This is a genomic window from Arthrobacter sp. B6 (assembly GCF_001663775.1).
Classification (GTDB): Bacteria; Actinomycetota; Actinomycetes; order Actinomycetales; family Micrococcaceae; genus Arthrobacter.
The window spans coordinates 1,640,212-1,868,297 of record NZ_KV467168.1 but is presented as its reverse complement, the minus strand read 5'-3'; the positions used below and the strand labels follow the sequence as shown (position 1 = coordinate 1,868,297).

Below are 228,086 nucleotides of genomic sequence, written 5' to 3'. Positions count from 1 at the left end.
CCGGGCTCAGTCAGGCCCATGGCCTCATACATCAGCAGTTCGGCGATGGTGAAGCAGTCGTGGACCTCGGCGAAGTCAAGCCCTTCAAGCCCGACGCCGGCCATCGCCAGGGCGCGCTGCCAGGACACCCGGGTGGCCTGGAACGCCGTGGGATCCCTGCGTTCGGCCGGGAAGAAGTCGTTGGCCTGGCCGAACCCCGCCAGGCGCACGGGCGCGGTGGCCCCGCCGGTCGGTGACGTTGAGAGCACGACGGCGGCGGCGCCGTCGGACACGGGGGAGCAGTCGGTGCGGCGCAGGGGATCGGCCACCATGGGGTTCTTGTCCGAGATGGTGCGGCAGAACTCCTCGCCGAGGTCCTTGCGGAGCTGGGCGTAGGGGTTGTCAACGCCGTTGCGGTGGTTCTTTGCCGCGATGGTCCCCAGCACGTCGCCCAGCTTTCCGTCGCCGCGCCCGTAGCGCTTGTCGTAATGCTTGGCGACGTCCGCGAACAGGCCGGTGAAGCCGGTGGTGGACGTCTGGCCGGCCATGTCGTAATCAGCACCCAGCAGGGCGGCGCCCACTACGTCCGCGCCGGCTTGGGTCATCTTCTCGGCGCCGATCACCAGCACGGTTTTGGCGGTACCGGCCAACAAGGACTTGGTGCCCTGCTGGAACGCGGCCGAACCGGAGGCGCAGGCGTTCTCCACCCGGGTGGCGGGGACATTGGCCAGGTCCGGTGAGACCTGCAGGGCCAGCGAAGACGGGAAGGCAAGGGGCATCATGCCTGAGTTGAACTGGCCGAGATAGATCTCATCGATCTGGCCGGGTTCGAGTCCGGCGCCGGCGATTGCTTCCGTGGCCACCTGGATGATCAGGGACTCGAGGTTCTCATCCGCCAGTTTGCCGAAGCGGCTGTGGCCCCACCCGGTGAGCAGGACATCCTTGCCAAACTGTTCCTTGAGGCTCATGCTGTGGCTCCTTCCAAGGCGGGGGTCGCGTTTTCGAGCTGGACGTCGAACGCCGCGGCGGTCTTCGCGCGGATTTCGTCCACGGTGACGCCCGGGGCAAGGCGGGTGAGAGTGAGCCGCCGCCCGCCGCCGTCGTCCGTTTTTTGTTCCTGCTTCACTAGGTCAAACACGGCGAGGTCGCTGATGATCCGGTCCACGCAGCTCAACCCCGTGAGCGGCAGGGTGCACTCGGGAACGATTTTGGCCGTGCCGTCCTTGGCGTTGTGTTCGGTGAGGACCACCACGCGGGGCGTGCCTGCCACGAGGTCCATGGCGCCGCCCATGCCCTTGACCATCTTGCCCGGGATGGTCCAGTTGGCGAGGTCGCCGTTGCCTGAGACCTGCATGGCGCCCAGGATGGCGATTTTCACGTGGCCGCCGCGGATCATGCCGAAGGAGGTCGCTGAGTCGAAGATGCTGCCGCCGTCGAGCACGGTGACGGTCTGCTTCCCGGCGTTGATGAGGTCCGCGTCTTCCTCGCCTTCGTAGGGAAACGGGCCCATGCCGAGCAGCCCGTTTTCGCTCTGCAGGACAACGCGGACGCCGTCGGGCAGGTTATTGGCCACCAGCGTGGGGATGCCGATGCCCAGGTTCACGTAGTCGCCGTCGTTCAGTTCCTCGGCCGCGATGGCAGCCATTTCGTCCCTGGTCCAGGCCATGGGATTCTCCTTGGGTTCGAAGTTTGGGGGCTTAAGTGTTCGTTCGCGCCCGATGGGGACAGGGTCGGGCTGCTACGCCGGGACGGGCTCGGCCGCTACGCGGGGACGGGCTCGGAGGCGCGCGGGCGGACCGTGCGCTGTTCGATGTCCTTAACCCGGTCCGATGCCTGGACAAGCCGCTGGACGTAGACACCGGGGGTGACAATGTGGTTCGGATCAAGGGTCCCTGGTTCCACGATGACTTCTGCTTCGGCGATGGTGACCGTGCCCGCCGTAGCCACCACCGGGTTGAAGTTCCGGGCGGTGTAGCGGTAGATCAGGTTCCCGTCCGCGTCAGCGGTGTGCGCATGGACCAATGCGACGTCGGCGCGGATGGCAGGCTCCTGCACGTACGTTTCGCCGTCGAACTCCGCCAGCGGCTTCCCTTCGGCGACCAGCGTGCCTACGCCGGTTTTGGTGTAGAAGGCGGGGATGCCGGCGCCGCCGGCGCGCAGGCGTTCGGCGAGCGTGCCCTGCGGGGTGAACTCGACCTCCAGCAGGCCGGCCAGGTACTGCTCGGCAAACAACTTGTTTTCGCCCACGTAGGAGGCGATGACCTTGCGGACCTGGCCGGCTTCGATCAGCACGCCGAGGCCTTTGCCGTCCACGCCCATGTTGTTGGATACCACGGTCAGGTCCCGTACACCCGAATCCCGGACAGCTTCGATCAGGTCCGCGGGAATGCCGCTCAGGCCGAAGCCGCCCACGGCCAGGGTGATGCCATCCCGGAGGGCATCGTGGAGGGCGTCAGCGGCGCTTGGTTTGAGTTTGGACATGCTTATCTCCTCATCGAGAGTGGGCCGGAGGCGGGAATCCACTTTATGGACTACGGCTCTGGGTTTGAAGCGTACGGACGTACGCCCGCGCCTGTCAAGGCATGATTGTGGCGCAATTTCTGGCTGTTTTACAGTGTGGACGGTACGCTTGAACGAGTCCACAATATGGATACTAAAGGAGCCGGAAGGGCCTATATGAACCAGAATCCTGTGCAGGGCGCCCAGGTTGTCAGCCGCATCGCCGGGCTGCTGCGCATCGCCGCCCGCAAGCCTGAAGGCAGCCCACTGGTGGACCTGGTGAAAGAGTCAGGCCTGACCCGGCCCACGGTCCACCGGCTACTGACTTCACTGGCGGCAGAAGGGCTGCTGGACCACGACGCCCGCAACGGCAACTGGGTCCTGGGGCCGGAAATCCTGCTGATGGGGTCCGTGGCTTCAGCGCGGTTCCCGCTCGAGGAGATCGCCCGGCCCAGCCTGCGCCGATTGGCTGAGGAGACGGGAGAAAGTGCCTTCTTTTCCATCCGCCGGGGGGCAGAGACGGTGTGCCTGCTCCGGGAAGAGGGCAGTTTCCCGGTCCGGTCCTTCGTGCTGCACGAAGGCGTCCGGTTTCCGCTGGGCGTCGCCTCGGCCGGGACGGCGATCATGGCATTCCTGCCGGAGAACGAGCAGGAACAGTTGCTGGCACACTGGGCCAGCCATGCGGGCACCTTCGCAGAAGCGCATACAGCAGAGGTTGTCAGGGCCAGCCTGGCCAGAACCCGGGAAGCAGGCTACTCGGTGAATCCCGGCCTGGTGCTTGAAGGCAGTTGGGGGATGGGGTCCGCCGTCTTTGACCAGGCCGGACGGCCCGCGTGGGCGCTTTCCCTGACCGGTATCGAACCGCGCTTCCGCAAAGACCGGCAGGACTTCCTGGGCCGGCTCCTGATGGAGGAGGCCCACCGGATCAGCAGCAAGCTGGGGGCGCCGGGCAGGGAACTGTTGTGACGGCCGACAGGCGTGCCTACGCTAGCTATGGAGGCCGGACACCCCAGAGGAGCCAGGGATATGAGCACTAATGTCTACTTCGAACAGTACGGCGACCCGCAGGTCCTGAAGGTCGGGCCGGAGGACCTGCCGGAACCCGCCGAGGGGGAAGTGCGCGTCGAATTCCGCGCCGTTGGCGTCAACCCGATGGACTGGCAGCTGGTGGCAGGACAGCTCAGCAACGTAGCCCCGCTGGAGCTCCCCGAAGTGCCCGGCAGCGAGGCCGCCGGAATTGTCACGGCGGTGGGGCCAGCTGTGGGACCGGCATCCGAAGGCTTTACCGTGGGCGACGAGGTCATCTGGAACGGCTTCACTGGCGGTTACCGGTTGGAGGCCGTCGTGCCCGCCGAACAGCTCACGCCCCTGCCCGCCGGCGTCGATTTTGAACAGGCTGCCTGCATTCCGGTGGCCGGCGGCACAGCCTATTCAGCTTTGAAGCAGCTGGGCGTCGACGAAGGCGACACGGTGCTGATCCACGCGGCCGCCGGGGGCGTGGGCTCCGCGGCCGTGCAGATTGCACAGGCCTTTGGCGCCCGGGTCATCGGCACCGCCTCGGAAGCCCACCAGGACTACCTGCGGGAGCTGGGTGCGGAAGCCGTTCCTTACGGGCCCGGCCTGGCGGACCGCGTGAGGGCCGCAGCTGAAGAGGCAGGTGCCGTAACAGCCGTGCTGGATGCTGCGGGGACCGAAGAGTCCGTGGCGGCAACGGTCGAACTGCTGCCGGACCGCAGCCGTGCAGTTGTCACCGCGCCGAGCAAGCATTCACAGGACGCAGGGATCGCGGCGGTTCAGCAAGAGGAGGGCCGAATCATGGAGGTGGCGACGCTCGCCGCGGAAGGCCTGATTACCTTCACCATTGCGCACCGGTTGCCGCTGGTTGAGGCGGCTGATGCGCTGGAGCTGAGCCGCAGCGGACACGGCCACGGCAAGATAGTCCTGCTGCCGTAGGAAGCCCGAACGTCTGGGCGGCGCTCCGGACGCGGCCGTGCTAGCGGGTCCCCGGCCCAACGTCGTCATGCGCTTCAACCAGCCACGCCTTGATGTCGGCGTCCAGCTGGTCAGCGGCCGTGAACGTAAACCGGTGGGTGTAGACCTTCCTGGTGGTGGGAAAGCTCTGCAACAGGGAGGGATGGTCCACCTGGCGCAGCAGGTCAATGGCTACTTCCAGGCGCCCGGAGATGATGAAGGCCTCGGCAAAGACGCGTCGGTCTGCCCACGCAACCTCCGTACGGTGGACCCGCTCCTCGCATTCGCCGGCAGCGTGCACCATGGCGCGGAACCGCTGGAAGAGTTCGACGGCGGCGGGCGGCTTCCCCGCGAGGTAACTGTCGACGTCGTGGGTCATGCCCGCCTAGAGGCCCACCCGGGGCTCCTCGGGACCCTCGTGCTTCCACCAGGTGTCGAAGATCGAGACGGGTACGGTGCGCTTGTGGCGGGTGCGCATGTACTTCTCTTCGATCTTTTCCGCTACCTCGTCCGGCACGTCGCGGCCCTCAAGGTAGTCGTCGATCTGGTCGTAGGTGAGGCCCAGTTCGTCCTCGTCGGTGCGGCCGGGCTTCCCGTCCAGGAGGTCCGCCGTCGGTACCTTCTCCCAGACGCGGGCCGGGGCTCCCAACTCGGCCAGCAGTTCGCGGTTCTGGCGCTTGTTCAGGCCGAAAAGGGGCAGGATGTCCGCGCCGCCGTCGCCGTATTTGGTGAAGAAACCGGTGACTGACTCGGCGCCGTGGTCCGTTCCGATGACCAGGTAATTGTGCTCCCCGGCCAGCGCGTACTGGGCAATCATGCGGGTGCGCGCCTTGGTGTTGCCCTTGTGGAAATCCGAAATCCCGTTCCCGACCGACTTCTCGAACTCGTCCTCGAAGCCGTCCACGGCGGCCGAAATGTTGAAGGTCCACTCGGTCTTGGCCTGGATAAAGTCCAGGGCTGCCTGGGCGTCGTCTTCGTCGTGCTGTACGCCGTAGGGCAGGCGAACGGCCACAAAGTTGGCCTCCACACCCTCGGCCTCCAGCTCCTCAACGGCCAGCTGGGCCAGGCGGCCCGCCAGCGATGAGTCCAGGCCGCCGGAGATACCCAGGACAAAGCCCTTGGTCTGTGTTGCCTTGAGGTAATCCTTAAGGAAAGCCACGCGCTTGCGCACCTCCCCGGCGGGATCGATCCGGGGCTGCACGCCCATTTCTTCAACGATTCTGGCCTGGAGTTCGCGCATGTCTCCCAGCCTAGCCAGCAGTGTCAATATGGCTCAACTGTGTCCATCCGATGCCGGCACGCTTTGGCTGACGCCCATCACCCGCCAGCCGCGGCAACCGCTGGCCAAAAAATTGCCCGGTTGGGCTGATTCCTCGTTAGGATGGGGCGGTGACTGAACCCAAGACGCCGGACGATGCCGCAACACCAGGCCCGGTAAAGAAGCCCGCCCGCAACGGGAAATCCAGTGCCACAATCTATGACATTGCCAAAGTTACCGGCGTGAACCCGTCCACCGTTTCCCGAGCGCTCAGCAAGCCGGGAAGGGTCAGTGCCAAGACGCTGAAACTCATTGAGGATGCGGCCGCCGAGCTGAACTACCAGGTCAACCCGTTCGCACGCGCACTTCCCACGGGCCGGACCAGCACCTTCGGCCTGATCGTCGCCGACATTACGAACCCCACCTTCTTCGACATCATCCGCGGGGCTGAAACGACCGCTGCTGTGCGGGACTACACCCTGGTGCTTGCCGAGTCCGCCGAGTCTGCCGTCACCGAACTGACGGCGGCCCGCCGCATGATGGCCACCGTGGACGGCCTGATCCTGGCCAGCCCGCGCATGGACGATGACGACATCCGCACCCTCGCCCGGGACAAGCCCGTGGTGGTCATCAACCGCGAGGTCGACGGCGTGCCTTGCGTGGTTCCCGAGGTCAACAAAGGCATCGGCGAGGCAGTGCGAAGCCTGGCCGCGAACGGGCACCGGAAAGTTGCCTTTGTTGCCGGGCCGGCACAATCCTGGATGTCGGCCCGCCGCTGGGATGGCGTGCAGGCGGCCTGTGAGTGGTCCAGGCTTGAGGCGGTGCGGCTGGAATCCGCCAAACCCACGGTCGACGGCGGCAGGCAAGTGGCGCGCGACGTCCTGGCCAGCGGTGCCACTGCCGTGTTGACCTACAACGATCTCCTTGCCATCGGGCTGATGCAGGAGCTCCAGGCCGCCGGCGTGGTGGTTCCGGATCAGATCAGCATCGTTGGGTTCGATGACATCTTCGGGGCGGACTTCACCACGCCGCCGCTCACCACCGTGCGCTCACCGCTGGGGGCCTGCGGCTCCAGCGCAGCCAGGCTGCTGCTTGATCTCCTGCAAGGGACGGGAGAGCCCGCCGGAACATTGCGCGTCGAAACGGAGCTGGTGGTGCGGGGCTCAAGCGGGCGGCTGTTGAGTTGAGGTTGCCGCTGCGGCCGGTGAAGTGTGACGCCCTCCCAGGCGGCACACTCCACCACGCTTCCTACTGAAGAACAGGATTCTCCACTGCGGGGGGAACCTCAGCGCCAGCGTCGCTGACCTTCTTGGGCTTCCGGTTGCCGATGGCGCGCCATCGGGTGCGGAGGGCATGTGCTGCTGCCTTCGGCTGACGGGTCCGCGTGAAGACTCCCTTTTTGTTACCGTCCACACGGTGAATACCGTTGCTGGTCTGGAAGTCAGCGAAGTTCCAGATCTGTTCACCGACAAACTGCGGGAATTCGTCAAATACGCGGTGGTGCATCTCCAAAAGGGCCGATTGGTATTCTTCCGTCCATGGCTGATCCCACACCGAATGGACTCCCGGCTGAGTGTCAGCTCCATATTCGGTCATCATGATGGGTTTGTCGACGCGGTCAATCCATCCCTGGATGTCCATCCGCAGATAGTTTTCGGCTGACTCCAGGTCACCGCTCATGACGTACCAGCCGTAGTACCGGTTCAGGCCCACAACGTCGAACAGGTCAACGATCAGATCGTTGCGGAAGGTGGCAAACATAACGACCGCATAGGTCAAGGGACGGGTTGGATCGAGCTCCCTGGCCAACTTCACGAGCGGTTCAAAGTACTCACGGGCGCCATCTTCGTTCGACGCTGGTTCGTTTGCTATGCACCACATCACTACGCTGGGGTGGTTTTTGTCGCGGGCAATCAATTCACGAATGTGCTGGGCGTGTGCTTCCCTTGTCTGATCATTGAAGGTCTCGCTCGAGAACGACGGCGTGGTGGGCTTCCCTGAGAGGCCTGCCTGTACGCCGAGATTCAGGCCCACGGCGGCTGTTTCGTCGATCACGACAATGCCGTGGCGGTCTGCGAACTCCAGCACTTCTTCGGCATATGGGTAATGAGAAGTGCGGAACGAGTTCGCACCAATCCAATCCAGGAGTTGGAAGTCGTGGACGAGATAGGCGTTGTCGTGTCCCTTGCCGCGAATGGCTGTGTCCTCGTGTTTTCCGAAGCCAGTGAAGTAGAAGGGTTCGCCGTTGATGAGGAACTCAGAGCCCCTCACTTCCACGGTCCGGACACCGAAAACCTCAGTATAGGAGTCGACAACTTTCCCGTCGTCAAGGAGTTCAACAAGAAGCTCATAGAGGTATGCGGCCCCAGGCTGCCAGAGCGTGACCGCATCAATTTCCACTGTGCCGCTTTGTCCGGTCGTTGAAGCGACCCTGATCTTCTTTTCGTCCAGGACTGTCACCCGAACGTCAGCGCTGCCGGACTGCCGGACGGTGTACGAGACGACCCCTGATGTTCCGCGGACCTGTGTGGTAACCGTCACGTCCTGGAGATGAAGCCGAGGTGTGCTGTACAGCCACACAGACCGGGCCAGTCCTGCGTAATTGTAGAAGTCGTGAAGATAAGTCTGGGTCCGTCGGCCACTCTGTGACATTGTGATCGTGCCAGGAGGGATTGTCGTGTTGCTTAGCTCGTTGCTCACCGCGACAGTCAGCCGGAATTCCTCGCCTGGTTGTACGAAGTCAGTGATGTCAGCGTCAAAGGGCGTGTAACCGCCGATATGTTGGGCAACCTGGGTGTCGCCTACGTACACACGGCTTGCATGTGTTGCAGCATCGAAACGCAGCACGATGCGTTCTTCGGACCAGCCGCGTGGAACCCGCACTGTTCGCTGATAGTAGACCCAACCCACGTGGTTGCGGATCTCCGGGGAGACGAATTGGTCGTTGTAACTCGCCGGGACCGCAGCTTCCAACGTGGTGTCCAGGACCCTGGTCCAAGGCTTGTCGCCTGCCTCTGTGTCCAGCGCAAACAGCCACAGGCCGTCGAGGTTATGAAGTTCGCGGGTAGGTGTAGAACGTGGCTTAAGCACGCGGTTCTCCTTCAGTATTGGGTGTGACGTGTCGCCGGTGAGTAAGGGCCGCGGAACTACCGTCGGTCTTGGAGTCGGGCCTCATGGTCAGGCCTCTGGGGCTTCCTTGGCCAGGGCATCCAGGACTGCTAGACCGATCTCGGCATCCTGGTCAGGAGTCCCTCCGGCGATACCGAGGCCGCCAAGATGCTTATCCTGATAAGCCAATGGGAACCCGCCACGAATGTTTGTCAGCAGATTGTCTGTGCCCAGCGGCAGAGCGATTGCGAAGTCACCTTGCATCCACCCTGTCGGGCGCCTGGACGATGCGGCCGTGTTGGCCTTTCGACGGCTGGTCTCCACGCTGTGGGGCATGGAACCGTCTGCACGGCCGAAGGCGATGAGCCCCATTCCGGGGTCCACGATACTGACCGAAACCAGGACGCCGCGCTGTGCTCCTTCCTCAATCGCCAGGGAAACAGCCCGGGCTGCAGTGGCATAGGTCACCGACAGTGTTTCAACGAAGTTTTGCATGGTGGCTCCTGGCAAGGTCATGAAGTGGGGCTTTCCGCGTAGATGGAGTTGAGTGTCTTTGATTTCACTTCGCGCCGGCGCTGATGCAGGAGGGGCTCTGTGTAGCCGTTCGGCTGCCTGCTTCCGTCAACCACCAGATCGACGGCGCACTGGAACGCGATGCTCTCGGAGAAGTTGGATGTCATCGGACGGTAGAGGGGATCGGCTGAATTTTGGGCGTCGACGACGGCAGCCATTTTCTGCATGCTCTCGTGTACCTCCTGCTCCGTGATCACGCCATGGCGGAGCCAGTTCGCAATGTGCTGACTCGAGATGCGGAGCGTGGCCCTGTCCTCCATGAGTGCAACATCGTGGATGTCAGGAACCTTGGAGCATCCGATTCCCTGGTCCACCCAGCGGACAACATATCCCAGCAAGGACTGCATATTATTGTCCAGTTCTTCCTGACGCTCTTCCGGTGACCAATTCGGTTGACCTTCCACGGGCAGGGTAAGAATGCCGTCGAGAGTACCCCTCTGGTCCCGGCGAGCAATCTCACGCTGTCTCGCCGCGACGTCGACCCGGTGGTAGTGGATGGCGTGCAGGGTCGCAGCAGTGGGCGACGGTACCCAGGCAGTACTTGCACCTGCCATCGGGTGCCCAACCTTTTGCTCGAGCATTGCCGCCATGAGATCAGGCATTGCCCACATGCCCTTGCCGATCTGGCCCCGGCCCGGCAAACCCACCCCTATGCCTACATTGACATTCTGGTCCTCATACGACGACAGCCACGGACGATCACGCAATTCGGCCTTGCGGGCGAAAGGTCCTGCCTCCATGGACGTGTGGATCTCATCGCCGGAACGGTCAAGGAAGCCTGTATTGATGAAAGCAAGGCGGTCCTCGGCCTCTGCTATGCAGGCCTTCAAGTTGACTGTGGTGCGGCGCTCCTCGTCCATCAGCCCGAGCTTGAGCGTGTTCGCCGGTAAGCCCAGCAACTCTTCCACGCGGCCAAAGAGTTCCACCGTGAAAGCCACCTCGGCCGGGCCGTGCATCTTCGGCTTGACGATATAGATTGAGCCGGTTCGACTATTCCGTCGGGAATTCTGCGGGTCTATCCCGGCCAGAGCCGTCAGTGATGTGAGGACAGCATCCAGGATGCCTTCGCCTATCTCGTTTCCGTCAGAATCAAGCACAGCGTCCGTGGTCATGAGATGGCCAACATTACGGACGAAAAGCACGGCCCGCCCGGCCAGCAGTACCTCGCCTCCATCGGGGGATGTGTAGTGCCGGTCATCCGCCAACCTGCGCACGACCTTGTCGCCGCCCTTTTCAAAAACGTCTTTCAGGTCACCCGTGTTGAGGCCCAGCCAGTTGCGGTAGCCAACGATCTTGTCCTCGGCATCGACGGCGGCAACCGAATCTTCAAAGTCGACAATTGTGGTGATGGCGGCCTCTGCCAACACGTCAGCCACACCAGCGGAATCTGATGCTCCGACAACCGTGCTGCGGTCGAAGACGACCTCGATATGAAGGCCGTGGTGGCGGACCACGATTGTGGACGGCGAATCGGCATTTCCTGTGTAGCCCACGAACTGGTCAGGGCGGAGCAGCCCATTGGTTGAACCGTCGGGAAGGGTAACCGACAACATTCCGTTGTGCACCGCGTAACCGGTCGAACCGGCATGGCTGCCTGCTGCCAGCGGGATGAATTCATCCAGTAGCCCACGCACATACGCGACGACCTTCTGGCCTCGTTGGGCATCATATCCAGGTGCAGCACCAGCCTCGCCCAGTGCATCTGTTCCGTAGAGCGCGTCGTAAAGCGATCCCCACCGGGCATTTGCGGCGTTGAGTGCATAGCGAGCGTTGGTGACCGGCACAACCAGCTGGGGACCGGCGAGTTTGGCGATCTCATCATCCACGTTTGTCGTCCGGACATGGGTGCCTTCCGGGGCCGGCAGAAGGTATCCGATGTCCTCCAGAAATGCCTTGTACTCAGTGGTGTCAAGCGGGAGCGGGTGCAGCCTGTGCCACTCGTCAATACGGTCCTGCAGCTCGTCACGGACAGCGAGCAGTTCCCGGTTTCGCGGTGTCAGATCCTTGACAATTCGACCGAAGCCCATCCAGAACTTCGCAGCGTCGATTCCGGTTCCAGGCAGTGCCTCGGATTCGACGAAGGCATAAAGGGCTGGGTCTACGGCCAGGCCGCCAGCGTCGATGCGGCTTTTGTGATGGCTCATGAGCGTCCCTCTTTGATAATGCCGGGCGATGGTGTGGAGGCAAAAATAGTTCCGGGGTTCAAGATGCCGTCAGGATCCAGAGCCAGTTTCACACTGTGTGACATTTGGAGTAAGTCCTCACCAATCTGATTAACAAGCCACGGCCGCTTAAGCCGCCCCACCCCGTGCTCGCCGGTGATTGTCCCGCCAAGTTCGATGGCAAGGTCCATGATTTCGCCATAGGCAAGGTAGGCGCGGTCCCTCATGTCTGTGTCTTCGGGGTCAAACACGACGAGCGGATGGGTATTGCCGTCGCCGGCATGGGCAATGAAGGCGATGACGACGCCGCGGTTCTTTGCAATTCGCTCGACCCCGAGGACGAGTTCTCCCAGACGGGGGAGGGAAACTCCCACGTCCTCCAACAGCAGGGTGCCCAGTCCTTCCACCGCGGGAATGGCAATGCGCCGTGCGTGCGCGAAACGCTCGCCCTCCTCCTGGTCCGCAACCTCGAACGACTCAAAAGCGCCGTGGTTTTGAAACGCTGCGAGCATCATTGCGGTCTCCGCGCCGCTGGGGCTCTGATCGTCTGAACGTGCAACAACCAGGGCTGCGGCGTGCCGGTGCAGCCCCATTTCGAGCACGTCCTCGACGGCATTGATGGAAGTCCCATCCATGTACTCCAGCATTGAAGGGCGGATGCCCGACGCAATTTCGAGGACCGCATTTGCAGCCTGTTCACTGCTTGAAAACCAACCAACTACGGTACGTGCGGGCGGGGCGGCGGGCAGAAGCCGCAAAGTGAGTTCAGTGATAATCCCAAGCGTGCCTTCACTGCCAACAAAAAGCTTGAGCATGGATAGTCCCGCAACGTCCTTTAGCCGCGGGCCCCCCAGTTTTACGGCTCTGCCGTCGGCAGTGACGATTTCCATTCCGAGGATGTAGTCGGAAGTGACGCCGTACTTTACGCAACAAAGACCCCCTGCATTGGTGGCAGCATTGCCGCCGATCGTGCAGATCTCGTAGGACGCAGGATCAGGCGGATACCACAGGCCCTCTTGTGCGACTGCCGCCTTGACCTCTGCGTTAAAAAGACCCGGTTGAACCACAGCGGTACGGGTAACGGCATCGATATTGATGGAGCGCATCCGTTCGGTGCTGAGCACAATGCCGTTCGCCACTGCGGTCGCTCCTCCGGACAGGCCGGTACCTGCGCCTCGAGGCACAACGGAGATTTTATGCTTGGCCGCCCAGCGCATAACTGACTGAACGTGCCTGGTCGTCAAAGGCAGCACCACAGCCATGGGTATGGCAGCGTCGGGATCGAGTGCCCGGTCACGCCTGTAGGGCTCCATGGCTGCGCGATCAGTGATCAGTGCATCCGCTGGCAGTATCAGCGCCAGTTCGTCAAGGAGTGGACTGGGGGAAATCCGTCCTTTGTCGGCTGCTGTGGATACGTCACCAGCCACGGCCCTTACCGAAATTTTCGCTATGTCTGACATGTGGTGCCACTCCTGTGAGGTCAAAGTTTGGTTGGCGGAGAACATCTCCGCCAGAAAGGCTCGGACTATGGCGTTTCCTGTACCGTCGTAGCTTTCAGTAAAACATGCATTGCTGGCACTGACAACCGGTTGCCGCAAATGACTGCCTCAAACCCTTCTTTCTGGCCAAGCCCCACGCCACCCCTCGTGGAAGCGATACTGACTCTTAGCAACGCTGGCTGTAGGTCCTGGCAACCGGTTGACAGTGCGGGCACTGCGCACCTACGCTAGCCCAAAGAACCTTCCTAGCCAGGGCTCGGATGTCATCAGAGCGGGCACACAGAGTAGACCCCCGAGCATAAGGAGCTCCCATGCCGAAATCTGCATTCCCCACCTCCAGGATTGGCGCCGAAGGCACCGTATCTTCCCTGGCCTTGACTGGGTCAGGTGGCCGGGCATGACCGGAGCTTTCAACGTAGTCGTTGAGCGAAGGACGGAGTCTGAACCATCGTTGGACACCATCGTCTTTGTGAATTCCCTCGCCACCGGAACGCAGATGTGGGATGCAGTGGTTGCCGAGCTACCGCCGTCTTTCGACGTAGTCCGCTTCGATCAAAGGGACCGGGGTGGTCCCCTCGGGCACCGGCCGTTTGATCTTGACGATCTGGTCGAGGATCTGTTTGATGTTTTGGACGGCGCGGGCATCAGCAAGGCTCATGTGGCCGGGGTGTCCCTTGGTGGAATGGTCGCCCTTGGTGCTGCTGCTTATAGGCCGGAGCGGATTCAGTCTGTTACCGCGATGTGCTGTGCAGCGCGCTTTCGACGCGATGTATGGATAGAGCGGGGCCGGTTGGTGCGGGCCCAGGGAGTTGTACCATTGGTGCCCCAAATCATCGACCGATGGTTCACCGCAGATTTCCAGCAAAAAAACCCAGACGTCGTCCGGCAGTACAGGCAGATGCTCGAGTCTACGGATCCTGTCGGGTACGCCAACGCATGCGATCTCCTATCTGAAGCGGACGTGCGTGAGGATTTACCGACAATACAGGCTCCGGTCCTGGTCATAAGCGGGGACAGCGACAGCGCCAATCCCATTGAAGATCAGAAACTGATCGCGCAAAGCGCGCCCAAAGCACGGCACGAAATCCTCAGCAGAACCGCACATCTTGCACCTGTGGCGGAGCCGGCACACGTTGCCCGGCTCGTCGCGGATCACGCCCAATACAGTAGCCAACGACGAAAACGATGACATCAATGCCCGAATCGAGCGAGGGCTCCCCGCCTCAAGGCGGACCATCCCCTCTCGGGGACTGCAGCAAGATCGCCAACGGGGACTACGTAGAAGTCAAAGTGGGCCCTGTTGTCCACCTGACGGGACATGTTGTAGACGTTCAACCGTCGATGGATCTCTTTTGGCTTCTAACGTCCGATGGAACTCGGAAAATAGTGGAGCTCGCGGAGTTTGACGTCTATCTTGCGGCCTAGAGTGACGCTGTGCTCTGCCTTGCGGAAGGAAGACATCGTGGCCTACTTGACAGCCAGCACCTCTATTGGCGAATGGCTTGCTCATCCCCTTGGGGGAGAGGTGGTCAGGAGTTTGCTGGCGCAAACAGGCACTTCAGAGTGTTCCCTGGAGCCACTCCAGGCATTGCCCCTACAGCAGCTGGTTGTTCTCAGCCGGGGCAAGATTCCCCCGTCTGTCATTGAGGACATCGTTGTAAACGTAAATGGCGGGCAGGCACCGGAGCCTGGTCCGCATCCTGGCTGACAGGAACAGGTTGCGCCCCAACGTTTCTTCGGAAATTTCGCAGTCTCACATGGTGGGATCAGGGGGAGCCCGCCGCTGCCGCTAGAGAAGCCGGCCGCTGGACCCACGCACCACCAGCTCAGTATCGATGTAGCGAGTGGAAGGAGTCTCTCCGGGCTCCTTGAGTGTGCGCAGCAACACGGTGGCCGCTTCGATTCCACAGTTTTCCATCGGCGCGCGGACAGTGGTAAGCCCGGGTGTCGTGAAATCCGCTCCGAAGATATCGTCGAATCCTATGATGCTGATTTGATCCGGGACTGCATAGGCCGCGGCCTGCAGTTCTTGCATGAGACCTATTGCCAGAAGGTCGTTATACGCAATCACGGCCGAGGCGCCGCTGCCGACAATGAGGCGGGCCGTGACCCGACCTCCCTTGACAGTCGGACTGTCGGACTCGATTTTTACCGCTTCAATGCGTGACCACTCGCAAGCTTGTTGAATGCCGCTCCAGCGCTGGCTCGACATCCAGGAGGCCGTGGGGCCTGAAATGAAGACTATTTTTTTATGCCCATGGCCGGCGAGGTGACGGATGGCTTCACCAATGCCCTTATTGACATCAGGGACGACGCAGGCGATGCCTTGTACGTCGCGATTTACGACCACAACTGGTTTCTCCTTCGCAAGATCCCGGATGTGGTCATCGTCCATTCGCGGACTGGCCAGGATTAGACCGTCGACGCTGGCAAGCATCCGTTGAGCCGCAGCAAGTTCCTGATCCGGCGATTCGGCTGATTCGGCAAGAATAAGGGAATAGTCACGGAATGCCGCTGTAGATTCTGCACCCCGTATGGTTCCGAAAAATGTTGGATTCGTAATGTCGGCAACAATCAAGCCCAACGTGTTTGTTCGTCCTGTCGGAAGGGCCCTGGCAAACGGGTTAACTTGATAGTTGAGTTCGGCGGCGGCTTCCTCAATGAGCTTCCTCGTCCCCGCACTGACCCGACCGGGCTTGCTGAGCGCCCTGGAAACGGTGGATGGGTTCACTCCTGCCAGCTTCGCAATATCGTAAATTGTGGCGTTGGTCCTGCCGGTCGCCCGGGCCTCAACTTTGTAAGGCGCAGCGCCAGCCACAACATCGGCGTCGGAGGCTGGAAGATTAGTCATAGACCTCATGGTAACTGCCGGGTCGCAAAAAAACATCCATCCGGTTGCCAAAATCACACAAGATCATTCTTCGTTGTCGGTGCAGGTGTTCCAAGGTTCTGCAGACATCCCCGACAATGACATCCCCCAAAAAGGAGGTGTGAATGAATCTAAATTGGCAACCGGTTGACATGAGGTGCAGGACACCGGACTATTGAGCTATGCCACAATCGATTGCCGCCAACCCAGACAGGCTCCTGCCCGCGGATCCAGGAACGCGCAGCATCGCGCGGGACCTCCTCCAGCGCGTCCAGGACCTCCCCATCATTTCCCCGCACGGGCACGTTGATGCCGCGATGATCGAGCAGAATACGCCTTTTCCTGACCCGGCCGCGCTGCTGGTCAGCCCGGACCACTACGTCACCCGGCTGATCCACGCCAGTGGCGTCCCGATGGACCTGCTCATGGAATCCGATTCCTACCAGCCGGAGAGCCTGTCGGTGTGGCGCGAATTTTGCAGGGCGTGGCCCCTGTTCGAAGGCACCGCCTCCGGATATTGGCTCCGCACCCAGTTGCGCAGCGTCTTTGGCCTCGAGGGGGAGCTGAGCGTGGAAACAGCCGATGCCAGCTACGATGCAATCTCCGCAAAGCTCCAGGAGCCCGGCTTCCGGCCTCGGGAGATGTTCAAGGACTTCAACATCGAGGTCCTGGCCACCACGGACGATCCCCTGGACAATCTTGAGAGCCACAAGGCAATTGCCCAGGACCTGTCCTTCCATGGGCGCGTCCTGCCCACCTTCCGCCCGGACGCATATCTCAATATTGCCCACCCCACATGGTCGGAGAACGTGGACCGGCTCATTGCGGCAGCGGGCGACGGCGGCACGGGCTATGATGCCTACCTGGCGGCACTGGAGAATCGGCGTCGTTATTTTGTGGAACATGGCGCAGTCTCCGCCGACCACGGAGTCCTCACCCCGGCCACCCTGAAGCTCGACGCGTCGGACGCCGCGAAGCTGTTTGACCGTGCCCGCTCAGGCACGGCCACTGCGCAGGACCGCAACGATTTCGAAGCGCACATGATGTACCAGATGGCACGGATGTCGGTGGAAGACGGCCTGGTGATGACCATCCACCCTGGTTCCTACCGCAACCACCATGAGCCCACGTTCAACAGCTTCGGGGCGGACACCGGGCACGACATTCCGTTCGCGATCAACTACACAGAGGCCATCCGGCCCGTCCTGCAGGACTTCGGCACCGCCAAGGATTTTCACCTGGTTCTCTTCACGTTGGACGAAACCGTGTTCTCCCGGGAACTCGCCCCGCTGGCAGGGTTCTACCCGTCCGTCTACCTGGGCGCCCCCTGGTGGTTCCTGGACGCACCGGATGCCATGCTGCGGTATCGCTCCGCCGTCACCGAGACTGCCGGCTTCTCCCGATCCTCCGGTTTCATCGACGACACCCGGGCCTTCTGCTCCATCCCTGCCCGGCATGATGCCTCCCGCCGCATCGAAGCCTCGTTCCTTGCCCGGCTGGTGGCCGAACACCGCGTCAGTGAAGACCGCGCGCACGAACTGATCGTGGACATTGTGGATGGCGCACCCCGACGGGTCTTCAAGCTGTGAGCACCGGTTTACAGAAACAAACGGAGACCCCCGTCGAGCCCCCGCGGCTCAATCGGACGTTCTGGTCCGCCCCCAAGGCACCGATCCGGATCGTCCACCTCGGCCTGGGCGCCTTCCACCGCTCCCACCAGGCCTGGTACACCCAGCAGGCCGGCGATGCCGCGGATTGGGGCATCGCCGCCTTCACCGGGCGCAGCCCCGATACAGCACTTGCGCTGGCAGAGCAGGACGGCCTGTTTACCTTGGTGGAACGCACCGATTCCAATGACTCGTTCGCTGTCATCGGCAGCATCGTAGAAGCGGTTGACGGCGCGGACGTGGCCACGCTCGCCGTACTGCTGGCATCGCCTGACACCGCCGTGGTCACCTTGACCATTACCGAAGCGGCGTATCTGGCAGACTCCGACGGCGCCTTCAACAGTAACGCTCCTGATGTGGCCGCGGACCTGGCCACCCTGCGCAGCAACGCTCATCCCACGACTCCGCTGGGCAGGCTGGTACTGGGCCTGGCGGCCCGACGGGCAGCCGGCGGCGGTCCGCTGGCCGTTGTCTGCTGCGACAACCTCTCCAACAACGGTGCCGTGGCCCGCAACGCCGTAGTGGGCATGGCCGAAGCCTGGGAGCCGGGCCTGGCCGAATGGATCAGCACCAACACGAGTTTCGTCAGCACGTCGGTGGACCGCATCACGCCACGGACCACGGCTGCGGACGTCGCCGCGGTGGAAGCCTTCTGCGGCTACCGGGACACGTCGCCGGTGGTAGCCGAACCGTTCGCCAGCTGGGTCCTCAGCGGAGAGTTTCCGGCGGGCCGGCCGCGGTGGGAGGACGCCGGCGCCTTATTCGTGGCGGACATCGAGCCGTACGAAAACCGGAAGCTGTGGCTGCTCAATGGAGCCCATTCGCTCCTGGCTTACGCCGGCCAGCTGCGGGGGCATCGAACCGTGGCGCAGGCCCTGGCGGACCTTGCATGCCGGCACGCCGTTGAGGCCTTCTGGGATGAAGCCGAGGCCAATCTGCCCGCCAGGGACCTCGCGATACCCGCCTACCGGGAGGCGCTGCTCGCCCGGTTCGGCAACGCACGCATTGCCCACAACCTGTCACAGGTAGCCATGGATGGCACCACGAAGCTGCGGATGCGGGCCGTTCCCGTGCTGCGTGCCGAGCGGGCCGCAGGCAGGCCCGGAAGTGGTGCCGCGGTCATGATTGCCGCATGGATGGACTGCACAGCCCGGCTGCCACCAGCCCAAGACCCGCTGGCCGCGGAAGTGGCAGCTGCAAATGCCTTGGCGGGGACTGCGCGGATCCGCGCCCTGCTCGAACTGGTGGATGCGGGGCTGGCCAACGATGCAGGGGCAGTGCAGCTAATAGAAAGCCTCACCGGTACCTTCGCGGAAGCACTTCCGCTTATTGAACCGCGTAACCGACTAACCTCCCCTGAAAGGACCCAGCTGTGAAAATCATTGCCGCGGAAGTGTTCGTGACAAGTCCCTCCCGGAATTTCGTGACGCTCCGTATCACCACCGAGGACGGTGTGACCGGTATCGGCGATGCCACCCTGAACGGGCGTGAGCTCGCCGTGGCCGCCTACTTGAAGGAGCACGTTGCGCAGTTGCTGATCGGCAAGGATCCGCACCGCATCGAGGACACTTGGCAGTTCCTGTACCGCTCCTCGTACTGGCGCCGCGGCCCGGTCACCATGGCCGCGATCGCCGCCGTGGACATGGCGCTGTGGGACATCAAGGGCAAGATGGCGGGCATGCCGGTGTATCAGCTCCTCGGCGGGGCATCCCGGAACGGGCTGCGTGCCTACGGGCATGCCTCGGGCGCGGACCTCCCTTCACTCTTTGATTCGGTCCGTGAGCACCTGGAGCTGGGCTACAAGTCAATCCGGATCCAGACCGCGGTCCCCGGGATCAAGGCCGTCTACGGTGTGGCCGCCCAGGCGCAGGCGTCGGGGGAGCGGTACGACTACGAGCCCGCCGGCCGCGGTGCCTTCCCCTTGGAGGAGGACTGGGACACCCGGGCGTACCTGCGGCACCTGCCTTCCGTGTTTGAGGCGGTCCGGAACGAGTTTGGCCCGGAGATCCCGCTGCTCCATGACGGCCACCACCGGATGACCCCGATCCAGGCGGCCAAGCTGGGCAAGGCGCTGGAACCATATGACCTGTTCTGGCTGGAGGACTGCACCCCGGCTGAGAACCAGGAAGGCCTGCGCCTGGTCCGCCAGCACACCACCACCCCGCTGGCCATCGGTGAAATCTTCAACACTGTGTGGGATTTCCAGACCGTCATCAAGGAACAGCTGATCGACTACGTCCGGGCAGCCTCCACGCACTTCGGCGGGATCTCGCCGCTGAAGAAGGTGATGGATTTCGCCGCGCAGTACCAGATCAAGTCCGGTTTCCATGGCCCTACCGACATTTCCCCGGTGGGCTTTGCCGCGCAGCTGCATGTGGGCCTGGCGATCCACAACTACGGCATCCAGGAATACATGCCGCACTCGGCCAAGACCAACGAGGTCTTCGAACAGTCCATGACCTTCGTGGACGGCTACCTCCACCCCGGGGACAAACCCGGCATCGGCGTCGAATTTAACGAAGAAGCCGCAGCAGCATACCCGTACCAGCAGGCGTACCTGCCCTACAACCGCCTCATCGACGGCACAGTCCATGACTGGTGAACACGAGTCCGCGGCTTCCGCCCACATCGTGGTGATGGGCGTGACCAGCTGCGGCAAAAGCACAGTGGGTGCCGCGATCGCTGCCCGCCTCGGAGCAGAGTTCGTCGACGGAGACGCGCTGCACCCGCAGTCCAACATCGACAAGATGGCCTCCGGTACTCCCTTGGACGACGGCGATCGCGCGCCATGGCTCGCGGAAATCGGCAGGCGCTTCTCGGCAGCGGAGACCGGGCTGGTGATCGCATGCAGCGCACTCAAGCGCAGCTACCGCGACATCATCCGCAACGGCGACCCCACAGTGCGGTTCGTCCACCTGAATGGCGCTCGGGATCTGCTCGCCAGCCGGATGGCTGCGCGGCCGGGCCACTTTATGCCCTTGTCGCTGCTGGACTCGCAGCTGGAGACGCTGGAGGACCTCGAGGCCGATGAGGCGGGAGTGGTGGTGGACATCGACACGCCTGTCGAGCAGATCGTGGAATTCACCTTAGCTTCGCTCGTTCACGCCCGCACATAATCATGGCCGTCGAGTACGCCAGAACCAAAGACTTAGAAGGAAAGAGAATCATCATGAGCAACGTTGCAGTTATCGGACTCGGAATTATGGGCCTGCCCATGGCGATCAACCTGGTCAAGGCCGGCCATACCGTCACCGGCTTCAACCGCAGCCAGGACAGGATCGACAAGCTCGTCTCCGAAGGCGGCAAGGGTGCCTCCAGCATCGCGGACGCCGTGAAGGATGCCGACGTCGTCATCACCATGGTGCCGGACTCCCCCGACGTCGAGGGTGTCGTCAGCGGCACCGACGGTGTCTTCGCGAACGCGAAGCAGGGCACGCTCTGGATTGACGCGTCCAGCATCCGCCCGGATGTCGCCAAGCGCCTCGCCGAGGAAGCCCGCGAAGCCGGCATCCGCCCGCTCGACGCACCGGTAAGCGGCGGTGAACAGGGAGCCATCGACGCCGCCCTGTCCATCATGGTCGGCGGCGACAAGGAAGACTTCGACGCAGCCGCGGACGTCCTGGACGCCGTCGGCAAAACCATCGTCCACGTCGGCCCCTCCGGCTCCGGCCAGACCGTCAAGGCAGCCAACCAGCTCATCGTCGCCGTCAACATCGAGGTCCTGGGCGAGGCCATCGCCTTCCTCGAGGCCTACGGCGTGGACACCGACGCCGCCCTCAAGGTCCTCGGCGGCGGCCTGGCCGGCTCCAAGGTCCTGGACCAGAAGGGCCAGAAGATGCTGGACCGCAACTTCGAACCCGGCTTCCGCCTCGCCCTGCACCACAAGGACCTGGGCATCGTCACCTCCGCCGCCCGCGAAGCCAACGTAACCGTCCCCCTCGGCGCCGTCGCCGCGCAGCTCGTCGCCGCCACCGTCAACCAGGGCGACGGCGCTCTGGACCACTCCGGACTCTTCAAGCAGGTCCTGCAGCTCAGCGGCCGGAAGTAACCAAAGCAATGCTCGCGCCCGATTTGCCAGCGAGTTTCGCGATGCACGTTGCTCGTGAACGCTAGCGTGACAGCAGCCCTGGTGCACGAATTACTAGGCGTCCAACGTGCACTGCGCCGCATTGATACGGCCAGCTTGCGCGGAGAAGGACTTGGCGTCGCCCTGCACTTCTTGCTTCGGTGCATAGGTGAAGGGGAATGCCGGGCCACGCAGCTTGCGGGACGGCTCGGTGTCAGTGCACCAGTCCTCAGCCGGCAGATCGCCGAGTTAGAGGAGCAAGGTTTGCTGGCCCGAAAGAAGGACCCAAGTGACGGCCGTGCTCATCTTCTCGCACTGACGCCGGCGGGCAAGGACAAACTCATGCATGTGCAAACACAGCGATCGGCGCTCTTCCAGGAGTGCCTCGGAGAATGGAGCGAGAGCGATGCCGCCAATGCAGCGAGGGCACTCCGCCAGCTAACAGAATCCCTGATGAAGCCGGCCTGAAGGCCCTGTTTCCCGGCTGGAGCGGACCTACCACGAGCATCGATAACACGTGGCACTAGTGGCGTGTCGAATTTCAGTCTAGGAGTTTAGTGAGTACCAAGAGCGTCGATGTTGAACACGTAGGCGGAAGAGTTCGAAGCCACGGGCTCTTGGTCGCTGTCCTTGCCTTTGCTGGCTTGGGCGGGTCGTTCATGCAGACCATTCTCATTCCGATCCAGTCGAAATTGCCCGAGATGCTGGAGGCAGGCAGGGATGACACCGCTTGGGTCATCACCGCGACGCTCCTGGTGGCGGCCATTTGCACCCCTGTCTCGGGGAAGCTGGGGGATATGTACGGCAAGCGGCGCGTTTCCATTGTTTTGCTCTCGCTCCTGGTGGTGGGGTCAGTAGTCTGTGCGTTCTCGCCGTCGGTTCTGCCCCTCATCGTTGGGCGGGCCCTCCAGGGCATGGGAACGGGTGTCATACCCCTGGGCATTGCCATTTTGAGAGACGAGCTTCCTCCAGAAAAACTTGCGGGAGCAATCGCCCTTGTAAGCGCCACCTTGGGCGTTGGCGGTGCCCTGGGTCTTCCAGTCAGTGCGCTTGTGACGGAGTACTTTGACTGGCATGCGCTCTTCTGGGTCTCTGCTGGAATTGGCGCAGTCGCTGTGGCGCTATATCTCCTCGTTGTTCCAACCGGGGCTTCCCGCAATCAGGGGCGGTTCGATTTTTGGGGTGCCGTCGGACTCGCCATCGGGTTGGTGGGTTTGCTGCTTGCCCTTTCCCGGGGGAACACCTGGGGCTGGCTGAGCGCCCCAACTCTGGTGTCATTGTTGATTGGAATTCTCTCGCTGCTGGCTTGGGGATGGTATGAACTCCGGAGGCAGAACCCACTAGTTAACCTGCGTGTGAGCTCGAAAGGGCCTGTCCTGATGACAAATTTGGCGTCGGTCGCGATGGGATTTGCTCTCTTTTCTTCCAGTATCGTGTTTCCCCAATTGCTCCAGTTGCCGGAATCTTCCGGCGGGCTCGGATTGACCCTTGTGGATGCCAGCCTGATCCTCGTCCCGGCAGGCTTGGCGATGCTCGCCGTGGCCCCTATTGCGGGGCGCATAGTTCGGCGGGTTGGCCCGAAGCCGCTCCTTGTCGCCGGGGCAATCATCATTGCACTCGCGTATCTCTCCGCTGTGCTCGTGCAGCCAAACGTTTGGCTTGTGCTGGTCGTCAACATGATGATCGGAATTGGTATCGGTCTCGGCTATGCGGCAATGCCAACCCTGATTATGCTCGCTGTTCCTGTGAGCGAGACCGGGGCAGCGAACGGCTTGAATACCTTGATGCGTGCATTGGGAACAAGCATTGCCGCAGCTGTGGTGGCAGCCGTTCTCGCTGGCTCCGCTGGGGCTGCAGGGGGCACCGGCGAACCGAGTCAACAGGGATTTTTTCTGGCACTTGTCCTCGGGCTGGCAGCAGCTGTGGTTTGCGGAGTCCTGGCCTCGCTCATCCCGAAACCTCGGGTTGTGTGACAGAAGAGGAAACTACACGGTGTGACTGGTGGTTTGGGCGACGTCAGGAGCCAGTTCGCCTCCCACGGCCCTGGTGTCCGGGGATGACCACTCAACCCATAATTCCCGGCTTCCACCCCGATCCCTCCATTTGCAGAGTCGGGGACGACTACTACTTAGCGAATTCCAGCTTTGAGTACTTCCCCGGCGTCCCATCTTTCACAGCACCAACCTGCTGGAATGGACTTTGATCGGCAACATTCTCGACCGTGCAAGCCAGCTCACTGTTCGGCCAGGCATCACAGGTGCCGGCGGTGGGATCTACGCACCGACCTTGCGCTTCCCTAAGGGTGAATTCTGGCTGGCCACGACGAACATCACCGACATCCGCCGCGGGCATCTCATTGTTCACGCCACGGACCCTTCAGGTCCTTGGAGTGAACCGGTCTACACAACAGGTGCAGTCGGGATTGACCCTGACTTGTCGTGGGACAGTGAAGGAACCTGCCATATCACATGGTCACATCCCATGGGAGGTATCTACAACGCGACCGTGGACCCCGCCACCGGTCAACTCCAGTCGGACCCGCACGAATTATGGAAAGGGACCGGACTCGCCCACCCTGAGGGCCCACACCTATTTCAGCGCAACGGCTGGTGGTACCTCGTCATCGCTGAGGGCGGTACTCACCACGGACATTCTGTCTCGATTGCCCGCTCCCGAAACATCGCCGGGCCCTATGCTGGCCACCCGCAAAACCCGATATTCTCCCATCGGAGTACCCCACATGCTGTTCAAAACCCTGGGCACGCCGACTTGGTCGAGTGCGCCGACGGCACATGGGCGATGGTCTACTTGGGAGTACGTCCGAGAGGCTCATTCCCCAAATATCATGTCAACGGACGGGAAACGTTCCTCGCAGGAGTGGACTGGGTGGAGGATTGGCCAGTCGTCATGCCTGACGCATTCGATCCGCCGAGAGCAGAAACCTCATTCGAGGACAATTTCTCAGCTGACGGCCTGCACCCCCGATGGATTTCTCCAGGCGTCAACCCGCGCTCCTTCACTACCCGCGATGGCGAAGCCGGGCTCATTCTCTCCGGGGGCCGAGGGCTTGATCGATCGCAGTGGCCCCGACACGATTGAGCTTGGCTATCTGGAAGGTTTTGAATTCCGTCAGCTGGCAAGCGTCTAGCTGGATGTGCAGCGGCGGATCGCGGCACCTTCAAACCTGGCCTCTGACTGGTGTAGGTAGTCAATTCATCTAGCTGCAAACGATCTAGCCCACGCCGGGAATTAGCCAACGAAGGAACTGACGTCCGTGCTGTAGATAATGGTCCATGTCCCGGTCGTACAACCATTGGATCTGCAGTCCGTCAGTAAATGCTACGAATGCCACCGCCAAGTCCTCCGGTGGCATGTCGCCATTCACTTCCCCATGGGCCGCCAAGGTCACGAATGCTTGGTTGTAGAGGTCAACAACAGATTTGTAGCGCTCTTGATAATACTCATGGGCCGGGTGATCAGGGGAAGTGGCCTCGACAGACAGCTTTACGTGCAGCTCGACCAGGCCGGCTGCAGATCGTTTAGACCAACCGCCTTTAGCAGCGCCTTGATCCTATCGACGTCCTCCGGCATCTTTACCCCGCCTACCCCATGGGTTCTGAAGAACTCTTTCCTTTCTTTGGTCCCTGAGTTTCAGCACTCCCCAAAGCAACTCATCCTTATTGGCAACATGATGGAGAAGCCCCGTGTGACTAATGCCGACCCTGGCGGCTACCTCTTTCATCGTCAGGTTGTTGAAGCCCGTATGTCCGAAGAGCTCAATGCACATTTCAAGGATTCTCAACTGCAGAGCCGCAGTTTTCGCATACGGTCCCCGTTGTTTGGCCGTGGCCGTGGGCATTGTGCACCTATTGTTCTGAAGAGTCATACTGAGGTCCTGTTTCCCTGCCGCCAGGCTGGTCCTTCGAGGAAACGGACCCGTTCTTGGCTACGTTCCCAAGCCATGCCAGGCTGCTTTTCGGGTGCCGCTCGAACGTTGTCCGGTCAACGGCAATCAGCCCGAATGTTGGTTCCCAGTGACCCCATTCATAATTGTCGAGCGCGCTCCAGTGCAGGTACCCCCGGACGTCGACCCCGTCATCCATCGCCGCGGACAGGTGCTGCAGCGCGGTTTCCATGTACGCGATGCGCCGTTCGTCGTCCGCTGTCGCGATGCCGTTTTCGGTGACAAGGATCGGCACGCCTCCGGTAACTTCCCAGGTATGGCGAACGGCAATGCCAAGCGCGTCGGGCCGATAAGCATTTCCAACCAACGTGTTGTCAGGATGAGGCGGGTGGGGCACGATGCCTTCGGCGGTGACGTTCTGTCCGCTGTAGGACTGGACGCCGATGAAATCGTCACCACGGGCGGCTTCGAGGTACAGGTCTTCCCGGACAAACTGCTTCGTGCGCAACATGTCCTCCCCGCCCGGCAAAGCTACCAGTGCCTGGTTCGCCACAGTCCATCCCACTGCAGCGCCGGTCCGCTCCCGTAACAGATCACGGACGGCGTGATGGGCCTCGACAAGCCGGTAACCGACCTCCGGATCAGGGTCAGGCAGGACCGGGCGGGTATCATCGTCAACGGTGGGGCTGAGCCACTTTTTGTCCGTCTGCTGTTCTGCTGCCCGGCTCATCGTCGTCATCAACGCGAGCATATTGGGTTCGTTCATGGTGCAGATCCATTCCACGCCGTCCAGAATGCCTGCAACGGCTTCGGTATATGTCGCGAACCGCTCGATCGCCCGCGGCCCCATCCACCCGCCCTCCTCGGCGAACCACCGGGGGTTGGTGAAGTGGTGCAGCGTGATGACAGGCTTCAGTCCTAGCCGGAGTGCGGTGTCGATCATGCGGCGATAGTGGGCGAGTTCCGCGTTGGAAAAGTGGCCGGGAGAAGGCTCGACGCGCGCCCACTCAACCCCGAACCGGTAGGCGTTGAGGCCGGCGCCAGACAGCAGTTGCATATCCTCTGCGTAGCGGTGATAGCTGTCAACAGCGTCACCGCTGCGCTCCATGCCCGCCCTGAGCTGCTCTCGTGCCCAGAAGTCACTGTTGACGTTGTTGCCTTCGACCTGATGGGGCGCGGTGGAGGCGCCCCACAGGAAGTCGTTCGGAAAGTTCATCTTTGTACGTGCCGATCTGCCAGCTAGCTATGTCGTCAACTGACCACTTCCGAATCATTCGGGATGATGACAGTTGATGGGAGAGAATTCAGGAGACTCTAAAGACAGCGTGACCCTGCCTCTGCTCGGTCACTGGATCTATGCGCTGTGCCCACCAGGCGTGAAGATCAACGCCGGGTGGGCACGGCTCGTGAGCGGGCCGCGAAGGGGCGCCCCCTTCAGTTTGCGGTCCATCAGCTGCCTCGGCGCGCCATATGGCGCGCGCCGCGGAGGCCGAACACGACGGCGGGTCCGATGGTTGAGCCGGGGCCAGGGTACGTCCGGCCCATGACGGAGGCCGAGTTGTTGCCCGCCGAGTAGAGACCCGGGATGACCGTGCCGTCCTCCCGCAACGCCCTGGCCTCTGTGTCGGTGACGACGCCGCCTTTCGTCCCAAGGTCTCCGATCACCACTTTGAATGCGGTGAACGGGCCCTTTTCGAGCGGACCGAGGCAGGCGTTGGGGTGGACCGTCGGGTCGCCGTAATAGCGATCGTAGGCTGAGTTGCCGCGGCCGAAGTCGCCGTCGACCCCTGCCCTGGCGAAGCCGTTGAACCGGTGGATGGTCGCCTCCAGGCGGGCGGGATCCATGTCGAGCTTCGCAGCGAGCCCGGTGATGGTGTCCGCCTTGACCATGATCCCCGCCTCCTTCATCGCCTTGTTGTTCTTCGGGTCGATCGCGAAGGTGCGCAGGTAGCGGCGGGCGTGCCGGGCGTCGCCGACCAGCCAGTAGGGGCCGTCCTTGGCGTGCTCGAGCATATGGTGGCCGAGGTCGACGTAGGACTCGGACTCGTTGGCGAACCGGTGGCCCTTGGCGTCGAGGATGACGGAGTAGGGCAGGGAACGCTCACCCACGATGAACGCAGGGCCATGGCCGGGCGCTGCGGCGACAGATCCGCCCCACCAGGCGTCGTCCATGAGCTCAAGCGCAGCGCCATTGTCTTGCGCGATCTCGATCGGGCGCCCAAGGTTGCCCGCAGCGCCAGACGGGGCCCCATCAATTCCGTGGTGCTTTTGGCGGAGGTCCTTGTTGTGGTCAAAGCCGCCGCCGGCCAGCATCACGCCACGCGTGGCGCCGATGGTCAGGGGCTTGCCGTCCCTGGTGATCCGCACCCCTGCGACACGGCCGTCCTCGACGATGAGTTCCTGCAGCGGGGCGTTCAGCCACAGGTCAGCACCTTGCTTCTGGACGACGACGTCGAGGAACGCAGCGGCGAATCCGGACCCGATGCCGGCGAGCTTCTTGCCGGTGACCACCCCGCCGAGGGTGCGGAATACGAGCTGCGCCCCGCGGATGAAGCCGGAGGGTGTTGACCAGGCCCGACCCAGAAGCCATATGTCGTCCGTCTTTATCGGCAGAGCAACGGGCGCCTGGCACGTCTTCCACCAATCGCCGATCTTCTTGATATCGAACGGCTTCACCTCCAAGCCGCGGCCGATCTTGCCGCCCGGGAGCTCGGGGTAGTAGTCCGGGTAGTCCGCCGCACGCACGAATGTCACGCCGTACTTCTCTGCGGTGTTGACGAAGTCGGCGACGCCGTCGACGAACGCCTCTTTCCGGGCCCGCGTTGTGGCCAGGCCCTCCTCGCCCACCGTCGCCTCGAGGTAGGTCAGCGCCTCACCGCGGGAGTCCCCGGCGCGGTCACGCTGCATAAGCGGATTATTGGGCATCCACATGCCACCCCCGGACATGGCCGTGTTGCCGCCCCACTTTGCGGTGCTTTCCAGCAGGAGGACCCGCAGGCCCTCGTCGGCGGCACCCATGGCTGTCGCCAGTCCAGCGGCACCTGTGCCTACGACGACGACATCATAGCTGTGGTCAAAAGGCTTTGACTCTGACATGTTCTTGCTCCTTCAGTTCAAGGACGCCGGTTCCGCTTGTGGCCCGGGACAAGCTCTGGACACGGACGACGACGGAACCTCCCGCCGTCGTCCCCTTCGGTTCATTACAGGGCTGACCAGCCGCCGTCGGAGGCGAGGATGGCCCCGTTGATGTTGGTGCCGTCGTCGCTGAGCAGGAAGGTGATGGAGGCGGCGAGCTGCGCGGCTGTTGCCGGGGTGGGGATGTTGGCCTGCATCAGCGGGCCAAGGCGTTCTGCGGCCATCCGGGATCCGAAGTTCGCCACGATGCCGGTGATGGTGGGGCCCGGAGCCACCGCGTTGAAGCGAAGTCCCTTGGGCCCGTAGATCACGGCGGAGTTCTTCGTGAGGCCGACAACGGCGTGCTTGGAGGCGGTGTAGGCGGCGCCGGCGGCTGAGCCGCGGATGCCGGCCTCGGAGGACACGTTGACCACCGAGCCTGTACCGGCGTCGAGCATTACGGGGACAACGGCGCGGGTGAGACGCATGAGTGCGGTGACGTTGATTCGGAAGACGCGGTCCCAGAGTTCGTCGTCCACCTCGTGGATGGGGGTGAAGTTGTCCATGATCCCGGCGACGTTGGCCAGGGCGTCGACGCGCCCTCCGGCAGCCGCGACGATTGCGGCCACGGTTTCTTCGGTGGAGATGTCGCCGGGCACAGGCACCAGGTCCAGGCCGGTGTTCTCTTCCACCAGGGCGTCGAGGCGTTCCTTGCTGATGTCAGCGGCGATGACCTTGCCGCCCTCCTTCGCGATGCGCAGGGCAGTCGCCTGCCCGATCCCGGAAGCTGCACCGGTGACGATGACGGTTTTCCCTGCAAAGCGGTTGTTGGTGATGGCTTCTTGCCATGTGACTTCGTTGCCCATGATGTCCTTCCAGACGGTGATATGGATTCGGCGGTGGCCGGGGCCCCACTTTACGACACTCTGTGTCGTAAAGGAAGGGTGAATACTGGTGGGATGTCCTCGGATAACCTGACAACTTCCACCCGCGCCCTGGGGCGGCCGGTGAGCATCGACCCTGACGCGGTGGCAGCGCTCGCGTTGCGCATGTTTGCCGAACGCGGATATGAGCAAACCTCCATGGAGGACATCGCCCGTGATGCCGGCGTCGGACGCAAGACCCTGTACCGCCATTTCGCAACCAAGGCGGAGCTGGTGTGGGGCGGCATGGGACCCGCGATCGCCGCCTCCGCGCCTCTGTTGGATTCGCCTCCGGCCGCAAACTTGACGGCCGAAGAGGTCCTGGATGGCCTTCGTGATGCGCTCGTTGCCGGAGTTGACGCCCTTCCGGACCTGGCAGTTACCCGCGGACGCCTGCGACTGATCGCGGAACATCCGGAGCTCATGAGCCGCAGCTACGAGTTTCTGGGGGCGCAACGTGATCGGACGCGTTCCTATCTGACGGCCCGCGGTGTTCCTGAGGCAACTGCACGATATTTCTGCGCTGCCCTTATTGGCGCCTCATTTGAAGCCTGGCTGCAGTGGGCAGCCGGCCAGGAACCGACACCCACCGCCCATCTCCAGGCAGCACTAGCGGTCCTGCATCTGGATCAGGCCTGACCCACGACTTAAGTGATTCGCCCGCCGGAGCACCGCGGTGGGTGCCCGACGGGCGAATCGTCGCGAAGCTGACTTACTTGTTGCTGGTTCCGAAAGCGCGGAGGTCGAACAGCGATACACCCGAGCCGACGTATTCGAAGCCCGGCTGAGTGGCCCAGAGCGTCGTCTGCGAGAACACTGGAGCGAACCAGGCCTCCTGCACTCCGAATTCGTTGATGTCCCTCAGGATTTCTCCCTGACGCTTCGTATCTGTCTCGGCATCCAATTGCTGGAACAGTTTGTCGAGTTTAGGATCCGTGGACTTGAAGGGATTCTGCGAACCGCCTGACCGGTAATACACGGCGGCAGTCCTGGTCGCCGCCGCAGTGCCACCGATGTTCCAGTAGGCGCCCCACTTGGTGTTCTGTCCGGCACTCGTTGCGGGAACTGGCTCCCATTCCACCTTTATTCCGATATCCCCAAGTAGCTGGCTGATGGTGGGCTGATATTGCAGGGACGGCAGGTTCGCGGGCATCACCAGTTTGAAGCCATCCGGGTAGCCAGCTTCAGCTAGAAGCTTGCGCGCCGCTTCGCGGTCGTAGGAATAGACGTCGTCAAGTTTCGGATCGTACGCCGGCGAAAATTCGTTGAAGACCTGATTGGTCGTCTTGCCGTTGCCACGAAGTATGGCTTTCACGACGCCCTCTTTGTCCAGGGCCATGTTGATGGCCTTTCGAACACGGACATCGGCCAGTTCCGGAGTAACGGTGCCCGCGCGGTCTGCGAGCACCAGCTCGGCGATCGCTGTGGAATCGACGGGCTTCACGTTCAACCCCCCGCCCTTCGCCTGCTCCGCCTGCGTCCCGTCGACGGTGCCCGCGTCGAGTTCTCCGGTGAGCAATGCATTGAAGAGCGCTGTCCGGTCCGCGATCGCCCTGATGGTGACCGTCTTGAACGGGTAGGCATCCGCATTCCAGTGGTCATCGCGCCGTTCCAGGACGTAGGTCGTCCCAGCGATCGTTTTGTCCGTATTGAGGACGTAGGGACCGGAAGCTACGGGGTTGAGGGCTCGACTCGGGTCAGCGAGCGTGTCGGGGTCACCGATGACACCGGACCCATAGGAGAGAGCGACAAGGAGGTTGGGATCCGGACGCTTGAGACGGAGGACAGCGGTTCGCTCATCGGGAGCCTCGACGGAGTCAACAGCAGCCAAGTTGCTCTGCTGGGGTCCCGGGGTATTTTTCGTGCGTTCGAGTGTGGCCTTCACCGCCGCCGACGTGACAGGATCACCATCGCTGAATTTGAGGTCGTCCCGGAGTTTCATGGTCAGCGTCAGCGCGTCCTCGGAGTACTGCCAGCTCTCCGCTGCAGCTGGTTCCAGCTTGCCCTCGTTGTTGCTGTAGATAAGCGTGTCGTAGAGGGTCGACCAGACGTACCGCTGGGTACCGTCATGCAGCTGTGCCGGGTCCAAGGAATTGGGCGGGGCTTGCACGCCCAGCGCTATCGTGGCGTTGCGGTCGCTGTCACCGCCTTCAGTGGCGGAAGGCGAGGGCTCGCTCGTGCCGCATGCCGATAGGGCGAGCATCGCCGCTGCGGCGATGGCCCCGATAACGAGGCGGGGTGGTTGTACTTGGGGCATGAGAGCTCCTTTGCTCGTTGCGGTTGTTGTGTATCTCATGAACGGGTCGGTTGAGCTGGACGGGGACCTTTGGTGAATACATCCCGCGGCGTAATGGCGTTAAGCAGCGGCTCGGCGCGCTGGTATCGGTGAAGGTTCTCGAGGATGAGATCGATCGAGCGCTGGGTGCGTGACGGAAGTTTCGGGGTCATATGGGGAGTTATCATGACGTTCGGCATGTCCCATAGCGGAGAGTCGGCCGGCAGCGGCTCAGGATCAGTCACGTCGAGACCTGCTCCGGCGATTTCCCCTGCTACCAAAGCGCTGATCAGCGCGTCCTGGTCAACGAGCTGACCCCGCCCGATGTTGATAAGGTAGGCGTCGCTCTTCATCCGCTCGAACTGGTCGCCGGAGAACAAATGATAGCTGTCATCGTTCAGCGGGGCCGCCAGCATGATGACGTCTGATTCTTCTAGAAGTGGATTCAGGGAGTCGCCAGCGTCAACTGAAAGCATCCTGTCCACGCTGCTGGGCACGTCACCGGCGCTCCGCCGGTAGCCGATGACATTCATGCCGAACGCCTTGCCCAGATCAGCCATCGCCCGGCCGGTGTTACCCAAGCCGACGATCCCCAACGTTTTCCCCCATAATGCGAAGCGGTTGTGGTAGGCCGGAATGCCGCCCCATACGTGGGCGGCCTGCATCGCGAAAAGCTGCTTTGCGTCAAAGGTCAAGGACAGGGCGAAGTAGAACCCGTGCTGCGCAAGGGCTTCGGCGGACCTGCCAGCCGACCCCGTAACAATAAGTCCCTTTTCGAACACCTCGGGACGTGCAGAGCGTGTCAAACCGGAATGATCACAGTGCACCCAGCGCAGATTGGGGGCTGCAAGGAACCGATCGTCGATATCCATCAAATGGATTGCAACATCCACCCGCTCAAGGGCATCAGCGATGCCGCTGGCGTCCCCGGGATGAAGATGCAAGAACTCGGCTGGAGCGAACGCCTGCCGAAGCTGCTCAAGTTCCTCAGGCTCCCACATGACGGTGGCGAGCACGCTGTGTACCTCATGGACTGGCGAATTTGTAGCCATCGCTGCACTTCCTTGTAGCAGTTGAGACGAGTTGTTTTTCAAAACTCACTTGCTATGAGCGTATTCGGATTTGCATTTTTGTCAACCGGTTGCCATCACTGAAATGACCGCAAATCAGTAATACTTCGCGAAGTGCCGCGCTGTAGGCGCTCTTCCGCCCCACGCCTAACATCGCATCCCGCGCAAAGTGCCAACCGATTGCGTGGCGCAACACTGTGACGGTGCTGCCAGGCAGATCGACCCTCCTCGCGCGGCGACGGCGCGCTTGAATGTTGAGCGCATTGTGGCGGCTGCAAAAAGCGCAGGAACAGAGCCGGGATGAGTCCAACGACCCACCACGGGTAGCCGGGCCTCTGCAGGAAGGCAATGCTTAAGGAGTGGTGCAACCCGAAGAGGTCGGTTGCCAAAAATGAACAGCATGTCTCCGTCCGAGTCCGCGTACCCGGCATGGCGGATTCCCCCATGATGCGTCGTTAACCAGCGCTGAAGTCTACGCCGGACCGGCGCAAGCGGTTCAGCTCTCGGCGCCCAAGGCGGCGCGCAGGCCACGTGCAGGTAGCTGGGAGCTGAGAGGGCAGGGAGCAAACCCTCCGGCAAATTTGTTCGGCAACCGGTTGTCAAATTGGCCCGATGCACATAGAGTTGGCATGCGCGGTACCTACGCCGGCCGATCGGGCCGGCACTCAACCGAACGATCCGACAAAGGAGTCATCGCGATGTGCATACGCTCATTGTCCCGGCGCAGAGCTCCGCGACCAGGATGGTCGCCAGCAACCCAGTTGCCAATTCCCAACTCGTCTATTTTCCGGCGAGAGCTTAGGTAGGGCCAGGAATGGTTCAGTACATTCTTCGCCGTCTCGCTATTGGAGTGATTCTCGCCGCTCTGGTGACCTTCCTTACGTATTGGCTGCTCAGCTTTTCATCTGATGGGGTCGCCGCCAATATCCTCGGCCCTGCAGCGACTGCGGACTCGATCCAGGCCCTTAAGAAAGATATGGGACTCGATCGCCCATTCATCATCCAGTATTTTGACTGGCTCGGAGGCGTGGTCCGCGGTGACTTCGGGGTCTCCTTCTTTACAAGCGAGGCCGTGGTCGGCGCCGTCGTAGCACGTCTCGGCGTGACGCTGTCCATCGTTCTCACCGCACTTGTCATCAGCGTCGTGGTGGCCGTCGCCCTTGGCGTGCTCGCGGCTTCACGGGCCGGAGCGATTGACCGTGTTACCCAGAGTGCCTCCCTGCTTGGACACCTGCTGCCGAACCTGCTTATCGCGATTGTCCTCGTCGTTGTCCTCTCCATCAATCTGCGCCTCCTGCCTGCTACTGGATTCACCCCGTTCAGCGAAAGTCCGAGCAAATGGGCCGCGTCGATCACCATCCCGGTGATCGTGCTGGTTATCAACGGAATCGCGAACATCGCGGCCCAGGTGCGAGGAACGATGATCGGCGAGCTCCAGAAGGATTACGTGCGGACGCTCCGTACCCGAGGCGTTCCGACGTGGTCCATCGTGTATCGCCATGCACTGCGCAATGCCGCTGCTCCGGCGCTCGTTGTCCTGTCGCTCGAGTTCATCTCGATGTTCGGCGGTGCACTCATCATCGAGCAGGTGTTTGCCCTTCCCGGGTTCGGCTCGTTTGCGTTCAACTCCTCCCTGCAAGGGGACATCCCAGTCATCATGGGCATCACAGTATTCAGTGTGATGCTCGTCGTCAGTGTCAATCTGGTGACAGACCTCATCAATGGTTGGCTAAATCCGAAGGCGAGAATCTATTGAGCACCGAAGCAGCTATCATCGCGACGGAGGCCCCGGCAACTCCCGTCCGCCGGTCGGCATACCGCAGACTGATCCGAGACCCTCAAGCCATCATCACGGCCAGCTTCCTGCTGTTGGTCATAGCCCTCGGCATATTGGCGCCGCTGATCACACAACATGGGCCAAACGAGTCGTCGCTCGATGCCGTTAATGCCAAAATCGGGACCCCCGGCTACCTCCTGGGCGGAGATCAAAGCGGGCAGGACATCTTTGCGCGGCTGCTCTACGCGATCAATACGAGTGTCATCTCGGGTCTGATAGGTACCAGTGTGGCAATCGTCATCGGGCTCTTTTTCGGACTGGTGGGCGGGTACTTCGGGAGCCGCGTACGGACCTCCGTCGAGTGGATTTTCAACCTGATCATGACGTTCCCGGGCATCCTCTTACTTATCGTCCTTATGCCGGTGACGAAGGGCGATTACCGGGCCACGATGCTCATCTTCGGAGTCCTTCTCGCCCCGGGTGTCTACCGCATCGTACGCAACCTCACGATTGGTGTGAAGAACGAGCTCTACGTCGACGCGGCCCGCGTCTCGGGCCTGTCAACACTACGGGTCCTGGGCCGGCACGTAATGCCGGTGGTACGCGGGCCAGTCATCATCTCGGCGGCATTCCTCACGGGCTCGGCCATCAACGTCCAGGCCGGCCTGGCATTTCTCGGCCTCGGATCCGCTGAGGTTCCCAGCTTCGGCGCCATGATTTCATCGGGCTTTCTGAACCTCTACGTCGACCCGCTCCAGTTCGTCTGGCCGGCGCTGCTGCTAGGGCTGATGTCTGCTTGTCTGGTCCTACTGGGCAACTCCCTGCGGGACTCACTCGAGGGTGTCCGTCCTAAGGCCTCGAAGATAGGAGCACCAGCCCAAGCCGCAGTGACCACGACGGACCAGACCGGCGGCCAGGCCGCGGACCTGCTTCAGGTGCAGAACCTGGAAATTTCCTACCCGACGCCGTCGGGCGAAAAGAAGCCCGTGCTCAAAGGTGTCTCACTCGACCTGCGGGCGGGAGAAACGCTCGGACTTGTCGGCGAGTCGGGGTCTGGTAAGACCCAGACCGCCTTCGCGATCCTAGGTGTACTTCCTCCGGAATCGATCATTACAAATGGCTCGATCAAGTTGGACGGTCGTGAGCTCATTGGGCTGCGTGAGGGGGAGCTTCGCAAGCTGCGTGGACGTTCCATCGCTTATGTCCCGCAGGAACCGATGTCGAACCTCGACGCCTCATTCACGGTGGGCGCCCAGCTCGTCGAAGGCATCCGGAGCGCGACGTCACTTTCGCGGCACGACGCTCGGGAACGAGCGCTTGAGCTGATGGAGCATGTGGGTATCACCGACCCGCAAAGAACTTTCAACCTGTATCCACATCAGATCTCCGGCGGCATGGCGCAGCGCATTTTGATTGCTGGCGCAGTGGCGAGCGGACCCAAGCTCCTGATCGCTGACGAGCCCACCACTGCCCTTGATGTCACGATTCAGGCTGAGATCCTCGACCTGCTTCGCGATCTTCAGAAGGAAATGGGGATGGCGATTCTGTTGGTCACCCATAACTTCGGCGTAGTAGCGGATATCTGCGACCGAATGGCCGTGATGCAGCAGGGCCGGATCGTCGAGTCAGGAGACGTCGTCGAGGTTTTCAGCAACCCGCAGCACCCCTACACACGCGAGCTTCTTGAAGCAATCCTCGATGAGGATAGTGTCCGCGAGGACGCTCCCGTTGTCAGAGTGTCGGCCGCCAAGGAACTCGCCTGATATTCGGCCCGCTGCTCAGTGCAGAGGACTCCCGGGTGGCGTTCCCTTGGCGGGCCTTCCAGTCGAGGTCCCGCGCGCGGAGGCGTGTTTCCCAAAGCCTTCACGTCGCTCTACCAGCCCCTCTCTTTACCTAACATCAGTCGGCACACAGCCGGAACTCATCAGATAGGCTTTTCATGCTTCACGGTTCTTCCGCTGAATACGATCGCAACCTCCCGCAGGACAGCCGCTGGCTCGATCCGTACAACGTGCTGCAAACGAATCTGCAGGAAATCGACGTTCATATGGACGTAGATAAGGCTGCTGATGCCGCCGTGGATTACGGCGCAGACACGTGGTTGCTCAATGCGGGTGGGATTGAGTCTTTCTATCCCACGGATTTGCCCTTCCAAACGCGCAATCCGCTCCTCAGTGTGCGTCCTTCCGGTGACCTGTTCGGTGACGCAGTGGCGGCCGCAAAGCGACGCGAACTCAAGATCATCGCCAGGCTGGACATGTCGAAGGTATCGACGCGTATCGCGAAAGAACATCCTGAGTGGCTCTTCCGATCAGTGGGGGGAAAACCGCAGGTCTACCACACGCTCTTCAGCGTCTGCCCTTCATCTGAGTACTACCAGTCTCGGACGTTCGACGTGCTGGACGAGCTTATAGATCGCTACGACATCGACGCAGTGTTCTTTAATTGGTTCAACTTCAACGAGCGCGATTACGACGAGGTGATGCACGGGCCTTGTCACTGTGACTCATGCAAGGTTGGATTCGAGCGATTCAGCGGGGGAAAAGAGCTTCCTGCTGACATGAAGGCGGAGACTTTCGGTCTCTGGCGTCAGTACGTGAGTGCGACACTCGGCGATCTGACCGCACGAATCGCGGATCATGTGAACTCGAAGTCTCGGGATATCGGCGTTATCCTTCGTGCCGGCGCCCCCATCGTCTACTTGGAAGCGAACAATGCGTTCCGGTCCATGCCCGGGACGGAACTCTGGCCACACGCCACGGCGGAGGCCGTCAGTGCGCACGTCTCGTCACGGCCGGAATCCTCCGTCATGGTCAACTGCGTCGCCTTCATTGACAGCACGTATCGAATGGGGTCCGAGCAACCCGAGCACTTCGCGCAGTATGTGCTTCAAACAATGGCCCGTGGCGGGAATCCCTCGGCGTACTACATGGGTGCGCCGGGCCGCTTGCCGATGGCATTGAGCATCTCCACTGGCCGGGAGGTGATGCGATTCCGGAGTCAGCACAGCGACCTGTACCGGAAACTGCGCCCTACCGCAAACATCGGTCTGGTCCGACCGGACATCGCCTCGTCGGCACCGAACCACTGGGACGCCCTTGAGGAATTCCGCGGGGTGTACCTGTCATTGCTTGAGGCGCACCTGCCATTTGACGTGATTCCGGTCGACCAGCTCGGAAAGCTCGCCAGGAACGGAGCGTTGGACCGGTACTCCCTTCTGATCCTGCCCGATGTGGGCACGTTGGGTGAAACGGCCGCAGGGGTCGATGGATTCGTCCATCGAGGCGGGAATGTGATGGCCACCGGCTCCGCCGGTTTGAGCCGCGACGGCGTCGTCGAACTGAAGTGCAATCCGGCAGTTCGCACCCTGGACGCCGTACTGTCCGGGACCGATCTCCGCTCCACTTTCGTGACGGATGCGGCCCAGCCGCGAATGGACGAGTTCTACTATGAGGCACCGATTGTCCCGGTCTACGGGCGGTATCATCCTTTCGTCTGGAAGCCCGATGCGGCAAAAGTGGGCTTCATGCTTCCCCGCGCACCATTCGCTCCGCCCGAGCTCGCCTATGGCCACACGGGAAGTGCGCATCCCGACTATGTGCGCGGTCACTATGGCGGCGGCGAAGTCGCGTATGTCCCGTGGACTATTGGGCGAACGTACCGGGAGTTTGGAAAAACGGATGTGCGGGACCACCTTCTCGGGCTCGTTCGGTCCCTCGTTACCCCGGACATCGCAGGCGACATTCATGAAGGTGTTGAGCTCATCGCAGGACGAAGCGGGAACAGCACAGTCATCCATATCCTCAACCACACGGGTGTACGCCGCCGATCGTATGGACCACACGTTCCCGTCAACGGAGGTCGGCTGCATTTGGCTGGACGCGGCCGGGAGAAGGTCCTGGTGGAGGCTCTGGTCGCCGGCCTGGAATTGGATTCAGCCGCCGTAAACGACGACCTGGTGATCGATCTGCCCCCACTGGAGCTATTCGAGGTCATCACGATCACGACCCAGTAATAACTCCCAGCCACGGACACAACGCCCCCGCGCCAAGAACATCGGAAGGAATCTCCATGCTGAGGTCCCACATCACCATCACTTCAGATCCAGCCACAGTCCACCTGAAGCCGGTCGCCTGGGCAATCGAAAAGCTGCGGGAGATTGATCGGCCAGGCCTTAAGGCTGAAGGGCCGGGGAACCGTCCCGCCTTGGAGATCGTGCTCCTGGACCTCGCTGACACTGATGCACTCGCGAAGGAAGGGCTCGCAGACACTTCGGGCGAATCCGAGTCGTACTCGCTCGTCGTTACAGAGCCGTACATCGGTGGCCGCCGCGTCGCCATCGTGGCCGGGGACGAGCGCGGGTATGCATATGCCCTCTCGGAAGTAACGGAGCGCGTCCGCGTTGATGGCCTGGACGGACTGCCGGCCGGCTGGAGCGAGTCCCAGTGCCCTGCCGTCCCTGTACGGGGCATTCAGCGGAACTTTTCAAGCGTCCACGAGGACAGCCCGTGGTTCCATGACCGCTCCTTCTGGACTGAGTACCTCGACCACCTCGCCGCCCAGCGCTTCAACCGGTTCCACCTGGCGTTTGGGATGCAATATAACTACGGAACAGGGTGGGAGAGCCGCACCGCTACGGACAACTACCTCGTTTTCGCCTACCCCTTCCTGCTGGAAGTGCCGGGATATCAAGTGCGGGCTGAGGGCATCTCAAACGCCGAACGTGACCGTAACTTCGAGGCGCTGGCCTACATTGCCCGGGAGACGCGTCGCCGCGGCATGAGCTTTCAACTGGGTTTGTGGAACCACGCATACGACTTCGGGTACGACTCCCGCCACTGGTACCCCATACTCGGTATTGGTCCGGAGTCGCACTCGGATTACTCAGCCGATGCCCTCGGCCTGCTCCTGGAACGGATCCCCGAAATCGACGGGGTTACTTTCCGGGTCCATCACGAGGGCGGAATCCATGAGGAGGGGCATGAGGTCTTCTGGGAGAAGATCTTCGACCGCATCTCCAGGGTCGGGCGCACGATCGAGGTTGATATGCACGCGAAGGGGGTGGACCAGGCCCTGATCGATGCGGCCAGGAAGCCAAATCTGCGGCCAGTGATCTCGGCAAAGTACTTGGCCGAGCACATGGGCCTGCCATACCACCAGGCCTCGATTCGAGAGCATGAGCGGCACCCCCTCCACTTCCCCGGAATGGAGAAAGCGATGACCGGGGTCACGGACGGCGACCGGCGGTTCACGCGCTACGGTTACGCCGACTACCTCAATGAGGACCGGCCGACCGACGTCATGTTTCGGATGTGGCCGGGAACTCAGAAATTGCTCTTGTGGGGCGACCCGGCCATCGCCAGTGGTTTCGGCCGGTATTCGACCATTGGCGGGTCCAGGGGTGTCGAATTCTGCGAGCCGTTGACCTTCAAGGGACGAAGAGGCACCGGGGAACCGGTGCGCCGCGATCCATACGTACGTGATGATCTCCGCCTCGGTGTGTCGGACTGGCGCAAATACCGTTACACCTACGTGCTTTGGGGTCGCCTCCTCTACGATCCAGACGCCTGTCCGGAGACATGGCAGCGAACGCTCCGCTCAGACTATGGCGCAGCTGCAGGTGACTTTGAGACGGCGCTTTCTAGTCTCAGCCGCATCCTGCCCTTGGTAACCGTTGTCCACGGCGTCAGCGGCGCCAACAACTTCTACTCTCCCGAAATGTACGTCGACTTGCCCATCTCTGAGTGGAAGCTTTCGATGCATTACGCCTGGGATACACCTGATCCCAAGACATGGGAAGGGGTCAGCCCGTTTGATCCGACCTTGTTCTACAGCATAGGAGAGTACGCCGATGATGCGACGGCAGGTCAACTGCAGCCGAAGTACACCCCGCTCGAGGTAGCATCGTGGATCGAGGCGATGGTTGCAGAGGGTGAGCAGGCCTTGTCACGAGCCACCGCCTCTGCCTCCTCTGATAACCCCCAGACGCTGCGCACCATCATTGATCTCCGGGTGCTCATCCAGCTCGGGCAGTTTTTTGCCGGCAAGTTCCAGGCTGCAGTGCAGTACGCCCTGTTCCGGCGGATGGGGGATACAAAGCTCCTTGAGGAGGCGATCCGGATCCTGGAGGCCGCGCACGCCGCGTATGCAGGCATCGGGAGGATCGTACCGGGTGTGTACCAGAACGACCTCGCGTTCGGCGTCGGAATATCCGACCGTGGCACTTGGTCCGACAGGATCATGGGGATGCGGGAGGACCTCCACCTCCTTAAGCGGGAACTTGAGCGCGCGCCGAAAAAGCCGGAGGGCGGAGGCGTTTCACAACCTGAGCGGCGGAAGGACCGATGGATCGCCGACGCCCGTTTTGAAAACGTACCGTCCTTCGATCGCGGGGCGTCGCTCGAAGTCCGGCTCGTGACCGCAGATCCCGCCATAGCCCGTGCTGTACTCCACTACCGACACCTGAACCAGGCCGAGGACTACAAGACGGCGGAAATGGAGCGCGTTACCGATGGTTTTGTCGCTGTTCTCCCTTCCGGTTACACGACGGCGGCGTTCCCTTTGGTCTACTTCGCTGAAGTGCATACTGACGGGGACCACCCCGTGTTCGTTCCCGCCTTCAACGAAACCCTGTCCAACCAGCCCTATGAGCTAGTGCACAGCACGACCTGGATAACGAGGACAAAGCCCAATTCGGTCGTTCGCTACGAGGCGTCCCACTGAATGCTCCCCCCACACGGCGGGGAGTTGGAGTTCCCCCTTCACTTGTGGTCCGGCCTTGATTGCCTGGGCTTGGGGTACTCGGCTGGGGATCCGTTCCTCCGCGGACTCCACCGGTTTGGCATCACCCTTCAGGGGCTAAATGATCTGGCTGTCGGCTGAAATCCTTGACAGGTGGCGCGAACAGCTCCCTTAAGTGTCGATCAGTGGTCCCGGATCGACACTATGCTACCGAGTCCGGAGGCTGGCGGGGCGACCGTTTCGGGGCCACCGCCGGGTCGCTTCATTGAAGGGATCATCTACCGGTACGTTGTGGGATCGCTTGGCGCGACCTGCCTGCGGAGTCCCTCCGTGCGGACGGCGTGGAGGTGGCATCGCCGTTCCGGCGCCGACGGCAACTGGGACCGGATCTTTCGCCAGGTCCTTGGCGGAGGCAGGCACAGCCGGAAAGATGGATGGGACCGCGGATCATCAGCGAGTCCCCGCCCTGACCGGGACCTAAACAGGGTCCGATGGAATTGAATGCGTCTTCTTAGGGCCCAACATTACGGTGTCGTACGCGGCCATCGCCGCGTACGACACACACTTTGACCGCTGGATAGCCCGGCCATACCACGAATGCTGTGTGAGCTCACTCTGACCGGCTTTTGGCCGAAGTGCTGACCTGTCACAAGGGTGGCCAGCCGGGCTAAACGGGTGCGGCCAAGGCTTCAGCCAACCAGCTAGGCCGCTCCGGCGTGCTCGTCCTGCTGCCGCTGCTGCTCGATGAGCCTACGCCGCTCCGCTCTACGCTTCTCCTGGTTAGCGGGGTCGGCAACCGGTGCTGCGAGGAGCAGCCGCTGGGTGTATGGATGCTCCGGAGTGAGTGTCACGGTCCGCGCCGGACCTGTCTCCACGATGTCGCCCTTGTAGATAACCGCGACCCGATGGCTCACGTGCCGAACCACGGAGAGGTCATGCGAAATGAACAGGTATGAGACGCCCGTCTCTCGCTGGATATCAAGGAGCAAATCGAGCACGAGCGCCTGAGTGGACAGGTCCAGGGCGGACACAGGCTCATCACAAACGATCAGTCGTGGCTCGGGGGCGAGTGCCCGTGCGATGGCCACACGCTGTCGCTGACCGCCGCTGAACTCCTTCGGCAGCCGCTCGGCCGCATCGCCCGGCAGCCCGACCTGATCCAGCAGCGTGCGGACCTTTGCGCGCGCGTCGCGCGGTGTGGCCCCCTGCACGATAAGCGGCTCACTCAGGATGTCCCCAACTGTCAGTGCTGGGTTAAGCGAAGAATAGGGATCTTGAAAGACTACTTGGATCTCGCGGGCCAAGGCCCTGCGCGTCTTGGCGTCAGCGTGAGTAATGTCTTGTCCGTTCAGCAAAATGTTACCGCCACTCGCCTTGACGAGGCCGAGAACCGCCCTGCCAATCGTCGTTTTGCCGGACCCCGACTCGCCGACGAGTCCCAGCACCTCTCCAGGTGCGATAGACAGCGAGACGCCATGTAGTACTTCTAGCGACCGGGCGCGGACACCTCGTCCAGGAAAGGAGACCCGAAGATCTTGGACGTCCAGAAGTTGATTCATCGATTCCCTCTCAAAGCTGGCTCAGATTTTCCGGCATCACCCGTAAGCGGGCTGCGTTGAGGCGTTACGTTTCTCAACGTTTTGACCGACTGGACATCGTGCGCACGGGTTCGCCCTCGTGACAACTCCATCGTCCTGCTGGACTTTCGTGTTCGAATGCACATGCGGTGGCTCCTTCGTCATCCGTGCAAGGCCTGGCTTGGGTGGCCGCTCAACGTGGTGTTGGGCCGATCACACCTTTTGCTGCCCGCATCCAGTAGACCACCTCGCGCCAGGTTTGACAAGCGATTGCCGCCGAGGGTTGGGTCATTATTCATTGCAAAGAAGACCATGGTTCCTACGAAGGTACATTCCGTTGAAAATTTATTCGGCAACCGGTTGTCAGAACGGTTGTGAGGTGGTTCACTTATAAAAGCCCGAGACTTTCGGGGACGTCCGCATTGCTTGCAGCATGGGACGTTTGCAAGACAAAGGAGTCCTCATGAACATGCGCAACATAGCGTTTCTCGGGAACAGGTCCCGGGGAGTGCGCGCTTCTGGCGTAGCGATGCTGATCACCGGCGTCCTCGCAATATCGGCCTGTGCCCCTTCGACCAGCGATTCAGGCAATTCCTCCACGTCGGGGGCGGCCAGCGATGCCAAAATCACCCTCGGGGTTACGGCTGCACCGCGGTCCCTAGACCCGGCACAGCTTGATGGCGGCACGCAGGCCTATGTTTGGGGGTCGATTTACGACACCCTGCTTTATCTGGACAACGACGGTAAATTACAGCCGAACGCTGCCAAGGAATGGAAATACAGCGATGACGCGCTCACCTTGACCCTGACGCTGCGTGACGACCTGAAGTTCAGCAACGGCGAGCCCGCAACGTCCGCAGATGTCAAAGCAACGTTCGAGCGTAACAAGACGACCCCCGGCCAGCAGACGGACAAGTTCACCTCAGTAGAGTCCGTCGAGGCACCAGACGAACAGACGGTTATAGTCAAGTTCGCTACCCCTGACCCGGCGTTCCTCAACAACATTGCCACTGACGCGGGCGTAATCGCCGACGATAAGAACCTCAGTGATCCCAACATCGCCACAAATCCAATGGGATCTGGCCCATACACCCTCAACACTGAGAAGAGCGTGACCGGCAGTTCCTTCGTGCTGGATCGACGCGAAGACTACTGGAACCTTGATGCCTACCCGTTCAAGACAATCACGGTTCGAGTTATTACCGACTCAACGGCTATCGTCAACGCCCTAAAGGCAGGTGAGATTGATACCGGCCAGGTGCAGGCGAGCGCGATGCCTCAGTTCGCGGGTAGGCCCGAGTTTAATCACGTTCAGGTTAAGGGCGCGTCGGTCTCCTACCTCAATCTGGCTGACCGGGCCGGTACCAAGCTCAAGCCGCTGGCGGATGTGCGAGTCCGCCAGGCCATTAACTACGCGTTCGACCGCAAGGCAATGGTTGAAAAAATCCTGTTAGGACAGGGTGTGCCAACTGCGCAGCAGTTCAACTTGAACGGTGACGTTTACGACGAGAGCCTGGACAGCACTTACAGTTACGATCCGGACAAGGCCCGCAAGCTCCTCGCCGAGGCAGGATTCCCCAACGGCTTCGAGATATCAATGCCCAGCACCGTAATGTCGACGACCTTCGAGCCCACCCTCTCGCAGGCACTCGGAGACATCGGAATTAAGGTGACTTGGGAACCTGTCCCCATCCAGAATGCGACGGCGGCAGTGGCCGGCGCCAACTACCCGATGTACTTCTTTACGGTGGGAAGTGATGTGGCGCCACGCGAGGTGATCCGCCAGCTCAAGGGAAAGACCCAGAACCCCTTCCAATGGACCTCCTCAGAAGTCGACACGCTTCTGAAGGAGGCGAACTCGGAGGTCGACCCCGAGGCGCGTAACGAGAAGTACAAGAAGCTGAACGAGTATGTCGTCAAGGAGGCTCTGTTCGCTCCATTGTTCTTCAACTCTCAGAATTATGTGACATCGAAGGATATTGCTTTCCTCGGAAACGGTAAGAAGAACTTCCCATCCATCCGCACCTTTGATGTAAAAACCGACTGACAGGGAGTCTAGAGACAGACCTGCACTACTGCAGACTGCGGGTGGCCGAAGGATCTTCCTTCGGCCACCCGCGTTGGATAAAAGGGCAATCCAAAGGCAGCTGCACCAGTCAGCCTCCTGCGAGGATTCTCACAGCCAGCAATCGCGACTCCGAGGTTTGACTTCGACCCCGGACCTCCGGCGAATCTCAGGGGGCCCTCGCCCCGAAGCTAACCCCTCACCTTTTGTCAGGAAACAAGAATATGCTGGGCCCCCAAGACACCACGACCCGATAACGCAAGAACCTCGACGGAGTGTGGGACTTCAAAATCGATCACGACGGAGCAGGCTACGCCGAGCGCTGGTTCACGGATGCGCTGCCAGGCGCCCGCGCCATGGCTGTTCCAGCTTCCTACAATGAACTCGTTACCACCTCGAAGGATCGAGAATTCTTCGCGACCTCTGGTACTCGAGCAGCGTGCGTTTACCCGGGGTTGGAACGGTCCAAACTGCTCCCTAGTCGTCAGGACTGAGAACTCAGTTCTGACGACTGGGGAGCAGCCCCGTTTAACGGAGCAGTTCGCGTCCCACCTTGTACCTCGGAAGCCGGCGCCGAAGACAACATGAGAATGCTCTGGGAATGCGAGCAATCACCCGCGTTACTTGCGACGCTGGCGCGATGCCGCTTCACTGGGCCCGATTCAGTAGCGGTCGTATCCAGCGTGAAGTCCCCGGCGTAGCGTTGGTGCATGGAGCGAACGGGGTGCGCTGTTGTAGGGGGAGGGCCGGCAGGCATGATGCTGGGGCTGATGCTGGCCCGGGCGGGGGTTGAGGTCACGGTCCTCGAAAAACACGGCGACTTCCTGCGCGACTTCCGCGGCGACACCGTGCACGCATCCACCATCAGGCTGATTGACGAACTCGGGCTGGGAGACGCGTTCCGGAACCTTCCGCAGAGCAGGCTGAACAACGTAGCCTTCCCCATCCCGGGCATCGGTATGGTCACTGTCGGCGACTTCGCTTCCCTGAAGCCGCCGTACAACTACATCGCCATGATGCCGCAGTGGGATTTCCTGAACTTCCTGGCCACCGAGGCGGCGCGCGAACCCTCCTTCACCCTTCTCATGGAGCATGAAGCAACGTCGCTAATGTTCGACGGCGGGCGCGTCACCGGGGTGCGGTATCGGACCCGTGGCGGTGCCGACGGCAGCAGCAGGGAAGGGGAGTTGCACGCGGACCTCGTGGTCGCCACGGACGGCCGCCATTCCGTCCTTCGTCGGGCCGCGGGCCTGCGGCCGAAGGAGTATCCGGTGCCATTCGACACCTGGTGGTTCAAACTGCCCCGGCACGCTTCGGAGAAGGGTGCGGTGGCGGGCATCGTTCCGGCATTTCGGGACCGCCAGGCCATGATCGCGCTGTTCCGGGACGATTACTACCAAATGGGCTACATCGCTCCAAAGGGAATGGGTGTCCGGATCCGCACGGAAGGCGTGGAACGGTTCAGGGAGCGCGTCGCGGCGCTTCGGCCGGACCTGGCGGACCGCCTGGACTCCATCCGTTCGCTCGATGACCTTCACTGGCTCGATGTGCGCCTGGACCGGCTGCGACGCTGGTATGTGGACGGGCTTTTGTGCATTGGCGACGCCGCTCATGCCATGTCCCCGGCGGGCGGCGTGGGCATCAACCTCGCCATCCAGGATGCCGTGGTGGCAGCGGCGCGGCTGGTGCCGGCACTTCTCCGGGGCCAGGTGACGGTGGCGGATCTCGCTGCCGTTGAACGCAGGCGCCGGATGCCCACCGTTGTTGTCCAGACGGTCCAGCGCATCATGCACCGGGCGGTTTTCGTTCCGTTATTCGCCGGAAGAACACCCGGGCCTCCGCCGGCCCTGCTGTTCCTTCTCCGGCACGCTCCCATGGCGCGGCGGCTCCTGCCGCGGCTCATCGCGTTCGGACCCCGCCCGGAACACGCGCCCGGCTTCGCCCGCCGTGTTCAGCGGCGTAACCCGGCCGGTTCGCCAACCCTGCCGCGCAGCGATTCAGGGCGCACCGTCACAAATCCGGAAACCACTAAACTGGAGACCATGACTCCCCCTCTTGACGCTACTGCCGCACGCGCCCGCCTCCTTGAACTGATCAAGGAGCTCGCCGTCGTCCGCGGCAAGGTAATCCTTTCCAGCGGAGCGGAGGCCGACTACTACATCGACCTGCGCCGGATCACCCTGCACCACGAGGCTTCCAAGCTGGTGGGCCAGGTCATGCTGGCACTGGCGGACGACGCCGGCATCGACTTTGAGTGCGCCGGCGGGCTCACCATGGGTGCCGATCCCGTGGGTACCGCCGTGATGCACGCCGCGGCGGACGCCGGCCGGACAGTCGACGCCTTTGTGGTCCGCAAGGCGCAGAAGTCCTACGGCATGGGCCGCCAGGTCGAGGGCCCGTCCGTCGAAGGACGGAAGGTGCTGGTACTGGAGGACACGTCCACCACCGGTGGCTCGGCGCTCACCGCGGTTGAGGGCGTCCGCAAGGCCGGCGGCAATGTGGTTGCCGTTGCTGTCATCGTGGACCGTGACACCGGCGCCAAGGAAAAAATCGAAGCTGAGACTGGCGTGCCCTACCTCTTCGCTTTTGGCAAGGACGAGCTGGGACTCTCCTAATCGTGCGCGGCCGGCACCCGCGTAAGCTCGTGCCGGTTGGACTGGCGCAGGGGGGCGCCTTATCATTTGCTCAACCCTCTTTTGCAGCCATTGGAGAACACCCCATGCTCCCACCGGAACTTCCGTTGAACACCACCGAGCAGGTCCAGAACCTTATCCTGGACAGCGCGGATTTTGAGCAGTTCCTCAACGAGCTGGCCAGGTTCTCAGCCCACCAGATGGCAGGCGACGGCGACGACGCTTTGTGCGGCATCACCCTCCTTCGTGACCGGAAGGCAGCAACCATCGGCTGGAGCAGCGATTCCGCCCGTGAAGTGGATGAGATCCAGTACTCGCTGTCACAGGGCCCGTGCCTGACCGCCGCCGAGGAGGAACGCGAAGTCCACGTCCCGGACCTTTTCGAGGAGGACCGCTGGGGCCCGGACTACGCCAACGCGGTGGCTTCCCATGGGTTGCGTTCAGTACTGTCCCTGCCTTTCAACCTTCAGGGTGAAGCGAAGGCTGCCCTGAACCTCTACTCGGACGCGCCGCACAAGTTCGACGAGCGTGCAGCGGCCAGGGCCCGGGGCTACACGAGGGAAATCTCGCAGGCATTGCGCCTGGCCGTCAGGTTTTCCCTCCACACCGACAGCGCTGCCAACCTGCGTGCCACGCTGGAGTCCCGCACCATCATCGACATCGCCGTAGGCATCGTGATGGCGCAAAACCGCTGCAGCCAGGACGCGGCTGTCCGCATCCTCACCGAAGCGTCCAGCAACAGCAACACGAAACTGCGCGATATTGCAAAGTCCCTGGTGGATTCCGTTGGCGGAGCCGGCACCCGCACGCATTACCAGGAGCCGGGCAAAGCCCAGGCAGGCTAGGGCTGCCGCGCAGCTTGTGCCGGGCTGGCCGGGAGGATACGCTTGCCGAGGTTGAGCCGTCGGCCATAGACACCCTTATTTGGAGTACCTATGGACCGCAAATTGCACGCCCTCGCTACGCGTGACGTTCTCACAGACACCGTACGGATTGATGTCCGGGGCAGCCTCAATGAAGAATCCCGCCCGGCCCTTGTCCAGATGATCCGACGCGTTCGGGATATGGGCATCCCTTCGCATGTCCATGTAGACCTCTCCCGGGCCTGCTTCGTGGAATCATCGGCCTTGGCTGGCCTCCGCAACGATCTCAACGCCATCGACGGGGCCACGCTTCCCGGCGCAGCCGGAGGCGGCGTCTCGCTCATTCTCACTCCGCCCGCCGATGCGGCCCCCCAGGAACTCACCGCCAACGAGCTGTCCCTGGCCATCACCGATGAGCTTACGGAGGGTTTCGCGGACAGCGTCGGAGGGGAAGGCCAGGCTCCCGTTGACACGACGTTCGGCCGCCCTTTGGCCGACTACTCCGACGACGAACTTCTCGCCGCGAGTGATTCGATCTTCGCACTGCTCGATGAGCCGGAAGCATTCGCCGGTTCGGATCTGCTTGCCCGTTACAACGAGATCGCACAGGAGCTGTCGCGGCGGAACCCGTTGGAAGGCCTGTACGACCCCGCCCGGGAAGGCCAGGCCGCCTGCTGACGCAGTACGGTCCGTCCTCAGGGGTTGCGGCAGTGGCTTCCGCTATGCGTACGGTAGACGTGTGCCGTACAGGGGGGAAGCAGATCCGCAGGATCAGTTTGAACAGCCGGGAGCTGACCATGCCCGGCTGTTGGCCGACGCCGCTGCGCTCAGGCAGTTCTCGCGCCGAAGCTTCTTTATAGGAGCTGGCGCCTCGTCCCTGCTCGCCGCGGACATGCTGCTGACCCAGCGGGTCCAGGCGGAGCGCCGGGTGAACAGGATCCTTGATGTTCCGGATGATTTCGCCGATGCCTTCTACCCTGACGCCAGCTGGTTCCTGTTCCCGGGCTACAAAACCAGCTGGGAAGAGGCACAGTGGATCCTGAACGCCCTGCGCGGTGCGCTGAACAAGCGCGCCCGGCTTGCCGCCGTCGGCTATTCCAACCAGGGGCTGGACATCGACGCACTGGTGATCGCGGTAATTGAGCACGTGCGTGCGCAAAAGCTCACCAAACTGTTCTTTTACGGCCACAGCTTCGGCGGCATGGTGGCTACCCAGGTGGCCGCCCGGCTCCGCGAACTCCACGGCGTGGAGGTGGCGTTTATCCTGCTCGATTCGAGCCCGTACAGCAAGCACGACGTGCTGGACCAGAGCTGGTTCGACGGCGTTGTGTTCCTCTACGAGCGGGGTTTCCGGGTTCCTTCCGTGCTGCGTGGCGGTTACGAGCTGGGGGAGCGGGTGATCCACAAGGATGAACGGAGTTGGCGCCAGATCCTGGACCAGACCTGGGAGCAGCTGTCCCCGATCGCCCCGTCCAGTGTCCTTGTCCAGTCGGAGTCCGCCTACATCTACCACTTCGACGGGCTCCGGTTCGTGGAGAAACTCGGCGGAACAAAGATGGCCTATATCGGTAACCCGCGGGACCAGACGGTGCGGTACCAGACCGCCGTGGAAGCATGGGAGGTGGCCTTCCGTTCCAACATGGTCTCAACTGACCTGCAAACGGAGGGGGCCCGGCCGGCGCACGCCAGTCCGGGCTGGAACCCCACCATTTACCGGCCCATAGTGGAACAACTTCTGAACGAGTTCTTCCCGCTCCCCGGCGGAGGATCCCGCGTGTCGGTCTTCTAGATCTGGGTTTTCAGCTCCGCCACGGAGGTCAGGACCTGGTTCGGCCGGAAAGGGTACGCGGCGATGTCTTCACGCTGGGTGATGCCGGTCAGCACCAGGACTGTGTGCAGGCCCGCCTCCATGCCCGCGATGATGTCCGTGTCCATCCGGTCGCCGATCATGGCTGTGGTCTCTGAATGTGCGTCGATCTGGTTCATCGCCGACCGGAACATCATGGGGTTCGGCTTGCCCACGACATAGGGTTCCCGGCCGGTGGCCTTGGTTATCAGGGCAGCGATGGCTCCGGTCGCGGGCATGGGTCCGTCCTTGGACGGGCCGGTGGCGTCGGGGTTGGTGGCGATGAAGCGCGCCCCGGCCAGGATGAGGCGGATGGCCATGGTGATGGCTTCGAACGAATACGTCCGGGTTTCGCCGAGCACCACAAAGTCCGGGTCCTGGTCGGTGAGGATGAAGCCTGCCTCGTGCAGCGCCGTCGTCAATCCGGCCTCGCCGATGGTGTACGCGCGGTTTCCGGAACCGGAGCCGCGCACCTGGTCCTTGAGGAACTGCGCGGTGGCCAGCGCGGAGGTCCAGATGTTCTCCTCCGGAACCTCCAGCCCCGACGCACGGAGCCGCGCGGCAAGGTCGCGGGGAGTGAAGATGGAGTTGTTGGTCAGCACCAGGAACCGCTTGGAGGTGTCTACCCAGCGCTGGATCAGCTCGGCAGCGCCGGGGACAGCCTGGTTTTCGTGGACCAGGACGCCGTCCATGTCGGTGAGCCAGCACTCAATCTCCTGCCCGCTTCGGTAAACCGCCGGTGATCCTTTGACCTCGTCCGTTTTTGCCACGTTTTTCCTCCAACGCCGATGTGCCTTTTCCGGGCTACAGTCTGTCATCTTTAGGCCCCCCGACACGTGATGCCGGAGAAATGACGCCAGCGCCCCCGTGCGGTGGCGGTCCCTTGCCAGTACCTGAAAGGGACCGCCATGAGCAACAACTACAGTGCGCCGCCGCCACCGCCCAGGGACGCCGAGGGTGCGCCCATGCAGCAAAAGCCCAGGGCACCGAGGTGCGGGACGGGGACGGAATAGCCCTGGCCTACGCCTTCTTCGCCGAAGCTGACGAGGGCAAATACGGCAAGGAGCCCGCGAAGGTCCAGGCCGCCATCAAGGACATCGAGGCGAAGTTCAAGGCCATGCCCGCGGCCGACCTGCCCCAGCACCTGGTGGGCCACAACTGCAGCAGCAGTTTTGAGACGACCCCGCCGGAGATCCGGGAGTTCCGCCGGACCGCCGCCGTGGTGATCGGTTTCACCTGCCTCAACGCCCGCGGCGAAGCCATCGAAGCCGTCAACCTGTTCAGCGTCACTCCGTGGGGCACACCGCAGATGGTGGGCGTCAGCGGCCACGCGACGTACTGGGATGAGAACCCGGAACTGCTGGAGGAGCTGTCCAACCCGTACCGCGCCAACCGCTGGAAGCTCCAGGGCTGACCCCCGCTAGAGTTGAAGCGTGACTGACCATCCCCAGACCCCGCCGCTGCCCGTTCCACCGCCCGAGGAGGAATCCGGACCAAAGGCGGAGGTCGGCGTCGGGCCCTGGGAAGGTGAGCTGCCCGCCGGCGACCATTGGGATCCCGAACTGCTGGCTGACGGGGACCGGCGGAACGTCGTGGACGAGTACCGCTACTGGAAGCATGACGCTATCGTGGCGGACCTCGATTCCAAACGGCACAACTTCCATATCGCGATCGAGAACTGGCAGCACGACCTCAACATCGGCACCGTAGTGCGTACGGCCAACGCGTTCCTTGCCAAGGAAGTCCACATCATCGGACGACGGCGGTGGAACAGGCGCGGGGCCATGGTCACCGACCGTTACCAGCACGTCCGCCACCACCCCACGGTGGAGGACTTCGTGACCTGGGCGCAGGGGGAGGGGCTGGCGATCATCGGCATCGACATCTTCCCGGATTCCGTGCCGCTGGAGACCTACGAACTTCCCAAGGACTGCGTGCTGGTGTTTGGCCAGGAAGGCCCCGGCCTCACGCCCGAAGTGCACGAGGCCGCCCTCGCCACCCTTTCGATCGAGCAGTTCGGCTCCACCCGCTCCATCAACGCGGCGTCCGCCGCGGCCATCGCGATGCACGCCTGGGTGCGCCGGCACGTGTTCAACCAGCACGTTTGAGCCACCCCGGCGGTGCGGTGAGGCAAGTGTTACCGGTCTCCGTGACCCGAAACACGGCGCCGCGGCAGAAATGGCTAGGATGGTTCCTAGCCGACGAGGTTCACTCCAGGGCCAACCCAGCCCGCAGACGAAATTCACTTTAGGAGTCAGCATGCCCATTGCAACCCCAGAGATCTACTCCGAGATGATCGACCGCGCAAAGACGGGCGGCTTCGCATTCCCCGCCGTCAACGTCACGTCCTCGCAGACGCTGAACGCGGCACTGCGTGGCTTCGCCGAGGCCGAGTCCGACGGCATCGTGCAGGTTTCCACCGGTGGCGCCGCCTACTGGTCCGGTGCCTCCACCAAGGACATGGTGGCCGGTTCGCTCGGCTTCGCCGCTTTCGCCCGTGAAGTGGCCAAGAACTACGGCGTGAACATCGCCCTTCACACGGACCACTGCCCCAAGGACAAGCTGGACGGCTTCGTCCTGCCGCTGCTGGAAGCTTCCGAGGCCGAGGTCAAGGCCGGCCGGAACCCGATCTTCAACTCGCACATGTGGGACGGTTCCCACGAGCCGCTGAACGAGAACCTGAGCACGGCACGCGAACTGCTGGAGCGCACCGCCGCCGCGAAGATGATCCTGGAAGTTGAAATCGGCATCGTCGGCGGCGAAGAAGACGGCGTCGAAAACGCCATCAACGACAAGCTGTACACCACCGTCGAGGACGCCCTGGCCACCATTGAAGCCCTCGGCGCCGGCGAGAATGGCCGCTACATCACGGCCCTGACCTTCGGCAACGTCCACGGCGTGTACAAGCCGGGTGGCGTGAAGCTGCGCCCGGAGATCCTCAAGGACATCCAGGCCCAGGTAGGCGCCAAGATCGGCAAGGACAGCCCGTTCGACCTCGTGTTCCACGGCGGCTCCGGCTCCTCCGACCAGGAGATCGCCGACGCCGTTTCCTACGGCGTGATCAAGATGAACATCGACACCGACACCCAGTACGCCTACACGCGTCCGGTGGTGGACCACATGTTCAAGAACTACGACGGCGTGCTGAAGGTCGACGGCGAAGTAGGCAACAAGAAGCTCTACGACCCGCGCGTCTGGGGTGCCTCCGCCGAAGCCGGCCTGGCTGCCCGCGTGGTCGAGGCCACCAAGCAGCTCGGCTCCGCCGGTAAGACGTTCTAGTATGTCCGACGAGTTCCGCAAGAACCTGATGGGCCCCGAGCCCACGCTCCTGCCTGCCGAGACCGAGGTCTACCAGCAGCTGGAGGACGGCCAGGAAGCCCTGGACCTCGTGGCCAAGCACCCCACCTCGTCGCTGTTGTGGGCCGTCCTGGCGGAAGAGGCATGGGCCGAAGGGCGCACCATCGATTCGTACGCCTACTCACGCGTGGGCTACCACCGCGGCCTGGACTCGCTGCGCCGCAACGGCTGGCGCGGCGTGGGTCCCATTCCGTGGGAGCACGAACCCAACCGTGGTTTCCTGCGGGCGCTCTACTCGCTGGGCCGGGCCTCCTCGGCCATCGGTGAGGCAGACGAGCCGGCACGGATCGAGAAGTTCCTGAACGACTCGGACCCGGCGGCGAAGGCTGCCATCGAAGGCAGAGACTAACTGCAAAAAGTACGACGGCGGGCGGTCACCTTTCAGAGGAAGGTGACCGCCCGCCGTCGTACGTCCCAAGGAGTTTTTGTCCAGATAACGCGACCAAAAGCGCCTTTTGGTCGCGTTATCTGGACAAAAACTCCATACGGAGGGACTAGCTGGGAACCGTGAGACCGGTGCGGGCCATGGCGTCGGCATAGGCCACGCGCATTTCCTCAAGGTATTGTTCCTGCCGCGCGGGCGTGCCGGCGAAGGCGCGGCCGCTCAGGGAACGTACCTTGTACGTCTTGAGTCCGCGGCGCCAGATCATGGGCACCTCTGTCTTGAGCAGCAGGTTGGCCAGGCGGTTGGCTTCGGTGCCATGTGCCACGATGACCGAGGCGCGGGGGACCAGGGCCAGGAACTTCAGGAGCGGCTTGAGTCCGGCGGAGATCTGGTCCGGCGTGAACTTCCCGTTCACCTCACCCGGTGTGTGCCACGGGTGGACGTTCCAGGGCATCACAAATTCCGGACGCAGGCCCAGCTTCCACTGGATGCCCAGCATGCGGGTGGCGGCGTCGTCGTCGCCGGCCGTGATGAAACCGGACTTGTCCGATTCGCCGATGTTTGAGTAGAGGCTGATGATGCGGCACTCGTCCACATCGTGCATCGGATCGACGTAGGGGACTTCGGTGTGGGGCTTGACGCTCTGCAGGGAATCGCACAGCTCGTTGACGGCGGCAACGTTGGGTTCGTAACGGCGGCTCAGAAGCTGCTCACGGAAAGATTCGGGTGCCAGGGCTGTCATGTAGTGCTATGTCTCCTGCGGGGCTAGGTGCTGCTGCCAATCCGGAAAATGGGCGCAGTGGGCCGCGCCGCAGATCCGGGATGGTTTGAAATGTGGTGTGGACCGATTCCTGGTCGGTCCCTATCAGTCTAGCAAGCCCCGCGAAACGAAACGCCGGTGCGTCCTTCGGCAATATTGCTGGAGGACGGCTGGCAAGGTACTGGCCGGCCAGGCAGCTACCAAAGATGGCTGGTGGCGCGGCGGGCGCCCTCACCCAAGGCCTCCAGTTTCGCCAGGGCGATCTGCGGGTGGACACGGCCGCCGAGCCCGCAGTCGGTGGAGGCGATGACGTTTTCTCGGCCCACCAGGCCGGCGAAACGCACAATCCTGTCGGCGACGAGGTCCGGGTGTTCCACGACGTTGGTCGCGTGTGACACGACGCCGGGGATGATGACCTTGCCTTCGGGGAGTTTGGTATCTTCCCAGACCCGCCATTCGTGCTCGTGGCGGACGTTGGCGGCTTCGAAGGAGTAACCTCCTGCGTTGACCTGCAACACTGAACCGACAATGTCCGCGAACGGAATGTCTGTGGTGTGCGGGCCATGCCAGGAACCCCAGCAGACGTGGAGCCTTATCTGTTCCTGTGGCAGGTCGCGCAGGGCCCAGTTGGTGGCCTCGACGCGCAGCTGGATGAATTTGAGGTAGTCAGCCAACGACGGCTCGGGGTTGATCTGGTCCCAGCTTTCGGCAAGCGACGGGTCGTCCAGCTGGACTGTCAGGCCGGCGTCAATGATCGCTTTGTACTCCTCCCGCATGGCGTCCGCGCAGGCGTACAGCAGTTCCTCGTCCGACTTGTAGTACTCGTTGGCGACGCGGGCGCAGGAACCGGGCGACAGTGAAGCCACAAATCCGTCTGAGAGGCCTGCGGCCGCAAGCGCCGTCTTCAGGTTGGCGACGTCCGATGCCACCAGGTCCTGGCCTGTGTAGGTCAGCGGGCCTGCGATCTTGGGCTGGGTAACGCTTTTGCGGTGAGCCAGGATGCCGGAGGTGGGGTCGGTGTAGGCATCGTTGAACTTCAGCCGGTCGCGACGGTCGGGGAAGGACGTGAGCACAATGTTGCCTGGCGAGGAACGGTGAACTCCGGCGTCAGTCCAGCGGTCCACGTTGGTCGGCTCGAGGCCGCCAAGCCGTGAGAAGGAGTAGTTCCACCACGCGCCGTAGTCCACGGAATGCGCCATGGCGTGGCCGTATTCGCCGTCATTGGGAATGTCGATGCCCAGGTCCTTCTGCCGCTGGACAACGTCCACCACAGAGGATTCCAGGAGCTTCAGGAAGTCGGGCGTGACCCCTTTGGACTCCTTCGCTTGGTTGGCCGCGATCAGCTCCGGCGTGCGGGGCAAGGAACCGGCATGGGTCACGCGGATGTGGTCGGTGTTCAGGGGCATGGCTGGAACTTCCTTACTTCCGTCCGGGGACCGCGGGCAATCCGCCAACGCTTGTGTCAATTGTGTCGCCCATCTTCACCCCGCGAAACCCAGCGAGTGGACGAACTCCGCCATCGGCTAAACTTGGGTGGTAAGAGCCCCGGAACTCTTGCGTTGCAGGCCGCAGTGCGGACCTGGCAAAGCTGGTCCATTCGGGGCATTCTCATGAACGGCGCTGCACCAGGCCTGCCATTTCGGTGGACGGTCCGGCCGGCCCGAACGAATGGGGGAGGATCCCATGCCAGCAATCGTGATCGTAGGAGCCCAATGGGGCGACGAAGGAAAAGGCAAGGCCACTGACCTTCTGGGCGGCCGGGTGGACTATGTCGTCAAGCCGAACGGCGGCAACAACGCCGGGCACACCGTCGTCGTAGGCGGTGAGAAGTATGAGCTCAAGCTCCTTCCTGCCGGCATCCTCAGCCCCAATGCCGTCCCGATCATCGGCAACGGCTGCGTGGTGAACCTTGAGGCCCTGTTCCAGGAGATCGACGGGCTGCAGGCGCGCGGCGCCGACACGTCGAAACTCCGCGTTTCGGCCAACGCCCACCTCGTGGCCCCCTACCACCAAGTCCTGGACAAGGTCACCGAGCGTTTCCTCGGCAGCCGCGCCATTGGCACCACCGGCCGCGGCATCGGCCCGGCATACATGGACAAGGTGGCCCGCCTGGGCATCCGCGTCCAGGACGTGTTTGACGAATCCATCCTCCGCCAGAAGGTGGAAGGCTCCCTGCGCCAGAAGAACGACCTCCTGGTGAAGATCTACAACCGCCGCAACGTTGAGGTGGAGGAGATCGTAGAGTACTTCCTGTCCTTCGCCGAGCGGCTCCGTCCGCTGGTCATCGACAGCACCTTGGTCCTGAATAATGCCCTGGACGAGGGCAAGGTGGTCCTGATGGAAGGCGGCCAGGCAACGTTCCTGGACGTGGACCACGGCACCTACCCGTTCGTTACGTCATCCAACCCCACGGCTGGCGGTGCCTCCGTGGGCTCCGGCATCGGGCCCACCCGCATCACCCGCTCCATCGGCATCATCAAGGCGTACACAACGCGTGTCGGCGCCGGCCCGTTCCCCACGGAGCTCTTCGACGAGATGGGCATGTACCTGCAGAAGACCGGCGGTGAGTTCGGCGTCAACACCGGCCGTCCCCGCCGCTGTGGCTGGTACGACGCCGTCCTGGCCCGCCACGCCTCCCGCGTCAACGGCTTCACTGACTACTTCGTCACCAAACTGGACGTCCTCACCGGCATCGAGCAGATCCCGGTCTGCGTGGCTTATGACGTGGACGGCGTCCGCCACGACGAGATGCCCATGACGCAGACGGAATTCCACCACGCCGTACCCATCTTTGAGTACTTCGAAGGCTGGACCGAAGACATCACCGGGGCACGCACGCTGGCGGACCTGCCGGAGAACGCCCGCAACTACGTGCTGGCACTGGAAAAGCTCTCCGGCACGCGGTTCTCGGCCATTGGCGTGGGCCCGGACCGGGACCAGACCATCGTGGTCAACGACCTCATCAACGACTGACGTCCTGGAACGTACGACGGCGGCGGGGCACCTTTTGCGGGTGGCCCGCCGTTTCGTTTGTCTGCGCAATGGTCAGCCGCCTGCTGGACTGTAGACCTTCGCGCCCTTGGGGGAACCCACGGAACCGCGTCGGATCAGGCTCGCCGTCAGGGCCGGGCCCCCAGCGGCCGGTTTCCTGCCCTCAATTTGCCGGATCAACGCGTTTGCCGCCGCTTTCCCCATGTCGTAAACAGGCTGGGCAATGACGGTGAGCGGGGGAGTGGTGAGGCGGGTCCACGGGAAATCGTCATACATCAGGAGCGAAACATCCCCCGGGATGGAGAGGCCTGATTCCTGGATGGCCTCCACAACGCTCAGGGCGATAAGGCCGTCCGAGGCGATGATGGCTGTGGCCGCGTCGGGCCCTTGGAGCAGGTCCCGGGTGACCCTCCTGATGGATTCCTCATCGCCTGCGTTGAGCCGGACCAGGTCCACAGGCTGGGTAAGGCCCTTTTCTTCGAAGGCACGGCGGATGCCGTCCAGGCGGTCCGAGATTTGCGAGGAATCCAACAGCATTCCGGGCACGTAGGGCCCATCGGTCCTGACGGTCGAGACGAAGGCGATGCGGCGGTGCCCTGCCTCAATGAGGTACTTCGTGGACTCGAAGGATATTGCGGCCATGTCCACGGCGAAGGTTTCGGCGTCCAGGCCGTGGGCAGCGCGGTCCAGCAGAACCAGCGGCCGCCCGGAGTGCTGTACATGCTGCAAATGCTGGCTTTCCACCGACGATGCCGGCGCCACGATCAGGCCGTCCACGCGCTTGTCCAACAGCACCCGGACGGCCTCGACCTCCGCAGCCCTCTCCTCGTCGGTGTTGATCAGGATGACGTTGTAGCCACTCCTTTTGGCGGCGTCGGTGATGCCCCTCATAGCCAGGCCGAAGTGGGGGTTTTCGATATCACCCACCACCACCCCTATGGTGTTCGATTTGCCCGTGTTCATGCTCCGGGCGAGCTCGTTGGGGCGATAGGACAGCTCCTCCGCGGCGGCCAGGACCCGTTCGCGGACGTCATCACTGACAGCCCCGTAGTTGCCGAGCGCGCGGGCGGCCTGGGCCTTGGAGACGTTGGCGGCTTTGGCGACGTCCGCGACGGTGATGTCCCGGCGCCTGGAACCAGTGGTGCTCATGGAGGCCTTTCGGTAGGGGCTTGACGGCCCGTGTGGCTTGGGTTACATTTTTTACAACCCACTGTGAGTCCGGTCTCAATCGTAGCCGGTGAGACCGGACTCAGCAAGGGATTCACCCAAGGCCCCAGGCCCTATTTCTGATTGGACAAATGCTGTGACTAAAGGACTGAACTTCCGCCGCGGAGGGATCGTTGCCGCCGCCGTTGCGGCCCTCCTCGCACTCTCGGGCTGCGCCGGATCAACCCCGGCCGCCAGCTCAACCGCAGACAACCCCTACGGCCTCATTGAGCCCGGCACCATCCGGGTTGCCAGCCTGGGCGATTCAAAGCCGTACACCTTCGCCGATGCAAGCGGCAACTTCACCGGCTTCGACGTTGAGCTCTTCAAGGACGTGGCCCACCGCGCCGGGGTAGACAATGTGGTCTTCACCGGACAGGACTTCTCCGGCCTGCTCGCCGCAGTTGCCAACGGCCAGTTCGACGTCGGTGTGGCCGCTATTGGCATCACTGACAAGCGCAAGGAAACCGTTGATTTCTCCGACGGCTACCTCGCCGGCTACCTGACCGTCATCACCACCAAGGACTCCGGCATCACGGATGCCAATGGCCTGGCCGGCAAGCGGCTTGGCGTGGTGCAGGGCACCCTGCAGGAAGCCTACGCGGTGAAGAACTTCACCTCGGCCAGCCTGGTGCGTTTCCCGGACAACAACACCGCCATCGCCGCCGTGAACAGCGGGACCGTGGACGCCCACTTCCTGGACTACGAGGCCGCCAAGGCCTACCAGGAGCAGCACGGCCTGGTCAGCGCCGCTGACATTCCTTCATTCGATGCCCCTGCCGGGTTCGCCATCGCCAAGGACAAGCCAGCCTTCAAGGAGGCGCTGAACAAGGGACTCGCAGAAGCCATGGAGGACGGCACCTGGAAGAACCTTTACCAGAAGTGGTTCCCGGGATCCCCGATGCCCGAGCAGTACCTGCCCAAGGCAGAACAGACCGCTACTCCCGCCCCGGGCAAGTAGCCCAAACACGCTGGCCGGACTGGCCGGACTTCCGGTCCGGCCGAAACCCACCGGGCGGACCGTAGTTCACGGTCCGCCCGGGACTCACAAGCTAACTACGTCTGAGAGCAACCATGGACTGGCTTAACACCATCATCCGCACGTTTTTCGACTTCGGCGCAATGGCCGAAGTCCTGCCCCAACTCCTCGCAGTGGGACTACTCAACACGCTGATCATCTCCATCGCCGCCACCATCATCGGTTTGGTCCTCGGAATGATCGTCGCAGTCATGGGCATCTCGCCGTCCAGGTGGCTGCGGATTCCAGCCCGGATCTACACGGATCTCTTCCGCGGCCTGCCGGCCATCCTGACCATCCTGCTGATTGGCCAGGGCTTCGCACGCTTCAGCCAGTCAATCTTTGGCCCGTCGCCCTACCCCTTGGGAATCATTGCGCTGAGCCTGATCGCCAGCGCGTACATCGGCGAAATCTTCCGCGCCGGGATCCAGAGCGTGGACAAGGGACAGGGCGAGGCCTGCCGCGCACTGGGCATGAGCTACGCCAAGTCCATGGCCCTGGTGGTAGTTCCGCAGGGCATCCGGCGCGTCCTTCCCGCCCTGGTAAACCAGTTCATCGCGATCGTGAAGGATTCGTCCCTCGTCTACTTCCTGGGGCTGCTTGTCAGCGAACGTGAGCTCTTCCGCGTGGGCCAGGACGCCGCCGTTCTGTCCGGAAACCTCTCTCCGCTGGTCCTGGCCGGCATCTTCTACCTCGTGATTACGGTCCCGCTGACCCACCTGGTCAACTACTTCGACAACAGGTTCAGGACCGGCCGCCGCCGCCCTGCTGCCCCCAGCAGCGGCCTGAAGGAAGTCAAAGAACTCGACGCGGCTTCGCCGCTCATCACCGGGAGCAACACATGAGCCTCGCAAGCAACACCGCAAACCCCGCCGCATCCCAGAGCCACACCTTCCAGGGCTCCAGCCTGGAATTGAAGAACCTGACAATGGCCTACGGGGACATCGAAGTGCTCCGCAACGTCAGCCTCACCGTAGCCCCGGGCACCACAACGTGCATCATTGGGCCTTCGGGCTCCGGGAAGTCGACCCTGCTTCGTGGAGTCAACCGGCTGCATGAGCCAAAAAGCGGGGACGTGCTCCTGGCCGGGAAAAGCGCCCTCAAGGTAAAGCCGGACCTCCTGCGCGCCCGCATTGGCATGGTGTTCCAGCACTTCAACCTCTTCCCGGACCACACTGCCCTCGAAAATGTGGCCTTGGCCCTGTGGAGCGTCAAGGGAATGTCCAAGGCCGAGGCGAGGGAGCGCGCCCGGCGCAGCCTTGCCGAAGTTGGCCTGGCCGAGCGGGCCGACCACCGCCCCCGGGACCTCTCCGGAGGCCAGCAGCAGCGCGTCGCCATCGCACGGGCCCTGGCCATGGAACCTGAGGTGATGCTCTTCGACGAAGCAACCAGCGCACTGGACCCTGAGCTGGTCAAGGGCGTGCTGAATCTGATGGCCGGGCTCGGCAAGCGGGGGATGACCATGCTTGTAGTCACCCACGAGATGGGCTTCGCCCGCAAAGTGGCAGACCAGGTGGTCTTCATGGATGAAGGCGAAGTGGTGGAGTCCGGAACGCCTGGCGAGCTCTTCGACAACCCGCGCAGCGAACGGCTGCAGCGCTTCCTTTCGGAAGTGCTGTAGTGGGCGGGGTAACAGCGGCACCCATCCGGACCGCCGTCGTCGGCTTCGGGGTTTCGGGGAGGGTGTTCCACGCGCCACTCATTGCGGCCGATCCCGGCTACTCGCTCGACGCCATCGTGACTTCGGACCCGGAGCGTGCGGCTGAGGCGGCCCGGCTCTACCCCGGCACGCGGATCGTCCCCACCCCCGAGGCCCTGTTTGCGCTCGCTGCTGATCTGGACCTGGTCATCCTCGGCACTCCGCCACTCACCCACTTCGACCTCGCTGCAAGGGCAATTGCCCACGGACTGCACGTTGTGGTGGACAAGCCGTTCGTCACGACGTCCGGCCACGGTGAGGAGCTTCTGGCCAGGGCGTCCGACGCCCGTGTGCAGCTGACGGTCTTCCAGAACCGCCGGTGGGACGCCGATTTCCTGACCCTCCAGAAGCTTGTCAGGGAGGGTGCGCTCGGCGAAGTCCGTACCTTTGAATCACGCTTTGAATGGTGGAGGCCGGAAGGATTCGGAAACTGGCGCGACATCGCAGACCTGACCGAAGGCGGCGGCATCCTCCATGACCTCGGCGCGCACCTGATCGACCAGGCCATCCAGCTTTTTGGCCCCGTTGTGCAGAGCTATGGGGAGACAGCCAACCACGGACAGCCCGAGGGAGCCGACACAGAGGCCTTCGCCTCGCTGCTTCATGAGTCCGGGGTCCGTTCCCGGCTCTGGATGAACGGCATGGCAGCCCAGGTGGGTCCGCGTTTCCACGTCCTCGGATCGGAAGCCGGTTACACCAAGTGGGGACTGGACAGCCAGGAGCCCGCGCTTGCGGCCGGGCTCACGCCGTCGGATCCTGCGTACGGGCTTGACGCCCAGGATTCTTGGGGGGTCCTGGGAGTGGAAGAATCCACGGTGCCCGTCCCGGCGGAGAAGGGTGACTACCCGCGGTTCTACTCAGAACTCGCGGCCTCCCTCCGGGGCGACGGGCCGCTGCCCGTGCACCCGTCCGAGTCCCTCGAAACGCTCAAGATCATCGAAAGCATCCACGCCTTCGCGTAAGCCACGCGCTTTTCAAGACATCCAAGAACACGAAGAAAGGGAGAACCATGTCCTCCACCGCTACCAAGCACGTCGCCGTCATCGGAGGCGGCATCCTGGGCGTATCCACCGCTGTCCACCTGCTCCGCGAAGGCGCCTCCGTCACGCTGTTGACCGAGCAGGGCCTGGCCAGCGAGGCTACAGGCCGCTCACTGTCATGGCTCAACTCCGCCGGTGAACGGTCCACGCCGTACCACCAGCTGCGCGTCGCCGGCGTGGACCGGTACCGGACACTTTTCGCCACCGATCCCAGCCGGGAGTGGCTGCAGTTCGGGGGAGGCCTCATGTGGAACGCCGCCGGGCAGCGCGCCGTTACCGAGGCCCGCCACGCTTACGAGCAGTCCATTGGCTATGACTCCAAGTTGCTGGCCCCTGAAGAAATCGCATCGGTGACGCCGGGCGTTGACGCCAGCGCTGTTCCCGAGAACGCCATCTTCAACCCGGGCGAGGGATGGGTCAGCCTGCCGGACCTGGTGAACTTCCTGATGGAGGAATTCCATGCCCTGGGAGGTCAACTGGTCCTCAACGCGGGGAAGGTCTCCGTAACTGTCGACGGCGGCCGTGCCACCGGCGTCGAAACTGTCGCGGGCGACACCTACAAGGCTGACGCAGTGCTCGTGGCCTGCGGTGCCGCCACGCCGGCCGTGGTCAAGCCGCTGGGCGTAGAAATCCCCAACGGTTCACCGGTTTCCATGCTGGTCATCACCAAGCCTGTTGAGCACCAGGTGACTGCGGTGATGAACACGCCGCGTGCCGCCGTTCGTCCCAATCCGGGCAACACCTTGGCCCTGGACCACGACTGGTACGAGGACCGCATCACCGAACACGCGGACGGTTCCTTCAGCATTCCCGATGACGTTGTCCAGGAACTGGCCGACGAATCAGCCAAGCTGATCGCAGGCAACCCCGAACTCAAGCCCGCCTCCTGGAAGATCGGCTACAAGCCCATCCCCGGCGACGGCGAACCGGTCTTCGGCGAACTCGGCCAGGTGCCCGGCTGTTTCGTGGCCTTCACCCACTCCGGCGCTACCCTGGGCCTCATCGCCGGGGAACTGATCTCCGGTGAAATTCTGACCGGAAACAAGCACCCGATGTTGGCAACGTTCCGTCCGGGCCGATTCTCCTAACGTTCCAGTGTCAGGCAGGCGGGGCTATGACCGCGCCCGCCGACCCCTTAGAAGGTCAAAGTCGTCGACGGCGGCGGGTCCCAGGCTGGGTGGCCCGCCGCTTGGTTTTGATCGGTGTTGTCAGCAATTTACACAGGGTTAACCTGGCTTGTCTTGTGAGGTTAAAGCCGGTGCAGACAGAATCTAATGACACGTTGAACTGATCAAGAGATCGTTCGACCAAACCCGTGGGAGCCCGACGCACCGTATGCGTCCGGGCCTGCGGCGGCGAAGACGTTGCCTGGCCAGGACCCCACAGACCGGAAGGATTTGCCATGGCCGGGAAGTTTGAAGTCTATCTGGACTCGGATTCACTGTTCAGGTTCCGCCTCAAGGCGGCGGACGGCACTGTGATGGCTGTATCCGGAGCCTTTGAGGACAAGTCCGCTGTCGCCGCCGCGATTGCCGCCGTGCGTGAGTGCGCCGGGACCGGGCTGGTGACCGATCTTTGCCAGCCTCCCAGCGCCGCGCAACCGGCCGCCGCGGCGGCTCCCGCGAAAGTCCAGCCGAACTGTGATGACCAGCGCGTTCCCGCCTCCAGGGTGCACTCCTTCACCGCCCCACGCCGGCAGGTGGCTTCGGCGCGCCTGACCGGGGCCGCCTGACGGCCCGCGCCGGTCTTCCAAAGTTTTTTGTGCCAGGGCGTAACCCCTGGAGTGCCGCGGGCGATTACCCCTATGAAGCGCCGGGCTGGAACCTGTCCCCCATCATGTTCCAGCCCGGCTCTTTTGCGTCTGGCGGCGTCTGCGGAGGTCCGGCGGGCGGAAGTGCGGTGGCGCACGCGTGTGGCCGTGGCTTGGTTACTGAGGGGTAAAGTTAGTTCGGCAAGGGCTTTCCGCGTAAGCGGCCCTGGCCCTAGACTGAGCAAACAAAGTCCCCTCCACCGAAAGCCCAACGTCCGTGACCGATGCGCTGACTGACGATGTATTGCGGGCTGGAGCCGGCGATCCGGAGCTCTTCAGTCTTGTGTACCGAACTCACGCGCCACAGGTCCTGGGCTATCTCACAGCCCGCGGTGTTGAAGATCCGGAGGCTGTTATGCAGGACGTCTTCCTGGCGGTCCTTCCCAGGCTTGGGTCCGTCGTCGGCGGCATGCAGGGCCTGCGCACCTTTATCTTCTCGGTGGCCCATGCCCGGATGGTGGACGATCACCGCCGGCAAAGCCGCACCCCCGCAAAGCTCCCCTTCCACGCGGAGTTGGACCTGCGGGAGGAATCATCCGCTGAGGCCGAAGCCTTGGAAAGGGTCTCGCCGTCGGAAGTGCTGGGCCTCCTTCAGGGACTGTTGGATGAGCAGAGGGAAGTGCTGACCCTGCGCCTTATTGGTGGCCTGACAGTGGATCAGGTTGCGTCCGTCATGGGGAAGAGTCCCGGGGCCGTCAAGCAGCTCCAGCGGCGGGCATTGACCAGACTCCGCGAGGAAACCTTAGTGAAGGAATATGTGGCGCCATGACTTCCCCACCCAGCCCCCTGTTGGACACCGTGGACGAGATACTGCTCGACGCCGGCCAGGAGCAGGACGCCGAACTGCGTGCTGCACTCTTGTCGCTGGGAAGTCTCGCGTCCCTGCCGGCGCCGGCTCCCAACCCGGAGCTTGCCGCCCTGCTGGGCTTCCCGCCGGACCCGCCGTCGTGGCGTCGCAGGCTGCGCCGGCACCGCCCCGCCATTGTTGGCCTGGCCGTCGTTGCGGGGATGGGGCTTGGGGCGACAGGGGTCGCAGCCAGTGCCTACGGGCCTGCGGGGAAGGCCAGCGTCTTAGTCCAGCACCTGCTTGAAGAGTGGACCCCCTCGTGGAGCATGTCCGGGCTGCCCCCGGCCACCGGCCTCTTCTCGCAGCCGGAACCGCAATCCCGGCCGGAAACGGAGCCGGCAGGGGCGCCGGCGGGGCAGGAAGCCGCCGCGGATCCCGCTAGGCAGAACGTACGGCAAGGCGGCCCGCAACAGGAGCCTCCGGGTCAGGAAGTGCCGGCCCAGCCGTCGGTGCCGGAGAAAGACCGCGCGGGGACGGCAAAGGCAGGACCGGACGACGGCGGGGCTGACGCCCGGGATGCGTCCGGAGCCGCTGGGGCAGCCACAGAGTCAGCCGCTACGGCGTCCAAGGTCCCCTCCGGCCCGGGGACGCACCCGGACATCGCCCAGGAAGCTGCCCGGCAGGCGGTGGAGAAATCAGAGAAGCTGCTGTCCGCCGTCGTGCCAGAAAGCGCGGTGCCAAAAAGCGCGGTACCCGAAAGTGATATGTCCGAAGGCGCCGTGCCCGAAGGCGCCGTGCCCGGAGACGGCACCAAGTGGCTGAAGAAGTTGAGCCGCTAAGCCGTTCCCGCGAGAAAACTTGGCGCGAACGTACACTTGTGGCCCTCAAAACGACCATGGCCTATGCATTCCACGCAGGCACGCATGTCATTCATTTCTTCGGCACGAAGCTGTTGTGCCTGCGGCGTAGGCTTGGCTCATGGTCCACACCAACGATCCTGCAGTCATAGAGCGCCTTATGCGAAACAAAGGGCGGTGGGCCATTGTGGGCCTGACCGCCAACGAGTGGCGCGCGGCCTACGATACGTCGCTGTTTATCCGCGACGGGCTCGGCATGGAGATCATCCCCGTGAACCTGCCCGGCGATTCCGTGCATGGCGAGCCCGGCTACCGCAGCCTGCGTGACATTCCGCCGGAGAAGCAGCCCATCGACGTCGTTGACTGCTTTGTGAATTCGCAGAAAGTCGGCGCGGTGGTGGACCAGGCTATTGCCGTGGGCGCCAAGGCGGTATGGCTGCAGTTGGGGGTCATTGACGAAGCGGCGGCCGAACGCGCCAAGGCCGCCGGCCTGGATGTCGTGATGAACGTCTGCCCCGCCCAGCAGGCGTGGAAGTACAACCTCTGACCCCTGGTCCCTGGCGGGTCAGCCTTTCACCAGGTCCGGGTAGTGCCGCTCGGTCACGTCCGGGTGGGCGCGCATCCTGCCCTTGAGCATGTTCATACCGAACGACGCCAGCATCGGGTTGGACGGATCATCCGAGATTCCGCGCGCCTGTGCCCTCAGCTCCGGCGGGAGCGGAACGGGGTCAATCACCGCGTCCAGCCGCGGCGACCAGAAGAACGGCACAGAGTAGCGGTCGACGCCGGGTGGCGGCGCCTGCACGCGGTGGATCGTCGCAGCGAGGTATCCTTCCGTGGCGACTTCCAGCATTTCGCCAAGGTTCACCACCAGCGCGCCCGGGATGGGGTGCACCGGTGCCCATTCGGCGGCTCCGGGCGGCAAAACTTCCAGGCCGCCCACGCCGTCCTGCAGGAGGAGGGTGACAAACCCGTAGTCAGCGTGGGAGCCCACGCCCTGGTCCCCGGCTGCCTCCACGACGCCGCCCACATAATGCACCAGCTTGCCCATCCAGGCCGGGCTGCCAGCGAACGGATCGTCGAAATGGTCCTCCGGCAACTTGAGGGAAACGGCAATGGCGCGCAGCAGCTCCATGCCAACCTCGGACATCAGCCCGGCCCAGGCCATCGCGGCCGGTTCCAGCTCGGGCAAGGCCTCCGTGGGCCACATATTGTGGCCCTGAAGCAGCCAATAGGGCTGGTCCGCCGGGTAATCCGGGATGGGCTCGCGGTCCGGCGAATAGTCGATCTGCTCCCGGGCGTCCGCCCGTCCCTGGGTGATCTCTGTGCCCATCCGGGTATAGCCGCGAAAATGCGGTGAAAGCCGGTTGTCCAGCTTCATGCGTTCCTCAAGGGGGAGATCGAAGAAGCGTTGGATGAGCTGCAGCAGCTCCTCCGCCTGGCCTGGCGAGGCGCCATAGCCGGTGAGCTGGAAGAAGCCAACGTTGTGTGTGGCGTTCCGCAGCTCTTCAATGAATTCCGGACTAAAGGGACCGTAGGGCTGGCGTGCGGTACTCAGGTCCAGAACAGGTATGGTCGCCTGATCATGTGACATGCTCGCAGACTAGCACCGGCGGCAGCCGCTTTGTAGGCTCACTGGATGGACCCAGCTGAACTTCGTGAAATCTGCCTGTCGTTTCCCGGTGCCTACGAGGACTTTCCGTTCGGACCCGAAACCTCTGTGTTCAAAGTCCGGGCGCACGTAGCCGGCGGCGCCCGGCACGAGGCCAAGATGTTTGCGGCGTCCACGATGGACCCGCACGACTGGTCCGTGAGCCTGAAATGCGAGCCCGCCTTGGCCGAGCAACTGCGCGCCGCCCATCCGGAGATCACGGGCGCGTGGCATATGAACAAGACCCACTGGAACGGCGTGCGCCTGGACGGCGCCCTCCCGGACGCCATGGTCCGGGACATGGTGGAGGATTCGTACGATCTGGTGGTGGCGTCCCTGAACCGCAAGCAACAGGAGCAGCTGGGCTGGGCACGGCTCTCCGGGTCCCAGGGTGCGCCCGTTGACTGAAAAACGGCTGGCCGGCGGGGAACTCAACTACCCTGGCATTGGTTCCACGGAGTCTGGCCAGCCACCCGCGGGGTTCCCCTGCCTGGTGTCAAAGACGTACCTCGGTGAAGGCCATGCCGTCTACCGCAGGGTGGCGCAGGGAATCCTCAGCTGGGAGCTGCAGCGCCGGTCCGGCCTGCGCGTCCGGACCGAGTCCGGCGTCGTTATCCCCGGGGCACGTGTGGTGAGCGGGTTCGGCGTCGGGCCCTTCCGCATCAATGCCCCCTGCGAGGTGGTCTGGGTCCGGCAGCCGGAGGCGAAAGAGGGCCCGCAGTCGGCGGGGTTTGGCTACGGCACGTTGCCCGGGCACCCGGCGCGCGGTGAGGAGGCGTTCGAGGCGGAGATTGACGCCCAAGGACGGGTCTTTTTGAAGATCACGGCGTTCAGCAGGCACGCCAATTGGTTCTACAAGGCCGGCGGCCCGGTGGCCAGGGCGGCGCAGAGGCATGTCACTTCCCGATACATTGAAGGGGCACGCCAACTCGCCGCAGGTGAAAGCTGATCAGGAGAAGGTACATGCTGGACCAAGAGACCCTTGACCGACTATGGAAATTTGAGGATCCCGAACTGTCCGAGCAGCGCTTCAGGGACGCCCTTGCCGATCCGGGCTACGACGCCGACGAAAAGGCAGAACTAGCCACGCAGCTGGGGCGGGCTATCGGACTGCAGGGGCGCTATGAGGAAGCAGGTGCGCTACTGGACTCACTGGACGGGGAAGAGCCAACCGTCGGAGTACGCATCCTGTTGGAGCGCGGACGCGTCCTGAACTCCAGTGGCCATGCCGCCATGGCCGTGCCGCTGTTTGAGCAGGCCGCGGAGCTGGGCGACCATTTGGGTGAGGAGTACCTCGCCGTGGATGCGCTGCACATGCTCGCGATCGCCGACTCAGCGCATGCCGAGCTTTGGACCAGGAGCGCCCTCGAATATGCCTCCACGGCGCACGATCCGCACACCCGGCGCTGGATGGTGGCACTGCACAACAACCTGGGCTGGACCCTGCACGCCGCCGGCCGGTTCACCGAGGCGCTGGTGGAGTTCCAGTTGGCCGAACAGTGGGCGGAGCGGACCGGAACTGCGGCGGAGGAGCAGGACGCACGCGAAGCAATTCTTGCCTGTGAGCTTGCACTGGCAGAGGGCTGAAAACCGCCGCCACTTCGCCGCCGCCGGCTGGAACGGGATGGGAGAACCCAGTGGATACGATTACTGCATGTGGATCGGCTGGATTGAATTCGATATCCTCCTCGGCGACGTCCAGAGCCTGAAGGAGAAACGCTCCGTCATCAGGCCGCTGTTGGCCGAGCTCAAGCGTCGGTTCGACGTGTCCGTCGCGGAGGTTGGGGACCACGACCAGTACAGGCGCTCGCAGGTGGGCGCAGGCCTGGTGGCTGCGGACCGTGCGCATCTCGTGGAGGTGCTTGCCGCCGTCGAACGCTTTGTGGCCGCCCGGCCCGAGTTTGAGCTGCTCAGCGCACGGCAGAGGGAGCTCCACAGCGAAGACTGATTTCCCATCGGTTGCTCCGTAGGGGCCCTTTTGCGTGTCCAAAAGGGCCCCCACGGAGCAATCGATGGGGATTGTGGATAACTTCTGCCGCCGCGGCGGCGTTCTGGTCTGATGAATCCATGAAGACCCCGCGCCCGCTGCCCGAGGAACTGCAGGACCGTCCGTTCACCGTTGCCGACGCCGCGCATGCAGGAGTGTCGCGCAAGCGGCTCAGGCACCGCGCGCTGCATCGCCTTGGCAAGGGGATCCGGTCGGAAAGCCCGACGGCGGAGCTCCCCTTGGGCATCAGGGTGCGGCCTTTCATCGAGGTCAACGAGCGATGCGCCGCGTCGCACCTCACCGCGGCGGAACTCCTTGTGCTGCCGCGACGTCAGCAGAAGGGGACTCCGGATATGTACCATGTCATCAGGCCTGAGGGCTCGGCACACCTGAACCGGGCGCATGTCATTGTGCATCGGATGAAGCTTTATAGCGACGAGGTCACCACAGTTGACGGAATTCCCGTCACCACTCCTGAGCGGACTTGGCTGGACATGGCGGAAACGCTCACGGTGGATGAGCTTGTGGCTATGGGGGACAGCTGTGTGCGCGTGCCCAGGGCGGGCATTGAGGGCAGGGACATGCCGCTCTGCAGTTTGGCCGATCTTCAGCGAATGATCGACAGGCATAAGGGAAAGCGCGGGCTGCGCAGGGCCAAGGAAGCCATCAAACTCATCCGGGTGGGATCCGACTCGCCGCAGGAGACACTGTTGAGGCTGGCCATAGTGAGGGCGGGTCTGCCGGAACCGGAATTGAACGTGCCTATCATCGGCGACGACGGCTTGCGCCATCACGAGCCGGACCTGTCCTACCGGAAGTACCGGATCGGGATCGAGTATGAAGGCGAGCTGCATGGCGAAGAAGGGCAGATCGTCCGGGACATCACGCGTTCCGAGAACTATGAGGCGGTCGGTTGGGTCGAAGTCAGGATTTCCAAGCGGCACATGCTCAATGAAACCAAGCCTGCGGTCGCCAAGGTTCGCGCGGCTCTGGTCCAGGCAGGCTGGCGCCCGGGCCGTTAACCGTCGATTGCTCCGTAACCGCCGTTCTGAGGGTTCAAAAGGGCGGTTACGGAGCAATTGATCCACCGAGGGACCCGGTGGGTGGGGATTAGCCGAAGTACTTCGGCAGGGTTGCCTCGTGGGCTTCGCGGAGGGCGTCGAGTGACAGGGTGTCCACGCCGTTGATCTCCAGCTGGCCGCTGGCCGCGTCCACCACGCCGATCCGGACGTGGGCGAAGCCGCGGGCCGTGCACATGTCCTTGAACCGGACTTCCTCGGAGCGGGGCACGCCCACAATTGCGCGTCCCTGGGTCTCGGAGAACAGCGCCGTGAAGAGGTCCACGCCGTCCCGGTCCAGGACGTCCTGCAGGGCGATCCGGGCACCGACGCCGTAGCGCAGCGAGGACTCCACGAGGGCTGCCGCGAGGCCGCCTTCGGAGAGGTCGTGCGCGGAGTCCACCATGCCGTCGCGGGACGCATTGATCAGGATTTCACCCAGCGCGCGCTCCGCGGCAAGGTCAACCTTGGGCGGCTGTCCACCGAGGTGGCCCCGCAGGTTGGCCCACTCGGAACCGTCCAGCTCGGCCGCCGTCGTCCCCAGCAGGTAGATGGCCTGGCCATCCTCGCGCCAGCCCGACGGCGTGCGGCGGGCGACGTCGTCGAGCTTGCCCAGCACTGCCACCACGGGGGAGGGGTGGATGGGTGTGGTGCCCGTCTGGTTGTACAGCGACACGTTGCCGCCGGTGACCGGGATCCCCAGCACCATGCAGGCGTCGGAGAGGCCGCGGATGGCTTCGGCGAGCTGCCACATGACGTCCGGGTCCTCGGGGGAGCCGAAGTTCAGGCAGTCGCTGACGGCCATGGGCACGGCGCCGGAGGTGGCGACGTTGCGGTACGCCTCGGCCAGGGCGAGCTGAGCGCCGTGGTACGGATCGAGGTAGGTGTAGCGGCCGTTGGCGTCGGTGGCCAGGGCGACGCCCAGGCCGGTTTCCTCGTCAACGCGGACCACTCCGGCATCGTCCGGGAAAGCCAAGGCGGTGTTGCCGCCGACGTAGCGGTCGTACTGGTTGGTGATCCAGTCCTTGCTGCACATGTTGGGCGAGGAAATGAGCTCGGTGACGGCGGCTGCCAGTTCCGCGGGGGCGGAGGGGCGGCCGGCGTCCTGGACGGATCCGGTGAAGGAGTCGGCCTGGACGGCGTCCTGCCACTCGGGGCGGGCGTACGGGCGGTCGTAGACCGGCCCGTCGTGGGCCACCGTGCGCGGGTCCACGTCCACAATGACCTCGCCATCCCAGGTGATGATCAGGCGGCCGGTGTCAGTCACTTCGCCGAGCCAGGAGTACTCCACGGCCCACTTGTCCATGACAGCCTCGAAGGCGGCGATGTTCTCCGGAGTGACCACGGCCATCATGCGTTCCTGCGACTCCGACATCAGGATTTCGCCCGGGGTCAGGGTGGGGTCGCGCAGCAGGACGGAGGTCAGTTCAACTTCCATGCCGCCGTCGCCGTTGGATGCGAGCTCGGACGTGGCGCAGGAGATGCCTGCGGCGCCCAGGTCCTGGATTCCTTCAACGAGTGAACCCTTGAACAGCTCCAGGCAGCACTCGATGAGGACCTTCTCGGCGAAGGGGTCGCCCACCTGTACGGCGGGGCGCTTGGAGGGCTTCGTGTCGTCGAAGGACTCGGAGGCCAGTACTGAGGCGCCGCCGATGCCGTCGCCGCCGGTGCGGGCACCGAACAGCACCACCTTGTTGCCCTTGCCGGAGGCGTTGGCCAGGCGGATGTCCTCGTGGCGCATGACGCCCACGGCCAGTGCGTTGACCAGCGGGTTGCCCTGGTACACGGAGTCGAACACCATTTCGCCACCGATGTTGGGCAGGCCCAGGGAGTTTCCGTAGCCGCCGATGCCGGCAACGGCTCCGTGCATCACACGGGCGGTGTCCGGGTGGTCGATGGCGCCGAAGCGCAGAGGGTCCATCACGGCTACCGGGCGGGCGCCCATGGAGATGATGTCGCGGACAATGCCGCCGATGCCGGTGGCGGCACCCTGGTAGGGCTCCACGAAGGACGGTGAGTTGTGGGATTCGATCTTGAACGTTACGGCCCAGCCGTCGCCAAGGTTGGTGACACCGGCGTTTTCGCCGATGCCCACCAGCATGTCCTTCTTCATCTCCTCGGTCACCTTGTCGCCGAACTGGCGCAGGTGGTTCTTCGAGGATTTGTAGGAGCAGTGCTCACTCCACATGACCGAGTACATGGCCAGTTCGGCGCCGGTAGGGCGGCGGCCCAGGACCTTGACTACCTCGTCGAACTCGTTCTGCTTCAGGCCCAGCTCGGCCCAGGGGAGTTCGGTGTCCGGAGTCTTGGCCGCGTTTTCGACGGTGTCGATGTTGAACTTCTTGGTGGTTTCCGTGGTCACTTGCTGCCTCCCACAATCTTGTTCAATACCGAGGTGAAGAAGCCCAGGCCGTCGGTATCGGACCCGCCGATGCCGTCCAGGGACTCGGGGCCGAAGCCAACTTCCACTGCGTGCTCCGGGTGCGGCATGAGTCCCACCACGTTGCCGGCGGCGTTGGAGATGCCGGCGATGTCGCGGCGCGAGCCGTTCGGGTTGAAGCCCACGTAGCGGAACACCACGCGGCCCTCGGCTTCGAGCGCGTCCAGGACCTTCTCGTCAGCAATGTACTGACCGTCCTGGTTCTTCAGCGGCACAGTGATTTCCTGGCCGGCCTCGTAGTCCAGGGTCCAGGCGGTGTTGCTGTTCTCGACCCGCAGGACCTGGTCGCGGCACATGAACTTCAGGTGGTCGTTCTTGATCATTGACCCGGGCAGCAGGTGCGACTCGGTCAGGATCTGGAAGCCGTTGCAGATGCCCAGAACGGGAAGTCTGGCATCCGAGTTCGCGGCGTCGATGATCCTGGACATCAGCGGTGCGAAGCGGGCAATGGCGCCGGCACGGAGGTAGTCGCCGTAGGAGAATCCGCCGGGAATTACGACGGCGTCCACGTCGCCCAGGGCGGTGTCGGCGTGCCACAGGGGCACTGCGGTGCCGCCGGCAAGCCGGACGGCGCGGGCGGCGTCGCGGTCATCGAGGGTGCCGGGGAAAGTGACGACGCCGATCTTGGCACCCGCGAGGCTGCGGGCACCAGGAGCGTCGGCGGCGGCTGCCTCGCCGATCAGGGGAAGTTCAGTCATCTCAGGCCTCGACGACCTCGACGTTGACGACGTCTTCGATCACAGGGTTGGACAGCAGGGTCTCGGCTGCTTCGCGTGCCTGGGCGAGGATCGCGTCCGTCACCTCGCCGTCGACGGTCAGTTCAAATCGCTTGCCCTGCCGGACAGAGCTAAAGCCGGTGAAGCCCAAACGGGGGAGTGCACCCACGATGGCCTTCCCCTGCGGGTCCAGAATCTCGGGCTTGGGCATGACGTCAACAACGATCCGGGGCATCCGGCAACTCCTGTGCGTGAGCATTGGGTAAGGGCGCAGCGGAGTGGTGCCGTCTCACGCCGTTCCGCTGTGTTGAGTGGACATGTTTTTTGAACAGTGTCTTTGAACGGTGTGGACGGGCGCTCCGCGAGCTTGCTAGCCCATTCTACCGGGCGTAGGGCCGCACTCTGTATTCGGCTGAACGACGGCGGCTCTGGTCCTGCGCGCACACCGTCACTAGGATTGCTAAATGGCTGAGAAATCGAAATCCGTGCTGTTGCCCGTGGTTGCCGTTGCCGTTTTTGCGGGGCTGGGCCGCATGGTCCTGCAGAAGATCAAGGCCGACAGGGCAGCCAGGGAATCCCGCGTGGCGGGTCCAGTCGATGAAAAGACCCGGCAGTGGATCAGTGAAGTAGTCCGCACGCCACGGCAGTAGGCGGTACACGATCTGGCATCGCCCGCGGGCGGCTCCTCTTGGGGCCGCCTTTTCTGTGCCCCGGAACTTCTCCTGCACAAGACCCTTCCCTTAGCACCTTCCACACCCTACGGTGGTAGGACGTCGTATGTGGCAGGTGGAACCTATTGGAGGTTGCTTCCTGCCGCAGCCGACCATTCCCGCATCGCCGTTTACGCGGCGCAGTGAAAAGGACAGTCAATTTGCGACTCATGAACAAACGCACCAGGCATCGATCCATAAGACGGACAGCAGGCGCGGGCATCGTTGCCCTCACCTTGCTGTCAAGCCCCGGGATGGCCGCCCAGGCGGCCCCCATCCCTTCGAACAGCCCGACGGCGGCTCCCGGCTCCTTCGCGGAGGTAAACCTCGCCGCCGACCGAACGGCCAGCAACTTCTTCTACCGGATCCCGGCCCTGACCTACCTCGGGAACGGGGTTGTGCTGGCGGCGTGGGACGGCCGCCCGGGCAGTGCGGCCGACGCGCCGAACCCCAACTCGATCGTGCAGCGGCGCAGCACCGATGGTGGACAGACCTGGGGACCTGTGCAGGTCATCGCTGCCGGCCACCCGGGCGACGCGGCGGGCCCGAAGTACGGTTACAGCGACCCGTCCTACATCCACGACGCCGAAGCCGGCAAGGTCTTCGCGTTCTTTGTGTACTCCAAGGACCAAGGCTTTGGCGGCAGCCAGTTCGGCAACGACGACGCTGACCGCACCGTGATCTCCTCGGCTGTCATCGAGTCCACGGACGGCGGCCTCACCTGGAGCCAGCCACGGCTCATCACGAACGTCACCAAGCCCGGCACGAGCAAGACCAACCCGGCTGCCGGTGACGTACGCTCCAACTTCGCGTCCTCCGGCGAAGGTATCCAGCTCCGGTACGGTCCCCACGCAGGACGCCTGATCCAGCAATATGCGGGTGACGTGCGCCAGGCCGATGGCAGCAACAAGCTCCAGGCCTACAGCGTCTACTCCGATGACCACGGCGCCACCTGGCAAAAGGGTGCCAATGTCGGTGACCGGATGGACGAGAACAAAACCGTTGAGCTCTCCGACGGCCGTGTCCTCCTGAACTCCCGCGACAACGCCAACCAGGGCTACCGCAAGGTGGCGATCTCCTCGGACGGCGGGGCTACCTATGGCCCGGTCACGCAGGACACCGAACTGCCCGACCCTGCCAACAACGGCGCCATTGCCAGGATGTTCCCCAATGCGGCGCAGGGTTCAGCCGAAGCCAGGAAGCTCATCTTCACCAACGCAAACTCCAAGACCGGCCGCGAAAACGTCTCCGCCCGGGTCTCCTGCGACGACGGCGCCACGTGGCCGGGCGTACGCACCATCCGCTCCGGCTTCTCCGCCTACTCCACCGTGACCCGCCTGGAAGACGGCAAATTCGGGGTGCTCTACGAGGGCAACTACGCGGACAACATGCCCTTCGCGACGTTCGACGACGCCTGGCTGAACTACGTCTGCGCCCCGCTGTCCGTCCCCGCCGTCACCACGGCACCCGGCGCCACGAAGCAAGTCGCGGTGACTGTCACCAACCAGGAAGCGACCACGCTTTCAGGCTCAAACGCCACTGTCTATGCCCCGGGCGGCTGGTCCGCCGCCACGGTGCCTGTTCCCGACCTTGACCCCGGTGCCTCGGCGACGGTCAACGTAGCGTTGACCGCGCCCGCGAATGCCAGCGGCCCGCAAAGCCTCAATGCCGCGTTCACGACGGCGGATGGCCGGGTTTCGCAGTTTACCTTCACCGCTACTGTGCCGGTGGCCCCGCAGGTCGGGCTGGCGATCACGGGGAGTGCGCCCGTACGGGATGTAATCACCAACCCGTACCGCGTCGGTGAAGTCCTGGGCTACTCATTCAATGTGAAGAGCACGGCGAACGTCACGGCCAACGCAGTGCCGGTTTCCGGGACCTTCGATTCCGGCTTCCTCCCGCCGTCGGCGCCGAACTGCCGGTTCAACAACCTGGCCGCCGGTGCCGGCTACAACTGCACTACCGCCAAGCACGTCATGACGGCGGGGGACGTCGAGCGCGGCTATTTTGTGCCCGAGGCAAGCTTCAGCATCACGTCCAGCGCGACGCCGTCGCTCACCAAAACGGTTGCTTTCACCGGCGCTGCGGTGGCCTTGCGCGATGGGCTCGTTGGCGCCGACATCAGCGGAAGGCGTGCCGACGTGGGGCGTAACCTGGCCACGCAGCCGTACGCGGCAGGTGAGCTCGTCCCGTACACCTTCAGCGTCAGCAACACGAGCCCGCTCGTGGAAAAGGTAGTTCCGACCGCCGGTAACTTCAGCCCGTTCGTCCCGGAAGGCCCCGGCAACTGCCGCTACCTCACACTCCCAGCTGGCCAGGGCTATCAGTGCACTACGCCGCGCCACACGGTGACCGCCGAAGAAGCTGAGCAGGGCTTTTTTGTCCCGACCACCACTTGGGAAGTCAGCGCGGCAGGCCAGAGCACCAAGGGCTACCAGGTGGACGGAGGCGAAGTGGATCTCGCAGTCCGCGAACCGAAGCTGGAGGCCACGGTTGCTGCGGAATGGGAAGACGCCGACGGCGACCGGTTCGCCAGCGTGGGTGATCCCGTGACGTACACCTACACCGTGGGCAACGCAGGCAACGTGGCGCTGACCGGGCTGGACGCATCGGACGGCGGAATCACGGAATCAGCGCTGGCCGTTGGCGGCACCGCGATGGCCGCCCGCGTTCATTTACTGACAGCGGCTGACGTCGCTGCGGGGAGCCTGGGAGCGGTCTCGTTCGAGGCAACGGCAGCCAACGGATCCAAGGTAGTCAGCACTTCAGTGATTGGCGGTCAGCTGGAGCTGACAGTCCAGCCGGCCCAGCCGGAGAGCGAGCCCGCTCTGGCAGTCCAGGACTTTGAAGGCCAAACGGCTCCCTTTGACCTGGGCACTGCGGACAAATACCGAAATGGCCAGAAGGTAACCCTGAACGGGCTGGAGTACGGCCGGTGGTACTACGTGTATCTCAACAAGCTGGGCTATCGGGTGGGATGGGTCTTCCCCACCACAGCAAACACGGTGGAGTTCATCCTCCCGTCCGATGTGCAGAACGGCCGCGACGACGTAGTGGTCATGGACAAAGACGGCCGGCAAGTCTCCTTCGACCGGCTTCAGGTCACCCCCAAGGGTGGGAGAGGCTGACAGTCACTAAATGACACTGATGCAGCGGCCCGGCGGTCTCCGTCGGGCCGCTGGCATGACAAGCGAATTGACAGTTTTAGAAAAATGATTGGCGTCTTATGTCATATTCATCTATCAGTCTGTACTGTTTGAATCGGCTGGACTCCCCGGGTTACAAGATCTGTAATAACGGTTGTCGTCTTCCAGCTGCCTCGGGCCGGATACGTGCTGGCCCGTGCCTCGTGAAAGGTGTAGTCGCTCGTGAAATCAACTGGAAAGCGCCCCACCCGGGGCGGGGGGTTCCGGAAAGCGACGGCGTTAGCCGTGGGTTTGCCGCTTCTCCTCTCTTCGATGGCGTTGAGCCCCGCTACCGCGGCGCCCGCCGAACCAAACACCGTAGTAACTCCACAGACCTTCAACCCCAGCGATTACCCCGCGGGCCGCTACATTGTGGTCCTTGCAGGGAAACCGGCTGCCACATACGACGGCGGGACCCCCGGCCTCGCGGCCACGAAACCGCAAGGCGGACGCAAGCTTGACGCTGAGCGTCCGGAAGTCCAGCGTTACCAGGCCCATCTTGAGGCCAAGCAGGACTCGCTGGCCGCCTCGGAAAGCATCCGGATCAAGCGAAAGTACACGGCAGCCATCAACGGATTCTCGGCGGATCTCACCACCGGGCAGGCCGTGAAGCTCGCCAAGGACCCTGGCGTCCTGATGGTTTCTCCGGACACCGAGAACGCTCCGGACTACTCCACCACTGACTTCCTCAAACTCAGCGGCGCCAACGGCCTTTGGAATACGACCTTCGGCGGCCAAGAGAATGCCGGCAGGGGTGTTGTGGTGGGCGTCATCGACTCCGGCTACACGCCGTCCAACCCGTTCCTGGCAGGCGATGACGTCCAGCCGCTCACCGGCGAGCCGGAGGTGGGCGTTCCCTACCGCACCGCTGACGGCCAGATCGCCATGCTTAAGTCCGACGGCGACACATTCATCGGCGAGTGCCAGAAGGGCCAGGGCTCCGGGGCGGCTTTTGACGGCACGGGCTGCAACTCCAAGGTCCTGAGCGCACGGTACTTTGCCGATGACTTCCTGCACTACGTCGCGCCCGGAAACCGCGCACCTGAAGAGCTGATTTCGCCTGTCGATGTCGGCAGCCACGGAACACACACGGCCAGTACGGCGGCAGGCAACGCCAACGTCCACGCCAACCTGGGTGCCACCGACATGGGCATCACCAGTGGAGTGGCGCCGGCAGCAAAGATCTCCGTCTATAAGGTCTGCTGGGAGGATGACAACCCGAACACCGGCGGCTGCTACAGCTCGGCCTCCGTGGCCGCAATCAACCAGGCCATCCTCGATGGCGTGGACGTCCTGAACTACTCCATCTCCGGCAGCACTTCCACCACTACGGACCCCGTTTCACTGGCGTTCCTGTCTGCGGCCTCAGCCGGGGTCTTCGTTGCGGCATCCGCCGGAAACTCCGGGCCCGCCGCCAGCACCGTCAACCACAGCGCACCCTGGCTGACCACCGTGGCCGCGAGCTCCTTCTCCACGGAGCTGCAGGGTACGGTCGAATTCGAGGACGGCAGCAAGTTCCGCGGTGCCAGCATCATGGCCGCTCCTGTTCCCGCAACTAACGTGGTGCTCGCGGCGGGTGCCGCCGCCGTCGGCGCGTCCAGCCCTGAGCTCTGTGCCCCAAACGCGCTTGACCCTGCCAAGGTGGCAGGCAAGATCGTGGTCTGCGACCGCGGAGTTGTTGACCGCGTGGCCAAGAGCGCGGAGGTGAAGCGGGCCGGTGGCGTCGGCATGATCCTGGTCAACCTCGCCACGTCCTCGGAGGACTTGGACCGCCACTCCGTGCCGACGGTGCATGTGAACCCGCCGGCGACCCAGCAGATCAAGGACAAGATCACCGCCAACCCCGCCGTCAGGGTGGCCTTGGTGAACAAGGACACCACCGGCCTGCCGGGCCCGCCGCAGCCACAGATCGCAGGGTTCTCCTCCCGCGGCCCGCTGATTGCCACCGCCTCGGACCTGCTCAAGCCCGACGTCGCTGCCCCCGGTGTTGCGGTGCTGGCAGGTGTCTCACCGATCGGCTCAGGCGGCGACCAGTTCGGCATGATGTCCGGAACGTCCATGGCAGCGCCCCATGTCGCGGGATTTGGCGCGCTGGTACTTGCCAAGAACCCCGCATGGTCCCCGGCGACGGTCAAATCGGCCATGATGACCACCGCCGGTGAGGTCAGGAAGGCCGACGGCACCCGCAACGGGGACGTGTTTGCAACGGGCGCCGGCCAGGTGGATGTGGCCAGGATCCTGGATCCCGGCCTGGTCTACGACAACACCGAGGATGACTACTTGAAGTTTATCCAGGGCACGGGACTGGACCTGGGCATCCCCGACCTCGGCAGCACCGCGCCCCGCGACATGAACCTCGCCTCGTTCGCCCTGGGTGCCCTGACCGGCAAAACGGAAGTCACCCGCACGGTCACTGCCCTGACGCCGGGTGTCTACCGGGCCAAGGCCGACGTTCCGGGCATTAAGGTAACCGTGACGCCGTCGATCCTTAGCTTCAGCGCTGCCGGTGAGAAGCGCACCTTTAAGGTGAAGTTCGAAAACACCGGTGCAGCCCTGGGGCAGTTCGCCATGGGCAGCCTGGCCTGGCAGGGTGCCGGCAAGAACGTCGCGTCACCCGTTGCCGTACGCCCGCAGTCGGTGGTGGCCCCTGCGAACCTGGCCTTCACCTCAGCAGGCGGAACGGGGCAGGGCGCCATACCGGTGGTTTCCGGCACCAACTCACCCGTGAAGATGACGCTGGATGGTCTCTCCAAGGCTGACTCCTCGGCCATCGAGCTGCTTCCGGGACCGCTGGCTCTGGAAACGGACGCGTCCAACTTCGCCAAGGAAGTCACCGTTCCGGCAGGATCGCCGCTGGCAAAGTTCTCCGTCTACTCCTCGGATGAATCGGCCGACTTCGACATGGTGGTCTTCAACCCGGCGGGACAGGTACTGCTGGCCCAGACGGCCTCGGCCAGCGAATCCATCTCAGTGCCCAATCCGGCCGCCGGGGTGTACACGATCTTCGTGAACCTCTATGCCAGTCCGGACGGACAGCCCACCAAGGCCTCGGTGGATGCCGCCGTGCTGGGAGCCAACGTCAGGAACGCAACAGTGACTCCCAACCCGCTGCGGCTCGGGAACGGCCAGTCCGGGACCGTGACGCTCCAGTGGAAAGACCTGGCTGAGGGCTCCTACATTGGCCGGGTGACGTTCGCCGGCTCGAGCGTGCCCACCTTCGTCTCGGTAGCGGTCACACCTGGTGGCACCGTGGTGGTCCCGGATGACGAATCATCCGATGATCCCGCCGCCGCGGATAAAAAGGACAAGAAGGACAAGGTCAAGAAGGAAAAGAAGAAGCAGGAGGTCCCGGCGTTCTCGGGCAACCGCAACATGGATCTCTAGTCCACCAAAAATAGGCCACGACGCCGCCGGTTCCCGCTGGAGCCGGCGGCATCGTGCTGTGCCGGGCACTGAACGGGCAGGGCTCCTGGCGCAGGACTAGGCCTCGCCGCGGGAACCGGGCGTTCCCCCGAGCAACGGCGCCATGGCACGCCAGCGGGCAATTTCGCAGCCGTCGGTCCGCGTGAAGGTCGAGTTGACGGGCCGGCCGTCGATGGATCCGGTCACCACGGCCACCTGAGGCCCGCCGTACTGCTGCGTGCACAACTTTGGGGGACCCGGCTTGGGAAAGAAGATGTCCTCCCCGAAGCGTTTAATGGCTGCCAGGGCGCCCCCAGGATCAGGCAGGGTGCAGCCGGCCGCTACCTGCCCGTCCCTGGCAATCAGCTGGAACTTGTGCTCGGGGGCATCTGCGTCCTCCCGGAGCGTGACAGCCAGGTCGATCCGGTTCATGGCCGTTCCGGGCTGGTGAGCGGTGCCAGTTCCAGTGCAAGGCGCTTCCGGAGCGCCGCAGCCTCTGCCGCGAAGGCCCGCTGGTGCTCAACGTACGCGGCCTTGCCGTCCGGGGTTTCGATCCGGATGGCGGGATAGCCCCAGTCCGCAAGGTCGTAGGGGGAGGCCTGCATGTCCATGGCCCTGATCCGCCAGGACAGCTCAAAGCAGTCCATCACCAGTTCGCTGGGCAGCGCGGGCAGCAGCTTGTAGGCCCATTTGTAGAGGTCCATGTTGGCGTGGAGGCAGCCAGGCTGTTCCATGTCCCGCTGGTTCTCCCGGCTGGGGACAAGCTCGTTGCGCGGGATGGCGTCAGGCGTGTAAAAGCGGAACGCGTCAAAGTGGGAACAGCGGATCCGGTTCTCCTCCACCACTTTGTCCGTGCCGTCCGGTCCTAGCCGCAGTTGAAGATACTCGTGGCGCAGGTCGAACTTGTCCTGGCGGTAGACCATGGCCCACTCGTGCAGCCCGAAGCAGCCGAACTGGGCTGGACGGGCGGCCGTTCCGCGGAGAATGATCTCGGCGAAAGCCACGGCTTCATGACGGTCGGCCAGGAAGCTGCCGCGGTCAAAGGTGACCGCGGCAGTTCCCGCCGGCAGTCCGACGGCGGCGAGCTCGCCGCCGTCGAGCGATCTGTAGTGTTTCCAGCCGATGCGGGCGGCAGCAGGTTGGCCAGTAAGCGCGACGCCGGCGCCAGGGTGCCAGCGCAGAAGCTGGCCCGGTTTCTGGGTGTAGTAGGTGAAGAGGAAGTCCTCAACCGGGTGTTTCCGGCCGGCGGAGCGGCGGGCCAGGTACGGGTCGGCATAGCGGCGGACACGCTGGACGTGTGCGGCTTCACGTGCCCGCCAGTCCCCGGCCGCCAGGAGGCTAAGCTGCTCCACCGCTGGAACCCAGGATGGCCTGGGCCGCGTTCCACGCACTGATTTCGCAGCCGTTGGTCCGTGCGAAGGTGACATCCACGGGTGTCTCGTCAACAATCCCGGTGACTGTTGCCTGCTGCGGTCCGCCGTATTGTTCGGTGCAGGCCTGGTCTGTGTTTTTGGTTGACGGGCTCAGGATCGCAGGGTTCTCCTTGACCGCAGTGCAGGCAGTCTCCGCCGAGGGGTGCTTGCTTTCTGCGGACGGAACGCCGCCCTGGCAAACCAGGGTGTAGTTGACGGCCGCTTCATTCTCGGACGGCTTGACCGTGATGGCCAGTTCGGCGTTTCCTGCCCCGGGGCCGGACGGTAAGCCTGACGGGGCCGACGGCGGTGGTGCGGGAACGGAGGTTTCCGCATCCGGCGCGAGCGTGGCTGATGGCGTGCTTGTACCGGTGGGGACGCTGGAAGGTGCGGAAGAAGTGGGCTCACTTCCGCCTGTTCCGGCAGAACATGCCGACATTAAACCTACTGACAGTGCAACGGCCAACCCCTGGAACAGCAATTTACGCACGCGCCCAGCCTCCTCGAATTGCTCCTATTCTACTGCCGGGTCTTCTGCTGCCGGGCTCCGGTCGGCCCCGCCGGTGGTTCCGCTGGTGGTTCCGCTGGTGGTTCCCCCGGTGGCGGCGGCGATCAGTCCCATCATTGCCGCATGCAGCTGGGCCACCTGGTCCCGGGTCAGTCCCAGGCGTTCCATCATGGTGCCGGGGACCGACAGCGCCTGCTGCCGGAGTTCTGCTCCCGCCGGTGTAAGTTCCACCGCGAGGGCGCGTTCATTTCCATCCACGCGTCGCCGCGTCAGCAGTCCGGCGGCCTCGAGGCGCCGGAGCAGCGGAGAAATCGTGGCGGGTTCCTGGGCCAGGGCGTCGCTGATGTTGCGCACGGTCCGGGGACTTTCTTCCCACAGGCACAGCATGACCAGGTACTGCGGGTGGGTCAGGCCCAGCTTCTCCAGCACCGGTTTGTAGGCACCCACCACACTCCTGGACGCCACTGTGAGGGCGAAGCAGAGCTGGTGTTCCAGGAGCAGGTCGTCCTGCTCGGGCGAAGCCGGGGCCGCCATGGCGGTGGTCATCACTACCTCCAATAGTTAGTGCACTAATTGTTAGCGTACACTGAAATGACGAACAGTGTTCTTTGAAGGAGTCATCTCAGTGGTCAAGGACAACGCATCACAACGGTTCATGCGGGCAACCGGCAAGCTCCGGGCTATCTTCGGCCCGGCCAACCGGAGTTCCCTGGTGCATGACATGACGGACGAGAACCGGAAACTCCTGGCCCAGCGTGAAGCGGAAAGCCAGCAGTGGGAGACGTTGCACCGTCCTGACGGGAGCACCTACGTTGTTCCCAGGAATCCGGACGACAAGTCCCTGCGCTGAGCGTTCGCTCCTCCCTGTTCCGGGGCCTTTTTGTCCCTCCGGGCGTAAAATAAGGGCACTGGCTCCCGGTAGGGGACAGTGCACTTTCGCCAGGAACGTGGAAGGGGGTGGAGAATATGGCACATGCCCTCAGCCGCTTCATGAACGTGACTGACCGGCTCCGCTTTGTCTTTGGGCCGGCGACCAGCCTGGACACGGACGCGCCGGTAGTTCACAAGCATGATGCGTTCGAGCAGGCCTCCGATGAGGAGCTTTCCCACTTCGAAGTGGAAACCGATTCGGAAGGCCACCACTACGCCGTCCGGCGTGAAGACATGAATAAGTGAGATGCGATCTTAACAACAGGGGCCGCCCCGCACGTAGTGTGCGGGGCGGCCCCTGTGGTTTTCGCGCTTGGCGCCTTTAGCGCCCCGTGCCGCCGTAAACCGTCGCTTCGTCCTCGCTGTCGAGGTCGAATGCCTTGTGGATGGCACGAACGGCATCGTCCAGCAGGTCCGCGTGGGTAACCACGGAGATGCGGATCTCGGACGTGGAGATCATGTTGATGTTGATGCCGGCCGCGGACAGCGCCTTGAAGAACGTCGCGGAAACGCCCGGGTGTGAGCGCATGCCGGCGCCGATCAGGGACAGCTTGCCGATCTGCTCGTTGTATTCGATGTTTTCGAAGCCGATTTCCGGCTGCGCAGCTTTGAGTGCGGCAAGGGCGTCGGCGCCTTCGACGATGGGCAGCGTGAAGGAGATATCGGTCCGGCCGGTGCCGTGCGTTGAGACGTTCTGGACGATCATGTCGATGTTGGAGTGGGCATCGGCAATGACCTGGAAGATCGCGGCGGCTTTGCCGGGGATGTCCGGAACGCCCACCACGGTGACCTTGGCTTCGGAACGGTCGTGTGCAACGCCGGAGATGATTGGCTGCTCCAAGGCAACTCCCTCTTGAGTGGTGATCTTGTCTTCGGCGCTGGGGATGACCCAGGTGCCTTCGTGCTGGCTGAATGAGGACCTGACGTGCAGGGGCACACCGAACCTCCGGGCGTACTCGACGCAGCGCAGGTGCAGGATCTTGGCGCCGGAGGCGGCCAGTTCGAGCATTTCCTCGCTGGAGATGGTGTCGATCTTCCGGGCGGCAGGCACCACGCGGGGGTCCGCGGTGTAGATGCCGTCCACGTCGGTGTAGATCTCGCAGACGTCGGCTTCGAGCGCCGCGGCCAGGGCTACGGCGGTGGTGTCCGAGCCGCCGCGGCCCAGGGTGGTGATCTCGTTGGTGGTCCGGCTCATGCCCTGGAAGCCGGCCACGATGGCGATGTGTCCCTTGTCCAGCGACGTACGGATGCGGTGGGGGTCGACGTCGATGATCCGGGCCTTGCCGTGGATGCCGTCGGTGATCATGCCGGCCTGCGACCCGGTGAAGGACTGGGCGGACGCGCCAAACTTGTTGATGGCCATCGCCAGCAGCGCCATGGAGATACGCTCGCCGGCGGACAGGAGCATGTCCATTTCGCGGGCGGGGGCGGAATCCGTGACCTGGCCGGCGAGGTCCAGCAGTTCGTCCGTGGTGTCGCCCATGGCGGACACCACCACAACCACCTCATTTCCGGCCAGCTGTGCATCCACCACGCGCCGGGCCACGCGCTTGATGCCCTCGGCATCCGCAACGGAGGAGCCGCCGAACTTTTGGACGATCAGCTGCTTGGTGACGGCACCGCCGTCGGGCCCCTCCTGCTGCTGGGCTGCGGTGTGCACTTCGGTAGTGGGCGTACTCATGCGCGTACCTTCACTGAATCAATCGGAGTTCTGGCGGCCAGGCGGCCTTACGGCGCGACGGCGTGACTTGTTGAGCCCAGTTTATCTCCGCTGCCGCCCGGCGTTGAATTGTGACCGAATCTCCGCCTTGGGGTGGACACTGGACGCAACACAGCGGGCGTACGCTCAGATAGTCAGTATGCATGCAGAGACTTGGGGGACAGGTGCGCAGGACATGGCAATAAAAGAGGATCCGACCGGAGGCCAGCTGCCGGAAGAAGCGCCCGCGGGTGGCATCACGGCTACTGCTGTCAGCCGGAAATTCGGACAGGTGCGCGCCGTCGAACATATGGACTTCCATGCCCCGGCGGGCAAAGTGACCGCACTCATCGGGCCCAATGGGGCCGGCAAAACAACACTGTTGCTGATGTTGGCATCCCTGCTGGCGCCGGACTCCGGCACCGTCAGTGTAGGCGGCCTCGATCCGCAGCATGATCGCGCCGCGGTGCGCAGCAGGATCGGCTGGATGCCTGACACGCTGGGCGTGTGGGAATCCCTGACGGCGCGCGAGATCCTGGCCCAGATGGCCCGCTTCTACCGCCTCCCCGCCGCCGGGATTGGCCAGCGGGTTGCGGAGATGCTGGACCGTGTCCGGTTGGCTGAGCTCGCCGACCAGCCTGCCCGCGTGCTCTCACGCGGGCAGCAGCAGCGGCTCAGCCTGGCGCGCGCCCTGATCCACGATCCGTCGGTACTCCTCCTCGATGAGCCGGCGTCCGGCCTCGATCCGGGGTCCCGCGTTGAACTGCGGACCATGCTGCGGCAGCTGGCGCGGGAGGGAAAGGCCGTGGTGGTCTCCTCGCATGTGCTGAGCGAGCTGGATGAAATTGCCGACGGCGCCGTCTTCGTTAATAAGGGCCGCACGGTCAGGCAGCAGACCACCGAAGAGGCCGTCGCCGCCGGGCGGCGGTACGCCATCTCAGCCACTGATGGCGGGGCCCTGGCCGCGAAACTCACGGAGTTGGGACTGGCCTTCCGGCAGGAGGACGGCCGCCGGCCGGCGGTGAGCCTGATGCTGTCCGACGACGACGACGCCGCGCGGCTCCTGCGGGACCTCGTGCTCGCCGGCGTCCCGGTCAGCTCCTTCGCGCCCGCCTCGGGTGCCTTGGAGGAGACCTACATGAACCTTGAGGGGGAGCGGCGATGAGCCAGGTGACTGAGACACAACAGCCCGGCGCCGGGTCCGGCCGCGCGGCCGGCTACGCCGCCGGGATCAAGGACGTGGTGGTCCTGGAACTGAAGCAGCGCCTCCGGTCCCGCGGCTGGTACATCATGTTGGCCATTTGGTTCGTCCTGACCGGCCTGGTGACCTGGCTGACCTGGGCCAGCTGGAACGCCACCCAGGCTGCGCAGCGTGCCTACTCGGATTTCACGCCGGCGCAGACCGGCCCGGGGTCCATGATCTTTGAAGTGGTGCTGGCGTTCGTGCTGCTGTTCGCGCTGCTGGTCGCACCGGCGCTGTCCGCGAACGCCGTTAATGGCGACCGCGCGGGAGGTACGCTGGCCATCCTGCAGGTCACCCTGCTGCGGCCCGGCCAGATACTTTGGGGCAAGTTCTTCGCCGCGTGGTTCGCGGCGCTGGCCTTCCTCGTAGCCAGCACACCGTTCCTGGTGATCGGTGTGGCGCTTGGCGGCATGACGCCCGGGCACGTCATCGTGGCATTGCTGATGCTGGCTGTTGAAGTCGGCGTAGTGTGCGCGGTGGGCGTGGGGATTTCGGCGCTGGCAGGACGGCCCTTGTTCTCCATCGTGGTGACATACCTGGCGGTGGCGGGACTGGTGATCGGCACGCTTATCGCGTTCGGCCTGGGCACCGGCCTCACCCAGGGAACCATCATGGCCAACCAGCCGCAATACCGCCAATACCAGCCGCTCAGCAACGGGCCAGTGGAACCGGAATACACCTGCTCCGGGCCGCTTCGGGAGCAGCCGGTCGCGCGTACCGAGCGGGTGGCCTGGTTCCTGGCCATGAACCCGTACGTCGTGGTGGCCGACGCCATTCCTTATCCGGAGCGGACGGGCCAGCAGGGCTTTAGCTCGGTCGGGGCGATTGAGAACGTCAGCCAGGGTGCGCGGTACGCCATGGCCGGCCCGGAGGGCACCTACCCGTGCGCCAACGGCGAGGCGAAGCCGCGCTATCTGGCCCAGACAACGCCGCTGTGGCCGCTGGGACTGGGCCTGCAGTTGGTGCTGGCCGGCCTGCTCATGTGGCTGGGCTGGCGTTCGCTTCGTACACCGGCCCACAGGCTGGCGCGCGGAACCCGCATCGCCTGATTACTCCTCTGGACAGGCCCTTCCCGGTGGATCAGGATGGGATGAGCCGGCGGATCCGCCGGTGACCGCCGGGGCTGGGCCTGTCCAGGATGCGGGGCTTCGAACTGTGGCTAAAGACGACCGGCAGGACACGGACCGGCCTGGAGAAGAACCTGTTTACGAGCCCATCGGTCCCGGCTGGAACGCCGGAACGCGGGAGGCGGCGGACGACGCCGGCTGGGAGCCTCAGCCGGCCGGCCCCGCGCGGGTGGCGCTCAGCCTGGCATTTTCAGATTGGCTAAGGTCCGTGCGGACGGTCCGGTTCTGGCTGGTTTCGGCAGCAGTGCCCCTGGTCACGTCACTCGCGGCCTGGATTCTGGTTGTAGCCGTGGCGCCCCAGGCACAACAGGCAGATCAACTGTTCGGGGCTTATCTGCTGGCCGCGGCGTTGATCCCGGCAACCTCGTCGTTTCTGGCATTGCATTGGGCCGTTGCCCGCGTCCGCCATTTTCCCGGGCACCGGGGCGGGGGCCCAATTTCCCCGGTTCCTGGCCCGTTGGCTGCCTTCTTTGCCGTCGCCGCCCGCGGGCCCCTCGTCGCGGCACTCGCGCTGCTCCTGCTGTCTGTGCTGGCGGGGATCGCTGGTGTATCCGCGGACATGGCCGGTACGGCCGCCGGGGTCGTCGTCTTGGAGTTTGCTGTATTCGGGGCCATTGGTGCCGGCCTGTCCGAGATGTTCCGCCGCCGGTGGTTGGCGGTGACATTCGGCTGGACCGTGGCCGGTGCCCTCGTGGTGGGGAATGCCGTGGCCGTGTGGGCCCTGTTGCCGGCTGTCCGGGCTGATGAACCGGTAGCAGTCACGATGAACGTTGTCCGGGGGTCCGGCGGTATACCGGAGGCTTACGAGTGTGCGCCGGAACTGGCGGGCATGGCAGAGGTGTTCCACACGGAACGGATCGTGTGGATGTTGGCCTCAAACCCTGTGGTGCTGCTGATCATGCTCGCAGACGAGGGCGAAGGCAACCGGGAGGTGATGGGATGGATGCACGGTGTCCTCCAGGAAGCTGCGGACGGCACACAGGTGCCCTGCGTCAATGGTGAGCCCCGGACGAAGGACGATCCCCGTATGCCGCTGGAAGTAGTCGGGCTCGTTACACAGGGTGTCCTGGCCGGCGGCATCCTCGCCGGCGGGCAGTTGGCTGCCGTGCGCAGGTCCGGCTCAGTCGGATGACTGCTGCGGACCGTCCAGCCTGAACATCAGCAACGGGAAGCCTTTTCCGGCTGTGTCCCGGTCCGTCGGGATGGCTGGGTCTGGGCTGAACCCCAAGCTCCGGAGGAGCCTGATGGACGGGGTGTTTGGTTCGTAGGCGGCCGCGACGACCGTGCTGGTCCTGCGCTCCGCGAAGAGCCAGCTGACCAGTGCTCCGGCAGCCTCGCGGCCGTAGCCCTGGCGGTGGTAATCGGTGTGCAGGACGTAGGCCAATGCGGCGTGCTGGACAGGATGTTTTCCCGGAGCGAGAACGCCGGCAGCAGTCCGGGCGGTGCTGTTCCAGGTCCTCGCATCGCCGATCACTTCTCCTGAGGCCCGCAACGTTATGGCCCAGCCGTAGTTGAACCATTCGCCGGTGGACGCGTCGCACAGAGCCAGCAGTTCCGCCAGCCTTTCGCCGTTTTCCCCCACGTAAGGGGATCGTGGGACAGGTACCGGGTGACTGCCGGGTCGCCACGGAAGCGGTGGATGGCGGCCGCGTCTGCCTCTTCAACCAGGCGCAGCACGAGCCGCTCGGTAACCAGGGGCACGATATCTTCACGGATCATGGCATGCCCACACCTCAGCTGAGCGCGTTGCGGCGGCCCTCGAAGGCGCGCCCCAGCGTGACCTCGTCCGCATATTCCAAATCGCCGCCCACAGGCAGTCCGGACGCCAGGCGGGTGACCACAATGCCGATGGACTTCAGCATCCGTGCCAGATAGGTGGCCGTAGCCTCACCTTCCAGGTTGGGATCGGTGGCGATGATGACCTCCTGGATGGCGCCGTCGTTCAACCGGGTCAGCAGTTCCCGGATCCGGAGCTGCTCCGGCCCGACACCCCCAATCGGATTGATGGCGCCGCCCAGCACGTGGTAGCGGCCGCGGAAGGACCGCGTCCGCTCCACAGCGAGGACATCCTTGGACTCTTCCACCACGCAGATCACGGAAGGATCGCGGCGGGTGTCCCGGCAGATATTGCAGAGCTCCTGCTCGGTCACGTTGCCGCAGACGGTGCAGAATTTCACGCGTTCCTTCACCGTGGTGATGGCGTCCACGAGGCGTTTCATGTCCTGCGGGTCGGCTTCAAGGATGTGGAATGCCAGCCGCTGCGCGGACTTGGGACCCACACCGGGAAGGCGTCCGAGCTCGTCAATCAGCTCCTGGACCGCACCTTCGTACACGTTTCCCTCTTTAGCTTGGCTTGGATGATGGGTGAATCAGTGGTGCCTTTTGCATGGCGGCCGGCGGTGTGGCAATCAGAAGCGGGGAGGCAGCGGGCTGCCATCCAGGGAGCGCTCCTCGATGAGCTTCCCGCCCAGAATACGCTCAATGGCGGCGCGCCCGAACACTCCCGATTCCTCGATCGTTTCGTCATCCGCGCTGGGGATGTCGTGGACATCCGGCACAGCTGCGGCTACGGCCCGTGACGGCGCCTTGGCCCGTCCGGCTTCCGCCTCGGGGCTGTTGGACAGCCGCTGGTAGAGGCTCTGCCGCGCGGCGGCGGCTGCCGGAGTGGTTGCGGGAGACGGCTGCGGAGGCGCCGCGTGCGGGGCCGACGCGGCCATCGCATATTCCCTCACCGGTTCCGGCGCAGGTTCGGGGGCGGGGACTCCCGGGCCGGAGGAACCAAAATCAGAGGAACCAGTGGAGGAAGGGGCAGCCGCTGGAAGTCCCCAGTCGTCTTCTGGCGCCGGCTGCTGCGGGGCTGCGGAAGGCTGTGTTGCGGCGACCTGGGGATCCTGCGCCCCCTGGGGAACCTGGGCCGCCTGGGGAACCTGGGCCGCGGCGGGTTCGTAGTGCGGAGCAGGGGTTCCAGTGGCAGGCGTGCTCTCCGGCTCGGACGGAGCCTGGCTCCTGCCCAGGTTGGTCTCAGTACCAACAACCCAGACCCCCGGTGCCTGTTCCACGGCGCGTGCCCACGGATCATGCGGGGCACCTGCCGCGGATGCAGTGACGCCGGCGGCCGCCGCACCAGGCGACTTGGCGGCTTTCGTGGCGCGCTTCGCTGAGGGCGTTCGCGCGCTGTCAGAACCGGAAGAAGGGACTGTGGCCGCTGGTGTGTGGCGGGGTTCAGCCGCCGCGGACGGGTCCCAGTCCATGGGAGGTTCCTCATCCAGGGGCGGGGCGTCCTCGTCGCGGGGCGGGCCCCAGTCGTCGTCGGAGTAGGCGTAGGTGCCGGCAGTATCGGATTCCTGCAGTGGTGTGGCGGGAGCCCCCGGGGCGGTTGTCGGGAACGGTGCCGTCGCGGGGGCCGTGGCCCCGGCAGGCGTCCCGGGAGCTTCCGCTGGAGCAGCAAATTGTGCCGTGGACGAAGGGATGGCTTCAGAGGCCGCGGCCGCAGTGACTGTGGAAGGAGGCAGCGCGGTTGCAGGGACTGTCGGCGCCGTCACAGGCTGGGCCCGAGGCCCCGCGGCGGGATCCGTGGGTGCCTGTACGGCGGGGACAACGGGGCCATTCGGGGCGCCGGTGTCCTGCGGGGAGGTGTCCCCTGGGTAGCTGTCCTGCGCGGTGGGGGCGTCCGCGGGGGCCAGACCCCATGCAACGTCCGCGGACGTTGCCGGGGCTACCCGGCTAGCGGGTGCTTTTGGGTTTGGCTCAGAGCTCGCTGGACTGTTGCTGCCGCCGGCGACGGCCGTGATCTGGCAGTCAATGCCGACGGTTTTGTGGATCGCCTGACGCAGGTTTTCCGAATGGTCGGCACGGCCGAACGCGCCCGCCAGTCCGGACGTCGTGAACGCGAGCGTGAGTCCTTGGCCGTCGAATGCTGCCACCTGGGCATTGGGCTCTACGAGCGCCCAGGTGCTGCGCTTGATCTTGGACAGCGTCTGGAGGATCTCCGGCCACGCACGGCGGAGAACTTCGACGTCGCCGCCGGGTCCTGCAGCCGCAGAAGGCATCGGGCGGGCTTCGGCCGCAGGGGCTACACCGGGCGATCGCTGCGCGGGGGCCTGTTGTGCACGTGATTCCTGTACACGCGATTCTTGTGCGGGTGGGCGGTGCATCTCAGCCGCTTGTCCGGGCACCGGCCGGGCACCGGAAGGCTCCTCTACCGGCCAGTCGCTGGTGCTGACCCGGGGTGCCGTCAGGGACTGGCGGGTTTCGTCCGCCTGCGCCTGCGGAGGCATTTCCTGCGAAGCAACGGCGGCCGGCGCGGCCCCCGCTGCGGACACGGATGCCGCCGGTGCAGGCGTCTGAGGTTCAGCGCCGGACTGAGCCTGCGCTGGCCGTCCAGGCACTGCTTGTTGTGGGGCCGTTCGTTCAGGGGCCACCGGAGTAGCCGGTGAAGCGGCTGGCTGCGGTGCGGCCGGCATTGGCGCAGGAGCTGCCGGAGTTGTGCTGGCCGGGGCAGCGGATCCCGGAGTTCCGGCGGCAACGCCCGCCTGGGCAGTTCCGGCAGCCGGAACGCTGGATCCTTCCGGGGCGGGAGCGCCGACGTCGTTCCCGGCGTAGCTGAGGCGGCGCTCTAGACGGTCGATCCGGGCGGCGATGCCGCGTTCGGTTTGTTCTGAGCTGGGGAGGAGGATGCGCGCGCAAAGCAGTTCGAGGTGGAGCCGCGGGGACGTGGCACCAGTCATTTCGGTCAGGGCGGTGTTGGTGACGTCCGCGGCGCGTGACAGTTCAGCCGCACCCAGGTTGTGCGCCTGGTTCTGCAGGCGCGCGATTTGATCGGCGGGCATGCCACGCAGGATCGTTTGGGCGCTTTCGGGCATGGCCTGCACAATGATGAGGTCCCGGAAGCGTTCCAGCAGGTCCTCGACGAAGCGGCGGGGGTCGTGGCCCGTCTGGATCACCCGGTCCACGGCGCGGAAGACGGTGGCCGCATCGGAGGCAGCAACTGCCTCGACGACGTCGTCCAGCAGGGAGGCATGGGTGTAACCCAGCAGGGCGACGGCGAGTTCGTAGTCCAGGCCGTTCTGACCGGCCCCCGCCATCAGCTGGTCCAGCACGGACAGGGAGTCCCGGACCGAGCCGGCGCCGGCCCGGATCACCAGGGACAGGACGCCCGGCGCCACCGGCACGTTCTCCTGCCGGCACAGCAGTTCCAGATAGGCCATGAGCGGTTCCGGGGGGACCAGCCGGAACGGATAGTGGTGGGTGCGTGAACGGATGGTGCCGATGACTTTATCCGGCTCCGTGGTCGCGAAGATGAACTTGATGTGCTCCGGCGGCTCTTCCACGATCTTGAGCAGGGCGTTGAAACCCGCCGAGGTGACCATGTGGGCCTCGTCGATGATGAAGATCTTGTAGCGGTCGCGGACCGGGGCGTATGTTGCCCGCTCGCGGAGGTCACGGGCGTCATCCACGCCGCCGTGGCTGGCGGCGTCGATCTCGATGACGTCCAGGGATCCGGAGCCGCCGCGGGCCAGTTCGACGCAGCTGGGGCAGGCGCCGCAGGGGGTGTCGGTGGGGCCCTGTGCACAGTTGAGGCAGCGGGCAAGGATGCGTGCGGAGGTGGTTTTGCCGCAGCCGCGCGGACCGGAGAAAAGGTAGGCGTGGTTGACGCGGTTTTTCCGGAGGGCCGTCATCAGCGGCTCCGTGACATGTTCCTGCCCGATAACGTCTGCGAAGGAATCCGGACGGTATCTGCGGTAAAGGGCGGTTGTAACAGTCACAGAGAAAACCCTACCAATCCGGGCTGACAGTCTGCCGCCCTGTGGGGGAATAGTAAAGACCCCCCATGCACCCGCCAGAGCCCGTCTACCCTTGCTACCTTCCGGTCCTGGGGGAGTTCAACAGGATGACGCCACATGAGGGGCCGCAGATCAGTTTACCCGAACTTTTGGCGTGCCTCGAACCGGCCTCAAACCCCACGCCAGCCGTCCACCGGCCAGCTCATGAACGCGGGCTCTTCATAGGGGTGGGCGGTGCGCAGGGCCAGCACTACGGCGTCGAGGAGCGCACCCTCGACCGCACATTCGATCCTGTCCTCGGCCACCTCGGTGGGCTTGTTCACGTCCCCGACAAACGGCGCCGCTCCATCCCGTGCCGTGAAACGCCCTGTTCCCGCGGTGACGAATGAGCAGTGTGAATAGTTACCGAGCCGGCCGGCCCCGGCGTCGCCGATGGCAGCCAGGACCGCCTCGGTGTGGGTCCGGGGAACATAGGCCACCAGCATGTGGAGCTGTGTCATGGCTCCATCGTGCCAAGGCGCCGAAGGTAACGGGAACACATTTCATTGCTTATCCGGCGGGCAAGCCCGATCATGGATATGTACACCGATTGGGGCAATCTCAAGGTTGTGAGCTGCGGGGCCTGGCTGGAGGGCCGGACCCGGCAGCTCAACGGTGTTTCCGGAGGAATGGACGCATTGGGGGCGTCCATTTTGACGTTAATGAATTCTTCGATGGCCTGGGCTGGACCCTCGTGGCTTTTGGGTTCAGTGGCCGCACGAACAGGCGCTTAGGGCCCAATTGGGCGTTGCCGAAAAGTTCAGGTAGTCTAGTATCTGCTTTTGATTCAGAAGCAGCTGGAGAATTCGCCTAGCGGCCTATGGCGCACGCCTGGAACGCGTGTTGGGTTAACGCCCTCGGGGGTTCAAATCCCCCATTCTCCGCCAGCCAGAAACCCGGTCCTGACCATGTCAGGGCCGGGTTTTTGCATGTCCCGCGCACGAACCCACGCCTCACCGGATCGTCGATCACGCGCCGTAGTGGCCTAGCCTCCGGAGCCGCCGCCGGGCTGCCTGTTCGCTGGGACCCGGCCCCCGTCCAAGGGCGAGATGCACGACGCCGAGAGTCACCTTGGTTGCCAGCTTCACCGGGAGGGGAAACGGGCCCAGCCGCGCCGGCTCGAGGCCCAGCATCCGGCGGTACTTCGGGTCGAGGCTGTAGACGGCGCCGGCGAACACCACTTGGTAGCCCGGGCGCAGCAGGGGGTGCAGGGGCGGGTGACGGATAAACTCGACGGTCTCGGCAACGCGGCTGTCCGCGAGCAGCTCACCGCTGTCATACCAACGGTCCAGTTGCCTGCGCATGTCGGCTTCCGTGAGCGGCGGGTCCTCTACCCCCATCAGCCGTCCGGCCTGTGCCCACTCATGGACGTAGGCGTCCGGGCCGCCGGGGATTTCGCCTCCCCAGATCTTGTGCGCCGTGAGGAAGGCATCCACGAAGGCTATGTGAACCCAGCGGGCAACCTCCGGATCGTTGGCGGAGTAGCTCCGTTCGGTGCCGCGCACGTCGCTGTAGCTTCCGTGGACGGGCTCGTGCAGCCGGCGAACCCGGGCGGAGGCCTCGTCGGCGGCGGCCATGGAACCATACGTGACAGTGAAGATCCACTGGATGGTGCGCGCCAGCCGACGGAGGGGATCCTCGCGGAAGTCGGAGTGTTCCAGGATTCCCGTCAACGCGGCGGGATGCAGCGCCTGCATCAGCAGGGCGCGGATCCCGGCCACGATGGGGGTCATGGAACCGTGCACAGCCCAGACGGCCGAGCCCGGCAGGTGATAGCCGGCGTCGTTCCCCTCTGCCAGCCGCGGCACCCAGCCTGGCAGCACGTCAGGGCTTCCCGTGAACACACGTTTGAGCTCGCCCTGCCATTTCCTGAGGAAATTGCGCATACCACCATTCTTGCTCAGGTACTGGCGGACAGTGGACCCGCGCAGAACCACATATTGTCCGCAGTGGTGCTGAATCGGGGTTCACAGGTCCAGGGCTTTGTGGTCCCATGAGAGGGTAAGTCCGTCCGGAGATCTGGGGTCTGACGGGCCAACCCGGGAGTAAATGAGTGGGCAATCATTGGGGATCCGGCCGCGACAAGGAGTCCGCAGGACCCTGCGCTGTCACGGTTCGCGCGCTGGCCGCGAGTGCCACTGTTGCCTTGTCCCTTTTTGCCCTGGGAATTCCCGGAACGCCCGTGCAACCGGGCACGCCTCCGGCACCGCGCGGGGCGGGCAGCGTGGGCCTTCCGTTGCTCGCCGGTGGTTTCCAGACTGACAGCCGGGCCCTGGTCGCGTTCAGCCGAACGATCGTTACTACTACTGCCAGGGATGGGCACGCCAAGCTCAACGTCGCCTCCGCCGCCCTCAGGCGCCCGCCGGAGGGGTTCCTGATGTCACCCCTGGAAGCGCTCAGGTCAAGCTCGCCATTCGGCTTCCGGATCAGCCCCATTTCCGGAGCCGCAGGGGACTTCCACCTCGGCCAGGACTATGCCGCAGGCTGCGGCACGAGGGTCTATTCGGCCGACGCCGGTGTGGTCCGTGCCGCCGGGTGGCATCCATGGGGCGGCGGAAACCGGGTGGAAATCGACCACGGCAACGGGCTGATCACCACGTATAACCACTTGGAGGCGATCGCCGTCCGGACGGGGGATTCCGTGCAGGTGGGCCAGGTCATTGCTCGGGTGGGCACCACTGGTTGGTCAACGGGCTGCCACCTGCATTTCGAAACCATCCTCCACGGAAAACACACCAGCCCCCTGAACTGGACCCTGCTCCCCACCCGTCAGCTGGACGAGCTGGGGGACATAGTGATGGTCAATTACGACGGCAAGGCCACAGCGGCGCCGCGCTGGGCCATCCCGGTCGCCCACGACCACAGCCACGCCGTCCTCAACGGAGAGCAGGAACTGACCGAGGCGCCGCAGCCGGATCCGGCGCCGACAACAGGGTTGGCTTCAGGAGCTGTCGAAACAGCCACTCCGTCGCCGACAGCGACAGGGGTGCCGACAGCGACAGGGTCGCCTACAGAGCCGGTCACGGCGGAGCCTACGACGACGGCGGAGCCCAGCACGACGGCGGAGCCCACCACGGCAGAGCCAGGCACGACGGCGGAGCCCGCCCCGGAGGAGCCTGCCCCGATGGCGGAGCCCGGCACGACCGAACCAGGCACGACTGAGGAGCCCGCCCCGATGGCGGAGCCCAGCACGACCGAGCCAGACACGACGGCGGAGCCCACCACGACGGCGGAGCCCACGACGACGGCGGCGCCCACGACGACGGCGGAGCAAGATACGACGACGGCGGAGCAAGACATGACCGCGGAGCCCGGCACGACGGAGGAGTCCCCCGCCGCGGAGAAGCCCACGACGACGGCGGAGCAAGACATGACCGCGGAGCCCACCGCTCCGGAGCCGACCACGGCCGAGCCCGCTACAACGGAGGAGTCCATCACGACGCCGGAAGAGCCGCCGGCTGCAGATTCCTCAGCGGCAACGTCTACAACGAAGGAGCCGCGCCGCAAGGCACTAACAGAAAACTCCCAGATTTGACCCGTACCCTTGATGGTTGGCAACGAATCACCTGCATGACCAACCTTTCAAGGACGGCGCTGTGACTACCCTGCACAACATTCCCCTCACCCTCAACGACGGCACTGAGACTGACTTCGGCCGGTTCAAGGGAACAGTGGTCCTCGTGGTGAACGTGGCGTCAAAGTGCGGTTTCACGCCCCAGTACACCGGACTTGAGACTCTCTACGAGAAGTTCCGGGACAGCGGCTTCGAGATCCTTGGAGTCCCCTGCAACCAGTTTGCCGGCCAGGAACCCGGCAGCGACAGCGAGATCGCCGAGTTCTGCGAGCGGAACTTCGGTGTGACCTTCCCGCTCACGGCCAAGGCAAACGTGCGGGGCAAGGACCAGCATCCGCTGTATGCGGAGCTGACCAAGTTCAGGACCGGCGTGCTGCCAGGGCTGGTGAAATGGAACTTTGAGAAGTTCCTGGTGAACCGCGATGGTGACGTAGTGGCACGCTTCGCCCCCTCCGTGGAACCGGACTCCGCCGAAGTCATTGATGCCATCGAAGCGGCACTGGCGGCGTCTGTCGTTAAGGAAAACCCGAGCGGGCTTTCCGCACCGTAAAACTTTTAGCTTTTTCCAACTTGGCCGCGGCAATTTACCCAAAATTTGCCAATTGTCTGATTGGATAAAGGTTACTGAAGGGTAGAAGGGAAACGCCGTTTCCCACCGACCACAGAGGCAGCAATGGAGCACATCGAGGCCGAACATCCCCGGCCACGCCACTTCCTACTCCACCTGAGCGACCCCCACCTGATGGGAGGTCCAGACCCCCTATATGGCGCAATAGACAGCGAAGCCAAGCTCATCCAGCTCTTCGACGAGGTCCGGGCGTCCGGTGCCCGGCCCGAGGCCGTCATCTTTACGGGTGACCTGGCTGACAAAGGCGACCCTGACGCCTACGCGAAGCTGCGCGCCATCGTTGATCCGGCGTGCGAAGACCTCGGCGCAAAGGTCATCTGGGCGATGGGAAACCACGACAACCGCGCCAACTTCCGCGCAGGGCTGCTGGACCAGCCCGCCAATGACGACCCCGTCGATCACAGCTACTTCATCAATGGCCTGCGAGTGATCACCATGGACACCTCTGTCCCCGGTTATCACCACGGCGAGCTCAGCGAAGCCCAGCTGGACTGGCTGAGCGGCCAGCTGGACACTCCCGCGCCGGACGGCACCATCCTGGCACTCCACCACCCGCCGGTCCCGTCCGTCCTGGACCTCTCCGTGCTGGTGGAACTGCGCGACCAGGCAAGGCTGGAGGCCGTGGTCCGCAACTCGGACGTCCGGACCATCCTCGCCGGGCACCTCCATTACTCAACCACGGCGAGCTTCGCTGGAATTCCCGTCTCAGTGGCCTCTGCGACGTGCTACACCCAGGACCTCAACGTTGCTGTGGGCGGCACCCGCGGCCGCGACGGCGGCCAGGCGTTCAACCTGGTCCACGTCTACGAGCATACGATCGTCCACTCGGTGGTTCCGCTCGGCAGCACACCCACCGTGGGTGAGTACGTGGCGCCGGAAGCGACAGCCAAACGCCTGGCCGCCGCGGGCATCCGGATCCCCGAGAAGGCAAAGACCGCCGGGGCTGCCAAGATTGGACTCGGATCCAGGATCTAGCGGGCCCGCCGGTTTAGACCCTGCCGGCCTCAGATCTCCCAGGGCGCCTTGATGGGGTAGTACTTCTCCAGGAAATCGGTCACCAGCTGCGCCCGCTCGTCGGCAGGGACCTCCGGGAAACTGCCGTCGTTCAGGCAGAAGAAGTCAACGTTCCGCTTGGACAGCAGCTTGGGCAGGTAGTTCAGGCCGGTGCGCATGGTGGTGTCCACGTAGCGCACTTTGGCTGCCGTCTGGGTGACGGCCCGGCCCGTGAGCAGCGCGTAATAGTGGTAGAAGGAGTTCGTCACCGAGATGTTGTCCGCGGCGCGGAACCGGCTGGCTGCCGTCTTGCGGAACTCTTCGGGGAACTCCCGCTCCATCCGGGCCACCACACTGCGCCGCAGGGGTGCGGCGGAGTGCTCAAGGTGCCGTGTGGTGATCCGTCCGAAACGGTTCCACAGCAGCTTCCGGTTCACGCGCGCGGCGTTCTCGAAGCCGCTGCGTTCGGCATCGTTGTCGCCCAGCCCGATCCGGGTCTCGGCTTCGATGAACTTGGTGATGCCGCCAGGGGTGAAGAACATGTCCGGACCGACGGGCCGGCCAAAGAACATGTCGTCATTGGAGTACAGGAAGTGCTCTGAGAGCCCTTCGATGTTGTGAAGTTGGCATTCCACCGCCTGCGAATTGTGCGTGGGCAGTACCGACGGATCGGAAAAGAACTCCTCGCTGCGGACTATGGTCACGGACGGGTGTTCGGCGAGCCATGCGGGTGCAGGGGAGTCGGTGGCGATGAAGATGCGCCGGATCCACGGCGCGAACATGTAGACCGAACGCAGGGCGTACTTGAGTTCGTTGATCTGCCGGAAGCGGGCTTCATGGTCGTCGCCTTCGCCGAGAACCACGCCCTGCTGCTGGGCACGGCGGGCCGCAATGTATTCCGGTGAACTGCCGTCAACCCAGGAGAACACCAGATCGATGTCGAAGCTGATGTCGCTTGCGTGGTCCGCGAACATGTTCTCGATGGTGGGCCAGGTGTGCCCGTACCGTTCCACGGTTCCGCGGACGGCGTCCTGCGTCAGCATGGTGCGGCGCGTGAGGGAATTTTCGATGGGCAGGATCAACTGGTCGCGTTCGAAGCTCCACAGCTCAATCTGGACACCCGCCGAGGAACCGAATTCGAAGCCGCCGTCCGGTTCAACACGGGGACGGTAAAGACGGAAAATGCGGGCTTGGCGGTTGGGGGAGAGCTCGCCGTCTGCCACCAGCACGGAGGACTTCTTTTTCGCATCCACAGTCATGGAATACACGGGTTCGTTGCGGCAGGCCTCCACCAGGGCGGCGCGCAGCTTCTTCCGGTCCTTCCAGTCCAGTGCAATGACGGGGCGGTCACTGTTGCCGCGGACCAGGAGGTAGTCCAGCCCGGCGCCGGCCAGCACGTTGCGCAGGAACAGCAGGTCCTCCACCATCGCCTGGTAGGGCGTCCGGTTGTGGTTGATCAGGGCATACCTGCCCTTGTGCCGTACGACGTCGGGACGGTGCTTGAGGCGCGCCTCAGCGGCAGGCGACGTCACCTCCGGATGGGCACCTGTTTCTACGGACGCCTGGCCGCCGTAATAGATTTCATCCTGAACCGGTGTTTCTGTAATGGTTTTCTCCGCAGCTAAGTGGTAAGCGTTCTAACTTGCATAATAACCCTGCCAGTGAAACGGCAGGTTTCGACCCGGGCGCATCAAGCTTTGGCAGGCCCGGCAGCGGCTCAGTTTTCGAGCGCTTCGCGCCAGCTGCGCAGGAAGGCTGCGCCGGCGTCGTCGTGGATCACGTCTTCTCCCAGCCCCAGGTCCACCGCCGTCAGGACGGGGTAGGGTTTCTGCGGAACGCCGTCCGCAGGGCGGACGTCCACATGCTTCACGGCGTGATCGTTGTGGTGCAGCCAGTCTGCCATGGCATAGTCAGTGCGGGAATCCCCCACCGTCCGCCAGGCCTGCGGGGTGATGCCTTGGGCGGCCAGGAGTTCAACCGCGCGGCTTGCGCCAAGGTCCTTGCCGAGCCGCACCGACTCGATGTCCGTGGAAATGATGGTGGGGTCAACTCGGTAGTCCACCTCGTCGTCGGAATTCGGTGCGTGGTGGTCCAGCCGGACCACGCCCAGGCCGTGGCGGGCCATCAGTCCCATGGCGTCGGCGTCGAAGAGCTTCTGCTCGGCCAGGTAGTCGGTGTTGGCCACTTCGATGTGCTGCTCCACGGACACCATGGCCCGTTTGGTCTCGTCGAAGAACATGTGCGCGGAGTAGTCCTCGGCCACCAGCCGGCGGACGTCGTCGCCGTAGGCGGCGGGCACGGCAAGCTCATGGTCCACATGGATGGGTCCCGGGCCCGCGGCGGTATAGCTGAACCAGACGGCGCCCTTCTCGCAGATGGCGTGGATGATGGTTCCGGCGGGTATTCCGGCGGTAATCATCGGTCCCATCACCTGTTCCCGGATGAACGTGTCCGAGCGGCCGGTGTTGAAAATGACGGGAATCCCCGCGGTGGCCAGCGCAACCAGGTCGGCGATGATCCCGGGCTGCACGTCCCGGCTGACGGGGCTGGCCACCGGACCGTCGACGTCGAGCAGCAGGGCCAGGGGCGGAGCGGACGGCAGGCGGACGCCGGGCGTGGTGCCGGCAGGGGATTCAGTCGCAGTCATGCCTCCATTGTGTCAGCCGGGCAGCCGGGCCCACGACGGCCGCTGAAGTTCCCCGCATGTGACAGATGGTCACTGTTTGGCTACAACCTTCCAATGGTGCCGGTGAGGCACTTCTCATGTGCTGCAGAGGTGCCTAGGGTGGCATGGTGATATTCAAAGCTGTGGGCGAGGGTCGCCCTTACCCCGACCATGGATTCAACACGCCCAAGGAATGGGCCTCGCTCCCGCCCCGTCCCGTGCGCCTCGACGAACTGGTGACCACCAAGCGGACCCTGGACCTGGAAGCCCTCCTGGCGGAGGACTCCACGTTCTTCGGCGACCTTTTCCCGCACGTCGTGCAGTACCAGGGCACCCTCTACCTGGAGGACGGACTGCACCGCGCCGTCCGCACCGCGCTGCACCAGCGCACCGCCATCCACGCCCGCGTGCTGGTCATAGATGGCTAGGAAACCCAAGGACGCCAACGTCCTGCACGGCCACCACGTTGTTACCGGCCCCGAACTGCGGGCCACGTTCGAAGCTGCAGGCGAGCCGGACAACCCTATCCGGCTGCGCCGCCGCGTGGTGCACGGTGTGGTTCTGGTGCTGCTGCTGGGCCTGATCGTGGCGGCGGTCATCACCGCGCTGGCGATCATGGACGGCCGGCTCAAGCTTCCGACGACGGAGGCCGGCGACGAACCCGCAGCCGTCTGTCCCGCGGCCACCTTTGACTACAAGCCCAACGACCAGATCAACCTCAACGTCTACAACTCCACCAGCAGGCCGGGCCTGGCCCGGTCGGTGGCGGACGAGTTCCTCGCCCGGAAGTTCGTGGTGGGTGCCGTGGCCAACACCGACGCCGGCTACCGGGGAGTTGCGGCTGTGGTGTCCGGGGCGGCCGGCCAGTCCGCTGCCTTCAGCGTCCAGCGGAACCTGCCGGGTTCGGACTACTTCCAGGACGGCCGGACGGACGCCAGTGTGGACGTGATCCTGGCCGGAGACTACGAGGCACTCACCGCGCCGGAGCTCGTGGACCAGACCCCCGGCCAGCTCAGCTGCCCGCGGGAAAGCCGGCGGATCGCCGACGACGACAAATGGCCGGTCATTCCGACGGCGGGCGCCACCCCCTGACAACCCTCCCTGGCCTGTCGGCAACCGCGGTGGCGCAACTCAGCCGGCCACCGCAGGGAGGGGGCTGACGCGCACGGGCCGGCCGGCGTCGTCGAACCTTGCCCCGGCACCGAGCTGGATGAAACGCACCGTGCGGGAAATCCGCGCCTCCAGCTCCGCCGGCTCATCACTTCCGCGGGCCGCGCTGGAAGACAGTGTGCCGTGGATCAGCTGTGCCTCCTGCCGGATGTCCGCTGCCGGCAGGTAGCCCTGCTCCATGCCGTCACGGAGGATTCCCTGCAGCAGGACGCTGAGCTCACCCACGTGGTCCGCCAGTTTGGCAAAGGACGACGGCGACAGCACCGCCGCCATCGCAGGTCCCGGCGGCAGGTGGCGCCGGCTGAGGTCCTCCACCTGGGCGCGCACGTACAGGGCCAGCCGGTCCACCGGGTTCTCCAGCCTGCCCAGTGACTCCCGCAGTTCGGCAAGGAACCGTTCGGTCTCGTCCAGGGCGTAGGAGATGAGGAGTTCTTCAATGTCGGCGTAGTAGTTGTAAACAGCCGTGCGGCCCACGCCGGCGTGCCGGGCTACGTCCGTCATGGTCAGGCCGGGCAGGCCATGGGTGAACAGCAGCTCCCCGAAGGCCGTGAGGACACGGCGCTGCGTCTCTGCGCGTTGCGCGGCATTGCTGGCCGCCGAAATCCTGGGCATGCAGACACTTTATCGCGATGTGTCACTAAAAATCCCGCCAACACGGCGCGAACGTACAGTTGAGGCCCAGAAATCACGACGCGGATGGGGCCTTAACTGTACGTTCGCGCAGGGTGGTTCAGTCCAGATCAGACAGCGCAGCCGTCCGGGCCGCACGCCTGGCCGTCGGCGGCATCAACGAGCACCAGCGGGTGGGCGTCCTGCCAGGCCTGATCAAGGGCCGCAGCAAACGTTTCGGGCGACTGGGCTCCCGACAGTCCGAACTTCCGGTCGATCACGAAGAACGGGACACCACTGATGCCCAGGGCGCGCGCTTCCTCGAAGTCGAAGCGGACGTCATCGGCATACTTGTCGGTGGAAAACAGTTCCTCAACCTCGGGGGCGTCCAGGCCCAGGTCCTGGCCCAAGGCAGTAAGGTATCCCCGGCTGCCGATGTCTTTGCCATGCTCGAAGTGGTCACTGAGCAGCCGCTCCTTCGCCGCGTCCTGCTTTCCATGCGCCGCGGCAAGGTGGATCAGTCGGTGGGCGGTGAAGCTGTTGGCCACAACCACTTTGTCGAAGCGGTACTCCAGCCCCTCGCCCAAGGCCAGCGTGGCAACGTGTTCGAACATCTCGGAGACCTGCTGCGGAGCCAGGCCTTTGCGGGTGCTCAGGTAGTCGAGCTCGGTGCCCTCATAATGCTCGGGAAGACCGGGATCCAGTTGGTAGCTGCGCCACTTCACCTCGACGGAATCACGGTGCGGGAACTCTGCCAGGGCGGCTTCGAACCGGCGCTTGCCGATGTAGCACCACGGGCACGCGACGTCTGACCAGATCTCAATCTCCATGCCTGCCACAACCCTGGCCGTCCATAGGCCATTCCCCGAGGGCAGTGTCGGATTTGTCACACCGGGGTCTTGAAATGGGAACCGCACGGGGCGATAGTCGGTACAACAGGTTAAGCAGTAGCCTCACAGAACAAGCCCAGTTGCCAGCTTGGGGGAATCTGGCCCTGCCATCCTCCCGGAGGCACAAGCATGCGAATAGGACTAGTTGTAACACCATGGATTCCAATCCCACCCGTTGGCTACGGGGGCATAGAGCGGGTTGTTGACTCGCTTGCCCGGGGATTCATCGCCGCAGGGCATGATGTGTTGTTGGCCGCAGCGTCGGACAGTACGTGTCCCGCACCTTTGGTACCAGGCATGAGGCCGTCACAACGGGCCGAACTCGGGTTCACGCTCTCAGAACTCAGCCACGTCCTCAGGGCCTATGAAGGCCTGGGTGGCGTGGACATCATCCACGACCACACCCTGGCAGGCCCGCTGGTTGCCCGGAGGCCTGCCGGCGTTCCTGTGGTGACGACCATCCACGGCCCGCTCGTTCCGGCTTCGGCTGACGTGTACCGTGCCATGGCTGCCGACACCGCCATCATCGGAATATCGCGCGACCAGACGTCCCACGTGCCCGATGTCCCGGTTACACGGGTCATCCACCATGGAATGGACGTCGCTGCCGTGCCTGTCGGTTCAGGAAAAGGCGGCTATGCCTGCTTTGTCGGCAGGATATGCGCGGACAAGGGTGTCCTTGAGGCAATCCACATCGCGCGCAGGGCAGGCATCCCGCTGCGCATCGCTGCCAAGATGCGCGAACCGGACGAGGTAGCGTATTTCCGCGCCGTCATCGAGCCGATTCTTGGGTCCAACGAGGAATTCCTGGGCGAGCTGGGGGACACAGACAAGTACCGCCTCATGGGTGAAGCGATGGCGTTCCTAAACCCCATCCAATGGTCCGAACCCTTCGGACTGGTGATGATTGAGTCCCTTGCGACAGGCACTCCGGTGGTGGGAACCCCCATCGGCTCCGCACCGGAGATCGTGGACCACGGAAAAACCGGCTACCTGGGCCCGACCGAACAGCTGCACAGTTTCCTTCCCCTCGCCGCAGCGCTGGACAGGTCGCACTGCAGGGACCGGGCGTTCCAGCTGTTCAGCACCGAACGAATGGTCACCAAACACCTGGACCTCTACGCAAAACTGCTGGAAACGGGTCACACTGCGGCGAGCGGCAGCGACGGGCGCTCAGGGAACAGCGCGTTCCAGCACGAAGTCGTGTTCCACGGTGGCTCCCAGCCTGAATGACTTGGAGCCAACCTTCCGGAAGCCCGATTTCCCGTAGAAACGGATGGCACGTGCGTTCTGGCTGTTCACGCCCAGCCAGACGCCGGACCCGCCGGCCGCCGCGGCCGCCTGCAGGCTGGCGTGCATCAGTTCCGCCGCGGCGCGCAGCCCATGATGGTCCGGATGGACGTAGCACTTGCTCAGCTCCACCGAGGGCACCAGCGTCAACGCCGAGGCAACCTCAGGGTCCTGGGCCGGCCGGTTCACCAGCAGGCTATAGCCGCGGAGGGCACCGTCTGCGTCAATCACCAGGACCGTGACGTCAGGGTCGGCCAGGTAGTCCTGGAAGTGCCTTTCGCTGAGCGTGTTGGCCAGGTGCGCCGCAATGTCCTCCGAAGACGACGACGGCGGGCACGCCAGCGGGAAGGTGACTGCCGCCAGCGCGGCGAGCGGGCCGGCGTCGTCCGCTGTTGCTCTTCGTATGGCTGAGGTCATGCAGGGATCTTATGTGCCTCGCTCCCGAGTTTTTGTCCAGATAACGTCCCCAAAAGGCACTTTTGCTCGCGTTATCTGGACAAAAACTCCTAGGGGCTACTGCTTGAAGGCTGCGTCGAAGGAGGTGTTAGAGGCGGGGAAGTCGAACTTCTTCAGGGCTGCGAGGGCTTCGGGGGCGCCGTGGAGCCGGTCCATTCCCGCGTCTTCCCATTCGACCGAGATGGGGCCGTCGTAGCCGATCGCGGCAAGGGCGCGGAAGGAGGATTCCCACGGCACGTCGCCGCGGCCGGCGGAGACGAAGTCCCAGCCCCGGCGGGGGTCGCCCCACGCCAGGTGGGAGCCCAGGACGGTGTTCCGGCCGGTGGGGCGGAGCTTGGTGTCCTTGCAGTCCACGTGGTAGATCCGGTCCTTGAAGTCCCAGATGAAGGAGACGGGGTCGATGCCCTGCCACATCATGTGGGAGGGGTCCCAGTTCAGGCCGAACGCGGGCCGGTGGCCGATCGCTTCGAGGGTGCGCACGGTGGTCCAGTAGTCGTAGGCGATCTCAGAGGGGTGGACTTCGTGGGCGAAGCGGACGCCGCATTCGTCGAAGACGTCCAGGATGGGGTTCCAGCGGTCGGCGAAGTCCTGGTAGCCGGCGTCGATGACTTTTTCCGGGACGGGCGGGAACATGGCGACGTATTGCCAGATGGAGGAGCCGGTGAAGCCGACGACGGTGTCCACGCCCAGTGCCTTGGCGAGCCGGGCGGTGTGTTTCATTTCCTCGGCGGCACGCTGCCGGACACCTTCCGGGTCGCCGTCGCCCCAGACCTTCGCCCCGACGATCGCTTCGTGGCGGAAGTCGATGGGGTCATCGCAGACGGCCTGGCCTTTGAGGTGGTTGGAGATGGCCCAGACCTTGAGGTTGTACTTGTCCAGGACAGCGAGTTTGGATTCGACGTAGCCGGGTTCGTCCCAGCGCCAGGCGTCCAGGTGGTCCCCGGAGACGGCGATTTCCAGGCCGTCGTAGCCCCAGCCGGACGCCAGGCGCGCGACTTCCTCGAACGGAAGGTCGGCCCACTGGCCGGTGAACAGGGTAAAGGGGCGGGGCATGTCAGGCTCCTTCTGGGACGGTGACGGGGGTGGTGCTGCCTTGGAGATGGATCGTGGAGCTACGCTCGGCGGCGGATTCCTCGATGGCGTTCAGGATCCGTTGGACTTCCAGGCCGTCCTCGAACGACGGCGTGGGCGGGGTCCCGCCGTCGACCGCGAGCAGGAAGTCGCGGATCTCGTGCGTGAAGGTGTGCTCCCAGCCGATGATGTGGCCTTGCGGCCACCACGCGTCAAGGTACGGGTGGTCGGGTTCGCTGACCAGGATCCGGCGGTAACCCTGTTCACGGGCCGGAGCCGTGGCATCCAGGAAACGGAGCTCGTTCAGGTTTTCCAGGTCGAAGAGGATGGATCCCTTGTCGCCGTAAATCTCCAGCTGCAGGGAGTTCTTCCGGCCGGTGGCCACCCGGGAGGCTTCCACTGAGGCGATTGCACCAGAGGCGAGTGACAGCGTGGCCCAGGCCGCGTCGTCGACCGTTACCTCCTCCAGCCCGGCCGCGCCGGGGCGGCGCGTGGTGAAGGTGTGTACCCGGCCGGACACCTCGGTGACCCGGTCCGCGAGCAGGAACAGGACCTGGTCGATTGCGTGCGAGGCGATATCCCCGAGCGCCCCGGACCCGGCGGTTTCCTTTTTCAGCCTCCAGGTCATGGGTGCTGTTTCGTCGGCCAGCCAGTCCTGGAGGTATGCGGCGCGGACGTGCCGGACGGTTCCCACCCGGCCTTCGGCGATGAGTTCCCTGGCGAGAGCCAGGGCCGGGACGCGGCGGTAGTTGAACCCCACCATCGACTGGACACCCCTGGCCCGGGCCGCCTGCGCCGCTTTGGTCATGGCCTCGGCCTCGGCCAGGGTGTTGGCCAGCGGCTTCTCCAGCAGCACGTGCTTGCCGGCTTCGAGGGAGGCAGTGGCGATCTCGGCGTGCATCCAGCCCGGCGCACAGATATCCACGATATGGATGTCATCCCGCTCCAGGACAGTGCGCCAGTCCGTGGCCGTCTCCGCCCAGCCGTACTTCCCGGCGGCTTCCTGGACCCCGGCGGCGTCGCGGCCCACCAGGACCTTCTGCTCAAAGGCGGGCACGTCGAAGAAGCTGGCCACATTCCGCCACGCGTTGGAGTGGGCCTTGCCCATAAAGGCGTAGCCGATCATCGCGACACCCAATGGACGCTGCTTGTTGGTTGGGGAGGTCATGATCACACGTCCTGGAGTGTTGCGGTTTCGGGTGCCCAGTCTTCCGGGAGGGCTGGGGATGCGGGGGCGGAACTGGCGACGTCCACAAAGGTGCCGGTTTCCATGGATTCGGTGATTGAGACCATGCTGTCCAGGACGTGGTAGGCGAGGTTGCCGGTGGCGCGGTGGGGGACGCCGGTGCGGAGGGAGCGGGCCATGTCCAGGACGCCCATGCCGCGGCCGTTGACGGGGCCGGTTGCCGGGATGGTGGTCCAGTCCTGGTCGCCTGCCCGCCACAGCTTCAGGTCGCCGTCAAAATTGTTGGGGTCCGGGAGCGAGAGGGTGGCCTCGGTTCCGGTGATCTCCACGAATCCCATCCGGGCACGCGGAGACTCGAAGGAGAAGACGCTGTGGGACGAGGCGCCGCTTTCGAACTGGGCCATGGCGGAGACGTGGGTGGGCACCTCGACGGTGAACTCCTCGCCGGCCTTGGGTCCGGAGCCGATGACGCGGACGTCCTTGGCTTTGGACCCGACGGCGGCGACCTTCCGGATGGAGCCGAAGGTCTGGACCAGGGCCGTGAGGTAGTACGGGCCCATGTCGAAGAGGGGTCCGGCGCCTTGCTGGAAGAGGAACGCCGGGTTGGGGTGCCAGGATTCCGGGCCGGGGGTCTGGAAGGTGGTCATGGCAGTCAACGGGGTGCCGATGTCGCCGCGTTCAATGAGTCGCCGTGCGGTCTGCAGGCCCGCGCCCAGGAACGTGTCCGGCGCGCAGCCCAGGCGGATCCCGGCGGCGTCGGCGGTCTTGAGCAGGCCGAGTCCGGAGTCGCGGTCCAGGGAGAAGGGCTTCTCCGTCCAGACGTGCTTGCCGGCGTTGACGGCGGCCGTGGCCACCTCGACGTGGGCTGCCGGGATGGTCAGGTTGACGATGATTTCGACGTCGGGATGGTTCAGTGCCGCGTCCACCCCGCCCCACTCGGCGATGCCGTATTCCTTGGCGCGGGCTTCGGCGGCCGCCTCGAAAAGGTCGGCGATGACGTGGACCTTGAGGTCCGGGAAGATCGTGAGGTTGTCCAGGTATGCCTTGGAGATGTTGCCTGCGCCGATGACGGCGACGCCGACCGGGCCGCGGCCCGTGGGTGCCTCGCCTGTGCCTGCTGCGCCGCTCATGCCTTTGCGCCTTCGGCGGTGTTGGATTCTGCCGTGTTGGATCCGGCCGCGTTCAGGTAGGCGAGGCTCTCGGCGATGCCTTCGAAGATGTCTCCGGCGTAGTCGTCGAACTCCACCACTCCGACTTCGAGGGACTTCGCGGCCGCGATCACGTCCAGGACCGCCACTTTGCCCTTGCCTGCCGGCAGTTGTGCCTTGGTGTCCGTGTTCAGCGGGCCGTCCTTGATGTGGATCAGCTTCACGCGGTCCCCGAGACGGGCGAGAATCTCCACGGGGTCCTGACCGCCGACAGCCACCCAGTAGGTGTCCACCTCGAGGACAAGTTCGGGGTCCAGCAGGTCCGCGAAGTACTCCAGCGCGGTGCGGCCCTCGATGATGGACTCCAGCTCCCACTGGTGGTTGTGGTAGCCCACGCGGATCCCGTAATCGGCGCCCTTCTTGGCTGCGGCGTTGAGCCCGGCCGCGGTTGCCTGGACGTCCTCGGCCGACTGCCAGCGGTCGGCCGCGATGAAGGGATCGATTACCGTGGTGATCCCCAGTTCCTTGGCGGCGGTAAAAATCTGGTCCTGGTCCTGGCTGAGCAGCGGTGCGTGCCCGGATGGGGCGGTCAGGCCGTTCTCCTTCAGCGCAGCGCCGAGCTCTTTGGCGGTGGCCACGAAGTTGTAAGGCTCCACCTGGGTAAAGCCGATGTCCGCAACTCTGCGGATGGTGCCGGGCAGATCCTCCTGCATCGCATTGCGCAGGGTATAGAGCTGGATCGAATAGTTCATGGGTTCTCCTGACGAAAGACGGGTCCCCCCTAAAGCTAGGACCACTTTTGTCGACCGTCAAGCAAAAGTAGGATGTTTGGCGATAATCTTTTTTTGGCGTGACATGCAGAAGAACGGTGTGTTATTCATGAACTATGAGCCTCACCCCCGGAACTGTGTCCGCCAACCCTGACGGCGGCGGCAACCTGGCGCGTGCCGGTGACCTCTTCCAGCTCCTGCGGGACGGCAAGGCGCGGACCCGCGCGGAGCTGGCCCTGACAACCGGCCTCGCTCGTTCCACCGTCGCTTCCCGCATCGACGCACTGATCGCGTCGGGCCTCGTGGGAGCGGCGGGGGAGGCGAACTCAAGCGGCGGCAGGCCGCCGTCGCGCTTTGCCTTCAACCCGGCGGCACGCGCCGTCCTGGCCGTCGACGTCGGCGCCACACACGTGATTGTTGCCGTGACCGACCTCGGCGGACGGGTCCTGGCGGAGCAGCGGCTGGCGCAGGATGTGGCCGACGGTCCCGAGCCGGTGCTGGGCAGGGTCGTCAAGGAAGGACTCGCGCTGCTGAAGCAGGCCGGGCGGGGCCCGCTGGATCTTGCCGGGGTGGGAATCGGCCTTCCGGGCCCCGTGGAACATGCCACCGGCAGGCCCGTTAAGCCGCCCATCATGCCGGGTTGGGACGGGTTCGACGTCGTCACTCACGTCCAGCGCTCGCTGCCCGTGCCCGTGCTGGTGGACAACGACGTCAACATCATGGCGCTGGGGGAGCGGACGGCGCACTGGCCCGAGCACGAGAATTTCCTGTTCATCAAGGTTGCCACCGGCATCGGCTCAGGCATCATCAGCAACGGCGAATTGCAGCGCGGTGCCAACGGGACGGCGGGCGACCTGGGCCACGTCCGGGTCCCGCGCGGCGACGATGTGCTGTGCCGGTGCGGGAACTACGGCTGCCTGGAGGCGCTCGCCTCCGGACCGGCCCTCGCCGCGGAACTCACCCGTCAGGGGGTGCCGGCGTCAAAGGGCAGCGACGTGCTGCGGCTGGTCGCCGGCGGCAACCTGCAGGCTGTCCAGGTCCTGCGCCAGGCTGGCCGGGACGTGGGCGACGTTCTGGCCACCGTGGTGAACCTGCTCAACCCTTCGGTCATCGTCATCGGCGGGAGCCTGGGCCAGGCAGGCGAACACCTGATGGCCGGCGTCCGCGAGGTGGTCTACAGGCGGTCCCTGCCGCTGGCCACTTCACACCTGCGGATAGCGCAATCGACGGCCGGAGACCAGGCCGCGATCCTCGGCGCCAGCCACTTGGTCACCCAGTTTGTGCTGTCGCCTGCAGCGATTGAGGCCACCCTCCAGGCCGCCGGCTAGCTCCTGCCTACGGGGTGATCACGCGAACAGGTGAACCGGCAAGCCACGCCGTGACGTCCTCGAATGCTCCGCCGTAGAACTGCCGGTAGCTTTCGGTGGTGACGTATCCCAGGTGCGGGGACAACACCGTGTTGGGGGCGGTGAGGAGCGGATGGCCCGCAGGAAGCGGTTCCTGGTCGAAGACGTCAAGGGCCGCTCCGCGGATCCACCCCCCAGCCAGCGCACGGACCAGCGCGTCCTGGTCGACCAGCGGCCCGCGGGCCGTGTTCACCAGGATGCCCTCGGGCCCCAGGAGCCGCAGTTCCGGCTCACCCACAATGCCCTCGGAACGTGCAGACAACCGCAGGTGGAGGGTGGCGACGTCGGAATTCCGAAAAAGCTCCTCCTTGCTGACCCTCTGCACACCGGCCTCGGCGGCAGCATCATCGGTGAGGTTTTGGCTCCAGGCGAGCACCTCCATCCCAAAGGCCTGGCCGTACGTGGCGATCCTGCGGCCGATCTTGCCCAGCCCCACGATGCCCAGTGTCTTGCCGGCCAGCTCGAATCCCACCGTGGTTTGCCACGAGCCGGCCCGCAGCGAGTTCTCCTCGGCAGGGACGTTCCGGGCAGCCGCGAGCAGCAGGGCCCACGTCATTTCCGGTGCCGCGGCAGGGGACCCGGCGGTGCCGCACACGGTGATGCCCAGTTCAGCGGCGGCAGCGACGTCTATGGAGGCATTTGCCATGCCAGTGGTGACCAGCAGCTTCAGTGCGGGCAGCTTCTCCAGCACTGAGCGGGGAAAGGGGGTCCGCTCGCGCATGGCGATGACGATTCCGACGTCCGCGAGGGCCGCCACCAGGGCGTCTTCGCCGGTGAACGGCTCCCGGAAGGCGGTGACGGAGACGCCGTCCTGTTCGAGCGCGGCCCAGTCGGCGAAGCCGTGGGCCACACCCTGGTAGTCGTCCAGGATGGCAAGCCGCTGCTGCATGTCTGTTCCCTTCATCACACTGTCAGACCTTGCTGGTCGAGGGCATGGGCTTATCGTAGCCTCGGCGCCCCGGCTGCCGAGGGCCGGTGCCGCGCGTCGTGAGTGGCTTCTGGCCGGGGTCCGGAATGCCTGGATCCTGCTCGCCTGTCCGTGCTGACGTTCTTCCCCTGCAGAACCCTCGCCGTGCGGCGGGTGCCGAAGGGCCGCTGACGCGTCCCGCCGTCGTCGTCTCTTCCCGTCACCGGCAGCGCCCCACCCGTCCCTGCACCCTGGCCTCCGCACCCTGGCCCCGGCGCGAACGTACACTTCAGGCCCAAAGAACAGCGCGAACGTACAGTTGAGGCCCTGGAATCCGCAGATTCCAGGGCCCCACGTGTACGTTCGCGCGTAGGGGGTGGTTCCGTCGCCGGGCCGGCCCCCGGATCTCGGGGTGCCTGTTGCGAAGGGCGCGCCGGCCCGACGGACGGAAATCGGTTACGCCGCGGCGAGCTCCTCGACGGTGGCCTTTTCGCGGGCCTCCGTCAGGTACCTCGCATAGGCGGGAAGCGTCAGGAAGGACGGGAAATCCTGGGCCAGGGTGACCTCTTCGAAGATGTCGCGCGCGTCTTCGAAGCGGTCGCCGTCGAAGCGTTCCAGGCGTGCGAATTCTTCGTCGAGGAGTTCCTCGATCCAGTGGTGGGTGATTATTTCGCCGTGGTCGGTGATGGCCCTGGCGTACATCCACTGCCAGAGCTGGGAGCGGGAGATCTCGGCGGTGGCGGCGTCTTCCATGAGGTTGTGGATTGCCACCGCGCCGTTCCCGCGCAGCCAGGATTCGATGTAGCGGATGCCTACCTCGATGTTGTTCCGGATGCCCTGTTCGGTGATGGTGCCTTCGGTTGCGGCGACGTTGATGAGGGCGCGGTCGTCCGGGGTGACGTCCTCGCGGGTGCGGTCCAGTTGGTTGGGCCGGTCGCCGAGGATGGTGTCGAACACTTCGCGGCAGACCGGCACGAGGTCCGGGTGGGCCACCCAGGAGCCGTCGAAGCCGTCGTTGGCCTCGCGGGCTTTGTCCGCCCGGACTTTCTCGAACGCGTTGGTGTTTGCGGCTTCGTCCTTGCGGTTGGGCACTGCTGCTGCCATGCCGCCGATGGCCATGGCGCCGCGTTTGTGGCAGGCGCGGACCAGTTGTTCGGTGTAGGCGCGCATGAAAGGCTGGGTCATGGTCACCTGGGCGCGGTCCGGGAGGACGAAGCGGGGGCCGCGGGTGCGGAAGTTCTTGATCAGGGAGAAGATGTAGTCCCAGCGGCCGGCGTTCAGGCCCGCGGCGTGGTCACGCAGTTCGTAGAGGATTTCCTCCATCTCGAAGGCTGCGGTGATGGTCTCGATCAGCACAGTGGCGCGGATGGTGCCCTGCGGGATGCCGAGGAGGTCCTGGGCGAGGACGAAGATGTCGTTCCAGATCCGGGCTTCGAGGTGGTTTTCGATCTTGGGCAGGTAGAAGTAGGGGCCTTTGCCCTGGGCCAGGAGGCGGCGGGCGTTGTGGAAGAAGAACAGGCCGAAGTCCACGATGCCGCCGGCAACAGGGGTCCCGTCGATGAGCATGTGCTTTTCGGGCAGGTGCCAGCCGCGGGGGCGGACCACGATGGTGGGCAGTTCCCCGGCCGGGCGGAGCTTGTATTCCTTGCCCTCGGGGGAGGTGAAGTCGATCCGGCGTTCCAGCGCGTCCGTGAGGTTCAGCTGGCCCTTGATGACGTTGCGCCAGGTGGGGGTGGAGGAGTCCTCCATGTCGGCGAGCCAGACCTTCGCGCCGGAATTCAGGGCGTTGATGGTCATCTTCTTGTCCACCGGACCGGTGATCTCCACGCGCCGGTCCTCCAGGCCAGGGGCAGGGGGAGCCACCCGCCACGACGGGTCATTACGGATACCTTCAGTCTCCCGGAGGAACCGCGGGTCCTGGCCGCCGGCGATTTCGGCCCGGCGCGTCCGGCGTGCCTGCAGCAGATCCTGCCGGCGTTCGGCAGTAGCCCGGTGCAGCTTGGCCACAAAATCCAAAGCATCCGGAGTCAGCACCTCGTTCTGCCGGCAGATGGGCTGCGCGGTCAACGTGATCCCGTTGATGGTGATGTTGTCAGTGAAGGTGTTCATTTCAAGTCTCCTGGTGCTGTGCCCAAACTGGGTAGCAGTAAGTGTCGTTTTGAGTCTCCAAAACGACACCTAGTGCTACTTACTTGGGGAAGTTTCTAGTGGAACTGGCCTTCTTCGGTGGATCCCACCAGTGCCAGGGTGGAGGCGTTCGGGTTGAGCGCGGTGGCGATGTCGTCGAAGTAGCCGGTGCCGACTTCGCGCTGGTGCTTGGTTGCGGTGTAGCCGCGGGATTCGGAGGCGAATTCCTTTTCCTGGAGCTCGACGTAGGCGCTCATGCCTTCACGGGCGTAGCCGTGGGCGAGGTCGAACATCGAGTAGTTCAGGGCGTGGAATCCGGCCAGGGTGATGAACTGGAACGTGAAGCCCATGGCGCCGAGTTCACGCTGGAACTTCGCGATGGTGGCGTCGTCCAGGTGCTTGCGCCAGTTGAACGACGGAGAGCAGTTGTAGGAGAGCATCTGGTCCGGGAAGTCGGCCTTGACGGCTTCGGCGAATTTGCGCGCCAGTTCCAGGTCCGGGGTGCCCGTTTCCATCCAGATCAGGTCGGAGTAGGGTGCGTAGGCCTTGGCGCGGGCGATGCAGGGTTCGATGCCGTTGCGGACCTTGTAGAAGCCCTCCGGGGTCCGCTCGCCGGTGACGAATTCCTGGTCGCGGGGATCGACGTCGGAGGTGATCAGGGTTGCTGCCTCCGCGTCGGTGCGGGCGATGACCACCGACGGGGTGCCGGCGACGTCCGCTGCCAGGCGGGCGGCGTTCAGGGTCCGGACGTGCTGTTGGGTGGGGATCAGGACCTTACCGCCGAGGTGGCCGCACTTCTTCTCCGAGGCGAGCTGGTCCTCCCAGTGCACCCCTGAGGCGCCGGCCTGGATCATGGATTTCATGAGTTCATAGGCGTTCAGGGGGCCACCGAAGCCGGCTTCGGCGTCGGCGACGATCGGGACCATCCAGTCCTCAACGGTGGAGATGCCTTCGGAGAACTCGATCTGGTCCGCCCGGAGCAGGGCGTTGTTGATGCGGCGCACCACGGTGGGGACCGAGTTGGCCGGGTACAGCGACTGGTCCGGGTACGTGTGGCCGGAGTTGTTGGCATCGGCGGCGACCTGCCAGCCCGAGAGGTAGATGGCCCGGAGTCCGGCCTTGACCTGCTGTACGGCCTGGTTGCCGGTCAGGGCACCGAGGGCGTTCGTGTAGCCGCCGGTCTTGTGCTCCTCGATCAGTTGCTTCCACAGCTTCTCGGAGCCGCGGCGGGCCAGGGTGTGCTCTTCGGAGACGCGGCCGCGGAGACGGACGACGTCGGAAGCTGAGTAGTCCCGGGTCACACCTTCCCAGCGGGGGTTGGCGGCCCACTCGAGCTCCAGGGCGGCGGCCTGCGTGCTTGCTGTGTCCTGGGCGGACGGCTGCTGGGTGGGCTCAAATGCTGCAGTCATCGTTGTCTCCTTGATTGAGCTCCGGGGTGGTTATCCGCCGGCCGGGGCTGCGTCCTTGCAGTCCCGGCCGGCTACCCCGGTGCGGTGTTTCTTTCCGTGATCACTACTTTTCAGCACTTCCAAGCACTTCTCTAGAGGAAAATCATGGAAAGAAATGCACTTCTTCGCGTATCCTCAAGAAATGTCCCCTTCGAGCTGGAACCATAAAGCCGCCGCCCCGCCGTCGTCCGCCGCCGCCCCGGAACTGGACGTCATCAGCCTGGGCCGCCGGGTCCGCCACTTGCGCAAGGCCGCCGGCCTGACACTCGATGACTTGAGTGCCGCCGTCGGGACCGCCCCCAGCCAATTGAGCCTGATTGAGAACGGCAAACGCGAGCCCAAACTGGGGCTTCTGCAGCAGCTCGCGGCAGCGCTGAATGTGGGCATCGACCAGCTGCTCGGGTCCGAACCGCCCAACCGCCGGGCCGCGCTTGAAATCGAGCTGGAACGGTACCAGCGCAGCCCCATCTACGAGTCACTGAACCTGCCCAAAATCCGTATCAGCTCGCGGCTACCGATGGATGTGCTCGAGTCCATGGTGGGCCTGCAGCACGAGCTGGAGCGCAAGCTCAACGAGCAGATCGCCACACCGGAAGAGGCCCGCCGCGCTAACGGTGAACTGAGGGCAATGATGCGCGAGCGGAACAACTATTTTCCGGAGTATGAAGCGGAGGCGCAGAAGGTACTGGCCAGTGTCGGCCACACCACGGGCCCGCTGTCCCAGCACGTCATCGCGGACATCGCCGCGCATCTCGGATTCAGCCTGCATCACGTGGGCGATTTGCCGCACTCAACGCGTTCTGTGACCGATCTTAAGAACCACAGAATTTATCTCACGCAGAACCAGCGGACGGACCACGACCCCAGGTCGGTGCTGCTGCAGGCGTTGGGCCACTATGTCCTGGGCCACCAGACGCCCAGGAATTACGGCGATTTCCTGATGCAGCGCGTTGCCACCAATTATTTCGCCGCCGCCCTGATGCTGCCGGAGAAGGCAACGGTGGAGTTCCTTCAGAAGGCCAAGCAAGCCAAGGAAATCGCAGTGGAGGACATCCGTGACGCTTTCGCCGTGTCCTACGAAACGGCCGCGCACCGTTTCACCAACCTCGCCACCCAGCACCTGGACATCCGAACGCACTTTCAGAAGACGCACCAGAGCGGGATCATCTTTAAGGCCTACGAAAACGACGGCGTGACGTTCCCGCAGGACCACACCGGCGCCATTGAGGGCCAACCGTCGTGCAAACAGTGGACCTCCCGGGTGGTCTTCGACGTCCCGGACAAGTTCCGTGCGTACTGCCAGTACACGGACACCCCGGCCGGGACGTATTGGTGCACAGCGCGGACGGAACGCTCCGCCAACGGTGAGTTTTCGCTGTCCGTCGGTGTGCCCTACGCGCACGTAAAGTGGTTCCGCGGGCGGGACACCACCGAGAGGTCAAAGTCCACCTGCCCGGATGAAAACTGCTGCAAGCGCCCGCCGGCGGAGCTGGCCTCGGAATGGGCTGGCAACGCGTGGCCGTCCGCCCGGGCCCATTCGCACCTGCTGGCCGCCATGCCGCCGGGGGCGTTTCCCGGCGTCGACGAGACTGAGGTGTACAGCTTCCTCCAGACGCACTCGGGGAGCTGAGGGACCCTCTTGCCCTGAACATGCCCGTCGGCGTCACTCCGGGCACGCTTTTGGCTCGGCTTGGGCTCTCCTGGCCCGGGAATCCGCGGTTTGACCCGCCCGGACAGCTGGAAAGCCTGCCCTGCGTGACGCTGCCCGGCCTCCGGGAAGCCCTAGCCGTGCAGTTGACGATAGGCGGCGGCTGCTGCAGGGTGCAATGGCAGGCCGGCGGTGTTGATCAGCGACTCCCGGCTCAGGAACTGGACCCCCAGGCTGGAGCGGGGAATCAGTTCCTCGGCATGGCCGACCAGCAGTTCGACGGTCCTCTTCACCGTCCGCTCATCCAGGTCATTGCGGCACAGAAGCAGGTTGGCGACGCCGACCGTCCACACCGCCGGAACGCCCTCATAGGCCCCTTCCGGGATCAGCACCCGGTCGTAGAACGCGCCGCACTTCGCCCGCAGCGCCGGTAGCAGGTGGGCGAGGTCAAGGAATCCGAGCCCGACGTCGTTGTGCGCGGCGGCGATGGCAGCCGTTGGCACACCGCCGGACCAGAACAATGCATCCACAGATGCCTCACGCAGCGCCGCGATCCCTGCGTTGAGTCCGAGGTTCAGCACAGTGACACTCTTGTTGACGCCGGCGGCGGGGGCAGCGCCTGCCGCAGCAGACTCCAGCCCGGCGGCCTCGAGCAGGCGTGGCGTGGTCAAGGAGGTCCCGGAGCCGGGTTCGCCAACAGCTACTGTCCTGCCGGCCAGACCGGCGAGGTCGCGGATGCCGCTGTCTTTCCGTACGACGCAGTGGACGTAGTTTTCGTACACCCTTCCGAGGGCCGAGATGCCACCATCCGAGGTGCTGTCGCTCGGTATCCTCTGCGCCGCGGCGTCGGCCAGCGCCACCGCGAACGTGGCCTGCCCCGTCAGCAGTTGGTCGAGGTTGTCCAGGCTGCCCCCGGTGGTCAGTGCTGCCGCTTTGTCTGCCACGCCATGACGCTGGAGGGACTCCGCCAGTAGCGTAGCGAACTCCAGATAGAAGCCTCCCGGCTCACCCCCGGCCACAGTCACGGTGCCAGGCCGCTGCCCCGAAGTGCAGCCAGTGAGCGCCGGCAACCAGCCCGCCAGCCCGGCAGCCAGTCCGGCTGCCAGGACGGCCCGCCTTGGCGGGAGGCCAGCGGGGACGCCAGCCACACACGCTTTTCCGGTCACGCAGGGCCCCCTTTGCCTGGCTGGACCTCAGCGCGCGGAAACTCGATGCGTGCGATCAGGCCATGCGGCGAGGCTTCGGCCAGCAGCAGGCGGCCCCCGTTGGCTCCCGCCAGTTTGTCCACGATGGTCATGCCCAGCCCGTTGCCGCGCGTCTCCCGGTGCCGCGGGGAACGCCAGAACCGGCTCGGGGCAGCTGACAGTTCTTCGGCAGAAAGCCCGGGGCCGGCGTCGGAAATTTCGACGGCGACCGCGTCCGGGCGAGCCCTGACCGCCACCGTAATGCGGGCACCGGCCGCGTATTTGATGGCGTTGTTGATCAGTTCCCCCGCCATCTGGGCCAGTTCGGCGGCGTTGCAGGCGATGTGCACCGCCGGGTCAGGCGGATCCTCCAACAGGATCGATGAGCCGCTGCGCTGCGCCGCCGGCCCGGCCCGCTCCGCTTCCTCCTGCAGGATCGGGTAGGGGTCAATGAGGGCAGGGATCCCGTGTGAAGGGTGCCCCTGCGGCCCCCGGGCAGAGTCTTCGAAGGCCCTGTGCTCCGCCGCGGCCAGCCGCAGTACGCCGTCCAGGATCTCTTCCACACGTTCCAGTTCGGCGAGAACGCCAGCTGCCGCTTGATGTTCCCGGGCGGTGTGCAGTTCAAGCTGCAGTAAGTCGATCCTCAACCGCAGGGCTCCCACGGGATTGCGCAACTGATGGGAGGTGTCGGCAATCAGCTGCCGCTGGGAGTCGATGCTGTCGCTGACTGTCCGCGCCATTCGGGTGAACGATCGGCTCAGTTCCCGCAGCTCCGGTGGCCCGTCCTCCGGAAGCTGGCCGGTGCGGCCCGTTGCCTCAAGCTCCGTGACCGCCGAATTCAGGCGGTGCACAGGGCGAAGCACCCACCTGGTCACGCGCGCGGCACCGAGCAGGAGCACCGCGGCGAGGGCGGCCGCGGCCACTCCGACGAACAGCCAACGCTCCCGCAGCTTCTGCCGGGCCGCATCCAGGTTGACCTCCAGGACCGCCGCACCAAGAACCTGGCTTGCGCTTCCGAAGGAGCGGGAAATCACTTCAGAACCGCTTCCGAAAGGCTGCAGCGGAGAGAGCGTGGTGTCGTTGAGGTTCAGGTTCGCCCTGGCCAGCGCATCCCGGACATCTGTCCTGTCCTCGCTCAGGCCCCCCGAATGCAGCGTGCCTGTCTGGAGGCGGACCAGAACCCCTTCCCCATACAGTTCCGAATACCTGTCCATCTCGGCCTGCAGCTGCTGGGCATCTCCAACTTCCGTCGCGGCGTCGAACGCCACCTGCGCGAGTCGATTAAGGGCAGCGGCCCGGTTGATCTGGAGTTCCTGGGTGAGCTCGCGGCTGGCCGACGCCAGGATGGCGGTGGAGGCGAAGATGACGATAAGGACGGACAAAACGCTCAGGACACCGAGGACGCGCAGCTTCACGCGGAATCGGCCTCGACCCGGTAGCCCACGCCGCGGATGTTGATGATGAACCCGGGCATCTTGAGTTTCGCCCGAAGGCCCGTCAGATGCACGTCAAGGGACCGTGACGAGGCGAGGAACGCATCGCCCCACAGCGCATCCAGGATCTGCTCCCGGGTGACCACCGAGCCAGCATGGCTCGCCAGGAGCGCGAGCAGGTCGAACTCGGTAGCGGTTAAGGGCAGGACTTGCGGGCCGATCGCGGCGACACGCCGTTCAACGTCCACCTGGAGCTCTCCCAGCACGATGTTCCGCTGCCTGATGTCCTTCGACCGGCCTGCCCGCCGCGTGACGGCTTCGATGCGGGCCAGGAGCTCAACCAGTTTCACCGGCTTGACGAGGTAGTCGTCAGCCCCCGACCGCAGCCCAAGCACCACGCTGCGTTCGTCGTCGCGGGCTGTGAGGATCAGGATTGGAACCGTTGTGACCTGGCGGAGCTTGCGCAGGACGTCGAGGCCGTCCATATCGGGAAGCCCCAGATCGAGCAGGATGACCTCGAAGCGCCGGTGTTCCAGGAGGGCGTCAGCTCCGCGGGCAACCCGGGAAGCCATGTGACCGGCGGAAACCACTGCTGCGTCGAGGGCGGACGCCATGGCGTCGTCGTCCTCGACGATGAGCACATCCATGGCCTGTTCCTGTTCCTGTTCGGTGAAGGGGGCAACTGCAGTCCGCCCGCTTTGGAGATTACCCGTATCCGCAGCAAAACCTGAAGCGTCAGGCGTCAGTCTCAACGTAGGTGATGCTGTGGGCGACGCATAGGAAAGCGCGACGGCGGGTGGCGGCAATGCGGTTCCGTCCGGGACTGGGCCGGGCTCCCGCCGTCGTCTGTCCTGCCTCTGTCCGGCCCGAATGCAGGCGGCCCTACTATATTGGGCCCTGTCAGTAAATCAACTGTCAGCTGATCCAGCCGTCCGCGGGAGTGTGCACTCATGGCCAAGGAACTTGCAACCCAACTCATCGAGCAGCTCCGGGCAGCCGGTGTGCAGAGAATCTACGGAATCGTGGGGGACAGTCTCAACCCGATTGTTGATGCTGTTCGCCAGACGGGCGGAGCGAAGCACGGCGGGATCGACTGGATCCACGTCCGGCACGAAGAGGCTGCCGCCTTCGCCGCCGCTGCCGAGGCCCAGCTGACCGGAAAGCTCGCGGTGTGCGCCGGATCCTGCGGCCCCGGAAACCTTCACCTGATCAACGGCCTCTACGACGCGAACCGTTCCGGTGCGCCTGTGCTGGCCATCGCCTCGCACATCCCCAGCAAGCAGATCGGCAGCGGTTTCTTCCAGGAAACCCATCCGGACCGGCTCTTTAACGAATGTTCTGTGTACTCGGAGCTGGTCAGTACCGCCGAACAGGCGCCGCGCGTGCTGCACAGCGCCATCCAGCATGCCGTGGGCCTCCGGGGAGCCGCCGTCGTGACTCTTCCCGGAGACATCGCAGGCCTGGAAGCAACCGGCACAACGCCGCTGCCGGCCACGTTTCGGCGGGCCACTCTGACCCCCGATCCGGCGAGCGTCCGGGAGTTGGCCGATGCGATCAACGGGGCCGGGAAGATCGCCATCTTTGCCGGGGCCGGAGTCGAAGGGGCCCATGACGAGCTGGTGGCGCTCGCAGAAGTGCTCAAGGCCCCGATCGGTCACACGCTGCGCGGCAAGGACTTCGTCCAGTACAACAACCCCTACGACATTGGCATGACCGGCCTGCTCGGCTACGGCGCCGCCGCCGAGGGTATCGAGGACGCCGACCTGCTGATCCTGCTGGGCACAGACTTTCCGTACGACCAGTTCCTGCCGGAAACACGCACCGCGCAGGTGGACCATGCTGCCCATAAGCTGGGCCGCCGGACGGACGTGGACATCGCCGTCCACGGTGACGTGCTGCCCACGCTCGCTGCACTGATGCCGCTGTTGACGCCGAAAAAGAGCCGCCGCTTCCTCGACCGGATGCTCAAGAAGCATGACCGGTTGATGAACAAAGCCGTGGGAGCCTACACCCGCAAAGTGGAGAAGAAACAGCCGATCCATCCCGAGTACGCGGCCTCCTTATTGGACCAGGTGGCCGCCGAGGACGCCATTTTCACGGCGGACACCGGCATGTGCAACGTCTGGACTGCGCGGTACATCAACCCGCTTGGAACGCGCAGGCTGATCGGTTCGTACCTGCACGGCTCCATGGCCAATGCCCTGCCCCACGCCATCGGTGCGCAGCTTGCCTTCCCAGGGCGCCAGGTGGTGTCAGTCTCCGGCGACGGCGGACTGTCCATGCTGCTCGGCGAGCTCATCACCGTGGCGGCCCACAAGCTGCCGGTCAACGTGGTGGTCTTCAACAATTCCACGCTGGGCATGGTCAAACTCGAAATGCTCGTGGACGGGCTGCCCGATTTCGGCGTGGACGTGCCCGACGCGGACTACGCCGCTGTCGCCCGGGCCCTGGGCATCCACGCCGTCCGCGTCACCGACCCCGCCAGGATCGAGGCGGCGTACCGTGAGGCCTTCGCGCATCCGGGTCCGTCGCTGGTGGAGCTGATCACCGATCCCCACGCATTGTCCCTGCCGCCGAAGATCTCCGGGTCGCAAGTGGTGGGTTTCGCCACGGCAATGTCAAAGGTGGTCCTGAACAGAGGCGCCGGTGAAGCAGTCAGTATGGCACGGAGCAACCTCCGGAACATTCCCAGGAGCTAGGGTTTCCGGTCACGGGCCGGCGCTGCACGTGGGTTGATGAGACCAAAATGAATGCAAAGCGTGACCCTACCGGCATCGCCTGCCGCCGCCGTCGCTGTTTCACTGGGAGCAGGCGGATTCCCGCCTGTGTGTGCCGGGGGAGGCTGCAGCGATGTTTCGATTTCAGCGGGCGATCGCGTTGGGTGCTGTGATGGGACTGGCGGCGTGTGCGGCCCCGGCGCCGCCGGAGTTGCTCACGGCCGAAGGCGTCGAACGGGCCTCAGTGGACCGCACGGCTTACCCTAACGAACTGGCCACGTTCCGCGATTCCGCCCTGAGGCTGGGCGACGCCCTCCTGGCCAGCAGCGAGGGGAACGTCATCGCATCGCCGGGCAGCCTGCTCATTGCCCTGGCCATGCTGCGGGCCGGTGCCTCGGGGGAGGCTGCCGCGGAAATGGACGCCGTGCTGGGACTCCCGGCGGCGGACCGGGACGCGGCCATGAACGCGCTGCTCGCCTCCCTTGAAGAATACGACGGCGATCCCGGGTCAGTGGACGAGGAGAACCCGCCTGCCAAACCGCTGGTCCATACTGCCAACGGCCTGTTCGTGGATAAGAACGTTCCTACCGGCCAGGGCTATCTGGATGCGCTGGCGAAGCACTATGGCACGGGTGTGCATCCTGTGGACTTCCGCGATGAGGCGGTCACCAAGCCGGCGATCGATGCGTGGGTCAACAGGAATACCGGCGGCCGGATCGAGAAAGCGCCGGCCCGCTACGACCCCAGGAACACCTTCAGCCTGCTCAATACCGTCTATTTCGCTGCCGCCTGGGACATTCCGTTCAGCGCGGAAGCCACGTCGGACGAACCTTTTACCACTGCAGACGGCGGGACGGTGAGCGTCCCCATGATGCACGGCCTGCAGGAAATGGCGTACGCCGAGGGCCCCGGCTGGCAGGCCGTGGACCTGCCCTATGGTGAGGGTTTCGTGATGCGGCTGGTGCTTCCGGCCGAGCATTCCGACGGCGGTGCTGCCGCCGTCAACGCGGACCGGCTGGCGGAAGTGGCACGTGCCCTTGAGGCTGCTGACCCTGAAGACATCGACCTGGCGCTGCCCACGTGGGACCACAAGAGCAGCTTTGACCTACGGGCCATCCTTGAAAGGCTGGGGCTGCAGAAGACGTTGACCACCACCAGCGACTTTGACGCCATCCAGCCGGGACTGATGATCACCCAGGCTGCCCAGGACGCCAACATCACCGTGGCGGAGAAGGGGACCGTGGCCGCCGCAGTGACCCAGATCAACGGCATGGCTACGAGTGCTCCGCCGGAACCGGCCCGGTCCATCAGCTTCGACCGGCCGTTCCATTACCAGGTTGTGCACGTCGGGACGGGCCTGCCGCTGTTCATGGGTAAGGTCGCCGACCCTCGGTAGCCGTGCCCGGCGGCCTGTCCCGAGCAGGTGGAACTGCCGGCCGGCGCCAAGCGCCCGGGCTCAGCGCCGGTGGCTCAGCGCGCGGTCTCCAGCGGCCGGAGCTCAGCGCGCCGTCTCGCGGGAATTTCGGCGGCGCATCATGGTGCCATAGCCAGCGAACAGCCGGGGCAGGACGAGGTACACGGCCACGGGAACCACTATGAGCGTCAGGACCAGCGCGCGGAGCACCGGATGCCACCCCTCGGTCAGGGGTGCCGCTGCCATCATGCCCACGGCCACCAACGGAAAGATGGCCAGCCACGTGATGACGGCACGGACGTGGATGGACGGACCCGTAACCGGAGGAACTGGGGCATGCACCGGAACCGCAGCCTCAATCGGCGCAAGGACGGTTGACGCAGGAGCAGCTGTGGCGTTCGAGGTGGTGTTCATGACTAACTCCAACTAATTAGTTGCTTTTGGATATGACGATGCTAATCCGGGTGGACCAAAAGTGCAACTGTCTAGTTGGAAACGGCTAGAATCGGAGGATGGCCTGGAACACTGACCGCACCAAAGCACTATTGCTGACTGCTGCCACGGAGGAGTTCAGCGCCAAGGGCCTTGCCGGCGCGCGGGTGGACAGCATCGCAGCGGCCGCCGGTGTGAACAAGGAACGCATCTACCAATACTTCGGCAAGAAGGACGAGCTGTTCGACGCCGTGCTGGCGGCGGAACTCGTGCGCGTGATGTCCGAGGTCCCCATCGAAGGGCATGGCGCTGCCGCTATCGGCGAGTACGCCGGACGGCTCTTTGACCGCCACACCAGGGACGGCGCTCTGGCCAGGCTGCTGTTCTGGGAAGGTCTGGAGCGTGGGAGTTACACCGTGGACCGGGCCACGCGTTCGGACCACTGCGTCGCGAAGGTGGACCAGGTGCTGGCAGTCCTGCCCGGAATCGACCGCACGGACGCAGCCGACCTGGTCATCACCATCGTGACACTCTGCGACGGCTGGACAGTGCTGCCCCAGATCGATGCGTTGCTGGCAGGCTCCGATCCGGACCGCCGGGACCGACGCCGGGCTTTCATTGTCCGGACGGCCACGCTGCTGGCCGAATCCTTGCTGGACGAAGGTGGGGCGGATAGGGCTCGATAAGGCGCCGGAAGACTCCGGAAACTAGCGCCGGCCGCCCTGCCAGAGTGCGTCGAACGGAGCTCCTGACGCCACCCTGTTGCGGATTCCAGCGGTGACGAAGTCCTTAGCGGCCCGGGCAGCCTCAAGGGGCGTAGCACCCTTGGCCAGTTCCGCCGTTACGGCCGCGGCGAGCGAACAGCCGGCGCCCGACACGGCTGCCTCCCCAACCTTGGGAGCGCTCAGGACTTCGAGGGTTTCACCGTCGTAGAAAACGTCGACGGCGTCGGGGCCTTCGAGCCGCACCCCGCCTTTGGCGAGGACGGCGGCGCCGCTCAGCTCATGAATGCGGACGGCCGCCGCTTTCAGTGACTCCACGTCCGTGATCTCCAGGCCGGACAAGGACTCCGCCTCGAACTGGTTCGGTGTCACAAAAGTGGCCAGCGGAAGGATCTGTGCCTTCAGCGCCTGGTCCGTGTCCAGCGCCTGGCCTTTGCAGATGAGGACCGGGTCCAACACCACATTGCGGAACCGTCCCCCTGCCAGGGTGTCCGCCACCGTGTTGATGGTTGTCGGGGTGCCCAGCATGCCGATCTTCACGGTGTCCAGCACAGAGGGGGCGCCCGACGACGGACCGTACGCCGCCGTCGTCGCTTCCAGCTGGTCAGCGATCACCTGCTGGTCAACCGGCACAAAACGGTGGTTCCATCTGTCGGTTCGGGTCGAAGGAGACGATGCACGTCAGGTTGGCGATGCCAAACACACCGAGTTCCTGGAACGTCTTCAGGTCGGCCTGGGCGCCGGCGCCGCCCGTGGCCTCGGAGCCAGCGATCGTCAGGACGACGGCGGGAGCGGCTGCGGGAGACTGGACATCGGCTGCAACGGGAGTCATGGCACTATCCTGCCACCCGGCGTCGCACGCCCGCTTTGTGTGCCTGAACAGCGGACCGCGCAGGTGAGAGGTCAGGCCCACAACCCATGGGAGAATTTGCGGTGACAGTGCTAATACAGCCGGCGTCCCGCGAACTAGCCCTTGAGGCAGCGGACGCCGAGCGAACCACTACGAACGGACACCCCATGCCTTCCCCCTCAGGCCCTGACGCCCTGCCACTGACCAACAATGCCGGCGCAGCGCCAAAATTCGCCTCCATCGGTTCGCCTTACTTCGGCATCATGCTGGCCGTTATGGCCGTGGTGCTGATCCTGTCCAACATCGGCGCCTCCAAGGGTGTGGCGATCGGTCCGATCATCACTGACGGCGGTTTTTTCCTCTTCCCGCTCGCGTACATCCTGGGCGACGTGATCAGCGAGGTGTACGGCTTCAAGGTGGCACGCAAGGCCATTTTCACCACGTTTGCGCTGTCCGTCTTCGCTTCGCTTTGCTACTGGGTGATCATCGCGCTGCCCGGCTTCGACGACGAGTTCGGCACCTCCAAGCAGGCAGCCCTGGAAGGCGCACTGGGCCCCGTGCCGCAGATTGTCCTCGCCTCGCTGCTGGCGTTCCTGGCCGGGCAGACCATTAACTCCTGGATCATGGTGAAGATGAAAGCCCGCTCGGGGGAGAAATCCCTGTGGGCGCGCATTATGGGTTCCTCGGTGGCCGGTGAATTCGTGGACACGCTGATCTTCTGCAGCATTGCCGCGTCCGTCATCGGCATCACGGACTTCGGCACGTTCGTGAACTACGTTGTGGTGGGCTTTGTGTATAAGACCCTCGTCGAATTCCTGTTCGTCCCGGTGACAGCCCTGGTGATCGGCTGGATCAAGAAGCGGGAACCGAGCTACGGCGCCGCGTAGTCCCGACCGGCCTCGCTTCGCTGCCCCCCGGCGTCGTACGTTCCACGAGCGCCGAGATCGCGGGAACAGTGCTGCGTCGCCGGAACGCTCCCGTCGAGCTCGGTGCGTTCCGGCGATTTCGCCGGCGGGCTATCGCCACAGGGCTGTCAGGATGCGGGATTTGAACTCCTGCTCGCGGAAGAGGTCCTTCCATTTCACGCGCACGAAGGTCCAGCCGTCTTCGATGAGCGCATTTTCCCGTTGCCGCTCCTGGTACAACACCTCGGCCGTTGGCCTGTAGTCGAAGTACTTCGTCTTACCGTCGAACTCGAGTGCGACCTTCTTCTCTTTCCAGGCAAAGTCCAGTCGGTACTGGCCCACCCGGCTCTCCACCACAACCTGTGGTTCGGGCATAGGCAGATTCAACCGTGCGAGGAGTTCACGGGTGAGGGTTTCGCCAGCTGACTCCGACCTCGAATCGGCGTTGAGCAGTGCCATCCGGAGATTCCGAATTCCGCGTCGTCCCGGCAGGCCCTCTGCCATGGCTTCCATCAAGGTTTTGTCTGCGCCAAGCCTGAGCGCGTGATCCACAAGCACAAGGGCCTGCTGGTAACTGAGTACCATGGCGCAGTCCACCACGGTCCGCTCGAGCGAAGTTACGCGGAGATTGCCTATTTTCACGACGTCCGACTCGGTGTAGGGCTGCGTGTGTCCGCGGACGTCCTTGCCGAGCCGTTCGCTGGAAGGGCTGACCCGTAGCAGGAGATGGATCAGGTCGTCCACGTTCCAAAGGAACAAGCCATGCAACCGCGCCGCGGACGTGTGGCTGTAGACGAAATCTCCTGTGGATGTCGTGAGTGTTCCGTGTGCGTGGGCCTGTATCAATTGCTTGCTGCGGGTGGCAGCGGTCTGCTTGTCCCAGAGATCACCGCGGATGTAGCAGCCGTAACGAAGCCGGACGAGTTTCCCATGACGCAGCAACAGTTTGATTGCCCGGGAATTGAGGCCCTTTTCGTGGAGCTGGCCCGTGCGCCACAGGTTTCCGGTGCTCGGGAGCGCGGGGAGGACGGCTTGCTGAGACGGTGTCATCCAGCCACATTGCTGGAGTCCGCGGCAGACAGGTAGGCGCCGTCGTCGTTATGTGGAAAACCCAGCTCGCCGGAACGCGTCCCGGTCGCCCGAGCGCGTTGGATTCGCCCGAGAGCTCCGGCGGTTCGGCCGCGTTCCGGCGATTTCGGCGGCGGGGGCGGTGGCGGCGGTGACGACGGCGGCGGCGGGGGGAGCGCGGCTGGCCCAGCGTGGCTCAGGAGTAGTACTGAGCCAGGGTCTCGGCCTTGAAGTCGAAGAACCGGCCGGCCTCGATGGCCAGCCTGGCGTCGTCAACCATCTTCACCACAAAGCGTTCGTTGTGGATGGAGATCAGCGTCGCGGAGAGCATTTCCTTGGCCTTGAACAGGTGGTGGATGTAGGCCCGTGAATAGTTGGCGCAGGCGTAGCAGTCGCAGCCGTCCTGCAGCGGCCCGAAGTCGCGCTTGTACTTGGCGCCGGAGAGGTTGTACCGGCCGGTGGGCGTGTAGAACGCCGAGTTGCGGGCGACTCGGGTAGGGGAGACGCAATCAAAGGTGTCCGCGCCGTTCTCAATCGCGGTGAAGACATCGTCAGGCTCGGAGATGCCCAACAGGTGTTTCGGCTTATCTTCCGGGAGCTCTTCATTGCACCAGCGCACGATCGTGCCCAGGTTTTCCTTCTCCAGCGCGCCGCCGATGCCGTAGCCGTCGAAGTCCATGGCGCCAAGGTCGCGGCAGGCCTTACGGCGCAGGTCTTCGTACTGGGCCCCCTGGATGACACCGAACAGGGCCTGGTACGGCTTGCCCACCCGGGATGACGTCAGCCGGAAGTGTTCCTCGATGCAGCGCACGGCCCACAGCCGGGTCCGCTCCAGCGACTCCTCCTGGTAGCCGCGGGAGTTTTGCAGCGTGGTCAGCTCGTCGAAGGCAAACATGATGTCCGCGCCGATCTGGTGCTGGACCTGCATGGAAATCTCAGGGGAGAACCGGTGGCGGTCCCCGTTGAGGTGAGACTTGAACCAGACACCGTCGTCGTCAATGTGGGCCAGCCGTTCCTTTCCCGGAGCGACGGCGTCGTCGGGCACAGCCGCGTCCGCGGAAGAAACAGTTTTCATGTCGATGACTTTTTTGAAGCCTGAGCCCAGGCTCATCACCTGGAAGCCGCCGGAGTCCGTAAACGTCGGCCCTGGCCAGTTCATGAACGCGCCCAGCCCGCCGGCTTCGTCCAGGATGTCGGCCCCCGGCTGGAGGTACAGGTGGTAGGCGTTGGCCAGGAGCGCCTGCGCCCCGAGTTCCGCCATGGATTCCGGCAGCACGGACTTCACGGTGGCTTTGGTTCCGACGGCGATGAACGCCGGCGTCCGGATCTCGCCGTGGGGAGTGGTGATGGTCCCCGTCCGCCCCAGGAATTCGCCGCCGTTGGCCTGGACCTGGGCGGCCGACGCCGGGCAGCTGTCGGCGATGCGCGTGCCAACCCTGAAGGAAAACTGCGAGGGGTCAGCCGGCGTCCCGGAAGCGGGCGTCCCGGAAGCGCGCAGGACCGAGGCGGGTATAGCGGAGGCGGGGTTGGCTGGCACGGTACCAGTGTGCCAGTTGTCAGCCCCGTTGGCTCAGTGCAGCGGCTCTGATGTGGGGTAGTTCTCAGCCCGCCAGCCGTCCCACAGGGCCCGGATCGATTCCAGTCTGGATGCGCCCAGGTCATAGGTGGAGATAATCACCAGCGAACCCCCCTTGGGCCGGAGCTCCTCAATGACGGGTTGATCGGCCACAATCAGCAGCCCGTCACCGTGTTCCGCGTAGCCGTGGACGGTGAGTCCCACCTGGTGGTTGCTCCGGTACCAGACCTTGCCCGCGATCTCCTCACCAGTGCCCAGTGTCAGCTCGTACGTCTCACCCGGTTTGGGCACATCGGACAAGCCCAGTTTCTCGATGGCGGAACCGGGTTCCCCGGGAACCTGGAAGAAGGAGGTATGCCGTTTGCCGTGCGGGTGCCGCTCCAGCGCAAAGCGTAGCTGTTGCAGGAACGTCAGCCAGCCCTGGGTGATGTCCTCGTCCCAGGCGGCCCACTCTGAATTGTGGTCCAGAGCTGCCCGGGTGACGCTGACCAGGGTCCCGCCAGGCACGGGCTTGAGGTCGAAAACATCGCCGCCGTGGGTGGTCAGGCTGGTGTGGTCAGGGGCTTCTTCGACGTCGGATGAGAAGTAGATCTCCTTGATTTCGGCGTCCAGGTCATCGGCTTGCCAGCCGTGCCACTGGGCTACTTTGGACGGTTCGCGCAGCATAGTCCAGACCTGCGGCGCGTCGGCATTGATCACCACGCTCAGATTGTTCGTCATAGCCCGAATGTACAACCGACAGGCAGTACCGGATAGGGGGAATTTTCCCCCGCCCGGCGGCGGGCGCGAGCTTTAGGGGCGGACTGCCTCGAGCTCGTTGCTGATCCGACGCTGCAGCTCGCTTGCGCCGATGGTCTCCGAACCCCCGTGCGCGCGCAGGAACAGCAGCGATTCGAGCCGCAGCAGCCGCCACTCGCGCTCGGCCTCGTGGTTGGAATTGTCGATCGAGCGGAAGATCTCTTTGTCATAGAGATTGGGCTCATTCAGGGAACGCTGCCGGACTTTGGCGTTCATCCGTGCCTTGAAAGGATCCGTCTCCTGGGCCTCCGGGGTGCGCAGCAGCTTTTCATACACCTTGGCGCGGTCCACCTGGCCGTCCTGGCGGCAGATGTAGCTGGACAACGCCAACGACGCCTCCACCGATGCCCAGCGGCCGGGGTTGCCGTCATAGGGGAGCACGTTCAGCAGGTCCGCCACGGCCAGCGAGCCGGCGGGGTCCTTGAGCGTGATGAACAATTCGTGGGCCAGATCGCTGAGGTCCTTCAGGCAGCTGCCGGATTTGACGTTGATTCCCTTGGCCAGCCTGTCGGCCAGCAGCATCACGCCCTCGGCGTCCGGGTGGGATTCGGCTGCGGCCTCCACCACGGCTTCCGGGGTTCCCTGCGGGGCGGGAATCAGCGCAAGTTCCTCCTCGGAGGGGCCGGTCACCGCCGGCGGGATGGCGGGAAGCGGAGGTACGACGACGGCGGGAGCCGCCACGGCGGCGATCGCCACTTCTGCGGGGTTCCCGGCACCGGGAAGCTGCGCGACGGCGTCGGGCGCTGCGTCCAGCACCTTGACCACCGAGCCGACGGCGATGCGCACAGTACCGCCTCCGGCGAGGCTGGCCAGGACGATCGCGGGGGTGCCGAAATCGTCCGATTCGACCTCAACGTGCTGGATCCCGGCGGTACGTTCGCCGTCTGGCAGCAGGAGCTCATCACCGGTGGCCAGGGATCCAGCCTGCTGTTCGCTGTAGTGCCGGGCGGCTGGGGTTTCGGTCATGGGAGTCCTTAAGTTCTCTTGCGGTCCGCCCTACAGTCTACAAAGGCGGGCGCCGGAAGTCGGGGACGCCGGGAAATCCGAGAGGGTCAGAAGCCCACGCCGGCGAACGCCAGTGCCTGGCGGATCAGGGCGCCGCGGCCGCCGCTGAATTCCAGCTGGACACCGGGGCTGAGCACTTCCGCGGGGGTCATCCAGGTCAGTTCCAGGGCGTCCTGCCGGGGCTCGCATTCACCGGTCACCGGGATGACATAGGCCAGCGAGACGGCGTGTTGGCGGTCGTCCGTGAACCCGGTCTGGGAGGGCGCCGGAAAGTATTCGGCCACCGTGAAAGGCACCGGGCTGATGGGCAGCTGTGGGAACGCCAGCGGGCCAAGGTCTTTTTCCATGTGGCGCAGGAGTGCCGCGCGGATGGTTTCGCGGTAGATCACGCGGCCGGAGACGAGGGAACGGATCATGGTGCCGTCCTCGTCGGCCTGCAGCAGGGTGCCCACTTCGTTCACGAATCCAAGCGGGTCCAGCCTGACCGGAACAGCCTCCACGTAAACCATGGGGAGCCTCCCGCGGGCTTCAAAGAGGTCCTCTTCGGAGAGCCAGCCGGGATTGGGGTCAGGTGTGCGAACATTCATGGGTTAAGTTCTACCCCATCGGACGGCTGCGGACCGGTGAGGTGTGGGCTCTACGCGTAAAGCGTCGTCCAAAGCGCCGAAACGCCACCCCTCGGTTCAGCGCTTCGAGATCCAGAGGCTGGCCGGCACGTGCGGAGCAGCGCCGGTGCCCGCCACGCCCGGTTCGGCATCCGGGTTCGCCACGTGCAGCGTCCGTCCGAACGCTTCCTCCGTCAGGCGGACCTCATGCCCGGCCTCGGTGAGGCGCCGGTGCAGCGAGTCGAGGTCGCCGTCGTACTCGAAGCCCAGGCCCGCCCGCGGCGGCCCCTCGGCGGGGCGCACCATCAGCACTCCACCGTTCTTCGCGGCAAAATCCGCAGTTTCGTCATCATCAGGGAAGGGACGGAAGCGGGCACCGATATCACGCAACGTCTGCGCCGCGGAGCCTGGATCCTCCGTGAACCAAACCTCGACGACGGCGAGGCCCGGGTCGGCGTCGGCTGATGTGGTCCAGTTGCCGTCCGCAGCCTTGGCGGCGGGATCGGCGAGGAAAATGAACCCGTCAGGGCCGGTGATCCGGCACGACTCGCCGTGGTCTGCCTGGACGAGTTCGGCGGGTTCGGTGCCCGCCTCCTCGCCGGCCAGGTTGGTTCGCCGTGCAAACTCCGCGAGGTCGCCCACCTCCACGCCGAAGCTGGTGGTTCCGTCCTCCGGGGAACCCGGCTCGGCCGCGTGGAGCGCCAGCCGTCCCGAACCGGCGTCAAACTCGCGCCAGGAGCCTTCATCCACGGTTTTGACCAGCCCCAGTCCGGTGAGCAGCCGCTCCCAGGCATCCAGCCGGGACGTGAAATGGACGGGGCGCGAACGCAACATGTGATTCTCCTCGATGACAGGAAACGGCGCAGATACGGCCATCATGCCACGACTTGCTTCGGGTGGCACCGGGGGCAGAATGGGTCCATGGCCATTGAACTGGAGGAACTGCTGGTGCCGGACGCTGCCGCGTGGCGGTCCTGGCTGGAAACGAACCACGCGGACAGTCCGGGGGTGTGGCTGGTGCTCCACAAGAAGGGCGGCGACGTCACCGCACTGGACTATGAAGCGGCCCTGCTCGAGGCGCTCTGCTTCGGCTGGATCGATGGCCAGGCCAGGAAGCGCGACGACGGAAGCTCCTTCCAGCGCATGACGCGCCGGGGGCCCAAAAGCCCCTGGTCGGAACGGAACGTGGCCCGGATTGAGCGGCTGGAAGCAGCCGGGAGGATGACCGACGCCGGCCGGACCGCCGTCGACAGCGCCAAGGCGGACGGCCGCTGGGATGCCGCCTACGCAGGACAGGCAACAGCCGAAGTCCCGGATGACCTTGCCGCCGCAATCGCCGCTGTTCCGGAGGCCCAGGCCATGTTCGACGTCCTCACCAAGGTCAACCGCTTCGCCCTGATCTACCGGACAAACTCGGCCAAACGGCCCGAAACCCGGGCGAAGCGGATCGCCGGATTCGTCGGGATGCTGGCCCGCGGCGAGACCCCGTACCCGCAGAAGAAGCGTCCTGCCGGCACGGTATGAAGCCAGCGGGTTGATGGCGCGGATCCCACCGCTGTTTTAGGGTGGCTCAGCCTCAGCCTGTAGAATTGATGGTTCCGTAGCGCTGGTGCCGTCTCCCGACATGGGGGACGGCACTTGTGCGTTTACCGACCGATTGGCTCAGCATGGCCCGCCTCTTCCCCAAAACCAGCCCCCGCATCAACCTGCGCCGCCCGCTACCCTGGGTGGTCGCAGCCGCCGTGGCTGCCCTCGCCCTCGTGGTTTCCTTCCTGGTCGCCGGCAACACGAGGACAGCTTCCGCAGCCACTGCTGGCCGCATCCTCGACGAGGTCTCGGCAGCGCAGGAAACCGTGCACAAGGACCATGGCACGTACGCGTCCCTGTGGCTGAAGGGCAACGACCGGACCCTCGAGCAACAGGCAGGGGCGCTCGGATCCGAAGGCGCCGAGGATGTCCGCATCATCGAGTGCGGTGCGGGCTGGTTGGCCGGGACGCGGGTGGACGGGAAGGTCTTCCTCCGCAGCAGCGAGGACCGCGGCTCCGTCGAACAGGACCCCACAAAGGTCCGGCTGCCGGAGTGCATCAGCGCCGAGGCCCACGATTCACTGCTGGCAGACCTGGGCGTGCCCCCGCAGTGGCCAGAGCCGGATGCTGCCCGGCTGGCGGCGCCCGCCAAGGACCCCGGTTACCGGCCCGCCTACCACCTGACCCCCGAGCAGCGTTGGATGAACGATCCCCAGCGGCCCTTTTTCCTGGACGGGGTCTGGCACTACTACTACCTCTACAACGCCGACTACCCCGAGGGGAACGGCACCGAATGGTTCCACGCCACCAGCACGGACCTGGTGCACTGGAAAAACGAGGGCGTGGCCATTGAGAAGTTCAAAAACGGCCTGGGCGACATCGAAACCGGCACCGCGGTGGTCGACACCGAAGGGACGGCAGGCTTCGGCAAAGGGGCCGTGATCGCGGTCCTCACCCAGCAGGATGACGGCGTCCAGCGGCAGTCGATGTTTTACTCCACTGACAAGGGCCACACCTTCACCAGCTACGAACAAAACCCGGTCATGGACAACCCGGGGGAGGAACACTGGCGTGACCCCCGGATCCTCCGGGACGAGGACAACAACCAGTGGGTCATGCTGCTCGCGGAGGGCCACAAAATCGGGTTCTACACCTCCGCCGACCTCAAAGCCTGGACGTACGCCTCCAACTTCGAACGGGACGGCCTGGGCGTCCTTGAATGCCCGGACTTCTTCCAGCTGGACGCCGACGGCGATCCCGCCAAACGCACGTGGGTCCTGGCCACCGGCGCCAACGGCTCCGCGGAAGGGCGGACCACCGGAACGGCCTACTGGACCGGGGCCTGGGACGGCGGGAAATTCACAGCGCCGGATGAACGGCATCAGTGGCTCGACGCCGGGCCGGACTTCTACGCAGCCGTGACCTGGGACGATCCGCGGCTGACAGACGGGCAACGCAAGGCCTCCCGGCATGCCATCGGCTGGATGAACAACTGGGCCTACGCCCGCCAGCTGCCCACCAGCGGTTGGTACGGCGCCGATTCGGTGGTGCGGGACATCCGCCTGCAGTCCGGTGACGGCCGGCCCACCCTGGTCTCTACCCCGACGCCGGCCCTTGGATCCCTGGAAGGACCGCCCCGGCAGGTGCCCGCGCAGGACCTCCTGGGCGGCACCGGCGCATCTCTTCCCGTCCCGGACAGCGGAGCCTTCAAAATCGACGTCGAGCTCCAGAGCAGCGTAGCCGACGCCGAGGCGCGGATCCTGCTTCAAGCCGGCGAGGAAACGTATGCCACGGTGGGCTACGACTTCAGGAACGGAACGGCGTTCGTGGTCCGGGACGGCGATGCTGTTTCCAAGGGTGAAGGGGCGAAATCCGTTCGCACCGAGGCCCCTGCGCGGCCGCAGGAGCAGGTGGGCGACACGTACCGCCAGGCCAGCACGGTGGCGAGTCCCGCCGTCGACGGCAAGGTCAGGCTGACGGTCTTTGTCGACCGCTCCTCAGTGGAGGTTTTCACCAATGGCGGGCAGGCCTTAACCTCGCTCGTGTTCCCGCCGGACGGCCCCCTTCAAACCAGGATGTTCGGCGATGGCGGAGCAATTTCCTTGGCCAACGCCACCGTCACGCCGCTGGCCGCGATTAAGTAACCACCATCAGCGCCCTTGGCTACCTCAGCCCGCCCAGTGCCTGCGCCAGTACAACGGCCGACGCCGAGGACCATGCCTGGGGATGGCACGATGCCGGGTAGGGCACAGCGAGGCTGGACTCCGCGGCAGTGACTCCGGCAAAAAGCTGCGGCAGGCGGTAGCCGAAGGCAGCGGAGGCGGCGAGCAGCCCTTCGGCCAGGGCCTTTGCTTCCGAGGTGAAGCCTTCGGCCAGCAGGCCGCGGACGGCGATGGCGGTGTCGTGGCTCCAGACCGAACCGCAGTGGTAGCTGAAGGGCCAGAAACCGGGTGCCCGGTGTGAGAGGGTGTGCAGGCCAAACCCGGAAAACAGCTCGGGGCTGAGCAGCCGGGCGGCAACGTGGCGGGCCTCGGCAGGGTCGAGGATTCCGGTGCCGAGCAGGTGCCCGATATTGGAGCCGGGGACGTCGAGCGGAGAGCCCTGCCCGTCCACGGCCATCGCGGGGTAGGGACCCAGGGCGTCCTCCACCCAAAAGCGCTCACGGAACCGCTGAGCCAGTGCCCCGGCGAAGTCCCGGAGCTCACCAGCCCCCGGTTCGCCGAGGGCGTCCAGCAGCTCTGCCGTGATGGTGGCCGCCTGGTGGGCGTAGCCCTGGGCTTCCGCGAGGGCGACGGGACCCTCCGCCCGCCGTCCGTCCCTGAACTGCAGGGCATCGGCGGAGTCCTTCCAGCCCTGGTGGCCCACGCCGTGCCCGCTGATATTCCGGTATCTCAGGAGGCCGTCGCCGCCAGGCTGGCCGGTGGACGCCAGCAGCCAGTGAGCTGCCCGCTGCGCGGCGGGGAGAAGGGTACGGACGGCATCGTCCGCCTTCCCCGATTGCCACAGCTCGCCCAGGAGGCACAGCCAGAGCGGCGTCGAGTCCACGGCGCCGTAATAGACCGGTGGCAGGTGCAGCCCGTCGTTTTCGAGGACCAGTTCCTTGGCCCGCAGTTCGTGCAGAATCCGGCCCGGCTCTTCGTCCGAATCCGGGTCCGTGCTGGAGCCCTGGATCGTCGCGAGGGCACGCAGGGTTCCCGTGGCGAGGCCGGCGTCCAGGGGCAGCAGGAACCGCGCTGCCCACAGGGAATCCCGGCCGAACAGGGTGAAGTACCAGGGAGCCCCGGCCGCCACAAAAGGAGCATCCGGCAGCCGGCGGGTTGCCATCCGAAGGCCGTCCAGCTCGTCGAGTGAATTCTCCAGCAGCGTGCGCAGCGGCCCTGCCGGCACGGCCATGGCGGGAACGGCAAGGGACGACGGCGCCGCGGCGACCACAGCGCTCTCCGTCTCGTCCAGCACGGCCTGCCATTCGGCGTCGAACGGGCGCCCGCGGCCGGCGGTGCCGTGCCACAGCAGGCGCGGGAGGTCGCTGCCCCCGTCATGGGGGGAGGCGCTCGACGGCGCGCCCGCAGGGGCAGGAGCGCCGCCGTTGGTGCCAGGCGCCGAGATGGAAAGGGTGCGCCCGTCGTTGTGCCAGCGCAGGGAGTGGTCGTCGGCCGCTTCCGGCGGCTGCGGGTTGGCGAACCGGCCCAGGCGGATCTCGGCCATGTCGGTGAAGTCTGCCGCCAGGTCCACGGCCAGTTCAACGTCCAGCGAGTCCAGCGACGTGCCCACCTTCAAGGAATGACGGACTACGCCCGGAGTAACCGTCCAGGTCTGGAGGACCTCCACGGCGGGATCGGCGGTATGCCCTTCGATGCCGCGGATGAGGCCCCGGACGCGGAGGACGCCGCCGGGAGCGGACTCCACAGTGACCTCCTCGGGGCTGAATCCGTTGACGGTGACCGTTGCCTGGCAAAGCATCCGCGTGTCGCCGTGGAAGAGGCCGCTGAAGCCGTCCTGGGCCAGCCGGCCGTTGGCATCGAGCCAGAGCTGCGTGGGTGCGGCCACGGTGCAATGCTGGCGATGGAGCCCCGGCTGAACACTCATGCGCCCCACCTTACGCCCGGCGCTGTCCCGCTCCGCGGATGCTGCGGCCAGTCGCCTGCCGTCCATCCGGACCGGCTTCCGGGACCTAAGCCGATCTCTGGTCAATGGCGGCGGCCGCTTCGAACACCATCCACGCCTGCAGCTGGGTGGAAAGTTCGACGGCGGCACCCGGCGGATACGTGTCGGCCGCCGGTTTTTCAGGGAGGACTGAAAAGAGCAGTCTTCCCGCGTGCCTGGCGAGGGGCTCCGCCGGGGTGACCGCGCGGCGGCCGTCCCACAAAGCATCCGCGGTGTCCAGGACCAGCCGGGCGGCGGTTGCGCGGACGGTTCCGGGGAGACGGGCGTCGCCGGCTGCCAGGGCAAGGTAGCGGGCCAGGATCCCGGTGAAGAGACCGCCGTCGCCCGTTCCATCGCAGCGGAGGACGTATCCGCCCGCCGCATCCCCGCGCGGTCGCGTCAGGGTCCGGGCCACCGCCTCCACCACCGTGGCGGCCCTGGCCAGGTTTGCCTCGCCGCCGAGCTCCAGCAGCGCGCCCAGGACAGGGCCCTGGTTGTAGGTGTAGATCGCTCTTTCCACCACGGCCTCGCCGGTGGTGCTGATCCGGACGCCGTCCAGATAGAGGCCCTGCTCCGGGTCGAAGAGCCTGGCATCCAGCCAGTCCAGCAGTTCCTGTGCCTTGGCAGGGTTTCCCGTCCGGGCGTAGTACAGGGCCACGGGAGCGGTGGCCGGGGTGTTCTTGAAGTCCCGCTTTGTGCTCCAGAACGTGCCGCCGCCAAGGTCGTCCGTGGACGCGGCATCAAACTGCAGGGTGAGGGTCTTGCGGACGTGGGCGTTGCGTCTCCGGCCAGGCCTGCGCGTCTCCTCGGCGAGTTTCTCCAGCCGGAGCGTGGACAGTGCCAGCCAGGCCATGTCGTCGTAGTAGTTGTTGACGAACGTGAGCAGGTTCCGCAGCCGGATTCCTGTCACCAGCCGCGAGGCCAGCTGGCCGGCGCTGGGGCGCTGTGGTCCGTCAAAGCGGGCAGCCGGTGTTGCGCCGTTTCCCAGTTCGCGGCGTCCGGTGTCCACCAGGCAGTCCACGTAGTGTGCCTGCCACCAGTAATGCCAGGGGCGGAAGAGGTTCTCCACCGGCTTTGATGGCCGCTGGACGGCCGCGATGTGGGTCCCGGGCAGGAAAAACAGCCGTTGTCCGAAAATTGCGGTGACGGACCGGGCGGCCTCCGTGGCCCGGGCGGCGCGGTCGTTGGACCCGTCTGCGGGCGGAAGTTGGGCATCCTGCGGCGTCATGTGCTCCAGCCTAGCTGCGCCGCGAACCCCGGCCGGGAAAGCGGCGCATAGTGCGCCCGGTCACAATTTCAGTTAACATTCACTAACTAATGTTCGGTGCCGGGGCGTCCAGTGCCCGGACTCGCATCAAGGAGGATGGATGGACATCAAGGGTGCTGTTGCTCTGGTCACGGGCGGGGCGTCCGGGTTGGGCGCAGCGACGGCAAGGTGCCTGTTCGACGCCGGCGCCTCCGTGGTGCTGATCGACCTGCCGTCCTCCGCCGGCGCAGCCTTCGCCGCCGAGCTGAACAGTGCGGGAGCTCCTGGCCGGACCGCCGTCTTTGCCCCCGCGGACGTGACCAACGAAGCGGAGGTGCAGGCCGCCGTCGACGCTGCCGCTGCCCTGGGGCCGCTGCGGATCGTGGTGAACTGCGCCGGCATTGCCACGCCGGGCAAGGTGCTGGGGCGCGACGGGGTGCTCCCGCTGGATGCGTTCAGCCGGGTCATCCAGGTGAACCTGATCGGCACGTTCAACGTGCTCCGGCTGGCCGCCGCGGCCATGGCCGCCACGGAACCCGCCACCACCGACGTGGGCGGGCCGGAGCGCGGCGTCATCATCAACACGGCCTCTGTCGCGGCTTTCGACGGGCAGATCGGGCAGCCCGCCTACGCTGCCTCCAAGGGCGCCGTCGCCGCCATGACACTGCCCATCGCGCGGGAACTGGCCCGCTCGCTGGTGCGTGTGGTGACCATCGCCCCGGGCATCTTCGAGACGCCCATGATGGCCGGACTGCCGCAGGATGCGCAGGATTCACTGGGCCGGCAGGTGCCGCATCCCTCACGGCTCGGGAAGCCGGCCGAATACGCCAACCTCGTGGCCCACATCGTGGATAACGCCATGATCAATGGTGAAACCATCCGGCTGGACGGTGCCATCAGGATGGGGCCAAAATGAGTGCCGCCCGCGCTGCGGCGGCGGTGCCCCCGCCCGAAGCCCTGCCCGCTGCCGACTTCTTCCTCTTCGAATCCCTGCTGGCCCCGCCGGAGCGGCACAAGCTGGCCGAGCTGCGGGAGTTCCTGGCCACGGAGATCGCACCCCATGCGGCCGACTGGTGGAACAACGCGGAATTCCCCGCGCACATCCTCCCCAAGCTCGCGGCCCTGGAACTGAGCACGCCGGCGCAGCGGGGCTACAGCCACCTGTTCGCGGGACTGGTCATCGCGGAGATGACCCGGGTGGACACGTCAATCGCCACGTTTTTCCTGGTCCACCACGACCTGTTTGTGGAGTCCCTGTACGCCTTCGGTTCGCAGGAACAGAAGGACAGGCTGCTCGCGGACGCCTCCAGCCTTCGGACCACGGGTGCTTTTGCGCTCACCGAGCCGGGACACGGGTCGGACGTCGCCGGTGGCATGGAGACCCGGGCGCGGCGCATTTCCCGGGCCACCGGACAGCCCGACGACGACGGCGACACATGGGAGATTAACGGCGCCAAGCGCTGGATCGGCAACGGGACGTTCTGCGACTACCTGCTGGTGTGGGCCCGCGACGAGGCCGACGGCAGCGTGCGCGGGTTCATCGTCGATGCCTCTCTTCCCGGCGTCAGCCGCAGCCGGATCGAGCACAAAATTGCCCTGCGGACCGTCCAGAATGCAGACATTGTCTTTGAGGACGTCCACGTTGCCGAAGCTGACCGCTTTGCCGGAATCACAAGCTTCGAGGACACCAACCAGCTCCTGAAAGGCTCACGGATCATGGTGGCCTGGCAGGCCGTGGGGCAACAGCTGGCGGCGTTCGACGTTGCCCGGCAGTACGCCGTCGAACGCCGGCAGTTCGGCCGGCCGCTGGCGAAGTTCCAGCTGATCCAGCAGCAGCTGGCCACCATGCTGGGCAACGCCGTGGCCAGCATGGGCATGATGGCGCGGCTGGCCCAGCTGCAGGAGGAAGGCGGCGCGGACATGGCGCAGGTGGCGCTGGCAAAGTCGTACTGCAGTGCCCGGATGCGGGAGACCGTTGCGCTGGGCAGGTCCATCCTGGGCGGAAACGGCATTGTCACTGACTACCGGATGGCGAAGATTTTCGCGGACGCCGAGGCCATCTATACGTACGAAGGCTCGTTTGAAATCAACACCCTCATTGTGGGCCGGGCAATCACCGGGGTCTCCGCCATCGTCTGAAGGACTTGCGGGAACGTACACTTGAGGCCCTCCGCGTGGGGCCACAAGTGTACGTTCGCGCTCAGTTGGCGAGGGTGGGTGCCTTCTCGCCGGCCTCGATCCGGTAGTCGAGGCTGTTGTTCTTCACGGGCATGGGGCACGTCCCGTACGGAGTGAACGCGCTCGGGTAGTTGATGGCCCGGTTGAAGTCCAGGACAACGGACGCGTTTCCTGCCGAATCGACCCGGGGCCTCGCCGTGGACACCTTGCGCCATTCATCCGTCGAGTCGCCATTGGTCTCGTCGTGGAACGTGACCGTGAGGGCGCCGAGCTTCTCCTCCTCCGCCTGCAGGTGGAACTCATGGTCCTTGCCGGGCAGCCGGAACACCAGCTCGCCCACGGACCGGTGCACGCCATCCACCAAGGGGTTCGCGGTGCCGATGGGCACGTCCACCGGCTCCGGATAGGGGCGGAAGCCCGCCTCAACCTCCAGGTCCGGTCGGTAGCCAAAAGTGGGAACGCCGTCGAACTCTGTAAACACCGGCGAGGCGGCATCCCGGGTACGGATGGCATATCGGCCTGCGCGCATCGCCAGCTCCACCATCACCTGCTTGCCGTCAGCACCGCCGAACTGCACCCACATCAGCGACTCCTCGTCCAGCAGTGCTGCCGTCACCGTGCCATCTACCGGCTGCCCGGTCTCCACGAGCGTCAGTCCGTCCTGCGCAGACGCGGTGAGTACCGCCGTCGTACCGTCCGTTGACCACAGGCCCGGGACAAGTTCGACGGCGGCTGGCTGGGTTTCCAGCCACTGGAACGACGTGAGGGTCAGCCACCCGTGGGGTGCCGCGAGTGCCTTGTTGCGGTTGGCGCGGAAACGCTGCCAGCGTTCCAGCCGGGCGGCGGGTGTGGTGTTCATGGTTCCTCCTGGACGTGGTGGCCCCGGCTTCAACCCGGGCAGCCCACGGTTCATTCCATCACCGTACGCTGCCCTTGCCTTGGGGGGACGGCGGAGTAACGTCGGATCCGGACGGTGGCCCTGCAGTACGGGCTGAGAAGGAGGAGCCATGAAAATCGCGGTCCTTGGGACAGGCATAGCTGGCCGGACCCTGGCGGGTGCACTGGCCGGGCTGGGGCACAGCGTGGTGATGGGCACACGTGATCCGCAGGCAACGTTCGCCCGATCCCGTCCGGATGCCAGGGGTGCCCCGCCGTTCAGCGAATGGCACGCCGCCAACCAGGAGATTCCGCTGGAAACGTTCGCCGACGCGGCCGCTGCCAGTGAGCTGGTGGTCAACGCCACGAACGGGGCCGGCGCGCTGAGTGCCTTGGGCCTTACTGGATCCGCCAACCTCTCCCGCAAAGTGCTGGTTGATGTTTCCAACGCGCTTGATTTTTCCCAGGGGATGCCGCCGGTTTTGAACCCGGTCAACACCGACAGCCTGGGAGAAAGGATCCAGCGCTCTTTCCCGGACGCCCGCGTGGTGAAGACACTCAACACAATGAATGCAGGTCTTATGGTGGATCCCGGCCGGTTGGCCGGCGGGGACCATACGGTGTTTGTGTCCGGAGACGACGCGGAAGCGAAGGGGGTGGTCACCGGCCTCCTGGAGGAGCTGGGGCACCGGGACGTCATCGACCTTGGGGACATCACATCAGCCCGCGGCGCAGAAATGATGTTGCCGGCGTGGCTGCGTCTCTACGGTGTACTGGGCACGCTCGATTTCAACTTCAAGATCGTGCGCTGAGGCCTGGGGAACGGCCATGACACTATCTGAGACGGATTCCCCGGAGGCGGCCTCCTGCGGGTAGCATCTTTAGCTAGTAACGTGGCTCACAGGTATCCAGCGCAGTGTACGAGCCAAGTCCGAACCCTCGAAAGATAGTTTCCATGGCTGACACTGCAACAAATTCCGAAACTGACCTTGCCGCAGAGCTGAGGGCCGATGTCCGGCGCGTCTCCACGCTGCTCGGTGAATCCCTGGTCCGCCAGCACGGTCCCGAGCTCCTGGACCTGGTGGAGCAGGTCCGCCTCCTCACGAAGGAATCCAAGGAAGCCGCCCGCGGCGGCGCGGATGCCACCGGCCCGTGGAGCGCCCACGACGTCGTCGCGCAGGTCCGCGAACTGCTCGGCTCCCTGCCCATCGAGCAGGCCACCGACCTGGTCCGGGCATTTGCTTTCTACTTCCACCTCGCCAACGCAGCCGAGCAGGTCCACCGCGTCCGCGGCCTGCGGACCCGGGCGGAGAAGGACGGCTGGCTGGCGAAGGCTGTCTCCGACATCGCCGGGCAGGCCGGCCCGGCCGTGCTGCAGGAAGTAGTGAACGGGCTGGACGTCCGCCCCATCTTCACCGCCCACCCCACCGAGGCCTCGCGCCGGTCTGTGCTGGACAAGATCCGCAAGCTCTCCGACGTTCTGGCCCAGCCCACCCAGGAGGGCACCACGGCCCGGCGCCGGCAGGACCGCCAGCTGGCCGAAATCATTGACCAGATGTGGCAGACGGATGAACTCCGCCAGGTCCGGCCCACCCCCGTGGACGAGGCCCGCAACGCCATTTATTACCTGGGCAGCATCCTGACGGACGCCATGCCCGAGATGCTCGCCGAGCTCTCCGAACTGCTTGGCGAACACGGAGTCACCCTCGCCAACCAGAACGCGCCCATCCGCTTCGGTTCCTGGATCGGCGGCGACCGGGACGGCAACCCCAACGTCACGGCTGCGGTCACCCGTGAAATCCTGCAGATCCAGAACCAGCACGCGGTGCGGATCAGCATCGGCATGATCGACGAACTGATCTCCAACCTCTCCAACTCCACCGCGCTCGCCGGTGCGGACAACGAGCTGCTGGAGTCCATCGAAGCGGACCTGTTGAAACTGCCGGGCCTGGACCGTCGGGTGCTGGAGCTCAACGCCCAGGAGCCCTACCGGCTCAAGCTGACCTGCATCAAGGCCAAGCTGATCAACACGGGCAAGCGCGTAGCTTCTGGTGCCGTGCACGAACACGGCCGGGACTACAGCGCCACGGACGAGCTCCTGGCCGACCTCGAGCTGCTGGAACTGTCGCTCCGGAACCACTCGGCGTCGCTTGCTGCCGACGGTGCGCTGGCCCGCGTCCGCCGCGCGGTAGCGTCCTTCGGCCTGCACCTTGCCACCCTGGACATCCGCGAACACGCAGACCACCACCACGACGCCGTCGGCCAGCTGATGGACCGGCTGGGCGGACCGGGTGTGCGCTATGCGGAACTGAGCCGGGAGGAGCGTTTCGAGGTTCTGGGATCGGAGCTGGCCTCGCGCCGCCCGCTGTCCGGGCACCCGATCAAGCTCGACGGCGTCGCGGACGGCACGTACGACGTCTTCCGGGAGATCCGCCGCGCCCTGCGCATCTACGGCCCCGACGTCATCGAGACCTACATCATTTCCATGACCCGCGGCGCGGACGATGTCCTGGCTGCCGCCGTCCTGGCCCGCGAGGCAGGCCTGGTAAACCTCTTCGGTGAGAACCCGCACGCCAAGATCGGGTTCGCGCCGCTGCTGGAAACCGTCGAGGAGCTCCGGGCCTCGGCGGAGATCGTGGACCAGCTGTTGTCCGATCCGTCGTACCGCGAACTCGTGCGGCTGCGGGGCGACATCCAGGAAATCATGCTCGGCTACTCGGACTCCAACAAGGAGTCCGGTGTGATGACCAGCCAGTGGGAGATCCACAAGACGCAGCGGAAGCTCCGCGACGTCGCCGCGAAGCATGGGGTCCGGGTGCGCCTGTTCCACGGCCGCGGCGGTTCCGTGGGCCGCGGCGGCGGACCCACCTATGACGCCATCATGGCCCAGCCCAACGGCGTGCTTGAGGGCGAGATCAAGTTCACCGAACAGGGTGAGGTCATCTCGGACAAGTACTCGCTGCCTGAGCTGGCCCGAGAAAACCTCGAGCTTTCGCTTGCGGCAGTGCTGCAGGGCTCGGCGCTGCACCGTGATCCGCGGACGTCCGATGACCAGCGGGAGCGGTACGGGCACGTCATGGAGACCATCTCCGACGCCGCCTTTGACCGGTACCGGAAACTGATTGATGATCCGGACCTCCCCGCATACTTCATGGCCTCCACTCCGGTGGAGCAGCTGGGCTCCCTGAACATTGGCTCCCGTCCGTCCAAGCGCCCCGACTCCGGGGCGGGCCTCGGCGGCCTGCGCGCCATCCCGTGGGTGTTCGGCTGGACCCAGTCCCGGCAGATCGTGCCGGGGTGGTTCGGTGTTGGCTCTGGCCTGAAGGCTGCCCGCGAAGCCGGAAACTCCGCCGAGCTGGTGGAAATGATGGAGAACTGGCACTTCTTCCGCTCGGTTCTGTCGAACGTGGAAATGACGCTGGCCAAGACGGACCTGGATATCGCCGGATACTACGTGGCAACCCTGGTCCCCGAGGAACTCCACCATCTCTTCCGTGACATCCGCGAGGAATATGACCTTACGGTCACCGAGATCCAGAACCTGACCGGCGAAAACGTGCTCCTCGACGCCCAGCCCACGCTGAGGCGGTCCCTTGAGATCCGCGACCAGTACCTGGACCCGATCAGCTACCTGCAGGTGGAGCTGCTCCGCCGCGTGCGGGCGGGCCAGGGGGCCGAGGGTGAGAGCATCAGCGGGGCCGAGATCGACGAACGGCTGCAGCGCGCCATGCTGATCACCGTCAATGGCGTGGCAGCCGGCCTCCGCAACACCGGCTAACCACGACGCTCTCTCACTTCCTGCGGGTCTTTCCCAAACGCTCTCTCACCCGGTGCAAGAGCGTTTGTGTTTTTCCTGCAGGAAGTGAGAGAGCGTTTCAGGCTGGGGGGCCGGGAAAATGACGGGATAGGGTTGACGGCATGCCTTCGTTCCAGACGCGCTTGAAAATCACCGCCCTGTTGCCCGGCAACCCGCCGGAAGCAGTGATGGAAGCTGCCGTCGAGGCGTTGGAGACCCGTCACCATGTGGAGTCCAACCAACTGCAAATTGCCGGCGGAGTTCCGCAACTGAACCTGCGTTTCCTCGTGGAAGCCACGGAATACAACGGTGAGAACCAGCAGGCGCGGGAATCGGCAGGAATGATGCGCGACGCCGTCGAACGCGTGGCGCTGACAGGATCGCTAATGGTGCTCCGCCGCAACCGCGGACGCTGGGCACCGATCTAGTTCAGCCGCCGCGGCCTCAGTCGGGGCCTCAGTCGCCGGGGCCTCAGTCGCCGGGGGCGGGTTCGTCCACGGGGGAGCGCGTGCCGCGGCGCCGGGTCACAATGATTCCGACGACGGCGCCGATCACCAGCCCGAGGACCACCCCGATCAGCGAACTCGCCCAGAAAGGCAGCTTGGTGGCGGAACCGGTGAAGTAGCCCAGGCCTACAAGCCAGCAGGCCCAGAGAATTGCGCCGAGGCCCGCGCAGAGGCTGAAGCCGCGGACCGAGACGTCTGCAATGCCGGCAGCCGCCGACGTCGCCAGACGCCCGCCGGGAATGAAACGGGCACCGATGATGGTGCCGTACGTGGAGGAACGCCCGGCCTTGGCTATGGCCTCATGGATGCCGTGGTGGATTTTCCGGCCCCAGCGCCAGCGGTCCAGCACATGGCTGAGGCGGCGTTTGAAGAGCTGGAAGACCACCATGTCGCCGATCCAGGAGGCCACCGCGGACAGTGCTCCCACCAGGAAGACGTTGGCCCGGCCGTCGGCCGAGAGGGCCCCGCCGGTGATGACCACCATTTCTGAAGGGATGGGCGGGAAGATGGCGTCGCCGAGAACAACGGGGATGATCCAAAAATAGATCGCCGCCCCCCAGCTGTCGGCATTGCCAAAGTCCATGGCCACAAAGTACCGCACTTTCGCCACTGCTGGAGGGTGGATACTGCCGGGTCCCTGAACTCCGAGTCAGGCGTCAGTGCGGATGGAACGCCGAGACAAGGTCGCTCATCTGATTCGAGGGTTGGACGCCGAGTTCGCCTTCCAGCAGGTTGGAAAACATCGTGTACGCACGGACGGCGGCGGCTCTGTTTCCGGCAGCCAAATGAGCCTGGACCAGCAGCAGGTGTGCCGATTCCCTCAGCGGTTCGATGCTCGCCGCTGACAACGCCGCGATGACAGCCCTGCCGGGCTCGCCGGCCGCCAGATGGTGACGGGCCATGAGCTCCAGTGCGCTGAGGCGCAGCTGCCGCAACCGCTCCTGTTCAAAGATCACCCAGTCGTCATACCAGCCGGGCAGCAGATCAGCCCGGCTCAGGTCCTCCAGGTAGCTGTCAGGAATCCGGGCGTCCGGCTGAGCCTGTAGGGTGGCGACGTTTCGCTGCAGCGCCGTAACATCTACCCTGACCGATTCGTGAAGCTCCAGTGTGTCCGCCCCTGCCTGCAAGAGATGCGGGAACGCGTGGGAGATGCACCAGACGGAAGTGCGCAGGTTCCCGGCCGCCTGCGTTTCGCTGCTCTTGGGCCACAGCAGGCCAGCCAGGAAACTTCTGTGGCGGCATCCCAATAGGCCCACACAGGCGATGAGCCGTTGTTCCCGGCTTGCCGCGGTGACGGTACTGCTGCCGCAACGCAACCGCCACGCCCCCAGCAGGTTCAGCTGCCAATCCTGTGCGAGAGCCACCGTCATGCCTATCCCTCTCAAGTGACTGGATAACACGCGACCCCCAGATATCCATCGTGGCACTGCGGCGTAACATGTCAAGTCATTTTAGTAACAGGGATTTGTGGGTGGTTATATATGGACAACAAGACCAAATAGTGGTCATTCCAAGCGGCGGTCCCAATGCACGATGGCCCACCCGCATTGCTTCAGTCAATACCTAATTTTGGGCTAGGCGGTGGCAGTGCTCCCAGACGATTCGAGTAAATCGAGCCACCTCTGGACAGCCAGCATGATCTCGTCTGCGTCCCCTGCAGTCTCCACGACTTCCCGGTCCTGGCCCGGACGGCTGGAAATCAGGCGTGCCCGTACGCCATTGTCTTGGGCAGGCTCGGCCCACGCGCGAATTACCATCGTGCCTTCAATGTCCGCCATGAACGGCGCCTGCTTTCCTTGGGTGCGAATTCCGATCCAAAATTACTGTCCAGTATGACCATCCTAGGCACAGTTTATTCAGTGCCCAAGTCAAGTCCGCCACCATTAGTTTCACGAACAACACAAAAATAACGCCGCAGTAACGATGCTGCCACGGCCTGCCGCGTTGACTGATCGGGAGACTTCGAAAGGGGGTGATTGACATGAAGGAACTCACAATTCTTGAACTGGAAGGCCAGCAGGTGGAGCTGTTGCCATCGCGGGAGACGCTGTTTCTGGACACCAACTGGGCAGGCGTCTACGCGACCAACACATCTCTCGCACTGAACGCTGGTTCATTGTTCTCGGTGGCACACAGCTCTGCCGAGCAGAACATCGCCATCCTCCAGCATTAGTCCGTCTATCGTCAGTTAGCTGGATCCCCGGAAAGCCGGGGAAGAGAGGTGAGGTGCAATGACAGCATCAACCGCGCTATTACCGGTGGAACTCGACGCCGAAGTTTTGGAACTGCTTCCCATGCGGGAAACGCTGTTCTTCAACATCAACGTCGCTCCCGTCGTCGCTGTGAATCTTTCGTTCGCCATCAATGCGGCTTCGATCGGTTCCGTTGCGAACTCGGGCGCCTGGCAGAACCTGCTGGTAGTCCAACAGTAGGCCTGCAGGATCTCCAAACCTGGTGGGCATGCTGCAGTACCGGGGCATGCCCACCGTACCTAGCGGCTCAACCTATCGGTGGGGAAAGTGACTACAGCACCAGATGCTGCGTTTGCACGGCGCTGGTCCCCTGCGCCAGGGCTTCTTTTCCTTGGCCCGGTTGAAGGCTCGGGCCTCAAGGACCGCAGCTACCTTCTGCAGCGCGGAGACGGGCAGATTGTCCAGCTCTCGGAGCTTCTCCATCTGGTGATGGTGTCCCTCTCTGCGGAGAAATCCCTCGAAGCCGCAGCCCGCGACGTCAGCGACGCCTACGGCCGCGAACTGGGCGTAAGCGGTCTCCTCCACCTCATCGATAACAGGCTGGCGCCGATGGGCCTGCTTCAGGCAGCCGATGCCGACCTCACCGATGTCCGAACGCCGCCGAAAGCGGACCCGTTGTTGGCCCTGCGGCTGCGGGGAACGCTGCTTTCGGAAAGGGCGGTGAACGCGTTGGCGGGAATCCTGGCCCCGCTGTACTGGGGTCCGGTGGTGGCTGCCGTGCTGGTTGGGCTTGCCGTCGTTGACGTCCTGGTAGTCGCCAGGAGTGATTTCATGGCTTCACTGGAGCAAGTGCTGCTCACCCCGGCGCTGCTGCTGGGCATTTTCGCGCTTTTGACGGTCGGGGCCGTGATCCACGAACTGGGGCATGCCACGGCGTGCCGCTACGGGGGCGCACGGCCCGGTGTGATCGGCGTCGGCGTTTATCTGGTATTTCCCGCCTTCTTCACGAATGTCACCGACTCCTACCGGCTGGGCCGGGCGGGCAGGATCCGCACAGACCTTGGTGGACTGTACTTCAACTGCCTTTGCCTCATTGGCCTGGGCGGGGCATACCTGGTGACGGAGCAGGGATTCTTCCTGCTGTCGGCGGCGTTGATGCATTTCCAGATGATTCAGCAGCTGGTGCCGACGCTGCGCTTCGACGGATACTTCGTTCTGGCCGATATTGCGGGAGTCCCGGACCTGTTCAACCGCATCCGTCCGGTTCTGCTGAGCCTCGTACCGGGCCGCCCCGTGGATCCGCGGGTTACTGGGCTCCGTCCATTCGCCCGCCGCATAGTGACCGCCTGGGTGGTCATCGTGGTGCCGCTCCTGGTCCTGGCACTGGGCTGGTTGCTGCTGAGTCTGCCCGCGATCCTTGAGCAGACGGTTACCGCCATCCGCCAGCACGCGGGGCTCGTCGGTGCTGCGGCTGCTGCCGGCGACGTGGCCGCTGCGGCGCTTTCCCTCTTGTCCATCCTCATGTTGTCCCTGCCGGTGATTGGCCTGGGAATTCTCCTGTACCGGCTGCTGTTTGTCCTGGTCGCCCTGTTCCGGCGCCTCGGCAAGGGCGCACGCAACCGGGCTGCGGAGCAAAAGGCTGCTGCTTCCCGGACCCTGCCGCAGGGGAAGCCACCACAGAAAGGAAGGTCCGAAATGGCTATCGACGTCCCTCCCGCGGCCATTCCCGACGACGACGTTCCCACCCTTCAAAAATTCCTCGCCGACAGGCCCGCACCGCCGGCTCCACTGGCTGAGGTCGGCTGGCAAGGGACCGTCCGCAGGCTCAGCGGAAATTCCATCAGGCTTGGTCCCGGTCGACGGGAACTGGCCCACTTGGATGCTGTGGCAGACGTACAGCGTCGCCTGGACGGGCCCCGGACGGTAGTTGTCGTCAACCCCAAGGGCGGTGCCCACAAGACCACGGCCACTCTCCTTCTTGCCGCCACGCTCGGCATCCAACGCGGTGGCTATACGCTCGCGTGGGACAACAATGAAACGCGCGGCACGATGGGGTGGCGGGCCCCATTGGCCGGGCACACGAGCACTGCGGTTGACCTGATGCAGGAGGTGGACCGTTTCGAAGACCCCGTCCTTGGCCGGATCGGGGATCTGGACCGGTATGTGCGCTACCAGGGATCGGCGCAGTTTGATGTGTTGGCCTCGGACGAGGATGCAGCGGGGGCGGCCACCATTGGCAGCCGGGAATTTGATCGGCTGCACACGGCATTGCGCCGTTTCTACCGCATCATCATGGTGGATACGGGCAACAATATGCGGTCCTCGAACTGGGAAGCAGCTGTGGCGGCGGCGGACGAGCTGGTCATCGTTTCCACGGTGCGTGAAGACACGGTGGCCAGTGCCGTCTGGCTCGTGGACGGGCTGCGTGAGCGCGGTTATGGGGGTAAAGTACGCAACGCGGTGACCCTTCTCGCTGCGCCGTCCCTGCGGACCGACGTGCAGCTTCATGCCAGGACGCGGAGCCACTTCGAGACCCTGACGAGGGAAGTCCTCGATGTTCCCTACGACAGGTCACTCGTCTCGGGCGGACCGCTGAATTATCAGGCACTGCAACCGGCTACCCGGGAGGCATGGTTGCGGGCCGCGGCTGCCGTGATGCGGGGCCTCTAGAGGTGACGCCGCGACCGGCGCGGGGGGCTCGAACTCCGTGCGTGGGACACTGGCAGCATGCGAATCAGGCTTCTCCAGGGCGACATCACCATCCGCGCCGTGGACGCGATCGTTAACGCTGCCAACTCCTCGTTGCTGGGCGGCGGGGGAGTGGACGGAGCCATTCACCGGGCTGCCGGGCCCGAGCTGCTGGCTGCCTGCCGGGCACTGCGCGACACGGCCCTGCCGCACGGGCTGGCCGTGGGTGCCGCCGTCGCCACTCCGGGTTTCCGCCTCCCCGCCCGCTGGGTCATCCACACCGTGGGGCCGAACCGCCACGCCGGGCAGACCAACCGGGCATTGCTGGTTTCCTGCTTCAGCGAAAGCCTGCGGGTGGCGGATTCCGTGGGTGCCGGGTCCGTTGCCTTCCCGGCGGTCGGCGGCGGGGTCTACGGCTGGCAGGGGCGTCATGTCGCCGAAGCCGCGTACGACGCCGTCAGCGGGTTTGGTGCCGCACATCCGGCCAGCGCGCTCGAGTTGGTGGAGTTTGTGCTGTTCAGCCCCGAGATGGATGAGGCCTTCAAAGCCGTGTTCGAGCAGCCTCGCTGAGCTCCAACCGGCTGCGGTACTCCACGGGCCGGCCGGAGATCGGGTCCACAAAACGGATGCCGCGGGCCAGGAGCTGCAGCGGTTTCGTGTAGTCGTCCGGCGCCTTGTCCAGCAGTTCGGGGTAAAACGCGTCGTTCACGATGCCCAGGCCCAGCGATGCCATGTGCACCCGAAGCTGATGCGTCTTGCCCGTATGCGGCTCCAAGCGGTAACGAGCCAGGCGGCCTGGATGGGCTCCCGCAGCGTTGCTGACGGCGGCACCTGCGGGAGTGCCGCCGTCGAACGTTTCCAGCCGTTCGATCCGGGTCTCTGCATTGGGCTCGCCATCGATCACTTCAGCCAGGAGGTAGCTGCGGGACTTGGTCATCCGGTTCCGCACCACCACCGGGTATTCGACGGCGGGATAACCGGGCGCCGGCTCAGCGGCCGAGACGCACTCATATTCCTTTTGGACCTGGCGCTTTTCGAAGAGCACCTGGTACTTGCCGCGGGTTTCCGGGTTGGTGGACAGCAGCAGTACGCCGGCGGTCATCCGGTCCAGCCGGTGCATGGGGATCAGGTCAGGCAGGCCCAGCTGGTTCCGGAGCCGCACCAGGGCCGATTCCTGGATGTATGTGCCGCCAGGCGTGGTGGGCAGGAAGTGCGGCTTGTCCACCACCAGGAGGTGTTCGTCCTGGTGCAGGATGTCCAGTTCCACCGGGATCCGGGTCTCCGGCGGCAGGGTGCGGTAGTACCAGATGAAGGTGTGGTCCTCCAGCCTGGTGGCCCGGTCCAGGGGGATGCCGCCCTCGCCCACGATTTCGCCGGCGTCGAACCTGTCCTCAATGCCCTGCGGATCGATGTGGCCCCAGCGGTGCATCATGTAGTCCATCGCGGTGTCCCACGGCCCCTCGTCCGGCAGGCGCAGGCGGGTGGCGTTGACGCCTTCGCGCACGGGGAGGGGGGATTGCATCACGGGACCATTCTACTTGGCGGGTTCCTGCGGAGGGTTCGGCGTTGAGTCCGCCGGAGTGCTGCGGGTTCGCTGTAGCGTCGGGGCTTGAAATCATTCCAGCGATCCCGGATGCCGACGGAAAAAAAGTTCTTGACAACAAAAGTTGTCGGTGGGCATGCTTTAACCATGTTGGACATCGAAGTGATCGAGGACCCCGCCGCGGCGGAGGCGTCGCTGGATCCAATCCGGACGCGCATTCTCCAGGAGCTCTCCCAGCCGGGTTCGGCGTCGCAGCTCGCTGCCAAGGTGGGCCTGCCGCGGCAGAAGGTCAACTACCACCTCAAAGCCCTGGAGCGGCACGGGCTGGTGGAGTTGGTGGAGGAGCGGCGCAAAGGCAACGTCACCGAACGCGTCCTCCAGGCGACGGCAGCCTCGTACCTGATTTCCCCGGTGGCCCTCGCGTCGGTAGCCCCGGACCCGCACCGGTTCTCGGACCGGTTCTCGGCCTTCTGGCTGCTGGCACTCGCGGGCAGGATGGTCCAGGAGGTGGGCAAGCTGATCGCCGGCGCCGCCGCGGCCAAACAGAAGCTCGCCACGTTCGCGATCGACGGCGAGATCACGTTCCGCAGCGCAGCGGACCGCGCCGCTTTTGCCGAGGAGCTCGGCGTGGCGGTGACCCGCCTGGTGGACAAATATCACGACGGCGGCAGCGGCACCCGCCCAAGCGGCACCCCGGCTGGCGGCGGCCGGAAGCATCGGCTCGTCGTCGCTCTTCACCCCGCTCTCAAGACCTCCATCAAACCCCTCTCAGAGAAGGAGCAGGACAATGACTGACAACCGTGAATTTGAGATCGTCTGCGACACCGAACTGCCGGGCACTCCCGAGCGCGTCTGGGAAGCCGTAACCACGGGCACTCCGGCGTGGATGTTCCCCACGGACCAATGGCCGGACGTCAAGACTGTGCAGGAGTACCCGACGCACCTCGTCTCCAGGATGGACGGACCGGACGGCTGGTTCAACCAGTTGGAGCACGTCCTGGAACCGCTCGACGGCGGCCGCGCCCGGCTGCATTATGTCCACAGCGGGATCTTCGCCGAGAACTGGGATGAGCAGTACGACGGCGCCAGCCGGCACACCGAGTTCTACCTTCACACCCTGGGCCAGTATCTGCGGTACTTCGACGGAAAACCGGTGGTGTTCACGGACATCCAGGCACCCGCGGCGTCCCAGGCCCCGGACGGGTTTGAACGCCTCAAGAAGGCGCTGGGAGTGGACTCTGCCGCCCAGGGCTCCGGCGTTGAGGTGGAGGTCGACGGCGTGGGGCGGCTTGAGGGAGAAGTGGACTTCTCCAATGAGCACTTCCTGGGGCTGAGGACCGCGGACGCCCTGTACCGGTTCTTCGGCCGGAACGCCTTTGGCGCTCCGGTGGGCATGACCGTCCACGACTTCAGCGGCAGCGGCGACACGGCGGCCACCGCCAAGGCCTGGGGCGGCTTCCTTGGGAAGGTCTACGCGTAGGGGGCGCCAGCCGGCCGAACAACTTATCGACGCGCAAAACCCAGATCGACCCGTAAATTACCTGGCGCGGTGGATATACCACTCGCGTCAGGTAATTTGCGCGTCGCGGCGGTATTCGCGCCGCGGGAACGCCTGCGGGGGGTTTGCGCGGGGCTTGAGGGAGCTGTTGCCGCTAGGCTGCCCAGCCGCGGGCCACCGCGTCGAGGGCAGCGCTGTATGCGGCAGCCCAGTCTGCGTCCGGCGGCCCCACCTGTGCCAGTTCCAGGCTCACCAGGCCGTGGACCTGGCCCCAGATTGCGACGGCGACCACTTCCACGGGTGCCTCCAGCAGGGTCCCGACGGCCTGGGCGGAAGCGACGGCGTCCATGAGGGGCATCATGGCATCGGCGGCAACTTCGGGGCTTGGCTGGCAATCGACGTAGGCGGCCAGCGCGCCGCCGAACATCAGCCGGTAGAGGGCCCGGTGCTCCAGCGCCCAGGTCCGGTAGGCCACGCCGAGTCCCCGTAGTCCACCAGGGGCCGCAGCCGCCTGTGAGTCGCGGAAGGACCGGAACCCGTCGTCAACGACCGCGGTCAGGAGCTGGGATTTCCCACCGAACAGCGAGTAAACGGCCGTGGTGGACGTCCCGGCAGCGGCTGCCACGTCTCGCAGGGTCACGCGTGCGGGACCGTCGCGGTCAACCAGGTCCGCGGTGACGGCCAGCAGCTCCTGCCTCAGGGAATCGGTATGGACCACAGGTCTTGCCATGGGGTTCATTGTTTCATAACCTTGTTTTGTAACAATGTTATGGAACGAAGTTTCGGCCCAAACCTAGGAGTTTCCCATGGCGCAGAAGGTATTTCCGGGCAGATACACCGCAGACCCGGACCGGGAATCCGTCACCGTCTTCCTGATCGGGATGCGGGCAAACCGCTGGTGGAAAGTCGGAACCGTCGGCAAGGTGGCTGCCGCCATGCCCAAGATGCTCCAGCATCTGGCCGCCGACCCGTCGGCTGGAATGCTTGGATATGAGCAGTGGTTCGGGCGCACCACCATGCTGCTCAGCTACTGGGAGAGCCCGGAGCACCTGCGGAGATTTGCCGCCGACCGGGAGTCCCCGCACCTCGAACCATGGCGCCGGTTCATGAAGGAACTTGCCGGGACCGGTGATGTCGGCGTCTGGCATGAGACCTACCAGGTGCCTGCCGGCAGCATCGAGGTTGTCTACAACGGCATGCCGATATTTGGGCTGGCCAAGGCCACGGCACATATCCCCGTTGGTGCCGGCACCAACACCGCAAAGCAGCGGATGGGCCGGCAGGCGGGCCGCAGCGGCACCTGAATCCGAAAAAGGCGTCAGGGTCCCATTGACGCCGGGTCCAAGGAGGGCGAAAGTCCCCGAAGCGCCAAAAAGCGCTGCGGCCGGAATGAGTAGCGCGTCAGGCTATAGCGTCAGCCGGCGCACTTTTGAGCGTCCGGCGGAGCTGCGGGGCGGCGTCGAGCCTGTCCTGGGCCGAGCGCAGTGCCCGGACGGCAGTCTCCAACTGCTCCGGCGGCAGGGTAAACGGCACCCGGAGGTAGCGCTCGAAGGCGCCGCCGATTCCGAACCGCGGCCCTGCTGCCAGCCGGATACCGAAATCAGGGGCGATCACCGTCAGCGCCGTGCTGACCGGTGCGGGCAGCCGGCACCAGGCGGACAGGCCGCCGGCCGGGTGGCCCGTTTCCCACGCCGGGAGGTGTGCGGAAAGGAGTTCCAGGAGGGCGGCGCGGTTGTCCCGGAGCGCGGCCAGCCGTGAGGGGAGAGGCTCGTCCAGGGCACGGACCAGGTGGGCCGCAGCCAGCTGTTCCATGACCGGTCCGCCCAGGTCCAGGGACGTCCGGGCCGCCGCAAAGCGCTGGATCATGTCCTCGGAGGCGCGGATCCAGCCAGTGCGGAGGCCGCCCCAATGGGACTTGCTGAGCGAGCCGATGGTCACCACTGCGGGACCGAAGGCTGCCACGGGAGTTGTCGCCGCGCCGTCGAGGTTCAGCTCCCGGAGGGTTTCGTCCACCACCAGGACCGTGCCCGCCGCCGCGGCGGCGCGGACCAGTTGGCGGCGTTGAAGATCGGGCATCAGCTGCCCTGTGGGGTTGTGAAAGTCCGGCACCACGTAAGCGATCCTGGGGCGCTGCTGCACCATGGTGGAGAGCAACGCGTGCATGTCCCACGCCAAGGCGGGAGGGCCGCCGTCAGACCCGCCGGCGCCGTGGGCCGTGGTGAAGGCAACCGGAAGGGCCCGGCAGCCGGCCGCGCGGATGGCATCCAGGGCGTTCGGGTAGCTGGGGTGTTCCACCAGCACCCGGTCCTGCCGGCCCGTCAGGGCGCGGATGATGATGTTCAGGGCATGCTGCGCTCCCGACGTCACCAGGATCTGTTCGGCAGTGGTTGGCGCTCCGGCGGCTGTGTAGCGCGCTGCCACCGCCTCGCGCAGCGGGAGCAGGCCGATGGCGTCGTATCCGAATCCCGGCAGCAGTGCGGGAAGTTCGGTGAGGGCTGCCGCAAAGGCGCGATGCACCACTTCACCGCTGGCGGGCAGTGACGCGTAGGCGAGGTCGACCAGCCCCTCGGGTGCCGCGAGTCCGGGTGCCGCGAGCCCGGGTGTCGTGAGTCCGGGCATCGCGAGGCCGCGAGATGCCGCTCCGGACGTCCGTCCCGCCGCGCCCGCGGCTGTGATGCCCGGGCCCGTGAGTACCGTGCTGCCCAGCGGCGTCAGTCGCGGAATCCGGGTCCGGCCCCTGCTGCCTTGGCCGCTGCTGAGGAAACCCTGCTCGCGGAGGTGGCCGTATGCGGCCGTGACGGTGGTCCGGCTGACACCCAGCGCCTCAGATAGTGCCCGCTCGCTGGGCAGTGCCGTGTCCAAGGCGACCCGGCCATCCAGGACCAAGAGACGCACGACGTCGGCCAGCTCGCGGTAGGCGGGTGCGGCACCAAGGTTCCACTCGCCCAGGAGGCGGGTCAGTGCGGAGGGGTTCAGCGACGGGGACACCATGCCAGTATCTCAGACTGGCTATGTATTTCAATGCCAGTTATGGGTGAGGATGGTCGTTATGCTGACCCGCAGAATCCTCCAGCTTTTTATCGGCCTCGCCCTGTACGGCATCTCCCTGGCCATTTTCATCCGTGCCGGCCTGGGCCTGGACCCGTGGGACGTTTTCCACCAAGGCGTGGCTGGCAGGACCGGGATGAGCATCGGGGGGGTGGTGATCATTGTCAGTTTCCTGGTGCTTCTGCTCTGGATTCCGCTGCGGCAGTGGCCGGGGTTCGGCACTCTGTGCAATGCAGTGCTGGTGGGCGTTTTCGCGGATATAGGCCTGGCTTTGATCCCGGCGTTCTCGCATCTTGGTGGCCAGATTTGTATGCTCGCCGGTGCCGTGCTGCTCAACGGCATTGCCTCCGCCTGCTACATCGGCGCGCGGTTCGGTCCGGGTGCCAGGGATGGCCTGATGACCGGGCTGGCGCGGCGCACTGGCTGGTCCGTGCGGGTCTCGCGCACGCTGATTGAAGTCGTGGTGCTGGGCTTCGGCTGGCTGTTGGGCGGTTCCGTGGGGGTGGGCACCGTGGTTTACGCGCTCGCCATCGGGCCGCTGGTCCAGCTGCTGCTCCCGTGGTTCATGGTGCCGGATCCGCGTCCGGTGAAGGAGGCCTCCCTGGAGCGGGACGACGCGGAGCTGGCCGACGGTGACCCGGCCGTACCGGACCCGTTGGCACGTAATGCGTGACGGAACGCCTATGTGTCATACCGGAGGGAAGGCCCGCGTAGAACAGGGCACTTATGCCAGGACCGGCTGGCACTTCGGGCAGAAATAGATGTCCCGTTCCTCTTCACCGTTGGGTTTGCCCAGCACGCCGCGGCGGATGGGAGTCCCGCACTTCAGGCACGGCTGGTGTTCGCGCCGGTAAACCCAATAGCCCGGTCGGCCCGCCATCCGCCCGACGGGCATGCCGCGCGGATTGAGGATGGTGACCCGGCGTCCCGGTCCCAGGTTGGCTTCGAGCAGCTGCTTGGCGTCCGTCATCAGGGTCAGGAGGTCGGCCACGGCCGATACCGGCGACGCCGGGTGCACGCCGGACAGGAAGCACGCCTCGCAGCGGTAGATGTTACCGATGCCCGCCAGGTTGCGCTGGTCCAGCAGGGCGACGCCGATGGGTACCTCGGGCGCCGCACGCATCCGCTGCTCCGCCTCGGCGGGGTCCCAGTCCGGTCCCAGCAGGTCCGGGCCCAGGTGGCCCACGATGGTGGCCTCGTCCGCGGTGCGGACCACCTCCACGATGCCCAGGGAGAATCCGACGGCGTCGGCCGCTGCCGTGCGGAGGACGCACCGGGCGGTGAATCCCGGCTTCCGCCAGCGTCCGCCCGGCGGATAGACCTGCCAGGTGCCTTCCATTTTCAGGTGTGAATGGATAGTGAGTTTCTGCTGGTCCGGACCCGCGACGCGCATGAGGAGGTGCTTTCCCCGTGGGATGACTTCCTCTACCGTCCAGCCGGCCAGGTTGAGGGTAGCGAACCGGGGGACGCGGAAATCCGACGCAGTGAGTGTCTGCCCGGCCAGGGCCTTATGCAGCTGGTGGGCGGCGCGCCAGACGGAATCGCCCTCAGGCACGGATCCTCAATCCTTTGGGGGTGGAGTAGGCCCCGGCCGCGGACAGTGCTGCTGCCACCGGGGTGTCCAGGATGCCGTGGCCGTTGACTTTCTCCATGATGAGCTTGTCCACGGCTCCCCGCGTGACCACGCCCACCAGCGCCGAGCCGGCGGCCGACAGGACGGATTCGTCGTCGCTGAAGGCCAACAGTGTTTTCCCGCCGCGCTCCACGTAAAGGACCAGGGCACCATCCACCAGCACTACCAAGGCACCCGCCTTGCGCCCAGGCCGGTGGCCGGTTCCGGCCTCCTCATTGAGGGCAGGCCAGGGCAGCGCAGCCCCGTAGGGATTGGCCGGATCGGTGGCAGCAAGCGCCAGTGCCACGGGGTCGGGCTTCTTGATCTGGGTGTCCTCGGAATAGGAGCGCAGCCGGTCCACGGTTGCGGGGACCGCGAACTGCGCCGCCCCGAGATGTTCGATGAAGTAGCCGCGCCGGCAGCGGCCGGCCTCTTCCAGCCGGGCCAGGACCTTGTACATCAGGCCGAAGCCGCCCAGGATCTGCTCGGCCATGACCGAGCCCCGGGTGACAACACCGTAACGGTCCAGCAGGAGCTCTGCAGTGGCACGGGCGTGGATGGTGGGATCCAGCTCGGGCGAGGGCAGGGCGGACCACCGTCCCGCGGCCATTGGCGGTGTGGCCGCAGCTCCGGACGCTGGGCCGTAGCGGCCGCCGCTCAGGCCGGGTGAACCCAGGAGGCCGGTGCCGTGGGACCGGCCAAGCCGGCTCATTCTGGGCGCACGCAGCCGCGGTGCCTTCGAAACCTGGCGGTGGGCCGTATGACCTCCGGCAATGAGGGCCCGCACCGGCGCGAACGTGTCCCCGGTGATCCGTCCTGCCCACGCGAGGTCCCACAGTGCCGACACCACGTCTTGGTCGCTCAGCACCGAGTCCATGCCCCCGGCGACCTCCGTGAGCTGGCGGAAGAAATAGCCTCCACCGTTGTTCCGGAGGTGCTCCAGCAACCGCTGCTGTGCGTTTCCGGGTTCATATTCAATGGCGGGGTTCAGCGTCAGTTCAGCGGATTCGGCCAGGTGCAGGCTGACCCAACCGTCGTTTCCGGGGAGGCCACCGGCGCCGGACCAGAGAACTTCCCCGGCAGCCATCAGTTCATCCAGCATGGCTGGCTGGTAGTTGGAGACCCTGCTGGCCAGCACCAGCGGCTCCCAGGCCGAAGCCGGAACGGGCACCCCCGAGAGTTGGTCGATGGCGGTAACGATTCCGTCCAGTCCGCGCAGCGAAGGCTGCCCCCTGCCGGTGCCTGGCGTCCTGACGTGCTGCCACGCGGGCAGGAACCGCCCGTAGGCTGCGGCGTCCACCGGCTCCACCTCGGCGCGCAGTGCTGCCAGTGACCGGCGGCGCAGCTTCCGGAGGACTTCGGCGTCGCACCATTCGCTGGTGGGCGGGGATACATGCATCTGAACTGGTTCTGCCGGCACGGCCAGCGCCGTCCGTGCAGCGTCCGGATCGGGATGCTCCAGGTCGGCATGGCCCGTGTTTGCGCCGGTCGGGGCCAAGGCGTCCGGTGAGGCCTCATCCAGTAGCTCGTCCACGGGTGGGATGCCCCGAACCGGAGTGGCGTGTGGCCGGAACTCGCCTTCCACCACGCGACCGTCCGCGGCGAGACGCTTCAGCGCAGTGCCGACAACAGCCACGCCCAGCCCCAGCCGCGACGCGGCCTCGGATGCCGTGAACGGTCCATGGGTGCGGGCATAACGGGACACCAAATCACCCAGCGGATCCGCCACGGGTTCGATGAAGGCCAGCGGCACCCCCATCGGCAGCGGAACACCGATCGCATCGCGCAGCCGTGCCGCGTCTTCGACGGCGGCAAACCGCTCCGCTCCGCGGATGTTGATTTTGATGGCACGGTTGGCCCGCTGCAGGGCGGCCAGGTGGGAAGCCGCCAGCACGGTGTCGGCATGCGGGGTTTCGGCGTGCTCAACCACATGCGTTTCGGCAGGCTCAGCCACCGAGGCCGCTTCCAGCCGCGCCGCAACCTCCTCGGTGGCCAGCGGACCCAGGAGCCGGAGGAGGTCGGCGACGCCTTCCATTCCGCGGGCGCGCCGGTCCGGGGCAAGGCGCTGGAGCTCAAGCTCGGTGGCCTCAATGACTCTTGCATCCAGCAGTTCACGGAGTTCCACCCGGCCCAGCAGCTCGTTCAGGAGCGTCGAGTCCAGTGCCAGGGCGGCGGCACGGCGTTCGGCCAGCGGGGAGTCGCCCTCGTACAGGAACTGCGCGACGTACCCGAACAGCAGGGACTTGGCGAAGGGCGACGGCTGCTGGGTGGTGGTCTGCACTATCCGCAGCTCACGGCGTTCCACGGACGCGGCAATGTCCTTCAGAGCCGGGAGGTCGTAGACGTCCTGCAGGCACTCGCGGACAGTTTCCAGCACGATCGGAAACGTGGGGTACTTCCGCGCCACGTCCAGGAGCTGGGCAGACCGCTGGCGTTGTTGCCACAGTGGCTGCCGCTTGCCGGGAGTCTGGCGGGGGAGCAGCAGGGCGCGGGCGGCACACTCACGGAAGCGCGAGGCAAACAGGGCACTGCCGCCCACCTCGGCGGTGACAATCTGCTCCAGCTCCTCCGGGTCAAAAAGGAAAAGCTCGGCACCCGGCGGCTCGTCCTCCATCATGGGAACGCGGAGCACAATGCCGTCATCGGCGGCCATCGCGGAGCCATCCAGTCCGTACCGCTGGTTCAGGCGCTGCCCGACGGCGAGAGCCCACGGAGCGTGCACCGGCATGCCGAAGGGACTGTGCAGGATCACCCGCCAGTCGCCGAGTTCGTCGTGGAACCGTTCCACCACCAGTGTGGTGTCGTTGGGAACCACCTCGGTGGCGAGCTTCTGCTCACCCAGGTACTGGATCAGGTTGTTCGCGGCGTATTCATCCAGGCCGCTGGCCTTGCAGCGGTCGGTGGCCGGCCCGACGTCGGACGCGGACAGTTCCCGCACGAACGCGCCCAGCGCGCGGCCCAGGTCGACGGGCCTGCCGAGGGAGTCGCCTTTCCAGAACGGAAGCTTGCCGGGCTGGCCGAAGGCGGGCGACACGAGGACGCGGTCGTGGGTGATGTCCTCGATTTTCCAGCTGGTGGCACCGAGGGCGAAGATATCGCCCACCCGGGACTCGTACACCATCTCCTCGTCAAGCTCGCCGACGCGGCGTCCGCCCTTGGCAGGGGACGGGGTGGACGCCCTGCCGTCACCCGCAGGCGAGGCCGAACCTTCAACCTCGGTCCCGATGATGTAGACGCCGAACAGCCCCCGGTCAGGGATGGTGCCGCCCGAGGTCACAGCCAGCCGCTGGGCTCCGGGCCGGCCTTCGATGGTGCCGGCGTTACGGTCCCAGATGATCCTTGGCCGCAGTTCGGCGAACTCGTCTGAGGGGTAGCGGCCCGCCAGGAGATCCAGGGTGGCCTCAAAAGCGGAGCGGGGGAGGGACGCGAAAGGTGCGGAACGCCGGACCGTGGAGAACCATTCCTCCACATCGATGCTGCCCAGCGCCGTGGCAGCGACTGTCTGCTGGGCAAGGATATCCAGCGGATTGGCAGGGACAAACAGGCGCTCGATCTTCCCTTCCAGCATCCTTTCCACGGTGATGGCAGTGTGGACCAGATCGGCCCGGTGCTTGGGAAAGAGCACACCCTGCGAGATTTCTCCCACCTGGTGGCCGGCCCGGCCCACTCTTTGCAGGCCGCTGGCCACAGACGGCGGTGATTCCACCTGCACCACAAGGTCCACGGCGCCCATGTCGATGCCGAGTTCCAGGGACGAGGTTGCAACGACGCACCGCAGCCGGCCGGACTTGAGGTCGTCTTCAATCAGGGCACGCTGGTCCTTGGAGACAGAGCCGTGGTGGGCGCGGGCAAGCAGCGCATCGGCACCGGCGGTGCTGCCGGCCTGCGCCATCATGTGCGCCGGCGTCGCCGTGGATGCCGGAACAGCGGCCGCCGGAACACCCGAGGACGCGGGAGCACCGGCGGCCGCCTGCAGCAGAGCGCCGTCCTCGAATTCGCCCCAGCCGCCGCCGACAGCCACAAGCTGCCGCTCGGCGTAGATTTCGTTGAGCCGTGCGGTGAGCCGCTCCGCGAGGCGCCGGGAGTTGGCAAAGACAATCGTGGACTGGTTGGCCAGCACCAGGTCAACGATCTTCTCCTCCACGTGCGGCCAGATGGACGCCTGCGGCTGCAGCCCGGATGCCGGCCCGGAATCGAAGGCACCGGCCGCGCCCTGGAGATCAGACATGTCCTCCACTGGAACGGAGACGGTAAGGTCCCAGTTCTTGCGCGACGGCGGCGCCACGATCTCCACCGGCGCGGAACCGGCCAGGAACTGGGCCACCAGTTCGCGCGGCTCAACCGTGGCCGAAAGCCCGATGCGCTGGGCGGGTTTGGGGAGCAGGGCATCGAGCCGTTCCAGGGACACGGCCAGATGGGCGCCCCGCTTGCTGCCGGCTACGGCGTGGACCTCATCGACGATGATGGTGTCCACTTCCGTCAGCGTCTCGCGGGCCCTGGACGTCAGCATCAGGAACAGCGATTCCGGCGTGGTGATGAGGATGTCAGGCGGGTTGCTGAGCAGCGCGCGGCGGTCCGCCGTCGTGGTGTCCCCGGACCTGACCCCCACGGTGATCAGCGGGGCAGGCAGTCCCAGCCGCTTGGCTGTCTGCGTGATGCCGATCAGGGGCGAGCGCAGGTTCCGTTCGACGTCGACGCCGAGGGCCTTCAACGGGGAGATGTACAGGACGCGGGTCTTGCGCTTGGGCGCCCGCGGGCGCCGGCCTTTCCCGGCGGGAGCGTCCATGCCGGGCAGTTCCGGAGCGGGCACCGGCGCCGAAGCCAGCAGGCGGTCCAGCGCCCAGAGGAAGGCCGCGAGGGTCTTGCCGGACCCGGTGGGCGCCACAACCAGTGCATGCGAGCCGGAAGAGATGGCGTTCCAGGCGCCGTCCTGGGCGGGAGTGGGCTCCGAAAAGGCGCCAAGGAACCAGTCGCGGGTGGGGCGGCTGAACCGGCTCATGGGGGTGCCGGACAGGGCGTCCGGAACGGCTTCCGGCGGCTGCTTCTCCTCCATGCCTCCATCATGCCCTACCCCACCGACAGGATCCCCGGCCCCGGCGGGCAAGGGAACTCCAGGACCAAATTCGCCGGCTCCGGCCCCTTCGGCCGGCGGGATCAACCTTTGTCTGCCCGAGGGAGGTCCTTCGTGGCGGGGCCTTCGAGGAGATGTCCGTCGCTGCTGAAACGGGAGCCGTGGAGCGGGCAGTCCCAGGTCAGTTCGCTGTCATTCCAGGTGACTATTCCGCCAAGGTGGGTGCAAACGGCGGAGAGCTTGCACGTGGTGCCGGCGACGGTGGACACTGCCACCGGCCGCTTGCCGTCGCGGTAGACCTTCCCTTCGCCGTCGGCCGGCGGGGCGCCCCCGGGAGCGGAGCTTGTCGGAGCCCCTGGTTCAGCCCGCTCAGCCACCGACCTGTCGGCCGCGACCTTCCCCCAGCCTGTGGCCAGCCTGGCAGCCACCCGGGCGTTGAGTTTGACGGCCGAGAGCGCGCCGGCCGGGGATGTGACCCGGTGGTGGATGGTGTCCGCCCACGGGAGCTGGCCGCCCAGGATGTCGGCGGAAATACCCAGGGCCGCGGCCACGGCATTCGTCATGCCCCACTTGTTGTAGCCCGTGCCGAACAGGATGCGGCCGCGCCCGCGCGGCATCGTGCCAAAGAACGGCATGAGGTTGGTGGCCTGGTAGTCCTGGGCGGACCAGGTGTGGGTGGGCGTGGCCCCGGGGAAATGGGTTCCGGCCCAGCTCAGCAGTCCGTCCAGGTGTGCCTTTTCCGAGGTTGTCCGCCCCACGTGGTGGCCGTGTCCGCCGACGAGCAGGAGCCTGCGTCCGTCGGCTTCGTAGTCGCGCAGCGAATGCGTCGGCTCCTCAGCCGAGAGGTACATCCCCGGTGGCGGCGTCAGATCCGTGGGCAAATCAAGCGCCGCGGCGTAGGAACGGAGCGGTTTCAGCTTCGCGAAGTAGAGGCCGCGGTCCAGAACAGGGGTCCCGGTGGCGATCACGACGTGCCTGGCGGTGACGTTGCCGCGGTCCGTCCGGACTGTTGTGGACGGGCCGCTCCCGGAGACGTCCCGCAGCCGTGCGCCGCCCACCACCATTCCGCCGCGGCTGCGGAAGTCCGCCAGCAGGGCGTCGAGCACGTCCATGGGATTGATTTGGGCCTGGTCAGCCAGTTTCAGCGCTCCCTGCACCGGGAAAGGAAGGCCCGGGTCACCCACGAAGTCAACGTCCAGGCCCGCGGTGGCTGCGGCAGTGAGTTCCTCACGGATCCGTTCGGATCCCTGGGCCGTTGCCGCGTAGGTATAGGCGTCCCGGCGCTGGAAGGGCACGCCCTGCTCCTCGAGGTAGCGCAGCAACCAGGCCTGGCCCTCCCGGTTGGCCTCCACGTAGGCGCCAACCTGCTTCGCCGAGTACTGCCGTGCCAGGGCGGACAGGACAGTTCCCTGCAGGAGGCTGACCTTGGCCGTGGTGTTGCCTGTGGTCACCGCTCCCGGGTGCCGGGCTTCCAGCACGAGGACCTGTTGTCCGGACCTCGCGAGCAATAACGCTGTGACCAGGCCCGTCAGCCCTGCGCCCGCCACTACAGTGTCATACGCACTGCCGGGCTGGAAGGGGTCGGAACTGAACGATTCCCTGCGGTCCAACCAAATCGACGTCATGCGAGCACACCCTGCTTCCGGTCTGCTGGCCGCTTAAGGCAGCCAATGACGGGACCGACAACGGATTTGAGGGTCCCCGACAATGATAAGTGTACTTATGATGCCGGGAATTGGGGTCCCTAGGAGGCCTGGAAGGCGCCGATCGTCAGCAAACCTACCGCCGCGTTGCTGCAGGCCTGCGTGGGCTGAGCCAGGAACAGGGATGCCGTGTCCTCCGGCGGATAGATGCGGTATCCGGCAGCAGGCACGATGTTGCAGTCCGTGTAGTTGCCCGCCTGCGTGTAGCGCAGCACAGCGGCGCCGGCCTGGCCGGGGGATAGCAGGACGTCAGTGACGGGTGTGGCCTCGTCGCGTTTGGCGGGCGCCCCGATGGGGGCTCCGTTGGCGTCTGCCGTGAGGGAGACACCGGCATATCCCTTGAGCACGCAGGGCTCAGTGCCGGTATTGGTCAGCAGGAGCGTCATGTATACGCTGCCCGCGGCCCCGCCCCCAGTGGGATCGGTGGCGGCGGACAGGGTGGCAGCCTTGCACAGTGCCGGCCCTGCCGTCGTCGGAGAAGCGCTCGACGGCGGCGCGGACGTGCTTGGCGCTGCCGAGGAAATGGCGGGGCTGGCAGAGGAAGTGACGGGTGCCGTGGTTTCCTGCGCCTGCGGCTGGCTTGGACCGCAGGCGGTGAGCAGCAGTGCCGCCGCAGCAGCCGCCGTCGTCATGACAAACCCCTGGAACAAAAGTTGAGACCTCATGGCTCAACCATTGTGGCTGCTGTGACAGGAGTCAATGATGCCACGTGCAGGTGCACCGATTTGATGCCCGGATCGTGATCATCCGGGCATCAAATCGCTGGACCAGGGGACTATTGGAGGGGCAGTTACCGGTTGGGCGTCGCCGCTTCCTGCTTCCGCGTTGCACCGCTGCGGGCGAGCGCCACTCCACCCAGCGCCAGTCCGCCCACGCCGGCGGCCAGGGCGGACCAGCTGCGGGCCTCGGCGCCGCTGAACGGCAGCGCAGAGGCATGCTCTGTGGTGTGCCCCGCCGTGTCGGAGGCATGGGCGTGGCCATCAGCGCCGGCCGGTTCGGTGACGGTGATGGACGGTGCGGGAGCCTTCAGCGCGTGCGGGTCCTGGCCGTCCTTGGCGATCTCCGACCAGTCTGTCTGACCCTCTTCGCAGGTCTGCAGGGTGGGGAAATAGAGCGTTGTGCCGGCTGCGTCGGGCAGTTTCATCGACAGCACCACGGCATCGCGCAGATCGTGTGCCAGCGGCGCCTTGGCCGTGTAGACGATCTGGCTGGTGCGCTTGGTGATGGACGTGCCGTCTGCCAGCTTCTTCGGTGCAGCGAGCTGTTCCGTCACTTTTTCCACCGTCCAGTTGGGATTGACGGTGGGCTGGGCGTCGTTGAGCTCGGCCGGCAGGGTGATGGTCACCTTTGTGGTTCCTGACTCCTCGCAGCCGTGCGGGATGCCGAAGGTCAAAAGGGCATAGGAGTTGGCGGACGTTTTGTCTGGAGTGACTCCGACGTGGGCCGAGGCGCCGGTGGCGGCGGTGAGCAGGATTGCCGCGGTTCCGGCAGCGGCGGCCGCGGTGGTGAGGCTGCGGCGAAGGGTGGAGCTGGTCATGGGTTTGCCTTTCGGGCGCACGCGCCGGTTAAGGGCGTGCGGAGTACGGGTTAAGGCCCGCCACCTGGTGTCCGGTGTCGGGCAGAGTCAGGGAAGCACGACGGCGGAAGGCGGGCCGCGCCGGCTGTCCTGCCTGAGGTTCCGCCAGGGACTCAACGGGGAAACCGGCGGTGGGCCGGGTACCGACGGTGCCGCAACGGCGTCGGACGCTATCGCCTCCGGAAGCCGGACCAGCGGCCTGAGCCAGGCGGCGAGTGCCCAGAGGGCATCCTCGCCTTTGGCGAGGAGCAGGGCGCACGCTGCCGTGGCCACAATGTGCGCCACCAGCATCAGCGTTCCTTCGGCGGAATCCATTGCATGAAGGTGCGCGGTTGATCCGGTAACGGGGGAGGTTGCGCCGGAAGAATGGTGGACATCGGCTTCCACCGCGCCGGCCGCGAGGCCTGGAGCGCTGAAAGCCGTGAAGACTTCGTGGAGTACAACCTGTCCGGCGCCGAGTACGGCGGCCATTGCTGCGGCATTGAGTTTCAGGCGGGTGGCGGTTGTGGCCGCGAGCGCCGTGAGTGCCAGCACCGCCAGCAGGATCCCCGGGGCGGGGAGATCTCCGCCGCCCAGGACGTGGGCGCCGGCAGCGAGGGCCAGGATTCCGGCAGACACCGACGCGGCGCGAAGGAAATGGAAGGGGGTCCGGGCATGGTGCGTCCGCACGGGTCCTCCCTCGTTCTTTGGTGACTTTATCGGCTGCGCTACTGTGCGGCGCTGGGGCCGGCGCGACCTTTAGATTCTACCGGGGGTCCGGTTGTGCCTTATGCGGAGCCGGGAACGCCGGCGAGCAGTTCTGCCAGGACGTCCGCAGCGGAGTCGTGGCGGATCAAAGGTGCTGCCTGGCCAGCCCACAGTGACATGAGTTCGGTGTTTCCCTGGGCGGCGGCTTGGGGACGGAAGCGACCGGTGAGCCAGTTCTGGATCGGAAATGGAGCCGTTACGCCGGCATCGGAGAGTTCGGTGATGATGCGGTTGGGGATGCCGCGGGCCAGACGTCCGCTGAGGGTCCGCGTCAGCACGGTTTCGGCCGCTGCAGGGCTGTGGAGGACTGCACGGTACGCCGGAACTGCGGCCGACTCCCGCGTGGCCAGAAAAGCCGAGCCGACCTGGACAGCGTCGGCACCGAGGGCCAGCGCGGCAGCGTAGCCGCGGCGGTCCGCGATGCCGCCGGCGGCGATCACCGGAATGCTGACAGCGTCAGCCACCTGCGGCACCAGGGCGAACGTGCCGATGAGCGACTCCTCTGCGGGCTTCAGGAACGACACACGGTGTCCGCCGGACTCCATTCCGCTGGCAACCACGGCATCAACGCCGCCGGCCTCCAAGGCAACGGCCTCCGCAACGGTGGTGGCGGTGCCCACCACCACGATTCCGCGCCGGTGCGCCTCCTTAACGACGTCCGGAGCGGGCACGCCAAACACAAAGCTGACGACGGCGGGACGCGCCTCCAGCGTGGCCTCCACCTGCTCCCCGAAATCGGGCAGGTAGCGGTCAGGCATTTCCGGAACGGGCACGCCTACTTCGTCGAAGTAGGGCCGGAGAGTTTCGACGTAGTTGTTGAAGTCCTTCGGGGGGAGGTCGCTGATTTCGTCGCCCGTTGGGACCCAGAGGTTCAGGGCAAACGGCTTGGCCGTGGCCTTCTTCAGTTCAGCCGCAGTGTTTCGGATGGCGTTGGCGCCATAGCCGTACAGGCCGTAAGAACCCAGCCCGCCGCCGTCGCTCACGGCTGCTGTCAACGCCACGGACGACACGCCGCCGAAAGGGCCCAGGACCACCGGAACGTCCGTGCCGAACAGTTCCGTGATGCGGTCTGGCTGGGCGGAAGTGCGGCGCGCGGGCGTCATTGGCTGGCTCCTCGAGTCACGGGCGGTTTCAGGATCAAGTCTCGCAGTGCTTGGTGCCGGGACCCAATCAACCCGCGCGGCGGGCAGGGATCCACCTGCCTTGCCGCGGAGGTTAGTGCAGGCATCCAATGGGCTATGTACCGTCTGATGGGGCAGGGCTAGACTGCTGGCGTAGATGTAGGCGACCTTGAGGAGAACCTGATGGAGTACAACGGAAGCCAATCGGAGAAGGCGGTTCCCGCGGGTGAATTGGACCGTTCGCATATCGGCCACACCGTGAGCTTTCAGTCGAACGATTTTACGATCGTCTTCGGCAAGATCGCAGGCATCGCCCGGACCGACGCGATGGTTTACCTGTCCTTGGATGGAGTGGCGGGCGGAACACACCTGAAGGATGAGTACGACCTTCCCCTCACCCACAACGTCTATGTGCCGTTGGACCCCATTACAAGCGCCGAGACCACCATTAAGGATCTCTTCGGCAAGGTCCAGGAAAACCTCCGCGGCAGCGGCCATAAGGGCGAGGACAAAACGGACAAGCTTTAGGCGCCGGGCTCTCTGACGAACTGGAGTCCGGGCAAGGCAGAGGCCCCTGTTTCCTTCCGAGGAAGGAAACAGGGGCCTCTCCATGTGGCGGCGACGGCGGGATTTGAACCTGTAGACGGCAAGGGGGCCGAATTGGGCTGGGCGTAGGGTGGAAGTTGGACGAAAGGAATACTTCATGAAGAAAATCCTCATGGTACTGACCAGCGTTTCCGAGATCGGCGATACCGGAGAAAAGACCGGCTACAACGTGGCCGAAGCTGCACATCCCTGGAAGGTCTTCAAGGATTCCGGGCATTTCGTCGACTTTGCGTCCATCCAAGGCGGCCAGCCCCCGCGCGACGAGGTGGACTCAGAGGATCCCATCCAGGTTGCCTTCACGGAGGACGAGGCGACACGCGCCGGTCTCTACAACACTGCCCGCGTCGACGTCGTTGATCCCGAACAATACGACGCCCTCTTCCTCGTGGGCGGCCACGGCACGATGTGGGACTTCCCGGACAGCGAAGGCTTGCAGAAGCTGGTGGCCAGCGTGTACAACGCCGGTGGTTTGGTGGGCGCGGTCTGCCACGGACCGGCCGGTCTGCTGAACGTGGAACTTGCCAACGGGCTTCGCCTTGTCGAGGGCCGGAAGGTGGCCGCCTTCACCAACGACGAGGAGGTTGCCGCAGGGAAGGACAAGGTTATCCCGTTCTTTCTGGCTGACCGGCTTGAAGAGCAGGGCGCTACCCATGTCTCCGCTGATGTCTTTGAGGAGAAGGTCGTGGTTGACGATCGGCTGGTGACCGGCCAGAACCCGGCCTCCGCCGCCGGCGTGGCCAAGGAGATGGAGAAGCTCTTCGCAGAGGTCATCCACCAGGAAAAAGCCGAGGAACAGCACGAGGCCGAAGCTCTGCGCGCCGAGAAGGACGCCGAGAAGAACGCCAAGAAGGCTGCCGCGGCAGGCACCGAGCACTAACGCCCGCAACGCACTGAAGCTGGCGGCAGCCCCGAATGGATGGGGAGGCCGCCAGTCGCCGTACGTGACCCGGCAAAGACACTGTGCAACGCAAAGACACTGTGCAGCGCAGGTCGGACTGCGCCGTTCTCCCGGGGTACTGAGCGCAGGGCATCGCGGGAATTTCGTCGCCCATCGTGCCCTTCCTTTGCCTTGGGGTCTGTGCCCGGGTGGCGAGGTAGAGGCATTTCAGCGCCGCCTGCCCGGTGGGGAATGGCCCCGGGCCCTGACTGCGCGCTGGTGGCGGGTGCTATTTAGACAGTCCCCGCTGGCTCCTAGAGGGCTTCTGGCTAGTCGTGTTGGTGTGCTTCTTTCCTGCTGCGCTGAGGTTGCAGCGGCCGCAGGCTGGGCCAAGGTATCCCGTCCTTGAACTGCGAGTCCCTCACCCCGCGGTGCGATTGCTTTGGGGCGTCGGGCGGTTCATAGGGGTGGGTGCTGGCCCTGTCTGGTCCGAGGATGTTCGGTTAGTCTTTTGCGATGGCGGACATGGAGTTTAAGAAGCGTTTGGACCAAGTCGAGGCGTTGTACAACGAGCTCTATGAGTTGCGGCAGCGCGGTAGGGCTTCCGGCCAGGAGGAGGTGGTCTTGGCTGAGATGCGTTTGGATAACGCATGGCGGGAGATGTATGAGTTCATGGAGTTGCCGTTGTCGCCTGACCCCGATCCCAGTGATGGTGCTGAGTAAGTGGTCTTGCTGCTGCATATGGTTGCCGGGTGACTGATGATGCTGCAGACTCTCCGAATCATTGCCCAAACTGCGGAGTGCCGGTGCGCCCGAGGTTCTTGGCTGTTGAAGGGATGGCTGAGGAGTTGACTGTTGTGTTAGCGCTGATCGGATAGCGGCCGGCGAAGTACCTGATGAGAATCCCGTTTCCGAAGAAGTTACTGGACCCGATCACGCCGCACGACCTCCGGCACTCTGCGGCGAGCTTCGCTGCCTCAGCCGGCGCCAATGTTAGGCCGTCCAGAAGATGCTTAAGCAAAGCTCGGCGGCCATGACCCTAGACGTATATGCAGGCCTGTTCGATGGAGACTTTGACAGCGTTTCGGCCCCCCAGAGAACGCTAAATCCCAGAGAACGCTAAATCGCTGGCGAGTGTGGGCAAGACGTGGGCAAGGCACTGAATTTGGCCAAGCAAAAGGCCCCCATTCCCTAATAAACAAAGGGAACAGGGGCCTTTACTCTCTGGCGGTGACGGTGGGATTTGAACCCACGTTGGCTTTTACACCAAACAACATTTCGAGTGTTGCACCTTCGGCCGCTCGGACACGTCACCAACCTGAATAGGTTACCGGAGCATTGCGCGCATCCCCAAAACGGCCAATCTACCGGCTGCAGCAGGAGCGGCCACGAAGGGCGCCAGCGGCCAGCGCGAGGTGCAGTCGATCGAATCTACGCCGCCGTGATTCCGGCCGTGCCGTCCCGGGCGGTGCCGGCCCGCGTTGAGTTATCCACATAGGTCATCTGCTTCTCCGTTACCGTCGGTGCCTCTTGGGATGATTTGGGTATGGAAAGCAGAGCGGCGGCGGTGCGGACTGCGGAGGTCCTGGGGGCCTCCGCCGTTGCGCTTGCTGAGATTCTTTGCCGCCAGGAGGACGCCGAGCACGGGGCTGACCCGGCGCGGCGGTTCAGGGATGACTGCTTGGACGGTCTGGCGGCGGTTGCCAGAATCGAGGCAGCCACGGCGGCGGCGAAGGTTCGGTTAGCTTCCGGCTTCACCGAAGCAGAGGCGGCGTTGGCCCCTCCGGCTGCCTCGCCCCAGGCGCACACCGCCCAGGAAATGGGCGTGGTCGCGGAGGTCGCGTGCGTCTTGACGGTGAGCGAACGCTCCGCCTCGGCGCTGCTGGCCCAGTCCCGTGAGCTCACCACCGCCTTGCCCCTGACCCTCGAAGCATTGGAGGCCGGGGACCTTTCATGGCAGCACGCGAAGGCCATGGTGGATGAAACCGCAAGCCTTGACCCCGCCGGCGCCAAGGCGCTGGAAGCCCACTTCCTGGACCCCGGGGCGCCGAACCCCGCCCGGGGCTGCCCGGCCGGGGAACTCATCCCGTCCCGGTTCCGGCACAAAGCCCGCACCTGGCGCGAACGCCACCACCCGGACAGCATCGAAAAACGCCACACCCGCAGCGCCCAGGACCGCAGGCTCGAATACGCCCCGGACCGGGACGGCATGGCCTGGCTCTCGGCCCACCTGCCCGCGGACCAGGCAGCCGGGATCTGGAACCGCACCACCACCGCCGCCCGCGCCTTGCAGGGACCCGCCGAGTCCCGGACCCTGACCCAGCTCCGCGCCGACATCGCCGCCACCTGGCTCCTCACCGCAGGCCTGGAATCCACCACCACCGGCAACCCGGCCACCAGCACGGGCGGCAACCCGGTCACCAGCACGGTGGGCGTTCCCGCTGACGGGGCGGCCGCTGCCGCCGGTAGCATCCCCGCTGACGGGGCGACCGCTGCTACGGGTCCCGCGGGCGACGTGGGTGCAGCGGGTGATAGTGGTGTGCCCGGCCAGGTGCCCGGCCGTGTCCCCTCGCCCGCGGCGCAGGTCCTGGTCACCGTGCCGGTGTTCGCCCTGATGGGCCTCACCGACGAACCAGCCACCCTGGACGGGTTCGGGCCGATCCCGGCATCCATGGCCCGGAAGCTCGTCGCCGAGGGCGCCACCTCATTCCACCGGGTCCTGACCGACCCCCGCGACGGCGCACCCCTGGAAATCGGACGGGCCAGCTACCGTATCCCTCCCGCCATGCGCCAATGGCTCCGGCTCCGCGACGGCAAATGCCCCTTCCCCGGCTGCACCAACCAGTCCCTGGACAACGAAGCAGACCACCTCCTCGCCTGGGCCGAGGGCGGCACCACCGGCATCACCAACCTGGGCCAACCATGCCCCAAACACCACCGCCTGAAACACACCACAGCCTGGACCCCCACCAAAGCCGGCACCAACACACCACCCGGCTGGACCTCACCCACCGGCCGCCAGTACGCCAGTGAACACCAGGACTGGGAACCACCCCAATGGCCAGCCCAGATACTTGGACTGCTATCAGGCCATGCGGTCGAACCCGTCGAACCGGTCGGACCCTCAAGCCCCCGACCCGGCGACCCCGTGCCCGAAGATCTCCTTCCCGAAGATTTCCCGCTGGATCCTTTGTCGGATTCCGCCCGTCTGCAACAACCGCCAGAAGGACCGGTTGCGGATCCATATCCGGATCCCGATCTGCTCCCGCCCGGCTACTTGTGCCACGAAGATCAACTGCCGGACGAACCCTTGCCCGATGACCAGGGCGAAGGCGACACAGGCCCGGGGACCCGTTCCCGGAGTGGGCCCTGGCCCAGGCCCCGGACGCGTGAGCCACGGAAGCGCGCACAGCCCTCTACTCGCACAGCCCTCTAGTCGCACAGCCCTCTAGTCGCACAGCCCTCTAGTCGCTCAGCCTCCAGGAGAGCAGCGCCGAACGAACGGCGGCTACCAGTGTTTCAACCGCCAGCCCGCGCGGGTGGCTTTCGCCGCAGCCGCCCGGGTACTAGATTCATCAGCAAGATGACTAATCCAGACACAGCAGCGCAGGCAACCGCATATTGGACCACTGGACCGCAGCATGGCGAGCTCCGGCCGGAGGCTCTGCCTGTCCCTGAACCGGGCGAAGCCTTGGTCCGCACCCTCTACTCGGGGATCAGCAAGGGCACGGAAATCGTTGTCCATCAAGGCTCGGTACCGCCGCGCGTAGCCCAGGAGATGCGCGCCCCGCACCAGGAAGGCTCCTTCCCATCGCCAGTGAAGTTCGGGTACCTCTCCGTCGGCATCGTGGAACAGGGACCTGAAGAATGGATTGGCCAAAAGGTCTTCTGCCTCAACCCGCATCAGGACCGCTACGTCACTGCCACAGCTGACCTCACGAGAATTCCCGACGACGTTCCCGCCCGCCGCGCGGTTCTCACCGGCACGGTAGAAACGGCCATTAACGCCCTCTGGGAGGCGGGCCCCAGGCTGGGGGACCGGATCGCGGTCGTGGGTTCGGGCCTGGTGGGCGGCATGGTGGCAACCCTCCTGCGAAGCTTCCCCCTCGCCCGCCTCCAGCTGGTGGACCTGGATCCTGAGCGCAAAAAGCTGGCCGACACGCTCGGTGTGGAGTTCGCCCACCCCGACGACGCCAAACCGGACTGCGACATCGTCTTCCACTGCTCCGCCTCCCAGCAAGGCCTGGAACGCAGCCTGCAACTGACCGGCGACGAAGGCGACGTCATCGAGATGTCCTGGTACGCCAACCGCGATGTCACGCTGCCATTGGGCGAGGACTTCCACGCCCGCCGCCTCGCTATCCGGGCAAGCCAGGTGGGCGTTGTGGCCAGGGCACGGCGCCACCGCCGGACCAATGCGGACAGGCTGGACCTGGCGGTGTCGCTGCTCAGGGATCCGGTCTTTGACGTGTTCCTCACCGGCGCCTCTCCCTTCACGGACTTGCCGGGGGTAGTCCAGAACCTGGCCGACGGCACGCTTCAAGCCCTGTGCCATGTGATCGAATACCCAGGAGCCGGAGAAACCAGCCCCACAACAACCGGGACCGCAAAAACCAACCCAGAAGACAAGAGGTAGCCAGTGTTCAGCCTGACCGTCCGCCGCCATTTTATGGTCGCCCACAGCCTCCCGCGTGAAGTATTCGGCCCCGCCCAGGCCCTGCACGGGGCAACCTTTGTGGTGGAGGTGATGTTCCGCCGTCGTGCGCTGAATGATGATGCGATCGTCCTGGACATCGGGGCTGCGGGGAACATCATCGAGGATGTGCTGGCCGGGCTGAACTACCGCAACCTGGACGAGCACCCGGACTTCGCCGGCAGGCTCACCACCACCGAGGCGCTGGCCGAGTACATCGCCCAGGCCGTGGCCGCGAAGCTCAGGGACACCGACGACGGCCGCGAGCTCACGGGGATCGACGTTACCCTGCGCGAAAACCCCGACGCCTGGGCCACCTACTCGCTGGACCTGACCGTCTGACTCCCGTGGACGTCCGGTTCCTTGTCCCCGCCAATATCCTCCACAACTCCGGCGGCAACGTTTACAACGCGAAGCTCGCAGAGGGCCTGAGGTCCTTGGGCGTTAACGTCGAAATGCTGGCAGTGGACGGTTCCTGGCCGGACTCCAGCGCCAAGGAACGACGCCGGCTGGGCACCCTCTTGGGCGCCTGGGAACCAGGGACGGACATCACGTCAGGCCAGGTCACCATTGTGGACGGCCTTGTCGCCTGCGGTGTACCTGACGAAATCGAGTACGCTGCGGCCGCCGGCAAACGCGCCTGCGTCCTGGTGCACATGCCCTCACTCAGCCATGCCGAGGGCGAACAGCGGGCCCTGCGGGCGGCTGCCGGCGTGATCTGCACCAGTTCGTGGGCGGCGGATGCCATAGAGGAGAGATACGGGATCACCTCCAGCCGGGTTGCCCTCCCGGGGACCGACGCAGCGGCGGTGGCAGCAGGTTCTGACCCGCCCCACATCATTGCGGTTGCCGCACTGCTCCCCGTCAAGGACCAACTGCTGGCTGTTGCGGCATTGGCCGCATTGCAGGACCTTGCCTGGACGGCATCCCTGGTGGGATCGGACGACGCCGACCCCGGCTATGCGGCGCTGGTCAGGACCGCCGTTGCCTCCCAGGGAATGGAACATCGGGTGGAGCTTACGGGCCAGCTCGCCGGGCAAGCACTGGATAACGAATGGAACCGGGCGGATTTGAGCCTGCTGGTATCGCGGGCCGAAACGTTCGGGCTCGTGGTCACTGAGTCGCTGGCCCATGGGATCCCGGTCATCGTGCGTGAAGGGACCGGCGCGGTAGAGGCACTGGGCCTGGCAGGCGGGCAGAAGCAGGCGTCCGAAGGCGAGGCATACGTCCTGCCCGGAACGGCCGTTGAGTTGCCCGGCCCCGACACCAGCCACCCGGACATGCTCGCTGCTGTGATCCGGCGATGGCTGTCAGACCGCCAGCTCCGCAGCAGTTGGCGCGAATCGGCCCTTGCAGCCCGGGAAGGGTTGCCCGGATGGGATTCCACTGCGCGTAACGTGCTGGAGTACCTCGAACAAATCAACTGATGGGACGCCTACCGCGGCGTGAAACACCGGTGGACAATGAGGCATGACAACGGACGCGCCCGCAGCCACCGGCCTGAGCCCACAGACCCCGGCCCCGCAGCTGCTCACGCCTGAACTGCTCAGGGCCTGGGCCTGGCACAAGCAGGGCCTCGACGGCACGCTTCAGGGCGCTGACGCAGCCGACGTGTTCAGCACTGCAGGCTGGGCCCGCTCAGTGGGTGGCGCCAACCCGTACCTCACACTCTTCGCCCGGGCAGGAACCAGCCGCGAACAGGCCGACGCCGACGTCCTGTCCCTGAAGATCCATGAGCTGCCCGCCGCCCGCGGCTGCACCTACGTCCTGGGCCACGAGGACTTCGCCTGGGGCCTCCAGGTGGGCAGGGACGCCGCCGTTGCACCCTTCCGCGTACTCGCCAGGATGGGCGTGGAGCGCGGCGAGATCACGCTGCTGGAGGAGCAGATCCTCCATGCGCTGGCCGAAGCAGACGGCCCCCTTGACCCCAGGCGGCTCAAGGAGCTGCTGGGGGATTCGGTCCGGAACCTCGGCGAAGAAGGCAAAAAGAAGGGCGCCGCAACGACCCTCCCGACGGCGCTGGGCCTCCTTCAGGCGGACGGCCGGATCCGCCGGGTACCCGTCAACGGGCGCCTTGACCAGCAGCGGTACGCCTACATGCTGTGGGGATTGCCGCCAACTGGCATGAACGACGACGACGCCCGCAGCCTCCTCCTGGAGCGCTATCTCGGCTGGACCGGAGGCGCCACCTTCAAGCAGTCGCAGTGGTTCACCGCGTTTACCGTGGCGCACACCAAAGCCGGTCTCGCCGCCGTCGGCGCCGTGGAAGTCCCCACCGCCAGCGGCGAAGTGCTGTGGATGCTGCCCGACGACGTCGAGCGCCTCGCCGCTTTCGAGGCGCCTGCCGAGGAACAGATCCAGCTGCTCTCCGGAACGGACTCCCTCGTGCTGCTCCGGCGCAACTCAGCGGACATGATTGCCGAGCAGGACAAGGACAGGAAAGTCCTCGGCTCCACCCTCGCATTGCAGGCTGACCTGCCAGACCACCCCATCCTGGACCGCGGCCGAATCATCGGGCTGTGGCAGTATGATCCCGGCCAGGCGCGGATTGCCGCGTGGCTTTTTGACGGCCCTACGCCGGCGGCCACCCAGCGGATAGCCCAAGTGGAGGCCTGGATCCGGGATGATTTGGGGGATTTCCGCTCGTTCAGTCTGGACTCGCCCGCCTCCCGCCAGGACCGGATCGACGCGCTGGACGCAGCCCGCCGGAGCGGCTAGGCCCGGCTCCGGTGCGCGGCGAAGAAATCCCTCAACAGGGCCCCGCACTCCTCTTCCCTGACACCGCCGTACACCTCCACCCAATGATTGAGCCGGCGCTCCCGGAGGACATCAAAGACGGAGCCCGCGGCGCCGGCCTTCTCGTCCCAGGCGCCAAAAACCACCCGCGGAATCCTTGCCAGCACCACCGCGCCGGCGCACATGGCGCACGGCTCCAGCGTGACCACCAGCGTGCAGTCCTCCAGCCTCCAGCCGTCCCCGGTGCCGCCGTCCAGCTTCGACCGCACACGCAGCCGTTCTGCGGCTTCCCGGATGGCCACTACCTCCGCGTGGGCAGTGGGGTCCCCCAGCTCCTCCCGCTGGTTCCGCCCGGAACCCAGCACATCGCCGTCGGGCCCTATCACGACGGCCCCGATGGGCACATCGTCGGTGGCCAGGGCGCGCCGGGCTTCGTCCAGGGCAAGACCCATCCACTCGCGGTGGTTCTTTTCTGCGGGGACCATGGCTCAATGATAGTTTCGAGGGATATCCAGCCTTGCAAAGCATCGACGCCGGGGAGGCACCGTGGACAAGGACACCCTCAGGGAACGCCTGGGCCGATGGTTCAAGCCCTATGCCGCGTTGTGGATCACGTTGCTGGTAGGCGGCGCGCTGGTGGTAACTATGGCGCTGCTGGGCGCCGAGGTATACGACGACGTTGTGGATGAGCAGGGCCTGGCCTCCCTTGACCTGCCCGCGCTTGAGCTGTCCCAGAACCTGCGGACCCCTGAACTTGACGCCGGGGTAACGGCGTTCACCAATATCGGTGGGGGCATCGGCATGCCCATCCTGGCCACCATCCTGACCGCCTGGCTCACCTTCCTGAGCAGGACCTGGCGGCCCATCATCCTGGTGGGCGGCGCTGCTGCCGTTTCCACTTTTGCAACCACAGTCGGCAAACGGCTCGTGGGCCGTACCCGCCCGGACCACGCCGAAGCTGTTCCGCCGTACGAAACGTCACCGTCCTTCCCCAGCGGCCACACGCTGAACACCACGGTGGTGATCGGGGTCCTGGTGTACATCATGTGCCTGCAGTTCGAGATCCTCTGGGCGCGGATCACTGCCATCACCGCAGGGGCGCTTTTTATTATCGCGATGGGTCTGAGCAGGGTCTTCCTTGGCCACCACTGGCTGACGGATGTGATGGCCGGCTGGTTCCTGGGCCTGGCCTGGGTGGGCATGGTGGTCCTGGCGCACCGGCTGTTCCATCTGACGCGGAAACGCGAGCATGCCGGGCCCGCTCCAACCTTCGAGCATCCCGTCCTCCGGGAGGACCAGACGGGCTGATCAGAGGGCTGGCTCCGGGCCGGGGGGCGGATGCCCGGGTGATAGTTTTGACCCATGCGCACTCTCGTTGTGGACCACCCCCTGGTCGCCCATAAGCTCACCGTCCTGCGGGACAAGAACACCCCGTCCCCGGTCTTCCGGCAGCTGACGGAAGAGCTGGTGACGCTCCTGGCCTACGAGGCAACCCGCGACGTCCGCACCCAGCCGGTCACTATCGAGACGCCGGTGAGCACCACGGTGGGCACGGCCTTCACAAAACCCACACCCCTGGTTGTCCCCATCCTGCGCGCGGGCCTGGGAATGCTCGAAGGCATGACCAAGCTGGTCCCCACCGCCGAAGTTGGTTTCCTGGGCATGGCCCGGGACGAAGAGACCCTGGACATCATCACGTACGCCGAACGGCTTCCGGACAATCTCACCGACCGGCAGATCTTCGTCTTGGATCCCATGCTTGCCACCGGCGGTACCCTGCGCGAAGCCATCAAGTTCCTGTTCAAGCGCGGCGCCTCGGACGTGACATGTATCTGCCTCCTGGCCGCCCCGGAAGGGCTGGCCAAGCTGGAAGAGGAACTCGCCGACGCCAACGTGACCATCGTCCTGGCATCCATCGACGAAAAGCTCAACGAAAAGTCCTACATCGTTCCCGGACTGGGCGACGCCGGTGACCGGCTGTACGGGATTGCGGGATAGCCGCCAGGACTCATAGGGTGCGCCGGTTCTGGCCCGCCCTGGTTAGTGGTCCGGGGGTTCCGGATTCAGCGGCCCCCCGTTAGCCTGTGCGGATGGACTGGAAACTTGAACTCGTTTTTGTGCCCGTATCCGACGTCGACCGCGCCAAGGACTTCTATGTCAACAAAGTGGGGTTCAACGCCGACTTCGACGAACGGCCCAGCGACTCCATTCGCTTTGTCCAGCTGACGCCGCCGGGCTCGGCGTGCTCGATCAGCATCGGCGAGGGTCTCACGGACGCTCCTCCGGGCAGTGCACCCAACCTTCAGATCGTGGTCAGCGACATCCAGGCCGCCCACGACCACCTCAAGGGCAACGGCGTGGATGTGAGCGATATCGACGTCCAGGACTGGGGACACTTCGTCTACTTCGCGGACCCGGACGGGAACAAGTGGGCCGTGCAGTACATCCCGGGACGGGACGCCTAGGGCAAGATGGGTAGCATGAACCTTCCTGCGACTGCCGCCACCCGTACCCTCACCTGCCGTGCCGTCCTTTTTGACATGGACGGCACGTTAGTGGACTCGACGGCCGTTGTGGAAGCCGTCTGGGGCGAGTTCGCCGTACGCTATGGCCTGGACTTTGCCGAGATCCTGCGCACCTCCCACGGCGTCCAGGCAGGGGACACCGTGCGGCGGTTTGCGCCGGCGGGTGCCGACGTTGTGGCACTGACTGCGGAACTCGGCGCGATGGAAAGGGTACGGACTGCCGGCATCGTGCCGCTGCCCGGAGCGGCCGCCCTGCTCCGGAACCTGCCGGCTGAGGCTGTGGCGCTGGTGACCTCGGCGGACCGGATCCTGGCGGACATCCGCATGGACGCGGCGGGCCTGGCGATGCCGGCCACCGCCGTGACGGCGGACCTCGTGACGCGCGGCAAGCCGCACCCGGAAGGATATCTGACGGCTGCCGGACTGCTGGGCGTTGAACCGGAAGATGCCGTGGTGTTCGAGGATGCGCCGGCAGGTATTGCGGCGGGTGTCGCCGCTGGCATCCGGACCGTGGCCGTGGGCCCCAAAACGGGCCCGTTGCCGGCGGGGGTGCTCCATATTCCGGATTACAGCGCCGTCGCTGTCTCCGTGGAAACCGACCCTGCGGGACAGCGGATCATTTCTTTCCAGCTTTGAGGTCGGCCACGACCTTCGCGATCCGCCGCGTCCTGGTTTCCTCCGTTTTGGCATCCCCAAGCGGCTCCACGTACCGGCGCTGGGCACTGTAGTTCAGCGTGGCATAGAACGCCTGGGCAGCAGGTTCGGCGGCCAAGGCTGCTGCCAGGTCGTCGGGGACCTCGATGATGCGCGGCTGGGTGTCCAGTTCCACGTCCACTTCAACGGTGTCGCCAGCCGCCACTCCGGTGAATTCCCGGTTGGCGGTACTCACGCCAATGAGGTTCTGCCCGCCCATCACCGCGATGCTGCTCCGGTAGCTCTTGCCGTTGATGGTCACCACCACCGGCGGACGCTTTCCCGCGCCGAGAGCCGAGACAACGTCTTCCGGAACCTCAATGCCTGCCTTATTGCCGCTGCCCAGGATGGTGGTGGTGAATTTCATGGCCCAAGTATGGCCCGGAGCCGCAAGGGAGGGAAGCACGGACTGCCGGCCCAGGGAAGGGGCCGGAGCGCCAGGCCGCGCCTCAGCCGCCCTGCATCTCCGAGACGGACAGGACGCAAAAAGCAGCAGGCCCTGAACCGGGGGATTCAGTGCCTGCTGCTTCGGACGGCGGAAGCCGGAGGTGCCGGCTTAATACCAGTTGTTCGACAGGTGGAAGTTCAGTGCGCCGCACGGCGACTGGTAGCGCTCCTGAATGTAGTCAAGGCCCCAGTTAATCTGTGTGCGGTAGTTGGTCAGGTAGTCGGCGCCGGCGCTGGCCATCTTCTCCGCCGGCAGCGACTGGACGATGCCGTACGCGCCACTGCTCGGGTTGGTAGCCGTGGTGGTCCAGTCCGATTCCTTGGTCCACAGGGTCTGCAGGCACTGCATCTGGTCAGGGGACCAACCATAGTTTGCCAGTTGGCTGGCTGCGTAAGCCTGGGCGCCAGCGGGGTCGTTCACGGCGACGACGGGTGCGGGCTCAGGGGCGGGGGCAGGTGCCGGTTCGGGAGCGGGGGCTGGCACGGGTTCGGGAGCGGGGGCCGGAGCGGGCTCGGCCGCCTGCGGGGCTACCTCGACCTCTGCGGCTGGCGGCTGCGGCGCGGGGTTCGCCAGGATTTCGCTCTTCTCGATGCTGACGTTCGACTGCGCATTGGCGGACTGGGTCTCCGTGGCTGCAACCCGGTTGCTGGTCTCCGTAGCCTGTCCGGCCGCTCCTACTCCTATCAGGAGTGCACAGGATGCAGCCACCACAGCGGCGCGCTTGCCGAAGGAAGGACCATGGCCGGCGTCTTGCCCGGCTTGGGGTGCAGATTCGCTATTCGGGCGTGGTTTTACCAGGAATTTGAACATGATGAATCGCCTCTCACACCTGCGGAGTTAGCTGTCGGGTTCGGATGAGGGCATCCGGCCACACGGAAAGATCACGTGCTGGCTTAACCCCAAGGGCAATCGGTGCCCGGGACTGTTGGGTCCCCCGCCTCTGCCTTTGCTCAAGAGAAATCCGGGAAGCGGCAGAGCTTGGCGTCATCCGGATACGCGGTCCGAAAGGGAACCGCACCCAATCGACGCTACAGGAATGCAGAGCTTAAGTCACATTTTGGTAACAGAGATCACGACCGCGGCGCGTCGCCTTGCCCGAAGGCTGCGGGAGCCGAAGCCGTGAGGCGAACTCGGTGAGCCCGGGCTGTGATGCCACCGTTACCCTTCCGTCGGCGTGCCTCATGATGGATTCGGTGCGTTCGAAAGCAGGTTCACCGGGACCTGGCGCAGTTGCGAAGCGTCAGGGTGGTCATGGGCTGGGACTGGCTCGGCACGTGGACCAACCGCACTCTCCTGGCTGGCCGCTGCCGGGGGAGTCCGGCATCCTATTCGACGTGGTTTGTGGCTCAGGGGGCGGAGAGGCCAAAATTTTTGTGGTCCGGATGGCGGTGGAACTGGACATCGGGGCAAACCAGGGAGTGTGTTTCGGCAACACGGTCAATGATGAATCGCAAGGCCGAATTTCCATGTGTTGTCGAAGATTATTCGGGAAAGGCCGTTTTCCAAACAAACGTTCTAGAAAACAAGTGTTATTTTATCCGCCTCTCAGAATCGTGATCTAAACCACATTCGGGGATTTCGTCTCACTATGCGGAACGATGCGTTCATTGTTACTTGCAAGTTCGCATTGTTACGTTGCACACTTCAATTGTGAACAAGAACTCAACAGCACCTGCAGCCGCAGACTATTGGCCCAGCACACCCGCTGCTGCCGACACGCGTTGCTGTTGTCGAATGCACGCCTGACCTTCACACCCCACGAAGTTCTTAGGCATTCGCCCCCAGCCCAGCGTCGGGCGCCCCTCCCCAGATCTCATTGCGGGGAACCAAGCATTCGAGCCGCGATGACGGCCATTCACATTGAGGTAAGCAATCTATGTCAGTTGCATCCGGATACGTCCACATCTCTGTCCGAAACGCCAGCAAGGCTGCCCAGCCCTCCGGCCTCCGCCAGGGTTTCGGAGCCCGCCCGGCGTTCGCCCCTGCCGCCCCCGGCACGAGCTTCCCTGCCCCCGGCTATGCCCCGCAGGGCTATAACCCCAACTCTTACGGCCAGCTCCGCGCCGTGCAGCCCGCCGATGCGGCGCCGGTAACCGCGCCCACTCCGGTAGTGGCAGGTCCCAATACGGTCCGCCCGGTGGCCAACGACAACGTGGCCCGCGGCTTCGTCCTGTACATGGGCATCGACGAGGAGACCGCGGCGGCGGCCGGCACCTCGATTGCCAAGCTCGCCCAGGAAATCCGCGCCTATGCCCAGTCCCTGGTGTCAGGAGCCGAAAGCTACGCGGCCGTGGCCGTGGCGCCGGCCAGCACCCCGGGTTCCGCGCTCGACGTCGTCCGTTCCACATTCGGTGATCCCACGGTGAACGCACGCCAGCGCACCGAAACCGCCCGCCAGCAGCAGGCCCAGGACCCGCGTCCGTCCGGCGTGCTGATCGACCTGGCCCGCCGCGAGGTCCACCTGGACGGCGAATCCCTTAACCTGACCTTCAAGGAGTTCGAGCTCCTGAACTACCTCGTGGAGAACGGCACCCGCACAGTGGGCCGCGACGAACTGCTCGAGGGCCTGTGGCGCAACGCCGAGGAAGTCCCCAATGAGCGGACCATCGACGTCCACATCCGCCGGCTCCGCTCAAAGCTGGGACGCCTCGCCAACACGGTGCGCACCGTCCGTGGCCAGGGCTACCGCTTCTACGAGCACCCGGAAGTTGTTGTCTGGGCTGCTCCGGAATACTCGATTTAGTCCTTAAGCGACGCGCGAAAGCGGCCTTCTCCAGTGGGGACGGCCGCTTTCGCGGCACGATCCTCTGCGCCTGCGCTCGTCCCTCCCCACCGCCTCCCTAGCCTCGCAAGCTCGGCCAGGGAACCCGGGCGGCGTGGGCCCGCGCAACAACGGCGCCTTCGGGATGTCCCGCTTCGCTGCAGCGGCCTTTTTCGTGTGACGCTTTTGCGCGCTCACGGCTCCGGGTATTTGGCCTGCGCGGTTGATGGGGAGTGCCTCTGGTGCCAGCATAAAGCGTGCCCTGCGTGACGCGTGCACTGATGTTCGACGGCGGCGCTAGGCTTGGGGGATGAGTGACCACCACATCAAACGCCTGGTGATTATGAGGCATGCAAAGGCCGATTGGCCGGGCGGAGTTGCGGATCACGAGCGGCCGCTTGAAGAGCGCGGCCACCGCGAGGCGCCCCTGGCCGGCAGGTGGCTGCTCAAGCACGGCATTGTCCCCGACTTCATCCTCTGTTCCAGCGCCCTCAGGACGCGTCAGACCTGCACCTGGGTGTGTTCCGAACTGGGGGATAAGGCGCCGACGCCGAAGCTTGAGGACGGCCTGTACGCCGCCTCCGCGCTGCGCATGCTCACGGTAATCAACCATGTGCCGGACACCGTCACCACGCTGATGCTCATCTCGCACATGCCAGGCGTGCAGGACCTGGCCATGCATCTGGCTTCCCGGGATTCCGACCACGACGCCTACATGGACGCTGCCACCAGGTATCCCACCAGCGCCCTAGCAGTCCTGGAAACCGACAAATCCTGGTCAGAACTGGACGGGCAGGACGCCCGGATCACCAAGTTCAAGGTTCCCCGCGCCCACTGATCTCGCGAAGCAGTCCTGCGACATGCTGGATGCCCGGGCTCGCCGTCATGGTCCGGCGGTAAACCATCCCCACCTGCCTGACCTGTACTGGATTGACCAGGGGTACGAAGGCGACGTCCGGGGGCAGTGCCGGCCGGCCGAGCCGGGGGACCAACGCCACGACGGCCCCCTGCTCCACAAGGGAGATATGGGTTGCGAAGTCGGGATCGTAAACCCTGATGTCCGGCACCCGGCCAAGGTCGGCGAAGATGCGCAACAGCGCCTCGTTGCAGATGGCGCCGTGCGGCGTGCTGATCCACTGTTCATCCACGAGGTCCGCCGGTTCAACCCGGCCGCGGCCCGCCAAGGGATGGCTGCTGTGCACCAGCAGGTCCGCAATGTCCTCGCACAGCCACTCAAGCCTCATGTGCTCGGGGATCACCAGCGGAACGGAATTCCAGTTGTGCACTATCCCCAGGTCTGCCTCCCCGTTGGCCACCCGCGCCACGGCTTCCCGCGGGTCCTCCGCCAGCACGCTGATGTCCAGGTCCGTGCCTGAGGACGCGAGCTTTCCCAGGAGCGGTCCAACCAGGCCCCGGCAGGCGGTGGAAAAGGAAACCAACTTCAAGTGTCCGGTTGGTTTGGCCGGGTCCGAGAGCAGGGTGGATTCCAGGTCCTCAAGCTCAGACAGGATGCGGCGGCCGTACGCTGCCAGGGTAAGCCCGCGCTCTGTCAGCAGTACTCCACGTCCCCTTCGTTCCAGGACAGCGAATCCGGTCTGCTTCTCCAGCTTCTTGATCTGCTGGGAGACGGCGGAGGGACTGAACCCCATGATTTCCGATGCCGCGACGACGGACCCATGTTGTTCGATCGCTGCCAAGGCACGGAGGGAGCCTATTTCGATCATGAAGCAAACGTACATGGTGCTGCGTTGAATTCAATGCTGGTGCTTCATCGGCCATGTCTGCAAGAGTTGGAGAGTGAACCTCCGCCACTCCCTCCTTGCCGCACTGGTCGCCGTTCTCTGGGGACTGAACTTTGTGGCCATCGACTTCGGCCTTCATGCCAACGGCCGTGAGGTGCCGCCGCTGCTGTTTGTGGCGATGCGGTTCGTCCTGGTGGTCTTCCCCTGGATTTTCTTTATCAGGAAGCCGGACGTCGGCTGGAAGGCGATCATCGGCGTCGGGCTCTTTATGAGCGCCGGCCAATTCGGCCTCCTCTACCTCGCGATGGCGCTCGGCATGCCGGCCGGCCTTGCGTCCCTGGTGCTGCAGGCGCAGGTGCTGCTGACTGTTCTCCTGGCTGCCGGATTCCTGGGCGAGCGGCCCAGTGGCCGCCAGTTGGCCGGCGTCGTTCTTGGCGTCGCGGGCCTGGCAGTGGTGGCCGTGGGCCGCAGTGCCGTGGCCCCGCTGCTGCCGCTCATCATCGTGCTGGGAGCTGCGCTGTCCTGGGCTGCCGGAAACGTTATCGCCCGTCAGGCCAAAGCCGCGTCAGGGCTTGGGCTCGTCGTCTGGTCAGGCGCACTGGTTCCGCTGCCCCTCGCCGGGCTTTCGTTGCTCGTGGACGGTCCGGACGCTGTGCTCGGAACGCTTTCGGACCTGCAGCCCGCCACCATCCTCAGCGCACTGTACACGGCAATTTTTGCGTCACTGGTGGGCTACGGAATTTGGAACCGGCTTCTGGCCAGCTACCCGTCGTCGGCCGTGGTTCCCTTCACCCTGCTGGTGCCAGTGGTGGGGATGAGCGCTGCCTGGCTGGCGCTCGGGGAGGTGCCGACCCCCGCCGAGCTCGCAGGTGGGCTGCTGCTGCTGGGTGGCGTGGCGACGGCGGTACTCACCGGAGGCTCTGCACCGCGTCAGCGCCGGGACGAGGTCCTGGCGCCGCCCGGTTCAGCTGCCGGCTTGGGTGCAGGCTTGCGGACCGGCGACGCGGACGACGACGGCGGCCGCTTGGCTGCGGCGGCAGGGAGCCGCGCCGGCGCGCGGGAGCCGGAAGTGCTGCCCTGAGCGTTCGTCCGCCGGTTGGCTGTTCGTTGATTGGCTGCGCGTTGGGTCGCCGTGCGCTGCGCACTTGAGCGCTGGGCAGTGGTGCCCTTGGCAGCGGGCCGGCGGGCAGCCGACGCAGGCCGGCGTTTCGTCGGAGACGGCTTGCGCCCCGCCGCCCCCAGCCGCCTGCCTGCCGGCCAGGCCGCTCCAAGGAACAGGACCAGCACGGTGGCCACGGCTGAGGCTGCGGCCCAATAAAAGTAGTTGTCCGGATCCCCTGTGGGGAGCGGCGTCCCCAGGAACGAGGACTCCTCGGCAAATGCCAGCTCCCACGTGCTGATGAAGGCCAGTGAAAAGGCAATGGTGAGACTGGTGCCCGCCCCCGTAGCCAGCAGGGCGAAGCGGCGTCCCCTGGCCAGGACCTCCGCGACAGCAGAGATATAGGCCAGAGCCACGAGCCCGAGGAAAGTGACCATGACGGCCTCTTCCAGTGTGATCGCGGTCAGCACCAGCATGCCCAGTGCGGCGACGGCCGCTATCAAGGCGAACTTTCCACTGTTACCCATGTGGCGCATGGGATCAATCATCCACGAGACGGGAGCTACTTCAGCACGTAGCCGCGCATGATTGCCAAGATTGCTGCAACACTTTGGTCACGGGTACGTTCGGGGTTGTAGGTCTGTCTGTCCAGTCCCACCACGAAGCAGGCGCCAAAAATTGCTGTTTCCAGGCTGCCCCTGGAGACGGACCGGTCCACCGGATATGCCTCTGCCACGGACTCGATGGCGCCGCCGATCACAGCCAGCAGCTCGGCCCTGAGTTCGGCGAACGTGTCCCGCCACTCGCTGGGCGTGCGCCAGTTTTCGCTAACCCAAAGCCGGGCGAAGGACGGGTAGTCGGCCATGAAATCCATGGCCTGGCCGATCATTTCCTCCATCACCAGGAGCGGATCACCGGCTGGCTGGCCTGCAGTGCCGGCAGCAGCGTCCCCAGCGCTTCCCGCGCCCACGAGGCGGGCCTTCAGGATGTCCACGCCGTGGCGCAGGAGCTGGGCAATCAGGTCGGATTTGCTCCCGAAGTTGTAATACACGGTTCCCTTGGAGACGCCGGCGGCCGCGGCGATCTCATCCACGGTGACGCCGGCAACACCGCGCTCGCCGATCAGCTCCATGGACGCGTCGAAGAGCTTCTGCCGGGTGGCGTTGGTCCGTGCCGGGCGGAGCTTCTTCCCGGCAGGACCGGCAGGACCGGCATGAGCAGGGCTGGCAGGACCGGCACCGGGCTCCGCCGGACCGGGCAGGCCAGCATCCGGCGAGTGCTGGCTCATACCGCGATCTCGGGCTTCAGCGTTTTGAGTGTCCAGTACTTGCGTTTCCGGACCGCGAGCGTTGACATCACAGCACCCAGCGCCGTGTAACCCAGCAGGCCAAATACCGTGGGCATGATCATGGAGAGGTCCGCGCCGTAGATGAGGTGCCGCATGCCCGAGACGACGTAGCCCATGGGCAGGACCTCATGTATAACGTGGAGGGGCTGCGGCGTGGTCTGCCACGGGAAGGTGCCACCGGAGGAAACGAGCTGCAGGACCAGCAAAATGAGCACCACGAGTTTTCCGGGGGAGCCCAGCAGGGCAACCACGCCCTGGATGATGGCGCTGAAGGCCATGGCCGCGGCCAGCATAAACAGCCACATCAGCAAGGGATGCGCCGGGTTCAGCCCCAGGCCCAGGTTCACCACCAGTGTCAGCAGGGTGGCCTGTACCACGGACACCGCCAGGAACGGGAGCCAGCCGCCGATGGCGATCTGCCAAGCCGGGGCGTTTGAAGCCAGGGCCCGCCGGGTGATGGGACGCATTGCCTGGATAAGCATAAAGATGCCGATCCACAGGGCCAGGGTCAGGAAGAAAGGCGCCAAACCTGCCCCATAGGAATCGGCCTTCGCCTGGGACACGTTGCTCACTGCCACGGGATCCGCGATCACCTCCGAGAGGCTGCTCTTCTGCTGGTCGTCGGGGTTGGGCACCTGGCCCGCGCCCTTCGAGATTTCGCCGGCCAGGGTCCGGGAGCCGTCCGCCGCGGTGCCTGCACCTGCCTCGAGTTGCCCCGCGCCGGCGTCGAGCGTTTGCGCGCCTTCGGCGAGCCTGCCGGCTCCGTCCAGGGCCGACTGCTGGCCGGTGGCCAGCGTGGCCGCGCCGGTGTGCAGCTGGTCTGCCCCGCCGGAAGCCTGGGACACGGCGTCCTTCAGCGCAGGGGTGCCTGCGGCCAGCTGCGCAGCGCCCACGCTGACGGCCTCGGAGCCGTCGGCCAGCTGCTGGATCTGCGCGGCGTCGGCCTGGATCCGGCTCTTTGCGGCTGCCACCGGGCTGGAGGCCGCCACCGCGTCGAAGTCCGCCAGGATGCTGTCCGCCTGCTCCTGGGTCAGCACGCCCGACGCGATCAGGCGGCTGTTGGATTCGATCACCCGTGTCCGGAGCCCCTGGTCGGCGGCATCCAGCTGGGCCACCATGTCCTGGACCCGGGTGTTCAGCTGGGCGTTTCCGGCGGCTACCTGGGCCGCGCCATTCGCCAAAGTCTGCGAGTCGGTGGGCAGGGTGGCGGTCTTGTCCTTCAGCAGGGACAGCCCGCTGCTCAGCTGTCCCGCCCCGTCAGTGAGCTGGTTGGCCCCGTCGCGCAGCTTCAGCTGCCCCGCGTACAGCTCACCCGCCCCGTCGCTTAGCTCACTGGTGCCCGCATGGAGGGTGGCGGTCCCGTCGCGCAGGGTGGCCACGCCGCCTGCCAGCTGCCCCGCGCCGTCGGCCGCTCTGACCATCTGGGAATGGATGGTGCCGAACCCGGTCAGGAGCCGGTTGGCCGTTTCCTCGCCCACATCCTTGGCCACGGTGGTGTGGACCGAAGTGGTCAGCTTGTCCACGATGGTGCTCAACAGGTAGTTGTTGGCATCGTTGGTGGTGACGTTCAACATGGCCTGGCTGGCTGAATCAAAGCTGCCGGGCGATACCAGGTTCGCGGAGAAGTCCTTGGGAATTTTGAGTGCGAACGCGTATTTGCCGTCGCTGACGCCCTGATCCGCTTCCTCTGCGGTGGGGACCGGCTGCCAGTTGAAGACGTTGCCCTCCACCAGGCTGTCTGCCACTTTGGTCCCGGCCTGCAGCACGGAACCGTCGCTGGACGTGGCACCGGTATCCTCAACCACAAGGGCGGCGTCGATCCGGTTCAGGTTGCCGTAAGGGTCCCAGTTGGCATAGAGGTATACGGCGCCATAGAGCAGCGGCACCATGACCAGTGCCAGGATGGTCAGCTTGGGCAGGAGCCCGCCGGTCATCCGCTTGAGTTCGGAACGGGCCAGCCGGAGCACGGTCACTTGGCGTCCTCTGTTTCGCGTAGGAGGTCTTTTTCATCCACGTCAGCAAGGGTGACGTCATTTTCCTGTGCGCCGGACAAGCCGTCATGATGCTGGTCGGCGCCGCCGTCGGGGTGGTCGCTGATGGCCGCGGCGTTGCCGACGGCTGCCGCCGGTCCCGCCCACCCGGCCGGGATGGCAGCCACTGTGGCGACGACGGCCAGCGGCCGCCCGGCGTCGGACGCCAACTGCTCAAGGCGAGGCAGCCAGTCGGCGGTGTCGGCAGTGAACCGGTCCGGGGAATCGACCACCAGCAGGTCGGTGTGCGGGTTGGCGAGAGCCAGGGCAGTGAGCAGTTCAACGCGCCGGTCCGGGGCCAGCTGTTCCGTCCACAGGTCCGCGATGTCCTCGAAGCTGTTGACCTTGAGCCACGGCTTGCTGAGCAGGGCGCCCCGGTAACGGCGCGGGATCAGGGCCAGATCCTCCGTCACAAGGTCACGGACGCTCAGATGCTGCTCCGGCTCGTTGACGCTGGGGGAGTCCACCAGGGCACTGGCCAGGCGTCGGCGCTTTATCCCGGCGTCCCCGTCCCAGCTGACGCGTCCCTGCGTGGGCTTCATCCGGCCACTCAACGTCAGGGCCAAGGCCGTCCGATGGTCCTGGCGGTCGGCTGAGACAAGGAGCAACTCACCCCTTCGGGCCAGCAGTGAGGTGGGCGGGAGCAGATCGTTCCGGCGTCCTTTCGCGTGGAGGTGCTGTACGGAGAGCAAAGATGGCCTTTCGCAGGGACATGGTCTGCGTCCAGTCTAACTAAACTGACCGGTCAGTTCAAATAGCTGCCTGGGTTCTGGCCAAGGCTTTCAGAGGCCGTAATCCTCCAGGAGCCGCAGCCAGACCTCGCTGATGGTGGGGTATGAGGGGACCGCGTGCCATAGCCGGTCCAGCGGCACTTCACCCACCACGGCGATGGTGGCGGCATGGAGTAACTCCGCCACGTCGGGGCCCGCGAAGGTGGCACCCAGGAGTACCTGGCGGTCCTCGTCGACCACAAGTTGCGCCCAGCCTTCGTAGTGCTCGGAATGCAAGGAAGAGCCGGAGACGTTGATGGGCAGTTCCACCGAGGTGGCGTTGTATCCGTCCTTCGTGGCCTGCTCCAGTGTCCGGCCCACGGACGCCAGTTCCGGATCAGTAAAAACGACAGTGGGTACGGCGTGCCGGTTGGCCGTCTGCGAGTACCTGCTCCAAGGCGCCGGCTCTCCGCTCAGTTCCCCCTTGGCGCGCGCGGCGATGGCATCCCCTGTGGCGCGGGCTTCGTACTTGCCCTGGTGGGTGAGCAGGTTGTTTCCGGCGGCGTCGCCGACGGCGTAAAGCCAAGGGTCGCCGTCGGGCAGGCCCTTCACCAGCCCGGTGGAGTCCGTTGCCAGCTTCAGGGGACTCCCCTCGGCTGCACCGAGGCCGATGCTTTCCAGCCCGAGTCCTTCCAGGGCCGGGTGGCGGCCCGTGGACACCAGGACCTTGTCGGCGGAGACTGAGGCCCCGTCACCCAGGCTCAGCGTGAACGTGCCGTCGTCATCTTGGCTGATGCTCTCGGTGCTGGTGTGGAGGCGGACTTCGACGCCGTCCGCGCGAAGGCCGGCCATCACCAGTTGGGCGGCTTCCTCGGGGAAGCTGCCCAGCAGCCGGCCCCGGGTTACGAGCGTGACGTCAGAGCCGAGCCTGGCGAAAGCCTGCGCCAGCTCAACGCCGGCAACGCCGCCGCCGAGGACTGCCAGGCGTTTCGGGACCTCCTTGGCTGATGTGGCTTCACGGGTGCTCCAGACCTGTTGGTCGGCCAGCCCCTCGATGGCAGGCCTGTTGGGCGTGGAGCCGGTGGCAAGCACGACGGCGTGCCGCGCCCTCAGGAGGTAGGTGTTGCCGTCGAGTCCGGCTGCTTCCACGGCACGCGGGGCGGTGATCCAGGCGTGGCCGCGGATCAGTTCAATCCCGGTGTCCTCCACCCACTTCACCTGGCCGTCGTCCTGCCAGTTGGAGGTGAAGTAGTCCCGCCTCTTGAGGACCGCGGCGGCATCAAGGGTTCGGGTGACCGCTTCTTCTGCGCCGGGCACGGTCTGCGCCCCGTGGAGGGCTGTGCCGGGCCGGAGCAGGGCTTTGGACGGCATGCAGGCCCAGTAGGAGCACTCCCCGCCTACCAGTTCGGCCTCCACCAGTACTGCTGTCAGCCCGCCCTGGACCGCCCGGTCTGCCACGTTTTCGCCAGCGGCGCCAGCGCCGATCACGATGACATCGAATTCGCGTTCCAGGGGCTCGGGCGTCATGGCATTAGCCTACGCGCAAGGAGGCCGGCACTGCCGGGGCCAGGGTGCTGCTCCTGGCGGGGTCATGGGGCTGCGCCGGGCGGTCGCGGCGCGCAAGAATGCGTAACTTTTGTCCGACCGCTCGCGGCTTGCCCGCGGAACGTCGCCCTTTAGGAAGGCTGCCAGGCGTTTCCGGGGCCATAAGTTACGCATTCCGGTCGCGGGCCTGAAGGCGGAACCCCTTTGCACCTTCGCCCGAAATGAAGTCGGACAGTTAACGCAAAAGGTCCGCACCGGCGAACCGGTGCGGACCTTCATCTGTGCGCCCAAAGGGATTCGAACCCCTGACCTTCTGTTCCGTAGACAGACGCTCTATCCAGCTGAGCTATGGGCGCATCTTGTTTCTTGAAGAACATCTCTGCTCTCCCCGAACCTCGAATAACTTTACGCGAGGGTTGGCCGTTGTACCAAATCGAAACGTGTGTAATCTAGCCGACTAGACCGGTCTAGGTGACCTTCGTCACTTAATCTCCCTGTTTTGACCCGCTCTTTGTTGAATTTACGCGGTTTCCACTCCAAACGCTCAACAACGAGCAGTCCGGGCCCAAAAATTAGGGCCCTCCCGGCCCATAGCATTTAGCTCACACCGATGAACCCGAGGAAGGGAACCGCAATGGGCGATCTGGCACAACAGCCGCTGCTTGAGAAAGCACCCACCACGCATGCTGCACTGCTGGCATGGGTCGAAGAGGTTGCTGAGCTAACGCAGCCGGACCGTATCCACTGGGTTGACGGCTCCGAAGAGGAAAATACGCGTCTTACCGATGAACTCGTGGCAGCAGGCACGCTGACTCGGCTGAACCAGGAGATCCTCCCGAACTCCTTCGCTGCGTTCTCAGATCCCGCGGACGTGGCCCGCGTGGAAGAACAGACGTTCATCTGCTCCGAGAAGGAGCACGACGCCGGCTTCACCAACAACTGGATGGCCCCGGCCGAGATGAAGCAGAAGCTGCGCGGACTGTTCGCCGGCTCCATGCGTGGTCGCACCATGTACGTCATCCCGTTCGTGATGGGCCACCTGGATGCCGAAGACCCCAAGTTCGGCGTCGAAATCACTGACAGCGCCTACGTTGTCGCCTCGATGCGAATCATGGCCCGCATCGGCACCGACGTCCTGAACCGCATCACCGAAACCAACGCGTTCTTCGTGCCGGCCCTGCACTCCCTGGGTGCGCCGCTCGAAGCCGGGCAGGCTGACGTACCGTGGCCGTGCAACCCGGACAAGTGGATTGTCCACTTCCCCGAGGAGCGTTCGATCTGGTCCTTCGGCTCCGGCTACGGCGGAAACGCGCTGCTGGGCAAGAAATGCTACGCCCTCCGCATCGCCTCCGTGATGGCCCGTGACGAAGGCTGGCTGGCCGAGCACATGCTCATCCTGAAGCTGACCTCTCCCGAGCAGAAGACCTACTACGTCTCGGCGGCCTTCCCGTCCGCATGCGGCAAGACCAACCTCGCGTTGCTTGATCCCACCATCGAAGGATGGAAGGTGGAGACCCTGGGTGACGACATCACCTGGATGCGCTTTGGCAAGGAAGGCGAGCTCCGCGCCGTCAACCCTGAAGCCGGTCTCTTCGGCGTGGCCCCCGGCACCGGCTGGGGCACCAACCCCAACGCGATGCGCGCCATTGCCAAGGGCAACAGCATCTTCACCAACGTCGCGCTGACTGACGACGGCGGCGTGTGGTGGGAGGGCATGACCGAGGAAGTGCCTGCCCACCTCACCGACTGGCAGGGCAACTCCTGGACTCCGGACTCGGACAAGCCTGCAGCGCACCCGAACTCGCGTTTCTGCACGCCGATCGACCAGATCGACATGCTGGCCGAGGAATACCACAGCCCGGACGGTGTCGAGCTTTCCGCGATCCTCTTCGGCGGCCGCCGCAAGACCACCATCCCGCTGGTGACCGAAGCCCGCAGCTGGTCCAACGGCATCTTTATGGGTTCCACGCTGTCCTCCGAGACCACTGCCGCTGCGGCAGGAGCTGTTGGCGTGGTCCGGCGCGACCCCATGGCCATGCTGCCCTTCATCGGCTACGACGCCGGCGACTACCTGAACCACTGGGTGAACCTGTCCGCCAAGGCCAACCCGGAGCGGCTGCCCAAGATTTTCCTGGTCAACTGGTTCCGCCGCACTCCGGAGGGCGGGTTCGCCTGGCCGGGCTTCGGTGACAACGCCCGTGTCCTGAAGTGGGCCATCGAACGCCTCGAAGGCAAGGCTGACGCCGTGGAAACCCCCATCGGCTTTGTCCCCACCGGTGACTCCATCGACCTCAAGGGCCTGGACATGACCCCGGCGCAGGTTGAGGAAGCTGTCCGGGTGGACCCGGCTGAGTGGGAAACCGAGCTCGCGTCCATCGAGGAATGGTTCGCCAACTTCGGCGACTCGCTTCCCGAGGCCCTGCAGGCCGAGCTGGACAGCCTGAAGTCGCGACTGGGCTGACAATCCAAAGTACGACGGCGGCCCCGCACCTTTTACAGCAAAAGGTGCGGGGCCGCCGTCGTCCGTCCTCCTCAGGAGTTTTTGTCCAGATAATGCCCCCAAAGCGCCCGCTAAGTCGCCGTAGGTGGACAAAAACTCCTGAGGGGGAACCCTGGGTCAGCTGGCCAGCCAGATGTCGGGGCCGAAGACCTCGTAATGGATCCTGGTGGCGGGGATGCCGGCGTTGATGGCCTCGTTGCGGATGTGCTTCATAAACGGCAGCGGCCCGCAGAGGTACAGGGATGCATTGGCCGGCAGGTCCACTTCACGCAGCGACATAAAGCCCTCCTTGGACCCTGGCTCCGGCCGCTCAAGCCACAGCTGGAGGTCCGCACCCGCGAGGCGTTCGACGTCGTCCGTCATCTGGCCGCGCAGCGCCCAGTTCTCCAGGGTGCTTTCCGCGTGGAGGACCAGGACCTGCCGGTCGGAACCCGACTCGGCGAGTGAGCGGAGGATGGACGCCGTCGGTGTGCAGCCGATTCCGGCCGATGCAAGGACCACCGGGCCGTCGCCGTCCTTGAGCGTGATCTCGCCGTACGGGTTGGAGATCTCCAGGATGTCGCCGACCACTACCGTGCTGTGCAGGACCGGGGAGACCTCGCCGCCGTCGTCGAGCTTGGTGGTGAAGGACCGGCTGGTGCCGGTGTCCCCGGAAAGGGAGTACTGCCTGACCTGGCGGAGGCCGTCCGGAAGCTGGACCTTGACGCTGATGTACTGGCCGGCAGGGCAGGCGTGACCGGGGTGTCGTCCGCGGGTTCCAGGGTAAAGGTGAGGGAACCGGCGCCCGCGGCGGTCTTGGCAGCCACCTTCCACGGGGTCCACATTTTGCTGTTGGCCTGGGCTGCGTAGAGGCCCTTTTCGAGCTTGATCAGTGCGTCGGCCATCAGCCAGTACACCTCAGTCCAGGCCTCGGCAATCTCCGGGGTAATGACCTCCGCAAGGTCTTCGGCGATGGCCGCGAAAAGGTGCTCGTAGACCACCTGGTACTGGGGTTCGGTGATGCCCAGCGACGCGTGCCGGTGGGCAATGCGGGAAAGCACAGTTTCAGGAAGCGTACCCGGGTGGTTGACGAGGTGGGTGGCGAAGGTTGCGATGCTCCCGGCCAGGGCCTGTTGCTGGTCGCCGGAACGCTGGTTCGAACGGCTAAACAGGCCATCCAGGAGTTCAGGATGGGCGGCGAACAGCCGTGAATAGAAGTTGGGAGTGATGGCGCCGATCCGCGAACCAACCAGCGGCAGGGTGGCCTCAATGACGGGGCGGGATTTGTCCGAGAGCATGTGTACTCCTGAGATAGGGGGCCGGGGCCTTCGTCCGGCCGGGTAATACTCGCATAATAAATGCGAGTATTACGCTCAAGTTCTACACCTTGTAGAACGAGGAAATCAAATCAGGCGCGAACTCAGAGGCCGGGACGCATCCCGATCGCCTGGAATACCGGAGTCATCTGGCGGGAACCCGGCAGTTCGGCAACGATGACGTCGTCCAGTTCGCGATAAAAGGCCTCCCGGGCCCGCGCCATGGCGGTCCGCAACCGGCATTCATTGATGAGCGGGCAATCCCCATTGGGGCCGACGCAGTCAGCCGCGTCCGACCTGGAGTCAAGCTGCCGGAGGAGCTGGCCTACAGTGGCGCGGCTGCCGGCCGCGCTTAACCTCGACCCTCCGGCCCGGCCCCGTTCCACCTCAATCAGGCCAAGGCCCCGCAGCCTGGCCATCGCCTTACTGACGTGGTTGTAGGGCGTGCCCACAGCATCGGCGATGTTCTGGGTGGTCAGGAGGGTGCCGCCCGGGGCGGCGGCGAGCACCATGAGGGCCCGAAGGCTGACATCGGCAAACGCATTGATTTTCATCCGTGGCCGCCGGTCTAGTCCACCCAGACAGCGGGCTCATTGGTGTCAGCCGTGAGCTGGCCGAACTCCCACCCGGATGTTGACGGGTTGGCCGAGTAGGGGAGGACCGCAGCAAAAACCGATCCGTCCCGGTGCTCCGCGGCGACGTGGATGGCGTCCGAGTCTTCCTCCACCAGGAGGATGTCGCAGACGATGGCGGTGGCCCGGAATTCGTGACGGTTCTGGCGCAGGACGTTCGTGAGGTCGCTGATCATGGCGTCAGCATCAAAGTCCGCGTCGGTGCTTTCCTCGGCGTCAGCCGGCGTTACGGCCACCAGCCGGACCTCGCCGTCGTTCTCCACCACGAGGGCGAACGGCAGGAAGCCGCCGTTCCGCTGGAGCTGTTCCTGCGCGGCGCCCACACCCGTCCCCATCAGGTTCTCCAGGTCCGTGGCCGTGGCATCGGGGACGGAGGCCCGCCAGGAACCCGTCGTACCGCCCATAGCGGGCTCGCTATGGCCAGCCATGTTAGCCCTGGCCCCGGACAAGCGACAGAACGCGGTCCCGTACGCGTTCCATGGTGGCCTGGTCAGTGGCTTCGGCGTTCAGGCGAAGGAACGGTTCGGTGTTGGAGGGGCGGAGGTTGAACCAGTAGCTGCCGTCGTTGGCCGTGAAGGTGCTGCCATCCATGGTGTCGATGGTGATGTCCTCACCGGTGAAGTCAGCGCGGACGCGTTCAACAGCTCCGGCCTTGTCCTCGATTTCCGAGTTGATCTCGCCGGAGGAAACATACGGCTCGTACTCGCGGCCGAGCTCGGACAGCGGACCGTCCTGCTCGCCGAGGGCGGCCAGCACGTGCATGGCGGCGAGCATGCCGGTGTCAGCGTTCCAGAAATCGCGGAAGTAGAAGTGGGCGGAGTGTTCGCCGCCGAAGACTGCGCCTTCCTCTGCCATGACTGCCTTGATGAACGAGTGGCCCACACGCGTGCGGACGGCGCGTCCGCCGTCGTGCTCCACCAGTTCCGGCACCGCGCGTGAGGTCAGCAGGTTGTGGATGATCGTGGGCTTCGCCTCGCCCTGTGCCTGGGCGCGGGCGATCTCGCGGCGTGCCACCATCCCGGTGATGGCCGACGGCGAGACGGGCTCGCCCTTCTCATCGATGACGAAGCAGCGGTCTGCGTCGCCGTCGAACGCCAGGCCGATATCCGCACCGTGCTCGATCACGGCTGCCTGCAGGTCGCGGAGGTTTTCCGGTTCCAGGGGGTTGGCCGGGTGGTTGGGGAACGATCCGTCCAGCTCGAAGTACAGCGGGACGATCTCAAACGGAAGCTTGGGCAGGAGTGCGTCGCCCAGCACGGCCGGAGTGGTGAGGCCAGCCATGCCGTTGCCGGCGTCAACGACGACCTTCAGCGGGCGGGACCCGGAAAGATCAACCAGTTGGCGCAGGTACTCGGCGTAGTCCTTGAGGACGTCATGGACGCCGATCAGGCCACGCGTGGGGGCCGCCGGGATGGAGCCGGCGTTGAGGTACTGCTCGGCAAGTGCCTGGATCTCTTTGAGCCCGGATTCGGACGAGATGGGCTGCGCTCCGGGCTTGGACATCTTGATGCCGTTGTATTCGGCAGGGTTGTGGCTTGCGGTGAACGTGGCGCCGGCAGCGTTGAGCGAGCCGCACGCGAAGTAGAGTTCGTCGGTGGAAATCAGGTCCAAGAGCTGGACGTTGGCTCCGCGGGTGGCGGCACCGTCGGCGAACGCTTTGCTGAATTCGGGGGACGAGGGGCGCATGTCGCCGCCAACCAGGACCGTCTGGCCTTCCAACTGCAGGACATCAACGAACGCGGCTCCCACGGCTTCGACGATTTCGGCGGTGATGGAATCACCTACGATCCCCCGGACGTCGTACGCCTTGAAGGATGCCGAGAGGTCAAAAGTCTTTGTCTGTTCGCTAGTCACGGGTCTTATCTTACGTGGACGTACGGGATGCCTGTGGAGGGACAGTGGAGCCTCCGACTGTGTGACGAGGGGGCCGGATGCGCGGCCGTCAGCGGGCTGGAAATTGTCCACATAGGGACCCACCGGCTTTCTGGCTGTCAGTGGTGGCTGGGATACTGAATCAATGGTCGATAACCAGCACGCCGCACTCCTTTCCGATTCAGTCGTTTCCGATTCACAGCCGCATTCCTTCTCAGCCACCCACACCCAGGCCCTGGAGGTTCTCCGGGAACTGGTGGGGAACCCGGCAGCAGAATTCCACGACGGCCAGTATGAAGCGATTGAGGCTCTGGTTGACGGTGGCCGGCGTGCCCTGGTGGTCCAGCGCACCGGCTGGGGAAAGTCGGCGGTCTACTTTGTGGCGTCCCTGCTGCTGAGGCGGCGCGGCGCGGGACCCACCCTGATCGTTTCGCCGCTCCTCGCGCTGATGCGGGACCAGGTGGCTGCAGCGGCACGCGCTGGGGTCCGGGCCGTGGCCATTAACTCGGCCAACCAGTTGGAGTGGGATACGGTGCGCGAACAGCTCGCGGCTGATGAGGTGGACGTGCTGCTGGTGTCGCCTGAGCGACTCACCAACCCATCGTTCCGCGAGAACCAGCTTCCGGAGCTCATCCGGCGGACGGGCCTGCTGGTTATTGACGAGGCGCACTGCATTTCGGACTGGGGGCATGACTTCCGGCCCGATTACCGCCGGATCGCGGACCTGATCACGCAACTGCCGGAGACTGTCCCGGTATTGGCCACCACAGCCACTGCCAATTCGCGCGTGGTCCACGACATCGAGGAACAGCTCGGCGCCGGCGTCCTGACCATCCGCGGAGCGCTGGGGAGGGACTCCCTGCGCCTGGGCGTGCTGGCCTTGCCGGATTCCCGGCAGCGGCTTGGCTGGCTCCTGACGCACCTGGGTGACCTTCCCGGCAGCGGCATCATCTACACCCTGACCGTGTCCGCCGCAGAGGATACCGCCAGGCTCCTGGCGGAGGCGGGGCACAAGGTCCTGGCCTACACCGGGCGGACCGATCCCGCGGACCGCGAACGCGCCGAGCAGCTCCTGAAGGACAACGAGGTCAAGGCGCTGGTGGCCACCTCGGCATTGGGCATGGGCTTCGACAAGCCTGACCTGGGCTTTGTGGTGCACCTCGGGGCGCCGTCCTCACCGGTGGCCTACTACCAGCAGGTGGGCCGCGCCGGGCGAGGCGCGGCGAACGCCGATGTGCTCCTGTTGCCCGGCTCGGAGGACCGTGACATCTGGCAGTACTTTGCGACCGCCTCCATGCCTTCGGAGGACAAGGCGAACGGCGTCCTCACCGCGCTGGCCGAGGCGGGCTCAGCGGTCTCAACCGTGGCACTGGAAGCCAGGGTGGACCTGCGCCGCACCCCGCTGGAGCTGCTGCTCAAAGTGCTGGCGGTGGACGGTGCCGTGGAACGCGTAGGAGGGGGATGGCGCTCCACCGGCCAGCCGTGGATCTATGATGCCGAGCGCTACAGCCGTATCGCCGAAGCCCGGGTGGACGAGCAGGATTCCATGGTGATCTACCAGGACACCGCCGGTTGCCGGATGGAATACATCACTTCGGTCCTCGACGACGAAACGGCGCATCCCTGTGGCCGGTGTGACAACTGCGCAGGCCAGTGGTTCCGGGCGGACATAGCTGCCGAGGCCACCGAGGCGGCCGGCCAAACGCTCAGCCGGGCGGGCGGCGTTCTTGAAGCCAGGCTGCAGTGGCCCAGCGGAATGGACCGCCTGGGCGTCCCGGTCAAGGGCAAGATCAAGCCGGCCGAAGGGCTTGCGGACGGCCGGATCCTCGCCCGGCTCACTGACCTTGGATGGGGCGGGGCGCTGCGGGAACTGTTCGCCGCCGGGGCAACGGACCGGCCCGTGGACCCCGGCATGCTTCAGGCCTGTGTCCAGGTACTGCGCGAATGGGCCACCGGGGACGCACGCACCCCGGCGTGGAGCGGCGTGGGCCGTCCCGCGGCGATCGTGAGCCTTCCCTCACGAAGCAGGCCTGAACTGGTCCAGACCCTTGCCCGCGGGATTTCGGAGATCGGCCGCATCCCCTACCTCGGCCAGTTGGAGCTGGGCCACGGCGGCCCCACCGGCGGGCGTGGCGGCAACAGCGCCTACCGCCTGGCCGGCGTCTGGGACCGGCTGGTGGTGGGACCGGAACTGGAGGCTGCGCTGGCGTCCCTCCGGGGCCAGAGCATCATGCTCGTCGATGACCTCGTGGACAGCCGCTGGACGGTCACCGTCGCCGGGCGGGCCCTCCGGCAGGCCGGTGCGGGTGCTGTGCTTCCGCTGGTACTTGGCCAGGCCGGCTGATCTCTGCGCCGGCATGCCGGTGCAGTGAAAGGCTGTCTGCGGTACTGACCAGCATCAGGACGGCCATGGCCAGGAAAGCCCCACGGAACGGCCCTGCCGGGTCCTGCGGGAACACTGCCAGGCCGTCGAAGATCCGGATCAGCAGTGCCCCCACGGCGATTCCTGCACCGGCGGCCAGTTGGACCAGCGTGGCCGACACGGCATTTGCCGACGTGAGCTGCGCCGGGGCGATGTCCGCGTACTGCACCGAGGCGTAGGCGGAGAACCCGATGGAGCGGAACGCCCCGCTGCACACCAGCAGCGCGAACATGATGGCCTGCGGCGTGTCGGGGGTCAGCAGGGCGCACAGCGCGAAGGTCAGCGCGGACGCGAGGGATGCGAGGACCAGCATCGGCTTGAAACCGAAGCGCCTGATCAGGGAGGTGGTTGCCGGTTTAATGCCGATGTTGCCGATGAAGACGGCCGCTACCATGATGCCGGCGTGCAGTGGCGTCCAGCCGAAGCCGGCCTGGAACATCAGGGGCAGGAGGAACGGCACTGAACTGATGGTCAGGCGGTACACGAACCCGCCGGTTGCCATGGCCCGGAATGTGCGCGTTGCAAAGACGCTGAGATCAAACAGCGGGTTCCTGGCCCGGAGCATCCAGGCCGCAGCGCCGGCCAAGGCGGCAATACCGGCGGCAGCGCACAGACCACCCCAGGGCCCGTCGGGGTGGGCGGTGGAAAGTTCAAGCCCTACAACCAGTGCGCCAACGCCCACCGTTGTCAGGAACAGGCCCAGCCAGTCCAGCCTGCGTTGACGGTCACCCACCCCGGCGGGAACCAGACGTAAAGCCGCGATGAACGCCGCGAGGCCCAGCGGCAGGTTGATCAGGAAGATCCAGTGCCATGACAGATACGTGGTCAGCGCGCCGCCAACCAGCGGTGCCAGCACGGGGGCCAACAGGCCTGGCCACACCAGGAAGGCCGTGGCACGCAACAACTCGGATTTCGGCGTTCCCCGGAGCACCACCAGCGTTCCGACGGGAACCATCATCGCCCCGCCGGCACCCTGCGCGATACGGGCCAGGGTCAGCATCGTAAGGTCCTGGCTCAGCGCGCAGGCCAGTGACGCGGCAGTGAACAAGGCAATGGCCAGGCAGAAGACGCGCCGCGCCCCGAGCCGTTCCGCCAGCCATCCGCTGAAGGGGATGCCCATGGCCACCGTCATGAGGTACGCCGTCATGGTGATGTTGACGTCGGCGGCGGGCACCTGAAAATCCCCGGCGATACTGGGAATGGCGGTGGTGAGGACGGTGCCGTCCAGGAATTCCATAAAGAATGTGGCAGCCACGAGCAACGCCAGGCGGGGGTTCCATGCCTGCCCGCTGCCTGGATCCACGTTCACTTGGTTGCTTTGTGCCATCTGATAATCCTGCCACCGGGCCAGGCAACAGGCCCGCAGTGTCCGCACCACGGATGCGCCCCATCCCAACCAGGTCGCAGCTGATGTCGTTTTCGGCGCCCATAACGACATCAACTGCGACCTGGTTGGGGGCTTCGTGAACGCAAAAGGCCCCGGTCCAGGGACCGGGGCCAAACGCGGAGACGGGGGGATTTGAACCCCCGGTGGAGTTGTGCCCCACACTTCATTAGCAGTGAAGCCCATTCGGCCGCTCTGGCACGTCTCCAATTGCTATTCCTAGCCCACCAAGGATACGCAGAACGGGGCATGCAGCGCAAAACGGCTTGCCACCGCACCGGTCAGGGCCCCGGCAAGCACGGGCTACGAAGCGTCGCCGGCCAGCGTGCGCCAGAGGAAATGCTGGCTCCGTGCCTGCAGCGCTGCCGCCTGCCGGTTGTCCGAGGCTCCTGCGTGGCCGCCTTCCAGCGCCTCATGGAACCAGACGTTGGGGATCCCCATTGCCAGCATCCTGGCAGCCATCTTGCGGGCCTGTACCGGGCCTACCCTGTCATCGGACGTGGCAGTCCAGATAAACGTTTCGGGGTACTCCACCCCGTCCCTGAGCAGGTGGTACGGCGAAAATGTCCTTATGAATTCCCACTGTTCCGCCACATCCGGGTCGCCGTACTCCGCGATCCAGGAATGCCCGGCAGAGAGCCTGGTGTAGCGCCGCATGTCCAGCAGTGGCACGCCGCAGGAGACCGCACCGAAAAGCTCCGGGTAGTTGGTGAGCATGTTGCCCACCAGCAGGCCGCCGTTGGAGCCGCCCACGCAGCCGAGGCGTTCGCGCGACGTGACCCCCCGGGAGATGAGGTGCCGCGCCACGGCAGCAAAGTCCTCATAGGCGCGGTGCCGGTTCTCCTGCAGCGCAGCGCGGTGCCAGCCCGGGCCGTACTCGCCGCCGCCACGGATGTTCGCCACCACGTACACGCCGCCGCGGGAATGGGCAGCGGCGCCCGGCCCGGCGGCCGCTGCAGTCCGCCGCTCCAGCCAGGCCCTGCCCACGGTCCCGCTGTAGGCGGGGGTCCGGGACACCTCGAACCCGCCGTACCCGGAGAGCTGGGTGGGGTTCTGGCCGTCCAGCACCAGGTCGCGGGACGCAACCTGGAAGTAGGGGACCCGGGTGCCGTCGGCTGAGACAGCGAAGTGCTGCTGCACCTCGTACCGGGAGTCGTCAAAGAACGACGGCGACGCCTTCACCGTTGTGTGGCTGCTCACCACGCCTGCCGTCCCGGCGCTGTCGTAGGCACCGTTGGCGGCACCGCCGGAAGGGGTGGAACCCCGTTTCAGCGTTCCCCGCATCAAGGTGCTGGGGGTCGTAAAGCCGGTGGCGACCAGCCAGAAGTCGTCTCCGGCGCCGCCGTCGGAGGGGCCTTCGTCCTCGTCGTCCACCGCATAGGCGTTCACGTCGTGCAGGGGCGGGCAGGCGTCCAGCAGTGACGAGGCCCACGCGCCGGACTCGCCTGACCCGCCGGGCGCGGACGGATCGAGCACGCGGATCTCCGACGAGACGTCGCGCAGGAGGTTCAGGAGCAGGAAGTTCCGGGTCCAGCTCCATGACTGCAGGGATGTGTGGGTATCCGGAGTAAACAGGACCGCCAGGTCACGGGAGCCAGCCAGATAGTCGTCAAAGTGTGCTGTGAGCAAGGACCCGGCCGGGTAAACGGTTCCGTTCACTGCCCAGTCCTGGCGGGGACGGAACAGCAGCCACTCGCGATGCACGCTGATGTTCACGTCGGTGGGAACGTCGATTTCCACCCAGGCCCCGTCCTGCAGGACTGAGGTCCTCTGGTTGAAGAAATCGATGTAGTCCACGGCAAAAGTGCGCTCAAAGCCAGGAGTCGAATCATGGGCCACGACGGCCATCATGTGGTTCTCGGCCACTTCGAACAGGCGGGGCGCGGTGGCAAGCGGTCCACCGCGGCGCAGGGTCACGGCCGTACGGGCGTAGGAGGACGCCGTGCTTGGAAGACCCTCCGCGGTGGAGGCGACCAGCAGCGTGTCCTGATCCAGCCACGAGACGTTGCCCTTCGCCGTCGGGAGGTCAAACCCGCCGTCCGCCGGGGCAACAAAGCCGCGTGCCTCGACGTCGTACTCCCTGTAACGGTTCGCGTCGCCTCCGTCGGGGGAGAGCGCCAGCAGCGCGTGGCGGTGCGGCTCGCCGTCCGCCGGGCGAAGGAAAGTGGCCCCGTGGAACACCCATTCAATTCCTTCTGCCGCAGCGAGGGCATCAACGTCCAGCAAGATGTCCCATTCCGGAGCGTCCGTGCAGTAGCTTTCCCAGGTGGTGCGGCGCCACAGCCCCTTGGGGTTCGCCTGGTCCTTCCAGAAGTTGTAGTACCAGTCGCCGCGCTTGCCCACCATGGCGATCCTGTCCGTGGAATCCAGGACCTCAAGGATGCTGCCTTCCAGTGCCGCATAGTCGGCGTCCTCCAGCAGGTCCTCCGTGCGGGCATTCTGCTCCCGGACCCACGCCAGCTGCTCCTCGCCGTAGATCTCCTCGAGCCAGATGTTCTCGTCGGTGGGTTCGGGGGCGGTGGCTGGAGGGTTGGAACCGGGCGCTGAGTCAGCTGCAGTGGTGGTCATGCGCCCCATCCAAACAACATCTGCACGCACCTAGCAAGTCAAGAGCCCACGGGGCAAGCCGATACTCTGGATGCCGTGGGTACAACGCAGCAGATCCGGACCGCCATCATCGGCGCCGGCCCTCGGGGTACCAGCGTGCTGGAGCGTCTCCTGGCCCACGCCGCGGCCCAGCCAGAGCCCGCTGCCCTCCAGATCCACATGATCGACCCGTACCCTGCCGGCCCCGGCCATGTGTGGCAGCCCGGCCAGTCACGGCTGTACGTGATGAACACCCAGTCGTTCTACCCCACGCTCATACCGGAGGATCCAGCCCTCGCCCCTCCGCTTGCCGGTACCACCTTCAACAGCTGGCGGGCGCGCCAGCAGCGCGCTCCAATGCCATCGCTGACGGCAGAAGAACGGTCCGAGCTCGCCACGCTGGGCCCCGGGGACTTTCCCAGCCGTGCCATTTACGGCCGGTACCTGCGCTGCACCCTTGAGGAACTGCTGGAACGGTTGCCCGACGGCGTGACCGTCCAGTTCCATGCATTGTCCGCCGAGTCGGTGGTTCCGTCCGCAGATGGAACGTTCGACGTCGGCCTGGCCGGCGGCGGTTCCCTGCGCACCGATTCGGTGGTGCTGGCCCTGGGCCATGTCGCTGCCCGGCTGAATCCTGAACAGCGCGAACTGCAGTCCTCCGCCGCGCGGATGGGCCTGCGATACCTGCCGCCGGCAGTTCCCGCGGACGTGGACTGGGGCGTGATTCCGGCCGGTGAGCCTGTCCTGGTCCGGGGCATGGGCCTGAACTTCTTCGACGCCATGGGCCAGCTCACGGAGGGGCGCGGCGGAAAATTCATCGACGCCGGCCACCGGCTGGACTACCGGCCTTCCGGCCAGGAACCGCTGATCATTGCCGCCTCACGCCGCGGCACCCCCTACCGCACCAAGGCCGCCCTGAAGGGGTATTACCCGGCGTCCGTCCGCCTGAGGTACCTGACCGGTGCCGCGCTGGAACGGTTCAGCGCCGCCGGGATCCGTCCGGGATTCGACCACGATCTCTGGCCGTTGCTCCACAGGGACACCCTTTGGGCCTACTATTCGACGCTGGTGCGCTCGCAGCCCGGTGCCGTCGCGGAGCCTGCCGCGTTCCTCGAGGCCCTCGATATCGCGCTGCGTCCCCATGCGCACAGCGCTGCCAACTGGGAGGACGCCATGGCCAGTGTCCTGGCCATCCATGTCCCGCCGCGCCACCGGCTTGACCTCCAGGGACTCGCAGCGCCCCTTGCGGGCCGGTCGTTCGCCTCACGCGCCGAACTGGACGCGGCCGTCGTGGATTACCTGATGGATGACGCCCGCCGCTCCGCCCTCGGGGAGGACGACCCCATCAAGATGGCAATCGGGGCCCTCCACCACGGACGTGCTGTCCTGAAGACCGCGGTGGCCGACGGCGGCATCACCGACGAATCGTGGGTCGCCGGGCTGCGTGGCTGGTTCGAGTCCTTTGTTGAAGGGCTGGCGAGCGGTCCGCCGGCGATGCGTGCCGAACAGTTGGCAGCACTGGCCCGCGCCGGGGTGGTCAGCTTTGTTGGTCCCGACCCCAAGTTTGGGCTGGACCGCCACACCGGGATGTTCACGGCGGCGTCACCCTGGGTTAAAGGCCCGCCGGCCGTGGCCAGGACCATGGTGGAGGCGCTTGCCCCCGCCAACCGGGTGTCCGCCAACGACTCTCCGCTGCTGAAACAGCTCTTGGCGGACGGGCTCGTGCGGCCGCGCCTCATGATGACGGCGGAGGGCGCACCCGTGCAGGCCACCGGGCTGGACGTCAGCCCCCACCCCTACCGGCCCGTGGCAGCCAACGGGTCTGTCACCGCCGGACTCTATGTCCTGGGCCTCCAGCTATCGGCAACCCAATGGGGCACCGCCATCGCTGCTGAGGCGGTCCAGCCCGGCGGTCCAACGTATCCCAGCGGGCAGCGCACGCTCCGCGATGCCGACGAAATCGCGCAGGCTATCCTGGGCAACATCCCGCCCCGCTGACCGGCGGCTCCCATCCCAAATGATCTGGGCAATGGGGGTGCCCGGCTGGAGAATTGGGGAGAACGAAGGAACCCCGGCTCACCAGAAGCTGGTGGACCGGGGTTCCGTTCGCGGAAGGTAAGAGATTCGAACTCTTGGTACGGGGTTACCGCACACTAGTTTTCAAGACTAGCTCCTTCGGCCGCTCGGACAACCTTCCCTAACGAGTAGTGTTTCATAGGCAGTTGGCTGCAACAAAACAGAGTATGGCGTGCGTCCGGTGCACACTGGTTTTGGTGCACGAATCAGCTAGAAACGGGAGTCCTCCATGAAAGCCGTCTACATTTCAGAACCTGGTGGTCCGGAGGTACTGGAAGTCCGCGACGTGGACGCTCCAATTCCGGGGCAGGGTGAGGTGTTGATCGACGTCGTTGCTGCCGGCCTCAACCGCGCGGACGTGCAGCAGCGAAGGGGTTTCTACCCGCCGCCGCCAGGTGCTTCCGAGGTTCCGGGCCTGGAAGTTTCCGGAAGGATCGCCGGTTTCGGCCCCGGCGTCAGCAAGCCCTTCTCCGTGGGCGACAAGGTGGTGGCGCTCCTGGCCGGCGGAGGCTACGCCCAGCAGGTCGCCGTTCCCGCCGAGCAGGTCCTGCGGATTCCCGACGGCGTCGACTTGGTCACTGCGGCGTCGCTGCCTGAGGTGGCCGCCACCGTCTACTCGAACCTGGTCATGACGGCGCAGCTGCAGGCAGGCGAAACCGTGCTCATCCACGGAGCGACCGGCGGCATTGGAACCATGGCCATCCAACTGGCCAAGGCGTTCGGTGCCCGGGTTGCCACCACCGCCGGGAACGACGAAAAAGTGGGCACGGCGAAGGCCTTCCTGGGGGCGGACATCGCCATCAACTACGCCGAGGAGGATTTTCCGGAGAGCCTGCGGCGACAGAACGGCGGCAAGGGCGCCGACGTGATCCTGGACGTGGTGGGAGCGAAGTACCTGTCCCACAACGTCGACGCGCTGGCCGACTACGGACGGCTGATTGTGATCGGCCTGCAGGGCGGCGCGAAGGGCGAATTGGATCTTGGCCAGCTGTTGAGGAAGCGGGCGGCGGTGGTGGCCACCGCGCTGCGGCCGCGTCCCGTGGCGGAAAAGGGCGCCATCATGGACGCTGTCCGGGAGTCGGTGTGGCCCCTGATCTCGGACGGCCGGATCCGCCCTTTGGTGGCCAAGACCTTCCCGCTGGACCAGGTCCGGGCAGCGCACAGGTATTTCGACAGTGGCGAGCACGTGGGCAAGGTCCTGTTGGTCATGTAGTGGTGCGGGCGGACGGATAGGACACGGCTGCTAAATACTCAGTATTGCTTTGCATGCGCGGTTCGGCTACTGTCACTCCATACGCGGTATGCACGGGTCTTGGGGGTCCGTGCATACCGACGCTGACGCCACCGCTAGGAGCATCATGTCTATCCGCCACAGCCTCCTCGCCCTGCTGCAGGACCAGCCGCGTTACGGCTACCAGCTCAGGGTTGAGTTCGAGAACCGCACAGGGGCCACCTGGCCCCTGAATATCGGGCAGGTGTACACCACGCTGGACCGGCTGGAACGCGATGGCCTGGTCAGCAATGACGGCGGGGACGGGGAAGGCCACGTGGTCTACAGCATCACCCCTGCAGGGAAAGCGGCAGTGCAAGGCTGGTTCGCAGCCCCGGTTGAGCGCAACAATCCGCCGCGGAATGAACTCGCCATCAAGCTGGCGCTCGCCGTGACTCTTCCGGGAGTGGATGTGCAGGCAATCATCCAGGCCCAGCGCGTGGCCTCGATCCGGGCTCTGCAGGACTACACCAAGGCGCGCCGGGACACCGCAGCAAACCAGCGGTCGGCGGATACCGCTTGGCTGCTGGTACTGGACTCGCTGATTTTCCAGACGGAAGCGGAGGTCCGCTGGCTGGACCTCTGCGAGGCACGCATGGTGCAGCAGGCACAATCAGCCAACCAGGCAGCAGCACGTAAAACGTCCAACGGGGTCACTGTGGAAGAGGCTGCCCCGCTCATCGCGGATAGCCGCCGGTGAGCGTCCGGGGGCCGCAGCAGGTCCTTGAACTTGCAAAGGTCAGCAGGACGTTCGGTGAGGGAGCGACGGCGGTCGCTGCTCTTCGGGAGGTTAACCTTACGGTCAGTGCCGGCGAGTTCGTCGCCGTGATGGGTCCGTCAGGTTCAGGGAAATCGTCCCTCCTGGCGCTGGCAGGGGGACTGGACCGTCCGACGTCGGGCGGTGTCTTTGTGGAGTCCACCCCCTTGGGCGGGCTGGGACTGAACGAACTGGCACGGCTGCGCCGCCGCGCCGTCGGCTACGTCTTCCAGGACTTCAATCTTGTCCCCACCCTGACCGCCGCCGAGAACGTGGCGCTGCCGTTGGAGCTGGACGGGGCAGCTGCAAGGAAGGCGCAGCGGCAGGCACTGAACGCCCTGCGGCAGGTGGGCATCCCCGAACTGGCCGACCGCTTCATGGACCAGATGTCCGGTGGCCAGCAGCAGCGGGTGGCCATTGCGCGTGCCATCGTCGGCGACCGCCGGCTGATTCTGGCCGACGAGCCAACGGGTGCACTGGATTCCACCACCGGCCAGGGCGTGATGGAGGTGCTGCGCAGCCGGGCAGATGCCGGGGCCGCCGTGATGCTGGTGACGCACGAGGCCCGGCACGCCGCCTGGGCTGACCGCGTGGTTTTCCTCCGGGACGGCCGGATCGTGGATCAGGCAGCGGCCATGCACGATCCCGCCATGCTTTTGGCCCAGGCCGGATACTGACGTGGCGCTGGATCTGAAGCCGGCGCCGGGAGGGCGCCGGCAGGCTTTCCGTGTGGCGATGCGCATGGCGCGGCGCGACGTCCGCCGCCATAAAGGGCGTTCCCTCCTCATCATCCTGCTGATCATGCTGCCAGTGGCAGCCATGACCGGTGCGGTGACACTCTTCCAGAGCAGCCAGGAGACGGCGGCGGAGCGTGTGCAGTACCAGCTGGGCGGCACCCAGGCCCGCTTCCGTCCGATGGCGGTGCCAAACGGCCACATGGTCCAGGACCCCGTCGACGAAACCAGGATTGCCTCCTCCAACAACTGGGACCACGACCCTGAATTCAAGCCGAAGGATCCACGGGACCTGGTGCCGGCAGGGTATTCCGTACTGACCGAATCCACCCTGGACCTGACCGCGGGGTCAGGCGCCGCGCAGGTGCCGGTCGTGGGGCGGGCGGTGGACGCCCTCGCCCCGGCTTTCGCGGGAAAGTACACGCTGCTCCAGGGCCGATCGCCCGGAACCGACGCCGAGATGCTGGTTTCGCCGGGCCTGCTGGAACGGTTCGGACTCGGATTGGGGGAGGAACTCGCAACCTCGGCCGGAACTTTTGTGGTGGTTGGGACACTGCGGGATGCTGGCTACTCGGACAGCAATTCCATCGTGTACCTCAAGCCCGGGCAAGGAGGCCTGGGTGAGGATCGGGCGGAGTCCACCGGTTCCGAGCCGTCCGCGGTGGTCAAGTCCACCCTGTACTACCTGGTGGGACCGGAGCCTGTGACGTGGAGCCAGGTCCGGGAGGCCAACGCTGCGGGGGTGGCCGTGCTGTCCAGAAGGGTGGCCCTGAGCCCGCCTCCGCAGGATCAGCGGGGACCGGACGGTACCCCGGTAGAGTCCAACGACGCATCGCAGTTTTCCGCGTACCTCACAGGGGCGTTCCTTGGGGCGATTGCGCTGCTCGAGGTGGGGCTCCTCGCGGGGGCCGCGTTTGCCGTGGGCGCCAAAGGCCAGGTCCGCGAGCTGGCACTCCTGGCGGCCTCGGGGGCAGAGACTCCCACCATCCGCTCCGTGGTGATGGCCGCGGCACTATGGTTGGGCGGCATTGCCGTTGCCGCAGGTGCGGCCACCGGACTGTCCGCCGCCGCCGTCGTCGTTTTTGTGGCGCGCCTCAACGGATCGGTCCGTTTCCCGGGCTTCCATCCGGACACGCTGCTGACTGCTGTGGCGATGCTGATGGGCTTCACTGCGTGCCTGCTTGCCGCCCTGGCTCCGGCGCGGCAGGTGGCGCGCCAGGCCGTCCTCGGTGCGCTCAAATCCGGGCGGGCACCCCTCACGGCAGGCAAACGGCCAGCCGTCCTGGGAGCAGCACTGCTCGGCCTGGCCGCAGCCGCGTTGGCAGCAAGTAACTGGCTGGCCCTAACCAGCGAAGACCCGGACGTTTTCATCTCCCGGACGCCGGTTATTGCCTGGTTCCTGCTTGGCGGTGCGGTGCTTGGCGTTGTGTCGCTGGTCCTGCTGACCGGCACCGTTGTGGCTTTCCTGGCCGGCCGGGCAGGGGCGCTGCCGCTCGCTGCACGTATGGCAGCCCGGGATTCTTCACGCAACCGCAGCCGGACGGTGCCGGCGGTTGCCGCCGTCCTCGCTGCCGCCACGCTTGCCAGCGCCGCGATGGTCCTGGCTTCCAGCCAGCAGGCGAACGAACAGGAGAACCACTACTGGTCAGCCCTGAGGAACCAGACGGTGGTACCCCTGTTTGCCGGCCAGCCCATGCTGGCAGACGGGACCATGCCGGAGCCGAAACAGATGGATCCCGGCTTGGTGGCATCAGCGTTGGGCGGCGCCCTTGACACGGTCGAGTGGACCCGTGTGCTGAGGACGCCCGGTATCCGCAACTGCGAGATGCGCCCCGAGCTCTTGGACATGTCCCCGGCGCAGACCCCGACGTCCAGCTGCCTGGAATATTCGCTCGCCGTGCCGGAAGGCAACGAGTGCCCGGAGACTGCCGGCCAGCGTGTCCTCGATCCCGATGACTGGCGCTGCCAGGGTGCGATGCGGCCCTATGCGAGCCACGGTAGTGCCGGCTCGATCGTGGTCGGGACCGTGGACGACGTGGAGGCACTCCTGGGAAAGGCGCCGACGGAGGAAGCACGCGACGTATTGGCCGCCGGCGGGATGGTGGTGACCAATCCCGTGTTCGTCCGCGACGGGCACGCGGCCCTGGTCGCGCAGGATGTGCGAAAACCCCTGCCCGGGGTCACCAATGCACAAGCTTTCCAGGGTTACCAGGAAGAAGGCAGGACAAACGTTGCGGCGGCGGTGCTGGAACCGGACGTCAAGGTTCCTTACTACGGGATCCTGTCCCATGAAGCTGCAGCCGCGGCGGGAATGCGCGTGGAAAGTGGCGCCCTCCTGGTCCAACTTAGTGCCTTTCCTGAGGCTGCCCAGACGGATAAGGCGTCCTCCGCCCTCGCCATCGTCTTTGGGAACCAGTTCACGTCAATTCATGTGGAGCGCGGTGCGGAACGGGATGCTTCCCTGATTCTCTGGTCCATTGTCGGGCTGGGGGCGCTGATCACCCTCAGCGCGGCGGGTATCACGACGGGCTTGTCCATGGCGGACTCGCGGAAAGACCATGTGACTCTCGCAGGGGTGGGGGCAGCCCCCGGACTACGGAAGGCGCTCGCAGGTTCGCAGGCCCTGATGACGGCCGGGCTGGGAACCGTGCTGGGAAGCGTGGCGGGAATAGTGCCCGCAATTCTGGTGGTGACGGCCACCGGGCTGGCGCGGACCCCCGTCGTCCCCTGGCTCCAGCTTGCCGCGCTGCTGCTGGCCGTGCCACTGACGGGAGCCGCCTTGGCCTGGCTGTTCACGCGTGCGAGGCTGCCGATATCCCGCCGGGAGGTCGGCACCTGATTCGCAGTGCACAGGGAACTGGACGAACATGTGCGGAATTAGGTCACACAGTTGGGTCTTTTTGATTGGGCCGAACCGGCCTACCGTGGGAGGCAGGACGCTGTCCACCCCGGGCAGCCGGAATACGGAGGAACCTCTTATGACAACACATGTTGCCGATTGCAGTGTTACCCGTTGCTCCTTCAACGACCACGAAGGCTGCACGGCCCACGCCATCACGGTCGCGGGAAGTACTGACCACGCCAGCTGCGCCACCTTCATTGACACCGGCATGCACGGCGGGCTGCCAAAGGTCCTGGCAGATGTTGGAGCGTGCCAGCGCTCCGAGTGTGTCCACAATGACCATCTGATGTGTAATGCCGCTGAAGTCCACGTTGGCCCCGGGGTTGACAACGCGGATTGCCTCACTTACTCACACGCGTAGAAACCCGAACACGAAGAAGCAGCCCGCCGAACCCGGCTCCGAACCGGGACCAAACGTGCAGAAGGCCTCCGTCCGGGAAACCTTGGACGGAGGCCTTCCGTGCGCCCGGGAGGGCATACTTCCCGACGGTTCTTTGGCGGCTTTGGCGGCAGTCGCTCTGCGCTCCTCGGCCGTCGCTCGGCGCTCCGTCCCCGCCGTTCACCGCAGCGACACGCAGCCCGGGGGCGAAGCAGGCTTTCTGTTGCCATGGCATTGGTAGGGTGCCTTGGAGCAAATCACTGATGCAGGAGATCTCAAGGAGGAGACATGGCCGGAATGCCAGACGAACTGGGCGGCCCGCAGCCCGGGGGTGGCCAACTGGCCACCGATCCAAAGCTGCCGGCAACTGCGGTGGACGACGCCGCCCGCGAGGCCGAAGACAAAAACTGGACCCCCGCCAAAATTGCCCTCTGGGCTGCCATCGCCCTCCTCGGCGGCATCGCCTGGTTCATGGTGGCCATTATCCGGGGCGAGACGGTCAATGCGATCTGGTTTGTGTTCGCTTCCGTCTGTACGTACCTCATCGGATACCGCTTCTATTCGAAAGTCATCGAGCGGTACATCACCAAGCCGGATGACCGGCGTGCCACGCCCGCTGAGTACAAGGCCGATGGCAGGGACTACGTCCGCACCGACCGCAATGTCCTGTTCGGCCACCATTTCGCCGCGATTGCCGGGGCCGGTCCGCTGGTTGGCCCCATCATCGCCGCCCAGATGGGATACCTCCCGGGCACCATTTGGATTATTGTCGGCGTGGTCCTGGCCGGAGCTGTCCAGGACTACCTCGTGATGTTCTTCTCCATGCGCCGCGGCGGACGTTCCCTGGGCCAGATGGCACGTGAGGAACTGGGCGTCATAGGCGGCACCGCTGCCCTGGTTGCCACGCTCCTCATCATGGTGATCATCGTCGCCATCCTGGCGCTCGTCGTTGTGAACGCACTGGGGGAAAGCCCCTGGGGCGTCTTCTCTGTGGGTTTGACCATTCCTATCGCGCTCTTCATGGGCGTCTACCTTCGCTTCCTCAGGCCCGGCAAGGTCATGGAAGTGTCGCTTATTGGATTCGTGCTGCTCATGGCCGCCATTATCGGCGGTGGCATCGTAGCCGAAACGGAATGGGGCGCTGCGTTCTTCTCGCTGGACAAGGTGACCATTGCCTGGGGCCTCATTGTGTATGGCTTCATCGCGGCCATACTTCCGGTCTGGCTCCTGCTGGCACCCCGTGACTACCTCTCAACGTTCATGAAGATCGGCGTGATCGTTATGCTCGCGCTGGCCATTATTGTGGTCCGCCCGGAAATCACTGTGCCGGCCTTCAGCGAATTCGCAAGCAGGGACAACGGACCGGTCTTCCCCGGCGCCTTGTTCCCGTTCCTCTTTGTCACCATCGCCTGCGGCGCGTTGTCGGGGTTCCACGCCCTGATCGCTTCCGGAACCACGCCCAAGCTCATCGAAAAGGAGCGGCAGACCCGCTTTATCGGTTACGGCGGGATGCTGATGGAGTCGTTCGTGGCCATCATGGCCCTCGTCGCGGCGATCTCCATAGACCGCGGACTCTACTTCGCGATGAATGCCCCCGTCGCGCTGACCGGGGGTACCGTGGAAACGGCTGCCACCTGGGTCAACAGCCTGGGTCTGGCCGGCGTGAACATCAGCCCGGACCTGCTGTCCGAGACAGCCAGGAACGTCGGCGAGGAGAGCATCGTCTCCCGGACAGGCGGCGCCCCCACCTTGGCCGTCGGTTTGGCACATATCATGCAGCAGTTCATCGGTGGCACGGCGATGATGGCCTTCTGGTACCACTTCGCCATCATGTTCGAAGCGCTGTTCATCCTCACCGCGGTCGACGCCGGGACGCGGGTGGCACGCTTTATGTTGCAGGATTCCATCGGCAACTTTGCCCCGAAGTTCAAGGAACACTCCTGGCGCCCCGGTGCCTGGCTGTGTACAGCCATTATGGTGGGCGCCTGGGGTGCGGTGCTCCTGATGGGTGTTACGGATCCCCTCGGCGGGATCAACACCCTGTTCCCGCTGTTCGGGATCGCCAACCAGTTGCTGGCGGCCATTGCCTTGTCCGTCTGCCTGGCCATCGTCGCCAAACGTGGAACCTTCAAGTACCTCTGGATTGTTGCCCTGCCGTTGGCCTTCGCTGCGGTGGTCACCATCACGGCCAGTTTCCAGAAGATCTTCTCACCGGTCCCGGCTGTGGGTTATTTCGCGAACAACGCGGCCTTCTCCAAGGCCCTTGGGGATGGCAAGACCGAATTCGGTTCGGCCAAGACCGTGGCCGCAATGGAAGCCGTGGTCCGTAACACTGCCATTCAGGGCTGGCTGTCAGTCATCTTTGTGGTGTTGAGCATCATCGTTATTGTCACCGCGATCCTGGCCACAGCCAGGGCCTTCCGCAATCACCGGGCCGGAATTGCCAACAAGGACCACGAGGATGAGGCGCGGGCGTCCAGGGTCTTCGCGCCCGCGGGGCTCATCCCCACGCCGGCGGAACGGGAACTGGTGGCTGAATGGAACGAACTGCCGGCCGACCTCAGGTTCGAAAGGGCCGGGCACCACTGATGGGGGCCGGTCTGTCCGCCATCGTAACGGGATTCCGCGGATTTTCCCGTTACCTCGGCGGTGTCCTGGGTGCGGACGCGTACTCCAAGTACGTGGAATACCACCGCGGGACAGGACACCATGAGCCGCCACTGTCCGAACGTGAGTTCTGGCGGGACCGCACGGACCGGCAGGACTCCACCCCCCAGGGCAGGTGCTGCTGAATTGACGGGCCTGCCCATGGGGGTTGGGATCCGCAGGCTCGGTCGGGAGGATGCGGAGCTCTTCAACGAACTGTCCGAGGCTGACAACCTGTTTGACGAGGACCCGTCCGGGGCGCCGTCGGGGGCATTAACGCTCGACGGCGCCCGGGCCTTCCTTGCCGATCCGTCCGTGCTCTTTTGGGTCGCCGAGGCCGGCACGCTGACTGTGGGCTTCCTGCACTGCATTGTGCAGCGCCGGCGCACCGCCGGCCCCTGGGCCGAGCTATTGCTGATGGAGATGGGCGTCCATGCCCACTGGCGGCGCCAGGGAGTCGGTACTGCCCTGGTGTCAGCCATGGAGCTCTGGATGGCGGAGAACGACGTGTTGGACGTTTGGGTTCCGGCGAACACCTATGCGGTGGGTTTCTACCTGAAAGCCGGGTTCACTGCGGACGAGGGCGCGATTCTGGTCAAGCAGCTTCATTGACTGGCTTTGCGGCCGCTGGCTCATGAGAGTATGAACGCATGGGCGATCAGACAGACACTCAGCCATCAGAGGAGCTCCCTGTTGAGGGAACAACTGTGGAGGGTACACCCCTCGAGGCCGCGGGACCGCCTGTGCCGGCTGACGGCCGGCCGGCTGACGGCGCGAAATCGAAGGCGAGCCTGCAGGACCTGGTGGATGAACCTGCGAAAGTCATGCGGATCGGCACCATGATCCGGCAGCTGCTGGAGGAAGTTAAGGCTGCGCCCCTGGACGACGCCGCCCGGGGACGCCTGGCGGAGATCCACGAGCGCTCCATTAAGGAGCTGGAAGACGGGCTTGCTCCGGAGCTGGTGGAGGAACTGGAACGGATCAGCCTGCCTTTCCCTGACGACGCCGCCCCTTCCGATGCCGAGCTCCGCATCGCCCAGGCCCAGCTGGTGGGTTGGCTGGAAGGCCTGTTCCACGGCATTCAGACCGCCATCGCAGCCCAGCACGCCGCGAGGGAGCATGCGGCAGCCCAGCTCCAGCTCAGGCAGCTTCCGCCGGGAACAGTGATTGCTCCCGGCGTGGTTATTGGTGAAAACGGCGAGCCTCAGCGTGCCTCGGCGGCAGCCCAAAGCCACACCCCCGGGAAACCGGGACAGCCGCAGGACCCGGACCACGGTCCCGGCCAGTACCTGTAGGTTCTTTTTGGGATTCTTTACCGCCGCCCGCCAGGGGCGCAAAGACGACGCCGAACTCGGCAAGGGCCTGTGGCGCCGGGCCCACGACAGGTTCCATCGTGGCCTTGACCGGTATCACCAGGTGCTGGAGGGCGTCGAGGACGACCAGCTGTACGCCGAACTGGTTGATATCGCCAACGAACTGGCAGAACTCCTGGAACGGGTCCGCGTGATCTGCGTGGAGGCCCAGCGCCGTTCGCCCAGCGATGGCCTGGATATTCCGGGACCACTCGCCGGTGTCCACCGGTCCCTGTCCAAGGCCGGAAATTCGTTGGCCACCACCGCAGAGGCCGCCGCGATGCTGCGGCTCGCCGTCGGGCCGGTACCGGTGGGGGCCGCGTCCGTGCGGCGGCGCGCGGAGTCAGTGTTCGAACAGGTGGCCGACGCCGAACGCCGTCTCGCCGAGGACACTGCCGGTCTCTAGCCGGAGAGTATTCCCGGTTACGCGTGTGGCTTAGCGGGCGCCGTTTCGCTTCGGCCTGGGGCGATCGTTTGGCACTATGGCGGAATGACTTCTACCCCCACACTCACTTTTAACGACGGACACACCATTCCCCAGCTCGGTTATGGTGTGTGGCAGGTTGAGGACGGTGTCGCGGAGAAGGTGGTCCGCCAGGCATTCGAGGCGGGCTTCCGCCACATCGACACCGCCAAGATCTACGGCAACGAGGCGGGAGTTGGCCGCGCGGTTGCATCTTCCGGCCTTTCCGCGGAGGACATCTTCATCACCACCAAGCTGTGGAACGCGGACCAGGGCTACGACACCACACTGGCGGCCTTCGAGGAGTCCTTGGACCGGCTGGGCCTGCAATCCCTGGATCTGTACCTCATCCACTGGATGCAGCCTCAGCAGGACAAGTACGTGGACACTTGGAAAGCTTTGATTGAACTCCAGAAGCGTGGCCGGGTGCGGTCCATCGGTGTTTCGAACTTCACGGCTGAAGGCCTGCAGCGGCTTATCGACGAATCCGGCGTGGTTCCGGCCATTCACCAGATTGAACTGCACCCGTATTTCAGCCAGCGGGAACTGCGTGACTTCGGTGCGTCCAAGGGAATCCTGACCCAGGCGTGGTCTCCGCTGGGCCAGGGCGGGGAGCTCCTGGAGGATGCAACCGTGACTGCCATTGCCGCCAAGCACCGGGCCACGCCGGCCCAGGTGGTTATTGCCTGGCACCTGGCGCTGGGGAACGTGGTCATCCCCAAGTCCGTGACGGAGTCCCGCATCCGTGAAAACTTTGCGGCGTTGGAGATCACCCTCGACGACGGCGATGTCCAAGCCATCAACGGTCTGGACCGGACTGCCCGCGGCGAGGGCCGCATGGGTCCGGATCCTGCCGTTTCCGACTTCGCTTAAAGCAGGCCTGAGAGGCACAGCGCTCCCTGGCGGAGTGCCGCCGGCCCCGTCCATCCCGGCTAGGCCGGATTGGGCGGGGCTTCCTGCTTTAGGCGGCGATCCGTGCCTGCTCGATGGCGACCGCGTCAATCACGGCCCATGAGTCCTCGCTGGAGCAGGTGCGGTCAGCGAAGCGCGCCGCTTCTTCCCGCGTGTCAAAGCTCTCTGCCCGGATCCGGCCGCAGTCGGCGTCGAAGTAGGTGACGTGAAATTCCTGAACGAGTTGGGTTTCCATAAATCCAGTGTGCAACCGGGGTCTGACAATAACGGAGCATCAGGGCCGCGTGTTGCCCAACCGGAGGACACGTTCATGCGCCAGCATTGCAGACCGCTGGGCTTTGTCCGCTGCGCGCGCCGCCTGTTTGGTTTCCGCTGCAACAGTTTCCTTCAGCTTTCGCGTGCGTTCCAGCTGTTCCTCCGTGGATTTGAGCCGGGCCCGGAGTTCCTTTGCTTCGTGTGCCAGCCGCTTGTGGTCAGCCTCCGCCGCTTCCAGCTCTTCGAGCCGCTCCTGCGCCTGTCGGGTTGCCTCATCGGCGGCTTCAGCCGCCACGCGTTCCGCTGCCTGGGCCTTTTCCAGGGCCGACGGCGACGCTGGCCGTGGTGCCTGGCGGACCGCCTGCAGGCGTGGCTTGTCTGACGCTGCGGCGGCCGGGACATCCGCCGTCGTGGCCGGCCGGCCCTTAGGGGCCTTGTCCCTGACAGCACTGACCTTCTTGGCGCTGGTTTCCTCGCCCCTGGCTGGTGCGGGGGACAGTCCAGGTTCCGCGGCCCGGGGCGCGGCGACGGCACCGGGCACCGCCACGGCACCGTCGAGGTCAACGGTATCCACGCCGTCGGCCGAAAGGATCTGCAGCAGGCGCCCGCTCTGGACTGCGGCAGCGGCGCCTTCATCGGCCGTCACCGCCCGCAGTGTCTCTTCGACGCCGGTTGCCACGGCTCCGCTGATGCGTCGCCCGTGCTGCTCCGCGACGGAACAGGCAGCATCGACAGCGGCAGCCAGCAGCGTCCTGCGTTCCCGGCCCAAGTCCCTCATCCCGGCCGCGTCGAGGGAGGACTGGGCAGCCCGCATCCGACCGCCGAGTTCGTTGAGCTGATGCAGGATGTCCGGCTGGTGTGCGGCGAGCATGTTGACGGCCCAGGCAGCCACCGAAGGCTTAGGCAGGGCTTTCACGGCGGCCGGCAGTCCTTCTGTGGTTCCGGCGGCCTCCTTCGCCGCCGCTGTGCGGGCTGCTATGAACTCGTCGAGCGGCAGCGCGTAGAGTGCATTGGCGATGCCGGCCAGCTCTTCGTCATCCATGACGCCATCATAGGCATCACCAGCCTACGGCCCCGAGCTGCCAGTCACATGCCGGAAATGGATGCCGTCCGGCGGGTTCCTTGAAGCGGCGGCCCTTGAGTAGACGGAAGCCTTCACCCGCGGACCTTCCTGGGCCGCAGCCGGCGTTGCCGCAGGGTTGCTCCGGTTAGCGGGCGGACGCGGCGCCATGGCCTGTGCGGACGGCGGTCAGCTTCGGCGGGAGGGGGAGCCGAAGCCACCAGTGAGGACCCGTTCCGGTGGCGGCGCAGCCGCAGGACGATGAACACAGTCAAGCCGATCCAGACGAAGGCGACACCGAAGACCAGGATCACCGCAGGAATCGCATCCATGGCTCAGTGTAGGCGCGGGGAAGACTGTATGTTCCGCTCGACTGCAAGGGTTATCAACACGTGATTGCAGCGATGTGGCCGTTACCCGTTCATGACCTAAGTGTGCCCTGGCGCTAAGCAGGGGTTCTGGCTTAACCAGCGAAAAACCCCGGAAACCCCTAAATTTAGGGGCTGTCCGGGGTTTATCCCGAGCTTCCTATCAGAATCGAACTGATGACCTTTTCATTACGAGTGAAACGCTCTACCGACTGAGCTAAGGAAGCACCGCATGCGGTAACCGGACGAATCCGGCTGGTTCATGCAAGAGTCAACTGTAATAGAGTTCCGGCGCCCGGGTCAAAATGGGCGCCGCACCGTGCTCAGCAGACTGTGTTGTCCGCCGGAACCTTGCCCTCAACGAGGTAGCTGTCCACGGCATCACCGATGCAGCTGTTGGCACGGCCATAGGCCGTGTGCCCTTCACCCCGCCAAGTCAGCAGGGAGGCGTTTCCCAGCTGCTTGCGAAGGGACGTGGCCCATTCCACGGGGGTGGCAGGGTCGCCAGTCGTCCCGATGACCACGATGGAGGATTCGCCGGTGTATTCCACAGGGGCCGGTGTGCGCACGCTCTTGTGCGGCCAGTCCACGCAGTTCGTGCCGCCATAGGCAAAGAAGTATCCCAGGGTGGGGGAGTCTGCCATGAGCCGCTGTTGCTCGGCGCGCATCCCCGCGGTATCGGAGACCATTGGGTAGTCCAGGCAGTTGATGGCATTGAACGCAAAGGTTGAGTTGGACGAGTAGGTTCCGTTGGACGTGCGGTCGGCGCCGAGGTCGGCGAGCCGCAGCATCAGGCTCACGTCACCGGTCATGGCAGCGTCGAGGGCCTGGGTCAGGGCGGGCCAGCTTGCGTCGTTGTACAGCGGGGTGATGAGTCCGCTGACGAACATGGTGGCGTTCACCAGACGACCGTCCTTCGCCGTCCGCGGCGTCTGCTGGACCGCACCAATAAGGTCGCGGATCTGCTGGACGCCGCTGTCCACAGTACCGCTCAGGGGACAGCCGTCTTCCTGGAGGCAGTCAGCGACATAGGATCTGATGGCCTTCTCGAAGGCGCGGGCCTGGCCACTGGTGAGCTCTTCGTTGCTGATGGACGGATCCAGGGCCCCGTCCAGCACCATGCGGCCCACGTTGTTGGGGAAGAGCGACGCATACGTGGACCCGAGGAAGGTGCCGTAGGAGTAGCCCAGGTAGTTCAGCTTATCGTCGTTGACCACCGCGCGCAGGACGTCAAGGTCCTTGGCCGAGCTGACAGTGTCGATCAGTCCCAGGGCCGGACCTGTCTGCTCGGCGCACTGTGCAGCGATAACCTTGTTGTCCGCTAAGGCGGCCGCCAGCCCGGCATCGGTGTCGAGGGCATAGATCTTGGCGCGGGCGGCGTCGCGTTCGGCGTCGGACATGCAGGTGACGGGCGAGGACCGCTTTACGCCGCGGGGATCGAATCCCACGAGGTCGTAGCCGTCCCGCACTGGCTTTGAGAAATGCGTCCCCGCGGCATCCTTGACGAAGTCGTAGCCCGAGGCGCCCGGTCCGCCGGGATTGACCAACAGGGTTCCGGACTTTTTGCCCGTGCTCGCGGCCTTCAAGGCGGCAATCTGGATCGTCCCGCCGTCGGGCTTTTTATAGTCCAGGGGCACCGTGACCTTGGCACACTGGAAGCCGTTTTCGCAGGGCTCCCAGACGACCTCCTGTGAGTAGAACGACTCGAGTCCCTCCGGTGCCGTGGCTACAATCGACGGATCTGCCTTGGCGGTGGCGGTGCCCTGCTCCTGCTGCCCGCCGTCAAGAAGGGTGCAGGAGGCCAGCACCATGGCCAGGACCAGGGCGCCGGCGGCCCGTACTCCATTCCCCCGGAATCGGGGGCGTACGGGCAGGGGGCGAGCAGTCATCGAGAGGTCTCCTTGTAAGGGGCTAGATCAGGCTGGCTGCCATGGACTCAACGGTCAACAGCGGTGCAACGTTGGTGGTGGTGATGCGCTCCCGCGCTTTGTTGATCGCATCCATGCGGGCGAGGGTGGTCTCCGGGGTGGACCGGGAGGCGAACTCCTCCAGTTCACCCCTAAGCTCAACGTTCACCAGCTCCACAGCATTCCCGAGCTGGATAATCAATACGTCCCGGTAGAAGGACAGCAGGTCAGTCAGGGTCCGGTCGAGGGAATCCGTGATGGACCGCTTGGCGCGCCGCTTCTGGTCGTCTTCGAGCTGTTTCACCTGGCTCCGCATGGCCGGCGGCAGGGTCCCGGATTCGGGCGCACCCAATGTTGCCAGCAGTGCGGCCTTCTCGGCGGCGTCCCGCTCTTCGTTGGAGCTGTTCGCCTCGGCCGTGGCGATCTTCACCAGCTTTTCGGCCATCATCACAGCGGCGGTGACGCCGCGCAGCCCCAGCGGGAACTTCACCGTTTCCAGCCGGCGCTGCCGGGCTTCGGGGTCGCGGGCCAGACGCCGGGCTATCCCAACATGGCTTTGAGCCGCCCGGGCGGCCTGTTCTGCGAGCGACGGATCAACGCCGTCGCGCTTGACCAGCAGGGCGGCCACGTCAGCGGCAGGGGGCAGGCGGAGTGCCACGGCGCGGCAGCGGGAGCGGATGGTCACCAACACGTCCGCGGGCGACGGTGCACAGAGCATCCAGATAGTCCGCGGCGTGGGTTCTTCGATGGCTTTCAGCAGCACGTTGGTGGTGCGTTCGGCCATCCGGTCCGCGTCCTCCACCACGATGATCCGCCAACGGCCTGACGACGGCCTGTTCCCCGCTGTTGAAACGAGCTCCCGTGCCTCGTCAATGGTGATGGTGACCTTCTCCGTCCGGACGAACGTCACGTCGGAGTGTGTCTCGCCGAGGATGGTCAGGCAGGCGGGACATGTTCCGCAGCCGCGGCGGGTCACGTCCTCCTGGTCGCAGTTCAGGGCCGCGGCGAACGCCTTGGCTGCATTGGAACGCCCAGAGCCCGGCGGGCCAGTGAACAGCCAGGCGTGGGTCAGCCCGTCGCCGAGGGATGCCTGCCGGAGCTGTTCGACGACGGCGGGCTGGCCCTGGAGGTCGTCCCAGACCGTCATGCCGCTCCCCGGCCCGAGGAAGCGAGCAGCGCGTCCACGCGGGCCAGGATCCGTGCGGCAAGCTCCGCCACAGCCAGGTGAGCGGGCAGGACGAGGTAGGCATCAGGGCGGGACGCCGCGAGCTGGAGGAACGCTTCCCTGATCAGTGAATGGAATTCGTCTGCCTCGGATTCCAGGCGGTCCTCGGCAGCATCCCCTGCGGTGCGGCGGCGGCGGCCGTCCGCGGGGTCAACATCCAGCAGGACCGTCAGGTCAGGCTGGAGGCCCTCGGTGGCCCATTCGTTGAGCGAAAGGACCGCCTCGGTGCCAAGCGCACGGCCGGCACCCTGGTACGCCACTGAGGAATCGATGTAGCGGTCAGTGAGGACAATGTCGCCGCGTTCCAGCGCGGGACGAATGACCTGGCCGGCGTGGGCGGCGCGTGAAGCTGCGAAGATGAGCGCCTCGGTGTGGGCATCGATGTGGCCGTTGCCGTGGTCCAGCACCAGGGAGCGGAGCTTCTCGCCGATGGGCGTACCACCAGGCTCGCGGGTCCGCAGCACTTTCAGGCCGCGGGATTCCAGGGCTTCGGCGAGCCGGGCCGCCTGCGTGGACTTGCCGGCGCCGTCGCCGCCTTCAAACGCGATAAATAGCCCGGGGCTCTGGATAGTCACTTAACAAGCCTACCGACCCCACTGACATTCCCCGACTGGACGCCCATCCGCAGCCGGCACGGTACTTGCAGGTAACGGCTTTCTGGAGAGGCGACACCCCAAAGTACGCTAGCCCCATGAGTCTCACCCCCCAGCACGCCGCCTCCCTGTCAGCAGAGACACTGGTGGTCGCTTCAGGCCGGCCGCCCCGCGAACGGGACGAACCGGTCAACCCGCCTATCGTGCTGTCCTCGACTTACTTCGGCACCGGGCCACTGGGCGACGGCGATCGCGGCTACGGCAGGTACGCCAATCCCACGTGGGACCCGTTTGAGGAGGCCCTCGGCCAGCTTGAAGGATCGGAACTGCCAGGCCTGCTGTACGCTTCGGGACTCGCGGCCGTCAGTTCCGCCCTGTCCCTGGTGCCTGCCGGCGGTGTGCTGGTCATGCCCTCGCACAGCTACTCCGGTTCCCTGGTGATGGCCGCTGAGCTGGCCCAGAAGGGCTTCCTCGAACTCCGGACCGTGGACATTGCAGACACGGAAGCAGTCAAGGAGCAGATAGCACCCGCAGGCCCGGACGCCAGGCCCGCCAGCATGCTCTGGCTGGAAAGCCCGACCAATCCCATGCTCGGGATCGCCGACATTCCTGCCCTCGCCGAGGCCGCTCATCAGGTCGGGGCCATCGTCGTCACCGACAACACCTTCTCCACTCCCTTGGTGCAGCAGCCGCTGGCGTTGGGTTCAGACGTTGTCCTCCATTCGGTGACCAAGTACCTGGCCGGTCACTCCGACGTTGTCCTGGGTGCCCTGGTGACGCCAAACCCGGACATCCGCGCCGCACTGTTGCACCACCGGACCATCCACGGTGCAATTGCCGGGCCGTTTGAAGCCTGGCTCGCGCTGCGCGGACTGCGGACCCTGGCCCTGCGCATCCAACGCTCGCAGGATTCCGCGACGGTCCTTGCCGAACGGCTGGGCACCCACCCCCGGATCGAGGGCATCAATTTCCCCGGGCTTGCCAACGACCCCGGCCACCAGCGGGCGAAGGCACAAATGAAGGGCTTCGGATCGATCGTCTGCATCCAGGTTGCGCCGGCGGGTGACCTTAGCGGCCCAGACGCCGCGGATAAGCTCGTCCGCGCGCTGCAGCTATGGCTGCCTGCGACGTCCCTGGGCGGCGTGGAATCCTTGATCGAACGCCGCCGCCGCCACACCGCCGAACCGCTCAGCGTCCCGGAGAACCTGGTGCGCCTCAGCGTCGGAATCGAAAATGTTGAGGACCTCTGGGCCGATTTGAAGCAAGCGCTCGACACACTGGACGGCTAGGCTGGGATGGTGGACGGTCAAGTGATGATTTTTTATGTAGAGCGGGCAGTGTTCTTTGTCCTTGCCGTGGTGGCGCTGGGTCTTGAGCTGTGGGCCCTGGCTGACTGTGCCCGGCATCCGGCCAACGCCTTTGAGGCCACCGGCAAGAGGACCAAGACCTTCTGGCTGGCGCTCACCGGCGGCGCCACGCTGATCGGCGTTATGTCGCTGTTCGGCAGCGGCGGCGGCCTTTTCGGCACGCTGGGCCTTTTCGGACTCGCCGCCGTGGTGGCAGCCTCCATCTACCTCGCTGACGTGCGGCCGGCAGTAAAGGACGCCGGACGCGGAGGAAGCCGCAACACGGGTCCCTACGGGCCCTGGTGACATCCGTACCGGCTCCCTTACCCACAAACACCGCTCAGGGGACCTTCCGGTAGGCCCGCCTAAACTGACGGTGCCACTGAGTCCCAGCCCACCGTGAGTTCGCCCAGGCGCCACCGTGACGGACCATCGTGGACGGGCCAGCCGCCGTCGAGCAGTGCCGTGCACATCGCGTGCCACCGCTGACGGTTTCCGAACGACGCCAGCGGCGCCGATTCCAGCCATGCCCGGTCCATCGCCGCCATGAGGCTGTGGATCCGTTCGCCGGGAACATTGCGGTGGATCAGCGCCTTGGGCAGCCGTTCCGCAGTCTCCGACGGCAGCTCAAAACTTCCGAACCGTACGGACAGGCTTAAGGACAGAGGCCGTTCGCTGTCGAGTGCAATCCAGGTCACACGCCGGCCGATCTCGTCGCAGGTGCCGTCGATGAACAGACCGCCGGGGGAGAGGCGGCCCTGGACCAGCCGCCAGATCCCTTCCACGTCCGCTTCCTCATATTGGCGCAACACGTTGAAGGCGCGGACCAGGACCGGACGCCCGGGCACGGGCAGCTCGAAGCCCCCAACCTGGAAGCTCAGCCCGGGCTCTTCCAATTCCCTGGCGACGCGGACCCGCTCAGGTTCGATCTCGATCCCGCACACACGGACGTCCGGGCGGACCATGCGCAGACGTTCAAAAAGTTCGACGGCGGTGGCGGGCGTTGCCCCGTAGCCCAGGTCGACAACCAGGGGATCCTCCGCCTTGCGCAGGCGCCACGCCTGGGGGCCTGTAAGCCACCGGTCCACGCGCCGCATGCGGTTGGGGTTGGTGGTGCCGCGGGTAATGTTCCCCACCGGTTTGCGGGTCCTGTTCCTGCCGGACATCTGCGCGTCCACCCGTTCAGCTTTTTGAACCACGGCCCAACCCTATCCAACGTGGCGCCTCCACGTGACCCCGCGCTGTAACGCTGGGCGTGCGCCTGCGGCGCTCAGCTAGGATAAAAATCATGACTTACAAGCTGATTCTGCTGCGCCACGGCCACAGCGAATG

200 protein-coding genes, 6 tRNA genes, 1 other RNA gene, 6 pseudogenes and 1 riboswitch (2 of these 214 only partly in view) are annotated in these 228,086 nt (G+C 65.1%); of the genes and pseudogenes, 111 read left to right on the top strand and 102 right to left on the bottom strand.

Going from position 1 to position 228,086, the window contains the following annotated elements; all coding sequences use genetic code 11:
• The 3 genes from AU175_RS08085 to AU175_RS08075 form a co-directional block, all read right to left on the bottom strand.
• Positions 1 to 947: the 5' portion of an acetyl-CoA acetyltransferase gene (locus tag AU175_RS08085; RefSeq protein WP_066287310.1), read on the bottom strand. 250 nt of this gene lie to the left of the window's left edge; 947 of the gene's 1,197 nt are visible here — the first part of the coding sequence; it begins with the start codon at positions 945 to 947; its stop codon lies beyond the left edge, outside the window.
• On the bottom strand, positions 944 to 1,645 hold the full coding sequence (locus tag AU175_RS08080) for a CoA transferase subunit B (protein WP_066287309.1): 702 nt from the start codon (positions 1,643 to 1,645) through the stop codon (positions 944 to 946). The genes AU175_RS08085 and AU175_RS08080 overlap by 4 nt, the downstream gene beginning before the upstream one ends.
• 95 nt (positions 1,646 to 1,740) lie before the next feature.
• Positions 1,741 to 2,460, bottom strand: coding sequence for a CoA transferase subunit A (locus AU175_RS08075; RefSeq protein WP_066287307.1), 720 nt, complete (start codon positions 2,458 to 2,460; stop codon positions 1,741 to 1,743).
• Positions 2,461 to 2,655: 195 nt separating this feature from the next.
• Here AU175_RS08075 and AU175_RS08070 point away from each other — a divergent pair, with 195 nt between their 5' ends.
• Both AU175_RS08070 and AU175_RS08065 read left to right on the top strand, forming a co-directional pair.
• Positions 2,656 to 3,444, top strand: coding sequence for an IclR family transcriptional regulator (locus tag AU175_RS08070; RefSeq protein ID WP_066287304.1), 789 nt, complete (start codon positions 2,656 to 2,658; stop codon positions 3,442 to 3,444).
• 60 nt (positions 3,445 to 3,504) lie between these two features.
• The gene (locus tag AU175_RS08065; RefSeq protein WP_066287303.1) at positions 3,505 to 4,431 is read left to right on the top strand and encodes an NADP-dependent oxidoreductase; all 927 of its coding nucleotides are present in this window, start codon (positions 3,505 to 3,507) and stop codon (positions 4,429 to 4,431) included.
• 40 nt (positions 4,432 to 4,471) lie between these two features.
• Here the strand turns inward: AU175_RS08065 and AU175_RS08060 are convergent, their stop codons facing one another.
• Positions 4,472 to 4,828, bottom strand: a complete 357-nt coding sequence (locus AU175_RS08060) for a DUF5655 domain-containing protein (protein ID WP_066287301.1) — start codon at positions 4,826 to 4,828, stop codon at positions 4,472 to 4,474.
• A gap of 6 nt (positions 4,829 to 4,834) precedes the next feature.
• Complete coding sequence (nadE, locus tag AU175_RS08055; RefSeq protein ID WP_066287298.1) at positions 4,835 to 5,689, bottom strand: ammonia-dependent NAD(+) synthetase; 855 nt, start codon at positions 5,687 to 5,689, stop codon at positions 4,835 to 4,837.
• A gap of 149 nt (positions 5,690 to 5,838) precedes the next feature.
• Here nadE and AU175_RS08050 point away from each other — a divergent pair, with 149 nt between their 5' ends.
• A complete protein-coding gene (locus tag AU175_RS08050) occupies positions 5,839 to 6,894 on the top strand; it encodes a LacI family DNA-binding transcriptional regulator (RefSeq protein WP_066287297.1) in 1,056 nt (351 codons plus the stop codon).
• Between the two features lie 61 nt (positions 6,895 to 6,955).
• Here AU175_RS08050 and uidA read toward each other — a convergent pair whose 3' ends face one another.
• The 4 genes from uidA to AU175_RS08030 all read right to left on the bottom strand — a co-directional run bounded on the left by uidA (position 6,956) and on the right by AU175_RS08030 (position 13,010).
• Entirely contained in the window at positions 6,956 to 8,797 is a 1,842-nt protein-coding gene (gene uidA / locus AU175_RS08045) for a beta-glucuronidase (protein WP_066287295.1), read from the bottom strand.
• A gap of 87 nt (positions 8,798 to 8,884) precedes the next feature.
• Entirely contained in the window at positions 8,885 to 9,310 is a 426-nt protein-coding gene (locus AU175_RS08040) for a GlcG/HbpS family heme-binding protein (protein ID WP_066287293.1), read from the bottom strand.
• A 17-nt stretch (positions 9,311 to 9,327) separates the two neighbouring features.
• Positions 9,328 to 11,532, bottom strand: a complete 2,205-nt coding sequence (locus AU175_RS08035; RefSeq protein WP_066287291.1) for a malate synthase G — start codon at positions 11,530 to 11,532, stop codon at positions 9,328 to 9,330.
• The gene (locus tag AU175_RS08030) at positions 11,529 to 13,010 is read right to left on the bottom strand and encodes an FAD-binding oxidoreductase (protein WP_082979207.1); all 1,482 of its coding nucleotides are present in this window, start codon (positions 13,008 to 13,010) and stop codon (positions 11,529 to 11,531) included. Before AU175_RS08030 ends, AU175_RS08035 begins: the two co-directional genes overlap by 4 nt.
• Before the next feature lie 436 nt (positions 13,011 to 13,446).
• On the opposite strand from AU175_RS08030, the gene AU175_RS08025 reads away from it, so the two are divergent.
• A complete protein-coding gene (locus tag AU175_RS08025) occupies positions 13,447 to 14,238 on the top strand; it encodes an alpha/beta fold hydrolase (RefSeq protein ID WP_066287290.1) in 792 nt (263 codons plus the stop codon).
• A 600-nt stretch (positions 14,239 to 14,838) separates the two neighbouring features.
• Here AU175_RS08025 and AU175_RS08020 read toward each other — a convergent pair.
• Entirely contained in the window at positions 14,839 to 15,900 is a 1,062-nt protein-coding gene (locus AU175_RS08020; RefSeq protein WP_082979061.1) for a LacI family DNA-binding transcriptional regulator, read from the bottom strand.
• Positions 15,901 to 16,100: 200 nt separating this feature from the next.
• Here AU175_RS08020 and uxaC point away from each other — a divergent pair, with 200 nt between their 5' ends.
• From uxaC to AU175_RS21275, 8 genes and pseudogenes are all read left to right on the top strand, one after another.
• Positions 16,101 to 17,507: a glucuronate isomerase gene (gene uxaC / locus AU175_RS08015; RefSeq protein ID WP_066287289.1), complete on the top strand. Its 1,407-nt coding sequence runs from the start codon at positions 16,101 to 16,103 to the stop codon at positions 17,505 to 17,507.
• Complete coding sequence (locus tag AU175_RS08010) at positions 17,504 to 18,961, top strand: mannitol dehydrogenase family protein (RefSeq protein ID WP_066287287.1); 1,458 nt, start codon at positions 17,504 to 17,506, stop codon at positions 18,959 to 18,961. The genes uxaC and AU175_RS08010 overlap by 4 nt, the downstream gene beginning before the upstream one ends.
• Positions 18,958 to 20,187, top strand: coding sequence for a D-mannonate dehydratase ManD (gene manD / locus AU175_RS08005; RefSeq protein WP_066287285.1), 1,230 nt, complete (start codon positions 18,958 to 18,960; stop codon positions 20,185 to 20,187). The genes AU175_RS08010 and manD overlap by 4 nt, the downstream gene beginning before the upstream one ends.
• On the top strand, positions 20,177 to 20,701 hold the full coding sequence (locus tag AU175_RS08000; RefSeq protein WP_066287282.1) for a gluconokinase: 525 nt from the start codon (positions 20,177 to 20,179) through the stop codon (positions 20,699 to 20,701). The genes manD and AU175_RS08000 overlap by 11 nt, the downstream gene beginning before the upstream one ends.
• A gap of 2 nt (positions 20,702 to 20,703) precedes the next feature.
• The gene (locus AU175_RS07995) at positions 20,704 to 21,633 is read left to right on the top strand and encodes a 2-hydroxy-3-oxopropionate reductase (protein WP_082979060.1); all 930 of its coding nucleotides are present in this window, start codon (positions 20,704 to 20,706) and stop codon (positions 21,631 to 21,633) included.
• A gap of 54 nt (positions 21,634 to 21,687) precedes the next feature.
• Positions 21,688 to 22,119: a MarR family winged helix-turn-helix transcriptional regulator gene (locus AU175_RS07990; protein WP_331711951.1), complete on the top strand. Its 432-nt coding sequence runs from the start codon at positions 21,688 to 21,690 to the stop codon at positions 22,117 to 22,119.
• Between the two features lie 89 nt (positions 22,120 to 22,208).
• The gene (locus tag AU175_RS07985) at positions 22,209 to 23,624 is read left to right on the top strand and encodes an MFS transporter (RefSeq protein WP_269449476.1); all 1,416 of its coding nucleotides are present in this window, start codon (positions 22,209 to 22,211) and stop codon (positions 23,622 to 23,624) included.
• An 83-nt stretch (positions 23,625 to 23,707) separates the two neighbouring features.
• Positions 23,708 to 24,750 (top strand): annotated as a pseudogene (locus AU175_RS21275) (glycoside hydrolase family 43 protein).
• A gap of 133 nt (positions 24,751 to 24,883) precedes the next feature.
• Here the strand turns inward: AU175_RS21275 and AU175_RS22750 are convergent.
• From AU175_RS22750 to AU175_RS07970, 5 genes are all read right to left on the bottom strand, one after another.
• The gene (locus AU175_RS22750; protein ID WP_442855311.1) at positions 24,884 to 25,153 is read right to left on the bottom strand and encodes a TetR family transcriptional regulator C-terminal domain-containing protein; all 270 of its coding nucleotides are present in this window, start codon (positions 25,151 to 25,153) and stop codon (positions 24,884 to 24,886) included.
• A 69-nt stretch (positions 25,154 to 25,222) separates the two neighbouring features.
• On the bottom strand, positions 25,223 to 25,438 hold the full coding sequence (locus tag AU175_RS22745) for a TetR/AcrR family transcriptional regulator (RefSeq protein WP_442855310.1): 216 nt from the start codon (positions 25,436 to 25,438) through the stop codon (positions 25,223 to 25,225).
• A gap of 79 nt (positions 25,439 to 25,517) precedes the next feature.
• Complete coding sequence (locus tag AU175_RS07980) at positions 25,518 to 26,771, bottom strand: family 1 glycosylhydrolase (RefSeq protein WP_066287275.1); 1,254 nt, start codon at positions 26,769 to 26,771, stop codon at positions 25,518 to 25,520.
• Positions 26,772 to 27,004: 233 nt separating this feature from the next.
• Positions 27,005 to 28,651, bottom strand: a complete 1,647-nt coding sequence (locus AU175_RS07975) for an FAD-dependent oxidoreductase (protein ID WP_066287272.1) — start codon at positions 28,649 to 28,651, stop codon at positions 27,005 to 27,007.
• 104 nt (positions 28,652 to 28,755) lie between these two features.
• Positions 28,756 to 29,535, bottom strand: coding sequence for an SDR family NAD(P)-dependent oxidoreductase (locus tag AU175_RS07970; RefSeq protein ID WP_066287270.1), 780 nt, complete (start codon positions 29,533 to 29,535; stop codon positions 28,756 to 28,758).
• A 93-nt stretch (positions 29,536 to 29,628) separates the two neighbouring features.
• Here AU175_RS07970 and AU175_RS07965 point away from each other — a divergent pair, with 93 nt between their 5' ends.
• On the top strand, positions 29,629 to 30,231 hold the full coding sequence (locus AU175_RS07965; protein ID WP_066287268.1) for a TetR/AcrR family transcriptional regulator: 603 nt from the start codon (positions 29,629 to 29,631) through the stop codon (positions 30,229 to 30,231).
• Positions 30,232 to 30,304: 73 nt separating this feature from the next.
• Here the strand turns inward: AU175_RS07965 and AU175_RS07960 are convergent, their stop codons facing one another.
• On the bottom strand, positions 30,305 to 31,849 hold the full coding sequence (locus AU175_RS07960; RefSeq protein ID WP_156642231.1) for an ABC transporter substrate-binding protein: 1,545 nt from the start codon (positions 31,847 to 31,849) through the stop codon (positions 30,305 to 30,307).
• A 35-nt stretch (positions 31,850 to 31,884) separates the two neighbouring features.
• Positions 31,885 to 32,883, bottom strand: a complete 999-nt coding sequence (locus AU175_RS07955; RefSeq protein ID WP_197497063.1) for a D-2-hydroxyacid dehydrogenase — start codon at positions 32,881 to 32,883, stop codon at positions 31,885 to 31,887.
• A gap of 868 nt (positions 32,884 to 33,751) precedes the next feature.
• Here AU175_RS07955 and AU175_RS07950 point away from each other — a divergent pair.
• From AU175_RS07950 to AU175_RS07935, 4 genes are all read left to right on the top strand, one after another.
• Positions 33,752 to 34,693 carry an ABC transporter permease gene (locus tag AU175_RS07950; protein WP_066287262.1) on the top strand — a complete coding sequence of 314 codons (942 nt, stop codon included), beginning with the start codon at positions 33,752 to 33,754 and terminating at the stop codon, positions 34,691 to 34,693.
• Complete coding sequence (locus tag AU175_RS07945) at positions 34,690 to 36,477, top strand: dipeptide/oligopeptide/nickel ABC transporter permease/ATP-binding protein (protein WP_231938488.1); 1,788 nt, start codon at positions 34,690 to 34,692, stop codon at positions 36,475 to 36,477. Before AU175_RS07950 ends, AU175_RS07945 begins: the two co-directional genes overlap by 4 nt.
• Before the next feature lie 176 nt (positions 36,478 to 36,653).
• On the top strand, positions 36,654 to 38,729 hold the full coding sequence (locus AU175_RS07940) for an alpha-amylase family protein (protein ID WP_066287260.1): 2,076 nt from the start codon (positions 36,654 to 36,656) through the stop codon (positions 38,727 to 38,729).
• Between the two features lie 56 nt (positions 38,730 to 38,785).
• Positions 38,786 to 41,437: a hypothetical protein gene (locus tag AU175_RS07935; protein WP_066287257.1), complete on the top strand. Its 2,652-nt coding sequence runs from the start codon at positions 38,786 to 38,788 to the stop codon at positions 41,435 to 41,437.
• Between the two features lie 719 nt (positions 41,438 to 42,156).
• Here AU175_RS07935 and AU175_RS07930 read toward each other — a convergent pair.
• Positions 42,157 to 43,014, bottom strand: a complete 858-nt coding sequence (locus tag AU175_RS07930; protein WP_066287255.1) for an ATP-binding cassette domain-containing protein — start codon at positions 43,012 to 43,014, stop codon at positions 42,157 to 42,159.
• A gap of 481 nt (positions 43,015 to 43,495) precedes the next feature.
• Between AU175_RS07930 and AU175_RS07925 the strand changes: the two genes are divergently transcribed.
• The 6 genes and pseudogenes from AU175_RS07925 (at position 43,496) to AU175_RS07905 (ending at position 50,382) form a co-directional block, all read left to right on the top strand.
• Positions 43,496 to 45,079, top strand: a complete 1,584-nt coding sequence (locus AU175_RS07925) for an ABC transporter substrate-binding protein (protein WP_066287253.1) — start codon at positions 43,496 to 43,498, stop codon at positions 45,077 to 45,079.
• Between the two features lie 728 nt (positions 45,080 to 45,807).
• Positions 45,808 to 47,034 (top strand): annotated as a pseudogene (locus AU175_RS07920) (FAD-dependent oxidoreductase); the annotation flags it as partial.
• Between the two features lie 105 nt (positions 47,035 to 47,139).
• The gene (pyrE, locus tag AU175_RS21990; RefSeq protein WP_197497142.1) at positions 47,140 to 47,712 is read left to right on the top strand and encodes an orotate phosphoribosyltransferase; all 573 of its coding nucleotides are present in this window, start codon (positions 47,140 to 47,142) and stop codon (positions 47,710 to 47,712) included.
• A gap of 104 nt (positions 47,713 to 47,816) precedes the next feature.
• The gene (locus AU175_RS07915; protein ID WP_066287251.1) at positions 47,817 to 48,575 is read left to right on the top strand and encodes a GAF and ANTAR domain-containing protein; all 759 of its coding nucleotides are present in this window, start codon (positions 47,817 to 47,819) and stop codon (positions 48,573 to 48,575) included.
• Positions 48,576 to 48,665: 90 nt separating this feature from the next.
• Positions 48,666 to 49,271, top strand: a complete 606-nt coding sequence (locus tag AU175_RS07910) for a hypothetical protein (RefSeq protein ID WP_066287250.1) — start codon at positions 48,666 to 48,668, stop codon at positions 49,269 to 49,271.
• A gap of 61 nt (positions 49,272 to 49,332) precedes the next feature.
• A complete protein-coding gene (locus tag AU175_RS07905) occupies positions 49,333 to 50,382 on the top strand; it encodes an alpha/beta fold hydrolase (protein ID WP_066287249.1) in 1,050 nt (349 codons plus the stop codon).
• Here AU175_RS07905 and AU175_RS07900 read toward each other — a convergent pair.
• Positions 50,379 to 51,209 (bottom strand): HAD-IIA family hydrolase, encoded by an 831-nt coding sequence (locus AU175_RS07900; RefSeq protein ID WP_156642227.1) that lies wholly within the window; start codon positions 51,207 to 51,209, stop codon positions 50,379 to 50,381. The two genes, AU175_RS07905 and AU175_RS07900, sit on opposite strands and share 4 nt — an antisense overlap.
• Before the next feature lie 113 nt (positions 51,210 to 51,322).
• Between AU175_RS07900 and AU175_RS07895 the strand changes: the two genes are divergently transcribed.
• The 4 genes from AU175_RS07895 to AU175_RS07880 all read left to right on the top strand — a co-directional run bounded on the left by AU175_RS07895 (position 51,323) and on the right by AU175_RS07880 (position 54,145).
• Positions 51,323 to 51,853: a hypothetical protein gene (locus tag AU175_RS07895; protein ID WP_231938487.1), complete on the top strand. Its 531-nt coding sequence runs from the start codon at positions 51,323 to 51,325 to the stop codon at positions 51,851 to 51,853.
• Between the two features lie 19 nt (positions 51,854 to 51,872).
• A complete protein-coding gene (locus AU175_RS07890) occupies positions 51,873 to 52,547 on the top strand; it encodes a TrmH family RNA methyltransferase (RefSeq protein ID WP_066287247.1) in 675 nt (224 codons plus the stop codon).
• Positions 52,548 to 52,698: 151 nt separating this feature from the next.
• Positions 52,699 to 53,718, top strand: a complete 1,020-nt coding sequence (gene fbaA, locus AU175_RS07885; RefSeq protein ID WP_066287245.1) for a class II fructose-bisphosphate aldolase — start codon at positions 52,699 to 52,701, stop codon at positions 53,716 to 53,718.
• A 1-nt stretch (position 53,719) separates the two neighbouring features.
• Positions 53,720 to 54,145, top strand: coding sequence for a DUF3151 domain-containing protein (locus AU175_RS07880; protein ID WP_066287240.1), 426 nt, complete (start codon positions 53,720 to 53,722; stop codon positions 54,143 to 54,145).
• Positions 54,146 to 54,290: 145 nt separating this feature from the next.
• Here AU175_RS07880 and AU175_RS07875 read toward each other — a convergent pair whose 3' ends face one another.
• Positions 54,291 to 54,923: a uracil-DNA glycosylase gene (locus AU175_RS07875; RefSeq protein ID WP_066287238.1), complete on the bottom strand. Its 633-nt coding sequence runs from the start codon at positions 54,921 to 54,923 to the stop codon at positions 54,291 to 54,293.
• Between the two features lie 215 nt (positions 54,924 to 55,138).
• Positions 55,139 to 56,347 carry a cobalamin-independent methionine synthase II family protein gene (locus AU175_RS07870; RefSeq protein ID WP_066287236.1) on the bottom strand — a complete coding sequence of 403 codons (1,209 nt, stop codon included), beginning with the start codon at positions 56,345 to 56,347 and terminating at the stop codon, positions 55,139 to 55,141.
• Between the two features lie 277 nt (positions 56,348 to 56,624).
• On the opposite strand from AU175_RS07870, the gene AU175_RS07865 reads away from it, so the two are divergent.
• Positions 56,625 to 57,914, top strand: a complete 1,290-nt coding sequence (locus AU175_RS07865; protein ID WP_066287234.1) for an adenylosuccinate synthase — start codon at positions 56,625 to 56,627, stop codon at positions 57,912 to 57,914.
• A 72-nt stretch (positions 57,915 to 57,986) separates the two neighbouring features.
• On the opposite strand, the gene AU175_RS07860 is transcribed toward AU175_RS07865, so the two are convergent.
• On the bottom strand, positions 57,987 to 59,081 hold the full coding sequence (locus AU175_RS07860) for a LacI family DNA-binding transcriptional regulator (RefSeq protein ID WP_066287232.1): 1,095 nt from the start codon (positions 59,079 to 59,081) through the stop codon (positions 57,987 to 57,989).
• A 154-nt stretch (positions 59,082 to 59,235) separates the two neighbouring features.
• On the opposite strand from AU175_RS07860, the gene AU175_RS07855 reads away from it, so the two are divergent.
• The 9 genes from AU175_RS07855 to AU175_RS07815 all read left to right on the top strand — a co-directional run bounded on the left by AU175_RS07855 (position 59,236) and on the right by AU175_RS07815 (position 66,896).
• Positions 59,236 to 60,099 (top strand): ABC transporter substrate-binding protein, encoded by an 864-nt coding sequence (locus AU175_RS07855; RefSeq protein ID WP_197497062.1) that lies wholly within the window; start codon positions 59,236 to 59,238, stop codon positions 60,097 to 60,099.
• A 113-nt stretch (positions 60,100 to 60,212) separates the two neighbouring features.
• On the top strand, positions 60,213 to 61,001 hold the full coding sequence (locus tag AU175_RS07850) for an amino acid ABC transporter permease (RefSeq protein WP_066287230.1): 789 nt from the start codon (positions 60,213 to 60,215) through the stop codon (positions 60,999 to 61,001).
• Positions 60,998 to 61,777 (top strand): amino acid ABC transporter ATP-binding protein, encoded by a 780-nt coding sequence (locus AU175_RS07845; RefSeq protein WP_066287227.1) that lies wholly within the window; start codon positions 60,998 to 61,000, stop codon positions 61,775 to 61,777. The genes AU175_RS07850 and AU175_RS07845 overlap by 4 nt, the downstream gene beginning before the upstream one ends.
• Complete coding sequence (locus AU175_RS07840; RefSeq protein WP_066287225.1) at positions 61,777 to 62,817, top strand: Gfo/Idh/MocA family protein; 1,041 nt, start codon at positions 61,777 to 61,779, stop codon at positions 62,815 to 62,817. The genes AU175_RS07845 and AU175_RS07840 overlap by 1 nt, the downstream gene beginning before the upstream one ends.
• A gap of 47 nt (positions 62,818 to 62,864) precedes the next feature.
• Positions 62,865 to 63,983, top strand: a complete 1,119-nt coding sequence (locus tag AU175_RS07835; RefSeq protein ID WP_066287224.1) for an NAD(P)/FAD-dependent oxidoreductase — start codon at positions 62,865 to 62,867, stop codon at positions 63,981 to 63,983.
• Between the two features lie 314 nt (positions 63,984 to 64,297).
• A complete protein-coding gene (locus tag AU175_RS07830; RefSeq protein WP_066287222.1) occupies positions 64,298 to 64,627 on the top strand; it encodes a YegP family protein in 330 nt (109 codons plus the stop codon).
• Positions 64,628 to 64,922: 295 nt separating this feature from the next.
• Positions 64,923 to 65,474, top strand: coding sequence for an RNA polymerase sigma factor (locus AU175_RS07825; RefSeq protein WP_066287220.1), 552 nt, complete (start codon positions 64,923 to 64,925; stop codon positions 65,472 to 65,474).
• The gene (locus AU175_RS07820) at positions 65,471 to 66,331 is read left to right on the top strand and encodes a hypothetical protein (RefSeq protein ID WP_066287219.1); all 861 of its coding nucleotides are present in this window, start codon (positions 65,471 to 65,473) and stop codon (positions 66,329 to 66,331) included. The genes AU175_RS07825 and AU175_RS07820 overlap by 4 nt, the downstream gene beginning before the upstream one ends.
• A gap of 139 nt (positions 66,332 to 66,470) precedes the next feature.
• Positions 66,471 to 66,896, top strand: coding sequence for a CoA-binding protein (locus AU175_RS07815; RefSeq protein ID WP_066287217.1), 426 nt, complete (start codon positions 66,471 to 66,473; stop codon positions 66,894 to 66,896).
• Between the two features lie 18 nt (positions 66,897 to 66,914).
• Here the strand turns inward: AU175_RS07815 and AU175_RS07810 are convergent, their stop codons facing one another.
• The gene (locus AU175_RS07810; protein WP_066287215.1) at positions 66,915 to 67,943 is read right to left on the bottom strand and encodes an isopenicillin N synthase family dioxygenase; all 1,029 of its coding nucleotides are present in this window, start codon (positions 67,941 to 67,943) and stop codon (positions 66,915 to 66,917) included.
• A gap of 45 nt (positions 67,944 to 67,988) precedes the next feature.
• On the opposite strand from AU175_RS07810, the gene AU175_RS07805 reads away from it, so the two are divergent.
• From AU175_RS07805 to AU175_RS07785, 5 genes are all read left to right on the top strand, one after another.
• Positions 67,989 to 68,408 (top strand): MmcQ/YjbR family DNA-binding protein, encoded by a 420-nt coding sequence (locus AU175_RS07805; protein WP_066287213.1) that lies wholly within the window; start codon positions 67,989 to 67,991, stop codon positions 68,406 to 68,408.
• A complete protein-coding gene (locus tag AU175_RS07800) occupies positions 68,401 to 68,949 on the top strand; it encodes a DUF1990 family protein (RefSeq protein WP_066290779.1) in 549 nt (182 codons plus the stop codon). Before AU175_RS07805 ends, AU175_RS07800 begins: the two co-directional genes overlap by 8 nt.
• A gap of 14 nt (positions 68,950 to 68,963) precedes the next feature.
• Positions 68,964 to 69,587: a hypothetical protein gene (locus AU175_RS07795; RefSeq protein WP_066287211.1), complete on the top strand. Its 624-nt coding sequence runs from the start codon at positions 68,964 to 68,966 to the stop codon at positions 69,585 to 69,587.
• A gap of 67 nt (positions 69,588 to 69,654) precedes the next feature.
• Positions 69,655 to 69,948 (top strand): DUF503 domain-containing protein, encoded by a 294-nt coding sequence (locus AU175_RS07790; protein ID WP_066290777.1) that lies wholly within the window; start codon positions 69,655 to 69,657, stop codon positions 69,946 to 69,948.
• A 119-nt stretch (positions 69,949 to 70,067) separates the two neighbouring features.
• Positions 70,068 to 71,009, top strand: a complete 942-nt coding sequence (locus AU175_RS07785) for a hypothetical protein (RefSeq protein ID WP_066287209.1) — start codon at positions 70,068 to 70,070, stop codon at positions 71,007 to 71,009.
• An 88-nt stretch (positions 71,010 to 71,097) separates the two neighbouring features.
• Here AU175_RS07785 and purL read toward each other — a convergent pair whose 3' ends face one another.
• The 3 genes from purL to purS are packed head-to-tail and all read right to left on the bottom strand — an operon-like array spanning position 71,098 to position 74,436.
• Positions 71,098 to 73,407, bottom strand: a complete 2,310-nt coding sequence (gene purL, locus AU175_RS07780) for a phosphoribosylformylglycinamidine synthase subunit PurL (RefSeq protein ID WP_066287207.1) — start codon at positions 73,405 to 73,407, stop codon at positions 71,098 to 71,100.
• Complete coding sequence (gene purQ / locus AU175_RS07775; RefSeq protein WP_066287205.1) at positions 73,404 to 74,183, bottom strand: phosphoribosylformylglycinamidine synthase subunit PurQ; 780 nt, start codon at positions 74,181 to 74,183, stop codon at positions 73,404 to 73,406. The genes purL and purQ overlap by 4 nt, the downstream gene beginning before the upstream one ends.
• 1 nt (position 74,184) lies before the next feature.
• Positions 74,185 to 74,436: a phosphoribosylformylglycinamidine synthase subunit PurS gene (purS, locus tag AU175_RS07770; RefSeq protein ID WP_066287204.1), complete on the bottom strand. Its 252-nt coding sequence runs from the start codon at positions 74,434 to 74,436 to the stop codon at positions 74,185 to 74,187.
• A 229-nt stretch (positions 74,437 to 74,665) separates the two neighbouring features.
• Between purS and AU175_RS07765 the strand changes: the two genes are divergently transcribed.
• The 3 genes from AU175_RS07765 (at position 74,666) to AU175_RS07755 (ending at position 81,480) form a co-directional block, all read left to right on the top strand.
• Entirely contained in the window at positions 74,666 to 74,851 is a 186-nt protein-coding gene (locus AU175_RS07765; RefSeq protein WP_066287203.1) for a hypothetical protein, read from the top strand.
• Between the two features lie 230 nt (positions 74,852 to 75,081).
• Positions 75,082 to 78,039, top strand: a complete 2,958-nt coding sequence (locus AU175_RS07760) for an exo-alpha-sialidase (protein WP_066287202.1) — start codon at positions 75,082 to 75,084, stop codon at positions 78,037 to 78,039.
• 303 nt (positions 78,040 to 78,342) lie between these two features.
• Positions 78,343 to 81,480, top strand: a complete 3,138-nt coding sequence (locus AU175_RS07755; protein WP_442855284.1) for a S8 family serine peptidase — start codon at positions 78,343 to 78,345, stop codon at positions 81,478 to 81,480.
• Between the two features lie 96 nt (positions 81,481 to 81,576).
• On the opposite strand, the gene AU175_RS07750 is transcribed toward AU175_RS07755, so the two are convergent.
• The 4 genes from AU175_RS07750 to AU175_RS07735 all read right to left on the bottom strand — a co-directional run bounded on the left by AU175_RS07750 (position 81,577) and on the right by AU175_RS07735 (position 83,964).
• The gene (locus AU175_RS07750) at positions 81,577 to 81,930 is read right to left on the bottom strand and encodes a serine protease inhibitor (protein WP_066287198.1); all 354 of its coding nucleotides are present in this window, start codon (positions 81,928 to 81,930) and stop codon (positions 81,577 to 81,579) included.
• Positions 81,927 to 82,850, bottom strand: coding sequence for a 3-methyladenine DNA glycosylase (locus AU175_RS07745; RefSeq protein ID WP_066287196.1), 924 nt, complete (start codon positions 82,848 to 82,850; stop codon positions 81,927 to 81,929). The genes AU175_RS07750 and AU175_RS07745 overlap by 4 nt, the downstream gene beginning before the upstream one ends.
• Positions 82,837 to 83,349 carry an SSI family serine proteinase inhibitor gene (locus AU175_RS07740; protein WP_066287191.1) on the bottom strand — a complete coding sequence of 171 codons (513 nt, stop codon included), beginning with the start codon at positions 83,347 to 83,349 and terminating at the stop codon, positions 82,837 to 82,839. Before AU175_RS07740 ends, AU175_RS07745 begins: the two co-directional genes overlap by 14 nt.
• Before the next feature lie 75 nt (positions 83,350 to 83,424).
• Positions 83,425 to 83,964 (bottom strand): MarR family winged helix-turn-helix transcriptional regulator, encoded by a 540-nt coding sequence (locus AU175_RS07735; protein WP_156642225.1) that lies wholly within the window; start codon positions 83,962 to 83,964, stop codon positions 83,425 to 83,427.
• A 109-nt stretch (positions 83,965 to 84,073) separates the two neighbouring features.
• Here AU175_RS07735 and AU175_RS07730 point away from each other — a divergent pair, with 109 nt between their 5' ends.
• Both AU175_RS07730 and AU175_RS07725 read left to right on the top strand, forming a co-directional pair.
• Positions 84,074 to 84,268: a hypothetical protein gene (locus AU175_RS07730; RefSeq protein ID WP_442855309.1), complete on the top strand. Its 195-nt coding sequence runs from the start codon at positions 84,074 to 84,076 to the stop codon at positions 84,266 to 84,268.
• A gap of 116 nt (positions 84,269 to 84,384) precedes the next feature.
• Complete coding sequence (locus tag AU175_RS07725; RefSeq protein ID WP_066287189.1) at positions 84,385 to 84,594, top strand: hypothetical protein; 210 nt, start codon at positions 84,385 to 84,387, stop codon at positions 84,592 to 84,594.
• A gap of 76 nt (positions 84,595 to 84,670) precedes the next feature.
• Here AU175_RS07725 and AU175_RS07720 read toward each other — a convergent pair whose 3' ends face one another.
• Positions 84,671 to 86,029 (bottom strand): aspartate kinase, encoded by a 1,359-nt coding sequence (locus AU175_RS07720; RefSeq protein ID WP_066287187.1) that lies wholly within the window; start codon positions 86,027 to 86,029, stop codon positions 84,671 to 84,673.
• A 214-nt stretch (positions 86,030 to 86,243) separates the two neighbouring features.
• Between AU175_RS07720 and AU175_RS07715 the strand changes: the two genes are divergently transcribed.
• The 3 genes from AU175_RS07715 (at position 86,244) to AU175_RS07705 (ending at position 89,549) form a co-directional block, all read left to right on the top strand.
• Positions 86,244 to 87,212, top strand: coding sequence for an ABC transporter ATP-binding protein (locus tag AU175_RS07715; RefSeq protein WP_066287185.1), 969 nt, complete (start codon positions 86,244 to 86,246; stop codon positions 87,210 to 87,212).
• The gene (locus AU175_RS07710; protein WP_066287183.1) at positions 87,209 to 88,339 is read left to right on the top strand and encodes an ABC transporter permease; all 1,131 of its coding nucleotides are present in this window, start codon (positions 87,209 to 87,211) and stop codon (positions 88,337 to 88,339) included. The genes AU175_RS07715 and AU175_RS07710 overlap by 4 nt, the downstream gene beginning before the upstream one ends.
• A 106-nt stretch (positions 88,340 to 88,445) precedes the next feature.
• Positions 88,446 to 89,549 carry a hypothetical protein gene (locus AU175_RS07705; protein WP_082979055.1) on the top strand — a complete coding sequence of 368 codons (1,104 nt, stop codon included), beginning with the start codon at positions 88,446 to 88,448 and terminating at the stop codon, positions 89,547 to 89,549.
• Here AU175_RS07705 and AU175_RS07700 read toward each other — a convergent pair.
• From AU175_RS07700 to AU175_RS07680, 5 genes and pseudogenes are all read right to left on the bottom strand, one after another.
• Positions 89,538 to 90,136: pseudogene (locus AU175_RS07700) on the bottom strand (GNAT family N-acetyltransferase). The gene AU175_RS07705 and the pseudogene AU175_RS07700 sit on opposite strands and share 12 nt — an antisense overlap.
• 14 nt (positions 90,137 to 90,150) lie before the next feature.
• The gene (gene recR, locus AU175_RS07695; RefSeq protein ID WP_066287179.1) at positions 90,151 to 90,750 is read right to left on the bottom strand and encodes a recombination mediator RecR; all 600 of its coding nucleotides are present in this window, start codon (positions 90,748 to 90,750) and stop codon (positions 90,151 to 90,153) included.
• 75 nt (positions 90,751 to 90,825) lie between these two features.
• Positions 90,826 to 94,182 carry a DNA polymerase III subunit gamma and tau gene (locus AU175_RS07690; protein WP_082979054.1) on the bottom strand — a complete coding sequence of 1,119 codons (3,357 nt, stop codon included), beginning with the start codon at positions 94,180 to 94,182 and terminating at the stop codon, positions 90,826 to 90,828.
• 51 nt (positions 94,183 to 94,233) lie between these two features.
• An RNA gene (gene ffs, locus AU175_RS07685) (signal recognition particle sRNA small type) lies at positions 94,234 to 94,330 on the bottom strand.
• Between the two features lie 40 nt (positions 94,331 to 94,370).
• A complete protein-coding gene (locus AU175_RS07680; protein WP_066287178.1) occupies positions 94,371 to 94,700 on the bottom strand; it encodes a hypothetical protein in 330 nt (109 codons plus the stop codon).
• A gap of 338 nt (positions 94,701 to 95,038) precedes the next feature.
• Between AU175_RS07680 and AU175_RS07675 the strand changes: the two genes are divergently transcribed.
• Positions 95,039 to 95,126: transfer RNA gene (locus AU175_RS07675), tRNA-Ser, on the top strand.
• Between the two features lie 81 nt (positions 95,127 to 95,207).
• Here the strand turns inward: AU175_RS07675 and AU175_RS07670 are convergent.
• A complete protein-coding gene (locus AU175_RS07670) occupies positions 95,208 to 96,125 on the bottom strand; it encodes an oxygenase MpaB family protein (protein ID WP_066287176.1) in 918 nt (305 codons plus the stop codon).
• Positions 96,126 to 96,292: 167 nt separating this feature from the next.
• Here AU175_RS07670 and AU175_RS07665 point away from each other — a divergent pair, with 167 nt between their 5' ends.
• From AU175_RS07665 to AU175_RS07655, 3 genes are all read left to right on the top strand, one after another.
• Positions 96,293 to 97,774, top strand: a complete 1,482-nt coding sequence (locus AU175_RS07665; protein ID WP_082979053.1) for a M23 family metallopeptidase — start codon at positions 96,293 to 96,295, stop codon at positions 97,772 to 97,774.
• 61 nt (positions 97,775 to 97,835) lie between these two features.
• A complete protein-coding gene (locus AU175_RS07660; protein WP_066290764.1) occupies positions 97,836 to 98,363 on the top strand; it encodes a glutathione peroxidase in 528 nt (175 codons plus the stop codon).
• Positions 98,364 to 98,486: 123 nt separating this feature from the next.
• Entirely contained in the window at positions 98,487 to 99,416 is a 930-nt protein-coding gene (locus AU175_RS07655; RefSeq protein ID WP_066287173.1) for a phosphodiesterase, read from the top strand.
• 29 nt (positions 99,417 to 99,445) lie between these two features.
• Here AU175_RS07655 and AU175_RS07650 read toward each other — a convergent pair whose 3' ends face one another.
• A complete protein-coding gene (locus tag AU175_RS07650; RefSeq protein ID WP_066290758.1) occupies positions 99,446 to 100,861 on the bottom strand; it encodes a stealth family protein in 1,416 nt (471 codons plus the stop codon).
• Positions 100,862 to 101,151: 290 nt separating this feature from the next.
• Positions 101,152 to 102,081, bottom strand: coding sequence for a hypothetical protein (locus AU175_RS07645; RefSeq protein ID WP_066287172.1), 930 nt, complete (start codon positions 102,079 to 102,081; stop codon positions 101,152 to 101,154).
• A 146-nt stretch (positions 102,082 to 102,227) separates the two neighbouring features.
• On the opposite strand from AU175_RS07645, the gene AU175_RS07640 reads away from it, so the two are divergent.
• On the top strand, positions 102,228 to 102,527 hold the full coding sequence (locus AU175_RS07640; RefSeq protein ID WP_197497139.1) for a type II toxin-antitoxin system VapB family antitoxin: 300 nt from the start codon (positions 102,228 to 102,230) through the stop codon (positions 102,525 to 102,527).
• Positions 102,520 to 103,191 carry a LytR C-terminal domain-containing protein gene (locus AU175_RS07635; protein WP_066287169.1) on the top strand — a complete coding sequence of 224 codons (672 nt, stop codon included), beginning with the start codon at positions 102,520 to 102,522 and terminating at the stop codon, positions 103,189 to 103,191. The genes AU175_RS07640 and AU175_RS07635 overlap by 8 nt, the downstream gene beginning before the upstream one ends.
• A gap of 39 nt (positions 103,192 to 103,230) precedes the next feature.
• On the opposite strand, the gene AU175_RS07630 is transcribed toward AU175_RS07635, so the two are convergent.
• Together AU175_RS07630 and AU175_RS07625 are read right to left on the bottom strand one after the other, a co-directional pair.
• Entirely contained in the window at positions 103,231 to 103,881 is a 651-nt protein-coding gene (locus tag AU175_RS07630) for a TetR/AcrR family transcriptional regulator (RefSeq protein WP_066287166.1), read from the bottom strand.
• A 128-nt stretch (positions 103,882 to 104,009) separates the two neighbouring features.
• Positions 104,010 to 104,708: a DsbA family oxidoreductase gene (locus AU175_RS07625; RefSeq protein WP_066290757.1), complete on the bottom strand. Its 699-nt coding sequence runs from the start codon at positions 104,706 to 104,708 to the stop codon at positions 104,010 to 104,012.
• A 189-nt stretch (positions 104,709 to 104,897) separates the two neighbouring features.
• Here AU175_RS07625 and AU175_RS07620 point away from each other — a divergent pair, with 189 nt between their 5' ends.
• Entirely contained in the window at positions 104,898 to 106,001 is a 1,104-nt protein-coding gene (locus AU175_RS07620) for a glycosyltransferase family 4 protein (protein ID WP_082979052.1), read from the top strand.
• Here AU175_RS07620 and AU175_RS07615 read toward each other — a convergent pair.
• From AU175_RS07615 to AU175_RS07595, 5 genes are all read right to left on the bottom strand, one after another.
• On the bottom strand, positions 105,942 to 106,475 hold the full coding sequence (locus AU175_RS07615) for a GNAT family N-acetyltransferase (RefSeq protein ID WP_066287165.1): 534 nt from the start codon (positions 106,473 to 106,475) through the stop codon (positions 105,942 to 105,944). The genes AU175_RS07620 and AU175_RS07615 overlap by 60 nt on opposite strands.
• A gap of 96 nt (positions 106,476 to 106,571) precedes the next feature.
• Complete coding sequence (locus AU175_RS07610) at positions 106,572 to 107,567, bottom strand: sugar phosphate isomerase/epimerase family protein (protein ID WP_066287163.1); 996 nt, start codon at positions 107,565 to 107,567, stop codon at positions 106,572 to 106,574.
• A 1-nt stretch (position 107,568) separates the two neighbouring features.
• Positions 107,569 to 108,753, bottom strand: coding sequence for a Gfo/Idh/MocA family protein (locus tag AU175_RS07605; protein WP_066287161.1), 1,185 nt, complete (start codon positions 108,751 to 108,753; stop codon positions 107,569 to 107,571).
• A 2-nt stretch (positions 108,754 to 108,755) separates the two neighbouring features.
• Positions 108,756 to 109,901 carry a Gfo/Idh/MocA family protein gene (locus AU175_RS07600; protein ID WP_066287160.1) on the bottom strand — a complete coding sequence of 382 codons (1,146 nt, stop codon included), beginning with the start codon at positions 109,899 to 109,901 and terminating at the stop codon, positions 108,756 to 108,758.
• Entirely contained in the window at positions 109,898 to 110,671 is a 774-nt protein-coding gene (locus AU175_RS07595) for a sugar phosphate isomerase/epimerase family protein (protein ID WP_066287159.1), read from the bottom strand. Before AU175_RS07595 ends, AU175_RS07600 begins: the two co-directional genes overlap by 4 nt.
• Before the next feature lie 134 nt (positions 110,672 to 110,805).
• On the opposite strand from AU175_RS07595, the gene AU175_RS07590 reads away from it, so the two are divergent.
• The gene (locus AU175_RS07590; protein WP_066287157.1) at positions 110,806 to 112,017 is read left to right on the top strand and encodes an ROK family transcriptional regulator; all 1,212 of its coding nucleotides are present in this window, start codon (positions 110,806 to 110,808) and stop codon (positions 112,015 to 112,017) included.
• Positions 112,018 to 112,024: 7 nt separating this feature from the next.
• On the opposite strand, the gene AU175_RS07585 is transcribed toward AU175_RS07590, so the two are convergent.
• The 3 genes from AU175_RS07585 to aceA form a co-directional block, all read right to left on the bottom strand.
• A complete protein-coding gene (locus AU175_RS07585; protein WP_066287156.1) occupies positions 112,025 to 112,984 on the bottom strand; it encodes a D-2-hydroxyacid dehydrogenase family protein in 960 nt (319 codons plus the stop codon).
• A gap of 474 nt (positions 112,985 to 113,458) precedes the next feature.
• Positions 113,459 to 115,111, bottom strand: coding sequence for a malate synthase A (aceB, locus tag AU175_RS07580; RefSeq protein ID WP_066287155.1), 1,653 nt, complete (start codon positions 115,109 to 115,111; stop codon positions 113,459 to 113,461).
• Positions 115,112 to 115,206: 95 nt separating this feature from the next.
• Positions 115,207 to 116,538 (bottom strand): isocitrate lyase, encoded by a 1,332-nt coding sequence (gene aceA, locus AU175_RS07575; protein ID WP_066287153.1) that lies wholly within the window; start codon positions 116,536 to 116,538, stop codon positions 115,207 to 115,209.
• A 154-nt stretch (positions 116,539 to 116,692) separates the two neighbouring features.
• Here aceA and AU175_RS07570 point away from each other — a divergent pair, with 154 nt between their 5' ends.
• Positions 116,693 to 118,207 (top strand): helix-turn-helix transcriptional regulator, encoded by a 1,515-nt coding sequence (locus tag AU175_RS07570; protein WP_066287151.1) that lies wholly within the window; start codon positions 116,693 to 116,695, stop codon positions 118,205 to 118,207.
• 152 nt (positions 118,208 to 118,359) lie between these two features.
• Here the strand turns inward: AU175_RS07570 and AU175_RS07565 are convergent, their stop codons facing one another.
• From AU175_RS07565 to AU175_RS07555, 3 genes are read right to left on the bottom strand one after another with little or no spacing between them, the layout of a single operon-like run.
• Positions 118,360 to 119,391: a TAXI family TRAP transporter solute-binding subunit gene (locus AU175_RS07565; RefSeq protein ID WP_066287149.1), complete on the bottom strand. Its 1,032-nt coding sequence runs from the start codon at positions 119,389 to 119,391 to the stop codon at positions 118,360 to 118,362.
• Positions 119,388 to 120,824, bottom strand: a complete 1,437-nt coding sequence (locus tag AU175_RS07560; RefSeq protein ID WP_066287147.1) for a HAMP domain-containing sensor histidine kinase — start codon at positions 120,822 to 120,824, stop codon at positions 119,388 to 119,390. Before AU175_RS07560 ends, AU175_RS07565 begins: the two co-directional genes overlap by 4 nt.
• A complete protein-coding gene (locus AU175_RS07555; protein ID WP_066287144.1) occupies positions 120,821 to 121,489 on the bottom strand; it encodes a response regulator transcription factor in 669 nt (222 codons plus the stop codon). Before AU175_RS07555 ends, AU175_RS07560 begins: the two co-directional genes overlap by 4 nt.
• 303 nt (positions 121,490 to 121,792) lie before the next feature.
• On the opposite strand from AU175_RS07555, the gene AU175_RS07550 reads away from it, so the two are divergent.
• A complete protein-coding gene (locus AU175_RS07550; protein WP_066287142.1) occupies positions 121,793 to 123,541 on the top strand; it encodes a pyruvate dehydrogenase in 1,749 nt (582 codons plus the stop codon).
• 151 nt (positions 123,542 to 123,692) lie between these two features.
• Entirely contained in the window at positions 123,693 to 124,955 is a 1,263-nt protein-coding gene (locus AU175_RS07545) for a serpin family protein (RefSeq protein ID WP_066287140.1), read from the top strand.
• Between the two features lie 102 nt (positions 124,956 to 125,057).
• On the opposite strand, the gene AU175_RS07540 is transcribed toward AU175_RS07545, so the two are convergent.
• The gene (locus AU175_RS07540) at positions 125,058 to 125,387 is read right to left on the bottom strand and encodes a hypothetical protein (protein ID WP_066287138.1); all 330 of its coding nucleotides are present in this window, start codon (positions 125,385 to 125,387) and stop codon (positions 125,058 to 125,060) included.
• A 98-nt stretch (positions 125,388 to 125,485) separates the two neighbouring features.
• On the opposite strand from AU175_RS07540, the gene AU175_RS07535 reads away from it, so the two are divergent.
• Entirely contained in the window at positions 125,486 to 126,091 is a 606-nt protein-coding gene (locus AU175_RS07535) for a TetR/AcrR family transcriptional regulator (protein ID WP_066287136.1), read from the top strand.
• Positions 126,092 to 126,112: 21 nt separating this feature from the next.
• Here the strand turns inward: AU175_RS07535 and AU175_RS07530 are convergent.
• Positions 126,113 to 126,959: pseudogene (locus AU175_RS07530) on the bottom strand (hydroxymethylpyrimidine/phosphomethylpyrimidine kinase).
• A gap of 185 nt (positions 126,960 to 127,144) precedes the next feature.
• Here AU175_RS07530 and AU175_RS07525 point away from each other — a divergent pair.
• Complete coding sequence (locus AU175_RS07525) at positions 127,145 to 127,864, top strand: queuosine precursor transporter (protein ID WP_066287133.1); 720 nt, start codon at positions 127,145 to 127,147, stop codon at positions 127,862 to 127,864.
• 129 nt (positions 127,865 to 127,993) lie between these two features.
• Here AU175_RS07525 and AU175_RS07520 read toward each other — a convergent pair whose 3' ends face one another.
• The 6 genes from AU175_RS07520 to AU175_RS07495 form a co-directional block, all read right to left on the bottom strand.
• Entirely contained in the window at positions 127,994 to 128,932 is a 939-nt protein-coding gene (locus AU175_RS07520; protein ID WP_066287131.1) for a type IV toxin-antitoxin system AbiEi family antitoxin domain-containing protein, read from the bottom strand.
• Between the two features lie 214 nt (positions 128,933 to 129,146).
• A complete protein-coding gene (gene tgt / locus AU175_RS07515; protein ID WP_066290750.1) occupies positions 129,147 to 130,463 on the bottom strand; it encodes a tRNA guanosine(34) transglycosylase Tgt in 1,317 nt (438 codons plus the stop codon).
• Between the two features lie 57 nt (positions 130,464 to 130,520).
• Positions 130,521 to 131,246 (bottom strand): SRPBCC family protein, encoded by a 726-nt coding sequence (locus AU175_RS07510; RefSeq protein ID WP_066287128.1) that lies wholly within the window; start codon positions 131,244 to 131,246, stop codon positions 130,521 to 130,523.
• Positions 131,247 to 131,318: 72 nt separating this feature from the next.
• Positions 131,319 to 132,290: a DUF6707 family protein gene (locus AU175_RS07505; RefSeq protein WP_066287126.1), complete on the bottom strand. Its 972-nt coding sequence runs from the start codon at positions 132,288 to 132,290 to the stop codon at positions 131,319 to 131,321.
• Positions 132,291 to 132,376: 86 nt separating this feature from the next.
• On the bottom strand, positions 132,377 to 132,916 hold the full coding sequence (locus AU175_RS07500) for an NUDIX hydrolase family protein (protein WP_066287124.1): 540 nt from the start codon (positions 132,914 to 132,916) through the stop codon (positions 132,377 to 132,379).
• Between the two features lie 96 nt (positions 132,917 to 133,012).
• Positions 133,013 to 133,768: a VOC family protein gene (locus tag AU175_RS07495; protein ID WP_066287122.1), complete on the bottom strand. Its 756-nt coding sequence runs from the start codon at positions 133,766 to 133,768 to the stop codon at positions 133,013 to 133,015.
• Between the two features lie 87 nt (positions 133,769 to 133,855).
• Here AU175_RS07495 and AU175_RS07490 point away from each other — a divergent pair, with 87 nt between their 5' ends.
• Positions 133,856 to 134,458, top strand: a complete 603-nt coding sequence (locus AU175_RS07490; RefSeq protein WP_066287120.1) for a YdeI/OmpD-associated family protein — start codon at positions 133,856 to 133,858, stop codon at positions 134,456 to 134,458.
• Positions 134,459 to 134,601: 143 nt separating this feature from the next.
• A complete protein-coding gene (locus AU175_RS07485) occupies positions 134,602 to 136,605 on the top strand; it encodes a glycoside hydrolase family 32 protein (RefSeq protein WP_066287119.1) in 2,004 nt (667 codons plus the stop codon).
• Between the two features lie 19 nt (positions 136,606 to 136,624).
• Here the strand turns inward: AU175_RS07485 and AU175_RS07480 are convergent, their stop codons facing one another.
• Positions 136,625 to 138,547, bottom strand: a complete 1,923-nt coding sequence (locus tag AU175_RS07480) for a glycogen debranching N-terminal domain-containing protein (RefSeq protein WP_066290748.1) — start codon at positions 138,545 to 138,547, stop codon at positions 136,625 to 136,627.
• Between the two features lie 85 nt (positions 138,548 to 138,632).
• Positions 138,633 to 139,832: a glycoside hydrolase family 76 protein gene (locus AU175_RS07475; protein ID WP_066287118.1), complete on the bottom strand. Its 1,200-nt coding sequence runs from the start codon at positions 139,830 to 139,832 to the stop codon at positions 138,633 to 138,635.
• Positions 139,833 to 139,971: 139 nt separating this feature from the next.
• On the opposite strand from AU175_RS07475, the gene AU175_RS07470 reads away from it, so the two are divergent.
• Positions 139,972 to 140,766 (top strand): SDR family NAD(P)-dependent oxidoreductase, encoded by a 795-nt coding sequence (locus tag AU175_RS07470; RefSeq protein WP_066287117.1) that lies wholly within the window; start codon positions 139,972 to 139,974, stop codon positions 140,764 to 140,766.
• Positions 140,763 to 141,989 carry an acyl-CoA dehydrogenase family protein gene (locus AU175_RS07465; RefSeq protein ID WP_066287115.1) on the top strand — a complete coding sequence of 409 codons (1,227 nt, stop codon included), beginning with the start codon at positions 140,763 to 140,765 and terminating at the stop codon, positions 141,987 to 141,989. Before AU175_RS07470 ends, AU175_RS07465 begins: the two co-directional genes overlap by 4 nt.
• A 61-nt stretch (positions 141,990 to 142,050) precedes the next feature.
• Here AU175_RS07465 and AU175_RS07460 read toward each other — a convergent pair whose 3' ends face one another.
• The gene (locus tag AU175_RS07460) at positions 142,051 to 142,887 is read right to left on the bottom strand and encodes a DUF1684 domain-containing protein (protein WP_066287113.1); all 837 of its coding nucleotides are present in this window, start codon (positions 142,885 to 142,887) and stop codon (positions 142,051 to 142,053) included.
• A gap of 148 nt (positions 142,888 to 143,035) precedes the next feature.
• Here AU175_RS07460 and AU175_RS07455 point away from each other — a divergent pair, with 148 nt between their 5' ends.
• From AU175_RS07455 to AU175_RS07445, 3 genes are all read left to right on the top strand, one after another.
• Positions 143,036 to 143,716 carry an NADPH-dependent F420 reductase gene (locus tag AU175_RS07455; protein ID WP_066287112.1) on the top strand — a complete coding sequence of 227 codons (681 nt, stop codon included), beginning with the start codon at positions 143,036 to 143,038 and terminating at the stop codon, positions 143,714 to 143,716.
• 143 nt (positions 143,717 to 143,859) lie between these two features.
• Positions 143,860 to 146,682 (top strand): phosphoenolpyruvate carboxylase, encoded by a 2,823-nt coding sequence (ppc, locus tag AU175_RS07450; protein ID WP_066287111.1) that lies wholly within the window; start codon positions 143,860 to 143,862, stop codon positions 146,680 to 146,682.
• A 140-nt stretch (positions 146,683 to 146,822) separates the two neighbouring features.
• The gene (locus AU175_RS07445) at positions 146,823 to 147,128 is read left to right on the top strand and encodes a hypothetical protein (RefSeq protein WP_066287109.1); all 306 of its coding nucleotides are present in this window, start codon (positions 146,823 to 146,825) and stop codon (positions 147,126 to 147,128) included.
• Positions 147,129 to 147,171: 43 nt separating this feature from the next.
• Here AU175_RS07445 and AU175_RS07440 read toward each other — a convergent pair whose 3' ends face one another.
• The 3 genes from AU175_RS07440 to AU175_RS07430 all read right to left on the bottom strand — a co-directional run bounded on the left by AU175_RS07440 (position 147,172) and on the right by AU175_RS07430 (position 148,984).
• On the bottom strand, positions 147,172 to 147,789 hold the full coding sequence (locus AU175_RS07440) for a DedA family protein (RefSeq protein ID WP_066290746.1): 618 nt from the start codon (positions 147,787 to 147,789) through the stop codon (positions 147,172 to 147,174).
• A 73-nt stretch (positions 147,790 to 147,862) separates the two neighbouring features.
• Positions 147,863 to 148,570 (bottom strand): AfsR/SARP family transcriptional regulator, encoded by a 708-nt coding sequence (locus tag AU175_RS07435; RefSeq protein WP_197497061.1) that lies wholly within the window; start codon positions 148,568 to 148,570, stop codon positions 147,863 to 147,865.
• A gap of 210 nt (positions 148,571 to 148,780) precedes the next feature.
• Positions 148,781 to 148,984 (bottom strand): hypothetical protein, encoded by a 204-nt coding sequence (locus tag AU175_RS07430; RefSeq protein ID WP_066287107.1) that lies wholly within the window; start codon positions 148,982 to 148,984, stop codon positions 148,781 to 148,783.
• A gap of 203 nt (positions 148,985 to 149,187) precedes the next feature.
• Between AU175_RS07430 and AU175_RS07425 the strand changes: the two genes are divergently transcribed.
• From AU175_RS07425 to AU175_RS07415, 4 genes are all read left to right on the top strand, one after another.
• Complete coding sequence (locus AU175_RS07425) at positions 149,188 to 149,379, top strand: hypothetical protein (RefSeq protein WP_156642223.1); 192 nt, start codon at positions 149,188 to 149,190, stop codon at positions 149,377 to 149,379.
• Positions 149,380 to 149,437: 58 nt separating this feature from the next.
• Positions 149,438 to 149,638, top strand: coding sequence for a hypothetical protein (locus tag AU175_RS21675; protein ID WP_156642221.1), 201 nt, complete (start codon positions 149,438 to 149,440; stop codon positions 149,636 to 149,638).
• A gap of 87 nt (positions 149,639 to 149,725) precedes the next feature.
• On the top strand, positions 149,726 to 152,068 hold the full coding sequence (locus AU175_RS07420; RefSeq protein WP_066287103.1) for a hypothetical protein: 2,343 nt from the start codon (positions 149,726 to 149,728) through the stop codon (positions 152,066 to 152,068).
• A gap of 57 nt (positions 152,069 to 152,125) precedes the next feature.
• Positions 152,126 to 152,656, top strand: coding sequence for an O-acetyl-ADP-ribose deacetylase (locus AU175_RS07415; protein WP_066287101.1), 531 nt, complete (start codon positions 152,126 to 152,128; stop codon positions 152,654 to 152,656).
• On the opposite strand, the gene AU175_RS07410 is transcribed toward AU175_RS07415, so the two are convergent.
• Positions 152,628 to 153,608, bottom strand: a complete 981-nt coding sequence (locus tag AU175_RS07410; protein ID WP_066287099.1) for an RluA family pseudouridine synthase — start codon at positions 153,606 to 153,608, stop codon at positions 152,628 to 152,630. The genes AU175_RS07415 and AU175_RS07410 overlap by 29 nt on opposite strands.
• Before the next feature lie 168 nt (positions 153,609 to 153,776).
• Between AU175_RS07410 and AU175_RS07405 the strand changes: the two genes are divergently transcribed.
• Positions 153,777 to 154,424, top strand: a complete 648-nt coding sequence (locus tag AU175_RS07405) for a winged helix-turn-helix domain-containing protein (RefSeq protein ID WP_066287098.1) — start codon at positions 153,777 to 153,779, stop codon at positions 154,422 to 154,424.
• Positions 154,417 to 155,109, top strand: a complete 693-nt coding sequence (locus tag AU175_RS07400) for an SRPBCC family protein (RefSeq protein ID WP_066287096.1) — start codon at positions 154,417 to 154,419, stop codon at positions 155,107 to 155,109. The genes AU175_RS07405 and AU175_RS07400 overlap by 8 nt, the downstream gene beginning before the upstream one ends.
• A gap of 172 nt (positions 155,110 to 155,281) precedes the next feature.
• On the opposite strand, the gene AU175_RS07395 is transcribed toward AU175_RS07400, so the two are convergent.
• Positions 155,282 to 155,857, bottom strand: coding sequence for a TetR-like C-terminal domain-containing protein (locus tag AU175_RS07395; RefSeq protein ID WP_066290745.1), 576 nt, complete (start codon positions 155,855 to 155,857; stop codon positions 155,282 to 155,284).
• Between the two features lie 76 nt (positions 155,858 to 155,933).
• Here AU175_RS07395 and AU175_RS07390 point away from each other — a divergent pair, with 76 nt between their 5' ends.
• Positions 155,934 to 156,431: a DUF4188 domain-containing protein gene (locus AU175_RS07390; protein ID WP_066287094.1), complete on the top strand. Its 498-nt coding sequence runs from the start codon at positions 155,934 to 155,936 to the stop codon at positions 156,429 to 156,431.
• Positions 156,432 to 156,528: 97 nt separating this feature from the next.
• On the opposite strand, the gene yczR is transcribed toward AU175_RS07390, so the two are convergent.
• Positions 156,529 to 158,115, bottom strand: coding sequence for a MocR-like transcription factor YczR (gene yczR / locus AU175_RS07385; RefSeq protein WP_066290742.1), 1,587 nt, complete (start codon positions 158,113 to 158,115; stop codon positions 156,529 to 156,531).
• Positions 158,116 to 158,176: 61 nt separating this feature from the next.
• Between yczR and yczE the strand changes: the two genes are divergently transcribed.
• Entirely contained in the window at positions 158,177 to 158,848 is a 672-nt protein-coding gene (gene yczE, locus AU175_RS07380) for a membrane protein YczE (protein ID WP_066287092.1), read from the top strand.
• 51 nt (positions 158,849 to 158,899) lie between these two features.
• Here yczE and AU175_RS07375 read toward each other — a convergent pair whose 3' ends face one another.
• From AU175_RS07375 to AU175_RS07340, 7 genes are all read right to left on the bottom strand, one after another.
• The gene (locus AU175_RS07375) at positions 158,900 to 159,730 is read right to left on the bottom strand and encodes an Fpg/Nei family DNA glycosylase (RefSeq protein ID WP_066287090.1); all 831 of its coding nucleotides are present in this window, start codon (positions 159,728 to 159,730) and stop codon (positions 158,900 to 158,902) included.
• Positions 159,723 to 164,840 carry an ATP-dependent helicase gene (locus AU175_RS07370; RefSeq protein ID WP_066287088.1) on the bottom strand — a complete coding sequence of 1,706 codons (5,118 nt, stop codon included), beginning with the start codon at positions 164,838 to 164,840 and terminating at the stop codon, positions 159,723 to 159,725. Before AU175_RS07370 ends, AU175_RS07375 begins: the two co-directional genes overlap by 8 nt.
• A 101-nt stretch (positions 164,841 to 164,941) precedes the next feature.
• Positions 164,942 to 166,483 carry an FAD-dependent oxidoreductase gene (locus AU175_RS07365; protein WP_066287087.1) on the bottom strand — a complete coding sequence of 514 codons (1,542 nt, stop codon included), beginning with the start codon at positions 166,481 to 166,483 and terminating at the stop codon, positions 164,942 to 164,944.
• 119 nt (positions 166,484 to 166,602) lie between these two features.
• Complete coding sequence (locus AU175_RS21260; protein ID WP_082979049.1) at positions 166,603 to 167,226, bottom strand: DUF4232 domain-containing protein; 624 nt, start codon at positions 167,224 to 167,226, stop codon at positions 166,603 to 166,605.
• A gap of 125 nt (positions 167,227 to 167,351) precedes the next feature.
• Positions 167,352 to 168,098, bottom strand: a complete 747-nt coding sequence (locus AU175_RS07350) for a YcnI family copper-binding membrane protein (protein ID WP_066287083.1) — start codon at positions 168,096 to 168,098, stop codon at positions 167,352 to 167,354.
• Between the two features lie 87 nt (positions 168,099 to 168,185).
• Positions 168,186 to 168,806, bottom strand: a complete 621-nt coding sequence (locus tag AU175_RS07345) for a hypothetical protein (protein WP_066287081.1) — start codon at positions 168,804 to 168,806, stop codon at positions 168,186 to 168,188.
• A gap of 98 nt (positions 168,807 to 168,904) precedes the next feature.
• Positions 168,905 to 169,987 carry an NAD(P)H-dependent flavin oxidoreductase gene (locus AU175_RS07340; RefSeq protein ID WP_082979048.1) on the bottom strand — a complete coding sequence of 361 codons (1,083 nt, stop codon included), beginning with the start codon at positions 169,985 to 169,987 and terminating at the stop codon, positions 168,905 to 168,907.
• A 201-nt stretch (positions 169,988 to 170,188) separates the two neighbouring features.
• On the opposite strand from AU175_RS07340, the gene AU175_RS07335 reads away from it, so the two are divergent.
• The 4 genes and pseudogenes from AU175_RS07335 to AU175_RS22325 form a co-directional block, all read left to right on the top strand.
• Complete coding sequence (locus AU175_RS07335) at positions 170,189 to 170,533, top strand: hypothetical protein (protein WP_066287080.1); 345 nt, start codon at positions 170,189 to 170,191, stop codon at positions 170,531 to 170,533.
• A 175-nt stretch (positions 170,534 to 170,708) separates the two neighbouring features.
• Entirely contained in the window at positions 170,709 to 171,488 is a 780-nt protein-coding gene (locus tag AU175_RS07330; RefSeq protein WP_066287077.1) for a type 1 glutamine amidotransferase domain-containing protein, read from the top strand.
• 516 nt (positions 171,489 to 172,004) lie between these two features.
• Positions 172,005 to 172,211, top strand: a complete 207-nt coding sequence (locus AU175_RS07325) for a hypothetical protein (RefSeq protein ID WP_066287074.1) — start codon at positions 172,005 to 172,007, stop codon at positions 172,209 to 172,211.
• A 209-nt stretch (positions 172,212 to 172,420) separates the two neighbouring features.
• Positions 172,421 to 172,611, top strand: a pseudogene (locus AU175_RS22325) (tyrosine-type recombinase/integrase); the annotation flags it as partial.
• A gap of 102 nt (positions 172,612 to 172,713) precedes the next feature.
• On the opposite strand, the gene AU175_RS07320 reads toward AU175_RS22325, so the two are convergent.
• Positions 172,714 to 172,803: transfer RNA gene (locus AU175_RS07320), tRNA-Ser, on the bottom strand.
• A 231-nt stretch (positions 172,804 to 173,034) separates the two neighbouring features.
• On the opposite strand from AU175_RS07320, the gene AU175_RS07315 reads away from it, so the two are divergent.
• From AU175_RS07315 to AU175_RS07295, 5 genes are all read left to right on the top strand, one after another.
• Positions 173,035 to 174,924: an HNH endonuclease signature motif containing protein gene (locus AU175_RS07315; protein ID WP_082979047.1), complete on the top strand. Its 1,890-nt coding sequence runs from the start codon at positions 173,035 to 173,037 to the stop codon at positions 174,922 to 174,924.
• A 147-nt stretch (positions 174,925 to 175,071) separates the two neighbouring features.
• Positions 175,072 to 176,124: a zinc-dependent alcohol dehydrogenase gene (locus tag AU175_RS07310; RefSeq protein WP_066287069.1), complete on the top strand. Its 1,053-nt coding sequence runs from the start codon at positions 175,072 to 175,074 to the stop codon at positions 176,122 to 176,124.
• 3 nt (positions 176,125 to 176,127) lie between these two features.
• Entirely contained in the window at positions 176,128 to 176,523 is a 396-nt protein-coding gene (locus AU175_RS07305) for a 6-pyruvoyl trahydropterin synthase family protein (RefSeq protein ID WP_066287067.1), read from the top strand.
• 5 nt (positions 176,524 to 176,528) lie between these two features.
• Positions 176,529 to 177,608, top strand: a complete 1,080-nt coding sequence (locus AU175_RS07300; protein WP_197497060.1) for a glycosyltransferase family 4 protein — start codon at positions 176,529 to 176,531, stop codon at positions 177,606 to 177,608.
• 43 nt (positions 177,609 to 177,651) lie between these two features.
• Positions 177,652 to 178,899: a DNA glycosylase AlkZ-like family protein gene (locus tag AU175_RS07295; RefSeq protein ID WP_066287065.1), complete on the top strand. Its 1,248-nt coding sequence runs from the start codon at positions 177,652 to 177,654 to the stop codon at positions 178,897 to 178,899.
• On the opposite strand, the gene AU175_RS07290 is transcribed toward AU175_RS07295, so the two are convergent.
• On the bottom strand, positions 178,896 to 179,402 hold the full coding sequence (locus tag AU175_RS07290) for a nucleoside deaminase (protein ID WP_066287063.1): 507 nt from the start codon (positions 179,400 to 179,402) through the stop codon (positions 178,896 to 178,898). The genes AU175_RS07295 and AU175_RS07290 overlap by 4 nt on opposite strands.
• Positions 179,403 to 179,490: 88 nt before the next feature.
• Here AU175_RS07290 and AU175_RS07285 point away from each other — a divergent pair, with 88 nt between their 5' ends.
• The 4 genes from AU175_RS07285 (at position 179,491) to AU175_RS07270 (ending at position 182,078) form a co-directional block, all read left to right on the top strand.
• Positions 179,491 to 180,225, top strand: a complete 735-nt coding sequence (locus AU175_RS07285; protein ID WP_066290725.1) for a phosphatase PAP2 family protein — start codon at positions 179,491 to 179,493, stop codon at positions 180,223 to 180,225.
• A gap of 54 nt (positions 180,226 to 180,279) precedes the next feature.
• Positions 180,280 to 180,915 (top strand): uracil phosphoribosyltransferase, encoded by a 636-nt coding sequence (gene upp / locus AU175_RS07280; RefSeq protein ID WP_066287062.1) that lies wholly within the window; start codon positions 180,280 to 180,282, stop codon positions 180,913 to 180,915.
• Between the two features lie 92 nt (positions 180,916 to 181,007).
• On the top strand, positions 181,008 to 181,382 hold the full coding sequence (locus AU175_RS07275; protein ID WP_066287061.1) for a glyoxalase superfamily protein: 375 nt from the start codon (positions 181,008 to 181,010) through the stop codon (positions 181,380 to 181,382).
• A 15-nt stretch (positions 181,383 to 181,397) separates the two neighbouring features.
• The gene (locus AU175_RS07270; RefSeq protein ID WP_066287060.1) at positions 181,398 to 182,078 is read left to right on the top strand and encodes an HAD-IA family hydrolase; all 681 of its coding nucleotides are present in this window, start codon (positions 181,398 to 181,400) and stop codon (positions 182,076 to 182,078) included.
• On the opposite strand, the gene AU175_RS07265 is transcribed toward AU175_RS07270, so the two are convergent.
• On the bottom strand, positions 182,059 to 182,502 hold the full coding sequence (locus AU175_RS07265) for a YdeI/OmpD-associated family protein (protein ID WP_066287059.1): 444 nt from the start codon (positions 182,500 to 182,502) through the stop codon (positions 182,059 to 182,061). The two genes, AU175_RS07270 and AU175_RS07265, sit on opposite strands and share 20 nt — an antisense overlap.
• Before the next feature lie 189 nt (positions 182,503 to 182,691).
• Positions 182,692 to 183,393: a hypothetical protein gene (locus AU175_RS07260; RefSeq protein ID WP_066287058.1), complete on the bottom strand. Its 702-nt coding sequence runs from the start codon at positions 183,391 to 183,393 to the stop codon at positions 182,692 to 182,694.
• 5 nt (positions 183,394 to 183,398) lie between these two features.
• Positions 183,399 to 183,560, bottom strand: a riboswitch (cyclic di-AMP (ydaO/yuaA leader).
• A gap of 899 nt (positions 183,561 to 184,459) precedes the next feature.
• Between AU175_RS07260 and AU175_RS07255 the strand changes: the two genes are divergently transcribed.
• Together AU175_RS07255 and AU175_RS07250 are read left to right on the top strand one after the other, a co-directional pair.
• Positions 184,460 to 185,326 carry a winged helix-turn-helix domain-containing protein gene (locus tag AU175_RS07255; protein WP_066287057.1) on the top strand — a complete coding sequence of 289 codons (867 nt, stop codon included), beginning with the start codon at positions 184,460 to 184,462 and terminating at the stop codon, positions 185,324 to 185,326.
• A gap of 328 nt (positions 185,327 to 185,654) precedes the next feature.
• Positions 185,655 to 186,182: a SixA phosphatase family protein gene (locus tag AU175_RS07250; RefSeq protein WP_066287055.1), complete on the top strand. Its 528-nt coding sequence runs from the start codon at positions 185,655 to 185,657 to the stop codon at positions 186,180 to 186,182.
• On the opposite strand, the gene AU175_RS07245 is transcribed toward AU175_RS07250, so the two are convergent.
• Positions 186,160 to 187,068, bottom strand: coding sequence for a LysR family transcriptional regulator (locus tag AU175_RS07245; protein ID WP_066290722.1), 909 nt, complete (start codon positions 187,066 to 187,068; stop codon positions 186,160 to 186,162). The genes AU175_RS07250 and AU175_RS07245 overlap by 23 nt on opposite strands.
• Positions 187,069 to 187,141: 73 nt before the next feature.
• Here AU175_RS07245 and AU175_RS07240 point away from each other — a divergent pair, with 73 nt between their 5' ends.
• Positions 187,142 to 188,167: an EamA family transporter gene (locus AU175_RS07240; protein ID WP_066287053.1), complete on the top strand. Its 1,026-nt coding sequence runs from the start codon at positions 187,142 to 187,144 to the stop codon at positions 188,165 to 188,167.
• 580 nt (positions 188,168 to 188,747) lie between these two features.
• On the opposite strand, the gene AU175_RS07235 is transcribed toward AU175_RS07240, so the two are convergent.
• The 5 genes from AU175_RS07235 to AU175_RS07215 all read right to left on the bottom strand — a co-directional run bounded on the left by AU175_RS07235 (position 188,748) and on the right by AU175_RS07215 (position 194,174).
• Entirely contained in the window at positions 188,748 to 189,473 is a 726-nt protein-coding gene (locus AU175_RS07235) for a TetR/AcrR family transcriptional regulator (protein WP_082979046.1), read from the bottom strand.
• The gene (locus AU175_RS07230; RefSeq protein ID WP_066287051.1) at positions 189,470 to 191,506 is read right to left on the bottom strand and encodes a YhgE/Pip family protein; all 2,037 of its coding nucleotides are present in this window, start codon (positions 191,504 to 191,506) and stop codon (positions 189,470 to 189,472) included. The genes AU175_RS07235 and AU175_RS07230 overlap by 4 nt, the downstream gene beginning before the upstream one ends.
• Entirely contained in the window at positions 191,503 to 192,255 is a 753-nt protein-coding gene (locus AU175_RS07225) for an ABC transporter ATP-binding protein (protein WP_066287049.1), read from the bottom strand. Before AU175_RS07225 ends, AU175_RS07230 begins: the two co-directional genes overlap by 4 nt.
• A 90-nt stretch (positions 192,256 to 192,345) precedes the next feature.
• Positions 192,346 to 193,800, bottom strand: coding sequence for a dihydrolipoyl dehydrogenase family protein (locus AU175_RS07220; protein ID WP_066287045.1), 1,455 nt, complete (start codon positions 193,798 to 193,800; stop codon positions 192,346 to 192,348).
• A 300-nt stretch (positions 193,801 to 194,100) separates the two neighbouring features.
• Positions 194,101 to 194,174, bottom strand: a tRNA-Arg gene (locus tag AU175_RS07215).
• A gap of 278 nt (positions 194,175 to 194,452) precedes the next feature.
• On the opposite strand from AU175_RS07215, the gene AU175_RS07210 reads away from it, so the two are divergent.
• On the top strand, positions 194,453 to 196,279 hold the full coding sequence (locus AU175_RS07210; RefSeq protein ID WP_066287043.1) for a phosphoenolpyruvate carboxykinase (GTP): 1,827 nt from the start codon (positions 194,453 to 194,455) through the stop codon (positions 196,277 to 196,279).
• Positions 196,280 to 196,435: 156 nt separating this feature from the next.
• Here AU175_RS07210 and AU175_RS07205 read toward each other — a convergent pair.
• The 4 genes and pseudogenes from AU175_RS07205 to AU175_RS07190 all read right to left on the bottom strand — a co-directional run bounded on the left by AU175_RS07205 (position 196,436) and on the right by AU175_RS07190 (position 200,099).
• Positions 196,436 to 197,595: pseudogene (locus AU175_RS07205) on the bottom strand (globin domain-containing protein).
• A 122-nt stretch (positions 197,596 to 197,717) separates the two neighbouring features.
• The gene (locus AU175_RS07200; RefSeq protein ID WP_066287041.1) at positions 197,718 to 198,167 is read right to left on the bottom strand and encodes an RrF2 family transcriptional regulator; all 450 of its coding nucleotides are present in this window, start codon (positions 198,165 to 198,167) and stop codon (positions 197,718 to 197,720) included.
• A gap of 14 nt (positions 198,168 to 198,181) precedes the next feature.
• Positions 198,182 to 198,673: a hypothetical protein gene (locus tag AU175_RS07195; protein WP_066287040.1), complete on the bottom strand. Its 492-nt coding sequence runs from the start codon at positions 198,671 to 198,673 to the stop codon at positions 198,182 to 198,184.
• Position 198,674: 1 nt separating this feature from the next.
• Complete coding sequence (locus AU175_RS07190; RefSeq protein WP_066287039.1) at positions 198,675 to 200,099, bottom strand: phosphomannomutase/phosphoglucomutase; 1,425 nt, start codon at positions 200,097 to 200,099, stop codon at positions 198,675 to 198,677.
• 163 nt (positions 200,100 to 200,262) lie between these two features.
• Between AU175_RS07190 and AU175_RS07185 the strand changes: the two genes are divergently transcribed.
• Positions 200,263 to 202,461, top strand: coding sequence for a RecQ family ATP-dependent DNA helicase (locus AU175_RS07185; protein WP_066287037.1), 2,199 nt, complete (start codon positions 200,263 to 200,265; stop codon positions 202,459 to 202,461).
• On the opposite strand, the gene AU175_RS07180 is transcribed toward AU175_RS07185, so the two are convergent.
• The 3 genes from AU175_RS07180 to AU175_RS07170 form a co-directional block, all read right to left on the bottom strand.
• Positions 202,385 to 203,866 (bottom strand): MFS transporter, encoded by a 1,482-nt coding sequence (locus AU175_RS07180; RefSeq protein ID WP_066287035.1) that lies wholly within the window; start codon positions 203,864 to 203,866, stop codon positions 202,385 to 202,387. The genes AU175_RS07185 and AU175_RS07180 overlap by 77 nt on opposite strands.
• A gap of 177 nt (positions 203,867 to 204,043) precedes the next feature.
• A tRNA-Ser gene (locus AU175_RS07175) sits at positions 204,044 to 204,131 on the bottom strand.
• Positions 204,132 to 204,226: 95 nt separating this feature from the next.
• Entirely contained in the window at positions 204,227 to 206,491 is a 2,265-nt protein-coding gene (locus AU175_RS07170; protein WP_066287033.1) for a prolyl oligopeptidase family serine peptidase, read from the bottom strand.
• Between the two features lie 75 nt (positions 206,492 to 206,566).
• On the opposite strand from AU175_RS07170, the gene AU175_RS07165 reads away from it, so the two are divergent.
• Complete coding sequence (locus tag AU175_RS07165) at positions 206,567 to 208,507, top strand: FAD/NAD(P)-binding protein (protein ID WP_066287032.1); 1,941 nt, start codon at positions 206,567 to 206,569, stop codon at positions 208,505 to 208,507.
• A gap of 111 nt (positions 208,508 to 208,618) precedes the next feature.
• Here AU175_RS07165 and AU175_RS07160 read toward each other — a convergent pair.
• A tRNA-Ser gene (locus AU175_RS07160) sits at positions 208,619 to 208,706 on the bottom strand.
• Between the two features lie 108 nt (positions 208,707 to 208,814).
• Between AU175_RS07160 and AU175_RS07155 the strand changes: the two genes are divergently transcribed.
• From AU175_RS07155 to AU175_RS07105, 11 genes are all read left to right on the top strand, one after another.
• Entirely contained in the window at positions 208,815 to 209,798 is a 984-nt protein-coding gene (locus AU175_RS07155) for an NAD(P)H-quinone oxidoreductase (protein ID WP_066287030.1), read from the top strand.
• Positions 209,799 to 209,943: 145 nt separating this feature from the next.
• Complete coding sequence (locus AU175_RS07150; RefSeq protein ID WP_066287029.1) at positions 209,944 to 210,555, top strand: PadR family transcriptional regulator; 612 nt, start codon at positions 209,944 to 209,946, stop codon at positions 210,553 to 210,555.
• Positions 210,552 to 211,289 (top strand): ABC transporter ATP-binding protein, encoded by a 738-nt coding sequence (locus AU175_RS07145; RefSeq protein WP_066287028.1) that lies wholly within the window; start codon positions 210,552 to 210,554, stop codon positions 211,287 to 211,289. The genes AU175_RS07150 and AU175_RS07145 overlap by 4 nt, the downstream gene beginning before the upstream one ends.
• A gap of 1 nt (position 211,290) precedes the next feature.
• Positions 211,291 to 214,185 (top strand): FtsX-like permease family protein, encoded by a 2,895-nt coding sequence (locus tag AU175_RS07140; RefSeq protein WP_066287026.1) that lies wholly within the window; start codon positions 211,291 to 211,293, stop codon positions 214,183 to 214,185.
• A 139-nt stretch (positions 214,186 to 214,324) separates the two neighbouring features.
• Complete coding sequence (locus AU175_RS07135; protein WP_066287024.1) at positions 214,325 to 214,609, top strand: DUF1540 domain-containing protein; 285 nt, start codon at positions 214,325 to 214,327, stop codon at positions 214,607 to 214,609.
• Between the two features lie 306 nt (positions 214,610 to 214,915).
• Complete coding sequence (locus tag AU175_RS07130) at positions 214,916 to 217,216, top strand: carbon starvation CstA family protein (RefSeq protein WP_066287022.1); 2,301 nt, start codon at positions 214,916 to 214,918, stop codon at positions 217,214 to 217,216.
• Positions 217,216 to 217,419: a YbdD/YjiX family protein gene (locus AU175_RS07125; protein WP_066287021.1), complete on the top strand. Its 204-nt coding sequence runs from the start codon at positions 217,216 to 217,218 to the stop codon at positions 217,417 to 217,419. Before AU175_RS07130 ends, AU175_RS07125 begins: the two co-directional genes overlap by 1 nt.
• Positions 217,420 to 217,435: 16 nt before the next feature.
• Positions 217,436 to 217,885: a GNAT family N-acetyltransferase gene (locus tag AU175_RS07120; protein WP_197497059.1), complete on the top strand. Its 450-nt coding sequence runs from the start codon at positions 217,436 to 217,438 to the stop codon at positions 217,883 to 217,885.
• Positions 217,886 to 217,923: 38 nt separating this feature from the next.
• Entirely contained in the window at positions 217,924 to 218,568 is a 645-nt protein-coding gene (locus AU175_RS07115) for a bacterial proteasome activator family protein (RefSeq protein WP_066287016.1), read from the top strand.
• Between the two features lie 7 nt (positions 218,569 to 218,575).
• The gene (locus tag AU175_RS07110; RefSeq protein ID WP_066287014.1) at positions 218,576 to 219,031 is read left to right on the top strand and encodes a hypothetical protein; all 456 of its coding nucleotides are present in this window, start codon (positions 218,576 to 218,578) and stop codon (positions 219,029 to 219,031) included.
• Positions 219,032 to 219,115: 84 nt separating this feature from the next.
• Positions 219,116 to 219,961 carry an aldo/keto reductase gene (locus AU175_RS07105; protein ID WP_066287012.1) on the top strand — a complete coding sequence of 282 codons (846 nt, stop codon included), beginning with the start codon at positions 219,116 to 219,118 and terminating at the stop codon, positions 219,959 to 219,961.
• An 88-nt stretch (positions 219,962 to 220,049) separates the two neighbouring features.
• Here AU175_RS07105 and AU175_RS07100 read toward each other — a convergent pair whose 3' ends face one another.
• The 7 genes from AU175_RS07100 to tmk all read right to left on the bottom strand — a co-directional run bounded on the left by AU175_RS07100 (position 220,050) and on the right by tmk (position 225,390).
• The gene (locus AU175_RS07100; protein WP_066287011.1) at positions 220,050 to 220,235 is read right to left on the bottom strand and encodes a hypothetical protein; all 186 of its coding nucleotides are present in this window, start codon (positions 220,233 to 220,235) and stop codon (positions 220,050 to 220,052) included.
• 39 nt (positions 220,236 to 220,274) lie between these two features.
• Complete coding sequence (locus AU175_RS07095) at positions 220,275 to 221,297, bottom strand: hypothetical protein (protein ID WP_066287010.1); 1,023 nt, start codon at positions 221,295 to 221,297, stop codon at positions 220,275 to 220,277.
• A 113-nt stretch (positions 221,298 to 221,410) separates the two neighbouring features.
• Complete coding sequence (locus tag AU175_RS07090; protein WP_066287008.1) at positions 221,411 to 221,647, bottom strand: hypothetical protein; 237 nt, start codon at positions 221,645 to 221,647, stop codon at positions 221,411 to 221,413.
• 190 nt (positions 221,648 to 221,837) lie between these two features.
• A tRNA-Thr gene (locus AU175_RS07085) sits at positions 221,838 to 221,910 on the bottom strand.
• 96 nt (positions 221,911 to 222,006) lie between these two features.
• Positions 222,007 to 223,572: an alpha/beta hydrolase gene (locus tag AU175_RS07080; RefSeq protein WP_066287006.1), complete on the bottom strand. Its 1,566-nt coding sequence runs from the start codon at positions 223,570 to 223,572 to the stop codon at positions 222,007 to 222,009.
• 22 nt (positions 223,573 to 223,594) lie between these two features.
• Positions 223,595 to 224,737 (bottom strand): DNA polymerase III subunit delta', encoded by a 1,143-nt coding sequence (locus tag AU175_RS07075; RefSeq protein WP_066287005.1) that lies wholly within the window; start codon positions 224,735 to 224,737, stop codon positions 223,595 to 223,597.
• Positions 224,734 to 225,390: a dTMP kinase gene (gene tmk, locus AU175_RS07070; protein ID WP_066287004.1), complete on the bottom strand. Its 657-nt coding sequence runs from the start codon at positions 225,388 to 225,390 to the stop codon at positions 224,734 to 224,736. The genes AU175_RS07075 and tmk overlap by 4 nt, the downstream gene beginning before the upstream one ends.
• 116 nt (positions 225,391 to 225,506) lie before the next feature.
• Here tmk and AU175_RS07065 point away from each other — a divergent pair, with 116 nt between their 5' ends.
• The gene (locus tag AU175_RS07065; protein WP_066287003.1) at positions 225,507 to 226,697 is read left to right on the top strand and encodes a trans-sulfuration enzyme family protein; all 1,191 of its coding nucleotides are present in this window, start codon (positions 225,507 to 225,509) and stop codon (positions 226,695 to 226,697) included.
• A gap of 24 nt (positions 226,698 to 226,721) precedes the next feature.
• A complete protein-coding gene (locus AU175_RS07060; protein WP_442855277.1) occupies positions 226,722 to 227,060 on the top strand; it encodes a DUF2516 family protein in 339 nt (112 codons plus the stop codon).
• Between the two features lie 59 nt (positions 227,061 to 227,119).
• Here the strand turns inward: AU175_RS07060 and AU175_RS07055 are convergent, their stop codons facing one another.
• Positions 227,120 to 227,953, bottom strand: coding sequence for a class I SAM-dependent methyltransferase (locus tag AU175_RS07055; protein ID WP_231938485.1), 834 nt, complete (start codon positions 227,951 to 227,953; stop codon positions 227,120 to 227,122).
• Positions 227,954 to 228,042: 89 nt separating this feature from the next.
• On the opposite strand from AU175_RS07055, the gene AU175_RS07050 reads away from it, so the two are divergent.
• Positions 228,043 to 228,086 carry the start of a phosphoglyceromutase gene (locus AU175_RS07050; RefSeq protein WP_066287001.1) on the top strand. It continues 703 nt past the right edge of the window, so 44 of the gene's 747 nt are visible here — the first part of the coding sequence; it begins with the start codon at positions 228,043 to 228,045; the stop codon falls past the right edge of the window.

Excerpts from the sequence above, each read along its gene's own strand:
- AU175_RS08080 (WP_066287309.1), bottom strand. The coding sequence starts at position 1,645 with ATGGCCTGGACCAGGGACGAAATGGCTGCCATCGCGGCCGAGGAACTG.
- AU175_RS08075 (WP_066287307.1), bottom strand. The coding sequence starts at position 2,460 with ATGTCCAAACTCAAACCAAGCGCCGCTGACGCCCTCCACGATGCCCTC.
- AU175_RS08070 (WP_066287304.1), top strand. The coding sequence starts at position 2,656 with ATGAACCAGAATCCTGTGCAGGGCGCCCAGGTTGTCAGCCGCATCGCC.
- AU175_RS08065 (WP_066287303.1), top strand. The coding sequence starts at position 3,505 with ATGAGCACTAATGTCTACTTCGAACAGTACGGCGACCCGCAGGTCCTG.
- AU175_RS08060 (WP_066287301.1), bottom strand. The coding sequence starts at position 4,828 with ATGACCCACGACGTCGACAGTTACCTCGCGGGGAAGCCGCCCGCCGCC.
- nadE (WP_066287298.1), bottom strand. The coding sequence starts at position 5,689 with ATGCGCGAACTCCAGGCCAGAATCGTTGAAGAAATGGGCGTGCAGCCC.
- AU175_RS08040 (WP_066287293.1), bottom strand. The coding sequence starts at position 9,310 with ATGCAAAACTTCGTTGAAACACTGTCGGTGACCTATGCCACTGCAGCC.
- AU175_RS08035 (WP_066287291.1), bottom strand. The coding sequence starts at position 11,532 with ATGAGCCATCACAAAAGCCGCATCGACGCTGGCGGCCTGGCCGTAGAC.
- AU175_RS08030 (WP_082979207.1), bottom strand. The coding sequence starts at position 13,010 with ATGTCAGACATAGCGAAAATTTCGGTAAGGGCCGTGGCTGGTGACGTA.
- AU175_RS08025 (WP_066287290.1), top strand. The coding sequence starts at position 13,447 with ATGACCGGAGCTTTCAACGTAGTCGTTGAGCGAAGGACGGAGTCTGAA.
- AU175_RS08020 (WP_082979061.1), bottom strand. The coding sequence starts at position 15,900 with ATGACTAATCTTCCAGCCTCCGACGCCGATGTTGTGGCTGGCGCTGCG.
- uxaC (WP_066287289.1), top strand. The coding sequence starts at position 16,101 with ATGCCACAATCGATTGCCGCCAACCCAGACAGGCTCCTGCCCGCGGAT.
- AU175_RS08000 (WP_066287282.1), top strand. The coding sequence starts at position 20,177 with ATGACTGGTGAACACGAGTCCGCGGCTTCCGCCCACATCGTGGTGATG.
- AU175_RS07995 (WP_082979060.1), top strand. The coding sequence starts at position 20,704 with ATGGCCGTCGAGTACGCCAGAACCAAAGACTTAGAAGGAAAGAGAATC.
- AU175_RS22745 (WP_442855310.1), bottom strand. The coding sequence starts at position 25,438 with ATGTGCATTGAGCTCTTCGGACATACGGGCTTCAACAACCTGACGATG.
- AU175_RS07980 (WP_066287275.1), bottom strand. The coding sequence starts at position 26,771 with ATGAACTTTCCGAACGACTTCCTGTGGGGCGCCTCCACCGCGCCCCAT.
- AU175_RS07975 (WP_066287272.1), bottom strand. The coding sequence starts at position 28,651 with ATGTCAGAGTCAAAGCCTTTTGACCACAGCTATGATGTCGTCGTCGTA.
- AU175_RS07970 (WP_066287270.1), bottom strand. The coding sequence starts at position 29,535 with ATGGGCAACGAAGTCACATGGCAAGAAGCCATCACCAACAACCGCTTT.
- AU175_RS07965 (WP_066287268.1), top strand. The coding sequence starts at position 29,629 with ATGTCCTCGGATAACCTGACAACTTCCACCCGCGCCCTGGGGCGGCCG.
- AU175_RS07960 (WP_156642231.1), bottom strand. The coding sequence starts at position 31,849 with ATGCCCCAAGTACAACCACCCCGCCTCGTTATCGGGGCCATCGCCGCA.
- AU175_RS07950 (WP_066287262.1), top strand. The coding sequence starts at position 33,752 with ATGGTTCAGTACATTCTTCGCCGTCTCGCTATTGGAGTGATTCTCGCC.
- AU175_RS07940 (WP_066287260.1), top strand. The coding sequence starts at position 36,654 with ATGCTTCACGGTTCTTCCGCTGAATACGATCGCAACCTCCCGCAGGAC.
- AU175_RS07935 (WP_066287257.1), top strand. The coding sequence starts at position 38,786 with ATGCTGAGGTCCCACATCACCATCACTTCAGATCCAGCCACAGTCCAC.
- AU175_RS07930 (WP_066287255.1), bottom strand. The coding sequence starts at position 43,014 with ATGAATCAACTTCTGGACGTCCAAGATCTTCGGGTCTCCTTTCCTGGA.
- AU175_RS07925 (WP_066287253.1), top strand. The coding sequence starts at position 43,496 with ATGAACATGCGCAACATAGCGTTTCTCGGGAACAGGTCCCGGGGAGTG.
- pyrE (WP_197497142.1), top strand. The coding sequence starts at position 47,140 with ATGACTCCCCCTCTTGACGCTACTGCCGCACGCGCCCGCCTCCTTGAA.
- AU175_RS07915 (WP_066287251.1), top strand. The coding sequence starts at position 47,817 with ATGCTCCCACCGGAACTTCCGTTGAACACCACCGAGCAGGTCCAGAAC.
- AU175_RS07910 (WP_066287250.1), top strand. The coding sequence starts at position 48,666 with ATGGACCGCAAATTGCACGCCCTCGCTACGCGTGACGTTCTCACAGAC.
- fbaA (WP_066287245.1), top strand. The coding sequence starts at position 52,699 with ATGCCCATTGCAACCCCAGAGATCTACTCCGAGATGATCGACCGCGCA.
- AU175_RS07880 (WP_066287240.1), top strand. The coding sequence starts at position 53,720 with ATGTCCGACGAGTTCCGCAAGAACCTGATGGGCCCCGAGCCCACGCTC.
- AU175_RS07875 (WP_066287238.1), bottom strand. The coding sequence starts at position 54,923 with ATGACAGCCCTGGCACCCGAATCTTTCCGTGAGCAGCTTCTGAGCCGC.
- AU175_RS07870 (WP_066287236.1), bottom strand. The coding sequence starts at position 56,347 with ATGCCCCTGAACACCGACCACATCCGCGTGACCCATGCCGGTTCCTTG.
- AU175_RS07865 (WP_066287234.1), top strand. The coding sequence starts at position 56,625 with ATGCCAGCAATCGTGATCGTAGGAGCCCAATGGGGCGACGAAGGAAAA.
- AU175_RS07860 (WP_066287232.1), bottom strand. The coding sequence starts at position 59,081 with ATGAGCACCACTGGTTCCAGGCGCCGGGACATCACCGTCGCGGACGTC.
- AU175_RS07850 (WP_066287230.1), top strand. The coding sequence starts at position 60,213 with ATGGACTGGCTTAACACCATCATCCGCACGTTTTTCGACTTCGGCGCA.
- AU175_RS07845 (WP_066287227.1), top strand. The coding sequence starts at position 60,998 with ATGAGCCTCGCAAGCAACACCGCAAACCCCGCCGCATCCCAGAGCCAC.
- AU175_RS07835 (WP_066287224.1), top strand. The coding sequence starts at position 62,865 with ATGTCCTCCACCGCTACCAAGCACGTCGCCGTCATCGGAGGCGGCATC.
- AU175_RS07830 (WP_066287222.1), top strand. The coding sequence starts at position 64,298 with ATGGCCGGGAAGTTTGAAGTCTATCTGGACTCGGATTCACTGTTCAGG.
- AU175_RS07820 (WP_066287219.1), top strand. The coding sequence starts at position 65,471 with ATGACTTCCCCACCCAGCCCCCTGTTGGACACCGTGGACGAGATACTG.
- AU175_RS07815 (WP_066287217.1), top strand. The coding sequence starts at position 66,471 with ATGGTCCACACCAACGATCCTGCAGTCATAGAGCGCCTTATGCGAAAC.
- AU175_RS07810 (WP_066287215.1), bottom strand. The coding sequence starts at position 67,943 with ATGTCACATGATCAGGCGACCATACCTGTTCTGGACCTGAGTACCGCA.
- AU175_RS07805 (WP_066287213.1), top strand. The coding sequence starts at position 67,989 with ATGGACCCAGCTGAACTTCGTGAAATCTGCCTGTCGTTTCCCGGTGCC.
- AU175_RS07795 (WP_066287211.1), top strand. The coding sequence starts at position 68,964 with ATGCTGGACCAAGAGACCCTTGACCGACTATGGAAATTTGAGGATCCC.
- AU175_RS07790 (WP_066290777.1), top strand. The coding sequence starts at position 69,655 with ATGTGGATCGGCTGGATTGAATTCGATATCCTCCTCGGCGACGTCCAG.
- AU175_RS07785 (WP_066287209.1), top strand. The coding sequence starts at position 70,068 with ATGAAGACCCCGCGCCCGCTGCCCGAGGAACTGCAGGACCGTCCGTTC.
- purQ (WP_066287205.1), bottom strand. The coding sequence starts at position 74,183 with ATGACTGAACTTCCCCTGATCGGCGAGGCAGCCGCCGCCGACGCTCCT.
- purS (WP_066287204.1), bottom strand. The coding sequence starts at position 74,436 with ATGCCCCGGATCGTTGTTGACGTCATGCCCAAGCCCGAGATTCTGGAC.
- AU175_RS07765 (WP_066287203.1), top strand. The coding sequence starts at position 74,666 with ATGGCTGAGAAATCGAAATCCGTGCTGTTGCCCGTGGTTGCCGTTGCC.
- AU175_RS07760 (WP_066287202.1), top strand. The coding sequence starts at position 75,082 with ATGAACAAACGCACCAGGCATCGATCCATAAGACGGACAGCAGGCGCG.
- AU175_RS07750 (WP_066287198.1), bottom strand. The coding sequence starts at position 81,930 with ATGAACCGGATCGACCTGGCTGTCACGCTCCGGGAGGACGCAGATGCC.
- AU175_RS07740 (WP_066287191.1), bottom strand. The coding sequence starts at position 83,349 with ATGTCGGCATGTTCTGCCGGAACAGGCGGAAGTGAGCCCACTTCTTCC.
- AU175_RS07735 (WP_156642225.1), bottom strand. The coding sequence starts at position 83,964 with ATGACCACCGCCATGGCGGCCCCGGCTTCGCCCGAGCAGGACGACCTG.
- AU175_RS07730 (WP_442855309.1), top strand. The coding sequence starts at position 84,074 with ATGCGGGCAACCGGCAAGCTCCGGGCTATCTTCGGCCCGGCCAACCGG.
- AU175_RS07725 (WP_066287189.1), top strand. The coding sequence starts at position 84,385 with ATGGCACATGCCCTCAGCCGCTTCATGAACGTGACTGACCGGCTCCGC.
- AU175_RS07720 (WP_066287187.1), bottom strand. The coding sequence starts at position 86,029 with ATGAGTACGCCCACTACCGAAGTGCACACCGCAGCCCAGCAGCAGGAG.
- AU175_RS07715 (WP_066287185.1), top strand. The coding sequence starts at position 86,244 with ATGGCAATAAAAGAGGATCCGACCGGAGGCCAGCTGCCGGAAGAAGCG.
- AU175_RS07710 (WP_066287183.1), top strand. The coding sequence starts at position 87,209 with ATGAGCCAGGTGACTGAGACACAACAGCCCGGCGCCGGGTCCGGCCGC.
- AU175_RS07680 (WP_066287178.1), bottom strand. The coding sequence starts at position 94,700 with ATGACACAGCTCCACATGCTGGTGGCCTATGTTCCCCGGACCCACACC.
- AU175_RS07670 (WP_066287176.1), bottom strand. The coding sequence starts at position 96,125 with ATGCGCAATTTCCTCAGGAAATGGCAGGGCGAGCTCAAACGTGTGTTC.
- AU175_RS07655 (WP_066287173.1), top strand. The coding sequence starts at position 98,487 with ATGGAGCACATCGAGGCCGAACATCCCCGGCCACGCCACTTCCTACTC.
- AU175_RS07650 (WP_066290758.1), bottom strand. The coding sequence starts at position 100,861 with ATGGTGGAGGACCTGCTGTTCCTGCGCAACGTGCTGGCCGGCGCCGGG.
- AU175_RS07645 (WP_066287172.1), bottom strand. The coding sequence starts at position 102,081 with ATGACTGCGACTGAATCCCCTGCCGGCACCACGCCCGGCGTCCGCCTG.
- AU175_RS07635 (WP_066287169.1), top strand. The coding sequence starts at position 102,520 with ATGGCTAGGAAACCCAAGGACGCCAACGTCCTGCACGGCCACCACGTT.
- AU175_RS07630 (WP_066287166.1), bottom strand. The coding sequence starts at position 103,881 with ATGCCCAGGATTTCGGCGGCCAGCAATGCCGCGCAACGCGCAGAGACG.
- AU175_RS07625 (WP_066290757.1), bottom strand. The coding sequence starts at position 104,708 with ATGGAGATTGAGATCTGGTCAGACGTCGCGTGCCCGTGGTGCTACATC.
- AU175_RS07620 (WP_082979052.1), top strand. The coding sequence starts at position 104,898 with ATGCGAATAGGACTAGTTGTAACACCATGGATTCCAATCCCACCCGTT.
- AU175_RS07615 (WP_066287165.1), bottom strand. The coding sequence starts at position 106,475 with ATGACCTCAGCCATACGAAGAGCAACAGCGGACGACGCCGGCCCGCTC.
- AU175_RS07610 (WP_066287163.1), bottom strand. The coding sequence starts at position 107,567 with ATGCCCCGCCCCTTTACCCTGTTCACCGGCCAGTGGGCCGACCTTCCG.
- AU175_RS07605 (WP_066287161.1), bottom strand. The coding sequence starts at position 108,753 with ATGACCTCCCCAACCAACAAGCAGCGTCCATTGGGTGTCGCGATGATC.
- AU175_RS07600 (WP_066287160.1), bottom strand. The coding sequence starts at position 109,901 with ATGAGCGGCGCAGCAGGCACAGGCGAGGCACCCACGGGCCGCGGCCCG.
- AU175_RS07595 (WP_066287159.1), bottom strand. The coding sequence starts at position 110,671 with ATGAACTATTCGATCCAGCTCTATACCCTGCGCAATGCGATGCAGGAG.
- AU175_RS07590 (WP_066287157.1), top strand. The coding sequence starts at position 110,806 with ATGAGCCTCACCCCCGGAACTGTGTCCGCCAACCCTGACGGCGGCGGC.
- AU175_RS07585 (WP_066287156.1), bottom strand. The coding sequence starts at position 112,984 with ATGCAGCAGCGGCTTGCCATCCTGGACGACTACCAGGGTGTGGCCCAC.
- aceB (WP_066287155.1), bottom strand. The coding sequence starts at position 115,111 with ATGAACACCTTCACTGACAACATCACCATCAACGGGATCACGTTGACC.
- aceA (WP_066287153.1), bottom strand. The coding sequence starts at position 116,538 with ATGACTGCAGCATTTGAGCCCACCCAGCAGCCGTCCGCCCAGGACACA.
- AU175_RS07570 (WP_066287151.1), top strand. The coding sequence starts at position 116,693 with ATGCACTTCTTCGCGTATCCTCAAGAAATGTCCCCTTCGAGCTGGAAC.
- AU175_RS07555 (WP_066287144.1), bottom strand. The coding sequence starts at position 121,489 with ATGGATGTGCTCATCGTCGAGGACGACGACGCCATGGCGTCCGCCCTC.
- AU175_RS07550 (WP_066287142.1), top strand. The coding sequence starts at position 121,793 with ATGGCCAAGGAACTTGCAACCCAACTCATCGAGCAGCTCCGGGCAGCC.
- AU175_RS07545 (WP_066287140.1), top strand. The coding sequence starts at position 123,693 with ATGTTTCGATTTCAGCGGGCGATCGCGTTGGGTGCTGTGATGGGACTG.
- AU175_RS07540 (WP_066287138.1), bottom strand. The coding sequence starts at position 125,387 with ATGAACACCACCTCGAACGCCACAGCTGCTCCTGCGTCAACCGTCCTT.
- AU175_RS07535 (WP_066287136.1), top strand. The coding sequence starts at position 125,486 with ATGGCCTGGAACACTGACCGCACCAAAGCACTATTGCTGACTGCTGCC.
- AU175_RS07525 (WP_066287133.1), top strand. The coding sequence starts at position 127,145 with ATGCCTTCCCCCTCAGGCCCTGACGCCCTGCCACTGACCAACAATGCC.
- AU175_RS07520 (WP_066287131.1), bottom strand. The coding sequence starts at position 128,932 with ATGACACCGTCTCAGCAAGCCGTCCTCCCCGCGCTCCCGAGCACCGGA.
- AU175_RS07510 (WP_066287128.1), bottom strand. The coding sequence starts at position 131,246 with ATGACGAACAATCTGAGCGTGGTGATCAATGCCGACGCGCCGCAGGTC.
- AU175_RS07505 (WP_066287126.1), bottom strand. The coding sequence starts at position 132,290 with ATGACCGAAACCCCAGCCGCCCGGCACTACAGCGAACAGCAGGCTGGA.
- AU175_RS07500 (WP_066287124.1), bottom strand. The coding sequence starts at position 132,916 with ATGAATGTTCGCACACCTGACCCCAATCCCGGCTGGCTCTCCGAAGAG.
- AU175_RS07495 (WP_066287122.1), bottom strand. The coding sequence starts at position 133,768 with ATGTTGCGTTCGCGCCCCGTCCATTTCACGTCCCGGCTGGATGCCTGG.
- AU175_RS07490 (WP_066287120.1), top strand. The coding sequence starts at position 133,856 with ATGGCCATTGAACTGGAGGAACTGCTGGTGCCGGACGCTGCCGCGTGG.
- AU175_RS07485 (WP_066287119.1), top strand. The coding sequence starts at position 134,602 with ATGGCCCGCCTCTTCCCCAAAACCAGCCCCCGCATCAACCTGCGCCGC.
- AU175_RS07480 (WP_066290748.1), bottom strand. The coding sequence starts at position 138,547 with ATGAGTGTTCAGCCGGGGCTCCATCGCCAGCATTGCACCGTGGCCGCA.
- AU175_RS07475 (WP_066287118.1), bottom strand. The coding sequence starts at position 139,832 with ATGACGCCGCAGGATGCCCAACTTCCGCCCGCAGACGGGTCCAACGAC.
- AU175_RS07470 (WP_066287117.1), top strand. The coding sequence starts at position 139,972 with ATGGACATCAAGGGTGCTGTTGCTCTGGTCACGGGCGGGGCGTCCGGG.
- AU175_RS07465 (WP_066287115.1), top strand. The coding sequence starts at position 140,763 with ATGAGTGCCGCCCGCGCTGCGGCGGCGGTGCCCCCGCCCGAAGCCCTG.
- AU175_RS07460 (WP_066287113.1), bottom strand. The coding sequence starts at position 142,887 with ATGAACACCACACCCGCCGCCCGGCTGGAACGCTGGCAGCGTTTCCGC.
- AU175_RS07455 (WP_066287112.1), top strand. The coding sequence starts at position 143,036 with ATGAAAATCGCGGTCCTTGGGACAGGCATAGCTGGCCGGACCCTGGCG.
- ppc (WP_066287111.1), top strand. The coding sequence starts at position 143,860 with ATGGCTGACACTGCAACAAATTCCGAAACTGACCTTGCCGCAGAGCTG.
- AU175_RS07445 (WP_066287109.1), top strand. The coding sequence starts at position 146,823 with ATGCCTTCGTTCCAGACGCGCTTGAAAATCACCGCCCTGTTGCCCGGC.
- AU175_RS07440 (WP_066290746.1), bottom strand. The coding sequence starts at position 147,789 with ATGGACTTTGGCAATGCCGACAGCTGGGGGGCGGCGATCTATTTTTGG.
- AU175_RS07430 (WP_066287107.1), bottom strand. The coding sequence starts at position 148,984 with ATGGCGGACATTGAAGGCACGATGGTAATTCGCGCGTGGGCCGAGCCT.
- AU175_RS07425 (WP_156642223.1), top strand. The coding sequence starts at position 149,188 with ATGAAGGAACTCACAATTCTTGAACTGGAAGGCCAGCAGGTGGAGCTG.
- AU175_RS21675 (WP_156642221.1), top strand. The coding sequence starts at position 149,438 with ATGACAGCATCAACCGCGCTATTACCGGTGGAACTCGACGCCGAAGTT.
- AU175_RS07415 (WP_066287101.1), top strand. The coding sequence starts at position 152,126 with ATGCGAATCAGGCTTCTCCAGGGCGACATCACCATCCGCGCCGTGGAC.
- AU175_RS07410 (WP_066287099.1), bottom strand. The coding sequence starts at position 153,608 with ATGCAATCCCCCCTCCCCGTGCGCGAAGGCGTCAACGCCACCCGCCTG.
- AU175_RS07405 (WP_066287098.1), top strand. The coding sequence starts at position 153,777 with ATGTTGGACATCGAAGTGATCGAGGACCCCGCCGCGGCGGAGGCGTCG.
- AU175_RS07400 (WP_066287096.1), top strand. The coding sequence starts at position 154,417 with ATGACTGACAACCGTGAATTTGAGATCGTCTGCGACACCGAACTGCCG.
- AU175_RS07395 (WP_066290745.1), bottom strand. The coding sequence starts at position 155,857 with ATGGCAAGACCTGTGGTCCATACCGATTCCCTGAGGCAGGAGCTGCTG.
- AU175_RS07390 (WP_066287094.1), top strand. The coding sequence starts at position 155,934 with ATGGCGCAGAAGGTATTTCCGGGCAGATACACCGCAGACCCGGACCGG.
- yczE (WP_066287092.1), top strand. The coding sequence starts at position 158,177 with ATGCTGACCCGCAGAATCCTCCAGCTTTTTATCGGCCTCGCCCTGTAC.
- AU175_RS07370 (WP_066287088.1), bottom strand. The coding sequence starts at position 164,840 with ATGGAGGAGAAGCAGCCGCCGGAAGCCGTTCCGGACGCCCTGTCCGGC.
- AU175_RS07365 (WP_066287087.1), bottom strand. The coding sequence starts at position 166,483 with ATGACGTCGATTTGGTTGGACCGCAGGGAATCGTTCAGTTCCGACCCC.
- AU175_RS21260 (WP_082979049.1), bottom strand. The coding sequence starts at position 167,226 with ATGAGGTCTCAACTTTTGTTCCAGGGGTTTGTCATGACGACGGCGGCT.
- AU175_RS07350 (WP_066287083.1), bottom strand. The coding sequence starts at position 168,098 with ATGACCAGCTCCACCCTTCGCCGCAGCCTCACCACCGCGGCCGCCGCT.
- AU175_RS07340 (WP_082979048.1), bottom strand. The coding sequence starts at position 169,987 with ATGACGCCCGCGCGCCGCACTTCCGCCCAGCCAGACCGCATCACGGAA.
- AU175_RS07335 (WP_066287080.1), top strand. The coding sequence starts at position 170,189 with ATGGAGTACAACGGAAGCCAATCGGAGAAGGCGGTTCCCGCGGGTGAA.
- AU175_RS07330 (WP_066287077.1), top strand. The coding sequence starts at position 170,709 with ATGAAGAAAATCCTCATGGTACTGACCAGCGTTTCCGAGATCGGCGAT.
- AU175_RS07325 (WP_066287074.1), top strand. The coding sequence starts at position 172,005 with ATGGCGGACATGGAGTTTAAGAAGCGTTTGGACCAAGTCGAGGCGTTG.
- AU175_RS07315 (WP_082979047.1), top strand. The coding sequence starts at position 173,035 with ATGGAAAGCAGAGCGGCGGCGGTGCGGACTGCGGAGGTCCTGGGGGCC.
- AU175_RS07310 (WP_066287069.1), top strand. The coding sequence starts at position 175,072 with ATGACTAATCCAGACACAGCAGCGCAGGCAACCGCATATTGGACCACT.
- AU175_RS07295 (WP_066287065.1), top strand. The coding sequence starts at position 177,652 with ATGACAACGGACGCGCCCGCAGCCACCGGCCTGAGCCCACAGACCCCG.
- AU175_RS07290 (WP_066287063.1), bottom strand. The coding sequence starts at position 179,402 with ATGGTCCCCGCAGAAAAGAACCACCGCGAGTGGATGGGTCTTGCCCTG.
- upp (WP_066287062.1), top strand. The coding sequence starts at position 180,280 with ATGCGCACTCTCGTTGTGGACCACCCCCTGGTCGCCCATAAGCTCACC.
- AU175_RS07275 (WP_066287061.1), top strand. The coding sequence starts at position 181,008 with ATGGACTGGAAACTTGAACTCGTTTTTGTGCCCGTATCCGACGTCGAC.
- AU175_RS07270 (WP_066287060.1), top strand. The coding sequence starts at position 181,398 with ATGAACCTTCCTGCGACTGCCGCCACCCGTACCCTCACCTGCCGTGCC.
- AU175_RS07265 (WP_066287059.1), bottom strand. The coding sequence starts at position 182,502 with ATGAAATTCACCACCACCATCCTGGGCAGCGGCAATAAGGCAGGCATT.
- AU175_RS07260 (WP_066287058.1), bottom strand. The coding sequence starts at position 183,393 with ATGTTCAAATTCCTGGTAAAACCACGCCCGAATAGCGAATCTGCACCC.
- AU175_RS07255 (WP_066287057.1), top strand. The coding sequence starts at position 184,460 with ATGTCAGTTGCATCCGGATACGTCCACATCTCTGTCCGAAACGCCAGC.
- AU175_RS07250 (WP_066287055.1), top strand. The coding sequence starts at position 185,655 with ATGAGTGACCACCACATCAAACGCCTGGTGATTATGAGGCATGCAAAG.
- AU175_RS07245 (WP_066290722.1), bottom strand. The coding sequence starts at position 187,068 with ATGATCGAAATAGGCTCCCTCCGTGCCTTGGCAGCGATCGAACAACAT.
- AU175_RS07235 (WP_082979046.1), bottom strand. The coding sequence starts at position 189,473 with ATGAGCCAGCACTCGCCGGATGCTGGCCTGCCCGGTCCGGCGGAGCCC.
- AU175_RS07220 (WP_066287045.1), bottom strand. The coding sequence starts at position 193,800 with ATGACGCCCGAGCCCCTGGAACGCGAATTCGATGTCATCGTGATCGGC.
- AU175_RS07210 (WP_066287043.1), top strand. The coding sequence starts at position 194,453 with ATGGGCGATCTGGCACAACAGCCGCTGCTTGAGAAAGCACCCACCACG.
- AU175_RS07200 (WP_066287041.1), bottom strand. The coding sequence starts at position 198,167 with ATGAAAATCAATGCGTTTGCCGATGTCAGCCTTCGGGCCCTCATGGTG.
- AU175_RS07195 (WP_066287040.1), bottom strand. The coding sequence starts at position 198,673 with ATGGCTGGCCATAGCGAGCCCGCTATGGGCGGTACGACGGGTTCCTGG.
- AU175_RS07185 (WP_066287037.1), top strand. The coding sequence starts at position 200,263 with ATGGTCGATAACCAGCACGCCGCACTCCTTTCCGATTCAGTCGTTTCC.
- AU175_RS07180 (WP_066287035.1), bottom strand. The coding sequence starts at position 203,866 with ATGGCACAAAGCAACCAAGTGAACGTGGATCCAGGCAGCGGGCAGGCA.
- AU175_RS07170 (WP_066287033.1), bottom strand. The coding sequence starts at position 206,491 with ATGACCACCACTGCAGCTGACTCAGCGCCCGGTTCCAACCCTCCAGCC.
- AU175_RS07155 (WP_066287030.1), top strand. The coding sequence starts at position 208,815 with ATGAAAGCCGTCTACATTTCAGAACCTGGTGGTCCGGAGGTACTGGAA.
- AU175_RS07150 (WP_066287029.1), top strand. The coding sequence starts at position 209,944 with ATGTCTATCCGCCACAGCCTCCTCGCCCTGCTGCAGGACCAGCCGCGT.
- AU175_RS07135 (WP_066287024.1), top strand. The coding sequence starts at position 214,325 with ATGACAACACATGTTGCCGATTGCAGTGTTACCCGTTGCTCCTTCAAC.
- AU175_RS07130 (WP_066287022.1), top strand. The coding sequence starts at position 214,916 with ATGGCCGGAATGCCAGACGAACTGGGCGGCCCGCAGCCCGGGGGTGGC.
- AU175_RS07125 (WP_066287021.1), top strand. The coding sequence starts at position 217,216 with ATGGGGGCCGGTCTGTCCGCCATCGTAACGGGATTCCGCGGATTTTCC.
- AU175_RS07120 (WP_197497059.1), top strand. The coding sequence starts at position 217,436 with ATGGGGGTTGGGATCCGCAGGCTCGGTCGGGAGGATGCGGAGCTCTTC.
- AU175_RS07115 (WP_066287016.1), top strand. The coding sequence starts at position 217,924 with ATGGGCGATCAGACAGACACTCAGCCATCAGAGGAGCTCCCTGTTGAG.
- AU175_RS07105 (WP_066287012.1), top strand. The coding sequence starts at position 219,116 with ATGACTTCTACCCCCACACTCACTTTTAACGACGGACACACCATTCCC.
- AU175_RS07100 (WP_066287011.1), bottom strand. The coding sequence starts at position 220,235 with ATGGAAACCCAACTCGTTCAGGAATTTCACGTCACCTACTTCGACGCC.
- AU175_RS07095 (WP_066287010.1), bottom strand. The coding sequence starts at position 221,297 with ATGGATGACGAAGAGCTGGCCGGCATCGCCAATGCACTCTACGCGCTG.
- AU175_RS07090 (WP_066287008.1), bottom strand. The coding sequence starts at position 221,647 with ATGGATGCGATTCCTGCGGTGATCCTGGTCTTCGGTGTCGCCTTCGTC.
- AU175_RS07080 (WP_066287006.1), bottom strand. The coding sequence starts at position 223,572 with ATGACTGCTCGCCCCCTGCCCGTACGCCCCCGATTCCGGGGGAATGGA.
- AU175_RS07075 (WP_066287005.1), bottom strand. The coding sequence starts at position 224,737 with ATGACGGTCTGGGACGACCTCCAGGGCCAGCCCGCCGTCGTCGAACAG.
- AU175_RS07065 (WP_066287003.1), top strand. The coding sequence starts at position 225,507 with ATGAGTCTCACCCCCCAGCACGCCGCCTCCCTGTCAGCAGAGACACTG.
- AU175_RS07060 (WP_442855277.1), top strand. The coding sequence starts at position 226,722 with ATGATTTTTTATGTAGAGCGGGCAGTGTTCTTTGTCCTTGCCGTGGTG.